The 209,019-nt window shown below is 63.4% G+C and carries 208 protein-coding genes and 1 riboswitch (1 of these 209 running past the window's edge); of the genes, 104 read left to right on the forward strand and 104 right to left on the reverse strand.

The genetic code is table 11. From position 1 onward, the window contains the following. The 7 genes from G3N59_RS10150 to G3N59_RS10180 form a co-directional block, all read right to left on the reverse strand. A protein-coding gene (locus G3N59_RS10150; protein WP_205982451.1) for an aldehyde dehydrogenase family protein crosses the window boundary here: on the reverse strand, positions 1-1,282 show its 5' portion. The gene continues 140 nt to the left of window position 1, outside the view; only the first 1,282 of its 1,422 coding nucleotides appear in the window; its start codon is at positions 1,280-1,282; the stop codon falls past the left edge of the window. A gap of 35 nt (positions 1,283-1,317) precedes the next feature. Continuing rightward, entirely contained in the window at positions 1,318-2,649 is a 1,332-nt protein-coding gene (locus G3N59_RS10155) for an MFS transporter (protein ID WP_205982452.1), read from the reverse strand. Positions 2,650-2,771: 122 nt separating this feature from the next. After that, entirely contained in the window at positions 2,772-3,596 is an 825-nt protein-coding gene (locus tag G3N59_RS10160; protein WP_205982453.1) for an SDR family NAD(P)-dependent oxidoreductase, read from the reverse strand. A 65-nt stretch (positions 3,597-3,661) separates the two neighbouring features. Continuing rightward, positions 3,662-4,069, reverse strand: coding sequence for a MaoC family dehydratase (locus G3N59_RS10165; RefSeq protein ID WP_205982454.1), 408 nt, complete (start codon positions 4,067-4,069; stop codon positions 3,662-3,664). Positions 4,070-4,090: 21 nt separating this feature from the next. Continuing rightward, the gene (locus G3N59_RS10170; protein WP_205982455.1) at positions 4,091-4,531 is read right to left on the reverse strand and encodes a MaoC family dehydratase N-terminal domain-containing protein; all 441 of its coding nucleotides are present in this window, start codon (positions 4,529-4,531) and stop codon (positions 4,091-4,093) included. A gap of 12 nt (positions 4,532-4,543) precedes the next feature. Next, positions 4,544-5,731, reverse strand: a complete 1,188-nt coding sequence (locus G3N59_RS10175) for a lipid-transfer protein (RefSeq protein WP_205982456.1) — start codon at positions 5,729-5,731, stop codon at positions 4,544-4,546. Between the two features lie 27 nt (positions 5,732-5,758). Then, a complete protein-coding gene (locus G3N59_RS10180; protein WP_205982457.1) occupies positions 5,759-6,898 on the reverse strand; it encodes an acyl-CoA dehydrogenase family protein in 1,140 nt (379 codons plus the stop codon). Between the two features lie 286 nt (positions 6,899-7,184). Here G3N59_RS10180 and G3N59_RS10185 point away from each other — a divergent pair, with 286 nt between their 5' ends. The 3 genes from G3N59_RS10185 to G3N59_RS10195 all read left to right on the forward strand — a co-directional run bounded on the left by G3N59_RS10185 (position 7,185) and on the right by G3N59_RS10195 (position 11,150). Continuing rightward, entirely contained in the window at positions 7,185-8,378 is a 1,194-nt protein-coding gene (locus G3N59_RS10185; RefSeq protein ID WP_205982664.1) for an acyl-CoA dehydrogenase family protein, read from the forward strand. A 16-nt stretch (positions 8,379-8,394) separates the two neighbouring features. After that, positions 8,395-9,516, forward strand: coding sequence for an acyl-CoA dehydrogenase family protein (locus G3N59_RS10190; protein ID WP_205982458.1), 1,122 nt, complete (start codon positions 8,395-8,397; stop codon positions 9,514-9,516). Between the two features lie 80 nt (positions 9,517-9,596). After that, positions 9,597-11,150 (forward strand): long-chain fatty acid--CoA ligase, encoded by a 1,554-nt coding sequence (locus G3N59_RS10195; protein ID WP_205982459.1) that lies wholly within the window; start codon positions 9,597-9,599, stop codon positions 11,148-11,150. A 27-nt stretch (positions 11,151-11,177) separates the two neighbouring features. Here G3N59_RS10195 and G3N59_RS10200 read toward each other — a convergent pair whose 3' ends face one another. Continuing rightward, positions 11,178-12,107 carry a LysR family transcriptional regulator gene (locus G3N59_RS10200; protein ID WP_205982460.1) on the reverse strand — a complete coding sequence of 310 codons (930 nt, stop codon included), beginning with the start codon at positions 12,105-12,107 and terminating at the stop codon, positions 11,178-11,180. Between the two features lie 178 nt (positions 12,108-12,285). Here G3N59_RS10200 and G3N59_RS10205 point away from each other — a divergent pair, with 178 nt between their 5' ends. Continuing rightward, positions 12,286-13,503, forward strand: a complete 1,218-nt coding sequence (locus G3N59_RS10205; RefSeq protein WP_205982461.1) for an FAD-dependent monooxygenase — start codon at positions 12,286-12,288, stop codon at positions 13,501-13,503. A 23-nt stretch (positions 13,504-13,526) separates the two neighbouring features. Here the strand turns inward: G3N59_RS10205 and G3N59_RS10210 are convergent, their stop codons facing one another. After that, entirely contained in the window at positions 13,527-14,204 is a 678-nt protein-coding gene (locus G3N59_RS10210; protein WP_205982462.1) for an HD domain-containing protein, read from the reverse strand. 174 nt (positions 14,205-14,378) lie between these two features. After that, a riboswitch (SAM-I-IV-variant riboswitch) is annotated at positions 14,379-14,482 on the forward strand. Positions 14,483-14,521: 39 nt separating this feature from the next. Between G3N59_RS10210 and G3N59_RS10215 the strand changes: the two genes are divergently transcribed. Continuing rightward, entirely contained in the window at positions 14,522-14,848 is a 327-nt protein-coding gene (locus tag G3N59_RS10215) for a hypothetical protein (protein WP_205982463.1), read from the forward strand. 6 nt (positions 14,849-14,854) lie between these two features. On the opposite strand, the gene G3N59_RS10220 is transcribed toward G3N59_RS10215, so the two are convergent. Further along, positions 14,855-15,466, reverse strand: coding sequence for a rhomboid family intramembrane serine protease (locus G3N59_RS10220; RefSeq protein ID WP_205982464.1), 612 nt, complete (start codon positions 15,464-15,466; stop codon positions 14,855-14,857). 186 nt (positions 15,467-15,652) lie between these two features. Here G3N59_RS10220 and G3N59_RS10225 point away from each other — a divergent pair, with 186 nt between their 5' ends. The 5 genes from G3N59_RS10225 (at position 15,653) to G3N59_RS10245 (ending at position 20,766) form a co-directional block, all read left to right on the forward strand. Further along, complete coding sequence (locus G3N59_RS10225) at positions 15,653-16,513, forward strand: MurR/RpiR family transcriptional regulator (RefSeq protein ID WP_205982665.1); 861 nt, start codon at positions 15,653-15,655, stop codon at positions 16,511-16,513. A gap of 172 nt (positions 16,514-16,685) precedes the next feature. Continuing rightward, positions 16,686-17,720, forward strand: coding sequence for a C45 family peptidase (locus tag G3N59_RS10230; protein ID WP_205982465.1), 1,035 nt, complete (start codon positions 16,686-16,688; stop codon positions 17,718-17,720). 112 nt (positions 17,721-17,832) lie between these two features. After that, entirely contained in the window at positions 17,833-19,182 is a 1,350-nt protein-coding gene (locus G3N59_RS10235; RefSeq protein WP_205982466.1) for an aspartate aminotransferase family protein, read from the forward strand. 48 nt (positions 19,183-19,230) lie between these two features. Then, positions 19,231-19,797 (forward strand): carboxymuconolactone decarboxylase family protein, encoded by a 567-nt coding sequence (locus tag G3N59_RS10240; protein ID WP_205982666.1) that lies wholly within the window; start codon positions 19,231-19,233, stop codon positions 19,795-19,797. A gap of 678 nt (positions 19,798-20,475) precedes the next feature. Further along, complete coding sequence (locus G3N59_RS10245) at positions 20,476-20,766, forward strand: YodC family protein (protein ID WP_205982467.1); 291 nt, start codon at positions 20,476-20,478, stop codon at positions 20,764-20,766. A 42-nt stretch (positions 20,767-20,808) separates the two neighbouring features. Here the strand turns inward: G3N59_RS10245 and G3N59_RS10250 are convergent, their stop codons facing one another. Further along, positions 20,809-21,441 (reverse strand): LysE family translocator, encoded by a 633-nt coding sequence (locus tag G3N59_RS10250; protein ID WP_205982468.1) that lies wholly within the window; start codon positions 21,439-21,441, stop codon positions 20,809-20,811. A gap of 155 nt (positions 21,442-21,596) precedes the next feature. After that, positions 21,597-21,923: a superinfection immunity protein gene (locus G3N59_RS10255; protein ID WP_205982469.1), complete on the reverse strand. Its 327-nt coding sequence runs from the start codon at positions 21,921-21,923 to the stop codon at positions 21,597-21,599. 222 nt (positions 21,924-22,145) lie between these two features. Here G3N59_RS10255 and G3N59_RS10260 point away from each other — a divergent pair, with 222 nt between their 5' ends. Continuing rightward, positions 22,146-23,606, forward strand: a complete 1,461-nt coding sequence (locus tag G3N59_RS10260) for a M20 family metallopeptidase (RefSeq protein ID WP_205982470.1) — start codon at positions 22,146-22,148, stop codon at positions 23,604-23,606. Positions 23,607-23,653: 47 nt separating this feature from the next. On the opposite strand, the gene cadR is transcribed toward G3N59_RS10260, so the two are convergent. After that, positions 23,654-24,151, reverse strand: coding sequence for a Cd(II)/Pb(II)-responsive transcriptional regulator (cadR, locus tag G3N59_RS10265; protein WP_205982471.1), 498 nt, complete (start codon positions 24,149-24,151; stop codon positions 23,654-23,656). Positions 24,152-24,189: 38 nt separating this feature from the next. After that, positions 24,190-24,537, reverse strand: coding sequence for a hypothetical protein (locus G3N59_RS37280; RefSeq protein WP_277397905.1), 348 nt, complete (start codon positions 24,535-24,537; stop codon positions 24,190-24,192). 84 nt (positions 24,538-24,621) lie between these two features. Here G3N59_RS37280 and G3N59_RS10270 point away from each other — a divergent pair, with 84 nt between their 5' ends. Further along, positions 24,622-26,757: a heavy metal translocating P-type ATPase gene (locus tag G3N59_RS10270; RefSeq protein WP_346777870.1), complete on the forward strand. Its 2,136-nt coding sequence runs from the start codon at positions 24,622-24,624 to the stop codon at positions 26,755-26,757. A 157-nt stretch (positions 26,758-26,914) separates the two neighbouring features. Here the strand turns inward: G3N59_RS10270 and G3N59_RS10275 are convergent, their stop codons facing one another. From G3N59_RS10275 to G3N59_RS10285, 3 genes are all read right to left on the reverse strand, one after another. Next, the gene (locus tag G3N59_RS10275; protein ID WP_205982472.1) at positions 26,915-31,375 is read right to left on the reverse strand and encodes a DEAD/DEAH box helicase; all 4,461 of its coding nucleotides are present in this window, start codon (positions 31,373-31,375) and stop codon (positions 26,915-26,917) included. 91 nt (positions 31,376-31,466) lie between these two features. Then, positions 31,467-31,862 (reverse strand): type II toxin-antitoxin system VapC family toxin, encoded by a 396-nt coding sequence (locus G3N59_RS10280; protein ID WP_205982473.1) that lies wholly within the window; start codon positions 31,860-31,862, stop codon positions 31,467-31,469. Then, positions 31,859-32,110, reverse strand: coding sequence for an AbrB/MazE/SpoVT family DNA-binding domain-containing protein (locus tag G3N59_RS10285; protein WP_205982474.1), 252 nt, complete (start codon positions 32,108-32,110; stop codon positions 31,859-31,861). Before G3N59_RS10285 ends, G3N59_RS10280 begins: the two co-directional genes overlap by 4 nt. 205 nt (positions 32,111-32,315) lie before the next feature. On the opposite strand from G3N59_RS10285, the gene G3N59_RS10290 reads away from it, so the two are divergent. Next, entirely contained in the window at positions 32,316-33,359 is a 1,044-nt protein-coding gene (locus tag G3N59_RS10290) for an aldo/keto reductase (RefSeq protein ID WP_205982475.1), read from the forward strand. A gap of 69 nt (positions 33,360-33,428) precedes the next feature. On the opposite strand, the gene G3N59_RS10295 is transcribed toward G3N59_RS10290, so the two are convergent. Beyond that, on the reverse strand, positions 33,429-33,773 hold the full coding sequence (locus G3N59_RS10295; protein WP_205982476.1) for a BON domain-containing protein: 345 nt from the start codon (positions 33,771-33,773) through the stop codon (positions 33,429-33,431). 352 nt (positions 33,774-34,125) lie between these two features. On the opposite strand from G3N59_RS10295, the gene G3N59_RS10300 reads away from it, so the two are divergent. Next, positions 34,126-35,670, forward strand: a complete 1,545-nt coding sequence (locus G3N59_RS10300; protein ID WP_205982477.1) for an RNA polymerase factor sigma-54 — start codon at positions 34,126-34,128, stop codon at positions 35,668-35,670. Between the two features lie 75 nt (positions 35,671-35,745). On the opposite strand, the gene G3N59_RS10305 is transcribed toward G3N59_RS10300, so the two are convergent. Beyond that, positions 35,746-36,075, reverse strand: coding sequence for a darcynin family protein (locus G3N59_RS10305; RefSeq protein ID WP_205982478.1), 330 nt, complete (start codon positions 36,073-36,075; stop codon positions 35,746-35,748). Positions 36,076-36,149: 74 nt separating this feature from the next. On the opposite strand from G3N59_RS10305, the gene G3N59_RS10310 reads away from it, so the two are divergent. Beyond that, the gene (locus G3N59_RS10310; RefSeq protein ID WP_205982479.1) at positions 36,150-36,785 is read left to right on the forward strand and encodes a TetR/AcrR family transcriptional regulator; all 636 of its coding nucleotides are present in this window, start codon (positions 36,150-36,152) and stop codon (positions 36,783-36,785) included. 28 nt (positions 36,786-36,813) lie between these two features. On the opposite strand, the gene G3N59_RS10315 is transcribed toward G3N59_RS10310, so the two are convergent. After that, a complete protein-coding gene (locus G3N59_RS10315; protein WP_205982480.1) occupies positions 36,814-37,662 on the reverse strand; it encodes a DUF72 domain-containing protein in 849 nt (282 codons plus the stop codon). Positions 37,663-37,886: 224 nt separating this feature from the next. Between G3N59_RS10315 and G3N59_RS10320 the strand changes: the two genes are divergently transcribed. From G3N59_RS10320 to G3N59_RS10330, 3 genes are all read left to right on the forward strand, one after another. Continuing rightward, the gene (locus G3N59_RS10320; RefSeq protein ID WP_205982481.1) at positions 37,887-38,282 is read left to right on the forward strand and encodes a transposase; all 396 of its coding nucleotides are present in this window, start codon (positions 37,887-37,889) and stop codon (positions 38,280-38,282) included. A 200-nt stretch (positions 38,283-38,482) separates the two neighbouring features. After that, positions 38,483-39,454: an acetyltransferase gene (locus tag G3N59_RS10325; protein WP_205982482.1), complete on the forward strand. Its 972-nt coding sequence runs from the start codon at positions 38,483-38,485 to the stop codon at positions 39,452-39,454. Between the two features lie 198 nt (positions 39,455-39,652). Beyond that, entirely contained in the window at positions 39,653-40,114 is a 462-nt protein-coding gene (locus G3N59_RS10330) for a universal stress protein (RefSeq protein WP_205982668.1), read from the forward strand. A 145-nt stretch (positions 40,115-40,259) separates the two neighbouring features. Here G3N59_RS10330 and G3N59_RS10335 read toward each other — a convergent pair whose 3' ends face one another. After that, positions 40,260-40,484 carry a hypothetical protein gene (locus tag G3N59_RS10335; RefSeq protein WP_205982483.1) on the reverse strand — a complete coding sequence of 75 codons (225 nt, stop codon included), beginning with the start codon at positions 40,482-40,484 and terminating at the stop codon, positions 40,260-40,262. Between G3N59_RS10335 and G3N59_RS10340 the strand changes: the two genes are divergently transcribed. From G3N59_RS10340 to G3N59_RS10350, 3 genes are all read left to right on the forward strand, one after another. Continuing rightward, a complete protein-coding gene (locus G3N59_RS10340; protein ID WP_205982484.1) occupies positions 40,483-40,986 on the forward strand; it encodes a hypothetical protein in 504 nt (167 codons plus the stop codon). The genes G3N59_RS10335 and G3N59_RS10340 overlap by 2 nt on opposite strands. Further along, on the forward strand, positions 40,976-41,722 hold the full coding sequence (gene phbB, locus G3N59_RS10345) for an acetoacetyl-CoA reductase (protein ID WP_205982485.1): 747 nt from the start codon (positions 40,976-40,978) through the stop codon (positions 41,720-41,722). The genes G3N59_RS10340 and phbB overlap by 11 nt, the downstream gene beginning before the upstream one ends. A gap of 199 nt (positions 41,723-41,921) precedes the next feature. Beyond that, positions 41,922-42,134 carry a hypothetical protein gene (locus tag G3N59_RS10350; RefSeq protein WP_205982486.1) on the forward strand — a complete coding sequence of 71 codons (213 nt, stop codon included), beginning with the start codon at positions 41,922-41,924 and terminating at the stop codon, positions 42,132-42,134. 7 nt (positions 42,135-42,141) lie between these two features. On the opposite strand, the gene G3N59_RS10355 is transcribed toward G3N59_RS10350, so the two are convergent. Then, the gene (locus tag G3N59_RS10355) at positions 42,142-42,585 is read right to left on the reverse strand and encodes a hypothetical protein (RefSeq protein WP_205982487.1); all 444 of its coding nucleotides are present in this window, start codon (positions 42,583-42,585) and stop codon (positions 42,142-42,144) included. A gap of 30 nt (positions 42,586-42,615) precedes the next feature. Further along, the gene (locus G3N59_RS10360) at positions 42,616-43,305 is read right to left on the reverse strand and encodes an SH3 domain-containing protein (RefSeq protein WP_205982488.1); all 690 of its coding nucleotides are present in this window, start codon (positions 43,303-43,305) and stop codon (positions 42,616-42,618) included. 320 nt (positions 43,306-43,625) lie between these two features. Here G3N59_RS10360 and G3N59_RS10365 point away from each other — a divergent pair, with 320 nt between their 5' ends. Next, positions 43,626-44,948 carry a TIGR00366 family protein gene (locus tag G3N59_RS10365; RefSeq protein ID WP_205982489.1) on the forward strand — a complete coding sequence of 441 codons (1,323 nt, stop codon included), beginning with the start codon at positions 43,626-43,628 and terminating at the stop codon, positions 44,946-44,948. A 27-nt stretch (positions 44,949-44,975) separates the two neighbouring features. On the opposite strand, the gene G3N59_RS10370 is transcribed toward G3N59_RS10365, so the two are convergent. After that, positions 44,976-45,365, reverse strand: a complete 390-nt coding sequence (locus G3N59_RS10370; RefSeq protein WP_205982490.1) for a DUF488 family protein — start codon at positions 45,363-45,365, stop codon at positions 44,976-44,978. A gap of 241 nt (positions 45,366-45,606) precedes the next feature. Between G3N59_RS10370 and G3N59_RS10375 the strand changes: the two genes are divergently transcribed. The 3 genes from G3N59_RS10375 to dld all read left to right on the forward strand — a co-directional run bounded on the left by G3N59_RS10375 (position 45,607) and on the right by dld (position 50,004). Continuing rightward, complete coding sequence (locus G3N59_RS10375; RefSeq protein ID WP_205982491.1) at positions 45,607-47,097, forward strand: GntP family permease; 1,491 nt, start codon at positions 45,607-45,609, stop codon at positions 47,095-47,097. Between the two features lie 132 nt (positions 47,098-47,229). Beyond that, positions 47,230-48,129 (forward strand): LysR family transcriptional regulator, encoded by a 900-nt coding sequence (locus G3N59_RS10380; protein ID WP_205982492.1) that lies wholly within the window; start codon positions 47,230-47,232, stop codon positions 48,127-48,129. A gap of 126 nt (positions 48,130-48,255) precedes the next feature. After that, positions 48,256-50,004 (forward strand): D-lactate dehydrogenase, encoded by a 1,749-nt coding sequence (dld, locus tag G3N59_RS10385; protein WP_205982493.1) that lies wholly within the window; start codon positions 48,256-48,258, stop codon positions 50,002-50,004. A gap of 66 nt (positions 50,005-50,070) precedes the next feature. Here dld and G3N59_RS10390 read toward each other — a convergent pair whose 3' ends face one another. The 5 genes from G3N59_RS10390 to G3N59_RS10410 form a co-directional block, all read right to left on the reverse strand. Further along, positions 50,071-50,832: a DUF4410 domain-containing protein gene (locus G3N59_RS10390; RefSeq protein WP_205982494.1), complete on the reverse strand. Its 762-nt coding sequence runs from the start codon at positions 50,830-50,832 to the stop codon at positions 50,071-50,073. Positions 50,833-51,010: 178 nt separating this feature from the next. Then, entirely contained in the window at positions 51,011-52,429 is a 1,419-nt protein-coding gene (locus G3N59_RS10395) for an ATP-binding protein (protein WP_205982495.1), read from the reverse strand. Next, the gene (locus G3N59_RS10400) at positions 52,429-53,142 is read right to left on the reverse strand and encodes a response regulator (RefSeq protein ID WP_205982496.1); all 714 of its coding nucleotides are present in this window, start codon (positions 53,140-53,142) and stop codon (positions 52,429-52,431) included. The genes G3N59_RS10395 and G3N59_RS10400 overlap by 1 nt, the downstream gene beginning before the upstream one ends. A gap of 89 nt (positions 53,143-53,231) precedes the next feature. Next, complete coding sequence (locus G3N59_RS10405; RefSeq protein ID WP_205982497.1) at positions 53,232-53,540, reverse strand: EF-hand domain-containing protein; 309 nt, start codon at positions 53,538-53,540, stop codon at positions 53,232-53,234. 75 nt (positions 53,541-53,615) lie between these two features. Beyond that, a complete protein-coding gene (locus tag G3N59_RS10410) occupies positions 53,616-54,611 on the reverse strand; it encodes a hypothetical protein (protein ID WP_205982498.1) in 996 nt (331 codons plus the stop codon). A gap of 352 nt (positions 54,612-54,963) precedes the next feature. On the opposite strand from G3N59_RS10410, the gene G3N59_RS10415 reads away from it, so the two are divergent. After that, positions 54,964-55,872, forward strand: coding sequence for a sterol desaturase family protein (locus G3N59_RS10415; protein ID WP_205982499.1), 909 nt, complete (start codon positions 54,964-54,966; stop codon positions 55,870-55,872). A gap of 148 nt (positions 55,873-56,020) precedes the next feature. Next, positions 56,021-56,731, forward strand: a complete 711-nt coding sequence (locus tag G3N59_RS10420) for an SDR family NAD(P)-dependent oxidoreductase (RefSeq protein WP_205982500.1) — start codon at positions 56,021-56,023, stop codon at positions 56,729-56,731. A 27-nt stretch (positions 56,732-56,758) separates the two neighbouring features. Here G3N59_RS10420 and G3N59_RS10425 read toward each other — a convergent pair whose 3' ends face one another. From G3N59_RS10425 to G3N59_RS10440, 4 genes are all read right to left on the reverse strand, one after another. Beyond that, the gene (locus G3N59_RS10425; RefSeq protein WP_241023330.1) at positions 56,759-57,085 is read right to left on the reverse strand and encodes a hypothetical protein; all 327 of its coding nucleotides are present in this window, start codon (positions 57,083-57,085) and stop codon (positions 56,759-56,761) included. Positions 57,086-57,193: 108 nt separating this feature from the next. After that, complete coding sequence (locus tag G3N59_RS10430) at positions 57,194-58,678, reverse strand: PepSY domain-containing protein (protein ID WP_205982502.1); 1,485 nt, start codon at positions 58,676-58,678, stop codon at positions 57,194-57,196. Between the two features lie 44 nt (positions 58,679-58,722). Continuing rightward, on the reverse strand, positions 58,723-61,092 hold the full coding sequence (locus tag G3N59_RS10435) for a TonB-dependent receptor (protein ID WP_205982503.1): 2,370 nt from the start codon (positions 61,090-61,092) through the stop codon (positions 58,723-58,725). Positions 61,093-61,335: 243 nt separating this feature from the next. Beyond that, complete coding sequence (locus G3N59_RS10440; protein WP_205982504.1) at positions 61,336-61,713, reverse strand: DUF2946 domain-containing protein; 378 nt, start codon at positions 61,711-61,713, stop codon at positions 61,336-61,338. Positions 61,714-61,948: 235 nt separating this feature from the next. Here G3N59_RS10440 and G3N59_RS10445 point away from each other — a divergent pair, with 235 nt between their 5' ends. Further along, positions 61,949-62,266 carry a hypothetical protein gene (locus G3N59_RS10445; protein WP_205982505.1) on the forward strand — a complete coding sequence of 106 codons (318 nt, stop codon included), beginning with the start codon at positions 61,949-61,951 and terminating at the stop codon, positions 62,264-62,266. Positions 62,267-62,271: 5 nt separating this feature from the next. On the opposite strand, the gene G3N59_RS10450 is transcribed toward G3N59_RS10445, so the two are convergent. From G3N59_RS10450 to G3N59_RS10525, 16 genes are all read right to left on the reverse strand, one after another. Beyond that, a complete protein-coding gene (locus G3N59_RS10450; protein ID WP_205982506.1) occupies positions 62,272-65,580 on the reverse strand; it encodes a hybrid sensor histidine kinase/response regulator in 3,309 nt (1,102 codons plus the stop codon). 149 nt (positions 65,581-65,729) lie between these two features. After that, positions 65,730-66,767 (reverse strand): site-specific integrase, encoded by a 1,038-nt coding sequence (locus G3N59_RS10455; RefSeq protein ID WP_205982507.1) that lies wholly within the window; start codon positions 66,765-66,767, stop codon positions 65,730-65,732. Positions 66,768-66,996: 229 nt separating this feature from the next. Beyond that, positions 66,997-67,353 (reverse strand): hypothetical protein, encoded by a 357-nt coding sequence (locus tag G3N59_RS10460; RefSeq protein WP_205982508.1) that lies wholly within the window; start codon positions 67,351-67,353, stop codon positions 66,997-66,999. Continuing rightward, positions 67,340-67,801 (reverse strand): hypothetical protein, encoded by a 462-nt coding sequence (locus G3N59_RS10465; RefSeq protein ID WP_205982509.1) that lies wholly within the window; start codon positions 67,799-67,801, stop codon positions 67,340-67,342. Before G3N59_RS10465 ends, G3N59_RS10460 begins: the two co-directional genes overlap by 14 nt. Next, positions 67,798-68,652: a Lar family restriction alleviation protein gene (locus G3N59_RS10470; RefSeq protein ID WP_205982510.1), complete on the reverse strand. Its 855-nt coding sequence runs from the start codon at positions 68,650-68,652 to the stop codon at positions 67,798-67,800. Before G3N59_RS10470 ends, G3N59_RS10465 begins: the two co-directional genes overlap by 4 nt. A gap of 28 nt (positions 68,653-68,680) precedes the next feature. Then, positions 68,681-68,959: a hypothetical protein gene (locus tag G3N59_RS10475; protein ID WP_205982511.1), complete on the reverse strand. Its 279-nt coding sequence runs from the start codon at positions 68,957-68,959 to the stop codon at positions 68,681-68,683. Positions 68,960-68,972: 13 nt separating this feature from the next. After that, positions 68,973-69,257 (reverse strand): hypothetical protein, encoded by a 285-nt coding sequence (locus G3N59_RS10480; RefSeq protein ID WP_241023331.1) that lies wholly within the window; start codon positions 69,255-69,257, stop codon positions 68,973-68,975. 35 nt (positions 69,258-69,292) lie between these two features. Beyond that, positions 69,293-69,742 carry a hypothetical protein gene (locus G3N59_RS10485; protein WP_205982512.1) on the reverse strand — a complete coding sequence of 150 codons (450 nt, stop codon included), beginning with the start codon at positions 69,740-69,742 and terminating at the stop codon, positions 69,293-69,295. Continuing rightward, positions 69,739-69,987, reverse strand: coding sequence for a hypothetical protein (locus G3N59_RS10490; protein ID WP_205982513.1), 249 nt, complete (start codon positions 69,985-69,987; stop codon positions 69,739-69,741). Before G3N59_RS10490 ends, G3N59_RS10485 begins: the two co-directional genes overlap by 4 nt. A gap of 104 nt (positions 69,988-70,091) precedes the next feature. Beyond that, a complete protein-coding gene (locus G3N59_RS10495; RefSeq protein ID WP_205982514.1) occupies positions 70,092-70,265 on the reverse strand; it encodes a hypothetical protein in 174 nt (57 codons plus the stop codon). Further along, complete coding sequence (locus tag G3N59_RS10500) at positions 70,262-70,543, reverse strand: hypothetical protein (RefSeq protein WP_205982515.1); 282 nt, start codon at positions 70,541-70,543, stop codon at positions 70,262-70,264. The genes G3N59_RS10495 and G3N59_RS10500 overlap by 4 nt, the downstream gene beginning before the upstream one ends. 38 nt (positions 70,544-70,581) lie before the next feature. Then, a complete protein-coding gene (locus G3N59_RS10505; protein WP_205982516.1) occupies positions 70,582-70,722 on the reverse strand; it encodes a hypothetical protein in 141 nt (46 codons plus the stop codon). 107 nt (positions 70,723-70,829) lie between these two features. Further along, on the reverse strand, positions 70,830-71,102 hold the full coding sequence (locus tag G3N59_RS10510; protein ID WP_205982517.1) for a hypothetical protein: 273 nt from the start codon (positions 71,100-71,102) through the stop codon (positions 70,830-70,832). A 127-nt stretch (positions 71,103-71,229) separates the two neighbouring features. Further along, positions 71,230-71,826, reverse strand: a complete 597-nt coding sequence (locus tag G3N59_RS10515; protein ID WP_205982518.1) for a hypothetical protein — start codon at positions 71,824-71,826, stop codon at positions 71,230-71,232. After that, positions 71,802-72,140, reverse strand: coding sequence for a hypothetical protein (locus G3N59_RS10520; protein WP_205982519.1), 339 nt, complete (start codon positions 72,138-72,140; stop codon positions 71,802-71,804). Before G3N59_RS10520 ends, G3N59_RS10515 begins: the two co-directional genes overlap by 25 nt. Positions 72,141-72,173: 33 nt before the next feature. After that, a complete protein-coding gene (locus G3N59_RS10525; protein ID WP_241023332.1) occupies positions 72,174-73,097 on the reverse strand; it encodes a S24 family peptidase in 924 nt (307 codons plus the stop codon). Positions 73,098-73,207: 110 nt separating this feature from the next. On the opposite strand from G3N59_RS10525, the gene G3N59_RS10530 reads away from it, so the two are divergent. From G3N59_RS10530 to G3N59_RS10720, 38 genes are all read left to right on the forward strand, one after another. Beyond that, on the forward strand, positions 73,208-73,426 hold the full coding sequence (locus tag G3N59_RS10530; RefSeq protein WP_205982520.1) for a helix-turn-helix transcriptional regulator: 219 nt from the start codon (positions 73,208-73,210) through the stop codon (positions 73,424-73,426). Between the two features lie 83 nt (positions 73,427-73,509). Then, a complete protein-coding gene (locus G3N59_RS10535) occupies positions 73,510-73,821 on the forward strand; it encodes a helix-turn-helix transcriptional regulator (RefSeq protein ID WP_205982521.1) in 312 nt (103 codons plus the stop codon). A 217-nt stretch (positions 73,822-74,038) separates the two neighbouring features. Further along, positions 74,039-74,182: a hypothetical protein gene (locus tag G3N59_RS10540; RefSeq protein ID WP_205982522.1), complete on the forward strand. Its 144-nt coding sequence runs from the start codon at positions 74,039-74,041 to the stop codon at positions 74,180-74,182. Between the two features lie 3 nt (positions 74,183-74,185). Further along, the gene (locus G3N59_RS10545) at positions 74,186-74,491 is read left to right on the forward strand and encodes a DUF4406 domain-containing protein (protein ID WP_205982523.1); all 306 of its coding nucleotides are present in this window, start codon (positions 74,186-74,188) and stop codon (positions 74,489-74,491) included. After that, on the forward strand, positions 74,491-75,561 hold the full coding sequence (locus G3N59_RS10550; RefSeq protein ID WP_241023364.1) for a helix-turn-helix domain-containing protein: 1,071 nt from the start codon (positions 74,491-74,493) through the stop codon (positions 75,559-75,561). The genes G3N59_RS10545 and G3N59_RS10550 overlap by 1 nt, the downstream gene beginning before the upstream one ends. A gap of 2 nt (positions 75,562-75,563) precedes the next feature. Further along, on the forward strand, positions 75,564-76,058 hold the full coding sequence (locus G3N59_RS10555; protein WP_205982525.1) for a hypothetical protein: 495 nt from the start codon (positions 75,564-75,566) through the stop codon (positions 76,056-76,058). Continuing rightward, positions 76,055-76,357, forward strand: a complete 303-nt coding sequence (locus G3N59_RS10560; protein ID WP_205982526.1) for a hypothetical protein — start codon at positions 76,055-76,057, stop codon at positions 76,355-76,357. Before G3N59_RS10555 ends, G3N59_RS10560 begins: the two co-directional genes overlap by 4 nt. Continuing rightward, a complete protein-coding gene (locus G3N59_RS10565) occupies positions 76,354-76,680 on the forward strand; it encodes a hypothetical protein (protein ID WP_205982527.1) in 327 nt (108 codons plus the stop codon). The genes G3N59_RS10560 and G3N59_RS10565 overlap by 4 nt, the downstream gene beginning before the upstream one ends. Before the next feature lie 37 nt (positions 76,681-76,717). Then, positions 76,718-77,296 (forward strand): terminase small subunit, encoded by a 579-nt coding sequence (locus G3N59_RS10570; protein WP_205982528.1) that lies wholly within the window; start codon positions 76,718-76,720, stop codon positions 77,294-77,296. Further along, positions 77,289-77,567, forward strand: coding sequence for a hypothetical protein (locus G3N59_RS10575; RefSeq protein ID WP_205982529.1), 279 nt, complete (start codon positions 77,289-77,291; stop codon positions 77,565-77,567). The genes G3N59_RS10570 and G3N59_RS10575 overlap by 8 nt, the downstream gene beginning before the upstream one ends. 16 nt (positions 77,568-77,583) lie before the next feature. Next, positions 77,584-78,033 carry a hypothetical protein gene (locus G3N59_RS10580; protein ID WP_205982530.1) on the forward strand — a complete coding sequence of 150 codons (450 nt, stop codon included), beginning with the start codon at positions 77,584-77,586 and terminating at the stop codon, positions 78,031-78,033. After that, positions 78,017-79,309, forward strand: a complete 1,293-nt coding sequence (locus G3N59_RS10585) for a PBSX family phage terminase large subunit (protein ID WP_241023333.1) — start codon at positions 78,017-78,019, stop codon at positions 79,307-79,309. Before G3N59_RS10580 ends, G3N59_RS10585 begins: the two co-directional genes overlap by 17 nt. Positions 79,310-79,326: 17 nt before the next feature. Then, positions 79,327-81,813 carry a plasmid partitioning protein ParF gene (locus tag G3N59_RS10590; protein ID WP_241023334.1) on the forward strand — a complete coding sequence of 829 codons (2,487 nt, stop codon included), beginning with the start codon at positions 79,327-79,329 and terminating at the stop codon, positions 81,811-81,813. A gap of 46 nt (positions 81,814-81,859) precedes the next feature. Next, entirely contained in the window at positions 81,860-82,855 is a 996-nt protein-coding gene (locus G3N59_RS10595; protein WP_205982531.1) for a response regulator receiver protein, read from the forward strand. Positions 82,856-82,888: 33 nt separating this feature from the next. Next, positions 82,889-83,845 (forward strand): DUF5309 family protein, encoded by a 957-nt coding sequence (locus G3N59_RS10600; RefSeq protein WP_205982532.1) that lies wholly within the window; start codon positions 82,889-82,891, stop codon positions 83,843-83,845. A 78-nt stretch (positions 83,846-83,923) separates the two neighbouring features. Continuing rightward, positions 83,924-84,451: a hypothetical protein gene (locus G3N59_RS10605; RefSeq protein ID WP_205982533.1), complete on the forward strand. Its 528-nt coding sequence runs from the start codon at positions 83,924-83,926 to the stop codon at positions 84,449-84,451. Between the two features lie 12 nt (positions 84,452-84,463). Then, the gene (locus G3N59_RS10610) at positions 84,464-84,754 is read left to right on the forward strand and encodes a hypothetical protein (RefSeq protein WP_205982534.1); all 291 of its coding nucleotides are present in this window, start codon (positions 84,464-84,466) and stop codon (positions 84,752-84,754) included. Positions 84,755-84,821: 67 nt separating this feature from the next. Then, positions 84,822-85,535 (forward strand): hypothetical protein, encoded by a 714-nt coding sequence (locus G3N59_RS10615; RefSeq protein WP_205982535.1) that lies wholly within the window; start codon positions 84,822-84,824, stop codon positions 85,533-85,535. Between the two features lie 104 nt (positions 85,536-85,639). Next, positions 85,640-86,218, forward strand: coding sequence for a hypothetical protein (locus G3N59_RS10620; RefSeq protein ID WP_205982536.1), 579 nt, complete (start codon positions 85,640-85,642; stop codon positions 86,216-86,218). Then, complete coding sequence (locus G3N59_RS36950; protein ID WP_241023335.1) at positions 86,218-88,143, forward strand: hypothetical protein; 1,926 nt, start codon at positions 86,218-86,220, stop codon at positions 88,141-88,143. The genes G3N59_RS10620 and G3N59_RS36950 overlap by 1 nt, the downstream gene beginning before the upstream one ends. A 1-nt stretch (position 88,144) precedes the next feature. Continuing rightward, a complete protein-coding gene (locus G3N59_RS10635; RefSeq protein WP_205982537.1) occupies positions 88,145-88,465 on the forward strand; it encodes a hypothetical protein in 321 nt (106 codons plus the stop codon). Beyond that, positions 88,441-88,869 carry a hypothetical protein gene (locus G3N59_RS10640; RefSeq protein WP_205982538.1) on the forward strand — a complete coding sequence of 143 codons (429 nt, stop codon included), beginning with the start codon at positions 88,441-88,443 and terminating at the stop codon, positions 88,867-88,869. The genes G3N59_RS10635 and G3N59_RS10640 overlap by 25 nt, the downstream gene beginning before the upstream one ends. Positions 88,870-88,921: 52 nt before the next feature. Further along, a complete protein-coding gene (locus G3N59_RS10645; protein WP_205982539.1) occupies positions 88,922-89,353 on the forward strand; it encodes a hypothetical protein in 432 nt (143 codons plus the stop codon). A 112-nt stretch (positions 89,354-89,465) separates the two neighbouring features. Then, complete coding sequence (locus tag G3N59_RS10650; protein WP_241023336.1) at positions 89,466-90,464, forward strand: hypothetical protein; 999 nt, start codon at positions 89,466-89,468, stop codon at positions 90,462-90,464. A 68-nt stretch (positions 90,465-90,532) separates the two neighbouring features. Then, positions 90,533-90,907 (forward strand): hypothetical protein, encoded by a 375-nt coding sequence (locus G3N59_RS10655; RefSeq protein ID WP_205982540.1) that lies wholly within the window; start codon positions 90,533-90,535, stop codon positions 90,905-90,907. Beyond that, positions 90,904-91,218, forward strand: coding sequence for a hypothetical protein (locus G3N59_RS10660; RefSeq protein WP_205982541.1), 315 nt, complete (start codon positions 90,904-90,906; stop codon positions 91,216-91,218). The genes G3N59_RS10655 and G3N59_RS10660 overlap by 4 nt, the downstream gene beginning before the upstream one ends. 7 nt (positions 91,219-91,225) lie before the next feature. Continuing rightward, positions 91,226-92,812: a hypothetical protein gene (locus tag G3N59_RS10665; RefSeq protein WP_205982542.1), complete on the forward strand. Its 1,587-nt coding sequence runs from the start codon at positions 91,226-91,228 to the stop codon at positions 92,810-92,812. Then, on the forward strand, positions 92,809-95,700 hold the full coding sequence (locus G3N59_RS10670; RefSeq protein WP_205982543.1) for a transglycosylase SLT domain-containing protein: 2,892 nt from the start codon (positions 92,809-92,811) through the stop codon (positions 95,698-95,700). The genes G3N59_RS10665 and G3N59_RS10670 overlap by 4 nt, the downstream gene beginning before the upstream one ends. Positions 95,701-95,726: 26 nt before the next feature. Then, complete coding sequence (locus G3N59_RS10675; protein WP_205982544.1) at positions 95,727-96,215, forward strand: hypothetical protein; 489 nt, start codon at positions 95,727-95,729, stop codon at positions 96,213-96,215. Beyond that, the gene (locus G3N59_RS10680) at positions 96,215-96,481 is read left to right on the forward strand and encodes a hypothetical protein (RefSeq protein ID WP_205982545.1); all 267 of its coding nucleotides are present in this window, start codon (positions 96,215-96,217) and stop codon (positions 96,479-96,481) included. The genes G3N59_RS10675 and G3N59_RS10680 overlap by 1 nt, the downstream gene beginning before the upstream one ends. Then, a complete protein-coding gene (locus G3N59_RS10685; protein WP_205982546.1) occupies positions 96,456-96,977 on the forward strand; it encodes a glycoside hydrolase family protein in 522 nt (173 codons plus the stop codon). The genes G3N59_RS10680 and G3N59_RS10685 overlap by 26 nt, the downstream gene beginning before the upstream one ends. Beyond that, positions 96,977-97,549 carry a lysis system i-spanin subunit Rz gene (locus tag G3N59_RS10690; protein ID WP_205982547.1) on the forward strand — a complete coding sequence of 191 codons (573 nt, stop codon included), beginning with the start codon at positions 96,977-96,979 and terminating at the stop codon, positions 97,547-97,549. Before G3N59_RS10685 ends, G3N59_RS10690 begins: the two co-directional genes overlap by 1 nt. Before the next feature lie 3 nt (positions 97,550-97,552). Continuing rightward, a complete protein-coding gene (locus tag G3N59_RS10695; protein ID WP_205982548.1) occupies positions 97,553-98,296 on the forward strand; it encodes a hypothetical protein in 744 nt (247 codons plus the stop codon). Next, entirely contained in the window at positions 98,296-98,637 is a 342-nt protein-coding gene (locus G3N59_RS10700; RefSeq protein ID WP_205982549.1) for a hypothetical protein, read from the forward strand. Before G3N59_RS10695 ends, G3N59_RS10700 begins: the two co-directional genes overlap by 1 nt. Position 98,638: 1 nt before the next feature. Beyond that, positions 98,639-98,950, forward strand: coding sequence for a hypothetical protein (locus G3N59_RS10705; protein ID WP_241023337.1), 312 nt, complete (start codon positions 98,639-98,641; stop codon positions 98,948-98,950). Positions 98,951-98,953: 3 nt separating this feature from the next. Next, on the forward strand, positions 98,954-100,369 hold the full coding sequence (locus G3N59_RS10710; RefSeq protein WP_205982550.1) for a hypothetical protein: 1,416 nt from the start codon (positions 98,954-98,956) through the stop codon (positions 100,367-100,369). A gap of 42 nt (positions 100,370-100,411) precedes the next feature. Next, positions 100,412-100,771, forward strand: coding sequence for a hypothetical protein (locus tag G3N59_RS10715; RefSeq protein WP_205982551.1), 360 nt, complete (start codon positions 100,412-100,414; stop codon positions 100,769-100,771). 95 nt (positions 100,772-100,866) lie between these two features. Next, positions 100,867-101,850, forward strand: a complete 984-nt coding sequence (locus tag G3N59_RS10720) for a methyltransferase domain-containing protein (protein ID WP_205982552.1) — start codon at positions 100,867-100,869, stop codon at positions 101,848-101,850. A gap of 100 nt (positions 101,851-101,950) precedes the next feature. Here G3N59_RS10720 and G3N59_RS10725 read toward each other — a convergent pair whose 3' ends face one another. Both G3N59_RS10725 and G3N59_RS10730 read right to left on the reverse strand, forming a co-directional pair. After that, positions 101,951-102,619: a response regulator transcription factor gene (locus G3N59_RS10725; protein ID WP_205982553.1), complete on the reverse strand. Its 669-nt coding sequence runs from the start codon at positions 102,617-102,619 to the stop codon at positions 101,951-101,953. A 158-nt stretch (positions 102,620-102,777) separates the two neighbouring features. Further along, on the reverse strand, positions 102,778-103,248 hold the full coding sequence (locus tag G3N59_RS10730; RefSeq protein WP_205982554.1) for a hypothetical protein: 471 nt from the start codon (positions 103,246-103,248) through the stop codon (positions 102,778-102,780). A gap of 403 nt (positions 103,249-103,651) precedes the next feature. Here G3N59_RS10730 and G3N59_RS10735 point away from each other — a divergent pair, with 403 nt between their 5' ends. Next, positions 103,652-104,242 (forward strand): YSC84-related protein, encoded by a 591-nt coding sequence (locus G3N59_RS10735; RefSeq protein ID WP_205982555.1) that lies wholly within the window; start codon positions 103,652-103,654, stop codon positions 104,240-104,242. Positions 104,243-104,318: 76 nt separating this feature from the next. Beyond that, positions 104,319-104,771, forward strand: a complete 453-nt coding sequence (locus G3N59_RS10740; RefSeq protein ID WP_205982556.1) for a thioesterase family protein — start codon at positions 104,319-104,321, stop codon at positions 104,769-104,771. Positions 104,772-104,798: 27 nt separating this feature from the next. On the opposite strand, the gene surE is transcribed toward G3N59_RS10740, so the two are convergent. Further along, positions 104,799-105,617, reverse strand: a complete 819-nt coding sequence (surE, locus tag G3N59_RS10745; protein WP_205982557.1) for a 5'/3'-nucleotidase SurE — start codon at positions 105,615-105,617, stop codon at positions 104,799-104,801. 197 nt (positions 105,618-105,814) lie between these two features. Between surE and ydiK the strand changes: the two genes are divergently transcribed. Both ydiK and G3N59_RS10755 read left to right on the forward strand, forming a co-directional pair. Beyond that, positions 105,815-106,888, forward strand: a complete 1,074-nt coding sequence (gene ydiK, locus G3N59_RS10750; protein WP_321813038.1) for an AI-2E family transporter YdiK — start codon at positions 105,815-105,817, stop codon at positions 106,886-106,888. 271 nt (positions 106,889-107,159) lie between these two features. Then, positions 107,160-109,829, forward strand: coding sequence for an ATP-dependent Clp protease ATP-binding subunit (locus G3N59_RS10755; RefSeq protein WP_241023338.1), 2,670 nt, complete (start codon positions 107,160-107,162; stop codon positions 109,827-109,829). Between the two features lie 252 nt (positions 109,830-110,081). Here G3N59_RS10755 and G3N59_RS10760 read toward each other — a convergent pair whose 3' ends face one another. From G3N59_RS10760 to G3N59_RS10790, 7 genes are all read right to left on the reverse strand, one after another. Next, positions 110,082-111,719 carry an AMP-binding protein gene (locus G3N59_RS10760; protein WP_205982559.1) on the reverse strand — a complete coding sequence of 546 codons (1,638 nt, stop codon included), beginning with the start codon at positions 111,717-111,719 and terminating at the stop codon, positions 110,082-110,084. Between the two features lie 90 nt (positions 111,720-111,809). Beyond that, on the reverse strand, positions 111,810-112,226 hold the full coding sequence (locus G3N59_RS10765) for a RidA family protein (RefSeq protein WP_205982560.1): 417 nt from the start codon (positions 112,224-112,226) through the stop codon (positions 111,810-111,812). Further along, positions 112,223-113,437 carry an acyl-CoA dehydrogenase family protein gene (locus G3N59_RS10770; RefSeq protein ID WP_205982561.1) on the reverse strand — a complete coding sequence of 405 codons (1,215 nt, stop codon included), beginning with the start codon at positions 113,435-113,437 and terminating at the stop codon, positions 112,223-112,225. The genes G3N59_RS10765 and G3N59_RS10770 overlap by 4 nt, the downstream gene beginning before the upstream one ends. 3 nt (positions 113,438-113,440) lie before the next feature. Continuing rightward, positions 113,441-114,298 (reverse strand): enoyl-CoA hydratase family protein, encoded by an 858-nt coding sequence (locus G3N59_RS10775; protein WP_205982562.1) that lies wholly within the window; start codon positions 114,296-114,298, stop codon positions 113,441-113,443. Between the two features lie 53 nt (positions 114,299-114,351). Further along, positions 114,352-114,903, reverse strand: coding sequence for a MarR family transcriptional regulator (locus G3N59_RS10780; protein ID WP_205982563.1), 552 nt, complete (start codon positions 114,901-114,903; stop codon positions 114,352-114,354). Next, a complete protein-coding gene (locus G3N59_RS10785; RefSeq protein ID WP_205982564.1) occupies positions 114,900-115,679 on the reverse strand; it encodes an SDR family NAD(P)-dependent oxidoreductase in 780 nt (259 codons plus the stop codon). The genes G3N59_RS10780 and G3N59_RS10785 overlap by 4 nt, the downstream gene beginning before the upstream one ends. 1 nt (position 115,680) lies before the next feature. After that, on the reverse strand, positions 115,681-118,041 hold the full coding sequence (locus G3N59_RS10790) for a bifunctional salicylyl-CoA 5-hydroxylase/oxidoreductase (RefSeq protein ID WP_205982565.1): 2,361 nt from the start codon (positions 118,039-118,041) through the stop codon (positions 115,681-115,683). A gap of 426 nt (positions 118,042-118,467) precedes the next feature. Between G3N59_RS10790 and opgC the strand changes: the two genes are divergently transcribed. Next, entirely contained in the window at positions 118,468-119,556 is a 1,089-nt protein-coding gene (gene opgC / locus G3N59_RS10795) for an OpgC domain-containing protein (RefSeq protein ID WP_205982566.1), read from the forward strand. Positions 119,557-119,704: 148 nt separating this feature from the next. On the opposite strand, the gene G3N59_RS10800 is transcribed toward opgC, so the two are convergent. Further along, a complete protein-coding gene (locus G3N59_RS10800) occupies positions 119,705-120,490 on the reverse strand; it encodes an SDR family oxidoreductase (RefSeq protein WP_205982567.1) in 786 nt (261 codons plus the stop codon). A 330-nt stretch (positions 120,491-120,820) separates the two neighbouring features. Between G3N59_RS10800 and G3N59_RS10805 the strand changes: the two genes are divergently transcribed. Further along, positions 120,821-121,819, forward strand: coding sequence for a ProQ/FINO family protein (locus G3N59_RS10805; RefSeq protein WP_205982569.1), 999 nt, complete (start codon positions 120,821-120,823; stop codon positions 121,817-121,819). A 116-nt stretch (positions 121,820-121,935) separates the two neighbouring features. Here the strand turns inward: G3N59_RS10805 and G3N59_RS10810 are convergent, their stop codons facing one another. The 3 genes from G3N59_RS10810 to G3N59_RS10820 form a co-directional block, all read right to left on the reverse strand. Further along, positions 121,936-122,661: a transglycosylase SLT domain-containing protein gene (locus G3N59_RS10810; protein ID WP_205982574.1), complete on the reverse strand. Its 726-nt coding sequence runs from the start codon at positions 122,659-122,661 to the stop codon at positions 121,936-121,938. Between the two features lie 132 nt (positions 122,662-122,793). Further along, complete coding sequence (locus G3N59_RS10815; protein WP_205982575.1) at positions 122,794-123,690, reverse strand: fructose bisphosphate aldolase; 897 nt, start codon at positions 123,688-123,690, stop codon at positions 122,794-122,796. Positions 123,691-123,854: 164 nt separating this feature from the next. Further along, a complete protein-coding gene (locus tag G3N59_RS10820; RefSeq protein ID WP_241023369.1) occupies positions 123,855-125,198 on the reverse strand; it encodes a PLP-dependent aminotransferase family protein in 1,344 nt (447 codons plus the stop codon). A gap of 236 nt (positions 125,199-125,434) precedes the next feature. On the opposite strand from G3N59_RS10820, the gene cyoA reads away from it, so the two are divergent. Genes cyoA through cyoD form a run of 4 tightly spaced genes read left to right on the forward strand, consistent with a single transcriptional unit; the run spans position 125,435 to position 129,437 of the window. Next, on the forward strand, positions 125,435-126,448 hold the full coding sequence (cyoA, locus tag G3N59_RS10825; protein ID WP_205982577.1) for a ubiquinol oxidase subunit II: 1,014 nt from the start codon (positions 125,435-125,437) through the stop codon (positions 126,446-126,448). An 8-nt stretch (positions 126,449-126,456) separates the two neighbouring features. Then, a complete protein-coding gene (gene cyoB, locus G3N59_RS10830) occupies positions 126,457-128,448 on the forward strand; it encodes a cytochrome o ubiquinol oxidase subunit I (protein WP_205982578.1) in 1,992 nt (663 codons plus the stop codon). Positions 128,449-128,451: 3 nt separating this feature from the next. Further along, on the forward strand, positions 128,452-129,054 hold the full coding sequence (cyoC, locus tag G3N59_RS10835) for a cytochrome o ubiquinol oxidase subunit III (protein ID WP_205982579.1): 603 nt from the start codon (positions 128,452-128,454) through the stop codon (positions 129,052-129,054). Next, on the forward strand, positions 129,051-129,437 hold the full coding sequence (cyoD, locus tag G3N59_RS10840; RefSeq protein WP_346777871.1) for a cytochrome o ubiquinol oxidase subunit IV: 387 nt from the start codon (positions 129,051-129,053) through the stop codon (positions 129,435-129,437). The genes cyoC and cyoD overlap by 4 nt, the downstream gene beginning before the upstream one ends. Positions 129,438-129,530: 93 nt before the next feature. On the opposite strand, the gene G3N59_RS10845 is transcribed toward cyoD, so the two are convergent. The 3 genes from G3N59_RS10845 to G3N59_RS10855 form a co-directional block, all read right to left on the reverse strand. After that, complete coding sequence (locus tag G3N59_RS10845) at positions 129,531-130,748, reverse strand: helix-turn-helix domain-containing protein (RefSeq protein WP_241023339.1); 1,218 nt, start codon at positions 130,746-130,748, stop codon at positions 129,531-129,533. Positions 130,749-130,968: 220 nt separating this feature from the next. Beyond that, entirely contained in the window at positions 130,969-132,111 is a 1,143-nt protein-coding gene (locus G3N59_RS10850) for an NAD(P)-dependent alcohol dehydrogenase (RefSeq protein ID WP_205982580.1), read from the reverse strand. A 14-nt stretch (positions 132,112-132,125) separates the two neighbouring features. Beyond that, the gene (locus G3N59_RS10855) at positions 132,126-133,598 is read right to left on the reverse strand and encodes a benzaldehyde dehydrogenase (RefSeq protein WP_205982581.1); all 1,473 of its coding nucleotides are present in this window, start codon (positions 133,596-133,598) and stop codon (positions 132,126-132,128) included. A gap of 282 nt (positions 133,599-133,880) precedes the next feature. Between G3N59_RS10855 and G3N59_RS10860 the strand changes: the two genes are divergently transcribed. Continuing rightward, on the forward strand, positions 133,881-134,069 hold the full coding sequence (locus G3N59_RS10860; RefSeq protein WP_167061375.1) for a CsbD family protein: 189 nt from the start codon (positions 133,881-133,883) through the stop codon (positions 134,067-134,069). A 106-nt stretch (positions 134,070-134,175) separates the two neighbouring features. Here the strand turns inward: G3N59_RS10860 and G3N59_RS10865 are convergent, their stop codons facing one another. From G3N59_RS10865 to G3N59_RS10895, 7 genes are all read right to left on the reverse strand, one after another. Then, a complete protein-coding gene (locus tag G3N59_RS10865) occupies positions 134,176-135,513 on the reverse strand; it encodes a type II toxin-antitoxin system HipA family toxin (protein WP_205982582.1) in 1,338 nt (445 codons plus the stop codon). Beyond that, positions 135,514-135,942 (reverse strand): helix-turn-helix transcriptional regulator, encoded by a 429-nt coding sequence (locus G3N59_RS10870; protein ID WP_205982583.1) that lies wholly within the window; start codon positions 135,940-135,942, stop codon positions 135,514-135,516. Positions 135,943-136,098: 156 nt separating this feature from the next. Further along, a complete protein-coding gene (locus G3N59_RS10875) occupies positions 136,099-137,037 on the reverse strand; it encodes a phosphatidate cytidylyltransferase (RefSeq protein WP_205982584.1) in 939 nt (312 codons plus the stop codon). Positions 137,038-137,039: 2 nt separating this feature from the next. Beyond that, entirely contained in the window at positions 137,040-137,657 is a 618-nt protein-coding gene (locus tag G3N59_RS10880) for a lysophospholipid acyltransferase family protein (protein WP_205982585.1), read from the reverse strand. After that, positions 137,650-138,288 carry a CDP-alcohol phosphatidyltransferase family protein gene (locus tag G3N59_RS10885; RefSeq protein WP_205982586.1) on the reverse strand — a complete coding sequence of 213 codons (639 nt, stop codon included), beginning with the start codon at positions 138,286-138,288 and terminating at the stop codon, positions 137,650-137,652. The genes G3N59_RS10880 and G3N59_RS10885 overlap by 8 nt, the downstream gene beginning before the upstream one ends. A gap of 390 nt (positions 138,289-138,678) precedes the next feature. Continuing rightward, positions 138,679-139,689: an IS110 family transposase gene (locus G3N59_RS10890; RefSeq protein ID WP_205982587.1), complete on the reverse strand. Its 1,011-nt coding sequence runs from the start codon at positions 139,687-139,689 to the stop codon at positions 138,679-138,681. Positions 139,690-139,981: 292 nt separating this feature from the next. Continuing rightward, entirely contained in the window at positions 139,982-140,911 is a 930-nt protein-coding gene (locus G3N59_RS10895; protein WP_205982588.1) for a hypothetical protein, read from the reverse strand. Positions 140,912-141,052: 141 nt separating this feature from the next. Between G3N59_RS10895 and G3N59_RS10900 the strand changes: the two genes are divergently transcribed. From G3N59_RS10900 to G3N59_RS10915, 4 genes are all read left to right on the forward strand, one after another. Further along, positions 141,053-141,910, forward strand: a complete 858-nt coding sequence (locus G3N59_RS10900; protein ID WP_205982589.1) for a M15 family metallopeptidase — start codon at positions 141,053-141,055, stop codon at positions 141,908-141,910. Between the two features lie 308 nt (positions 141,911-142,218). Further along, the gene (gene tssM, locus G3N59_RS10905; RefSeq protein WP_205982590.1) at positions 142,219-146,088 is read left to right on the forward strand and encodes a type VI secretion system membrane subunit TssM; all 3,870 of its coding nucleotides are present in this window, start codon (positions 142,219-142,221) and stop codon (positions 146,086-146,088) included. Next, on the forward strand, positions 146,085-147,095 hold the full coding sequence (gene tagF, locus G3N59_RS10910) for a type VI secretion system-associated protein TagF (RefSeq protein WP_205982591.1): 1,011 nt from the start codon (positions 146,085-146,087) through the stop codon (positions 147,093-147,095). The genes tssM and tagF overlap by 4 nt, the downstream gene beginning before the upstream one ends. After that, positions 147,079-148,038 carry an OmpA family protein gene (locus G3N59_RS10915; RefSeq protein ID WP_205982592.1) on the forward strand — a complete coding sequence of 320 codons (960 nt, stop codon included), beginning with the start codon at positions 147,079-147,081 and terminating at the stop codon, positions 148,036-148,038. The genes tagF and G3N59_RS10915 overlap by 17 nt, the downstream gene beginning before the upstream one ends. Before the next feature lie 62 nt (positions 148,039-148,100). Here the strand turns inward: G3N59_RS10915 and tssA are convergent, their stop codons facing one another. From tssA to G3N59_RS10960, 9 genes are all read right to left on the reverse strand, one after another. Then, a complete protein-coding gene (gene tssA, locus G3N59_RS10920; protein WP_205982593.1) occupies positions 148,101-149,231 on the reverse strand; it encodes a type VI secretion system protein TssA in 1,131 nt (376 codons plus the stop codon). Positions 149,232-149,233: 2 nt separating this feature from the next. After that, positions 149,234-151,900: a type VI secretion system ATPase TssH gene (tssH, locus tag G3N59_RS10925; RefSeq protein WP_205982594.1), complete on the reverse strand. Its 2,667-nt coding sequence runs from the start codon at positions 151,898-151,900 to the stop codon at positions 149,234-149,236. A gap of 37 nt (positions 151,901-151,937) precedes the next feature. After that, positions 151,938-153,023 (reverse strand): type VI secretion system baseplate subunit TssG, encoded by a 1,086-nt coding sequence (gene tssG / locus G3N59_RS10930; RefSeq protein ID WP_205982595.1) that lies wholly within the window; start codon positions 153,021-153,023, stop codon positions 151,938-151,940. Then, entirely contained in the window at positions 152,987-154,825 is a 1,839-nt protein-coding gene (gene tssF / locus G3N59_RS10935; RefSeq protein WP_205982596.1) for a type VI secretion system baseplate subunit TssF, read from the reverse strand. Before tssF ends, tssG begins: the two co-directional genes overlap by 37 nt. A gap of 94 nt (positions 154,826-154,919) precedes the next feature. Then, positions 154,920-155,399, reverse strand: a complete 480-nt coding sequence (tssE, locus tag G3N59_RS10940; protein WP_205982597.1) for a type VI secretion system baseplate subunit TssE — start codon at positions 155,397-155,399, stop codon at positions 154,920-154,922. Between the two features lie 96 nt (positions 155,400-155,495). After that, positions 155,496-155,999, reverse strand: a complete 504-nt coding sequence (locus G3N59_RS10945) for a type VI secretion system tube protein Hcp (protein WP_027815282.1) — start codon at positions 155,997-155,999, stop codon at positions 155,496-155,498. 228 nt (positions 156,000-156,227) lie between these two features. Continuing rightward, complete coding sequence (tssC, locus tag G3N59_RS10950; RefSeq protein WP_205982598.1) at positions 156,228-157,727, reverse strand: type VI secretion system contractile sheath large subunit; 1,500 nt, start codon at positions 157,725-157,727, stop codon at positions 156,228-156,230. A 13-nt stretch (positions 157,728-157,740) separates the two neighbouring features. Continuing rightward, positions 157,741-158,286: a type VI secretion system contractile sheath small subunit gene (gene tssB, locus G3N59_RS10955; RefSeq protein ID WP_205982599.1), complete on the reverse strand. Its 546-nt coding sequence runs from the start codon at positions 158,284-158,286 to the stop codon at positions 157,741-157,743. Positions 158,287-158,349: 63 nt separating this feature from the next. Continuing rightward, entirely contained in the window at positions 158,350-159,054 is a 705-nt protein-coding gene (locus tag G3N59_RS10960; protein ID WP_205982600.1) for a tetratricopeptide repeat protein, read from the reverse strand. Between the two features lie 370 nt (positions 159,055-159,424). Between G3N59_RS10960 and tssJ the strand changes: the two genes are divergently transcribed. The 3 genes from tssJ to icmH all read left to right on the forward strand — a co-directional run bounded on the left by tssJ (position 159,425) and on the right by icmH (position 162,369). Beyond that, positions 159,425-160,051, forward strand: coding sequence for a type VI secretion system lipoprotein TssJ (gene tssJ, locus G3N59_RS10965; protein WP_205982601.1), 627 nt, complete (start codon positions 159,425-159,427; stop codon positions 160,049-160,051). A 189-nt stretch (positions 160,052-160,240) separates the two neighbouring features. Then, positions 160,241-161,587 carry a type VI secretion system baseplate subunit TssK gene (gene tssK, locus G3N59_RS10970; RefSeq protein WP_205982602.1) on the forward strand — a complete coding sequence of 449 codons (1,347 nt, stop codon included), beginning with the start codon at positions 160,241-160,243 and terminating at the stop codon, positions 161,585-161,587. Continuing rightward, positions 161,584-162,369 (forward strand): type IVB secretion system protein IcmH/DotU, encoded by a 786-nt coding sequence (icmH, locus tag G3N59_RS10975; protein WP_205982603.1) that lies wholly within the window; start codon positions 161,584-161,586, stop codon positions 162,367-162,369. Before tssK ends, icmH begins: the two co-directional genes overlap by 4 nt. Positions 162,370-162,455: 86 nt before the next feature. Here the strand turns inward: icmH and G3N59_RS10980 are convergent, their stop codons facing one another. Then, positions 162,456-163,505 carry a diguanylate cyclase gene (locus G3N59_RS10980; RefSeq protein ID WP_241023340.1) on the reverse strand — a complete coding sequence of 350 codons (1,050 nt, stop codon included), beginning with the start codon at positions 163,503-163,505 and terminating at the stop codon, positions 162,456-162,458. A 401-nt stretch (positions 163,506-163,906) separates the two neighbouring features. On the opposite strand from G3N59_RS10980, the gene G3N59_RS10985 reads away from it, so the two are divergent. Next, positions 163,907-164,461, forward strand: coding sequence for a DUF4142 domain-containing protein (locus G3N59_RS10985; RefSeq protein WP_205982604.1), 555 nt, complete (start codon positions 163,907-163,909; stop codon positions 164,459-164,461). A gap of 92 nt (positions 164,462-164,553) precedes the next feature. On the opposite strand, the gene G3N59_RS10990 is transcribed toward G3N59_RS10985, so the two are convergent. Then, the gene (locus G3N59_RS10990; RefSeq protein ID WP_205982605.1) at positions 164,554-165,153 is read right to left on the reverse strand and encodes a TMEM175 family protein; all 600 of its coding nucleotides are present in this window, start codon (positions 165,151-165,153) and stop codon (positions 164,554-164,556) included. 112 nt (positions 165,154-165,265) lie between these two features. On the opposite strand from G3N59_RS10990, the gene G3N59_RS10995 reads away from it, so the two are divergent. Continuing rightward, the gene (locus tag G3N59_RS10995) at positions 165,266-165,964 is read left to right on the forward strand and encodes a cytochrome b/b6 domain-containing protein (protein ID WP_241023341.1); all 699 of its coding nucleotides are present in this window, start codon (positions 165,266-165,268) and stop codon (positions 165,962-165,964) included. Between the two features lie 26 nt (positions 165,965-165,990). On the opposite strand, the gene G3N59_RS11000 is transcribed toward G3N59_RS10995, so the two are convergent. Next, complete coding sequence (locus G3N59_RS11000; protein WP_241023342.1) at positions 165,991-167,085, reverse strand: hypothetical protein; 1,095 nt, start codon at positions 167,083-167,085, stop codon at positions 165,991-165,993. A gap of 147 nt (positions 167,086-167,232) precedes the next feature. Between G3N59_RS11000 and G3N59_RS11005 the strand changes: the two genes are divergently transcribed. Next, positions 167,233-167,496, forward strand: a complete 264-nt coding sequence (locus G3N59_RS11005) for an H-NS family nucleoid-associated regulatory protein (RefSeq protein WP_205982606.1) — start codon at positions 167,233-167,235, stop codon at positions 167,494-167,496. 126 nt (positions 167,497-167,622) lie between these two features. Here the strand turns inward: G3N59_RS11005 and kdgD are convergent, their stop codons facing one another. From kdgD to G3N59_RS11035, 6 genes are all read right to left on the reverse strand, one after another. Then, on the reverse strand, positions 167,623-168,540 hold the full coding sequence (gene kdgD, locus G3N59_RS11010; RefSeq protein ID WP_205982607.1) for a 5-dehydro-4-deoxyglucarate dehydratase: 918 nt from the start codon (positions 168,538-168,540) through the stop codon (positions 167,623-167,625). Between the two features lie 55 nt (positions 168,541-168,595). After that, entirely contained in the window at positions 168,596-169,945 is a 1,350-nt protein-coding gene (gene gudD / locus G3N59_RS11015) for a glucarate dehydratase (protein ID WP_205982608.1), read from the reverse strand. Between the two features lie 75 nt (positions 169,946-170,020). Further along, a complete protein-coding gene (locus G3N59_RS11020; RefSeq protein ID WP_205982609.1) occupies positions 170,021-171,097 on the reverse strand; it encodes a beta-propeller fold lactonase family protein in 1,077 nt (358 codons plus the stop codon). Between the two features lie 34 nt (positions 171,098-171,131). Beyond that, on the reverse strand, positions 171,132-172,472 hold the full coding sequence (locus tag G3N59_RS11025; protein ID WP_205982610.1) for an MFS transporter: 1,341 nt from the start codon (positions 172,470-172,472) through the stop codon (positions 171,132-171,134). 198 nt (positions 172,473-172,670) lie between these two features. Next, the gene (locus G3N59_RS11030) at positions 172,671-174,032 is read right to left on the reverse strand and encodes an MFS transporter (RefSeq protein WP_241023343.1); all 1,362 of its coding nucleotides are present in this window, start codon (positions 174,030-174,032) and stop codon (positions 172,671-172,673) included. 124 nt (positions 174,033-174,156) lie between these two features. Further along, positions 174,157-175,095 carry a 2-hydroxyacid dehydrogenase gene (locus tag G3N59_RS11035; RefSeq protein ID WP_205982611.1) on the reverse strand — a complete coding sequence of 313 codons (939 nt, stop codon included), beginning with the start codon at positions 175,093-175,095 and terminating at the stop codon, positions 174,157-174,159. A gap of 163 nt (positions 175,096-175,258) precedes the next feature. On the opposite strand from G3N59_RS11035, the gene G3N59_RS11040 reads away from it, so the two are divergent. Both G3N59_RS11040 and G3N59_RS11045 read left to right on the forward strand, forming a co-directional pair. Beyond that, a complete protein-coding gene (locus tag G3N59_RS11040) occupies positions 175,259-176,173 on the forward strand; it encodes a LysR family transcriptional regulator (RefSeq protein ID WP_205982612.1) in 915 nt (304 codons plus the stop codon). A gap of 161 nt (positions 176,174-176,334) precedes the next feature. Then, positions 176,335-177,918: an aldehyde dehydrogenase (NADP(+)) gene (locus G3N59_RS11045; RefSeq protein ID WP_205982613.1), complete on the forward strand. Its 1,584-nt coding sequence runs from the start codon at positions 176,335-176,337 to the stop codon at positions 177,916-177,918. 71 nt (positions 177,919-177,989) lie between these two features. On the opposite strand, the gene G3N59_RS11050 is transcribed toward G3N59_RS11045, so the two are convergent. After that, complete coding sequence (locus tag G3N59_RS11050) at positions 177,990-178,739, reverse strand: FadR/GntR family transcriptional regulator (RefSeq protein WP_205982614.1); 750 nt, start codon at positions 178,737-178,739, stop codon at positions 177,990-177,992. A 524-nt stretch (positions 178,740-179,263) separates the two neighbouring features. On the opposite strand from G3N59_RS11050, the gene G3N59_RS11055 reads away from it, so the two are divergent. The 8 genes from G3N59_RS11055 (at position 179,264) to G3N59_RS11090 (ending at position 185,504) form a co-directional block, all read left to right on the forward strand. Next, on the forward strand, positions 179,264-179,935 hold the full coding sequence (locus G3N59_RS11055) for a c-type cytochrome (protein ID WP_241023373.1): 672 nt from the start codon (positions 179,264-179,266) through the stop codon (positions 179,933-179,935). 163 nt (positions 179,936-180,098) lie between these two features. Next, the gene (locus G3N59_RS11060; protein WP_205982682.1) at positions 180,099-181,280 is read left to right on the forward strand and encodes a cytochrome c; all 1,182 of its coding nucleotides are present in this window, start codon (positions 180,099-180,101) and stop codon (positions 181,278-181,280) included. A gap of 22 nt (positions 181,281-181,302) precedes the next feature. Further along, positions 181,303-181,485 (forward strand): hypothetical protein, encoded by a 183-nt coding sequence (locus tag G3N59_RS11065; protein WP_199126471.1) that lies wholly within the window; start codon positions 181,303-181,305, stop codon positions 181,483-181,485. A 29-nt stretch (positions 181,486-181,514) separates the two neighbouring features. Next, on the forward strand, positions 181,515-182,093 hold the full coding sequence (locus G3N59_RS11070; protein WP_205982615.1) for a cytochrome C oxidase subunit II: 579 nt from the start codon (positions 181,515-181,517) through the stop codon (positions 182,091-182,093). After that, positions 182,083-183,708, forward strand: a complete 1,626-nt coding sequence (locus G3N59_RS11075) for a b(o/a)3-type cytochrome-c oxidase subunit 1 (protein WP_205982616.1) — start codon at positions 182,083-182,085, stop codon at positions 183,706-183,708. The genes G3N59_RS11070 and G3N59_RS11075 overlap by 11 nt, the downstream gene beginning before the upstream one ends. Then, a complete protein-coding gene (locus G3N59_RS11080; protein WP_205982617.1) occupies positions 183,705-184,493 on the forward strand; it encodes a c-type cytochrome in 789 nt (262 codons plus the stop codon). Before G3N59_RS11075 ends, G3N59_RS11080 begins: the two co-directional genes overlap by 4 nt. Before the next feature lie 132 nt (positions 184,494-184,625). Then, positions 184,626-185,057 carry an OsmC family protein gene (locus G3N59_RS11085; RefSeq protein WP_205982618.1) on the forward strand — a complete coding sequence of 144 codons (432 nt, stop codon included), beginning with the start codon at positions 184,626-184,628 and terminating at the stop codon, positions 185,055-185,057. 108 nt (positions 185,058-185,165) lie between these two features. Further along, entirely contained in the window at positions 185,166-185,504 is a 339-nt protein-coding gene (locus tag G3N59_RS11090; protein ID WP_205982619.1) for a cupin domain-containing protein, read from the forward strand. 13 nt (positions 185,505-185,517) lie between these two features. On the opposite strand, the gene G3N59_RS11095 is transcribed toward G3N59_RS11090, so the two are convergent. From G3N59_RS11095 to G3N59_RS11110, 4 genes are all read right to left on the reverse strand, one after another. Next, entirely contained in the window at positions 185,518-185,979 is a 462-nt protein-coding gene (locus G3N59_RS11095; protein WP_241023344.1) for a DUF805 domain-containing protein, read from the reverse strand. Between the two features lie 426 nt (positions 185,980-186,405). Continuing rightward, the gene (locus G3N59_RS11100) at positions 186,406-186,900 is read right to left on the reverse strand and encodes a lytic transglycosylase domain-containing protein (protein ID WP_205982620.1); all 495 of its coding nucleotides are present in this window, start codon (positions 186,898-186,900) and stop codon (positions 186,406-186,408) included. Between the two features lie 16 nt (positions 186,901-186,916). Continuing rightward, positions 186,917-187,255, reverse strand: coding sequence for a hypothetical protein (locus G3N59_RS11105; protein ID WP_346777872.1), 339 nt, complete (start codon positions 187,253-187,255; stop codon positions 186,917-186,919). A 10-nt stretch (positions 187,256-187,265) separates the two neighbouring features. Next, positions 187,266-187,643: a hypothetical protein gene (locus tag G3N59_RS11110; protein ID WP_205982622.1), complete on the reverse strand. Its 378-nt coding sequence runs from the start codon at positions 187,641-187,643 to the stop codon at positions 187,266-187,268. A 381-nt stretch (positions 187,644-188,024) separates the two neighbouring features. Between G3N59_RS11110 and G3N59_RS11115 the strand changes: the two genes are divergently transcribed. Beyond that, entirely contained in the window at positions 188,025-189,002 is a 978-nt protein-coding gene (locus G3N59_RS11115; protein WP_205982623.1) for an alpha/beta hydrolase, read from the forward strand. A 55-nt stretch (positions 189,003-189,057) separates the two neighbouring features. Here the strand turns inward: G3N59_RS11115 and G3N59_RS11120 are convergent, their stop codons facing one another. Next, positions 189,058-190,485 (reverse strand): cytochrome c peroxidase, encoded by a 1,428-nt coding sequence (locus G3N59_RS11120; protein ID WP_205982624.1) that lies wholly within the window; start codon positions 190,483-190,485, stop codon positions 189,058-189,060. 238 nt (positions 190,486-190,723) lie between these two features. Further along, positions 190,724-192,409, reverse strand: a complete 1,686-nt coding sequence (locus tag G3N59_RS11125; RefSeq protein ID WP_205982625.1) for an alkaline phosphatase family protein — start codon at positions 192,407-192,409, stop codon at positions 190,724-190,726. Positions 192,410-192,943: 534 nt separating this feature from the next. Between G3N59_RS11125 and G3N59_RS11130 the strand changes: the two genes are divergently transcribed. Next, entirely contained in the window at positions 192,944-193,201 is a 258-nt protein-coding gene (locus G3N59_RS11130; protein ID WP_205982626.1) for a hypothetical protein, read from the forward strand. 184 nt (positions 193,202-193,385) lie between these two features. On the opposite strand, the gene G3N59_RS11135 is transcribed toward G3N59_RS11130, so the two are convergent. From G3N59_RS11135 to gtdA, 5 genes are all read right to left on the reverse strand, one after another. Continuing rightward, the gene (locus tag G3N59_RS11135; protein WP_205982627.1) at positions 193,386-193,793 is read right to left on the reverse strand and encodes a DUF302 domain-containing protein; all 408 of its coding nucleotides are present in this window, start codon (positions 193,791-193,793) and stop codon (positions 193,386-193,388) included. Positions 193,794-193,933: 140 nt separating this feature from the next. Further along, the gene (locus G3N59_RS11140) at positions 193,934-195,142 is read right to left on the reverse strand and encodes a 3-hydroxybenzoate 6-monooxygenase (protein ID WP_205982628.1); all 1,209 of its coding nucleotides are present in this window, start codon (positions 195,140-195,142) and stop codon (positions 193,934-193,936) included. A 23-nt stretch (positions 195,143-195,165) separates the two neighbouring features. Continuing rightward, positions 195,166-195,819: a maleylacetoacetate isomerase gene (gene maiA / locus G3N59_RS11145; protein WP_205982629.1), complete on the reverse strand. Its 654-nt coding sequence runs from the start codon at positions 195,817-195,819 to the stop codon at positions 195,166-195,168. Positions 195,820-195,838: 19 nt separating this feature from the next. Then, a complete protein-coding gene (locus G3N59_RS11150; RefSeq protein WP_205982630.1) occupies positions 195,839-196,537 on the reverse strand; it encodes a fumarylacetoacetate hydrolase family protein in 699 nt (232 codons plus the stop codon). Between the two features lie 33 nt (positions 196,538-196,570). Next, positions 196,571-197,614 carry a gentisate 1,2-dioxygenase gene (gene gtdA, locus G3N59_RS11155; protein ID WP_205982631.1) on the reverse strand — a complete coding sequence of 348 codons (1,044 nt, stop codon included), beginning with the start codon at positions 197,612-197,614 and terminating at the stop codon, positions 196,571-196,573. Between the two features lie 161 nt (positions 197,615-197,775). Here gtdA and G3N59_RS11160 point away from each other — a divergent pair, with 161 nt between their 5' ends. Next, on the forward strand, positions 197,776-198,837 hold the full coding sequence (locus G3N59_RS11160) for a LysR substrate-binding domain-containing protein (protein ID WP_205982632.1): 1,062 nt from the start codon (positions 197,776-197,778) through the stop codon (positions 198,835-198,837). A gap of 19 nt (positions 198,838-198,856) precedes the next feature. On the opposite strand, the gene G3N59_RS11165 is transcribed toward G3N59_RS11160, so the two are convergent. Beyond that, positions 198,857-199,945, reverse strand: coding sequence for a peptidoglycan DD-metalloendopeptidase family protein (locus G3N59_RS11165; RefSeq protein ID WP_241023345.1), 1,089 nt, complete (start codon positions 199,943-199,945; stop codon positions 198,857-198,859). A 513-nt stretch (positions 199,946-200,458) separates the two neighbouring features. Between G3N59_RS11165 and G3N59_RS11170 the strand changes: the two genes are divergently transcribed. The 4 genes from G3N59_RS11170 to G3N59_RS11185 all read left to right on the forward strand — a co-directional run bounded on the left by G3N59_RS11170 (position 200,459) and on the right by G3N59_RS11185 (position 208,952). Next, on the forward strand, positions 200,459-200,689 hold the full coding sequence (locus G3N59_RS11170) for an MbtH family NRPS accessory protein (protein ID WP_205982633.1): 231 nt from the start codon (positions 200,459-200,461) through the stop codon (positions 200,687-200,689). Positions 200,690-200,699: 10 nt separating this feature from the next. Then, on the forward strand, positions 200,700-201,464 hold the full coding sequence (locus G3N59_RS11175) for an alpha/beta fold hydrolase (protein WP_205982635.1): 765 nt from the start codon (positions 200,700-200,702) through the stop codon (positions 201,462-201,464). Positions 201,465-201,531: 67 nt separating this feature from the next. Next, positions 201,532-202,977, forward strand: coding sequence for a peptide synthetase (locus tag G3N59_RS11180; RefSeq protein WP_205982636.1), 1,446 nt, complete (start codon positions 201,532-201,534; stop codon positions 202,975-202,977). 248 nt (positions 202,978-203,225) lie between these two features. Next, positions 203,226-208,952: a non-ribosomal peptide synthetase gene (locus tag G3N59_RS11185; protein ID WP_205982639.1), complete on the forward strand. Its 5,727-nt coding sequence runs from the start codon at positions 203,226-203,228 to the stop codon at positions 208,950-208,952. Positions 208,953-209,019 lie beyond the last annotated feature (67 nt).

Raw genomic sequence — 209,019 nt, forward strand, 5'->3', positions numbered from 1 at the left:
GCAGGCGATTGGCGACACGGCGCGCACGTTCGTCGTCGCTCGAATAAACATAGGCGGCAAGGCCATAAGGCGAGTCGTTGGCGATCTCGATGGCGTGCTCTTCCGAGTCATAGGCGATCAGCGCGAGCACCGGCCCGAAGATCTCTTCGCGCGCGATCTGCATGGTGTTATCGACATTGGCGAACACGGTGGGGCGTACGTAGAAACCGCTCGACGTATTGGTCGGCCGTTCCGGCCCGCCGGCGACGAGCGTGGCGCCTTCTTCCATGCCGATGCGGATCATCTGCCGCACCTTGTCGTGCTGCGCGCGATTGGCGAGCGGGCCGAGGCGCGTGGCCGGATCGGCAGGATCGCCGACGGCCAGTTGTTCGCATACCGCAGCGGCCACCGCGGCGGCTTCCTGCATCTGCGCGCGCGGCACCAGCACGCGCGTGGGCGCGACGCAGGTTTGCCCGGAGTTGGTCATGCATTGCACGACTGCGCTTTTGACGGCGCTGCGCAGATCGGCGTCGTCGAGCACGAGCAGCGCCGATTTGCCACCGAGTTCCTGCGTCACGCGCTTGACCGTGGGCGCGGCCGCGAGCGCGACTTCGACGCCCGCGCGCGTGGAGCCGGTGATCGACACCATGTCCACATCGCGATGCGCGCTCAACGCGGCGCCGACCACGCGGCCTTCGCCGAAGATCATGTTGAAGACGCCGGGCGGCGTGCCGGCTTCGGCCATGATGTCGGCGAAGATGACGGCGTCGAGCGCGGCGAATTCCGATGGCTTCAGCACCACCGTGCAACCGGCCGCGATAGCGGGCGCGACCTTCGCGCAGATCTGATTAAGCGGCCAGTTCCACGGCGCAATCAGCGCGGCCACGCCGATCGGTTCGCGCCGCACATAGTTGCGTCCGTGTTCGCGCTCGAAGCGGAAATCGCGCAGCGTCTTGATCGCGCCTTCGATCTGCATGAGTCCGGCGGGCACGTGCAGGCCTTTGCACAAGGAAGCCGGCGCGCCCATTTCGAGGCGCACGGCTTCGGCGAGATCGTCGGCGCGGGCGCGATAGCGCGCGAAAATGCGCTCCAGCAAGACGATGCGTTCTTCGCGCGAGGTCTGCGACCAGGCGGGAAAGGCGGCGCGCGCGGCGGCGACGGCGCGATCGGCGTCATCGGCGGTGCCCAGCGTGAGCGTGCCGATGGTGCTTTCATCGGCGGGATTGACGATCGGGTGCTGGGTGCTGCCAACGCCTGGTTTGACCCATTGGCCGTTGATATAGAAGCGGTTCAGCGTTTTCATTGTCGATTCCTGTGGGAAGGCGCGTCGGGCCGCGTTTACACAGCGGTCGATTGCTGCGATTGCTTCGATTGCGCGGAGGGTGCCGGCGTGGCGAGCACGCGCCGCGAGCGGTCGGGATGAAGCCAGCGCAGCGCGAGCAGGGCGGCGAGCACCACGAGGATCGAGCAGGTGGCGAAGCCCTGTTCGCAGGCGGCCGTGAGCGAGCCGCCGCGCTGCACGATCGCGCCCATCAAGGCGGGCGAAATCGCGCCGCCCAGGCTGCCCAGCGCCGTGTAGAACGCGAGCGCCGTGCCGCGCTGATAATCAGGCACGACTTCGGCGAGCAAGGCCGGGGCGATGGCGAAGCACACGGTCGGCAGGCCCGCGCCAACGGCCATCAGCAAGACCTTCTGCAGATTCGACAATTCGACGACCAGCGGCAGCGCGTAGATCACGCCGCTGAGCAGGAACGCGAGGCCAATGAGCCGCACCCGCGCGACACGCGAGGAAACGCCGCGTTCGAGCATGGTTTGCGAGAGCCACGAAATGCCCAGGTTGATCGGCGTCGCGGCGATGATGACGACCGCGAACCAGCGGCCCGCCTGCACGTTCGGATAGCCGAGGCCTTTCTCCAGGTAAGTGGGCAGCCACGTGAAAAGCTGGCTGAGCGACCAGTAGGCGGCGAAGCCGAGCAGAAACACGCAGAGCACGGACGGGTCCGTGAGCGTTTTGCGCAGCTTGCGGCGCGGCGCTTGCGTATCCTGAAGCGGGGCGGCGTTTGCGGTATCGGCGGGCTTTTTCAGATCGAGATTGCCTTCGCGGCCAAAGCACAGCCACAGCACGCTCCACACCGCGCCCACGGCGCCCAGCAGCAGAAAATTCATGCGCCAGCCATAGCGCGCGGTGACGAGCGGTATCAGCAAACCCGCCATCAGCAGACCCAGGCCCGCGCCCTGGCTGACGATCGACACGGGCAGATTGCGCTTGCGGTCCGGGAACCACTTGTAGAGCGCATGCACGGTGGTCGGCATGAACGGGCCTTCGGCCGCGCCCAGCAGCAGACGGCAGATCAGCAGTGCGAGCACGCTCGTGGCCATCGCCTGCGGCACCTGCAGCACGGCCCACGCCACGCCCATCGCCAGCAGTGTCCAGCGCGTGGGCACGCGATTCGAAATAAAGCCCACCAGAATGGTGGATACGGAAAACAGCCAGAAGAACGCGCCGGCGATCAGGCCGAATTGCGCGTGACTGAGGCCGAGGTCTTTTGTCATCGGCACGGCGACCACGCCGATCACCACCTTGTCGAGGAAGTTGATGAGCGCGAGTCCCGTGAGCAGGACGGTCATGGCCCATGCGGAGCGGGGCTTGAAATCGGACGAAGCGGTCATGGCTAGTCTCGGTCGGCGCACCTTTCGAAAAAGGGCGCGCACGGAGGATTCAGGCCGCCCGCCACGCACAGTCACAAGAGCCACGCGTGGCGGGCGATGCGTTCCATCGCAACGGTGCAGCGTTATTGCGGCGAACCCGATACCGCCACGATCTGCCCCGTGATGTAGTTCGACTCGGGCGAGCAGAACAGGTAGACCGCGCCCGCGGCTTCCTCGGGCGTGCCGCCACGGCCCAGCGGGCAGCGCTGCGCGTGCGTCTTGATCAGTTCGGGATTGATGCCCACGCGGATGTCGCGGCCTTCGATCTTCACGGTCGCGCCCGCCGATGCATCGGCGTCGGTCATGCGCGTGTGGATCAGCCCGAAGGCCACGGCGTTGACGTTGACCTTCATGCGCCCCCATTCGCGCGAGAGCGCGCGCGTCATGCCGATCACGCCCGCTTTCGCCGACGAATAATTCAGCTGCCCGGCATTGCCGTTGAGCGCCGACACCGACGAGATATTCACCACCTTGCGGAACACTTCGCGGCCTTCGGCGGCTTCGGCCTGATACTGCGCCTTGATGTGCGGATAAGCCGCGCGCAGGATGCGAAAGGGCGCGGTCAGATGACAGTCGAGAATCGCGTACCACTGTTCGTCGGTCATGCGCTGGACCACGTCGTCCCACGTATAGCCCGCGTTATTGACGATGATGTCGATGCCGCCAAACTCCTTGACCGCCGTGCCGACATAACGCTCGGCGAAATCCGGCGCGGTCACGCTGCCTACGCAGGCCACGGCTTGCGCGCCCGCCTTGCGCAAGGTTTCGACCGTCTCGTGGGCCGGCTCCGCATCCAGATCGTTGACGACGATGCGCGCGCCTTCGCTGGCGAGCTTCAATGCGATTGCCTGGCCGATGCCGCGTCCCGATCCGGTGACCAGCGCGACTTTACCGTCGAGTTTTGCCATGATGTGTTTCCTCCGTGTCTCTCTTTGTTCTGGCTTAAGGCGTTAGCGGATTGCGTCAGATCGCGTCAGATTGCGACGAGCGCATCGCCCGCGACTTTCACTTCGCCATATTGATTGGCGGTCTGGATTTCCAGTCGCAGCAATCGTTCGCCATCCTTTTCGAATTTCTCGACGACCTTGCCCGTGCAGGTGATTTCGTGGCCGAGGTGCGTGATGCCGGTAAAGCGCACGCCGAATTCGCGCAGCTTGCGCTGATCGACCCATTGCGTGAGCAGGCGGCCAAGCCAGGCCATCGAGAGCATGCCGTGCGCGAACACGTCGGGCATGCGCGCCTTGCGCGCGTAATCGATATCGATATGGATCGGGTTGTGATCGTTCGACGCGCCCGCGAACAGCGCAAGCGTGGTGCGGTTGACCGGCGCGAGCGTGAGCGGCGGCAGCGTATCGCCGACCTGAATCGTATTGAAGTCCATGATGTTTTCCTCGGGCGGGGTTCAGCCGTTGCGATGCACGAGCACGCTGCGCAGATCGGCGACATGTTCGCCTTTCGCGTTGCTCACGCGCGTTTCACGCACGACGAAGGAAAGCGCGCCGCCTTTCTTGTCGTAAATATCCGCGATACGGCTTTCGAACAGCAACTTCTCGCCCGCATGCGCGAGACGGTGATACGTGAACGATTGCTCGCCGTGCAGGATGCGCGAAGCCTCGATGCCGATCTCCTTGCGCCAGCCCGCCGAGGGATAGGTCAGTTCGAGCGAGAACAGGAACGTAGGCGGCAGCGGCAGGCTCGGGTGGCCTGCGTCGCGCGCGGCGGCTTCGTCGATATATTCGGGCCGCGTTTCGCCGGTTGCCTTGGCGAACAGCGCAAGCTGGCCGGCTTCGGCGGTGGCGTGAAAAGTTGGCAAGGCTTTGCCGATAAAGGTTTTGTCGAGCATGGCGTCAGTCCGTTACATAGCCTTCTTGTACGCCGTGACGACGCACGCGCCGCCCAGGCCGAGGTTGTGCTGCAGCGCCACTTTCGCGCCGGGCACCTGACGATCGCCCGCCGTGCCGCGCATCTGATGCACGAGTTCGAAGCACTGCGCGAGACCGGTCGCGCCCAGCGGATGGCCCTTCGAAAGCAGGCCGCCCGACGGATTCACGACCCAGCGCCCGCCATACGTGTTGTCGCCCGCTTCGACCAGCCGTTCGCCTTCGCCCTTGCCGCACAAGCCTAGGCCTTCGTAGGTAATCAGTTCGTTCTGCGCGAAACAGTCGTGCAGTTCGATCACGTCGATGTCCTCGGGACCGATGCCGGCCTGCTCGTACACCGAGCGCGACGCCGATTCCGTCATGCCCACGCCAACCAGATCGATCATGTCCGGGTTCTCGAACAGCGCCGGGCCGTCGGTGGTCAGCGCCTGGCCGGCGATCAGCACGTCGGTGCGCAGACCGTGGCGGCGCGCGAACGCTTCCGAGCAGACGATCGCCGCCGCCGCGCCGCACGTCGGCGGGCAGGCCATCAGGCGCGTGAGCACGCCATCCCACACCATCGGCGAGGCCAGTACTTCTTCGGGCGTCACCACCTTGCGGAAGATCGCCAGCGGATTGCGCGCGGCATGCTGGCTGGCCTTTGCACGCACCTTCGCGAAGGTCTCGAATTTCGTGCCGTACTTGTCCATATGCGTCTTGCCCGCGCCCGCGAACATGCGGATCGCGCCGGGTTGCGGCGAGTCGGGCAGCAGGCGGTCGGAGACTTCGATGAACTTCTGCATCGCGCGCGGGCGGTCGTCCCAATGGCTCTTGAGCGCGCCCGGCTGCATTTCCTCGAAGCCGAAGGCCAGCGCGCATTCCACCATGCCGCTCTTCACTGCCTGATGCGCGAGAAAGAGCGCCGACGAGCCGGTCGCGCAATTGTTGTTCACATTGACGACGGGAATCCCCGACATGCCCACGCGATAAAGCGCGGTCTGGCCACAGGTCGAATCGCCGTAGACATAACCTGCGTAGGCCTGCTGAATGAGTTCGAACGGAACGCGCGAATCGGCGAGTGCCTGGCTGATCGCCTGCGCGCCCATTTCGTCGTAATGGGCGCTCGCGCCCGGCTTGGCGAACGGAATCATGCCGACGCCAGCCACATAAACGTTGCGTTTCATGCCAAATCTCCTCCGGTGATGGATGTTTTAGAGCGCGCGCGAAATCAGCTCGCGCATGACTTCGCTGGTGCCGCCATAGATGCGATTGACGCGCGAATCGACAAAGGCGCGCGCAACCGGGTACTCGAGCATGTAGCCGTAGCCGCCGTGCAACTGCACCATTTCGTCGAGCGCCTTGCCCAGCGTTTCGGTGGCGAACAGCTTGGCCACCGCCGATTCTTCGAGCGTGAGACGGCGGCGCATGTGCTCCGCCAGGTAGTGATCGATCATCAGACGCACGGCCATCGCCTGAGTCTGGATATCGGCGAGCTTGAAGCGGGTGTTCTGGAAATCCCAGACCGTTTGCCCGAAAGCCTTGCGCTCTTTCACGTATTCGAGGGTTTGCGCGAGCGCCGTTTCCAGGCGCGCGGCGGCGGCCAGCGCAATCGAGAAGCGCTCCTGCGGCAGTTCGGCCATCAGATAGCGGAAGCCCTGGCCTTCTTCGCCGAGGCGATTGCTCACCGGCACGCGCACGTTGTCGAAGAACAGCTCGGCGGTGTCCTGCACGTGCAGGCCGACCTTGTCGAGCTTGCGCCCGCGCCGGAAACCTTCGCGATCCGCCTCCACGACGATCAGGCTGATGCCTTTCGCGCCCGCGGCCGGATCGGTCTTGCAGATCACCACGAACAGATCGCCGCAAATGCCGTTGCTGATAAAGGTCTTGCTGCCGTTGATGACGTATTCGTCGCCGTCGCGCACGGCGGTCGTGCGCACGGCTTTCAGGTCGCTGCCGCTGCCGGGCTCGGTCATGGCGATGCCCAGCACGATTTCTCCCGAGCAGGCGCCCGGCAGCCATTTCTGCTTCTGCGCCTCGTTGCCGATGCGGGCGATATACGGCGCGATGATGTCCGAGTGCATGTTGAAGGTGACGCCCGACAGCCCGCAGCGCGCGACTTCCTCGGCCATCACGGCGCTGTGGCCGTAGTCGCCGCCACCGCCGCCGTATTCCACCGGCAGCGTGACGCACAGCAGACCTTCGCGGCCGGCCTTGAGCCAGATATCGCGATCGACCATGCCGGCCTCGTTCCAGGCCGCCTGGCGCGGCAGGCATTCGCGTTCAAAAAAGCGGCGCACGGTGGTGCGGAACATCTCGTGGTCTTCGCGGTAGACCTGGCGTTGTATCTGCATGTCGGATTCCTTGTTCTGCGCTGCGGCGCCCCGTATGAGGCGCGCCGTCGGCTGGACCTCGTGTGATGACGATGGTCCGGCGCGGCGTGTGGATGAAGCCCACCGTCGATGGGGGGGAACGCTTTTGCCGTAAAAGGGGGCGCCCCCCCACTGGCGGTGGGCTTCGCCACCACGCGCACTTCTACGCTCGGTGTCCATGGCGTCCGCAGGCGTCGCGCGCAAGCTGCGCGGCGCCCGGATGGTGGAGATTCACGGCACGCGTGCCGGTCGTCAGAAGGAGACACCGATGGACCTGCGCTTTACCGCAGCAGAAGAGGCGTTCCGGCAGGAAGTCCGGGCGTTCATGCGCGAGAGCCTGCCGCGCGACATCCGCGCGAAGGTGGAAAACCAGCAGCGGCTGGGCAAGGACGATTTCGTGCGCTGGCACCGCATCCTCCACGCGCACGGTTGGGGCGCGCCGGCATGGCCGCAATCGTTCGGCGGCACGGGCTGGAATACGGTGCAGCGCGTCATTTTCGAGATCGAGACGATCGGCGCGGGCGCGCCCCGGCTGATTCCGTTCGGACTGTCGATGATCGCGCCCGTGCTGATGAAGTACGCAAGCCCGGCCATGCAGGCGCGCTTTCTGCCCCGCATTCCGACGATGGAGGACTTCTGGTGCCAGGGCTATTCCGAACCGGGCGCGGGTTCCGATCTGGCCTCGCTGAAGACGCGCGCGGTGCGCAAGGGCGAGCGCTATATCGTCAACGGGCAGAAAACCTGGACGTCCTACGCGCAATACGCCGACTGGATCTTCTGCCTCGTGCGCACCGATAACGAAGCGAAGCCACAGGACGGCATCTCGCTGTTGCTCATCGACATGAAAAGCCCGGGTGTGAGCGTGCGGCCGATTCGCACGCTGGACGGCGGCGTCGATGTCAACGAGACCTGGTTCGAAGATGTGGAAGTGCCGCTCGAGAATCTGGTCGGCGAGGAGAACCGCGGCTGGACTTACGCGAAGTATCTGCTCGGCCACGAGCGCACGGGGATCGCGGGCATCGGCCAGTGTTATCGCGAGATTGCGCGGCTCAAGCGGCTGGCGGCCGCGGCGCCCGACGGCAAAGGCGGGTCGATGCTCGACGATGTGCGCATGCGCGAGCGCATCGCGCGGGTGGAAATGGACCTGATGGCGCTCGAAATGCTGCTGCTGCGCGTGGCCACGCAGGCGGGCGGGCAACCGGGGCCGGAGGCGTCGGTGGTGAAGATTCGCGGCTCGGAAATCCAGCAGGACATTGCGATGCTGCAGATGGAAGTGGCCGGGCCGCATGCCTGGCCATTCGCGCCGGCATGGCTCGAAGCGGGCGTGACGCCCGAGACCGGCAGTCCGGCATGGGCGAGCGCCGCCACCGCGAGTTACTTCGATATGCGAAAGACCTCGATTTACGGCGGTACGAACGAAGTGCAGCGCGGCATCATCGCCCGCATGATTCTGAACACCTGAGCGCAGCGAGGCGAACATGGACTTCAACTACAGCGAAGAACAGCAGATGCTGGCCGACAGCCTGCGCCGCCTGATCGAAGCGGATTACGGTTTTGCGCGGCGGCGCACCATCATGCGCGCGGGTGCCAGCTTCGATCGCGGCATGTGGGCGACGCTCGCAGAAATGGGCGTGCTCGGGCTCACGATTCCGGCAGCGTTCGGCGGCTTCGAGGAAAGCGCGGCGACGCAACTCGTCGTGCAGCGCGAACTGGGGCGCGGCATCGTGCTGGAGCCGGTGATTCCGTGCGCGGTCATTGCCGCGGCGATCCTGACGCGCTACGGCAGCGGCGCGCACAAGGCGCACTGGCTGCCCGCCATCGCGACCGGTCAGCGCGTGCTGACGGCCGCGTGGCTCGAACCGGCCTCGCGTTATCGCGTTGATGCGGCGCAATGCACGGCCACGCGCGCGGGCGCGGGCTGGGAATTGAGCGGCGTAAAGTGTCTGGTCTGGCACGGCCATAGCGTCGATGCGTGGATCGTCAGCGCGCGGCTCGACGGCAAACTGGCGTTGTTTCTGGTGCCGCGCGACGCGGCGGGCGTGACGATCGCGCAGTACCCGGCGATCGACGGCCAGCACGGCGCGGATCTTCGCTTCGATTGCGTGCGGCTCGACGCCGATGCGCTGCTCGGCGGGCAGGATCAAGGTCTGGAAGCGCTCGAACACGGTCTCGATCACGGCATTGCGGCGCAATGTGCGGCGGCGGCGGGCGCGATGGAACGCCTGATCGACCTCACGCGCGATTATCTGCTCACGCGCCGCCAGTTCGGCCAGCCGCTCGCGGCGTTCCAGGCGCTGCAGCACCGTCTCGCCGATATGCTGGTGCAAAAGGAATGCGCGCTGTCGATGGCGTATGTGGCCGCCAAAGCGCTCGACGAGCCCGATCTTTCGGCGCGCCGTCGCATGGTGTCCGGGGCCAAGGTGATCGTGGCGCGCGCCGCGCGCTTCGTCGGCCAGCAGGCGGTGCAACTGCACGGCGGCATGGGCGTGACGGACGAACTCGAAGTGAGCGATTATTTCCGCTATCTGACCATGACGGACGTGCTGCTCGGCGATACCGACGCCCACATGGAGCGCTACTGCGCAGCCATGGCGGCCTGAACCCTGCCTGAATCCGATAGCCGCCCGCGCGCCGCTACGCGCATCGGCGAGTCTGAAAGACACATTATCAGGAGACGAAGTTGCATCTCACCAATAGCATCCATCGCTGCCTTCAGCAGACACCGGAGCGGATCGCCACGATCTTTCGCGGCCGCGTGCGCCATTACGGCGAATTCGCCGCGCGCGTCGCGCGGCTGGCGGGCGCGCTCAAGGCGTCCGGCATGGCCACCGACGACCGCGTCGGCGTGCTCGCGCTCAACTCGGACCGTTACCTCGAAACCTGCATGGCCGTCTGGTGGGGCGGCGGCGTGCTCAATCCGGTGAATATCCGCTGGAGCGTGCCGGAAGTCGTTTATTCGCTCGACGACTGCGATACCGGCATCCTCTTGATCGACGATCATTTTCTGCCGATGGCGGCGGGCATCGCGAAGACGGCGAAGCGTGCGCCGCGGTTCATCTACATGGGCGAGCGCGACGCGCCGGACGGCATGCAGTCCTACGAAGCGCTGATCGCGCAGACCGCGCCGGTCGAAGACGCGTGGCGCGGCTACGAGGATCTCGCCATCGTCATGTACACGGGCGGCACCACGGGCTTTCCGAAAGGCGTGATGCAGAGCCATCGCAATATCTGGAGCGGCTGCGTGCAGCGCGTGGCGGAAGCGCCGCCCATCCGGCATGGCCGCAGCCTGCACGCCGCGCCGCTGTTTCATATGGCAGCGCTGTCGCGGGCGATCAACCAGTTCATCGCGGGCGAAACGCACGTCGTCATTCCGGCGTTCAACGCGCTGGAAGTGCTGGAGACGATCGAGCGCGAACGCGTCACCGAAGTCGGCCTCGTGCCGACCATGATCCAGGCGCTGATCGACCATCCCGAATTCGGCAGGCGCGATTTGAGCAGCGTGAAGCGGCTTGTGTATGGCGCGTCGCCGATTGTCGCTTCGGTGCTGGAGCGCACCATGGCGCTGTTTCCGGGCGTGGAATTTTCGCAGTCGTACGGGCTGACCGAGGCGATGGTTGTCACGACGAATCCGCCCGAGAACCACGGCGAAGCGGGGCGGGCGAAGGGCTTGTCGCTATCGGTCGGACGCGCGGCGTGGGGCACCTCGGTCAGAATCGTCGACGAACTGGGCCAGGAGGTGCCGCGCGGCGTGGTGGGCGAGATCGTCATTCGCGGGCCGAGCGTCACGCGCGGCTACTGGAACAAGCCAGCCGAAACCGCCAGCGCGCTGCGCGACGGCTGGCTGCATACCGGCGACGGCGCGTATATGGATGACGCGGGCTACATTTTCATCGTCGATCGCATGAAGGACATGATCGTGAGCGGCGGCGAGAACGTCTATTCGGCGGAAGTGGAAAGCGCGATCGGCCGGCATCCGTCGGTGGCGATGTGCGCGGTGATCGGCATTCCGAGCGCGGCCTGGGGCGAAACCGTGCACGCGATCGTCGTGCTGCGGCCCGGCGAGGATCTGGCGGAAGAGCAGATTCGCGAGCATTGCCGCACGCTGATTGCGAACTACAAATGCCCGAAGAGCGTGGAGTTCCGCACGTCGATGCCTTTGTCGGGCGCGGGCAAGATTCTCAAACGCGATCTGCGCGCGCCGTTCTGGGAAGGGCAGGCGAAGAAGGTGAATTGAGGGGGACGCTGGCCGCTGCGCCAGCTTTTAACCACGGCGCGGCGCGCGCGCCGTGGTATCCGCAAACAGCTCGATCACCCGCTCGCGCAGCCAGCGATTGCCTTCGTCCTGCTGGACGCGCGAATGCCAGAGCAGATGGATTGGCGCCGAAGGCAGGTTGATCGGCAGCGCGCGCAGGCTCAGCGAGAACAGCGGCGCGAGTTGCTGGGCCAGCGTTTCCGGCACGGTCGCGATCAGATCGGTGCGTTGCAGGATGTAGCCCACGCTCATGAAGTGCGGCACGGTCAGCCGGACCTGCCGGCGCACGCCGCGCCGCTTCAGCCATTCATCCACCTGGCCGTGACCGGTGCCCGCCGACACCACGACCAGATGCTCGGCCTCGCGCCACGACGCCAGCGTCATGGGCGCCTCTTCGAGCGGATGCCCCTGGCGCATCAGACACACATAGCGCTGATCGAACAGGCGGCGCTGATAGAACCCACCCTTGAGTTGCGGCAGCAGGCCGACCGCCAGATCGACGCGGCCATCGGCCATTTCATCGGCGAGATTGACGCTGGTATTGCGCACGGTATTGAGCGCGACGCCCGGCGCTTCGCGCGACAGCCGCTCGACCAGCGCAGGCAGAAACACCACTTCGCCGATATCGGTCATGCCGATCGTGATGGTTCGCGACGCGCGCAGCGGATCGAAACCCGTCAGCGGATTGAGCGCCGCGTGCAAGGTCGCGAGCGCCTGCGACACCGGCTCGGAAAGACGCAGCGCATACGGTGTGGGCACCACACCGCCCGGCGCGCGCACGAACAGCGGATCGCCCAGCAGACGGCGCAGCTTGGCGAGCGCATTGCTGACGCCGGGCTGGCTCATGTTCATCTGCTCTGCGACCGTCGCCACGCGCCGCTCCTGCATGAGGCGCTGGAAAAGCAGCAGCAGATTGAGGTCGAGATCGGCCAGTTCCATGGTGTTCGTCTGATTGTTCGTCTGAGCGTCCGCCCGCGCGGGTCTCATTCATTTCAGTGATGAAGACGATTCATTGCATCTTATTGAGCAATGAAAGTCCAGTGCTGAAAATACCGACACGGTCCACGGAATCGACGTGCGGCCTGTACGTATAAATCGAGACACAGGAGACACATTCATGACGCGAATGAATCTGAAGATTGCGATCGTCGGTGCGGGCATCGGCGGGTTGACGCTGGCGCTCGCGCTGCGCGAGCACGGCATCGATGCGCAACTTTTCGAGCAGACCGATGAACTGCGCGAAGTCGGCGCGGCCGTCGCGCTCTCCGCCAACGCGACGCGCTTCTACGAACGCATGGGCCTGCGCGCGGCGTTCGAGCGCGTGTGCGCCGACGTGCCGGGCCTGATCTATCGCGATGGCCGCAGCGGCGAGGTGATCGGCCATCATCGCGGCTCGCCGGATTATCGCGAGCAGTTCGGCGGTGCTTACTGGGGCGTGCATCGCGCCGATTTGCAGGCGGTGCTGTCCACGGCGGTGGGGCTCGAGCACATCAAGCTCGGTCATCGGCTGACGGAACTGACGCAGCACGCCGATCGCGTGACGCTTGCGTTCGATAACGGCGAGCGTGTCGATGCCGATCTGGTGATTGGCGCGGACGGCGCGCGCTCGATCACGCGCCGCTGGATGCTGGGTTACGACGACGCGCTGTATTCCGGTTGCTCGGGCTTTCGCGGCGTCGTGCCGGCCGAACGCATGCCGCGCTTGCCGGACCCCGAGACGATCCAGTTCTGGGTCGGGCCCGGCGGCCACCTGCTGCACTATCCGATCGGCGATCGAGGCGACCAGAACTTTCTGCTGGTCGAGCGGCATCCTTCGCCGTGGCCGTCGCGCGACTGGGTGTTGCCTGCGACGGAGGGCGAGCAGCTACGCCTGTTCAAGGACTGGCATCCGGCGGTTGTCGAGATGATCACGGCGGTGCCGATCAGCCAGCGCTGGGGGCTTTTTCATCGGCCGCCGCTCGGGCGCTGGAGCAAGGGGCGCGTGACGCTGATCGGCGACGCGGCCCACGCGCTCGTGCCGCATCACGGTCAGGGCGCGAACCAGTCGATCGAGGATGCCGTGGTGCTGGCCGCGCAACTGGCGAAGGCGGGACCGGGCAACTGGCGCGAGGCGCAGGAAGCCTATGAACGTCTGCGGCGTGGCCGCACGCGCAAGGTGCAATACGCGTCGATCACGACAGCGGACGTGCTGCATCTGCCGGATGGTCCGGCGGCACAGGCGCGCAACGCGCGGCTCGGCGAGCGCGAGAGCCTGCTGCACCATCTCGACTGGATTCACGATTTCGACGCGCTGGCGGAAGAACCGGATGAGCGTCAGGGCGGCACCTGGCTTTGAGGTGCTGATTTCAGGCGCTCATTTCAGGCGGTGATTTCGTCCGCGAGGTCCTGAACGAACTGGCGCATGATGGCAAGACGCTTCTGCGCAATCCGTTGCGCGCCTTCGGTGCTCATGCCATCGGCCAGTTTCAGCAGCTTCACGTCGAAATGATCGAGCGCGAACGTTGTGTCGTCCGGCCTGCGTTCGCGCGCGAGTGGATCGTCGAAATCGTAGAGCCGCGAACCCATGCGCCCCGCCACATAGAACGTGCGCGCGATGCCGATTGCGCCGATGGCGTCGAGGCGGTCCGCATCGCGCAGAATGCGTGCTTCCAGCGAGCGCGGCGCGATATTCGCCGAAAAACTGTGCGCTTCGATCACGTGTGCCGTGGCCTCGATGCGCGCCGTGTCCCATCCGATCGCTTTCAGCACATCGCGCGCTTTGTCCGCGGATAGCTGCGAGGCCAGCGCGCGGCGCGGGTCCGACTTTTCGATCTGCACGCAATCGTGCAGCAGCGTGGCGATGGCCAGCATCTCCAGATCGACAGCCGTTTCATGCGCCGAGATTTGCTTCACGAGCTTCCACACGCGCACCAGATGTGACCAGTCGTGCGAGCCGTCACCGCTCGAATCGTCGATGCCTGTTTGCAGGAGGGCGGCGCGGATCGCGTCGCCATAGGGCGCGAAGGCATCGGCGATTCGGATCAATACGTTATTCATGGGTTTGCGTTCTTAATCGATAAACCGGTTACGCCCGGACAGCACCGCAAAAACCGTGACCAGCACGCTGGCCGCGACCAGGCCGATCGCGCGCGACGGTTTTTTGTCCTTGCCCTAATGGCGAAAATATTCGCTATAATAGATCGCATGTTCGGTATCTCGAACATGAAAAATCTGATGCATCTAGAGTCGGCTCAGCCGACGCCAACCTGCCCGCCCGGGCAAGGTGGAAGCCCTTGGGGCGATGCGGCCAATTCATGGCAACGAAACGGGAGCATAGCGGGCACCGGTTCGATAACCCATCATCCGGAGCAACTATGCGCAACGATCTCTCTTCCTTCTGTCCTGCAAGCGTCGAAAGCGGGCTGCAGCGGCTTCCTGGTCTCAAGCTCACGCATACGGTCCGGCTCGTGTCGAGCCTCAATCCCTCGGTGGTATCGACGGCTGCCGCCGCGCTCGAAACGCGCCGCGCGAACGTCGAGCAATGGGCCGTGACCCGTTGCGCGGGATTGCTCGAGCAGCGCATCGTCCTCGTCGATATGACGGAACGGCAGGCCATTGAGGTGCGCGAGCAGCTCGCGGCACTCGACGGCGTGGCGCGTGCGAGCGTCGAGCATCAGTTCGTTCGGGAAGCGGCGGCCTGAACGGTCTCAGGGCTGCAGCACCCGGCGCTGGCGGAACGCTTTCGCCGCCAGAATGCCGCCGATTGCGCCGCCCAGATGGCTTTGCCAGGACACGCCGGGCGTGATCGGCAGGACGCCGCTCAACATGCTCGCGCCGTAGCTGAACGCCACAAACAGCGCGACGAGCACCGGCACGGGCTTGCGGTTGTAAAAGCCATACGCCACCAGATAGCCCGCATAGCCGAACACGATCCCGCTCGCGCCGATATGGACCGAGTACGGCGCGCCGAGCAGCCACGCGCATAGCCCGGCGCCGAGCATCGCACCGATGTTCGCTTGCCAGAAATTGGCGATGCGCGGCCACATGCACAGCCAGCCGAGCGCCAACAGGCCCGGCGTATTCGCGGCGATGTGATAAAGGCCCGCGTGCAGCCACGGCGCAAACAGAATGCCCTGAAGGCCGCTGAACGTGCGTGGCACGACGCCGTGGCGAGTGAGTTGCAGAAACGGCAGCGCCGCCGAGACAAAAAACACCGCCCACATCGAGCCGACAAACAGCCCGAGCAGCACGACGCGCGCCTTGATCTGCTCGAAAAGGGAGGCGCGCGGGGCGCCGGAGGAAAGGTCGAGGGCGGACATACGTGGGATCGTTCTCTATGGGCGGCGTGGTTGGCATGCACTATAGACCGGCTGACGCGGCGCGCGCATTTTCCGGCGCGCGGGCTTGATCGCGGGGCAAAGCGGCACCCGCCCGTTTGCAACACCCCGCAACACCAGTGGTAACATTTGTTGTCGCCCACTGTCCGGCCTGATCCGCTCATCGATATGCCCGAAAGCTTCGACCAGCTTGCCGCGCTCATCCGCGCGCGCTTCTCCGAACTGAGCCCGCAATTCCAGACCGGTGCGGCCTTCCTGCTCGACCATCCCGACGAAGTCGCGGTGTCGTCGATGCGCAAGGTGGCCGAACGCGCCCAGGTGCAGCCCGCGTCGCTCGTGCGCTTGTCCCAGCAGCTTGGCTTTCCGGGCTGGAACGAATTGCGCGATCTGTTCGTCGCGCGGGTGCGCACGCGTCCCGAACCGCTGTCGAGCCGCGCCCGCTCGCTGGTCGCGGGCAGCGCGAAAGACGCGCTCGCGCGCGATCTGCTGGCCGCCCAGCAGCACAATCTCGACGCCAGTTCGGCGCACAACACCCGCGCCATGATCGAAGCCGCGCGCGTGCTCAAGAAGGCCAGACATGTGCACGTGGCGGGCTTCCGCTCGTGTTACGCGGTGGCGTTCGGGCTGGTCTACGGCTATCGGCTGTTCCGGCCGCAGGTCTCGCTGCTCGGCGGCGAGGCGGGCACGCTGGAGATGCAGTTGCTGGGCATCGAGCGCGACAGCGCAACGATCGTTGTCAGCTTCGCGCCGTACTCGGTCGAAGCGGTGCGCGTGGCCGAAGCGGCGCTCGAAAAGGGCAGCAAGCTGATTGCGATCACCGATAGCGCCGTCTCGCCCATCGCGCTCAACGCGGAAAAGGTGCTGATCTTCACGCACGAGAGCCCGTCGTTTTTCCCGTCGCTGGTGGCGGCGACGGCGCTGGCGGAGTCGCTGGTCGCGCATCTGCTGGCGCTCGAAGGCACGGGCGCGGTGGCGCATCTCGAAGAGGCCGAGCGCTCGCTCAATGCGCGCGGCGCCTATGTGCCTTGAAGCGTGCCCTGAATAACGCATTTCGCCGCTGAACGAGCCGCCTGCGAGGCGGCTTTTTTGCGCCTGTCCGTTATTCATTCGTTGCAAGTCGATATTCATTTGACAACATATGTTGCGAAGCGTATAAATCGCTCATCGACACCTTCGGACTGGCCAACCAGCGAGTCAAACGATGCAGGCACTCAAGACTTTCCAGATGGGCGGCACGCCCGCGCAGATCGGGCACCAGCTCGGCGAACTCGCGCTGCCGGTTTTCGGGCCCTATATGGCGCAGAGCAGCGCCTGGCAGGCCGTGAGCCGCTGGCGCGGCCACCCGTTCGTGGCGCAACTGCGCGCTGCGGCCGAACAGCATTTCCCGGCTTATGTGGCCGAACTCGACGCAATGGCGGCCGCGCTCGGCTGGCCCGCGCACGATCTGTTTCTCTGGAACTGCCGCGGCGAACTGATCCACAACGCGCCCGACGGCTGCACCACGCTCGCCGTGCGCGCCGATGCGGCTGGCGGGCTGATCGCCCATAACGAAGACGGCGACCCGTATCTGCGCGGCCGCTGCGCGGTGGTCGACGTCGCGCCGGCAGGCAAGCCGGGCTTCGTGAGCTTCTACTATCCGGGCTCGCTGCCGGGCCACACGTTCGCGGCTTCGCGCGCGGGTGTGGCGCAGGCGATCAACAACGTGCGTATCCGCGCACCGCGCGCCGGCGTGCCGCGCATGATTCTCGCGCGCGCCGTGCTCGACGCCGCCACGCTCGACGACGCGCTCGCGCTGCTGCGCGATACGCCGCGCGCGAGCGGCTTCCACCATACCGTCGGCGGCCTCGACGCAACTGGCGCAGTGCGCGTCTACAGCGTGGAAGCCACGGCGCAGCGCACCTCGGTGCTCGAAGTGAGCGCGCCTTCGGGCCACGCGAATCACCTGATCCACGCGGGTCACGCCAACGAGGCGCAGATCGTCACCGAATCCTCGCGCGACCGGCAGGCCCGTCTCGCCGATCTCGTGCCCGCACTCGGCGCGCAGCCCGACGGCGCGGCGTTCGTGCGCACGCTGCAGGATCGCGGCGGCGCCGGTCTGCCGATCTTCCGCGACGATCCGCACGATCCCGACGATGAAAACACGCTCGCCACCGCCTGCATGGAGATCGCGCCCGGCGGCGTGAACTTCGACGTCTGGCAGGACGGCGCGCGCACCTTGTCGATGACGATCCAATGACGATGGCGGGCGCGCTCCGAGCAGCGCGCCCGTCATTTCCGCAAGGTTCGACCGAATTTTTGACCGGATTCCCCAGATTTCCCGGATAGATCCGCTTACAGCGAGAAAACCCATGTCCAGCAAAGTGTTTCACCGGATGCCCCGCCAGACCCTGCCCGTTGCGGTCGCAGGCGAGGGCATCGAGATCATCGATTCCACCGGCAAGCGCTATATCGACGCGAGCGGCGGTGCGGCCGTCTCGTGCCTCGGCCACAGCAACCAGCGCGTGATCGACGCGATCAAGCGCCAGGCGCAGGCGCTGCCGTATGCGCACACGTCGTTTTTCACGACCGAAGCGTCCGAACAACTCGCCGATTACCTGATCGAGCACGCGCCCGCGGGCCTCGATCACGTCTATTTCGTCTCGGGCGGCTCCGAGGCGATCGAGGCTGCGCTCAAGCTCGCGCGCCAGTATTTCGTCGAGAAGGGCGAGCGCTCGCGCCGTCATTTCATCGCGCGCCGCCAGAGCTATCACGGCAATACGCTGGGCGCGCTGGCGATCGGCGGCAACGCGTGGCGCCGCGAGCCGTTCCTGCCGATCCTGATCGAATCGCATCACGTGAGCCCGTGTTACGCCTACCGCGAGCGGCTCGACGGCGAGAGCGACGAAGCCTACGCACAGCGTCTGGCCGACGAACTCGAGCAGAAAATCCTCGAACTGGGCGCGGAAAACGTCGCGGCCTTCGTCGCCGAAACCGTGGTGGGCGCGACGGCCGGCGCGGTGCCGCCGGTGCGCGAGTACTTCCGCAAGATCCGCGCGGTGTGCGACCGCTACGGCGTGCTGCTGATTCTCGACGAGATCATGTCGGGCATGGGCCGCACCGGCCATCTGTTCGCCTGCGACGAAGACAGTGTGGCGCCCGATCTGCTGACCATCGCCAAGGGGCTGGGCGCCGGTTATCAGCCGATCGGCGCGACGCTCGTGAGCCGGCGCATCTATGAAACCATCGTGGGCGGCAGCGGCTATTTCCAGCACGGCCACACGTATATCGGCCACGCGACGGCCTGCGCGGCGGCGCTCGAAGTGCAGCACGTGATCGCCGAAGACAAGCTGCTCGACAACGTGCTCGCGCGCGGCGAACAACTGCGCGCGCGGCTGCGCGAGCGTTACGCGGAGCATCCGTATATCGGCGACGTGCGCGGGCGCGGCCTGTTCGTGGGCGTGGAACTGGTCAAGGACCGCGCGACGAAGGCCAGCTTCGACCCGTCGCTCAAGCTGCACGCCGCGATCAAGCGCGAAGCGTTCGCGCGCGGCCTGATGGTCTATCCGATGGGCGGCACGGTGGACGGCCAGAACGGCGACCACATCCTGCTCGCGCCGCCGTTTATCTGCACGGCGCAGGATATCGATACGATCGAAGAGCGCCTTGCGGCGGCAGTGGGCGCGGCGCTGCAGGCGACGGGCGTGATGCAGACGGCCTGACGCGGGCGGCTTGCCAGAAACCTTATTCGGAGCAGATCAGTGACGCAGATGACGCAAACCCAGAACCCGCGCCTGCCGGCCTTCGAGGCCGCGAGCGCGACCCCCGAGCAGAAAGCGGTGCTCGACGAAATCCTCTCCGGCCCGCGCGGCAATCTGAACGGCCCGTTCCTCGGCTGGATCCATAGCCCGAAACTGGCGCAGAACGCCCAGCGTCTGGGCGCGTTCTGCCGCTACAGCACGGGGCTCTCGCTGCGCCTTTCGGAACTGGCGATCCTCGTGACGGCGTCGCGCTGGCAGGCGCAGGCCGAGTGGTACATCCACTATCCGATCGCGATCGGGGCGGGCGTGCCCGAAGCGCTGGCCGAGCAGATTCGCACCGGCGCCGAGCCAGTCTTCGACGAAGCCGACGACGCGCTGATCTACGCCTTCACGACCGAGCTTTACGACACGAAGCGCGTATCCGATGCCACCTACGCGCGAGCCGTAGAACGTTTCGGCCACGAGACGACGATCAATCTCGTTGGTCTGCTGGGCTACTACGCACTCGTGGCGATGACGCTCAATGTCTTCGGCATGCGCGCGGAAGGCCAGGCGACGTTGCCGTTCCCCGAGTAAGCCCGGCTTCGCGGCGGCTTCACAGCAACTTCCCGGCGACCTGCGCGCCGCGTTGCAGGACCAGCGCCCCATGCGGTTATCGCCGTATGGGGCGTTTTTTGTTTGCCTGACGTGACGGCCATATTTCGGTGGCGTGATTTACCAATCGGTCGGTTAATTACGCTGGGCGCATAAACTAAATATCTGATCGCTCGCCGGGTAAAAAATAAAACGTATGAACGTTTTTTGACGGGAAACGTTTCCATGCATATTCCTGCCTGATTTTCTGTCGATTTGGACTGTCCAGTTAATCCGTTGACTGAACGTTTTTCAGGTGTCTTCCCGTTGATGGTCTGAGTTGTTTATTTGCTAAATCGTTATCTGCAGCAATATGACGTCGATGCGGAAATAATAAGACTGTTTGTGCCGTGCGGCGCCCGTGGCTGCGTGCAGGGCGGTGGCCGTGCCGCGGATCGGCCGTTACGAGTACGACAATTAGCCGGATCGGCGGAGCACCTAAAATGCGGTTTTCCCGTAGGCGGGATAAAATCGCTTGCACGATTTATTCCGCATTGATAGCCTTGCCGGACTTTATTGAAAGCCGCCCAAAAACATTATCGAAAAGGGGCGGTAGAAGGCGGGTTTCAGACCCGCTTCGGGGACTATTCGAGGCACGAGCTTTTTACTCGGGGAATTCCAATGCTTGATACGACCGTTGAGGTCGCCGAAAGCCCGCATCACGCCGAAGCGGGTATTGGCGACGTGGTCACCCTCAAATCGGGTGGCCCGCGCATGACTGTGATGTACGCAGGACCGGTTGGCTTTGCCAGCGGCCATTGGCTGATCTGCCAGTGGTTCGACGAACAAGGCGAACTGCGCCAGGACATGTTCGCGCAGGACATGGTGAAAATGGAACCGCGCCTGATTTCGGCAGGCTCGGTGCGGATGCGCATGCCTGCCGCGCGCATCGGCGGACGCCAGGGCGCCTGAGCACTTCAGGCGCTGGCGCCCCGTTTCATCCGTTGCCCGCTTTTAGCGTTGCCCTTCAGCGGCAATGCGCACGGCGAGCCCGGCCAGTACCGTACCCATCAGATAGCGCTGGATCGCCAGCCACTTCGGACGCCCGGCGAGGAACGATGCGATCGTGCCTGCCGTGATCGCCGCTGCGGCGTTGATCGTAATCGACAGCAGGATCTGCACCGTGCCCAGTTCGATCGACTGCTTGAGCACGCTGCCCTGGCTCGGATCGATGAACTGTGGCAGCAGCGAAAGATAAAGAATCGCGACCTTCGGGTTCAGCAGGTTGGTGACGAAACCCATCAGGAACAGCTTGCCGGGCCGGTCGGGCGTGAGTTCGCGCACCTGAAACGGCGAGCGGCCGCCGGGCTTGAGCGTCTGCCACGCGAGCCAGGCCAGATAGAGCGCACCGCCGAGGCGCAACGCGTCGTAGGCAAACGGTACGGCCATCAGCAGCGCGGTAATGCCGAACGCGGCGCACAACATATAGAAGATAAAGCCCAGCGCGACGCCGCCTAGCGAAATCAAACCCGCCTTGCGCCCCTGGCAGATCGAGCGTGAGATCAAATAGATCATGTTGGGTCCGGGCGTGAGCGCCATGCCAAGAGCGACAGCGGCAAAAGCGAACAGCGGGGCGACATGAGGCATGGCGGGCTCCGTGATGATGCGGGTCAGACGGCTGGGGAGGCGGCACGCGCGATGGACGCAACGGGTGCAGCGGTGTTTTCGTTAATTATTTCACGCTAAAAACGTTCGTGCGTGGCCAGGACGTCTCGTTGGCCATCCGGCCAGGGGCAGCAAGCCTAGGAGCGCTTCGAAGACGCATCGCGCTCGGCGTTACGCGACTGGCGGGCCTGCGCGCGCGCGTCGAGGCGACGCGAAAACAGCTGCATGCCGATGATTTTCTTCTTTTCCTTGACGTTGTCGCCGATGTCTCTGGGCGGGTTTGGCTGCATCGACCAGAACAGCGCGAGAAACCAGCCGAGCACCGTCCAGCCCACCACCGCATTGAACAGGGCGATGATCAGCAGATCGTGCCGCTTGCGGCGGTCGGCGATCATTGCGGGCAGGAAATACACCATCACTGCGATCAGCAGGACCAGCATTTCGAAGATGGAATGGCTCGCCATGGTGAAACCTCCGCATCAGGGCGTTGCCCTCGAACATTCATTGTCGCGCGGATCGGGCCCGCGCGCCGACAATGACCTTTCGATCCCGGGGTATTGGTGCACGATGGCGCGCGCCGGCCGGGTCAGGCCCTGGCCGAACGGCCAATGTCGATGCCTGGGCCTTTGGGTGAACGGGCGTTCGGGTCTATGATCGGGGTTTTTCAGGCAAAGATCCCCCACACCATGAGCTCAGACACCACAGAGGTCACCCGTCAACTCGATCACGACGAACTGCGCACGTTCGTGGAGCGTAAATGGAACGACGAAATCGTTCCCGCGCTCACGGACTACATCGCGGTGCCCGCGAAGAGTCCCGCCTTCGACGCCGACTGGGCGAAGCACGGCTACCTGGAGCGCGTGGTGCTGGAAGCCGCAAAGTGGGCCGAGTCGCAGCCCGTGCGCGGCCTGAAGCTCGAAGTCGTGCGTTTGCCGGGCCGCACGCCGGTGATTTTCTTCGAAGCGCCGGCCACGCGCTCGGGCAGCAGCGAAACCGTGCTGTTATACGGTCACCTCGACAAACAACCGGAATTCGACGGCTGGCGCAACGACCTCGGGCCCTGGACGCCCAAGCTCGAAGACGGCCGCCTCTATGGACGTGGCGGTGCAGACGACGGTTACGCCATCTACGCGAGCGTCACGGCGCTGGCCGCACTGGACGCGCAGGGTGTCGAGCGTCCGCGCTGCGTGGGTCTGATCGAAACCTGCGAAGAGTCGGGCAGTTACGACCTGCTGCCTTATGTCGATGCGTTGCGCGACCGTCTGGGTAGCGTCGGCCTCGTCGTATGTCTGGATTCGGGCGCGGGCAACTACGATCAGCTTTGGCTGACCACTTCGCTGCGCGGCCTTGTGACCGGCGACCTGGAAGTCGAAGTGCTCGAAGAGGGCATTCACTCGGGTTCGTATGGCGGCATCGCGCCGTCGAGCTTCCGCGTGATGCGCCAGTTGTTCGAGCGTCTGGAGGATTCGCGCACCGGTACGCTGCTGCCGGAAGGCTTCCATATTCCGATTCCGTCCCAGCGCCTGGCCGAAGCGGAAGCCACGGCGAAGATCCTCGGCGAGAACGTCTGGAAGAGCATGCCGTGGGCGTGCGGTCTGGATGGGCGCCGCGTGCTGCCTACCACGACCGATCCGCAGCAGGCGCTGCTCGATTCCACGTGGCGGCCTTCGCTTTCCGTGACAGGTGCGGCCGGGTTGCCGGCGCTCGCCAATGCGGGCAATGTGCTGCGCCCGCGCACGGCGTTCAAGCTTTCGCTGCGCTTGCCGCCGCTGCTGGATGCAGGCAAGGCCGTGGCGGAACTCAAGTCGCTGCTGGAACTCGATCCGCCCTACAACGCGCGTGTGACGTTCAAGCCCGACATGGGCGCGGCGAACGGCTGGAGTGCACCGGATCTCGCACCGTGGCTTTCTCAGGCGCTGGATGCGGCCTCGCGCAATCACTTCGGTGCCGACTGTGCGTATCTCGGTCAGGGCGGCACGATCCCGCTGATGAACGTGCTGCAGGCCGGCTTCCCCAAGTCGCAGTTCATGGTGTGCGGTGTGCTTGGTCCGAAATCGAACGCTCACGGTCCGAACGAGTTCCTGCATGTGCCGTACGCGAAGAAACTCACGGCGACGGTCGCCGAAGTCATTTCTTCGGCACCTTGATCCCGGCATGACGCGATGCGGGCCGCGCGTGGCCCGCATCGGTGCTGCTAGTGCGGCGCGTGTTTTTTGGGCGCCTTTGCGGCGGTCGGCGCGTCGCTGCCGGCGTGCTCCGCATGCACTGCATCGGCGTGACAGGAGCAGTTTTCCTCGTCGATCGGCTGTTCCAGATTTTTCATGATGCCGCACTCGGCGCTGCTGTGACGCTCGTTGCAGCTATCGCGCAGCGTGCGCAGTTGTTGCTCCAGCACGCGCATGGTCTCGATCTGCTCGTGGATGCGGGCGATCTGGCAGTCGATCAGCGCATTCACCTCGTCGCAGGGCTGGGCCGGATCGGCCTGATAGCGCCGCAGCATGCGGATATCGGTCAGCCCAATGCCCAGCGAGCGGCAATGGCGGATGAAGTTCAACTGTGCGGCGTGTGCGGCCGTATAGCTGCGGTATCCGTTGGTTTCGCGCGCGGGCTCGTCCAGCAGGCCTTCGCGCTCGTAGAAGCGCACCGTTTCGACATCGCAATGCGCGTGGCGCGCCAGTTCTCCGATTCTCATCGTCGCGGTTCCCCAAAAATGGCTTGACCCTGTAGCGGCTACAGGCTGTTCAATGATTCTGTCATCTTTGGGAGAAATCGGCCATGGTCCAGGTTTTCATGTCGCGGGTTGCGCTGTCGCAGCGCTATCGGGCGCGTGCCGACGGGCGAGATACCGGCGCAGCGGGATCGGAGCTCGATGAAATTCACACGGGGCACGATCACGCTGGCTGTAGCGCCCAAGCGGGTCATCGCCACGACCATGCGCATGCAGACGACCATGATCACGATCACGGCGAACCTGGCCATGCATGCGGTCACGACAGCGCGCACGACCACAGCGGGCATGAACACGGTCATGGTCATGCGCACGATCACGCTGCACACGCCGGTGACTCGTGTTGCCACGGCGCGTCTCCACAAACCGTGCAGAGCCGCCCGGCAGCGCCCGCGCCGGAAGGCACGCAACGCGCGCGGTATCGGATCGACAACATGGATTGTCCGACCGAAGAGCGGCTGATCCGCAATCGGCTCGAACCGATGGCAGGCGTCGCGCGTCTCGACTTCGACCTGCTGGCGCGCGAGCTGACCGTCTATCACACGCTGGCGGACGCCCAGCCGCTCGAATCCGCGTTGCGCGCACTCGACATGGCGCCGCGCGCGCTCGCCGATGGCGACGACGCCAACGCAAGCGAAAGCGCCGTCAAGCCCGGCCTCGCGCTGCGCCAGAAGTTGCTGCTCGCAGCCAGCGGTATCGCCGCAGCCGGTGCGGAAATTCTCGCGTGGACCACGGGCCACGAAGCGGGCGCGCCCGTGTTGATCTGCGCGGCGATTTCGCTGCTGTGCGCGGGCCTGCCGACGCTCAAGAAAGGCTGGATCGCGCTCAGGAATTTCACGATCAACATCTATTTCCTGATGTCGCTGGCGGTGGCCGGCGCGATCGTGATCGGCAAGTGGCCGGAAGCGGCCATGGTCGTGTTCCTGTTTGCGCTGGCCGAGGAAATCGAGGCGCTGTCGCTGGAACGTGCGCGTCACGCGATCCGCTCGCTCACCGCGCTCGCGCCCGAAACGGCCGAAGTCTGGTTCGACGCTGCGGCGTCGCAAGGCGAATGGCGCTCGCTGGCGGTGGTCGAAGTCGCCGTCGGTGCGCGCATCCGCGTGCGTACGGGCGAGCGCGTGCCTGTCGATGCCCGCGTCGTGGCGGGCCGCGCGGCGCTCGATCAGGCGCCGATCACCGGCGAAAGCCTGCCCGTCGACAAGCTCGAAGGCGATGTGCTTTTCGCGGGCAGTATCGTCGTCGATGGCGTGGTGGAGGCGGCTGTCACGGCGACCGCGCGCGACAGCACGCTCGCCCGCATTGCCGCCGCCGTGCAGGACGCCCAGGCGCAGCGCGCCCCGACACAGCGTTTCGTCGATCAGTTCGCGCGCTACTACACGCCCGCCGTGGTCGCGTTCGCGGTGCTGATCGCGGTAGGCGGCCCGCTCGCGCTGGGTGGCGCGTGGAGCGCGTGGCTCTACAAGGCGCTCGTGCTGCTGGTGATCGCGTGCCCGTGCGCGCTGGTCGTGGCGACGCCGGTGACGGTCGTGAGCGGCCTCGCGGCGGCAGCGCGCAACGGCATTCTGGTGAAGGGCGGCGTGTGGCTCGAACGCGGCCGTCTGCTCAAGGCGGTGGCGCTCGACAAGACGGGCACGCTCACGCGCGGCGCGCCGCAACTCACCGACGTACTGGCGCTGACGGCCATGCCCGAGGCAGAAGCGCTGCGCCTCGCCGCCAGTCTCGACGATGCGAGCACGCACCCGGTTGCGCGCGCCGTCGTCGCGGGCTGGCGCGAGCGCGATGGGCAATCGGCGCTGGAAAACGTCACCGATTTCGCGGTGCTCAACGGTCTGGGCGTGACGGGGCTCATCGGCGGCGAGGCCTGGCATCTTGGCAACCATCGGCTCGTGGAGTCGCTTGGCCTTTGTTCGGACGCGCTCGAGGCGCAGCTTGCGCGGCTGGAAGGGGCGGGCAAGACGGCCATCGTGCTGTGCTCGTCGCGCGAGGCGGTGGCGATTTTTGCGGTCGCCGATGCGGTGCGGCCCGAGAGCGCGCCGGCCATCCGCGAACTCAAGCGGCTGGGCGTGACGCCGGTGATGCTGACCGGCGATAACCCGACCACGGCGCGTGCGATTGCGGGCCCGCTCGGAATCGACGATGCGCGCGGCAATCTCTTGCCGCAGGACAAGCAGGATGCGATTGCGCAACTTGCCACGCAGCGTGGCATGACGGCGATGGTCGGCGACGGCGTCAACGACGCGCCCGCGCTGGCTCGCGCCGACATCGGCTTCGCGATGGGCGCGGCGGGCACGGCGACGGCGCTGGAAACCGCCGACGTCGCGATCATGGACGACGATCCGCGCAAGATCGCGGCGTTTATCGGGCTCAGCCGCAAGGTTTCGGCGGTGCTGATGCAGAACATCGTGCTCGCGCTCGGCATCAAGGTGGTGTTCCTGGCGCTCGCGCTGGCGGGCGAGGCGACGCTCTGGATGGCCGTGTTCGCCGATGTGGGCGCGAGCCTGCTGGTTGTGGCCAATGGCCTGCGGGTGCGGCGGCATTTCGCGGATCGGCGGACGATGCTGGCGGACTGAAGCGTCGAAGCTTCAACGAAGAGGCGGGCCATGACGGCTCGCTTTTTTGACCTCTCTTATGCAACTAACAGCCAAGCGCGGCCTTTTCCAAGAAGTTCGAATTCCGTCGTACTGAATCCCTATCAGCGGACATCAATGCGAACTCGCGCGACGCACATCAGATAGAGCGCAGCAGGGCCGCACGTAACATCGCCTGGGTGGCCAGGTCGACATCGCCGCGAAATTCCACACGTCCGGCAATCAGCGTGGCGACGGGCAAGCCGTCGCGAAACGCGATGCGATTGCCCGCCACCGCGGGCACTTTATCGCCCGGCAGCAGCGTCCCGAGCAGATTGAGCGGATCGGAAGCGGCGATGCAAACCACGGCGGCTTCGTCGACGTGATCCGGTTGATCGGCGTTATCCGCCGCACCGCGCCGCCGCACCTCGCGCAGCAGCGGAATCGCTTCAGGCAGCGCAAACTGCTCGCCCGAGATTCCCGTCACGAAACGCCCGCCGCGCACATGGCCGCGCGCCTCCATGCGATGCAGCACGCGCAGCAGATCACGCCACGGCGGCAGCCAGGACGCCTCGCGCGCCAACAGTTGCCAGCAGATCACGCCATAGCGGCGCAGCAAAACGCTCGCGATGTGTTCGAGCAGGTCGCTGTCCATCGGCGCGCGGCGCGTCGGCGCAACCGCTTTCGGGACAGCGGCCTCGGCGGTGTCGATCGTCAGCGTCACGCGCCGCAAAACCGCCCAGCGCCCCGCATCGGCCATCGAACCCACGAGCGGCCCGAAGCCACGCGGCCTGCGCTTGCCGTGATACGCCGGGCGTTTCGCCGCTGGCCGCACCAAGGCGCGCAGGCCCGCGAAACTATCGGCGTTCACCAGACCGGCCGCGACCAGTTCGCCGAGCGCGCTCTCCAGTTCGACGCCAAGCAGATGCGCATCGGCGGCGAGTTCGTCGAAGAACATCGCGCCGTGATGCATCAGCGCGTCATAAACGCGTCGCGCGCGTGCCGCGATTTCTGCTTCGGGCGCGTCGAGCAAAGCGGTCCAGCGCGCCAGTTCCCGACGCGGCAGCAGCACGACCGGCGTGCTGCGCACGGTCGTCGACGCCGCGGTGCGCGCCGGCAGCCGCGCCCATGTGATGCGCCCGGAGCGGCACAGATCGTCGAGCAGCAGGGGCGTGTAATCGTCGATACGCGCGGGCAGGATTTCGTCCTCCCACGCCAGCGCCGACGCTTCCCAGCCTTCGAGCTGATCGAGCATCGCCACGAGCGCGTCGCGGCCCGAGCCGCGCGAGCCCGCCGCAATGTGCTGCCATTCGAACAGGAAGCGCATGAAATCGTGGCGTTCGACCGGCTCGATTTCGCGACGCAGCTTGCGCACGGTATAGCGATGAATGCGCGCGAGCAGATGCCGCTCGCACCATTCCTCGTCGCGCGTGCCGGGCGTAAAGCGCCCGCGCATGACCGAACCTTCGGCTTCGAGGCGCGTTAGCGCCAGCGCGGCCACGCTGGCTTCCAGCGCGAGCGGCCGCGCCACCTGCGCGACGGTGAGCGGTCCGAAACCCGAAAGCCGCGCGCGCACCAGTTCGACGAGCGCGGCGTCTTCGGTCCACGTTTCGGTCCACGTTTCGGCGCGCGCATCATCGAGCGGCGCGAGCGGCGGTTCGCACTGCGCGTGCGGATAGATCGCCAGCACGCAGGCAAGCCGCTCGATGCTCACCCACAGCGCTTCCCGATCGTCGATGGGCACGCGCGTCACGCGGCCGCCTTTGGCCAGTTCGTCGAGCCAGCCAGTCCAGTCCGATGACGGCGACGTTTGCACTTCGCTGTGCGCGAGCGCCCCGAGCGCGTTGAGCGCGTCGTGCATTTCATCGGCGTTGCGCACCTGCGGCCAGGCCTCTTCGCGCACGCTCGCAATGGCTTCGGCATCGAGCGCGCCCAGATCGTCGGCGGATTCCGGGTCGCTCCAGCGGCGCGAGAGCACCGCCTGGGTGCGGCGCTCTTCGAGCGGCGCATCGTCGAGAAACGCGTAGGGGCGCGCGGTGAGAATTTCAGCCGCAAGCGGCGAAGGCGCCGACAATTCGCGCGTCACCAGCCGCACCTCGCCGCGCTCCATGCGACGCAGCAGCGCGAGCCATGTTTCGGTATCCATCGCATCGTGCAGGCAATCGTCGAGCGTCTGATCGACCAGCGGATGCGGCGGAATCTCGCGCTCGCCCGCCAGATTTTCGACGCAGGCGACCTGATCGGGAAACACCGCGGCGAGCAGGTCTTCGCTGCGCATACGCTGGATCTGCGGCGGCGTTTTGCGCCCGCCGGTCTGACGCGGCAGCGCGAGCGCAGCCGTGGCGTTCCAGCGCCAGCGCACGCCGAACAGCGGCGCGTCGAGCAGCGCCTGCACCAGCAGATGTTCGGCCGTATTCGAGTGCAGATAGCGCCACACTTCGTCGAGCGCGAAACTGTGCGCGCCGGTCAGCGAGAGGATGATGGCGTCTTCGGTGGCGGCCGCCTGCAGTTCGAAATTGAACTGACGGCAAAAGCGCTTGCGCAGCGCGAGTCCCCACGCACGGTTCATGCGGCTGCCGAACGGCGAATGAATCACGAGTTGCGTGCCGCCCGATTCATCGAAAAAGCGCTCCATCACGAGCGTGTTTTGTGTCGGCAGGACCGTGAGCGCCTGACGCGCGCGGGCGAGGTATTCGACGATCTGGCGCGCGGGCGCATCGTCGAGGCCGAGCGTGTCGCAAAGCCATGCCGTGGTGTCCTCGATCGCGGCTTGACGATCGATCGACGATTCGTCATCCGAATGAATCGATAATTCGCTGAGTTTCGCGTCGATCTGCGCACGCAAACGCGAAATCGCGAACGACAACTCGTCGCTGCGGCCAGGCGCTTCGCCCAGCCAGAACGGAATATTGGGCGGCTGACCTTGCGCATCTTCCACACGCACGCGGCCCGCTTCGATGCGCAAGATCCGGTACGACGCATTGCCCAGCTGGAACACGTCGCCGGCCAGGCTTTCGACGGCGAAATCTTCGTTCACCGTGCCGATCTGCATGCTCTGCGGTTCGAGCAGCACGGCGTAATCGGCGTTATCGGGAATCGTGCCGCCGGACGTGAGCGCGGTCAGGCGTGCGCCGCGCCGCGCCCGCAGCGTCCGACTCACCACGTCGCGATGCAGATAGGCGGCGCGCGGTCCGTGGCGGCTCGTGAAACCATCGGCGAGCATGCGCAGCACCGCATCGAACGTCGCGCGTTCGAGTTGCGCATACGGCGCGCTGCGGCGCACGAGCGCAAAGAGCGCATCTTCGCGCCACGCCTCGCAGGCCACTTCGGCGACGATCTGCTGCGCCAGCACGTCGATCGGCGCATGCGGCAGCGTGATGCGATCGAGTTCGCCGCGCCGCACGCAATCGAGCAGGGCGGCGCATTCGATCAAATCGTCGCGCGAGGTGGCGAACAGACGGCCCTTCGGCGTGCCGCCCACCTGATGGCCGGAGCGCCCGACGCGCTGCAGGAAGGCCGCAATCGAGCGCGGCGAACCGATCTGCGCGACAAGATCCACATCGCCGATATCGATGCCGAGTTCCAGCGAGGCGGTCGCCACCAGCACGCGCAAATCGCCGCGCTTGAGGCGCTGTTCGGCATCGAAACGATGCTCGCGCGCGAGACTGCCGTGATGCGCGGCCACGGCCTCGCCGCCCAGACGGTCGGTCAGATGACGCGCGACGCGCTCGGCCATGCGCCGCGTGTTGACGAACACGAGCGTGGTGCGATGCATCGCCACCAGCTCGGCGATGCGGTCGTACACGCGCTCCCAGACATCGTTCGCCATGACCGCTTCGAGCGGCACGGGCGGGACTTCGAGCGCGAGATCGCGGGCGCGCACGTGGCCTGCATCGACGATCTCGCAGGCGGGCGGCGTGGCCGGATCGTCGCCCATGCCGACCAGAAAGCGCGCGACGGTTTTAATCGGCTTTTGGGTCGCGGAAAGCCCGATGCGCAGCGGCCGTTCGGCACAGAGCGCGTCGAGCCGTTCGAGGCTCAGCGCCAGATGCACGCCGCGTTTGTTGCCCGCCACCGCATGAATTTCGTCGACGATCACGGTGCGCGTGCTCGCCAGCATGCTGCGACCCGACGCGGAACCGAGCAGCACGTAGAGCGATTCGGGCGTGGTCACGAGAATATGCGGTGGGTGACGGCGCAGCGCGGCGCGTTCGGGCTGCGGCGTGTCGCCGGTGCGCACCGCCGCGCGAATCGCGACGCCCGGCAGGCCAAGCCGCGCGAGTTCTTCGCCGATACCTTCGAGCGGGCGTTCGAGATTCAGGCGGATGTCGTTGGACAGCGCCTTGAGCGGCGAAACGTAGACCACGAGCGTCGCGTCGGGCAGCGCGCCGTCGCTGGCGAGACCTTCGCGCACGAGCGCGTCGATGGCGGTGAGAAAGGCCGTGAGCGTTTTGCCCGAACCCGTCGGCGCGGCAACCAGGGTGGCGCGGCGGCTTTCGATCAGCGGCCAGGCGGCTCGTTGGGCGGGCGTTGGCGCGTCGAAGCTGCGCCGGAACCAGGCGGCCACGGCCGGATGGAAGAGATCGAGCGGGTCGTCGGGGGGCGTGGGGAGCGAGGCCATGGGCTGTGCTTTGCTCGGGTGGGTTCGTCCGCTGAGGTGTGGATTGGCCTGTCGTTGCGCAGAAATTTACCCGTCAGCGGCCCACGCGCACTCACAGCAGATGCGCGGACTGCTCCTGTCTGGTAAGCAAGGACACGGCCTTCTTGTCGAATGACACGAAAGTATCCGCGCCAAGCCAGGTGCCGTCGTAGGCGATTACTCCGTCAGCAAAATCGCCGCCTGCTTCGAGGATCGCGAGACCGGCTTCGGTTGCTGGACGATTCATGGCGACCTTTTCCGTGGCAATCAGCGCCCGGATGGCAGTGGCGATATCGCTTTTTTCGAAACCATAAACCCGGCGTAGAACCCAGACGAATTCGCAAAGGCAGGGTAGCGGGATGGCGATCAGCGAGGCGTCTTTTAGCGCTTTGTCCACGGCGCGCGCCTGCTTTTCGTCGTCACGCACGACGCCGCGAACCAGCACGTTTGTATCGACGGTGATTTTCATTCGTCCCCGGCCCAGCCCGATGCCGCGGCATCGTTGATTTCCTCGATACTCGCGACTTTGGTAGTCTTGCCCGCGAGCAGACCAAGGAAGCCGTCGATCGATCCCGTCGGCCGCGAAGCGCGTAATTCCGCCCGGCCGTCGGGCAACAGGTCCAGTTCAATTTTTTCGCCGGGTTGGATGCCCAGGTGCTGCAGCACTTCCTTCCGGAAAGTCACCTGTCCCCGCGAAGTTACAGTGAGTGTGCTCATGGCGCTTCTCCATTCATTCACGCAGTCTAGTGTAATGCATATTTGCATTACCAGATGGGCGCGATGCTGATCTAAATCAAGGCATGGATGCAAATTGCGCGTGAGCGCATCGAAACCCGTCTCAAGCAAGCCCCGCCCGAACGCAGTATCCTCGCCCCGCTGGATGTCTCTTCGATGTTCCCTCGGTTCACGACGGAGTTTCCCCATGCGATACAACACACTCGGCCGCACTGGCCTGTTAGTTTCCGAGCTTTGCCTCGGCACCATGACTTTCGGCGGCGGTTCGGGCATCTGGAACCAGATCGGCGATCTGCAACAGGCCGATGCCGAACGCCTCGTCGGCCGCGCGCTCGACGCGGGCATCAATTTCATCGATACGGCGGATATTTACTCACAAGGCGTCTCGGAGCAAATCACCGGCCAGGCGCTGAAAAACCTCAAGATCGCGCGCGATCAGGTCGTGGTCGCGACCAAGGTGCTCGGCGAAATGGGGCCGTCGCCGAACCAGCGCGGCGCGACGCGCTATCACATCATGGAAGGCGTGAAGGCCAGCCTCAAACGTCTGCAGCTCGACCATATCGACCTTTATCAGATTCACGGTTTCGATCCCGTCACGCCGATCGAGGAAACCGTGCGCGCCTTCGATACGCTCGTGCAGCACGGCCATGTGCGCTACGTGGGCGTGTCGAACTGGGCGGCGTGGCAGATCGTCAAGGCGCTGGGTATTGCGCATCATCACGGCCTCGCGCGTTTCGAGTCGCTGCAGGCGTATTACACGATCGCGGGCCGCGATCTGGAGCGCGAAATCGTGCCGATGCTGGCAAGCGAAGGCCTCGGGCTGATGGTGTGGAGTCCGCTCGCGGGCGGCCTGCTGAGCGGCAAATATGGGCGCGAGCAGCAGGGCGAGGCGGGCAGTCGCCGCACCACGTTCGATTTTCCGCCGGTCGAGCGCGAGCGCGCATGGGATTGCGTCGATGCAATGCGATCGATCGCGAACCAGAAGGGCGTCTCGGTCGCGCAGATCGCGCTGGCGTGGCTGCTGCATCAGCGCGCGGTGACGACGGTGATCGTGGGTGCCAAACGCGTCGATCAACTCGACGACAACGTCGCGGCCACCAAGGTCAAGCTCTCGACCGAAGAACTGGCGATCCTCGACGATGTGAGCCGTCTGCCCGCCGAATACCCGGGCTGGATGCTCGCGCGCCAGGGCGATGCGCGGCTCGAGCAGTTACGCCAAAGCGAGCGGTAATACACAAGCCGCACGCAAAAAAAAGCGGCGCCGTAAAAGGCGCCGCGTTCTCTCAGGCACACAGCCGCATTACTGCGCCGCCACTACCTTCAGGTGGTTCTTCACCGAATTCACACCCGACACGCCTTCCACCACTTGCTTGGCGTTGTCGCGGTCTTCGGCGGTCGGCACCGTGCCGGTCAGCGAGACCGTGCCCTTGCGCGTCTTCACGTGGATATGTTCCGACTTCACGTTCTTCGCGCCGAGCAGTTCGGCCTTCACCTTGGTGGTGATGGTTGCGTCGTCAACGTGTTGACCGACGCTTTCGGAACTGCCCGACGGCGCCGAAGCCGCCGTGGTCTGTGCGCCGGCCATCAGCGCGAAGGTCATGCAGGCCACGCCGGCAGCGGTCTTGAGCATCAGAGTGCGCTTCATAGGAATTCTCCTTGTGTGGGTTGATGATCGTGCACCAGTACCGCAAGGTGCGTGCCGCGCTGCGGCTCGCGGGTCGCAAACGCCTCGCAAACGCCATCGGCAAGGGGTTCGAGCACGCATTATCTGGGAAAGCAGGCGTGCAATCGCGTGATCCTGCAACGGCTCAATCGACGATCATCGGGCACGTAATTTTTCCGGGCGATTGTAAAAACGTCTGCAGAGTAGGTGGGCGCGCTGACGTGTTTCGGCCCTTAGCAAGCCCCGATCCCGTTATAAAACAAGCGTTTGTAAAAACTGGCATGGGTGTTGCGTATCAGGGCGCATTGACCTCAATCTCAAGAACGGGACTGCCATGCCTTCCATCGCGTTACAAGCCCGCCAGCATCTGGCGCTGACGCCGCGCCTGCAGCAGGCCGTGCGACTGCTGCAACTTTCGTCCCTCGAATTCCAGCAGGAACTGCGCGAAGCGCTCGACACCAATCCGTTCCTTGAATATGTGCCGCCGGCTTCCGAGACCGGTGAAGCCGCCGAGGCCGCCGAAGGCGCGGCCGGTATTGGCGCCGCAGCCAACGAAGCGCCCGCGGCGCTCGCCGATGTGCCTGGCGGCGGCATCGAAAGCGGCATGGACGGCGGCGTGGCCCAGGAGACGTCGAGCTACGGCGAGGAATCGTCGAACTACAGCGACGACGGCTCGGGCTATCAGGACGACGGCGGCGGCTACACGGCCGATCTGCCTTCGCCGGGCGCGCTGCGCTCGTCGAGCTATCGCGGTTCCGAAGACGGCGACTCCGAAGCGTCCGACTGGGTGCGCGTGCCGGTTTCGCTGCGCGACCAGTTGCACGAAGCGCTGCGCCTTTCGCCGCTCGCCGAACTCGATCGTGCGGCGGCGCAAATCATCATCGAAGCGCTCGACGACGACGGCTATCTGCGTCAGGAACTGGCCGATCTGGTCGAACTCGAAGGTGTCGCCAATATCCTCGACGAAGATCATCTGCGCGTGGCGCTGCGGGTGGTGCAGATGCTCGATCGTCCGGGCATCGGCGCGCGCTCGCTGTCCGAATGCCTCGCGCTGCAACTCGAAGCGATGCCGCACGACACGCCGCATCGCGAGCTTGCGCTCATGATCGTGACGCATCATCTGGAGCGTCTCGCACGCCGCGAGAACGGCGAACTGCAGCGTCAACTCGGATGCGATGCGGCGTCGCTGCAGGCCGCGACCGCGCTGGTGCGCCGCCTCGATCCGAAGCCCGGCAATCACTATGGCCGCGCCGATGGCGGCTACGTGATTCCCGATGTGATCGTGCGTCAGGTGCGCGGCAAGTGGGTGGTGAGCGTGAATCCGGCGATCGAGCCGCGCGCGCGCATCCACAAGCTGTACGCCGAAATGTTCGCGCGTTCCGATCAAACCAGCCGCTCGCCGCTCGCGCAGCAGTTGCAGGAAGCGCGCTGGCTGATCCGCAATGCGCACAAGCGCTGCGAAACCATTCTGCGTGTGGGCGAATGTATCGTCGCGCGTCAGAAGGCGTTTTTCCAGTACGGCGAAATCGCGCTGCGTCCGATGCTGCTGCGCGATGTCGCCGATGAACTCGGCCTGCATGAATCGACCGTGTCGCGCGCGACCGGCAACAAGTACATGGCCACGCCGCGCGGTATTTTCGAATTCAAGCGCTTCTTCCCGCGCGAACTCGAAACGCGCACGGGCGGCACGTGTTCGGCGGCGGCCGTGCGCGCGCTGATCAAGGAAATGATCGACGCCGAAAATCCGCGCGATCCGCTTTCGGACGTCGTGCTCACGCAGGAGCTGGAAAAGCAGGGCGTGCGCGTCGCGCGCCGCACCGTGACGAAGTATCGGCAGATGATGAAGCTGCCCGCGGCGGAAATGCGTCGGCAAATTTGAGGCGTTGACTATCCGCTGATATTTTTCGCAGGGCGATGAAGCGCATGGGGTTGAGCCCATGCGCTTTTTGCATTGTCAGGCCGGCACGCCTTCGCCTGTGTGATGGCTTTCCACGCCCGGCAGAATCTCGACGATTTCGAAATAGCGGTCCCAGAACGGCGTATCGCGCAAGGTCTCGACCAACTGTTCGTAGGCCTGATGACTTTCGGCGTCCCACATCCAGACATCGGTGACGCGTGTGGCGTAAAACTCCACGTCGTACAGACGCAGGCGCACCTGATCGCGATGGCGTTCCAGCAAAGGCATCACATGGTCGCGCAATGCACGCTGGCGTGCGTCCGGCGGCAGTTCGAGCCAGGCAGGCAAACTCTTGACGAGCATGAAGACGGTCAACACAGATTTCACGGCAATTTCCTGAACGGGAGTAGACGTGTCTAGAATACGAGCGTTTGCTCACATTCGATACTCGCATTCCGATCATGACGCCCACGCCTCGCGGCCGTCGCCGCCCAGCCCCGCTCGACGCGCGTAAGCAGCCGGTCCAGCGCCGCTCGACGGCCACGGTCGTCGCCATTCTCGAAGCCGCCGCTCGCATTCTGGAGCAGCGCGGCTTCAGCGGCTACACCACCAATGCCATCGCCGAGCGCGCCGGTGTGAGTGTCGGCTCGCTCTATCAATACTTTCCGAATCGCGATGCGCTCACCGCCGCGTTGATCGAGCGAGAAAGCGCGCCGTTGATGGCAGCGCTCGAAGAGGCGGGCGCGGCGTCGAGTTGCGAGGCGGCGTTGTGCGGTTTGATCCGCGCGTCGGTGGCGCATCAGATGCAGCGGCCCGTGCTGGCGCGTCTGCTCGATTTCGAAGAGGAACGTTTGCCGCTTGGCGAACGCGATGCGCGGATCGGCGACCGGATTCACGCGACGCTCGTGCGTGCGTTCGGGATGCCCGACGCGCCGCGTCTCGACGATCCATCGACGGCGGCTTACGACGTGTTCGCGATCGTGCGCGGCATGGTGGACGCCGCAGGCGCGCGCGGCGAAACGGACGCGCTCGCGCTGGAAGCACGCGCGACGCGCGCCGTGGTCGGCTATCTGTGGCGCAGCGAAACGCCGCGCTGAACCTTTCGCGTTGCTTCAGGGCCGTTGTTCAGGGCGCGCCGCGCTTGCGCAGGCGCTCGATCAGCGCCATCGCGGCGGCGGGATTGCGTTCCTTGTGGCCGCTGATCACGTAGAGATAGACGTCGCGGCCCGCTTTGGCCGCCAGCGGCTTGCCGAAGGTGTCGAGATCGTCCGGCGTGCCGCCTTGCGCCCAGGTGAGCGCGCGCTCGACCCAGCGGTCGAGATCGGCGGGCCCGTAACCCAGCTTGCGATTGGCGGCCGTGCCCATGATGCGCGCGTAGACGAAGGGCGCGGACGCATCCGCGATCTGCGGGTAATCGGAGTCGCCCGACACCACGACCGCCGCCTTGCGCTTGCGGGCGAGCGCGACGAATTCCGGCGCACAGAAACTCGCGTGGCGCACTTCCAGCGCGTGACGCAAAGGGTGACCGTCGACTTCGTCCGGTAGGAGATCGAGAAAACGCGCGTAGTCCTCGGGATCGAACTGTTTGCCCGGCATCAACTGCCAGTTGATCGGGCCGAGCTTGGCGCCCAGATTCAGCAAACCGCCCGTGAGAAAGCGCTCGATCGAAGCACCGGCTTCGGCAAGCACGCGGCGGTTCATCGCGAAGCGCGGGCCTTTGAGCGAAAACTGGAAGTCGTCGGGTGTTTCGTCGTGCCAGCGTTTGAAGCTGTCGGGCCGCTGCGCGCCGTAGTACGTGCTATTGATCTCGATCGAGCCAAGTTGACGGCTCGCATAATCGAGTTCGAGACGCTGCGCAAGACCTTCTGGGTAGAAGGTGCCGCGCCACGGCGCGAAAATCCAGCCGCCGATGCCGACGCGAATTCGGCCGGCTTTAACGGAAGTCGCAGCTTGAGCAGCAGAGGAGCGTGTCATCGAATAAGCGCCGTCGATTCAGGATGCGGCAGTTTAGCGCGGCTTGGGCGCCACGAAAATCGTCAAAAAACGTTACTGATGCGGGCTTTCGGGGGCAGGGTGCGGGAGCCCGGACTACCCGCCGGCAGGCGAAAATAGCGTTTTCAGCATAGTCCGATATTTTCCGAACAGGCGTGAGGCTAATTTAGTCGTTGTGTGTCAGACAACCTCACTTGGAATATCAGATGCAGTCTCGTCCTTCTCGCGAGCTGAACGATGCGCAGTGGCGCAGCGTCGAGCCGATTTTTAACGACAGCCGCTCCAACGGTCCGCGCCGCGGCCGTCCGGCGCATTGTCCCCGCGCCGTTTTCGAAGCGATTCTCTGGGTGCTCTCGACCGGTTCGGTCTGGGCCAAGCTGCCCGAGCGCTACCCCGACTTCCGCACCTGCCATCGCCGTTTCAAGGTGTGGTTCGATGCGGGCCTCGTGCAGCAAGCCATGGAACGCCTCTACGGCGACGAAGGCCTGGCAATGTGCGCGGCCATGAATGCGCGCATGCAGCCGTGGCGCGCGCCGGCCGGTCGCCGTGCGCCGCGTTTCCCGGTCGCTTTCTCGTTGCGCTGGCCGCTCGCGCGCACCTGAGCGCGGGCCGACTCGCGGAACTGTCTGACATCACAGGCGGGCAGCAGAAGAATTCTGCTGCCCGTTTCGCATTTCTACGCCGCGCACAGTGGATTTCGCGCTTCCAGTTGTCTGAAAACGCGTCGTTCTTATCCGGCCTTTGTGGGAATGGCCCCCTGTGCGCGATACTGTTGGGCTCAACGCAACGGAACCCAGAGGACATGGCGCATTTCGACGTATTCAATGGCGACGCGGACGGCATCTGCGCGCTCCACCAGCTTCGTCTCGCCCGGCCGCGCGAGGCCACGTTGATCACCGGCGCGAAACGTGACATCGCGCTCGTCAAGCGCGTGGAGGCCCAGCCGGGCGACTCGCTCACCGTGCTCGATATTTCCTTCGACACCAATCGTGCAGCGGTCTGCTCGCTGCTCGACAAGGGCATTCACGTTGAATATTTCGATCATCACCACGCCGGCGATCTGCCGATGAACGTCAACCTGATGGCGCACATCGACACCACGGCGCAGGTCTGCACCAGCGTGCTGGTCGATCGCCATCTGCGCGGCGAATATCGCCGCTGGGCGATTGCGGCGGCGTTCGGCGACAACCTGGCCGAGACCGCGCGCGGTCTGGCGCAGCAAGCCGGTTTGTCGGAAGCGCAGATCGAACAACTGCGCGAGCTGGGTGAATCGATCAACTACAACGCTTACGGCGATAGCGTCGAAGACCTGTTCATCGCCCCCACGGCGCTTTACGAGTCGCTCAAACCCTATGCTGACCCGTTCGAGTTCATCGCCAGCGAGCCGCTGCTCGAACGCCTTTCGTCGTGCCGTCACGACGATCTCGAGCGCGCCCAGGAAATCACGCCTTTGCTCACGCTGCAGTACGGCAGCGTCTGCGTGCTGCCCGACGAGCCGTGGGCGCGGCGCGTGCGCGGGGTGTTCGCCAACGCGCTGGCGATCGAGGAACCGGCATACGCGCACGCAGTTCTGAGCGTCAATCCCGACGGCAATTACGCCGTCAGCGTGCGCGCGCCGCTCGAACGCCCGCGCGGCGCCGACGAACTCTGCCGCGCCTTCCCCGGCGGCAATGGCCGGGTGAGCGCGGCGGGCATCGACTGCCTGGACTCGAAGCGTCTCGACCAGTTCTGCTCCGCGTTCGCGCGCGTCTTCGGCCGCGCGATGCCGCGCTAGATCTCCATCTGCAATCTCAATCGCCCACGCCCGGCTGCGGCGTGGGCGCACACACGCCTCGCAGCCGGCCTGCCGACCGCGTACCATGAAAAGAGCGCTAAAAAACGTGATCGATGCCCGATGGGCGACGACGTGCCGCAGTTCGACACACAGCACGACACACAGCGCGACAACATGGGCAATGCCCGGGAGGTGATCGTGTACAAGCAGATTCTGGTGGCAATCGACGGCAGCCGCAGCGGGCGCCGCGCACTCGACGAAGCCGTGAAGATCGCCACGGCCACCGGCGGCACCGTGCAGGCGCTCTGCGTGGTCCAGCATCCGGCGCGGCTGGTCGAGATCAGCACGGGCTTTGCGGAAGAGCAGACGCGTCAATCCGCCGAAGCCGATGTCGCGACCATGGCGCTCGAAGAAGCCAAAACGGTGTTCTCGCAGACCGGCATCCAGGGCACCATCCGCGCCGCCGATTCGAACGGCGAGGAAATCGCCGCGGTCATTCATCGCATCGCCGCGGAAGACGAAGTCGATCTCGTGGTGCTCGGCACGCGTGGCTTATCGGGCGTGAAGCGCTTGTTGATCGGCAGCGTGGCAGAGTCGTATTTGCGCATGGCCGACCGTCCGGTGATGCTGGTACGAGAAAACGCAGACAAGGCAGTCTGACCGGTTTATCGCCGCCGCATAATTAAATCGGAAAATAGGCGCATAAGCCGATTCATCAAGCATTGCGTGCTGATCAAATATCTTGAAATTAGATTTTGATCAAATAGATCGAGGGCATTATTCACGCACTGGTCGTGCATCGTGCCTATGATGTGGTTTTGTCGTCGCGGCGATAAATTGCACCGGAGTCCGAATTTTTGTGCGCGTTATTGCGATTTGCTGCACTGCAATTTTCGCACTGTGCCATCGTGTAACGCGCCTCGCTTCTGCGCTGCTCGCAACGCTCGTTGCCTCCAGCGCGCGCATGAAAATGCCTTGTTTTGCCGTCTCCCGCGCCTGCCCAAGCACTGTCGAAAGGAAAATCGATCATGCCCAATGCTTCTCATCCGTCGTTCAATGCGTATAAAAGCCGCACGTCCGCGGCGCTGCAATGGCTGGTTCAGCAGCAGCAATGGCGCGAGCAGGCGGCGAATCTGCTGCAACGCCGCATCGAACGCGACCGTGCCGCGCTCGAAGGTACGCTGGAATCGCTGCGCGGTGCGCAGGACTGGAGCGATTTCGGCGCGGCGACGCAGACGGTCTGGCGCGACTATCTGCTCGCGAGCGCCGCGCTCTGGCAGGAAAATGTCGCGGCCACGGTGCAGGGCACGGGAGTCTGGGCTAATGCCGTTCGCGACATGTCGCAGCAATGGCAGGACACGCTGGAAAAGCTGAAGCCAGGCGCTGTTGCCCAGCCTGGCCGGAGCGGCGCTGCACTGCCGATGCGCGAATGGATGGCCGCCTTCGAACGGGCGATGTCGGCCGCGGGCAGCGCGGGCACGGCGGTCTCTAAGGACGCAGCGCAAGCGCACGGAGGTCAGCATGGGCGCTGAACGCATTGCATTCGTCACGGGCGGCATGGGCGGGCTGGGCGCGGCGATCAGCCGGCGTCTGGCCGACGCGGGCATGACGGTCGTGCTGTCCTGCTCGAAAGGCAACGACCGCATGGCCACATGGCTGGAATCCGAACGTGCGGTGGGGCGGCATTTTCACGCGTATTCGCTCGATGTCGCCGATTTCGACGCCTGCCAGCAGACGGCGGCGCGCGTGCTGGCCGATCTCGGCCGTGTCGATGTGCTCGTGAATAACGCGGGCATCACTTGCGACCGCAGTTTCGCCAAAATGACCAAGGACGATTGGGACAGCGTGCTGCGTATCAATCTCGACGCGCTCTTCAATGTGACCAAGCCCTTCGTGCCCGGCATGATCGAGCGCGGGTTTGGACGCGTGGTGAACATCGGGTCGGTGAATGGTTCGCGCGGCGCTTACGGGCAGGCCAATTATTCGGCCGCGAAAGCCGGGCTGCACGGCTTCACAAAAGCGCTGGCGCTGGAAGTGGCGAAGAAGGGCGTGACGGTGAACACGGTTTCGCCGGGCTATCTGGCCACGCAGATGGTCGAAGCCGTGCCCGCCGATGTCATGCAGCAACGCATCCTGCCGCAGATTCCCGTGGGCCGGCTGGGCCAGCCCGACGAAGTGGCGGCGCTGGTCGCGTTCCTCTGTTCGGACGACGCCGGTTTTATCACGGGTGCCGATATCGCGATCAACGGCGGTATGCATATGCACTAATTCAAACGATGGCATGTCGCGAATACGCTGCGTGCCCTCAATCGATAATCAGGAATCCGATATTTGTCTTTGGGCGCAATACATTATTCCCGTCAGCGCAAAAAACGAGCGGTAACGCAGTGAAACACGACTGTAGCGAAACTGTACGTTTTGCCCGCTATGCTGATTGGCACGGTGAGTTTTTAACAGGAGAAATGCGATGCTCAGTCATCACGAACTGGCGGCACTGCTGCTGATTCGCGACGCTAACGCGCCGCTCCAGACACTCGATGCCGATTTCATGGCGCTTGCGCGCTACCAGCTCGTCGAAATGGACGAAGACGAAAGCGGCTACGCGCCTCGCCTGACAAGACGCGGTCAGGAATTACTGCAGCGGCTCACGCACGACGGGCCCGTTCAAGGCAGCGCGTAAGCTGATTTCAGCGAGGGCGCCTATACGGCCTTGTCAAGCGCATGACATCCAGCGCTACGCTCGTTACAAACCGGTAATAAATTGGTAACGAAAGCGCGCGCACTCTGCGATACAGTTCCGGCTCGCATTTCGATCCACCTTTGTATCGCTCGAGAATCTGTCCATGAAAGCTGTTGTCAAGCCGTTCGCCCGTCTGTCCGCCCTGATGCTTTGCGCCGCGCTGGCCGCACCGCTGGTTGCCGTTGCGGCACCGGGTCATCACGAAGTGTGTCACATCGAACACCACGGTCATCATGCTGTGCGTGTCTGCCATCGCGCGCACTGATCGATAAAAAGCCGCATTTCGATGCGGCTTTTTTGGCTCGAATTCGTTAGTCATGCAGATTAAGTCCGATGCGATAAAACGTATCGCTGCATCGAGATGATTTGCGCGCGTGACGTGGAACTCCATCGTCACGCGCGATAGCCAAGGTTTGACCGCTCAGTTTCCGGGGCGGCCGCCGCCTCCGCCGCCTGGAGGCCGATTTCCACCGCCGCCGCCACCACCACCGCCGGGAGGCCTGCCGCCGCCCTGACCCGGTGGCCGCGCGCCATTGTTGCCCGGCGGCCGGGCGCCGTTATTCGGCGGCCGATTGGCATTGCCGTTGCCATGCCCGTTCCCGTGGCCATTTCCATGCCCATTTCCCATTCCCGGCCGATTCCCATGGCCCGGCGGCCGTGCGCCATGTGAAGGCGGCCGCACGCCGGGCGGCGGTCCGGGGCGCGGTCCCGGATGACGATTCCAGCGCGCCTGATTGCCATACCACGGCCGATCGCGGTAATAACTGCCCCAGTACGCACCCAGCGAGAACGTGAGGATCGGCAGGCCGATGGTCGCGCCGTAATTCATCAGCGGTACGCGCGCACCCTGATACGGATACGAGAGATAGCCGCCATAAACCCAGCCACGCAGGCCGGGCAGGCTGACGTCGCACCAGCTATAGCCGGAGACGCAACCCATCACGGCAAGCGAGACGCCGCCCGGCACCTGCGCCACGACGGGATAGTCGCCGGCAGGCCCGGCGTAGAGATTGACGGTGGTACTGGTGAACGCCTGGCTTTGTGCGTGTGCCGGCGCCGCGACGACCGCGACCAGACCGGCAAGCACCGCACCCACGAGCTGTTTGCGCATCGCGGTTTCTCCGAGGTTGAACTGCCCGTTGAATTTTTATTGCGATATCAGCCAGTAAGGTAGCAGATATGGATTTTTCGCCGCGGCTGCGCATGTTACGGCGTATTTCGTCGCATTGCGGCAGGGCACGCAATATTTCGGGATCTGGAAGGAGTCGTGCGAATTGCTGCGTGTCACACGCAAAAAAACGCCTTGTGCAAGAATCGCGGCTCGGCCCATGCACGTTACATCGTGCGTGCGTCGCCGGAATCGAAGCAGAAAATCGAAGCAACAAAGCGAAACAGAATTATCAGAAAGTCAGAAAGACCAGGAGCAGACAAGTGATTCAACGCATTTCGGGATTTTTCACAGGCGTGGTGCACCGGTTTTTGCCGGACCCGCTCATTTTTGCCATTCTTCTCACCGTTGTGACCTTCGTGCTGGCGTTCGCCTTGACGCCGCAACCGCCCGAAGCGCTCATCATGATGTGGGGTTCGGGTTTCTGGAATCTGCTCGCGTTTGCGATGCAGATGGTGCTGATCCTCGTGACCGGCCACGCGCTGGCCAGCTCCGCGCCGGTCAAGCGGCTATTGGTTGCGCTCGCAAGCTGTGCGCGCACGCCCGGTCAGGGCGTGATGCTGGTGGCTTTCGTGGGCGCGGTGGCCTGTGCGATCAACTGGGGCTTTGGCCTCGTGCTCGGCGCGATGTTCTCGCGCGAAGTGGCGCGCCGCGTGCGCGGCACGGATTACCGGCTGCTGGTCGCGGCCGCATATATGGGCTTTCTGACGTGGCACGGCGGCTTGTCGGGTTCGGTGCCGCTGGTGGCGGCCACCAAGGGCAATCCGATGGAAAAGACCATCGGCCTGATTCCCGTCTCGCACACCATTTTCACGGGCTATAACGCCTTCATCACGATCGGCCTGATCGTGTTGTTGCCGATCCTCGTGCGCCTGATGATGCCCAAGCCCGAGGACGTCGTTTCGGTCGATCCCGCGCTGCTCGAAGATCCGCCCACGGTCGAGCGCCAGCTCGGCCCCGACGCCACGTTTGCCGAGCGCATCGAGGAAAGCCGCGCGCTGTCGCTGCTGGTGGCCGCGTTGTGCGTGGTGTTTCTCGGCGTGCGTTTTCACGAGAAGGGCTTCGCGCTCGATATCGACACCGTGAATCTGGTGTTCCTCGCCGCCGGCCTCGTGCTGCACAAGACGCCGATGGCCTATGCGCGCGCCGTCGCGGGTGCGGCCCGCGGCGCGTCGGGCATCATGATCCAGTTTCCGTTCTACGCCGGCATTCAGGCGCTGATGGACCACTCCGGCCTCGCGGGCGTCATCACGAAATGGTTCGTCGATATCGCCAACGTGCACACGTTTCCGCTGCTCGCGTTCCTGAGTTCGGCGCTGATCAACTTCGCGGTGCCTTCGGGCGGCGGCCACTGGGTCGTGCAGGGCCCGTTCGTGATGCCGGCGGCGCAGGCGCTGGGCGTCGACCTCGGCAAATCGGCGATGGCGATTGCTTACGGCGAGGCGTGGACCAATATGGCGCAGCCGTTCTGGGCGCTGCCCGCGCTGGCGATCGCGGGCCTGGGCGTGCGCGACATCATGGGGTATTGCGTGACTACGCTGCTGTTTTCGGGCGTGGTGTTCGTCGCCGGGATGTATCTGTTCTGACCGGCGCGTTTGCGTGACAAAGCGGCGCTATGCGTGGCGCCGCTTTTTCGGCAAGTGTTTCAGCAGGAAGTCGCGCAATACGATGGCGTGATTGTGTTCGGCGTCGTGCGAGCCGTAGAGCAGCACGATCGGGCCAGCGTGCGCGGCTTCGGCGAGCGGTGCCCACGCGTCGTGATTCGCTGCGAGCTCGGCCAGATAGCGCCGCTCGAATTCGTCCCAATGCGCCGGATCGTTCTGATTGGCGTGAAACCACTGGCGCAGCGCGGTGCTGGGCGCCGCTTCCTTCGCCCATGTCACGCCCGCAAGCCGCTCCTTGCTGATGCCGCGCGGCCACAGCCGATCCACCAGAAAGCGATGTTCTCTGCCTTCCGGCAGCGCTTCATAGACGCGCTGTAGCGCGATCTTCGCTGCGCTCATTTCGTCGATTCCCTTTGCTGAAAGTTGAAGCGAAAAATGCGCTTCCAGTCTAGCAGACGCCCGAATGACACTTGTGCGAGCCGTATCCGGGTTTTCCTGTAATCTCGCGGCTGGTTCTTGCTACGCGATTGTCACTCGACTGCCACGCCCGCACCGCCCACCACGGAGCCGCCATGCCCGCCGAACGCGACACGACGTCTTGCGCCATCCGCCTCGCATCGTTGCCGTACGGGGCCGATCGATGAGCGCAAGCGCACTGGCACTCGGTCTCACGGGCATGCTGGCGAGCCTCGCGCTGCTGATCTGGCTGGCGTACCGGGGCTGGAGCGTGCTGCTGCTCGCGCCGCTTTGCGCAATGCTGGCCGCTGCGATCTCCGGCCAGCCGGTGCTCGCGCACTGGACCCAGACCTTCATGCCCAGCACGGGCCGTTTTCTCGCGCAGTTCTTCCCGCTTTTTCTGCTTGGCTCGCTATTCGGCAAGCTGATGGAGGACAGCGGATCGGTGGATGCCGTCGCGCAGTTCATGATCGATCGCCTCGGCACGCGCCACGCGCTCGCCGCCGTGGTGCTGGGCGGCGCGCTCGTAACCTATGGCGGCGTGAGCCTGTTCGTGGCCTTTTTCGTCCTCGCGCCGATGGCGCAGGCGCTGTTCCGTTCCGCCGATATCCCGCGCCGCCTGATGCCCGCAACCATCATGCTCGGCACCGCTACTTTCACGATGTCCGCGCTGCCCGGCACGCCTGCGCTGCAAAACGCGATTCCGATGCCGTTCTTCGGCACCACACCGTTCGCCGCGCCGGGCCTGGGCATCGTCGCGACGATCGTGATGGCGGGCTTCGGCCTCTGGTGGCTCGGCCGCGCGGCCGCGGCGGCGCGACGCAACGGCGAAGGCTTCGTCGAACCCGCAGGCGGCGGCGCCGACGACGATACGCGCAGCAAATCCCCGCTCGTGCGCGAACGCGCGAGCGTCGCGCAGACCTTCGACCCCGCCGAAATCGACAGCGGCGCGCACGCCCGCGCCGATGCCGGGCCGCCGCCCGCGTGGGTCGCGCTCGCGCCGCTCGCGGTCGTGGTGGCGATGAACTTCGTGATGAACGTGGTGGTGTTCCCGCGCATCGACGCCTCGTATCTCGCCGAGCCGATCTGGGGCGCGACGACGCTGCATGCGGTGTCCGGCGTCTGGGGCGTTTCGGTGGCGCTGACGCTGGGCATCGTCGTGCTGATCGCGCTCAATCGGGCACGGCTGGGCGCGCTGCGCGAAAGCGTCGATGCGGGCGCGAACGCAGCGGTATTGCCGGTGCTCAGCGTCGGCAGTCTGGTGGGTTATGGCGCAGTGATCGCCGCGCTGCCGGCGTTCGAGGCGGTGCGCGACTGGGTGCTCGGCATCGGCGGCGGGCCGCTGGTTTCGCTTGCGGTGGCGACCAATCTGCTCGCGGGCCTCACGGGTTCGGCTTCGGGCGGTCTCACGATTGCGCTCGATGCGCTCGGCGGCACTTATATGCAACTGGCCGCGCAGCATCATATCGACCCGGCGCTGCTGCATCGCGTGGCCGTGATGTCGTCCGGCACGCTCGACAGCCTGCCGCACAACGGCGCGGTGGTGACGCTGCTGGCCGTGTGCGGATCGACCCATCGCGAGAGTTATCGCGACCTCGTGGTGGTGAGCATTCTGGGCGCGATACTCGCGCTCGCGGTGGTGATCGTGCTGGGTTCGGTGTTCGGCAGCTTCTGACGCGCCCGGGCGCAAGCCACTGCGCTTTTGCGTCTTGTAGAGCGGTATGTTCGCCATTCGGCCGATAGACGTGCGCGTCGATCCGGTCCACACTGCGCGCATCGATCACACGCGCATCAAGACGAAAAACATATGGAACTGCGCCAGCTACGCTATTTTCTCGCCGTTGCGGAGCATCTGCATTTCAGCGAGGCCGCGCGCGTGCTCGGCATTGCGCAACCGCCTTTGAGCCAGCAGATACTCAAGCTCGAAAAGGAGATCGGCACGCGGCTTTTCGTGCGTCATTCGCGGCATGTCGAGCTAACCGGCACCGGCAGACTCTTTCGCGAACGCGCGCTGCGCATCGTCGAAGACGCCGATCTCGCGCTGGCCGAAGCGCAAAATGCCGGGCGCGGAGAAACCGGCCGCCTGAATCTGGGTTTCGCGGGATCGACGGTGTTTCATCCGCTCGTGGCCACATTGCTTCAGCGCTTTCGCAGCGCGTATCCGGGCGTAGCAATCGGCTGCGAAGAGAGCAATAGCTCGGTGCTGCTCGAACGCGTGAGCGAAGCCCGCGTGGATGCCGCCTTCGTGCGCCTGCCGCTCGATTGCCGCGGCCTGGAAACGCAGCCGCTAGTCGAAGAAGACGTACTGGCCGTGCTGCCGCCGCGCCATCGGCTGGCGCGCCGGCGCAGTCTCGATCTCGCCGATCTCGCGGGCGATCCGCTGATTCTCTTTCCGCGCCCGATCGGCCCGGATCTTTACGATTCGATCATCAGTGCGTGCCGCACGTCGGGTTTCAATCCGGTCATCAGCATGGAGTCGCCGCAGATTTCGTCGACGGTCAATATGGCGGCCGCGGGCTTTGGCGTCACGCTGATTCCGTCTTCGATGCGGCAGATTCAGGCCAAGGGCGTTACCTATCACGCGCTCAAGGGCGGCTCGCTGCATACGACCATCGCGCTGGTGCACCGGCCACGCGAGCGCGCGCCTACCGTGCAGAACTTCGTGCGTATCCTGCGCGATACGGCTCGACACGCGCAGCGCGAGTGATCGGCGGGCCCGTGCCGATTGATATCTTTTTCGTCTTGATCGGCGCAAACACAGTATTGGACGGGCGTTGCTGCGACAAATTATCCTAGTTTGATTCGCATCCGCTTTCCATCTGGAGTCGTTCGCATGTCCACCATTCCTCAACGCCCCGTCTCGTCCAGCACGACGCCCGGTGTTGGGCGAGCGTCGCTCGTCGCCTCGCTGCAAGCTATCGTCGGTGATCGTTTCGTGCTGACCGGCGACGAAGCGACGCGCCGTTACCGCAAGGGCTTCCGGTTTGGCGAAGGCAAGGTGGCGGCAGTCGTGCGGCCCGGCTCGCTGGTCGAGCAATGGCAGGTCTTGCAGGCCTGCGTGACGGCGAACGCGGTTGTGATCTCGCAGGCCTCGAATACGGGCTTGACCGGCGGTTCCACGCCCGATGGTAACGATTACGACCGCGACGTGGTGATCGTCAGCATGACGCGCATGCGTACGGTCTATGTGATCGACGAAGGCAAACAGGTCGTGTGTCTGCCCGGTGCGACGCTCGATCAACTGGAGCAGACGCTCAAGCCGCTGGGCCGCGAGCCGCATTCGGTGATCGGTTCTTCGTGCATTGGCGCTTCGGTGGTGGGCGGCATCTGCAATAACTCGGGCGGCGCGCTGGTGCGGCGCGGGCCGGCTTATACGGAAATGACGATCTACGCGCAGGTCGATGCGCAAGGCATGCTCAGCCTCGTCAATCATTTGGGTATTGAACTCGGCGACACGCCCGAGCAGATTCTCGCGCGCCTCGATCGCGGCGACCTCCCTGAAGCCGATATCCGCCACGACGCGGGCGCGGCCTCGGACCGCCATTACGCCGAACACGTGCGCGACGTGGACGCCGCCACGCCCGCACGCTACAACGCCGATCCGCTGCGCTTGCACGAAGCGTCCGGCTCCGCGGGCAAAGTGATGGTATTCGCGGTGCGGCTCGATACGTTTCCGATCGAGCAAGGCGCGAAGGTGTTTTATATCGGCACGAATTCAACCGCCGAACTCACCGACGTGCGCCGCTATCTGCTAGGCGAACTGTCGAATCTGCCGATTGCGGGCGAATATCTGCATCGAGACGCTTTCGATATCGCCGAGCGTTACGGCAAGGATATGTTCCTGCTGATCCAGCACTTGGGCACCCAACGTCTGCCGGGGCTGTTTGCGCTGAAAAGCCGTTTCGATGCCTTTTTCGAGCGTTTTTCTTTCCTGCCCGCGCATCTGACCGACCGCGTGATGCAGGCCGTGAGCCAATTGTTTCCGGGCCATCTGCCCGCGCGACTCAAGGATTATCGGCAGCGCTACGAACATCATCTGATGCTGAAAGTTTCCGCCGATACGGTGGACGAAACGCGCGCATACCTCACGCGCTATTTCGGACAGGCGAGCGGCGCTTTCTTCGAATGCACGGCGCAAGAGGGCAGCAAGGCGTTTCTGCATCGCTTCGCGGCAGCGGGCGCGGCCGTGCGATATCGCGCCGTGCATGGCGATGAAGTCGAGGATATTGTCGCGCTCGATATTGCGCTGCGCCGCAACGACCGCGACTGGTTCGAAACGCTGCCCGATGCCGTCGAACGCCCGATCGCCATCAAGCTGTATTACGGGCACTTCCTCTGCCATGTGTTTCATCAGGACTATATCGTGCGCAAAGGCCACGATTGCCTCGCGCTGGAGCACGAGATGTGGAAGCTGCTGGACGCGCGTGGCGCCGAATATCCCGCCGAGCACAACGTCGGCCATCTTTATCACGCGAAGCCTGAATTGAAGTCGTTCTACGAAAAACTCGATCCGTGTAACTGCTTTAATCCGGGTATCGGACAGACTTCGAAGTTCGCGCATTACAAAGAGCGCGCGCAATAAAACGAAAAAGGCGGTGCATCCACAATGCACCGCCTTTTTGATTGATTCGCCAGCGTCCGGCTGGAATCAGCCGGCCTTGCTCACCGGCACCCAGCCGTTTTGCTGAGCCGCTTGCGCAAGCTGTCTGGCGATGGATCGGGCGAGCTTGCCGGCATCGGAGGAAATCGTGTCGTTCTTCGCTTCCGATGCGCCATGCACGCCCGCGCCTGCTGCCGCCGACATCGCCACATGGCCCGCTGCGGCACCCACGCCTGCCGTTTCGGCGACGCCGGGCATATGGCCGCTGTTTGCATCGGCTTCGAAGGTGACGAGCGTTTGCGGCGCGCCGTTGGCCGGCAGATACGACACGGCAATCGTCGCGCCCACTTCGCTCTTGCCCGCGCCCAGACCGATCAACATACGGCGGCGACGGCTGCCCGCATCGATCGTATCGATACGGCCTTCCACGACGATGGCGGCACGGCCTGCGGGAACCGGGCCGTCCACGCGCAGGGCGGGCAGACCCTGCTTCTGCAGCTGCGCGACGATGTCGTCGGCGAGCTTTTCGCGTGCGGCCAGCGCCGCTTGCTGCTGCTGTTGCGCCGACGATTCGCCGCTGGCCATCGCCTTGAGCTTTTGCGCCATGCCGCTATCGAGCTTGACCAGATCCGGCGAGATTTCGAACGCGGAAACATAGATGACATCGGCCTGAACCTGCGGCAGCGGGCCAGCGGCCTGCAAGGTGTTGGCCGCCGATGCGCAGCCCGAAGCAAACAGCGAACCTGCGAGCAGCGCTGCGCCTGCGAGTCGTTTGGTCTGGTTGATGAAAGCGGTGAAGATCGTGGACATGTCGAATCGCCTGAGGGGTCTTCGACACGAGCGCATCAATCAGGATGCCGAACTATCGAAGCGGGTTCATGAAAGCTGGCAGGTCGCTGCGCCTTTCGGCTGCGTGCGTCGCTCAGCACAGGCGCAAGTATGGGAGCAACTGCGCGCTTATGCCACGCAGCAATTATGTCGATCTATGTCACGTGCGCGGGGTCGCGCCGGGTAAGGCGGGCGGAAATGGGGGAGGGTTGAGCGCGAGCTTCACGCGGGCTTCCAGGCCGCCGCCATCGCGATCGAGGAAGGTTAGCGAACCTCCTTGCTGACGCGCGATTCGTTCGACGATTGCGAGCCCGAGTCCGGTGCCGCCCGAATGTCCGCGCGCGTTGCTGCCGCGGCTGAACGGCGATTTGAGGCGTTCGAGTTCGGCGGCGCGAATACCGTTGCCGCGATCGCACACGGCCACCCAGGCGAAGCCGTCTTCCTGCCACGTGCGAATGAGCAAACCCGCCTTTCCATAGACGACCGCGTTCTGCATCAGATTCATCAGCAGGCGCATGACGGCCACGGGCCGGAAAGCAAACATCGGCAATGGGCCTTCCTCGAAGTCGAACTCGTGTCCGAGCCCGGCAAAATCGGCAACGAGCTGGCCTGCAAGCGCGTTGAGATCGCCTTGTTGCGGCGCTTCGCGTTCGCCGCTGCCCGCGTAGTCCATAAACTGCTGAAGAATCGTGTCGATGGTATCCAGATAGCCTTCGGATGACGCCACCAGCGCGTCGTTGGTGCCGCGCGGCAGCGCCATTGCGATGGCAAGGCGCAGCTTGGTCAGCGGCGTGCGGATGTCGTGCGACACGCCCGCGAGCATCAGCGCGCGCGTGGCTTCGGCCTCGCGCAGCGCGGCGGTCATCTGGTTGAAGGCGCGGCTGACTTCGGCGATTTCGGTGGGGCCGTCGGTGGGCAGCGGCGCGGGCGTGTCGCCTGCACTCACGCCGCGCGCGGCATGCGCGAGATCGGCGAGCGGACGGTTCAGGTGCATCTGGATCAGCCAGCCCGTGAGCGCCGCGAGCAGCGCGAGGCCGATCGACAGCAAGATGGCCGTGGTGATGCCGCTGGCCTGGGCGTCGGCGGTCATCGGCAGGGCGATCCAGACCGGCGCGTCTGCGGTGTGCACGCGTATCCACAGACGCGCTTCGTCGTCGCGGTCGGAGTCGGCGATTTCCCAGCGCACCGGCATATCGGCAGGCAAATGGCGGCGCAGCGCGTCCAGGAAAACATCGCGCTGCCAGCTACGGAAGAAACGCAGCGGATTGATGGCGGGCGCGACCACGCTCGACGCGGGCGCCGCGTTTTGCGCATGCAGTCGCGCGGCGGCGGCGCGGCTTTCGGCGGGCGGCATCGCCACCAGCATGCCGTCGAGCACCTTCACGTAGTCGGAAAAAATGATCGACGCGCGGTCGATGCGCGGGCGCTGCACGAAATGCAGCAGCGCGCTGAGCGAACAGACCTGCGTGAGCGCGACGAGCGCCACCAGCAGCGCGATATTGCGCGAGAGCAGCGAGCGCGGCAGCCAGGAGCGCGGCGTGCCGGACGAGCTTCGCGCGGTCGACACAGGCGCGCCCATCAGGAATCGACGCCGGCCACCAGCATATAGCCGATGCCCCAGACGGTCTTGATGAAACGCGGCTTGGCCGGATCTTCCTCGACGATCTGGCGCAGCCGCAGAATCTGCACATCGACGCTGCGATCGAGCGCGTTGTGATCGCGTCCGCGTGCGCGCGCGAGCAGGTTTTCGCGGCTCACGGCGCGATTGGGCGATGAGCCGAGCGCGTGCAGCAGCAACATCTGCGCGGAATGCACGTCGATGGGCACGCCGTCGCGCATGAGCGTCTGCTGGCCGACATCGAAGACGAAATCGCCGAAACGCAGCCGCTGCGAGGTCACCGTCGGGTCGCCCGCGGCCATTTTCTGGCGGCGCAGCAAGGCTTTCACGCGCGCAACCAGTTCGTCGGGCAGAAAGGGTTTGGCGAGATAGTCGTCGGCGCCGGTTTCGAGGCCGATCACCTTGTCCGCCGCATCGCCTTTTGCGGTGAGCATGAGGATCGGCAAGGTGTGGCCTTCGGCGCGCAGGCGGCGGCACACGCTCAGGCCGTCCTCGGGCTCCATCATCAGATCGAGCACGAGCAGGTCGTAGGGCTCGCGCTGTAGCATGCGGTCGAGGCGCTTGCCGTCCGCGACGGCGCGCACCTCGAAGCCGTGGCCGCTCAGGAAGCGTTGCAGCATGTTGCGCAGCTCGGCTTCGTCGTCCAGCACGATGATGCGGTTTGCCTGCTCCATGGCCGCCTCCGGCGGTAGTCGATGCGGATGGTGCGAATGATGCGCCGTCAAAGGCGCGCCATCCGCACCAGGGTTTGCGCGTGCCGCGGTCATCGGCTCGCGGCGGCGCGTGCGCGCATGAAGTCTTCGATCTGCGCGAGCGTAACGAATCCAGCGTGCTGTGTGTCGATGGCGTCGAAATGCTGCGCCACCATCGGCATGCCCGCCTGCGCCTGTTCGCGCGTGAGCTTGCCGTCGTGCGTGGTGTTGGCCTGCGCAAAGCGGGTCTGCAACTGCGAGAGCGCGCGGGCCATGCGCTCGTTCGTGGCGGGCGCGGCAGCGGGCGCCGCCGGTAAGCCTTGCGCCGCAGCCGCTGCTGAAACGATACACAAAATCAGGGGGACGATCATCTTCTTCATGGTGTGCTCCGTAGGGTGGCCGACATAGCGTGCCGGCCGGTCAGGGGAAATCGGATAAAGGCATCGGCAAATACATCAGGCCCAGTGCGCGGGGACCCACACGGCGCCCGCCCAGTGGCCCGGCACCCAGATCGCGGCGCGCGGCGCGGCATACACGGGGCGCGGGGCGATATAGACGGCACGCGGCAGCGGACGGCCGACGTACACGACTTTAGGCGGCGGCGGGGCGACGTAGACAACCTTCGGTGCCGCTGCGACGTAGACCGTTTTCGGCGGGGGCGGCGGCACGTAGACGGCTTTCGGCGCGGGCGTGACATAGACCGCCGTGTTCGCGGGCGGCGGCGCAGGCGTGACGATCACGGGCGCCGGCACCGGAGCGGGAACAGGCGCGACGGCAACGGTAGCGCCGACTGCCACCGTGCTGCCGCCTGTCACGACCGTCGTACCGCCAGTAGTGCCGCCGGCCACGACCGTCGTGCCATGCACGACCGTGCTGCCGCCCGAAGTCGTCACCACGCCGGGTGCAACGCGGGTCGCGCTGCCCGAATGCGTGTACGTGCCGCCATCCGTCCCCGTAACCGTGCCGGCGCGCGAACAGGTCGAGCCTGCGCAGTTCGTCGAGGCGTTGTGGCTCACGCTGTTGCCGTTGGCCGCCGTGACCGTGCCCGTCGACGAATACTGGCCGGGCGCCGTGCGCGTCACGCTGCCCGAAGTCGAGGCGCTGCGGCCATCTTCGCCGGTCATCGTGCCGGTGTGCGAGCAGGTGCCGCCCGCGCAGCTCGTATCGCCCGCATGCTGGACCGAACGTCCGTTCGGGCCGACCGCCGTGCCGCTATTCGAGAACTGCCCCGGCGCGGTGCGGGTGACGTTGCCCGTGTTGGTGGCGACGCCGCCCCAAGGACCGACCACGCCGCCCGCATGCTGGCAACTTCCGCCGCTGCACGAACCCGCATGCGCAGCGTTATAGGTGCCGTGCGGCGTATAAGCGGTGCCGTGGCCAGACCAGCCTGCGAAAGCGGGGGCGCTGGCAAGCGCAATAAACGTGGCGGCGACGAGGGTGAGCGGTTTCATCAGAGATCCTTGCGATTGCAGCGGTGAGAGCGGGGCGGTTCGTTTCAGGACACGTTTCGGGCGTTCCGGCGTGTCAGCGGAACGAACTATAGGGCGGTGCCCGCCGCAAGTCGCGTGCAAAACCATGTCGCGGTGTTACATCTCGCCGCGGCTTTTGCCGGCATCGCCAACCCGCACGGGGCAAGGCGAAGCGGCCGCTTGCCGGGCCATTTCCCGCATGACACACGACGACATAATTCGCGCGTGGTGTTTCGCGCAGTGCGCCTCTACAGTGCGTTCATCCGACGCGACGACCACACACGATTCGAACCCGCGTCCTCTTTCACCCCGCGCTCATTCGCACATCGTCATCATGCTCACCACTGGAAAACTCGCGTATTACGTCACGCTGCTTATCGTTACCGCTTCGCTGATCGAAGCGGCCTGGCTCACCTTCCGCAAGCGCCGCGCAGGCGATGCCGCATTCGACTGGTCCGAAGTCTGGATTTCGCTCGCCGATCTCGCCGGACGAAAACTGTTCGCGCTCCTGCCCATTTCAATCGCCGCGCCGATCTTTCATTTCGCGTGGGAACATCGGCTTTTCATGCTCTCGATCGATAACTTCACGCTGGCGTTCTTTGTCTTTATCGGCCAGGAATTCTGCTATTACTGGTATCACCGCGCTTCGCACCGCATGCGCTTTTTCTGGGCCACGCATGCCGTTCATCATTCGCCGAATCAATTGACGCTTTCGTCGGCGTATCGGCTTGGCTGGACCGGCAAACTCACGGGCCCCGTGATGTTTTTCGCGCCGCTGGTGTGGCTGGGCGTGCGTCCCGAAGTCGTGCTCGCGATTCTCTCGTTCAATCTGCTTTATCAGTTCTGGCTGCATAACACGTGGATTCCCAGACTCGGCTGGCTGGAGTACGTGTTCAATACGCCTTCCGCGCATCGCGTGCATCATGCGTCGAATGTCGATTACCTCGATGCGAATTACGGCGGCGTACTGATCGTGTTCGATCGCCTGTTTGGCACCTATGTGGCCGAGCGCGCCGATGAGCCTTGCCGCTACGGCCTCGTTACGCCGACGCGTTCGCGCAATCCGCTAGTCGTCGAATTCGAGCATTGGGTGAGTCTCGTTCGCGATATCGCGGCGGCGCCCAATCTGTGGACCGCTGTGCGTCATGTGATCCTGCCGCCGGGCTGGAGCGCGGACGGCAAGGGCGAAACCACCGAGGAGCTGCGCAAACGCAGTCTCGCGACGGTGCGCACGGATGCTTGAATGACGTCGATGAAATGCGCGAGCACGGTTGCCGCAAACGGCCGGCTCGGTTAACGTGGCGGCCCGCAGCGGCTTTGGGCCGCTGCAACGTTTTCGAACCCGTCGTCCTTTATGCGGGCGACTTTTTCGCAGAAAGCAGGCAATCAGAATGGATAACTCAGTGAACGGCAAGACGGTGGCGATCACCGGCGGCTTCGGCAGCCTTGGACTGGCGACGGCGCAGTTTCTGGCGGCGCGCGGCGCACGCGTGGCGCTGATCGGCCGAGGCGCGGCGCCTGGCGCCAACGCGCTGCCGGCCGCACTCAAGGACGCCGTGTGCCTGGGCGGCGTCGATCTGGTGGACGCTCAGGCCGCCTCAGCGGCGCTGGCCAGAGCCGCTGAGGCGCTGGGCGGACTCGACGCGCTGGTCAATATCGCGGGCGCGTTCCGCTGGGAAACGATCGCCGATGGCGATGCAGGCACCTGGGATCTGATGTTCGATCTGAACGTGAAGACCGCGCTGAATGCGTCGAAGGCTGCGCTGCCGGCGTTGCTCGCGCGCGGCGCGGGCCGCATCGTCAATATCGGGGCGGGCGCGGGGCAGAAGGCGGGCATGGGGATGGGCGCGTATGCGGCGTCGAAGGCTGGCGTAGCGCGCCTGACCGAGGCGCTGGCCGAAGAACTCAAGGATAAGGGCGTGACGGTCAATGCGGTCCTGCCGAGTATTATCGACACGCCGCAAAATCGCGCCGATATGCCCGACGCCGATTTCACCCGCTGGGTTCAGTCCGATGAAATCGCCGCGGTGATTGCGTTTCTGATTTCGTCGGATGCGCGCGCGGTGACGGGCGCTGCGATTGCGGTGAACGGGCGCGTTTGATCGGAGTGTGATGGCGCTCGTGCGGGCCTAGTGTCCGTGCCCGCCGCTGCCATGGCCACCGCCGCTTTGCCAGGTGCCGCCGCCATGACCGCCTCCATGCCAGCCGCCGTGGCCGCCATGCCAGCCGCGTCCGCCGTAACAGCATCCGCCGCCCCACCAGGCCACGCCGAAACTCGGCCCGTAGTAATAATCGGGGTAATAGCCGTACCCATACGGATAACCGTAGGCGTACGGATACGAATAGCCATAGCCAGCGTCGTAATAGCCCGGGTAGCCTGGATAGGGCGCGACTGCACATCCTGCGAGTGCAGCGGCCGCGCCGATTGCTCCAATTACGCAGATGAAACGGTACACAGTGGTCTCCCCTCGATACTGCTTTGGCATCGCGGAGAGGGCACAGGTTCACGGGCAATTGTGTCCGCAGATTACTGGCACGCACGCCAGTAATCTGCGGATGATTCGTCAGGAAGACGAAAGATTGCGCGAGCGACCGAAAGCCAGCCAGTCGAGCAGCAGAACGGCCAGAATCGTTGCGCCCATTAGCGGGAAAATCACGGCCAGCAGGGCCAGGCCGATCTTCCATGCACGCATCGGCGGCGCAGCGCGTTCGCGCGACGGTGCGCCCACCGTGCGCGAAGGACGGCGCAGCCACCACATCACGAAACCCGTCACCGCAAGCGCGGCCAGGCCGAGTGAAATGACCGTGCAGACGATCTGGTTCGCAAGGCCAAAATAGCGGCCCATATGCAGCGATGTGCCGTACGAAATGACCTGCGAAACCGCGCCGTAATCGGCGTAATGGATATCCTTGAGCACCTTCCCGCTGTATTGATCGATATAGACGGTGCGCTCTTTCTGCGGGTCCGCGGGAAAATACGACACGGTGTAGACGGCCGAGGGCGTGGCGGGCAGCGCGACATCGTAGCCGCTGGCCACGCCGGAATCGCGCATGAGCGCGACGACCTGATCGAGCGTAAAACGCGTGTTCTCCTGCGCCGCTGTATCGGGCGATTGCGGCACCTTGACCGCGCCTACGGCCCACGGCACGTTAGGCAAGGGCAGATCGTCCATCACCATGCCGGGCATCGAGGACATATCGTGGCCCGCGTGTTCGGCGTGATCCGTCTGGGAAGACGCGCCAGGCAACGTGGATTTCAACGGCAAACCGCCGCCCCATGCGCCTCGCGGTGCGCCGACATTCACGCGTGTCGCCAGCGCCTTGAACTGTTTGCCCCACGATCCCGTCCACGGCAGACCGCTCACGACAAACGCCAGCGCGCCCACCGCGAGCCAGATGCCGATCACGCTATGCAGACTCTTCCACCACGGTCTGCCTTTCGTACTGAAACGCGGCCAAAGCGCACTGCGCAGCGAAGTCCGTTTACCGTCGGTCGCAACACGCGGCCACCAGAGCGCGATGCCCGTGCCGATCATCACCAGCGTCCAGCACGCGGCCAGTTCCATCAACAATTCGCCAGGTTTGCCGAGCAGCAACTTGCGATGCAGCATGCGATCCACCTGCATGAAGCGGCTATCGACATCGAGCGTGCCGAGCACGTCGCCGCTATACGGATTCACATAGACGCTTTCCTTGCGACCATTGGCAAGCGCAAAAACGAATTCCGCGCTGCGCGCAGGACTGGCTTCGATATGCGCGCGTATGGGTTTTGCCTCGGGCGGCAGCGCTGTGCGGGCTTTATCAAGCAGCGTATCGGCAGGCAGACGCGGAGAATCGGCCGGTGTCACCACCAGACGATGCGGATAAAGCAGCGGCTCGATTTGCGGCTGAAAGCAGTAGATCGTGCCGGTGATCGCCAGCACGATCAAAAACGGCATGACGAAAAGGCCGGCATAAAAATGCCAGCGCCATAGCGTGCGATAGCCAGGGTGAACGGCACCGGCAGCGCGCGCAGTGCGCGTGCCGGAAGCAGGCAGCGTAGCGGACATGATGGGTTCCTGTTGTGATCGATGTGGCGAATGCGAGCAATCGCTCATATGCCGATCTTCGCTTCGACATAGAAAGTGCGGCCCGGATAGGGGTGATAGACGAAGTAGCGCGCGTCGAAAATATTGTCGATGCCTACACCAATCTCACTCTTCTTCGTCGGCCGATACGTGTACTTCACATCGGCGACCGTGTAGCTGCTGGTGCCGCCGAAAACGTCCGGGTTGGTATCGGTATTCGTGAGCGTGTTGTATTGACGGCCCGAATAACGGGCGGCCAGCGTCAGCGCGCTATGGGCATCGAATCGATACGTCGCGACGGCATTTACGCGCCACAACGGAATGCGATAAAAGTATTTGCCGACGCTCGCCGGGTTCTGCGCGTTCTCGAGGATTTTCGACTGCGTGTACGCAACGCTGGCCGAAAAATCGAGCCCATGCAGTACCACGTCCTGGCCTTGATAGCTCGTTTCCACGCCGCGCGAACGCACCTTGCCGATGTTCTGGAAGTTGGTGACGTTCGGAATCACGGTGGTATCGGTCTGACTGAAGATGGTGTTCTTCACGTCGTCCTGAAACAGCGTGAAGCGGAACAGACCATTCCAGTGCGCCCATTCGGCAGTGAGTTCTTTCGACAGATCGTCTTCGGCTTTCAGATTGGGATTGTTATTGACGATCGACGATCCGTTGATTTGCCCCTGGAACAATTCGCCCACAGTCGGGAAACGATAGGCGCGCGCAATCGAGGCGCGCAGCGTGAGATCGTCGGTGACATCGAAAGAGAGCGAGGCTTTCGGCGAGAAGTGCTGATCGCTCACGCCCGCATACGGCACCGTCGAAGCGCCCAGCGACTGATAACCGTCATACGCGCGCCAGTCTTCGTAACGCACGCCATAGACCAGTTTCCAGCGCGGCAGAAAGCGCCACGCGTCCTGCGCGTAGACGGCCTGCGTTTGCGTTTTGCCGGCGAACGCGTTGGCGAAACTCCCCGCCGGACCGTCGCGCCATGCGAGCGTGTTGTAGGTACGGTTATCGACGAAGTAATTGTCGTAGTGATAGCCGAACGTCAGCCAATGCGCGCCCAGGCCCGCATCGGGTCGCGCGGGCGTCCACGTGGTCTTGAGGTCGAGCGTTTTCCAGCCGGTGCCGTCGCCGAGCGTCATCGTGCCCGCGCCGTTGCCGGTTCCGCCCGAACTGGCCGTACGCGCGACGCTGTTGCTTACGTCGTAGTACGAAGCAAGTGCCTCCGCGTTCCAGCCGGTCGCCTGGTGCGTGCGCAGATTCAGACCATACAGCCAGTTCTCGCTCTGACCGCGGCTGGGCGCCATCGCAGAAGCGGGAATCGTGTACTCGTACCCGCCGATATTGACCTTGCCGCTATAAACGGGATTGCCGTTATCGTCGTAGAGAAACGTCGACGTCTGGCTACTATAGGTCTGATGCCAGTAACCGAGCGTGAATCCGCCCTGCACGGTAGGCGTGAAATCGTATTGCGTGCGCAGCTTGAACTGGTCCTGTACCGTGTGCTCGATGCCTTCGCCGTTCACGCCTAGCACGACAGTCGGCGTATTGGTCTGGTTCTTGTAGAAGTACGCGCCGTGCACGGGCGTGTCGCTCGCCGTCGCTGGCGTGCTCGATTGCGCGAGCGTAGCGAACTGCAACGGCTGGCTCGTATTCTCCAGATGATTCACGCCCAGCAGCCAGGAGAACTTGCCGATGCGATCGCCAATCGACGCACTCATTTCGCTGCCGTTGAAATTCTGGTTCACGCCGTAAAGGCTGAAGTGCTGCGTGAACGCTTTCACATCGGCGTTGGCCTCGAATTTCGAGGGCATGCGCGTGGTAATCAATACCGTCGCGCCCAGCGAATTGCCCGGATAAAGCGCCGAATACGGTCCGTAAATGACATCGACCTGCTGGATCTGGTCGGGAAACACCATCGACCAGCGCGGCGGAAACGCATAGCTGTTACCGAGCAGATTGGACAGCAGCAAACCATCCGAATACACGAGGCCGCGCGCGCTTTGCGTATTGCTCGTGCCGCGCACGGCAATGATCGAATTCAGGTCGCCGACAAAGCGTTTGCGCACCGCCAGATTCGGCATGTACTTGAGCACGTCTTCGGTATTGACGACGTTCCAGTTGTTGAACTGCTCGGGCGTGACGGTTTCGACCGTGGCGGGCAGATTTGGATCGACAGCGGACGTGGCCGCGCCGCGCGAGGCCGTGCCTGAAGCGCTGATCGTGACCGTGGGCAGCGTGGTCGCGCTGGTGGTATCGGCGTCGGCGGCGTGGGCCGATGCGGTGGCGAAAGCAGCAGCGGCGGCAGCCGCGAAAGGTGCGAGCAGGCACAAGGGCGTGCGCAAGATACGGACGTGCGAAAGCAACCGCGCGCCGCGCGAGGCGGGCGTGAACATGTGAGGTTTCCCCAGAGCAATAGACGTGCGGCCGCGGATGGCGCTTCCAGGCGAGCCATTGCGTGTGTGCAGCGCGCGTCTTTATCTGCGTCGAGCCGATGCATGGCCGATGCCCGAGCGCGATCGCAAACGATCACAAACAATCGCAAACGATCAGCGATCGACGGACAAGCGACGATCAGGCAACGAACAACCGGTAATCAGGCAGAAAAAACGCGAACGTGCGGCCGATGACGACAGCAGTCAAGCGAATGCGCGGGAAACAGCGGGAGGGGCGCGTGGACGGCCCGAGGGAAAGGCCCCGAAGGGCGTATGACGCGTGGACAGCGTCGCTGCACGCTCGACATTGGCCACGAGCGCGCGTTGCGCTTCGGGCACCGCGATAGCGGGCATGGCGACGTGATGTTCAAGCAGATTGCAGTAACCGCAGGCGCCGAACGCATCGTCGTGCGAAAGATGCGGGGCCGAGGAAGCCGGCTGAAGCGCGGAGCAAAGCGTAGCGTCCAGCTCGTGCGCGTGATGCGCGGCAATCAACTGACTCGCGAGCGGAGCAAGCACGATGAGCCACATGGCGACGAGGCCAAGCCATGCGGTCAGCAAAATGTGCTTGCGTAGTTTCATATTGGAGTGAGCGATTGCGCGGCGCAGTCTACCACGCCAGGCGCGATTCACGCACGCGCGAAAGCAGGCTGAAAGTGGTCATAAGCAGTCCCGTATTTGGCTGCGCTCGCGGGAAAGTGTCCTGAAACAGGCGCTTTCGTACTTTTACGATAGGTCTCGATCGATGCGAATGTCACCATGATCGGCATGTTCAACTGAACAATATTGAGGGCCGCCTGCGTGGCGGCGCGCGATCATGTCCGTTTTTTCCCTACGCCCTTCGCCCAGCCTGCTCTGGATGGCCCGTACCGCCGAACCCGCTGATCAAAGGCTCGAACATCGCGCATGCGACAGCACGTCGCACGCGCCGCTCGCGCGCGGCAGCGGTATCGATTCGACGCGTTGCGGTCTGGAGTTGCCCGTCAAGTTCGCGCTGAAACTCGGCGCGCGCACGCATGCCACGCCGCGCAATCCGGTTAATTGCCCGCTTGCAGACAATGCGCTGCGTCAGTGGTGCGTGCGCCGGCAAAGCGGTCAATGCCCGGAAGAAAACGCTCGCCATCAAGGCCCCTGAAACCGCTACGCCGAATGCTGGCTCGCCGCCAGTTCACGCAGCGCTTCAAGTTCGGCGACGACTGCGCCCGAAAGCTCGCCGGCTTCGTCGTTCCATGCGCCAGCCTCGCGTAGTGTCGCGCGCAGTTCCTGGCACGCTTCATAAAGCATCGATGGGCCGAGCACCGCAAGACCGCCCGAAACACGATGCGCCCATTCGCGCAGTCGCTTGAAATCGCGTGCGGATGCGATCTCCGCGTAATCGGCGATATCGTGATCGGCCTGCTCGATAAAGAGCGGCGCAATTTCAGGCGATAGCGCAGGGAAGCGCGGCACGTCGGCATCGTCTTCCGCGGTGGACTCGACCGCAGCGTTCGCGTGTGCGCTCGCCACATCGGCCAGTACGCGCGCCAGTTCCGCGAGCGGCACGGGTTTGCTCAGATAGTCCGTAAAACCAGACTGGCGGCCTTGCGCGATCTGCTCGGGCAGGGCGTTGCCGCTCACCGCATAGATCGGCAATGTGCCATGTTTTGCGCGCGTGGCATGCAGCAATTCCAGGCCATTCATGCGCGGCATATTGAGGTCGGTGAGCACGACGTCGACGCGCGCATCGTCCAGACGTGCGAGCGCTTCTTCGCCATCCTTCGCTTCGATAACATTCGCGCCGAGCGTGCGTAACTGGTCGCGCAGCAGGCTGCGATTGAGCAGATTGTCTTCGGCGATCAGCACGTTCAGGCGCTGGAAGTCGCTGCCTTGCAAGGGTTCGCGCGACGCGGCAACCGCGCCTTCACGCTGCACTGGCCGCGCGCGCAGCATCTGCGTCGCGGTGCGAATGCCCGCGAGGCTATAGAGACTCACTTCCACGCTGCCGTCTGCGCGCGCGAGCGGCACGAGCGGTCCATCCTGGCGCAGCCACACCACGTTCGCCGTGCCGCCCCACACACGCAGCACATCGTCGACGCTGAATTCGCCTGTCACCAGCAGATAGTCGAGCGCACTCTCGCGCGATGAAACCGGCGCCGAAGCCAGATCCGCCGGCGTGCTGGTCTTCGTGTCGAACAGGTTCGTCAGCCATTCGTGATTTTCAGGCGCGCGGCACAGAATGGCCGGATTGGTTTCGGGCAGCGTCCATTCTTCACCGGCCGTCGCATCGGCATCCACACGCAGCGGCAAGGTGACGATCACGCGCGTGCCTACGCCCAGGGTGCTTTCCACTTCGCAGCGTCCTTTCATCAGCGTGGCAAGACGCCCGCAGATCGACAGGCCAAGCCCGGTGCCGCGCGCCTCGGTCAGACGATGGGCGTCGCCTTGCGTAAAAGGCTGGAAAAGACGGGCCTTGAGCGACTCCGGCATGCCCACACCCGAATCCGCCACGCTGATTTCAATCGCGTCGCCGTGCCAGTTCGCGCGCAGCACGATCTTGCCGGAGTGCGTGAACTTGAACGCATTGCTCAGCAGATTATTGATGATCTGCGCGAGCCGCACCGGGTCGAAATAAAGCCGTGCAGGAATGGCGCGGTCGATCACCAGATAGAAGGGCACCTGCTGTCGTGTCGCGAGCGGCGCATGCGCGAGAGCGATGCGCACCAGCAGCGCAGCAATCGATTCGGATTCCTCTGAAATCGTCATCGCGCCCACATCGATCTTCGAGAAGTCGAGCACGTCGCTCACGATCTGCAGCAATTCGGACGCGGAAATCTGCATCGCCTGCACGCGCGCTTCCTGCTCGGGCGCGAGCGGCCCGCGCGCCACCAGTTCGATATTGCCGGTGAGCGAAGCGAGCGGCGTGCGTATTTCATGGCTCATCGCCGCAAAGAAGCTGACCTTGCTGCGCGCGGCTTCGTCGCTGGTGCGCTTGGCTTCGCGCAGCAGGCGTTCGGCTTCGTAATGCTTCGACAGATCGGCGAATGCGCAGAACATCACGTTTTCGCGACGCATCGTGGCCGGTGCGTAGGTGATCTCCAGATGCACGCTTTCGCCGTCTTCGCGCGTGAGCGAAAAGGGCAGGTCGTAGATCGGCATTTCGCCGTCGCCGGGCGGCGGGTAAGGCATGCGCTTTTCGAATTCGACACATAATGCGCTCGGCAAACGCGTGGCCTGAGTGTCGAGGCCCAGCACATTGCGCACGATCTGATTGGCGATCACGATTTCGAAAGTGCTCTGGCGCACGATGCACAGACCAACCGGCGTGGCATGCACGAGCAGATGGTTGAGCAGTTCGCCTTCGAGCGCGCGCGACGCTTCCAGATAGGTGCGTTCGAGCACGTGACGGTTCCAGTAGCGCGACAGCGCCGCCAGCAGCGCGAGCAACGCCAGCGTCATCAGCCCGATAACGGCGAGCGGCACGCGGATCAGCGCGAATTCCGTGGTCCAGGAAATCGCCAGCGTGTAGTGGCCGAAGTCGTAGAGCGGCTGCTCGCGCATCACCCAACCGAAGCGCGGCAGCAGATGAAAGCGTTCGAGCGGCAGGTTGGCGATTTTACGATCGACGTATTGCGCGGCCACGGTGCTCAGCGGTCCGGCGAGCATGGCGCCATCGCGATCGAACAGGGTCGGCACCGCTTCGGGATGCGCGGGGTTCGGCACGCGCGGCAACTGATCGAGATCGATGGCAGTCAGCGCAATCGCATAAGGTTTGCCGTTCCTGCGCACGATGGAGCCGCCCAGCACCAGTTGCGGCGCGAAATTCAGCCGCGCAGGCGGACGAAACCACGTGACCTTGCGCCCAAAACCTTTACCCGATGGCGCGACACCGGGCGCATTCATGCGCAGCAGCACCTCGTCGACCAGCATGCGCGCATGTTCGGCGCCGCTGTGCAGCGAGGTATCGGCGGGATTGCGCGCACCGGGCGCGAGCTTGTAGCTCCAGGCCGCGCTGCCGTCGAGCAGCAGGAACAGCATCGGGGCATTCGCGCCGACGAATTCCGCGATCTGCACCGCGCGATCGCACGCTGCGTGCAGTTCGGGGCTGCCATCGAGACCGTCGAAGGCCGGCGTGCAGCGTTGTGACGTCACGGGCACGCCCGGCGCTTCAGGCAGGACCGCCGCGCTCGTCTCGTTCTCCTGCAAGGCCACCATCAGGCTCTGGCCCACGATCAGATTGAAGCGCCGCAGCAGCAGTTCGTTGGTCTGCGCCGTGACCGCGCGCATCTGCATGGCCTGGGTCGAGAGCGCCGCCGCGCCGATACTGAACACCGCCACCGCCGCCGCGCACAGGCCCGCGAACGCCAGTAGCGCGATTAGCATGCCGAACACGCGCCGCTCGCGTTTCAGATTCCGTTCCAGCGCCTTGAGCGCGCCGAGCGGCGAAGCGAGCGAGGCGATGCGCCGTTCCATTATGCGAACCCGTGTTCGCTCGCGTAGCGGATCAGATCTCCGTTACACTACGCCCATCCAGAATCGCCGGAAGCCTTACCCAGCATGGCTTTCGAGTAATTCATCCCAGTACACATGGGAAGGCTGTGTGACCAGAATGTGCCCAGCCATCAACTGACCACCGCGAGACGCGGCGGCTCATGCAACAGAACTGCCCCAGCGTGCTGCGCCAGGTGGTCGGGCGCGAGGTGGGCATACCGCAGCACCATCTCGAACGTCGCCCAGCCGCCCAGTTCCTTGAGCACCTGAAGCGGCGTGCCGCCCTGGACGTGCCAGCTTGCCCACGTGTGCCGCACGTCGTGGAACCGGAACTTCTTTATCCCGGCCCGGCGGCATGCCAACTTCCACGCATAGGCATCCCATCTGTCTAGCGGCTCGCCCGCGCTAACGAACACGAACTCATCGCTTTTGCCGATCTGCCTGCGCAGCACAGCGAGTGCTTCCTCGTTCAGTGGCACGCCAATCGGCTTACGCGCCTTGGCCTGATCGGGGTGAATCCACGCGCGTTTCGCAACCAGATCGACCTGCGACCACTCCAGCTTCAGGATGTTGCTCTGCCTCAGACCGGTCTGGAAGCCGAACGCCGTGCAGGCCTGCATGCACTCGTCGGTTAGCGCGCGCAACAGGCGCTTCGCCTCATCGCGCGTAATCCAGCGAATACGTCCGGTCGGCTCCTCCAACTCGGGCAGGTTGGGGGCCTTTTCGATCCATTCCCATTCCTTCGCCGCGTCGTAAAACATGGCACGGATCGTCGACAGATACCGGTTGCGCGTGCCCGCAGTCAGTGGCGCCTTTCGACCTACGCGCACCGCGTCCACAGGGATTGCCGCCATAATCTCAGAGCGCGTGATAGACGCCAGATCACGACCGCCGAAAATCCCGCAGAAGTACATCATGTGTGCGGTCATGCTCGTGATCGTTGTCTTTTCCATGCGCTCTCTGAGAAACCGCGCGGCGCCTTCTTCGAAGATATGACGCGGTTTCTCCCCCAATTTCGCTACACGCCAAGCCTCGTGCTTCAGCTTGTCGTGCAGCTCTTGCGCTTTCCTTTTGTCACTTGTTCCACTACTTTGGCGAACTCGGCCGCCGCCTGGCGCGCGGAAATCGATGTGCCAGATGTCGGAGCTTTTGCGTTTGCGGATTCCCATGTTGAACCTCTCTTGTCCGCTCGCGCCGGTCGATCGGTATTGTACGCGTCGCAGGATTGCCGCAATTTTTCAGGCCAGATACGCCACGCGCCCCCTACCTTGAAAAAACCAAGGCGGACGCGATTTGCATAAATGGTGGAATAAGAAACGCTGAGAAGCGCAGCCGCCTCTTTCAACGTGAGCGCTGGTTCGCGCAGCGGTGTGCTGGCGGTCGGTATGGCTACGATCGTCACGGTATGGCTCCCGCTTTTTCAGAGTTCCAATCGGCGCGCTGACCGCGCTCGATACGTAATAGAAGCGCCGCGCGCATCGCCTCGATGTTTTCGGCAGCGCGGTAACTGATTTCCTCGCTCGGTCGCTGAACGATCGCCGCAACTGCCGGCATCCACCGAATGTCTCGCACGCGCGTGGCAGTGCCGACGCGGCGCAGGCGGCCACCGTCTTCGAGCTGGCGGACCCGTGTGCATGCGAGTTCGAGTTCAATGCCAAGCTGCTCAGCGATAGCCGCAGTTGAGATTGGACGGATTGCGCGCGTCACACAATCGACGATGACGGAGCGCCGCTGGCGGGTACTAGCTTCCGGCATCGTCGTTAGCCTGTTGGTGCACGTCTATGGGTGCGCGGTTACCTTCACTTTCCTGACCGCTGCGCTCGATCTCAGCTTTGCGGGCGGCGTCGCCAAGCGTCGGCACAAGCTTGCCGCCGCAGTAGCAACACCAAGCGAAGTTGTTTTGCTTGGGACCGTCCGTCATGAAACAAAATGCTTCGCCACATTCCGTATCCCAGAATCCGCCTTCACCATCGAGGTCGTAGGTCCATTTGCATTCGCGATCTGCCTCGCTCATGCGCTCGGTGGGCGGTGGGGTGAGAGATACGCGGACGATCTCGCCGTAGGCGTTTGCATAGCCCTGCATCTGGTGCTCGGTGAAATACCCGCTTCCGTTTGCGTGCCGGATGGTAGGCGTCGGGAACCGTGGATGCGCGGGCCATTCGAACGTCGCGCGCTCGTCGGGCTGCTTGCTTTCGTTACTCATTGCGCATCTCCCTGGTTTGCTTGGCGTCGCTGGATGCTGTCGCGCATGCGCTGACGCTTCAAAGCGTTCTCGGCTTCGTATTTGTCACGTCCGAACAGCGCGTAAGGACCATCCTCCGTGTCGTAGATTTCGAGCAGGAGCCAGCCATCGCCCTCGGGTGCCGTCGGCGTCCATTCGGAGCAGTTGTCCACGTCTCCCTCGCACCAGCGCTCGTGCAGGTCTGGGAGGTCGTTCTCCATCGAACGAAAGCGCGGCTCGATGCCGAACGCCTCAAGAAACTTGTCGGCACGCGTGCCTTCGTCGCAAATCGGGAAGTTCGGGTGCGTCAGGAAGCCTTGATCGTCGCGCACGATTTCGCGCGGCGTCAGCAGCTTCTTGCGCAGGCCTTCGAGGTTGATAGGCGCTGCCGCATCTGCGGCGACGGTAGGCGTAGGGGCGGCTTTGAGCATCGCGCGCAACTCCGATGCGTGCGCGTGCTGGTCGCCCTTTTCGAGCGCTTCAGCGGCTACCCAGATCGAATCTCGCTGTGCGACCGTGAGCGGCGCTACCGCAGCAGGGGCGACGGTAGCGGCGATCCGGGCGTGGTCCTCATAGCGGACGTACAGACCGTTCGGGGCCGGATTGATCAGATTGCCGATGATGTTGAAGCGCATGATCGGCGCTGCGGCCGCATCGGCAGGGACGACGGCGCGGGCGTTCCATTGGTTTCCACAGGCGTCGCCCTCTTCGCCACTTTCGTTGCGCGTTCCGCAGGATGCGCATTCGACGATGCAGGACTGGCGCGCTGTACCGATGCGCTCGAAAAATGCTTTGCCGCCGCAGAACGGGCACGGCTTCAGTTGGTTGTCCATCGTTATCCTCGTGTCTCGTGTTAGGCGGTCAGATACCGACGAATTCAACGGCATGACCTTTAAGCAGGATGAAAGTGTCGACTTCGCCTTCGACCAATTCGGCAAGGCCGCGGGCTTCGAGCCATTCAAAAGCCTCTTGAATCGCCGGGTCGGAATCTTCGAGATCGCGCACTTCGCGTCCATCGGCATCGGATAGGCCAAACGTGGGCGCAAGCGCAGAACCTCTAACCGAATGGGAAGCGAGTAGCTCGACCATGCTTTCGTCAGCGATCTCGAATGCGCGCGCGGTGAGGTCTTGGGTGCTCATATCTCTATGCCGGTTACGGGTGGGGAGTCAGGTATTGCGCGTACTCGGGCCAGTACTTCTTGACGCTGCTGGCGTGTGCAGCGGGCGTGCTATCCCACTCGACTACTATGGCTGTGACGGTCGGCCAGTTGTCCGGGTCTTTGCCCTCAGCGATCGATGCTGCGCGCTGCTTCGCGAGATACGCACCCCAATGCGCATTGAATGCAGCAGCTACCTTGTCGGCTTCATCTTTCGAAGGGGCCGCGATCACGTCATCAGGGCCTTGGATATTCAGCATCCACAGTTTTTCGTCGCTCATGCTCGTCTCACTCAATCGGTTGGGGTTCAAGCTGCTTACTGGCCGCGCTCGGCGATGATTTCGCGCGCGGCTCGGAATATGTCGCTGGGGTAACGGAACCTGCGCAGCGCAGTCGGGCCGCTCTCGTCCCAGTCGGTGAAGTGATCCAAGACGATCCGCTCCAGCGATTCCCACGCGGTTTCTTCGTCCCACTCGGGCTCGTAGTAGCCGGACATTTCGCCGACAATTACCGTGCCCTTGAGCGGGCTGCTGGGCGGCGACATCACGACCCAGCGTTCACCGCGCCGCACCTTGAACTTGATGTCATGCCTCCACGGCTTGCCGCCGTGGCTCACGCTCGTGCGGTCCCAGTGCTTTCGCTCGATGCCAGCCTGCCCGGTGTGGCTACCGTCCCGCTCGGCACGGAATTGCTCTCGGCAGTCACCGAGCAGCGGCAACAGCGGCGCGGCACGCTTCGACAGTTTTTTCAGGATTCGCAGGTTCATGCCTCGGCATCCTTGGCCGACTTGCCGCAAAACGGGCAGAAGCTGGCGATTACCGGTATCGACTTGCCGCGCTTGAATCCGGCCGAGTTGGCCGTGACCTTGAATTCGGTCTTGTGGGCGACAGAGATGCCGACGCCGAACATGAAACCGACGGCTTGGCACTCGACGGCGGCCGGCGCGCCGAGCTCGGCCGAATACTTCTCAGCGAGCTTCTTTTCCAATTCGTTAATGCAGGTGCAGTTCATGGTCGTCTCACGTTTGTGGTTCAAGCTGCGTGCTGGCGGTAGGCGTGCATATTTATGCGTAAGACGCATAAACGCCGGTTATGCGTTTGGCGAATAAAAATTCGTTAGCGCGACGTGCAGTCGATGCGGACTTCGCCGCGCTCGCCTTCGGTCACATCAGCGATGTAGTGCTCGTCGTAGTTCGGCATTCCGCTGAGCGATTCGGAGTCTGTTGCGACAGAGACGACGTGGTGAGCGGGGAAGCGCTGCAGCTCAGTGATGAGTTCGGCGACAGTCATCTCACGACCTGGCTGCGAAGTGCATCAGCAACGGATTTGAGGCGCTCAACCGAAACACGTCCGAGCTTCGTGCAATCGACTGCTTTGTCGAGCGCAGATTTCCACTCGTGAACCGTCTGTACCCCCCCCATGCGCACATGCAAGGGAATCTGGCTTGCGAGTTCAGTAATGATTCCGCGCAACTCAGTCTTGGCGGCCTCGCGCTCTGCGTTGATCTCGTCTTTGCGCGCCTGCTTCTTCGCTGCGCGTTCTTCGTCGGTCATTTTTTGACGCGGCATGACATTCTCCAGTTAGCCATCCTTATGGATCAGATCGCTTAGTTCATGCTCCAGAAGCCACCGGCACGCGCGATTTCAGCGCCACCGACCTGCTGCAGCGTTGCGACAAGAAAAGCGAGAAGGGCGAGCACAACCGTGACGCGGCCCCAGAGCGCGATGAGGCTCAGAAGGTTTTTCATTTGGCGAGGCCGAATAGGAATTCGATGGGAGGGGCGATGCTGGCGGCCACGAGATAGAGCAGGCCGAGGACCGCGAACGGGGACCAGTCAGGCAGCTTGTGCATGGCTCAGTGACTCGCTGGTGCCGGGGCGCCGAACGAAAACTTCTTGTCCGGATCGATTCCGCGTCGCAGGAGCTCGCGCAGCATGTGCGTCGAGCCGTCGTTGAGTTCGGCCGTGATCAACTGCGCGTTGCGCTCGTTGAGGCCACGGCGTGCGATTTCGCGGATCGTATCGACGCAGGCATTGGCGCAAATGAACGAGACGAACAGCTCTTCGTCGGTGCAATCGGAGAAGGAGCGCCCGAAATCGCGCGGGTCGGTGAGGGTGAAGATTTCCACTGGGTTTCCTCGTCGCGTCACGGTGACGCGTTGAGGTAATTATACGAAAGCGTATTGTTTAGTCAATACGATTCCGTATAGATTCGCCCGAAAAAAATCCCGCCGAAGCGGGATTGTCTGCTGGAAGTTACTTCTGAGGAGACGCCGTCGACGGCGGCGGGGCGGGCGTGGGTGCGATGCCCGGCACCGCCGCTGGTTGAGGCTGCATCGGGACCACGTATTGAATGCTTGGCATTGCTGGCGCGGGCTGGCTGGCGCTTGACTTCAATCCCGTATAGATGGCAATGCCACCGGCGGCAACCGATACGACGACGGTGGCAAGCCATTTGTAGATGTCAGTGTGCGCTTTTTCGACATTTTGGCGAATGTCATTGATGTTGAACTTCGCGTTCAGTTCGCCGAGCGTAATGCGGATCTCCGACATGTCGTTTCTCATGCCGGTTACATCATTCCGAACGGTCGTGAAATCGTCCTCTAGACGCTTCACAGACTTTTCGAGGTTTTCGATCCTATCCATACCCCCATCATCTCCGCCGCCGCCGGCCGTGTCAAACCCCACACCTTTACCTTTCTGGATCTGGCGTGGTGATGTCGCTGCTTGCGCACTGGTGGTGACGCGACTCTTCGTCGCCATGGAATAGAGCGCAGCGGTGACCTCCTGCTGGGGGCCTTCTAATTCGGGAGCGATCGGTGCGCTCGTTACTTCTTGTTGTTCTCCGCCCATCGCTCGATCGTATAGTAGGAAAAGGGCTGAATCAATCCGCACGTATTGCACATGAGGTTGACGACGGGAAACGTATTCGGGTCAATCAAACTTTTCGGATAAATCGTCTTAGGCGTAATCCGCTTGGCGGAGTGGTAATAGACGAACGCAGTCGTGTCAGCTGGGGAGCCGATGACGGCCCATTTCCGCTCACCGCACGAGGGGCAGCTTCCTTTATGGACGGTATTGAAATACTCCGACAGCTGATCCTTCGTCAGCAATTTGGCGGTTTCTGGCTCCGGCGTTGGCGTGGCCGGGGTCTGCTCGTCTGCCATAAAATTCCCTGTGTAAAACGTTGGTCCAAATGCTCAGCCGAATAGCCACATCGACGGTTTCACGATCGCCGCGACGTAGTGCAACCGTTCGATCTGGTCGGAATTGATGGCGATCGGCGCGTGCGAGGTGTTCACAGACATCAGATGGGTACGGCCTTGGGCTGCGTAAAGGTAGATCTTTACCATTACACGGCCATCCTTGGCCTTTACCAGTACTTCGTCCCCGTGATCGACCTTGCGGTTCGGTTCGACGACGACGAATTCCCCATCCTTGATGCGCGGCGTCATTGAGTCGCCTTTACAGCGCACGCCGTAGGCGTCTTTGTCCTTGGACGGGAAATCCAGATAACCGTCCCCGTGGCCGACCGGATAATCCAGATCAGCCCAGTGTCCGTCGTCTCCCAATTGTGCTGTCCCCACTACTGGAATGCGTTTGCCGGGAGGGAGCGGTATCGGGTCGAACGAATCCTCGTGGTGGATGTTCGCCGATTTTCTTGCGCCCTTGCCCATCACCAGCCAAACAGCGCTGTAGCCGAATTTTTCCTGTATGTCTGCTGCATGCTCAAGTCGGATCGTCGCAACGGCGCCATCGAGCCATTCTCGAACGGTATCGGCCGGTACGTTTGCGGCGGAGGCGAGTTCCTCGACGCTGGCGCCCGTTTCGTTAAGCACAAGCGCTACGCGCCGTGCAACGTCAACGCCCGTTGCGGGTTTCGGGGCAAGTGCGCGCGCCGCTAGATCCGTGTATCGCAAGTCCTGCAGGGAGACGCCGAAAAAATCCGCGAGCGGGCGCACCGTGTCGTCGCGAGGCGTCAAGCTCTCACCGTTCAGGATGCGGAAGATCGTCGCCTGAGGCGGCTTATTTCCAACCCGTTCCGAGAGCGAATTTGGGTTCAACCCGCGTTTTTCCATCAAAAACTGCAGGTTTGAGACCAAAAAAATAGATGTTTTCGACATGCGCAGAAAATACGGAAATGCATAAGTCCGCGCAAGGACTTATACGATACCGTTTGACAGTAATACGAAAGCGTATAGAATGCGCTCCATAGGCAACTTGGAGCGCCCACATGAAAACCGCGAAGCAACTGATCGACGAGCTGACCTCCGCAGGCTTGAGCCAAGGGAAGGTTAGCGAAGCGACCGGTATCCCGCAGGCAACTATCAGCCGAATCCAGAACGGGAAGATCGCCGATACGAAGGCGTCGTACTGGAACCGTCTCAGCGCATTTCACGCGCAACACTTCGCTGCTCGTTCCAACTCGCTTACCCAGGCTGCCGCTGCGTAGCGCGTTGCGCTGCTCAATGTCGTCACTGTAATTACGCGGCCATTCAGCCGCATTCGAAGCTTTATGAACCGGGGTGAATACCAATGAACGCTGTTGAATTGCCGGTCTCAGGCCCGGCGAAAGTGAAGCCTGAATCGATACTGCGCGCCGCGCTGCGCGACGCGGAGAACCAGGCCGCTGTCGTCGATGCCACGGGCTGGGATTCGACGATGCTTTCCAAGGTGCTGAGCGGTAACGCCGGCATCACCATCGACAAGCTGAACGCGGTAATCGGCGCACTGGGCCTGACCATCACCAGCGTCGAATACATGGATTACCTCGCGCGCGGCAACGTCATCGGATCGAACTGTCACTGCGCCCGCATGAACATGGGCGAGTGCGGTCGCAGGAGCTGACCGTGGAACTTTTCTTCGATTTTTTCATGTTTGGAGTTATCGCATTCGCGTTTGGCGGCGCGTTCTGGTGGGTGCGGTCGTAAGAAAACCCGTATTGCACATGCGGTCGGCGCGCTATCGGATAGCTGCGCCGAGACCTCGGAGTGCTGGCGGCGGTGCAATGTGCTGAGCCGATGACAGGCCGGAAAGCTACGGCCAATTTTTTCGAGGATCGACGATGAATCAACCTCAACAGACCGACGTGGAGCGCATGCTGGCGGACCAGCCCGAGCCCGTTGCTTCTCCCGATGTCACGCCGCTGATCTGCCTGTCCTGCGGGGCCGTGAAAGTCCCGGGCGTCAGCCTTCCTTGCGGGCACTGATCCATGCGCATCTACATCGCCGGTCCCATGACCGGAATTCCCGAACTCAATTTCCCCCGTTTCCACGCCGAAGCGGCGCGCCTGCGCGGACTTGGTCACGACGTGATCAATCCAGCGGAAATCAACCCGGCTGCAGGCACGGAATGGGCCGCCGCGATGCGCGCGGACATCCGCGAACTGGTGACGTGCGAAGGCATCTGCCTGCTTCCGGGGTTTGAAGGCTCACGCGGCGCGCGCCTGGAGCGTCATATCGCGCTCGAACTCGGTCTGGAAATCATGTACGCACCGAGCGCCGAGGTTGCCGCGTGATGAAGCCATGGACATGGCGCCACGCCATTATCAAGTCGGGCCTGTCGCCGACAACGCGGCACGTCCTGTTGACGCTCTCGTGTCATTTGAATGACCTTGGTGAGGACTGCTTCCCGTCTACGGCCATGCTTGCCGAGGAAACAGGCCTTTCTGAGCGCTCAGTGTGCACGCATCTGACCACCGCCGCATCGCTTGGCTGGTTCGTCGTGCGTAAACACGGCTTCGCGAAGCAGCGCTGGGCGCGCCATGAGTATCTTCCGCGTATTCCAGAAGGGTTCGAAATTCGCGCCGAAAACGAAGGCACTGAAACAGGTTCAGTGCCTTCGAAAAGAGGGCGCGGAGCAAAGGCACTGAAAGACGTTCAGTGCCCTGTGGATAAGGGCACTGAAGCAGGTTCAGTACCTTCGGAAAAGGCACTGAACGTCGTGCAGGAAGGCACTGAACCTAGCGACGTAAAGGCACTGAACGAGGTTCAGTCTAATACTGCAGTTAACCCTACAAAGAAAAGCAGCAGCAACGCGAGCGCGGAAAACCCCGCTGCTGCTGCTGCTCAAAATTTAGGCAGCGAGGAAAACAGCAGCGACATCGCGGAACCTGACCGTGAGGCAGAACTGCTGAACGTGCTCGAGCAAGCTTTCGCCGTGGCCGTCGATCCCAAGGCTGACCGCGTGCTGGTGCTGACGTGGGTAGGCAAGGGCGTCACCGCTGAGCAGCTTCGCGAGGCGGTGCGCCGCGCCGCGAAGCGCCGCGAGCAAGCGTCTGACAATCGACCGGTCTACGCCGCGTTCCTCGATCGCTTCGTGACCGAGGTTCTCTCGGGCGCCGCGCGCGCCGATGAACCGGCGCCCAGTGTCGAGTGGTGGCTGAGCGATTCCGGCATCGGCGAGCAGGGCAAGCGTGTTCGCGTCGAGCGGCGCGCGAACGAATCGACGCCCGATTTTCTGGTTCGCGTGGCGAAAGCCTCCGGTCGTGGTCCCTGGATCGACTACGTGCTCATGCGTGAGCGCGGCGCGGCACGCTTTCCTGAAGTTGTCGATTTTCTCTCTGACGTGCTTCCCGCGGACTTCTGATCATGACTCCCGAATCGAATGCGCCTGTAAAGCGCCAGAAAAACACCTGGACAAATCACGAGGTGGCGATCGTCAGGAAGCACTATCCGACACTCAAACCTCTCGCTGAGATCGTCGCCTTGTTGCCGCGTCATACGCAGATTTCGATCGAAGAATATGCGCGCAAGATTCTGAAGCTTCGTCGGCCTCGCGCTGTTCGTCAGCAGCCCGCGTGGGACCGTATGCGTCGCCTGCTCGCCAAGCCGCGATCGCAGGCCGAGCTGGCCGATGCGTTAGGGTTTTCGAAGCCGCGCGCCTGCGAGCTTTTGCGACTCCACAGGGCCGATGTGCATATCGGCGGATGGCGCTGGCCTGATGGCCTCGGCAGCCCGACGCCGCTCTGGGTGTACGGCGGCGGGCCGGATATGCCTCGCCCGATGGGGCGACAGCGCGCACAACGGCAAAACGTGCGGCGTTCAAATCCCATCAGCGCGCTCGTCGCGATGGCGGTCGCATGAGTTCTCGTGCGAACAAGCGGGCCCGCGCTCATATGGGTCGCATCGCGAATATGGCGTGTATCTGCTGCACGCTTTTGGGCCGTGCGCAGGACTCACGCACCGAGGTTCACCACGCTCGCATCGCGCAGGGCGGTGCGCAGCGCGGTGGTGACTTCTGCACGATTCCTCTGTGCGCGGACGACTGCCATCGTGGTCGCAACGGTGTGCACGGTGACCGTCGCTATCTCGCAATTCTGAAAATGGACGAGCTCGACCTGCTGGACGCGACGCTTGAGCGCCTGTACGGAGATGTTCGATGACGCTTGTGCTTACCGTTGAAGTTCCCAGTCTTGCGCCGGCTGTGTATGGGCGATATCGAAACCGCATTGCCTATGTAGCTGCCGATGTCGAAATGAATTCGAGCGTGCGGGTTGTGCGTCGACTTGCGCGGCAAGACGGCACGCTTCGCGATGACGCCGTTGAGGTTGAGGTTTTTGTGCCAGAGGATCGTCGCAATGGTGTTGAGGCGCCACGCGCGGCATGGGTAACGCCGGAATATCTGCGGTGTCGCGCGATTGTGAGCAAGAACCGGAAATCTCTGCGTGAGTTTATTGAGTCTGGCGAGCGTGAGCGCGCCTTTTGACCGCGATACGGTCGATTTGCCTTGTGACGAGGAATGAATGAAACGTGAAAGCCGGCCGCCACTGTCCGAAAAGCACCAGCGATTTATTGGCGAATACCTGATCGACCTGAATGCAACGCAGGCCGCGATCCGCGCTGGCTATTCCGCTGCCACGGCCTATTCGCAGGGCCAGCGGCTGCTGAAGCATGTTGAAGTGGCGAAGGCGATCCGCTCGGAAAAGAAGGCGCGCGCCGATCGGATGCGCGTCACGCAGGACCGTGTGCTGCTGGAGGTAGCCCGCATTGCGTTCTTTGATCCGCGCAAGCTTTTTAACAGCGAAGGCGCCCCGATTCCGATTAACCAGCTTGACGATGACACTGCGGCCGCACTGGCCGGTGTGGAAGTGCTTGAAGAATATGAAGGCAGCGGCGAGGAACGGCGCTTTATCGGCTACACGAAAAAGTACAAGGTCGCCGACAAGAACACGGCTCTCACCAACGCCATGCGGCATCTGGGAATGCTGAAGGATTCACTTAATCTCAACTTGCCGCCGGGCGGCGCGCTTGTGCGCGTGGAATTCGTTGACCCGCCTGAAGGCGTGCCTGCGGCGAAACCGGAGGTGCAGACGGATGGATAAGGCAGCGCAGCGTGCGCAGTGGTTGCAGGAAGTCTCGGACGCTCAACGCATCGGTGAGCTTTTGCGGGATGAGGCGGTAAGGGGAGCTTTCGCGAAGCTCGAAGAGGAAACGATTCGCGAGTGGCGGGATAGTGAGGACTACCCCAAGTCAATACAATCGGATGCGTGGCACCGGCTTCGTGCGCTTGACGATCTGAAGCAGAAATTGCAGTCGATCGTGACGACCGGCGAAATCGCAGCGAAGAGTCTGGAGGATCTAAAACGTGGCTAAGAAAGTAGTTTCTGGAGTGAACGAATCGGGCGCTGCTGAGCAGGATCTGGGCACGGAAACATCGCCCGATCTGCTTGGACAGGTGCCCGATATGGATTCAGCGCAGGCAACGGGGGAAAGCCCATCGGGGGAGATCGCTTCGGCACCTGCGGAGGCCGCACTCAGCGATATTTCCGCTACGACTTCTGCCGCCGGTGTGGCTTTGGACGCGATTCTGGGCGCCGGTAAAGCGCCTGACACTCCTCTGGCCGCAGATGGCGACGATTACGCGCCGCCGTCGTGGGGCGAGTTTCGCACATTCGTGCTCAACAACGGCCATAAGTTTGTGCGCGCAAGCTATCCGAATCCGCCCACCGACTTGATCGAAACGATCTGGTGCGGCGTGCCGGTCGTTCACCACGAGATCGCTCGTGTGATGACGCCGAAGAGTGTGTGGCTGGAATATGGCGATGCCGAGTCGCGCTGAGCAGGCAATGCAAATGCCGCGCTGGTCGCGGGTGCTGACGGAGCGACAGTGGCGCTTCGTCAGTGTCCGCGGCGGTCGTGGCAGCGGTAAGACGGTGAATTTCGCACGCGCGATCTTGCTGCGCGCAGTGCAGGGCCCGCTGCGTGTGTTATGCACTCGCGAAGTGCAGGACTCGATCAAGGAATCGGTCTATGCCACGCTCGTGTCCGAAATGAAGAAGATGGGCCTCGAACCGTATTTCAAGGTTCTGGCTGACGAGATCCGGCCGCTTACGGGCGGCACGTTCATTTTCCGCGGCTTGAGCGACATGACGGCCGACAACGTCAAATCGCTCGCCGACATCGATATTGCGTGGATTGAAGAAGCGCAGACGATCACCGAGAAGAGTTTTCGCAAGCTGACGCCGTCGATTCGAGCGAAGGGATCGCAGATCTGGCTGAGCTGGAACCCTGAGCTGGAGTCGGATTTCATCTATCAGAAGATCGTCGTCGAGGGCTTGCCGAACTGCGCGAGCCTGTTCGTCAATTTCGACCAGAACCCGTGGTTCCCCGACGAGTTGCGCATCGAGGAACAGGACATGGCGGGTAAAGATCCCGACATGCATCGCCATGTGTGGCTCGGCATGCCATTGCCGGCCGTCGAGGGCGCGATTTACTTCCGCGAGATCTCGAAGATGGAGAGCGATGGGCGGATGCTGAATATGGTGATCAGCGACGAGCTGAACACGTACATCATCATGGACCTGGGCTTCAACGATCACACGTCATGCGGCGTTGTGCAGCAGGTCGCGGGCGAGTACCGCATCGTCGATTTCATCGAAAACCGGCAGCGGCCGCTGAGCTGGTTCAGCCAGCAATTTATCGATCGCGGTTATGAAGGCGCAATCCTGGTCATGCCTCACGACTCGGAGCACGAGACGCTTGCCGCCGACGGTATCTCGATGAAGGCCAAGATGGAAGCGCTTGGCTGGGAAGTCGAGGTTGCGGAAAACATGCCAGTCGAGCAGGGCATTCGACTGGTGCGCGACATTCTGCCGAAGACTTTTATCGACAAGACGCGATGCGGCCCGCGCGTGTACGAAGACGGCAGCAAGAGCGCTGGCCTGATCGAGCACATGAAGCGCTATCGCCGCACGAAGGCGGGCCACCCGATGCACGACGAACATTCGCACTCGAACGACATGGTGCGCTATATCGCGGTCCACGCGCCGCGTATGCACAACAACCGCTCGCAATGGGGCGGCGATCTGGAATTCAAACAACTGGTGACGGTGTAATGGAAAACGACCAACTCATGCAGGAACTGGCTCAATCGATGATGCCTGATACGTCGCCGGCCGCTACGCCGCAGCCCGGCGCGCCGGTCCAGATCGTCACTGAAGCGGGTGACGACAGCGATCCTGTCGAGATGCCCGACACCGAGATCTCCTCGATCCTCGAAAGTCATATCTCGCAATCGCAGAACTGGCTCGGGACCGGCATCGCCAAAGAGCAGGAAAAGGCGATGCAGTACTACCTCGGGCTACCAGAAGGCGATCTCGCGCCTCCGGATGTCGAGGGCCGTTCGAGCGTCGTCGACACGGTCGTAAGCGATCAGATCGAATGGCTGATGCCATCGCTGATGGAGATTTTCTTCGGATCGAGCCAGCCGGTTAAGTTTTGCCCGCGCAAGCCTGGCGACGAGCAGGGCGCCGAGCAGACGACGCACGTGTGCAACTACGTCGTGCGCGAGCAGAACCCCGGTTTTGAAGTGTTTCTCGACTGGTTCAAGACGGCGCTGCTTTCGAAAATCGGCGTGGCGAAGGCCTGGTGGGAACTCGAAACGACCGCACGCCGCGAAGTGTATTCGGCCATTACCGACGTTCAGCTCGCGATCGTGTCGAACGATCCTAGCGTATCGATCACGAAATGCACCAGCTACGTCGATCCGGCGGCAGAGCGCGCTGCGATGGATCAGTTCAACCAGCAGCAGGCCGCCGTGACGCAGTGGAACATAGCGCAGCAGCGAGCGCAGGCGATGGGGCAGCCGTGGCCACCGATGCAGCCGTCCGCGCCCGGCATTCCGCCTGCCGGTCCGAACGCTGGGCCGCCGAGCGCGCCGCCGCAACCGCGTCCGATGCAGCCGCCGCCGGCGCCTCAACCAATCGACCTTTCGAAGCTGCCGCAACTGCACGACGTCGTGCTCACGATTTCGCAGAAGGAGGGGCATGTTGCTATCGAAGCTCTGAATCCCGAAGATTTCCTTGTGGCGCAGACATCGCGCCGCATCGGTGACGGATTCTCGGCGCACCGCATGAAAATGTCGATGTCCGAGTTGCGCGCGAAGGGCTATAAAAACGTCGACGATCTCAGTTCTGATCCCGCTGCCGAGCAGGCGGAGCTTTCGGGTTTGGCGCAGGCGCGCCAGTCGCTTGAAGATCAGTTCGCGATGCTGACGGAAGATGATGGCAACGGCGACGAATCGCAGCGCAAGATCTGGGTCTTCGAATGCTATCTGCCGATCGACTGTGACGGCGACGGTATTTCTGAATGGCGCAAGATCACGAAGGCAGGTTCCGTAATCCTCGATAACGAAGTGGTCGACGGCCCTCCGTTTGCAGTGCTGTGCCCGATCCGCATTCCTGGCTTGTTGCATGGCCGCTCGATTGCCGATCTCGCCATGCCGATCCAGAAGCTCAAAACAGGCATTCTGCGCGGTTTGCAGGACAACATGAACCTGCAGATCAACGGCCGCGATTGGGTGATCGAAAAGGACGTGAATATGTCCGATTACCTGAATTCCGCGCCCGGGCGCCCGGTTCGCGTGAAAAATCAGAACGCGATCGGTCCGCTGCAAAAGGGGTTGGGCGACTCTGCCGGCGCGTTCAACCTCTTGCAATACGTCGACACCATGTCGCAGGAGCGCACTGGAGTGACGAAATACAGCCAGGGCCTCGATTCAGACACGCTGAACCATACGGCGACCGGCATCGAGAACATCACGCAGCGCGCCGATCTGCGCGTGAAGCTGATCGCGCGCACGTTCGCAGAAACTGGTGTGAAGGATCTGTTCCGGCTGATCCAGAAGCTGCTCGCGAATTACCAAGACAAGAACATGGTATTCCAGCTTAATGGGAACTGGGTAGACGTTGATCCGCGCGTATGGCGCAATCAATACGGTATGTCAGTAACGGTTGGCACAGGAACCGGCGACACTGGCAAGCGCGTTGCGCAGCTCACTAATCTGCTGGGTGTGCAGATGCAAGCCGCGCAGAATCCCGATCCGACGATCAAGAGCACCGTCACCGCGGGAAACATCTACAAGACGCAGACGGAACTCGTGCACGCGCTGCAACTCGGTGATCCGTCGCAGTTCTTTTCTCAGCCGCATGCGCCCGCGCCACAGCCTCCTGCTCCTGATCCCAGTCAAGCTATTGTCCAAGGCCAGATTGCGATCGAAACGACGAAAGCCAGGCTGCAGCAGGAAACGGACGCCGCAAAGCTTGCCCAGCAAGAGCGGTCCGATGTTCGCGATGCGCAGCTCAAGGCGTCTCTTGAGACGCAGCACGAGCAATTGCTCGATGCGCGAGAGCGCGACCAGGCCACGCAGAATCTGGCGTGGCAGCGTGAACAGTTTTACGCGAATCTCGCTGTCAATCGTGAAAAAGCAGCGTTTGCCGGAAAGGTCACTGACCCTGCCGTTGAGCGCTCGATGAATGATTCGATCCAGTCGGATATTCACTCGGAAGAGCAATCGGCTATTGATCGCGAATATCAGATCGCCCAGCAGTTGATGCGCTAATGGTGAAGGAATATTCTCCCTTGCAAATCGTGATTGGAGTTTGCCCGTGAAACTTTCGAAGCTGCTGATGCGCCTTTTGATGGCGTTTCCTTTTCATCACATCGTCGACGGCGAAGGCGGCGGCGGTGATGCGCGATCGGATCTCGAATCGTTGATCGTGGACCGCGACGGCGGCGAAGAAGAGGGCGGCAGCGATCCGGAAGGCGCAGCCGGTAGCGATCCGAACGAACTCAATCTCGACGATCCTTCGTTGGACGATAACGCCGAGGTAGTCAACGATCCCGACGGCACCGATCCGGTGTTCGAAATTCCGGTCGGCGATGGGAAGACGATCACGAAAACGCAATCGGAACTGATTGCAGAGGCATCGAAATATCACGGTGCCGAGAAGAAGTTTGCAGAAGCCGCGGCTATCCGCAAGGACGCCGAGGCGAAGCTACAGCAGGTTCCCGAACGGGAAAAGCAGTTGGGTGTGGTGCTTGAACACTACATCCGGGAGCACCAGGCTTTTCTGGCCTCGCAACAGCCAAACTGGGAAGCTCTCCTCGCCCAAGACCCGGCGCAGTATGTCCGGGTCCGGCATGAGTGGGAGCAACGCCAGCAGCAGATTGCGCAGGCTCAGCAGATCCAGGCGACTCTCAACAAGCGCAATGCAGACGCAGATGCGGCAAACCTCCACGGACGTCTCGAACAGGCGAAAGCCAAAATCATCGAGGCCATCCCTGAATGGACGGACCCGGCAAAGGCGACGGAAGGCGCTCAAGCGGTGGCTGCATACCTCGAATCTCAAGGGATTCCGAAGGAAATGCAGGCCCAGATGGACACGGCCGAGGTGTTCCTCATCGCTCGAAAGGCGATGATGTTCGATCAGGCTTTGGCCCGTCAAAAAGCGGCTCGTGAAGGCGTTAAGCAGCCTCCGCGAGTCGAGCGACCGGGATCGCGTCAACCCGCTCCGAATCGCAACCAATTGGCTCGCGCCAATGCGACGAAGACGTTTAACGCAGATCCCTCCGTGAAGAATCTGGCCGCGCTCCTCGAGTAAGGACGCAGGCCTCTTTGTCATAGGAGCGAGCAAATGCCCGCGAATACCGTCACGACCTACTCGACCGTAGGTAACCGCGAAGACCTTATCGACAAGGTCTTCATGATTTCGCCGTCCGATACGCCGTTCACGTCGGCGATCGACAAGGTGGACGCCGACGCCGTGCTGCACGAGTGGCAGACCGACGCGCTGCGCGCCCCGAACGGCTCGAATGCGGCTGTCGAAGGTGCGGATGCGTCCTATTCGGCACAGAACCCGACCGTGCGCATCGGCAATCGCTGCCAGATCGTGCAGGACACGTTCAGTGTTTCGGGCACGCAGGAAGCAGTGAAGAAGGCCGGCCCGAAGGAAATCGCCCGTCTGTCTGCAAAGAAGATGGTCGAGCTGAAGAAGGACATCGAAGCGGCGGCAATCACGAATGCCACGGCTGTTGTCGGCTCGGCAACCGTTGCGCGCACGATGCGCGGCCTGAAAGGTTGGATTGCGACCAACTTCTACGGCGGCACCGGTTCGGCTGCGCCGGTTCCGAGCACGAATACCGCGCCGGTAGCGGGCACCAATCGCGCATGGGCGGAAACGATCCTCAAGCAGATGCTGCTCGGTGCATACACGCAGGGCGGCAACGTCTCGCAGGTGCATATCCGCCCGGCAGACAAACAGGTGTCGTCGACCTTCCAGGGCAATGCAACCCGTCAGGTGGAAGTCACCGGTTCGGGCAAGCAAGCCGTGCTGAATACCGCCTACGCAGTTTACGCAGGCGACTTCGGGAACGTGTCGATGATCCCGAACCGCGTGATGTCGGGCATCGCGACGCCCGATAACGCCGCCTACGCGGTCGACACGGATCTGTGGGCTCTCGCAACGCTTCGCCCGTTCGACAAGGAAGAACTGGCCAAGACGGGCGACGCGCGCAATTTCCAGATCACCTGGGAAGGCACGCTCGAAGCTCGTAACGAAGCGAGCTCGGCACAGGGCCGCGACCTGTCGTAATACCCCGCGCCGCCGCCAATAAGTGGGCGGCGCTCACTTTTCTACTCGCTTGCGGGTAGTAGTCCTCAGGAAAATATCATGCGAATCAAGCTTCTCAGTCTGCTGATGGCCGCCGCGTTCCCGATGCGTATGGCCGATGACGCTCCGGCTGCTGCACCGGTTGACGAGGGAAACGCTGCTGGTGGTGTCTCATCGGTCGAACAGCCGACGGGCGAGACACCTGCGGCCGTTGTGCCGGACTTGAGCGCCGCAGGTGAGCCGGGAAACGATTCTGCGTCTGCACCCGCAGCCCCGGCGGATGCGTCGGTCGCTCCGATTGTTGGTGGCGAAGCTGACGCGCCCGAGGTCGCGCCTGAATCGGGGGAAGGCTCTGCATCGCCTGCGGCTGTCGAATCCGCAAGCGGCACCTTGTCGTCTGCTTCGAATGCATTGCCCGGCGACGTCATTCCGGCAGCCAATGCTTCCGGCGCGCTGGATGATGGAGATGCATCGGCGCCCGATCACAAGAGCATTCTCGAAACGCTTCTCGGCGATCTCGAAGGCATCGTGCACATGGCGAAGTCGGAGATCATCGCCGTGATCGATCGCGCCAAGGCGCTTCTGTAAGGGCTGCGCGGCATGTACTCGACGACCGAATTCATCTCGAACCCGGACAAGGAAGAAACGGTCGTCGTGCACACCGCGCGTTTCGACGGCCTGCTCGACCATAACGCCGAGCTGCGCGCCACGCAGCAGTTCGGCGATAAGGACATGCGCCATGTGGCGAATATCCCGGGCATCGTGATCGAGGACTACTGCATCCGCCGCGGCGTTTCGTGGCGCGAATTCTTTCAAGACCCGAAACACATCAAGGCGATCTGCAACGATCCAACCTTCGCGTACTTCCGTGTCGCACCTGGAAAGGTCTGACGCGGTTTTTTGCGATCAAGTCGACGCGTTGCCGCTTGATCGCTGAAGTCGATTGCATGAGGTAGCAATGGGAATTCTTGATGCACTTGCTGGGGGCGCAACGCGCGGCTACACAGCCGACGTTCTCGGCACACCTGTCGATCTGTCGGCAGATGCGATCAACGGGCTCACGTCGGCGTTGGGCCAGTTCACGCCGGTAGGCTTTCCGCAAATCACTGATCCCGTCGGTGGTTCTGCGTGGATTGCTCAGCGCATGCGTGATGCAGGGTTGCTTTCCGACCAGCCGGGCACCGCCGGCGACGCGCTGGGCGGCTTGATTCCGCTGCTGGCCGGCCCGGTGAAGCCCGGCGCGCTCGCTGATGCGCGCACGCTGCTCGAGGCGCTTCAGAGCGGCCAGCGCGCGAAGCCCATCGAACTTGGATCGTTGACTGCGGATCAGTTGCAGGCGATCAACGATGCGCGGGGTCGACTCGGGCAGCCGCAATTCACGTCGCCCGACGTGTTTTATAAAGGGACGCACCACTACAACAGCCGCGTCACTGATCAGGACCCGCCATACAGCATCGACGACATGCTCCAGCAGATCCAGAGCGGTCTGTCCGATCAATCGGTAGTGGTGAATGGCGGTCGCAGTCCGGTGTTGCAGAACCCGAATGCGCGGGTGAACGAAAGTGGGGTGCCAGTGAACGACGCGGCTGTGTTGAACAGCAGTCCGTCCGGAAAGCCCGAGCTTTTCTCGGTGATTCCCCGCGGTGACGGCCGCAAAAAGAAAGGGCCCTGACTGTGCCCGGGGATCGTCCAGATCTACCCGTTTCCGGGCGCTGGAGCCAGCTTTCGCCAGCCTCCGGGTGTCTACACAGTAGGGCCGAACTTGGAGTATAGCAAATGGCTCTTCAGTCGTTCACGGATTTGCAGGCTTCGATGGGTCGGTGGCTCAAGCGCCCCGACCTGCAGGCGCTCTTTCCCGACTTCATTACGCTTGCGGAGCAGAATTTCGACCGCAAGATCAAGACGCGCTCGCGCCGCGCGCGCTACTCGATCACGCCGACGACGAATCGCGTCGCACTGCCGAGCGATTGGGGGCGCGTCATTGCGGCGGATTTCAACTCGAAGCCGCTGGACTTCTTCCCGGCCTCGTCTGACCCGCGGATGATCACGTTCGGCTATCAGATCAAGGGTGATTCGCTCATCCTCACGGTTCCGCAGCTCGGCCAGCGTCTTGACCTGCACTATTACGTGCTGATCGAACCGCTATCGACGACCAACGCATCGAACTGGCTGCTTGAAGACGCGCCCGACATCTACCTCTGGGGCGCGCTGGCCGAGGCGGCTGATTACATCCGCGACGACGCAAACCAGCAGAAATGGCTCGCGCGACGCGACCAGGCAATCAGCGATTTCGTCGACGATGACGCCGAAGCCAAGACGCCGGAAGATCAGCCACTCAACATGCGGGCAACGTAATGCCATCGACGATCCCTTTCACTGGCTTCACGCCGAGTGTTGACCCCACCACGCCGGGCGCGGTGCTCGACTGCATGAACATGGTCCCGACGTTGCGCGGCATGAAGGCCGCGCCGACGCCGTCGCCGCTGGGTAATGCTCCTTTTCCCGATGCGGTGACTGGCGCGGCCACATGCGAACTGCTTTCGGGCAGCTATCGCACGATTGCGGGCACGGCGACGAAGCTTTTCGAGGTCGTCGGCCCTGAGCAAAACGACGTATCAGGTATGGCCTATTCAGGCGGCGCGAATCGCTGGCGCTTTTGCCAATTCGGCAACGCAACGATTGCGTCAAATGGCGCCGATCCGATTCAAGAATCGATTTCGAGTGGCGATTTCACGCCGATCGGCTCGGTTCAAAGCGTGGCAGTGACGGCTGCCGGGACGGGATATTTCACGGCGCCGGCGGTTGCATTCTCTGGAGGCGCCGGCAGCGGCGCGGCCGGTACCGCAACGCTGTCGGGCGGCGGCACAGTCGGATCGATCAGCATCACAGCCGGTGGCAGCGGGTACACGAGCGCGCCGACCGTCACCTTGACTGGCGGTGGCGGAACTGGGGCAACCGCGACTGCGACCATCAGCGGCGGCGCAGTGACGGGCGTGACGGTGACCAACGCAGGTAGCGGATACACGAGCGCTCCGACGGTGGCATTCACTGGTGGTGCTGGGACGGGCGCGGCGGCAACTGCAAAGGGCGGCGGCAACGTCGCATCGGTGTCTGTAACCGCGCCTGGCAATGGTTACACCGGTGCAGCGACCGTGACATTGAGCGGCGGCGGCGGTGCTGGGGCGACGGCTACCGCAACCATGAATCTCGCGCCGGCCGCGTCGATCGTCGAGACGACGCAAGGCTTCGTTTTTGCGTTCGATACGACCGATTCTTCGATGGGGCACCGCCCGAATGGCTGGTGGTGCAGCGCGATCTACAACCAGGAAGACTGGATCGCGAATATCGCGACGCAATGCGCCTACGGAGTCATTATCGACACGCCCGGGAAAATCACGGCGGGGCGCGCGCTCGGAACGAATATCGTCGTCTACAAGAAAGATTCGATGTTCTACGGGAATTATCAGGGCGGTTCAGTTATCTGGGGGTTCCAGCAGATCTCGCCGGTGGTGGGAACGCCTTGTCAGGAAGCGGTCGTTGCGATCGGCACCCGTCATGTTTTTCTCGGCAGCGACGCGCAGGTATATGACTATGACGGCTCGGCAGTTCAACCGATCGGCGACGAAGTAAAAGACTGGCTTTATGCGAACTGGTCGCAGATCTATCGCGATCGCATCGAGAGCTACCACGACAAGGAAAATTCCCTTGTTTATTGGTATTTCGTGTCGAGCAACGCGAGCACGCCAGCCCCGGATAAATGCCTCGTGCTCAACTATCGAACCGGCAAGTTTGGCCGGGCCGATGCTCAGGTGGAAGCCGCTGTCGTCTACATTTCTGGCCAGATCACATGGGATTCGGTGGGCTCTTTGCCGAACGTGACGACGTGGGACACGCTGCCGGCGGTGCCGTATAACAGTTCGTTCTGGAGTCAGGCGAGCGAGATCCCGGCGATTGTCGACACATCGCACACCATTCAGTCCCTGAGCGGTGTTTCGGAAAATAGCTCGCTCACGAGCGGCTGGTTTGGCGATGACAGCAACTACATGTTTGTGTCTGGCGTAGTTCCTCGCTTCGCTGCTGTACCGTCGACGTGCAAGGGCAGCGCGCAGTCACTTTCGCAACTGGGCGCCACACCATCCGCGCAGATCCTGGGCGACATGTACGACGGCGAGCTGCCGGCTGATTTCAGCGCACGGTACGCGCAGATCACGCTGAATTTCACGGGAAATCATGAGATTTTGGGCGCTGTGCCCAAGATCCAGAGCGCAGGGAGCATCTGACATGGCTCGTTTGTCACCGATCAATCTCGGTTCGCCCGGCACGATCAGCGCACTGGTCGCGGCGCTCAAGCGCGCGCTCGATCCCATCATCCTGCAACTCAACGACCTCGGAGACGGGAAAGCCGTAGCCGTTAGCAACGCGATGGCGGCGCCGCCGGCCTCGGGGTCGACGACGACGTATGCAGTCGGTGACGTGATCAAGAACAGCGTCCCCGCCGAACTCGGCGCCGTCGGCGCGAAATACATCATCACCGGCTGGATCTGCGTTGCGGCCGGAACGCCTGGAGTGTGGAAAGAATGTCGAGTACTGACCGGAAGCTGACCGCAATCCCGCCGGCCGATCTCGCGCGCGTATGGCCGACGATCCGCTCCGAAGTCGCGTCTGTCGAAGCGCCAGAAGGGCTCATTCCTGAAGATGTGTACGCGTCGTGCCGCGCTAACGAGGCGACACTATTCCTATTGCATGTGGCGGGCCAGCGCATCGGCTGGATGGTGCTTCGGATGATCGGGCGCGATCTGCATATCTGGCTGCTCTACGCGGAACCCGGCTTCGATCCGATGAGCATTTTTCGGGATGATCTAATGGCAGTCGCGCGCGGAGCGACGCCATATCCCGCGCTGAAACTCACGTTCGGATCGACACGGCGCGGCTGGGCGCGAGTGGCGCCGCAGCATGGCTTCAGGGTGCGCCACACCACATACGAATGCGACGTCGATTCCTTGTAACTGCGGACAATTGGGATATTATCCTGAGACTTTCAGAACTACGGGGATAGCCATGGCACGGCTATTTTTTGGTGCTCTATTGATGCTCATTGCATCAATTCCGCTTGCTCAAGAGATGCGGTCCGACTGTTCGTTCTACGATACCGGTGGGAACGAAATCGCGCCCGCGCGAATGACTGCTCAACAGCAAAGGCAGTCGCTTGCATGCTTCCGAGAGCGGGACACCGATCGTGAATTTAATGCACTTTCCAACACGAAATCGCAGTCTTCTTTAGAGGTGGCGAAGGTTCGGGAAGATCGTTCTGTTCCGCATAATATCGGGTATGCGCTCGGAGTATTGTTTGCTTTTGTCATGATTTTTATGGGTGCCCGCGCGATATTGAGGCTTTTCTCTTTGGCGATTCATCGGCAGTCTTCGAACGACGCAGACGAAAAGGATTTTCAGCGATATATGAGAATCCAAGGTGCCAAGCGGAAAAGGTAACTGCGATCATTGACATTCCTAAACTTGCCTATAGAATTCTAGCCAGCAAGTAGCCCATCCCCGGACGGCGCACCCTAACCAGGTGCGCCGTTTTTGTTTTTGGAGAGCAGGAATGTCGAGTGGCGGCAGCAGCGGCGGAAGCACCACGACAACGCAGGAATTGCCCTCGTGGGCGCAGCCGTATGCAGAGCAACTTCTGCAGCGCGGCGCGGATCTATCGAATCAGGCTGTTCCCACGTACACCGGCCAGACAGTCGCGGGCCTGAACGACACGCAGACGGGCGCAATCAGCGGTCTCACGAGTGCCGCAGGCTCGCAGGCATCGACCGCGAACACGGCTTCGAATCTCGCATCGTCGCTGGCGAATGGGTCGTACTACCAGACGTCGAATCCCTATACGGGCAATGTCACTGCGTCGACGGCTGCCGATTCCTATGCGGACCCGTCGAACAATGCGTATCTGGCTCAAACGGTGGCTGCGGCGAACAAGCAGATCACTGACGCCTATCAGACGGGCACCGGTGCGGACACGCTTTCGCAGTTCCGCAACTCGGGTGCGTTCGGCGGTAGCGCGCAACAACAGACGACGAGCCAGAACCAGACGAATCTTGCGAACACGCTCTCGAACAATACGGCAAGCATGTACAACTCGGCCTATAACACGGCCGCCAACGTCGCAACGCAAAACGCCGCGCAGCAGAACTCGGTGAACCTCGCGAATCAGTCTGTCGGCACGAGTGCGAATCAGGCTTCGAACGCGCAGAACAGCTCGAATTACTACAACTACCTCACCGCGCAGCAGAACGCGGTCAACGGTTCGACGGCTGCGAATACCGCTGCATCATCGCTCTACGGCAATCAGCTCACGGGTGGCACGACGGCACAAACGACGAGCCAGGACCAACTGAATGCCCTGTATCAGCAGTGGTACAACCAGGTCAATGCACCGTATTCGCAGCTCTCGACCCTGTCGAGTGCGTTGAGCGGCGCGCTTGGTAGTGGAGCGGGTACCAGCGTTCAAACGTCGAGCGGTGGCAGCAGCAATTCGCTGGCTACGCTGCTCGGTCTCGGTCAACTTGGCGTGGGCGCGTATAGCGCGATGAGTGCATGAGTTCATCCGGTACTGACACGAGCGCACTGTCGTCGCTCGGATCTTCTTTCTCGACCGGCGCCAGCGGCGTGGGTTCGAACGGCTATGGCTTCACGCTGCCGAGCGATTTTGGCAGCGGCACAAGCTCGTTCGCTGGCCTATCTGGCGTTCAGTCGGGCATGTCATTGCCGACAGAAAGCGCTGGCTCGAACAGCTTCGGGTTCAGCATGCCGAGTTCATCGACGAATCTGGCCGGCCTATCGAACAGTCTCGGCGCAGCGAGCAAAACGCTCTCTTCGCCAACGTCATCGACGCAGCGCGCCAGCGGCGCCAATGGTCGCATGGCATTGCAGGCGCAAAACTTCACTGCGCCAATCGGCGACATGCTCGCCACTGGCGGCTCAAGTGCGGGGAATTCGCTGATCGCGCTGCTCCAGAAATACGCTCCTGGAGGTGCGGCATGAGTGCAAGTCACAACGGGGCCGCTCAGCCCGGGCAAGTCAACAACGCATCGCTGCTCAATTCTGGCGCGGGCATGGGCGCAATGCTCGGTGGCGCGACCGGGCCCGCAGGCATGGCGGGGAACCTCGCTGGTGGCCTCGTGCAGGGCACCGTCGACCCCAACCACAGCGGCAACAGCGCAGGGAATATCGCCGGAGCGACGCTCAAGGGCGCGGGCACTGGTGCGGCCATCGGCTCAATTATCCCTGGGCTCGGCACGGCCGTCGGCGGCGTCGCGGGCGGTGTAATCGGCGCGCTGTCGACGCTTTTCTGAGGCACCTATGCCAAGTCTTCTCGATCTGATCGCGCAATACGGCAATTCGGCGAGCAACCCGTATGCGCAGCCGCCGCAACAAGCACCCGCGCCTGCTGCGCAGGCTTCTGCATCGCCTTCGTTGACGGTTCCGGTCAGCACGCTGATCGACCTGTTCGGCCGCTCGGCCAACAACCCCTATGCGATCGCCGCGCCGGCCGCTGCTGCGGGCGCTGCTTCGCAATCGACTGGTGCGCCGATGGGATTCGGCGGTGGCGGCGCGCTTCAAACTGGCACGCAACCGAGCGCGCCAGCTCCGACTGTTGCGCCAGCCGCCGCGGCGCCGCAGGCAAATGCGCCGCTTCAAATCGCTGCTGCTACTGGCGCGCCGGATGTGAATGTTGATGATCAAGGCAACGCATCGGACGCATGGCAGCCGTCGGCCACTCCGAGCGGCTTGATCGGCGCGCTGATGCCTGCCGCGCAGGATGCCTCGACGTCGCCGCAGAAGTCGAAGACGCTGCTGGAGGCGCTTGGCTCGACCATCTCGAGTGTTGGCGACAAGCTGACGAACCTCAACCCGAACGAAAGCCAGGCGCTGATCGCGTCGGGCCTGACGATGCTCGCGGGCAACGACGGCACGCGCAATCTGAGCCAGCTTGTCGGCCTCGGCGGCATTGCAGGGCTCAACAGCTACAACGCGAATCGCGAAATGCAGACGCAGACCTCGCTCGCACAACAGAAGCTGCTTCAGACGGCTCAACAGCAGCAGTTCGACAACGCGCTCGCCGCGCGCAAGCAACTGTGGGACGAAAACAAGCCGATCACAGTGGGGCAGGACCAATCGCTCTACGCGCGCGGTTCTGGCGGCTCTCTCACGCCGCTTGTTTCGGCGCAGCCCGGCGTCGTGCGCACCGTCGACGTCCAGGGGCAGGACGGCAGCACGTACACGGTCCAACTCGATCGAAATGGAGCGATGGTCGGGCAGCCGCTGCTGAAGTCGAATCCGAACGCTGGCCCGCTTGGCGATCAGCAGCAGAAAACCGTCAACGACGCGCAGACGAGCGCGGCAGCGGCGCGGCAGACGTACCAGAACACGGCCACGCTGGCGAACCAGCTCGCGAACGCTCCGGACTTTACGAGTGGTTTCGGCGCGTCTGTCAACGACACGATGAGCAAGTTGACCGGCAACAAGGACGCCGGCCAGCAGTTGCGTGGCCAACTCGCACAGTTCGCAAATTCCTCGATTCTGAGTGAATTGCCGCCGGGCTCCGCGTCTGACAAGGACATCCAGCTTGTGCGCAATGGCGTGCCGAGCGACACGGCGTCGAAGGACACGTGGCAGGCATACCTGTCGGCTGTCGGTCGCGTTCAGCAGGCCGCTGCACTGTTCCAGAACGCGAAATCGGACTACGTCACCGCGAACCGCGGCGACCTCGGGCCGCTCAAGCGCGACGCCACGGTGAACGGCCAGCAGTATCCGGCCGGTACGACGCTCGCGCAGGCGCTTAGCGGTCAGGCGCCGCAGCAACAGCAATCCGCGCAGCAGTCTGGCAGGGGAGCAATTCCATACAGCGCGATTGTCGCAGCAGCTCAGCGGCGAGGTTGGAAATGACGAGCGCGGAACTTGATGGCCTTTCCGACGCGCAACTTTCCGCGCTCTTGGCAGCCAATGCTCCGAGCGGGGCGCCCATTCCTCGGCCTCCATCTGCTGCCGGTGGCAATGCATCAGAAATCGCTGCAATTCGTCAGAACGAATCGAGCGGCGCATCGGACACGCAAGCAGGCATCGTCAATCCGGCCTCGGGCGCGCGCGGCAGCATGCAGATCACGCCGACCGGTGCTGGCAGCTCCAATCCGGGGTTCGGTGTCGTTCCGTCGAACGGCACCCCCCAGGATGACGCGCGCACGGGCCGCGATTACTACGCAGCAATGCGTCAGCGCTATGGTGCGTCGGATCTCGCTGCGATTGCCTACAACTGGGGTCCTGGTAACACCGATAAGTGGCTAGCTGACGGTGGCGACCTGTCGAAGCTCCCCGACGAGACGCTCAAGTACGTGCTGAACTTCAAGCAGCAACTCGGCGACACAGGGCAGCAGGGTACGGCGCAAGGTTCGCAAAGTGGTCCATATGTTCCAGGGGTTACCGACAACCAGATCCCATCCGCCACGTCTTCGTCTCAACCTGATACCAGCTTCCTTGCGAAGCTAGGTGCTGGTGCGAGCGAAGGTTTCGCAAATACGATCCTTGGCGCGCAAGCGCTTGTCGGTCGCGGGCTTGATTCCCTCGGCGCGTCTGATGCCGGTAATTTCTTGGTCAAGGATGCACAGGCGCGTTCTCGTGAGGCGTCGGAAACTGCCGCACAAACTGCTGGCGATAGCGGTTGGCGAACGGCTGGAAATATCGTCGGCGGTATCGCTCCAGCGTTTCTAGTTGGTCCTGAAGTACTTCCGCAAGTTGCTGCGGGAGGGCTTATGGGCGCAGGAAATGCAGCTCTCACAGATCAATCGATCTTCCCCGCGCTTGCGGCAGGCGGCGCACTTGGGGCTGCTGGCTATGGTGCCGGTAAGCTGATCGGAGCGGGAATCAGTGCAGCGCGCCCAATGGTTTCACGGGCCATAGATGCATGGCGCAACGGCGATGCCGCAGCGACTGGCCGAATTGCTTCGGCGCTTGGCGGCGATCTCGACAGCACGATCGCTTCGCTTAATGCGAATTCGAACGAAATCATCCCCGGCAGTCTGCCGACGGCTGCTGAAGCTGGCCAGAATACGCAGCTTGTGGGCCTGCAGCGCGCGCTCCAGAACACCGAGCAAGGTCAGATCGCATTCACGGACCGCCTGAACGCGAACAATGCCGCGCGCTGGCAGGCCGCAAATGCTGCGGTTGGCTCCGACCTGACAAATGAGGCTGATGCGTTCACGCAGGCCCAAGCGGGCCGTCTTGCCGCCGGTCAGTCGGAATTGCCGCCGCTCACGCAGGCTCAAGCCGACGTCATGCAGACGCCCGGCTATGCGCAGGCTATGCGCAACGCTCGCGCGCTCGCAGATAACCGCGGCAGCGCTGCATTCGACGACCAGCAAACGCCGCTGCTTCAGCAGTTGCGCCAAGGTATCGACGACATCGCGGGCACGCCTGAGACGATCGACGCGCTCAAGGCAGCGCGCGGGCAGACGGCGGACGATCTTTTCGGCTCTGCCGACATGTCGGTGCCGACAAGCTGGCCGGAGTACTCGGCGCTTGCCGAAAAGCCCGCGTTCCGGCAGGCGATGGCAACCGCACAGACCATGTCGGATAACCTCGGCGAAGGTCCGATCATCGCGAATGAGGCGGACGGTGCGGGCGAGTGGGTATCAGGCCGAGGGCTGCTGTACGCGAAGGGCGTGCTCGACGATCAAATCAACCGCCTGCTGCAGCAGGAGCAGAATGCGCAGGCTCGCCCGATCATCGCCGTCCGCAATCAGCTAGTCGGTCTGATGGACCGCGCGAGTCCGGATTATGCGCCGGCGCGCGCGCAATTTCAGGCCGACACGGTGCCGATCAATGCGCAGACGGCGCTGCAGGCGCGCCTCAACGGCACCGTCGATCCGCTCACTGGCGCTGTGAGCCCAAACAAGTTGCGGCAGACGATCAACAGCATCGCTGGTGAACAATTGAAGCCCGGCGCGCGCGCAGCGGACGCTGTGACGCCGCAGACGATCGAGCAGCTTCGTGCACTCGGGCAGCAGGCCCAAGCGACACCGTCGAATCTTGTCGGGCTTTCAGGCGAAGGTCAGGAATACATGCGGCAGGCGCTGCAGGATCGCGTGCGCGCGAGTGCCGACACCCTGGCTAAGCGGGAGGCCAATCAGGCGGCATCGAGCTACGACGCGTATCTATCGCAGAACTCACCGAGCTATGCCAACTATCTCCGGCAGGCGGCTACAACCGGTGCTGATATTCAGTCGCGCCAGCAGCTCGCAGCGGCCCTCGAAAAGCTCGGTATCGGCGCGCACAACACCGCGGGTGATCCGATTCTCACGCTGAACGGTGCAAAGAGCCTCATGCCGTCGAGCGCGCCGCTCACGGGCCCGGCTCGCTCGGCCGCAGTTGATCTGATCTCGGATCTCACGCGCGCATCCGCAGCAAACAACGCACTCGGCGCGGCCGGCAGTCAGACCTACGCGAACGCGCAACTCGGCGGCGGATTGCTGGGGCAGTTCATGCGCGGTGGCAGCCTGCCAACGGCCGGCGGCGTCGCTGGTGGCTTTAAGGGCGCGGCGATCGGCTATGCAGTCAAGAACGCGGTTGCGAAAGCAAATGCGCGCACGGAAAAGGCGGCGATTGACCTGCTGCTGAATCCGAAAAAGCTCGCGCGAGCGCTTGAGGACTTTAAGGACCAGCCTCAAGCAAAGCAGGTATTCGTCGACACGCTCAAGCAGAAAGCATCCGGCGCGGGCCGCGCTGGCGTGCGAGCGGTGCAGGCATATGAAGCTGCTCGAACACAGGGCCAGCAACGGTAACCGGGGATCACTGGATGGGTGAACAGATGGTAGTCACCGACTCGACGTTGGCGATGCTACTTGAGCGCGTGAATAACTCGCTCGATGGACAGCAGAAGATCGAGGGCAAGCTCGAATTGATGATGCAGATGCAGCTCACGCTGGCATCTCAACAAGAGCAGATCAAATCGCTCCAGGTAGGGCAACAGCGTCTTTTTGAGAAGTCTGACGACGCTGACGATCGTTTCGACAAGTTGCGCGAGGAGGACATTACGCCGTTGCGCGACGACATGATCGGCAACCGGCGCGCGATCCGTGTGCTCGGGATCGTCGGCTCTTTGATCTTCGCTGCATCCGGGACGCTCTATTCGCAATGGCGCCCCTGGCAGACTGATTTGCAGGCAGCAAAGCAGGCGCGCGACGACCAACTGGCGAAGTATTCGCAGGACGTCGGAAAGGAGCTCCAGTCGAACGATCGCCGACTTACCGTGCTTGAGTTTCGGGCAAACAACCTCGATCAGAAAGGGGCGAAGTGATGTCGATTCGACTTGTCGATGACTGGAAAAAAGTGTGGACCTATGGGTCTGCGCAACTCGCGCTGCTGGGCGCCGGTATTGCAGCGGCAAGCCCTGCGCTCGATGCCTGGAATGTCGTGCCTGACGTGGTGAAAAAAGCGCTTCCCGCGTCGATTTCTGCCGCGATGCCGCTCATCATCATATTCGGTGCGATTTTCGCTGTGCGGCACGTCACGACCGACTCTGCCACGGAGGCGAAGAGTGTCGACGCCAGCAAAGACCAGTAAGCCGCGCGGAAAGGCCGCGTTAATCGCCAGCGTCGGCGCGACGGCGGCAGCGTCGCTCATCGCATTGACCTCGAGCATGGAAGGCGTTCGACTCACGCCGTATGACGACCATTTGGCGGGGAATATCCAGACGGTCTGCTTCGGCGAGACGAACATCGAAATGCGCCGTTACACCATGCCTGAGTGCCAGGACATTCTGGGCGGCAGCCTTGCGGGCTATGCGAGCGAAGTGAAGTCGGTGACGCCTGGGTTCGACGCGCTCACTGATGGCCAGAAAGTGGCCGTCGTCGACCTCGCATACAACACGGGACTGCCGAACTATCGCGGATCGACGTTGCGGCGCATGTATTCAACGAAGCAATTCCCCGCGGCGTGCGATCAGTTTCTGCGCTGGCGCTTCGTGGGCGACCGGGATTGCGCTGTCGCTGCCAACGGCTGCGGCGGCATTTACAAACGGCGGCAGCTCGAGCGCGCCGCGTGCCTTGGAGAACACTGATGCTCGCATTTTTGAAACTGGCGTGGCCGTACATTCTCGCTGCTGTGATTGGTGGAGCGATAGGCTATGGCGTCGAGCATCTGTATCTCGGAACTGAACTGGCAAACGAACGCGCGGCGCGCGCGAGCGATAGCGAGCGGCACGCGAATGACCTGTCTTTGATCTCGAAGGCAGCACTCGACGCAGAGCAGCGTGCGATCGACACGCACACAGTTGCGGAAGGAAAGATCACGACGCTGGACCAGCAACTCACGCAAGAGAAGGAAGCACATGAAGCCGACAACGCGCGCAATCGCGCCGCTATTGCTGACGGTACTCGCCGCCTGCGCATCACAGTCTCAAACTTCCGTGCAGCCGGTAGCAACGAAGCCGATCGCGGCGCCGGCACCGGCAGCGTGGGCGATGGTGCCGGTGGCACAGCCGAGCTACCACGCCCGTTTGGACTCGCTCTTTTCGCCATCGCCGACGACGCCGACAACGACGCCCGCGCAAAAGCCGACTATCTCCAAGGATACGTCTGCGTCCTCCAGCGCCAAGGACTGATCCAGGGCACTTGCAACGCACCGGAGTAACGAATGCCAGTACCGACTTCATTCGACGATCTTTCCGCGACGGCGAGCTCGAATTCGCCGCAGGGAAGCGAACCCGTTGGCACGCAGGCCAATGAGTACATTCAGGCGGCGTTCGCGTTCATCAAGCAGTTGCACGACGGGTTTACACCGCTCGGCACGCTCACGGCGCCCACCGGCACACGGCTCGTGTTGCAGCAGCCCGCTGCTCCCGCAGGTTGGACGGTAGATGCGACATCTGCATTTACCGACGCAGCGATGCGCTTCAATCAGTCTGTTACAAGCGGCGGCACGAATGCGTTTTCAGCGATTAACAGCGGCACGGTGTCGTTCACGACCGGAGGCACCGCGCTCACGACCGCGCAAATGCCGGCCCACAACCACGGCGTAACTGACCCGGGGCACGCTCACGCGAACCAGATCAGCGATCCGGGGCACGCTCACGGGATTTCTGACCCCGGCCATGCCCATTCTGGGCCGCCTGGCGGAAATTTTTGGTCAACTGCTCCTGGCGGCTCATCGCTGACATTCAGTAGCGGCTCGACCACTATGTATCAGGCAGGCGGCACAGGCAGCAGCGGAACTGGTATCGGTATTCAAGGTGCTGTTACGAACATCTCCATGAACATTCTTAGCAATGCGACCGGAATTTCGACGCAGAACAACGGCAGCGGCCAGGCGCACACCCACGCATTCGCGCCCAACCTCAACATGAAGTACGCGGACTGCATTGTGGCGGTGAAATCGTGATGGGTAAGAGCAAGGGGCCGCTGTGCCCGCTCCTGAAAAAGGCGTGCATCGAGCAAGAGTGCGCGTTCTATGTGCACATCACCGGGCAGCATCCACAGAGCGGCGCGGCGATGGATCTATGGGACTGCGCCGTGAAATGGACGCCGGTGATGATGCTCGACGCGTCCAAAAACGTGCGCAACGTGCAGGCCTCCGTGGAGACCATGCGCAACGACGTCGTGCAGCGTCAGGAATCTCTCAACAGTGTTTTCCAGCTTGCCGCACAAGCGGCGAGCGCCACGCGGCTGGCTGGCGGTCGGAGCGCAGACTTTCAGCGGATCAGCGCGAACCCGGATGATTGACATGCTGACCTCGTACATCGGCGCTACGTTCCAGCTCATTGGCGGCCTGCAGAAGGACGGCGCGGAGGGTGATTTCACAGGCTATGCGCTCACCGCGAATCTCTATGACGGCACGGGCACGAATCTAATTTCGGCTCTCGTTGTGAACTGGCTCGACGTCACAAAGGGGCTGCTCACGCTGACGAGCCCAAGCGATACGTCGCAATGGCCGGCGTGCAAAGCGCGAATCGACTGCAAGCTTATCGCGCCCGCTGGCGAAATCATTCTCGGGCCGCCGGTCTATGTGCGCCTTGAACAGTCTCCGCTGAGCTAACACATGGAAATCTCACTCGTCCTTTCGAACGATAGCGGCTCTTTCCAGGCGCTCCTCGGGCAGTTTATCGAGACATCGGCGCTTCAAGTTGCTGCGGATGCCGCTGCGGCAGCAGCGTCAGCCAGCGATGCTGCCGCAAGCCAAACGGCGGCTGCAGGCGCAGCTATGGCTGCCGCTAATTTTGCGGACGGCGCGGCAGGGTCCGCGACGGCGGCAGCAGGCAGCGCGAGCGCAGCGTCGGCGAGTGCGGGCAGTGCATCTGGTTCTGCGACTACTGCGACGACGCAAGCGACGAACGCCGCGAATTCTGCGACCGCCTCTGCAAACAGCGCAACCGCAGCGGCCGGTAGCGCAACGGCGGCATCTGGCAGTGCAACGGCAGCCGCAACGAGCGCTTCCAACGCTGCGGCCACGCTGGCGAGTTCTTTGCTCAAAGCAAATAATCTGTCCGATGTGGCAAGCCAAAGCACCGCTCTCACCAATTTGCTCGGCGCATCGACCATCCCAATTGCGAATGGGGGGACTGGAGCGGCCACTCAAGCTGCTGCACTTAGCGCGATTCTTGGCACATCCTCAATACCCGTGGCTAACGGAGGAACCGGGGCGGCAACTGCCGTTGGAGCACGCGTCAATTTGGGGCTGGGGTCTGCGGCGACGCAAAACACCGGTACGAGCGGCGCGACGGTTCCGCTACTGAGCGCGGCGAATACATGGACGCTTGGACAAGCGTTCACCGTGCGGCCGACGTTCGCTGGCTATACCCCTTGGGACAGCGGCAACCTCGATCCGACGACGTTTCCGACGAAGGCGAACAATCTCAGCGATCTCGCCAGCACCGTGACGGCTCGCAAAAACATGGGCATGGCGCGGAAGCTCATCGGCACCTACAACGCCGCTACGGCCGTGACTTCGCTTGGCTCGGGCACATGCTTTAACGATACCGAGTGCAATGTCTTCGAGGTTGAGCTTGTCGGAGTCCAGATCAACCAGACGACCGCAGGGACCAACGCGACGGCGAACTTCTATCTGCAGACGTCGCGCGATGGAGGTACAACATGGGACTCGACCGCGACGGTCAACAACATCCAGGTCTACACCACGGTTGGCGCATCAGGTGTGACGGTCTCCACGGGAGCCTCCGAAGCCAACGTCCGTTGTTCTGCGATGGGGCGAAGCAACACCAACTATCAGCTTTGCGGTCGCTTCAAGTTCTATCAGATCAACGTCGCGACTCCGCTCCAGCATTTCGAGGCAGATGTTATGTGCACGTCACAGACGCTCGCGACGCAGTATGCGAAAAACAGCGGCAACCTCGCCGACGGCAATGTGAAAACTGGCATTCGCTTGTTTATGAACCCGCTCACGAATACGACCGGCTTCACCGGTGAAGTGCGCGTCTATGGCCTGCTGAAGGGCTGAAGCAGCGTATCGCCAAACCACGTGATCAATTTCGGAGCTGAGATGGCGACGTTTCCACAGAAAATCGACGGGCCCGGGGCAGTGACGCTCGATCCGAACTTTCTCAATGCCGGCGATCTGCTGCGTACAGGCCTCACCGGCCCCGTTACGGATTTGATGCCGGCCAGCACGGACTGCTGTGCGGCCATGATTGGTTACCCTGGCACGACGTTCAGCACGGTTTTCAACTACATCAACAATACGGACTATCCGCTCACGCTTGCAGCGTCTGACAGCGACATGACGATTGTGGGCTCGCCGACGATCGCCGCGCGCACGCTTCGAAAATTCAGTATCGCGAGCACCGACGGCAAAACGGTCGTTTGCACATCGATTTTCAGCCAGTCGGGGTTTGCGGACTGAGGCGTACCCATTCGGCATATTTTCCCGATTCACGTCCCGACGAACGCGCACTGAGCTAACATCAGACCTTTCCAAATCTTTCGGGTTGGATGGGGATGCGCAATATCAAAGGTTTGCTCAGCGGATTCGCGAATGCCACTAAGAAGGCGCCGATCCTTGGATCGGTCCAGTTTGCACTGTATGAGCAATATTGGAAGGTGCGCACAGAACGTGAGTGGCGCGCTCGATATGCTGCATCGCCTCTGGTATCGACCGGCTCGGACCATCCTGAACCGACATTGGCAGCGCTCACTTCGCAATTGTGCACGGCCTCACAATGCCGGGATGACATCTACACGGATTGGTGCCAACAGATGCGCTCGCCGGCGCGCCTTGCACGGAAGCAGTGGGAATTCGTTTTCACACTGGAGGCGTTGGAGCAGGCGGGCATGCTTCGACCTGGCATGCGTGGACTCGGGTTCGGTTGTGGCGGCGAACCGCTCTCAGCGGTAATGGCGCGCCGCGGCGCCGAGGTTCTGGCAACGGACCTCCCGACTGTCGAAGCGGCAGAAAAAGGCTGGGTGCAAAGTAACGAGCATGCGGCAAATCTTGACGCTTTGAACAGTTACGGCATTTGCCCGCCGATCGAGTTTGGCCAGCGTGTCGCGTTTGAATTCGCGAACATGAATGCTATTCCTGAGCGATTCTCTGGGCAGTTCGATTTCGTATGGTCATGCTGCGCGTTTGAGCATCTTGGATCGATTCGCCACGGACTCGACTTCGTCAAGAACGCGATGCGATGCCTCAAGCCCGGCGGCGTTGCAGTGCATACGACTGAATTCAATCTCTCGTCGAACGAGCAGACGCTTGAAGATCCTGGTTGCGTGATTTTTCGGCGACAGGACATCGAGCGGTTGCGCGACGAGCTCGCCGCTGATGGCCACAGCATGGCACCTCTGAACTTCAATGCAGGCCGAGTGCCTGTGGACCACCATATCGATGCGCCGCCATATTCGGCAACGCCGCATCTGAAAATTGAACTCGAAGGCTATGTGGCGACGTCGATCGGTCTGATCGTTAGGAATGGAGTCGAATCTTAACTGTGACCAAACTGTGCCCACAATCCATGACTACTGGCGAAAAAGCCGCGTAAAACTCGATAATCTCAACACTGACCGGCGCGAGATTAAGCGTTAAAAATCAATACGTTGCGCAATTCTCGGAGATTCTTGTGAATATCAGATCGGCATTGGAGTCGAGATGCAGCTTGCGCATGGCGGCGCGTTTTTGCGTGGCGACCGTCGTGATCGAACGATTCAGCCGCTTCGAAATATCCGTGACGCTCAGGCCCATCGCGAACAGGCGCACGACTTCGAGTTCGCGCGGCGAGAGCGGGTTGCTGCGGCGAAATTCGTCGGTGGTCGAGCCTTCCTTCGCCAGCCGTTCGGCAATGCGCGCCGACAGCGTCGTGCCCGGCTCGACCAGCGCGCGCTGGCAAACCTGGGCGAGCGTCGGAATCGGCTCGTCCTTGCCGACCAGGCCCGCCACGCCCAGCGCCGCGAGTTCATGCAGGATGCCGCCGTTGGTGAGCATCGTGAAAACCACGATGGGCAGATCGGGATACAGCCGGCGCACGCGGCCGATCAGGCGCAGGCCGTCTTCGTCTTCAAGCTCGCCCTGCATCGAAAAATCCGTCACCAGCAGGTCGCAGGGCGTCTTGCGCAATATATCGACGAGATCGGCACCCGAGTTAGCCGTGCCGACGACGCGGTGGCCCGGCAGTTTGTCGAGATAGTCGATGATGGCCGTGAGGACAACCGGGTGGTCGTCGGCCACTACGATCCGCAGGTCTTGCGTGGCATGGGTCATGGGCGTGAGCGTGTCGCCTGGCTATCGCAGTCTGAGGGGCGGCGCGGGGCGCCGTGCCATATTTCGTTCGGCATCCTCTGAAGGTTATCTCATTATATGACGTGGGTATGTGAGACTTGTCCGTCAGACGGGCAGGCCGGATGAGCAAGGGCGGCGCCTTAGTGGACGGTGTCGGTCCGGGACTGTCGCGCAGCATCGGCGCCGTGGCGGGCGACGCTGGGCACATCCGTGCAGCGCGCGTGAAAGCACGCCGCCGAAAAACGGCCGGTTTCGCCGCCGGACTGCGGGCAGGCGTGGCTGCAGGCATGGGCGGACACTTGAACGAAGCGCGGCGAAACAGGGTGTGCCGCAGGCGCTGCAGGCGCGACGGCTGGCGTCGCCGCGCGCCGCACGCTGGCCAGACAGAAAACCAGCGCCCAGGCCGCCATCGCCCAACCGAGCGCGCTGCCTGCCGCGATCAGCCAGAAGGTGGCCTGCGGTTCGCGCCACAACAGGAACAGCGTGGCGAAAAAGGCCACGTAATAAACCGGCAGCAGATAGACGCCGATGCGGCTCGCCCACGCGCAGGCGCGCTGCAGCCACGACATCAGGATGGCGGGAGTGGGACGGAAAGACGCGGCGGCGGTCATGGCGGAAGCTCGATCGGTTGAAAAGAGGCGTGGCACGCAGGGTCTTGCAAGCCACAGATCGACTTTAGCGATGAGCGCTGTCAGGGAAAATCGGATGATTCTGAGAAATTGCAGAGAAGCAATGTAGGGATTAGCGAAGACAAAACGACGCCAACAGAGCGGGTTTCCCCTAAAGGGCGCGAACTCCCTGCGTTGCGCGCGGTCCTAACCGGCCAGGGAAGCGAGCGTGGCCGCCGTTGCCGCCCAGCCGCCATCGCTATGAGCCGCCATGTTCCGCCGGTGCGGCCGGCGACCACACGCGCTACCCTGTTGCGCCCCGCGCCCGTGGTCCGCAGCGGTATTGCGCTGTGCGGCCCGAACTGCGCGGGGATCATCGAAGCCTCGCTTTTACAGGAAACTTTTCATGCGCCGACGTCAATTTCTTCTTAGCTCCAGCGCCGCCGTGGCCGCGAGCGGTCTTGCTCTCGCCGGCTGCACGACGACCCCGCTGGGCTCGGGCAACAGCGCCGCGCAGAACGCGGCCAAACGCAATTCGATCGACGCCAGCGTGGACGCCACGCTCACGCGCCTCTTCAACACCGTGACCGGCTCGCAGGAGCTGATCTCCAAGGCCAGCGGCGTGCTGGTGTTCCCGAACGTGATCTCGGCGGGCTTCTGGATCGGCGGCCAGTACGGCACCGGCGCGCTGCGCGTGGGCGGCCGCACCGATGGTTACTACAGCACGGTCGCGGGCTCGTTCGGCCTGCAGATCGGCGCGCAGTCCAAGGCGATCATCTTCGCGTTCATGAACCAGGGCGCGCTGGAAGACTTCCTGAAGAGCCAGGGCTGGGCGGCGGGCGCCGATGCCACCGTCGCGGTCGTGACGGTGGGCGCGAACGGCAACGTCGATACCGCTACGGCAACCAGCCCGGTCGAGGCTTTCGTGCTGACCAATGCCGGCCTGATGGCGGGCGTCTCGCTCGAAGGCGTCAAGGTCTCGCGTCTGGTGATCTGAGCGGGCGCATCCGCCTGGCAAGGTGCGCGCTGGCATAATCGCCGCGCGTACCACGAAGGACGGAGGAGTCAGCAAGATGCAGAAATCGGGCGGATCGGGCGAGACCGGCGCACCCACATTCAGCCGCCGGCACAAGATTCATTTTTCGGAATGCGACCCGGCCGGGATCGTGTTCTATCCGCAGTATTTCGTGCTGTTCAACGATCTGATCGAAGCATGGATCGACGAACTGATGCCCGAGGGCTACCACGGGATTCTCGGCGGGCGGCGCGTAGGCATGCCCACGGTTCATCTCGACGTGGATTTCACCGCAGTGAGCAAGATGGGCGACGAAGTCACGCTGTCGCTCGACGTGCGACGCGTCGGGCAGGCGTCGCTCACGCTCGCGTGGGCCTGTACGGGCGCCGATGGCGTGCTGCGCATGCGGGCGACGCAGACCATCGTCACCACGTCGCTCGACACGCACAAGGCCATCGCCATTCCCGACGATCTGCGCGATGCGATCGTGGCGGCGTCGGCGCGGGGCTGAATCCGCGCCGCACAGCGTCCTGGCGTCTTAGCCGTGCACACCCAGCGCCTGTTCCAGCGTGGCGAAAGTGCGTTCGTCGGTACGGTCGAATTGCAGCGGCGTTACCGCAATGCCGCCCGCATGGACCACGGCCGTTTCCGTGTCCGGCCCGTTGTCGCGCGGGCCGCGATGAAAGCGCAGCCAGTGATAGTCGATGCCGCGCGGATCGATCTGCGGCACGACATCGATACCTTGCACGAGCCCCACGCCCTGACGCGTGACGGTGAGCGGCCCGGCGGCGCTGGCGTCGACATCGGGAAAATTCACGTTCAGACAGACCGGCGCCTCGTGCGAAATCGCCGCGAGACGGCGGATCACGTCGGGCGCGAGCGCGCGCGCCGTGTCCCAGCGCACGTGGTCGCGATCGCGAAAGGCCTGGCTCAGCGCAATCGACGGCAGGCCGAGCAGCAAGCCCGTCATGGCCGCGCCCACCGTGCCCGAGAACATGGTTTCCACGCCCAGATTGGCGCCGCGATTGATGCCGGAGAGCACCAGCGACGGCGTGACATCGCCCATCAGGTGGCGCACGGCCATCACCACGCAGTCGCCGGGCGTCCCCAGCACGCCGAAGCGGCGTTCGCCGCGCCGGCTCACGCGCAGCGGCGAATGCAGGCTGATCGAATGCGAGGTGCCGCTTTGATCGTGTTCCGGCGCGACGACCCACACTTCATGCGCGAGTTCGGCGGCGACGGCTTCGAGCACGGCGAGGCCGGGCGCGTCGATGCCGTCGTCGTTGGTGAGGAGCACGCAGGGGAGTTTGCTGGCAGAAACTGAAGCTGAAACAGAAGCGGATGCAGATGCGGACATGGCAAGTCTCTTTCAGGGGTTGAAGGCAGACGGATGCGACAGCAGCGGCCATTATGAGAGAGGCCGCGCTATTTCGCGACGGATCAGCACCTATTGGAGATAGACTAGCGCGCAGCGGTTGCCGCCGGATGAAGGCGGCGCCGCAGCCTGTTACACGTATCCATACGTCGATGCGGCGCCTGCCGCGAGGAGACTCCGTGAAGCCGCAAGAACTGCCAGATATCGCTCGCGCGCTGTTCGTCATCGCGATCCTCTGCGCACTGACGGTCGGTTCCCTCTACGTCATGCGTCCGTTCATTCCGGGGCTGATCTGGGCGACCATGATCGTCGTCGCGACCTGGCCCGCCATGCTCGCCATCGAGCGGCGCTGCGGCAAGCGGCGCGGCATCGCCACGCTGATCATGCTGCTGATCCTGCTGGTCGTGATCGTCCTGCCGCTCTATTCGGCGATCTCCACGCTCGCCGAGCACGGCAGCGAAATCATGGGCCTGATCCGCAGCCTGCCCAGTTACGAATTGCCGCCGCCACCGCAGTGGATTCACGATATTCCGATGATCGGCGCGCGTATCGCCAACGAATGGCAATCGCTTTCCGATGCCGGTCCCGGCGGCCTGCTCGCGCGTCTCGAACCTTATGTGTCGATCGCGGCGCACTGGTTGATCGGCCATGCGGCTTCGGTGGGCGTGTTCGTGATCCACATGGTCATTACCGTGATCATCACGGGCATTCTCTATATGCAGGGCGAGAGCGCCGCCGCCTTCGTGCTGCGCTTCGCGGAACGCGTCGGTCCGCGTTACGGCGCGGAAGCCGTGCGTCTCGCGGGTGCCGCCATTCGCGCGGTGGCGCTGGGCATCGTCGTGACGGCGGTGCTGCAATCGGCGCTGGGCGGTATCGGCCTCGCGGTAGCGGGCGTGCCGGGCGCGGGCGTGCTCACGGCGTTGATGCTGATGCTGTGTCTCGCACAGATCGGCCCTGGCCTGCCGCTGTTCGGCGGCGCGATCTGGCTGTTCATGCACGACTCGCACGTGGCGGCGATCCTGCTTGCCGTGTGGTCCGTGATGGTCGTCATGCTCGACAATTTTGTGCGGCCGGTGCTGATCCGGCGCGGCGTCAATCTGTCGATGCTGCTGATTCTCTCGGGCGTGCTGGGCGGCATGTTCGCGTTCGGCATCGTCGGGTTGTTTATCGGCCCGGTGATTCTCGCGGTATCGTCCACGCTGCTGACGGCGTGGATCAAGACGGCGCCGTCCACCACCGCAGAAAACGCCTGACGTCTCGTTCATCGGCCCATCCAGACGAAAAACGTCTCGATGGGCCGATTCGTCAGACCGTTCCTTTCCCCGCCCCCCAAACCGCAAGACAGCTTGCCGACGCGCCCGCCGGATCGACGTTACGATGACGGCTGGACTTCGCTTGGCCTTTGCGTTCTTCGCGTCTTCGCGTTCACTTGCGCGCCTTCGCGCCTGACTCGCTGCACACGTCGTCCCGCTTCCTCGGAGCGCTTGCGTGGGCATGCGCGGCGCCGCGCTACCAGGAGGGGAAATGGCTCAGTTCAACTGCGACATTTGCGGCGTGCGTCCCGCGACCGTGCGGGTAGCCGTGTTGCAGGACGGCAGGCGGCGCTTTCTCGACGTCTGCGACTATCACTACGCCCAGCTCACGCGCCATCAGCGCACACTCAGCCCGCTCGAATCGCTGTTTCGCGCCGCGCAGCAGGAGGCGGCGGCCGCGCCCGGGCAGCATCCCACCCACACGATGGAAGCCGGCGACGGCGCGATCGTCGAGCGTCATTTCAGCGATGTCGCGCGCGAATTGCTCCAGCGCGCCGCCGAGCGCGCCTTGCAGTTCGGCCGCCGCGAAGTGGACACCGAACATCTGCTCTACGAACTCGCCGGCAACGAAGCGGGCGCGGCGATCCTCGCGCGCCTGGGCATCGAGCCCGCCGACGTGCGCGCGTTTATCGACGCCAATGCGCAAAAGCGCGAACCCATCGCCGCCGGCGACGAAGGCCGCGTGGCCGTTTCGCCGCGGCTCAAAGGCGCGCTCGACCGCGCCTATCTGATCTCGCGCGAACTCGGCCATAGCTACGTCGCGCCCGAACATCTGCTGCTGGGCCTCGCGCAGGTGCCGGACAGTTTCGCGGGACATCTGCTGGCGCGCTACGGCGTCACGCCGCAAAAAGTGCTGCAGCGACTCGTGGAAGCGCAAGGCGATTCGCGCGAATTGCCCGCCGCCAAAGCGCCCAGCCCCACGCCGCAACTCGATCAATACAGCCGCGATCTGACCGCTCTGGCGAGCGAAGGCAAACTCGATCCCGTGATCGGGCGTTCGAGCGAAATCGAAACCGTCGTGGAAGTGCTCGCGCGCCGCCGCAAGAATAATCCGGTGCTGATCGGCGAGCCTGGCGTGGGCAAAACCGCGATCGCCGAAGGCCTCGCGCAGCGCATGCTCAACGGCGATGTGCCCGAATCGCTGCGCGGGCGCCGGCTGGTCGAACTCAACGTCAACGGCCTGATTGCTGGCGCGAAGTATCGCGGCGAATTCGAGGAGCGCGTGAAGGGCGTGATGGAGGAAATCTCGCAGCAGCGCGATAACCTCGTGCTCTTTATCGACGAAGTGCACATGATCGTGGGCGCGGGTCAGGGCGGCAACGAAGGCGGCCTCGATATCGCCAACGTCTTCAAACCGGCGATGGCGCGTGGCGAACTGAACCTGATCGGCGCAACCACGCTTTCCGAATACCAGAAGTACATCGAAAAGGACGCGGCGCTCGAACGCCGTTTTCAGCCCGTGTTCGTAGCCGAGCCAAGCGTCGATCAGACCATCAACATTCTGCGCGGTCTGCGCGACAAGCTCGAAGTGCACCACCACGTAACGATACGCGACGATGCGCTGGTGTCCGCGGCCGAATTGTCCGATCGCTACATCACCGGCCGCTTCCTGCCGGACAAGGCCATCGACCTGATCGATCAGGCCGCCGCACGCGTGCATCTCTCCGCCACCTCGCGGCCCGCCGCCATTCTCGAACTCGAAGCCGAACTCGCGCAGCTCAAGCGCGAGCAGGACTACGCGGCCACACGCAAAAACTTCGAACGCGCACATGCGCTCGATGAACCGATCGCCGATAAGGAAAAATCGCTCGTCGATGCCACCGGCGAATGGCGCAGCCGTCTGGGCTCGGTCACGTCCGACGTGACGACGGAGCAGGTCGCGGAGATCGTTTCGAAGCTCACCGGCGTGCCCGTCACGCAGCTGACCGCCGAAGAACGCACCCGTCTGCTCGAAATGGAAAAGCGCCTGCACGAGCGCGTGATTGGCCAGGAGCAGGCGATCGTCGCGGTCAGCGATGCGGTGCGCCGTTCGCGCGCGGGCCTGCGGCGCGGCAGGCGGCCCACGGCGGTGTTCCTGTTCCTCGGGCCGACGGGCGTGGGTAAGACCGAACTGGCGAAGGCGCTGGCCGAAGTCGTGTTCGGCGACGAGGACGCCATCGTGCGCATCGACATGAGCGAGTACATGGAGCGCCATGCGGTGTCGCGCCTGATCGGCTCGCCGCCGGGCTATGTCGGTCATGACGAAGGCGGGCAGTTGACCGAGCGCGTGCGCCGCCGGCCGTACTGCGTGATCCTGCTCGACGAGATCGAAAAGGCCCATTCCGATGTCTATAACGTGCTGCTGCAGGTCTTCGACGATGGCCGCCTCACCGACGGCAAAGGCCGCGTGGTCGATTTCAGCAACACGGTGGTGATCGCCACGAGCAATCTGGGCTCGGAGTCGATTTCGGGGCAAAAGCGTTCGGGGCCGGGCTTTCTGGCGAGCGCCGATGCGTCGATGCAAAGCGCCGTGCTCGGCGAATTGCGCCAGCATTTCCGACCGGAATTTCTCAACCGTATCGACGACATCATCGTCTTCAAGCCGCTCACCGACGACGAATTGCGGGCGATCGTGCGTCTCCAGCTAGAGCAGGTGCAGCGCATGGCGCGCAGCCAGGATATCGATCTCAGCTTCGACGACAGCGTGGTGAATTTCCTCGCTGCCGATGGTTATCGGCCGGAATACGGTGCGCGCGAGTTGAAGCGGCAGATCCAGCAGAGTGTGGAGAACGAACTGGCGAAGGAGATGCTCAAGGGCGCGGTGAAGGAGGGCGCTAAGGTCGTGTGCCGATACGACGCCGCGCAGAAGCAGATGGCGTTCGTGACGCAGGGTGGAGGCTGAAGCGCTGCGGCGGTTCGTTTCGTTTGCGCGACGAAAGTTTTCTTTTTATCGGATTGGAAACTGGGAACGCGGCGGCAAGCGTAGAAGCTGGCCGCCGCGTTCTTTTTTGTGCTCGCTTTCCTGGAATAAAAAACATTATATGAATAATGTCTAAATATACATCCTAGATGGTTAGATATAGAACGGTTTACGTTGTATTACCTACGATTTTCCGTAGTTTCGTATCGGATTTCAAGAAAACTTCCCCACAACTCACATGGCTCTCAAAACCGAACGCTTGAGCTTGCCTGTCTCCGTGCGAGGCAGGGCGTCGATAAACGTCACCAGCCGCGGATACTTGTACGCCGCCACGGCGCTTTTCACGAACGCCTGCAATTGCGCCACCATCGCCGCGTTGCCTTTGAATCCGGGGCGCAGCACCACAAACGCTTTCACCACCTGACCGCGCACATCGTCGGGCGCACCGATCACGCCACACTCGGCGACAGCGGGGTGCTGCATCAGCACTGTCTCGACCTCCGGCCCGGCGATGTTGTAGCCGGACGAAACGATCATGTCGTCCGCGCGTGCCTGGTAGAACACGTAGCCGTCCGCGTCGATCGAAACCGCGTCGCCGGGCAGATTCCAGCCATCGCGCACGAACTTCTTCTGACGATCGTCGGCCAGGTAGCGGCAGCCGGTCGGGCCGCGCACCGCCAGGTTGCCGGTTACGCCAGGCGGCACGGGCTGCATCGCGTCGTCGAGCGCCTGAACGATGTAGCCCGGCACCGCGCGGCCAATCGAACCGGGCCGCACATCGTCGCCCGCGGACGACACGAAAATATGGATCATCTCCGTGCCGCCGATACCGTCGATCATCTCGATGCCGGTCGCCGCGCGCCACAGATCGCGCGTGCCTTGCGGCAGCGCCTCGCCGGCCGACACCGTCTTGCGCAGACTGCCGATATCCGAATCCTTTACGAGCGGCGCCATTTGCCGGTAGAACGTGGGCGCCGTGAACACGACGCTCGCCCGAAATCGCTCGATGGTTTGCAACAGCAGCGCAGGCGTGAGCTTCTCGATCAGCACGGTCGAAGCGCCCACGCGTAGCGGAAAGCAGAGCAGGCCGCCCAACCCGAACGTAAACGCGAGCGGCGGCGTACCGCAGAACACATCGTCGGCGGAGGGTTTGAGCACGTGGCGTGGGAACAGATCGCACATCGCGAGCACGTCGCGATGGAAATGCATACAGCCCTTGGGCATGCCCGTCGTGCCGCTCGTGAAGGCGATCAGGCAGACGTCGTCGCTGGCCGTATCGCAGGCGGTGAAGGTGGCGGGTTTCGCCGTTGCGAGGCTTTCCAGACTCTCCGGCGCATCGTCGTGGAAATAAAGGACCTGCTTCAGGTCTGCGCAGAAGAACTCATCCTGAGGGTTTGTACAGCGCGCGAGTTCGTCGGCGAGACGCACATCGCAAAGCGCCGCGCTAACCTGCGCCTTATCGATGATCTGCTTGAGTTCCTTTGCACGCAGCAGCGGCATGGTGGGCACGGCTACGAGGCCGGCCTTCAACGCGGCCAGCAGCGCCACCGCCATCTGCAGCGTATTCGGGCCACGCAACAGCACGCGATTGCCGGGCTCCAGGCCCATGTTGTCGATCAACACATGCGCGCTACGATCGACCATCTCGCGCAATTGCGCATAGGTTGTCGCTTCAGGCCGGTCATCGACTTCGGACCAGATGGCGGGGCGATCGCCATATCCGGCGGCGATGGCGCCGTCCAGCAATTCGGCCGCGCAATTCAGCCGTTCTGGGTAGTCAACATCGGGATTGTCCAGCAGCAGCACGGGCCATTGCGATTCGGGCGGCAGATGATCTCGTGCGAATGTATCCCCATGAGCGGTCGGTTGCATGGTATCTCCGGCTGGCTGGTCGAACAGTTCTTTTGTGTAGTACTGCTGCGCGTTTTTCACGATGACACGCGCCCTGACGCGCATTCAGCCCTATGAATCAGAGCGACGCGCATCGTCGGGAATCACAGCGGTGGCTTCAATTTCCACCTTCGCTTCGTCCTCCACCAGCGCGACCACCTGAACCGCACTCATGGCAATATCATAGTCACCAATCAACTCGCGAAACGCCGAGCCAATTTCCTTTAGTGATGCCAGGTATTCTTTTTTGTCGATGACATACCAGGTCAGGCGCACGAGATGCTCGGGCTTGCCGCCTGCTGCTTCGAGCACGGCGACGATATTGCGCAGCGCCTGCACCGCCTGGGCGCCGAATTCACGGCTCGTAAAACGCGCACTCTCGTCCCAGCCAATCTGGCCAGCGATAAAAACCTGGGTGCCGCGCGCGGCCACGCCGTTGGCATAACCGCGCGGCTTGACCCAGCCAGCGGGAAGTAGGGCTTGTTTCATGAGGTTTTCGCCTTGTTCGATGACTGCGCCGCGTGATATTCCTTCAACAGATCCCGGCCGACAATCAATTGCTGCACTTCGGTCGCGCCTTCGTAAATGCGCAGCGCGCGAATCTCGCGATAAAGCGATTCGACCATCGTGCCGCTCTGCACGCCCATGCCGCCCCAAAGCTGCACGGCCGCGTCGATCACCTGTTGCGCGCCTTCGCTGGCGTGCCATTTCGCCATCGCCGCTTCGCGCGTCACGCTTTCGCCCTGGTCGCGCAGCCACGCGGCGCGATAGACGAGCAGGGCGCTGCTGTCGATGGTGAGCGCCATCTGCGCGAGCTTTGCCTGCGTCAACTGGAAGTCGCCTAGCGTCTGGTTGAACATCTTGCGCGAGGCAGCGCGGGCGAGACCTTCGGCCATTGCCCGGCGCGCAAATCCCAACGATGCCGCCGCCACCGACGTGCGGAAAATATCGAGCGTACGCATGGCGATCTTGAAGCCTTCGCCCGGCGTGCCCAGCAATTGCTGCTTGCTCACGCGCGCATTTGTGAAGCGCAGACGCGCGAGCGGATGCGGCGCAATCACGTCGATTCGCTCGGCAATTTCGAGGCCTGATGTATCCGCATCCACAATGATTGCGCTGATGCCGCGCGCGCCAGGGGCCTCGCCCGTACGTGCGAACACCACATAAAAATCCGCAATGCCGCCGTTCGAGATCCACGTCTTTTCGCCGTCGAGCACGTAATGATCGCCTTCGTCGCGCGCGGCCAGCGCCATGGCGGCCACGTCCGAACCGGCATCCGGCTCGGACAGCGCGAAGGCGGCAATCGCTTCGCCCTGTGCAACGCGCGGCAAATAGCGCGCTTTCTGCGCTTCGGTGCCCGCGAGCGAGATCGCACCCGAACCCAGGCCTTGCATCGCCAGTGCGAAATCGGCGAGACCCGAATGTTTCGCCAGCGTTTCACGCAGCAGACAAACGGCACGCGTATCGATGGTGTCGCCATGCCCGCCGTAAGCCGTGCCGCCCACGCCGTAGCGCAGCCATCCCGCCGCGCCCAGCTTGCGCACCAGCGCGCGACAGGTGTTATCGACATCGTCGTGCGGCACATGGGCGAGATGGTCGCGCGCCCACGCTTCCACTTCGATGGCAAGCGTGCGGTGGCGGTCTTCGAAAAACGGCCACGCCAGCGCGCCGTGCAGTTGCTGTTCAGCCGATGCGCTCACCGATCAGTCTCCCTTGAAAACCGGCCGCGATTTCGCTGCGAAAGCGTCATACGCGCGGCCAAAATCACGCGTCGCCATGCAGATGGCTTGCGCTTGCGCCTCGGATTCGATCGCTTCGTCGATGCTCATGGTCCATTCCTGATGCAGCATCTTCTTGGTGATGCCATGCGCGAACGTTGGCCCGCTGGCCAGATCGGCGGCGAGTTTTTGGGCTTCGGCCAGCAAGGCATCGGGTTCGCACAGCCGGTTGTAGAAACCCCATGCGTGGCCTTCCTCGCCGCTCGCGGAACGGCCGGTGTAGAGCAATTCGGCAGCACGTCCCTGGCCGATAATGCGCGGCAAGATTGCGCACGCACCCATATCGCAACCGGCCAGCCCCACGCGCGTAAAAAGGAACGCGAGTTTGCTGCGCGCCGTCGCGTAGCGCATATCGGAGGCCATGGCGAGAATCGCACCTGCACCGGCGCAAACGCCGTCTACCGCCGCAATAATCGGCTGCGGGCAATGGCGCATCGCTTTCACAAGGTCGCCGGTCATGCGCGTAAACATCAGCAATTCCGGCATCGGCAGATCGACAAGCGGGCCGATGATGTCGTGCACGTCGCCGCCCGAGCAGAAGTTTTCGCCCGCACCATGCAGCACGACCGCTTTCACATCGGTTGCGTAAGCAAGCTGGCGAAACAGGTCGCGCAACGCCGCATAGGATTCGAACGTCAGCGGATTCTTGCGCTCGGGACGGTTGAGCGTGATCGTTGCCACGTTCGCGTCCACCGACCAGCCGAAGTGCGTCGCTTCATAGCCCGCAAGCGTCGTGCGGTTGCCTGCAAAAAGCGCCTGGGCAGCGGAGCGTTCTGTCGTCAAGATGTGTCTCCTTCCTGATCTCTGTAATGGCTCGGGGTTTGCAGGCTACGGGCTTAGCCTTCGATACCTTTGCGCAAATGCTGTTTGAGCTTGCCGAGCCGGTCGTGCATTTTCGATTTTTCATCGAGCGACAAACCGCCGAACATCTCCACGACCCATTGCTCGTGCGCCGCCGCCATGCGATCAAATGCAGCACGACCCTCGGACGTCAGCCGCACGGCAATCGAGCGGCGGTCTTCGGGATCCGCATCGCGCGTCACGAGGCCTTCTTTTTCAAGCTGATCGGTAATGCCGGTGACGTTGCCGCCCGTCACCATCAGGCGGCGAGAAAGTTCAGTCATACGGAGTCCTTCAGGATGCCGCTCCAGTTGCGCCATCAGATCGAAACGCGGCAACGTGGTGTCGAATTCCGCGCGCAAACGGCGCCGCAATTCGGCTTGCACCAGATTCGTCGTGGTCAGCAGTCGTAGCCAAAGCCGCAATCCCATATGGCTATCGGCGCCCGTACTCATTTCCATATCGACGACATTGTCCGCCGGCTTTTCGACACCCTTGCGCGTGGATCTGGCGGCAGCGTTTTTGCGGGCGGGCAGGGGCGAGGTCATGTGATTTCTCCACCGGAAACAGATATCGATTGCCCGGTAATCGCAGACGATCCGGGCGCACACAGCCACAACACGGCATGGGCGACTTCGTCGGGCTGGACGAAGCGCTGCTGCGGGTTGTGGCGCACCAGGATGCTACGCGCCTCGGCTTCGCTGCGCGAGGTCTTGCGCGTGATCTGATCGAGCGAAGCCTGCAAAAGCTCCGTTTCCGTGTAGCCCGGGCAAACGGCATTGACGGTCACGCCTTGCGTCGCCACTTCCAGCGCAAGTGCGCGCGTCATGCCGATTACCCCATGTTTCGAGGCGCAATATGCGGCCACATAGGGATAACCGACCTGGCCCGCCGTGCTCGCCACGTTCACAATCCGGCCGCTCTTTTTTGCAAGCATCGCGGGCAGCGCCGCGCGCGTGCAGAGAAACGCACCTGTGAGATTGACGTCGAGCATGCGTTTCCAGAGCGCGAGATCGGTTTGCATGAATGGCGCGGCGCTCGCCTGGCCCGCGTTATTGACGAGGATATCGACTTCGCCGAGACCTTCGGTTGCATGCATGAAAGCGGCGTTGACCGCAGCTTCATCGGCGACATCGACGCTCACGCAGGCAATGCCTTCACCACCGCCCAACGCGCTACGCTGCGCGTCCAGTCGGGCGGCATCGCGTCCCATCAGCGTGACGCGTGCGCCCGCGCGCAACAGCATGGCCGCCGTCGCCGCGCCGATACCGCTGCCGCCTCCCGTCACGACAGCATGGCGTCCGCTCAGGATCGACTCGTTCATCTCAGACCGTCCCTTCGGCGCGTTGCGCGCGTTCGAGCGGCGAGAGACCCGCGGCCGCCGCTGCGGCGGCGCGCTCGCGCTCGATATTGCGTTCGAGTTGCGTTTTCGCCGCCCTATACTGAGGCGGCCACATCACGTCGAAATAGCCTATTTTTGCGGCCTCGTTGAGTGTCCACGCCGGATTGGCCAGATGCGGACGCGCCACCGCGCAAAGGTCGGCACGACCTGCGGCGATGATGCCGTTGACGTGATCGGCCTCGGAAATCGCGCCCACGGCAATCGTGGCGATACCGGCTTCATTGCGAATGCGGTCCGCAAACGGCGTCTGAAACATCCGGCCAAATACAGGCTTTTCTTCCTTGCTGACCTGACCGGACGATACGTCGATCATGTCCGCGCCCGCAGCCTTGAAGGCGCGCGCGATTTCGACGGCATCGTCGGGCGTGATCCCGCCTTCCACCCAATCGTGCGCGGAAATACGCACGGAAATCGGCTTGTCCTGCGGCCATGCTTGACGAACCGCCTTGAAAACCTGCAGCGGATAGCGCAGCCGATTTTCCAGCGAGCCGCCATATTCGTCGCCACGTTGATTCGTGAGCGGCGAAAGAAAACTCGATAGCAAATAACCGTGCGCGCAGTGCAATTCGAGCCAATCAAAACCGGCAACGGCCGCCATTTCCGTCGAGCGCACGAATTGCGCTTCGATTTCGCGCAGCTCTTCCACACTCGCTGCGTGCGACCACTGGCTCACACCACGCAGATACTGTTGCGGCGATGCGGACACAAGTGGCCAGTTGCCATCGTCGAGCGGCTGGTCGATGCCTTCCCACGCCACGCGCGTCGAGCCCTTCGCGCCCGAATGCCCCAACTGCATGCCGATCTTCGCATCCGACTGCGCATGCACGAAATCGACAATGCGCTTCCACGCGCTCAAATGCGCGGGTGTGTACATGCCGGGGCAAGCGGGCGTAATGCGCGCTTCAGGCGACACGCAGGTCATTTCCGTCATGACGAGACCCGCGCCGCCCATCGCTCGCGCGCCCAGATGCATCAGGTGATAATCGCCCGCCACGCCGTCGCGCGCGGAATATTGCGCCATCGGCGAAACCACGACGCGGTTCTTGAGCGTGACGCCACGCAGCGTAAACGGCGTGAACATCGGCGGCACGGCGCGCGCGCCGGCACCGGCGCGTTGCGCGAGCCACGATTCGAAACCGCCCAGATACTGCGCGTCGCGTGCACGCAGATTCTCGTGCGAAATGCGTTGCGAGCGCGTGAGCAGCGAATACGCAAACTGCTCGGGCTCGAACTTCGCATATCGATCGACGTGCTCGAACCATTCGGTGGAATTGCGCGCGGCGTTCTGAATACGCAGCACATCGACGCTACGCACGTTCGTGTAATGCTGGAGCGCAGCGCGCAAATCTTGCGGATGCGTGTCCATGCTATTGGCCAGTTCGATTGCATCTTCGAGCGCGAGCTTGGTGCCCGAGCCAATCGAAAAATGCGCGGTATGCGCTGCATCGCCCATCAATACGATGGGAATCTGCTCGCCATCCGCACGGGTTTTCCAGTGCACCCATTCGCGATTGACCACGCGCGGAAAGCGAATCCATTGCGACGATCCGCGCAGATGCCCGGCATTCGAGCGCAGTGCATGACCGTCCAGATAACGCGCGAATAGCTTTTCGCAAAACGCGATGCTGTCTTCCTTGCTCATCGATTCAAGGCCCGCCGCGCGCCAGACAGGCTCCGGCGCTTCGACGATAAACGTTGACGTGTTGTCGTCGAAACGATAGGCATGCGCCTGAAACCAGCCGAATTCGGTTTCTTCGAATGCAAACGTAAAGGCGTCGAATAGCTTCGAGGTCCCGAGCCAGACAAAGCGGCAATCGCGCAGATCGATATCGGGTTGATAGGTCGCCGCGTATTTCTGGCGCGTGGCGCTATTCAGGCCGTCGCTGGCGATGATGAGATCGGCGTTCTGGATATCGTCGTCGCTGATCTGCGATTCGAACACGAGCTTCACACCAAGCTGTTCGCAACGCGCCTGCAGGATATTCAGCAGGCGCTTACGCCCGATGCCGCAAAAGCCGTGGCCCGACGATCGCACCGCGCGGCCACGAAAATGGATCTCGATGTCGTCCCAATGATTGAACGCGTCGAGGATTTCAGCGGCGCTTTCAGGGTCGGCGGCGCGCAGATTGCCCAGCGTCTGATCCGAAAACACCACGCCCCAGCCGAACGTATCGTAGGGGCGGTTCCGCTCGATCACGCTGATGTCGTAATGCGGATGACGCCGCTTCATCAACAGGCCGAAGTACAGGCCGGCCGGGCCGCCACCGATGCAAACAATGCGCATGCTCGTTACCTCGCTCGATCCGTAAGGGCAGAGTAGGCGTCGATACTTTAGGTGTCAAGTAATTAGCCGGGAGCGCGGGTAAGTCCTGGCGCACGCCGAAACTTACGGCCATCTTTCGGATTGAGGCTCAACGTTGTCGAAACTGCAGTCGATCCGCCGACTATGCGATCCTGCCAATCGGCAGGCGTAAGCCGTGAATCAAAGCTGGCATTGAATTCGCATACGAAATCGCGCCGCGTCGCGTTCAGTCGAATTACGCAGCGGCTTTCAAATGTATTCCGGCGTTATTCCGTTTTTTGTTTTTAGATCAGCAATCCTTACGAATCGCTTCGCGTGTGCGGGACGCGCGAAGCGTTCGAGTCATCGCTATCCGGTCATTTTTCGTCTCTCCACCGTACGAACCGAACCGAGCGGGAGCCTTCATTGATGAGCCACACAGCGCAGCGATCGACCGCAATCGACTTCTTTCGCGGCTTCGCCCTGATCGCCATTGCACTCGACCATATTCCTTCCAGCGTGCTTTCGCACGGCATGCTGCACACTTTCGCGTATTGCGATTCGGCGGAAGTTTTCGTGTTCGTGAGCGGTTATGTGTCGGCGGCGAGCTGGCTTGCGATTGCTGCACGCAAGGGCATCGATGCTGCAAACTGGCGCTTTTTTCGCCGCAGCCGCGAAATCTACGCTGCCTATCTGTGCGCGGCGGTATTGATGCTGCTTTCTGGTGCGGCGGCTGTGGCCTTGCATGTGGATTCGCCGTTGATCGGCGAAACGGGGCTCGCGCGCTTCATGGCGCATCCGCTTGCGATGCTCGGCAATATCGCCGCCTTTCGCGATCAGCCCTATCTGGCCGGTGTCTTGCCGCTCTATGTGCTGCTCGTGCTCGCGCTGCCCTGGGTGATGCCGCTCGCGCGGCGCGCGCCTGAAATCGCCTTGTCCGGCAGCTTCGCGCTCTGGTTCGCGAGTAGCTGGCTTGGCGGCTATCTGCCTACCGTGCCCGGTTCGATCTGGCCGTTCAATCCGTTCGCGTGGCAGGCGATGTTCATGCTCGGCCTGCTGTGCCGCCTTTATCCGCTGTCGAATGCATTCCATACTTCGCGTTCCGGACGCGCGCTGACGGTGCTTGCCTGCGTGCTGGTCGGCACCTTTGCGTTCGTGCGTCTTTTCATCGAAATCGATCCGCAGCCAGGATATATGAAACAGAATCTCGCGAGCCTGCGCATCGTCAGTTTTGCTGCAGTGGCGTGGCTTGCGGCGCAGGCGACGCGGCTGGGCTGGATAAGCGCGCTCGCACGGCGTTTGCCGGGCGTCGTCACGGTGGGGCAGCAGGGGCTGGTGTGTTTCGTGGGCGGCGCGCTGGCATCGAATGTGATCGATACGCTATTGCGCGCGACGCATGTGAATACGTTTCTGCCCGCGCGTCTCGCAGGCGATGCGTTGGCGATCGCAGCGTTACTGATGCTCGCCGGCGGCGCGCGCAAATGGAAAGCCGTGCGGCTTCCGGTTGCGGCGACGTGAAACGATGCGATGCGAAGGTGAGTGTTTGCGGGATCGATGTAGCGTTTCATCGCCGCTTGTTAGCGCAAGAGCGGGCATAGATTTCCCACGCCAAAACAAAGCTCCCATACTCAAGGTGAGATTTTGCGGGAGCTTTGTTGAGCGACGATTACGCCAACTCGCGCACATCTGCAGTCGGCGACGTGCCGAATGCGTCGCTCAATGCATAGTCGATCAACTGGCGCGCGCAATCTTCGGGCGAGGTCAATTTGCCCGTTTGCTTGAGTTCTTCGAAACGGCCGCGCAGCGGGAAATGATCGACGCTGGTCGCGCGGATCGTCGCCTGCATGCCGGTGTCCACCACGCCCGGCGCCACACTGCCGATGCGCACACCGTCCGGTGCATCGAGCGCGACCGCGCGCGCGTGGTGATCGAGCGCCGCCTTGGTGGCGCAGTAGACGCTCCAGCCCGAATACGCGTTGCGCGCCGCGCCGCTCGACAGATGGACGATGCGGCGCTCGCCGGCCTGCACGGTGGCGAGCGCATTGGCGAGCATCAGCGGAGCCGCGACATTGAGCGTGACGGCTCGGGCGATGGCGCTCGCGTCCTGGGCGCCCAGCGGCGCGATCGGATCGACGGTCCCGGCGTTGTTGAACAGCAGCACGCACTGCGCGCCTTGCGCGAAATCCTGCAGCGCACCGCTGGCCAGCCATTTTTCGACGGCGGCGGGATCGGCGAGGTCGAGGGATGCTTCTACAAATTTCGCTGTTGTTGCAGCGTTCGCGGAGTTTGCAGGGTGCTCGCGCTGCGCGAGCGTCGGATGCGCGCTGCGGCCCACGCCCAGCACATCGATCTGGCGCTCGAGCAGCAATTCGGCCAGCGCGGCGCCCAGTCCGCGCGAATGACCAGTCACGATGGCGCGCACCGGCGCAGGGGAAATAACGGTTTGAGTCATGATTTACTGGGAGAAATCGAAAAAATCGTGGGCGAGAACGCGGCGTTGACGCGACACATGCGCCGATGATCCGGGCATGAACGCCGAAATAAAATCGTGGAATCGTAGGGCCAAATCGGGCCGATCACGATGCGAAAGGGCCGGCTTTTTGCAACGCACGCGCTTTAAATCGGCGTAATCCGGCCTTTTGAGGTGTATCAAAATTCACGTAATTCGCGCCGGTACGGGCCTCAAAAGCAGCGCCAAATCTGGCGCATCGCGCGACGAGACAGAAATGCGGCTCGCGATTCTGTATCATAGCGTCCGATCCAATAAGGAAGAGAGCTGGACGTGAAAGCCGCATCGCAACAACGCCGACCCCTGAGCCTCAAAGATGGGCTGCTCGAACTCAAGAAGAGCATGGGGCTGGGCACGGGTCAGCCGCCCGAAGAACAGGCGCAGTCGCCGCAAGGCAAGCATGCGCCCAAGGGCGCACCGAAAGGCGCACAGGGCCAGCGTCGCGCGCAAGGCGCGCCCGGCCACAAGGGCCCGAAAGGTCCTCGTCCGGCAGGCGCCGACGAGGCGCGCGGCCGCGGCCGTCCGCAGCAGGCCAAGGGTCAGGGACAAGGCAAGCCGGCCGCTGAAGGCGGCAAGCCGCAGGAAGCCCGTGGCCCGCGTCCGTCGCGCGGCCCGCGTGACGGCGAGCGCAACAATGGTGGCAATGGTGGCAATGGTGGCAATGGTGGCAATCACCGCCAGCGTCAGCCGCGCCCGCAACCGCAACTGGCCAATCTGAGCGAAGCGGAAAAGGCGCGCATCGAGCGCAACCGCCAGCTCAACACGGTCTGGAACGTTTTTGCGAAGCTGTATCCGGCGTTCCGCGATCGTCTGCCGCTGAAGATCGGCGTGGCAGAAGATCTGGTCACGCGTCACCCGGACTACGAGCGCACGCTGATCGTCGCCGTGCTCAAGCGTCACGTGAATCATCCGCGCTATCACGAGCGTGTTGCCGCAGGCGGCGCGCGTTACGAGCTGGATGGCACCGCGTCGGAAGGCCCGGGCATCGATCCGTCGCACGTCGGCCGTGCCAATGCCGCGCTCGCGCGCCAGAAGGCCAAGGCCGAAGCGCAAGCCAAGGCGCAGGAAGCCGCAAAGCCGGGTCAACCGGCTGCCGCCGCTCCGGCTGAGGCCGCAGCACCCGCGCAAGCGCAAGCGGAAGCCGCCGCCGAGGCAATCGAAGCCGCAGCACCGGCTCCGGCCGAGCCTGCCGCACCGGCTGCCGAGACCGGCAATGCCGCCGAAGCAGAAGCCAAGGGCAGCGAAGACGCTGCGCCCGCAGCCGACGCCTAAGCGCTCGAGGCGCCCCAGGCGCCTTGCATCGCACGACAAAACACGCCCAGCGAGTTCAACTCGCCGGGCTGTTTGCGTTTTACGTCCGGTTTAAAAGTGTGAGCGGCGAGCGATGTTCAACGCTCGCGCGAGCGCGAATAGCTGCGTTTGCCGGAAGCGTCGGCGCCAGAGGCTTCCGCTGCGGGCTGCGCGACGGCAGCGCCCGAAGCCGCCTGCGCCGCCGAAGTGGCGGGCACGCCACTAGCCGCATTGCCAACCGCATTGCCAGCCGCGATATCGGCCGAAAATGCGCCGTTGAAATTTGTCGCGGCGCCATCCTCTGCTGCACCGTCGGCGGGCGCGCCGCTCGCGCTATCCAGCACATGGCTGAATTCCGCGGCGCGCATGCGGATCTTTTCCGCATATGCCTTCGAGCCGCCGTAGTTCTTCATCGCCGCATCGAGATCGCCGCCGGCCGCGCGCTTGTAGCCGTAGAGAATCGATGAGCCCACATCGATATTGACGTCGGGGTCGGTGAGATCTTTCACATTGCGCAGCAGATTGCGGTGCGCCGACGGCACGACCTGCATCAGCCCGGTGGCGTTATTGCCGCCATGCGCCTTCTCGTGAAAACGCGATTCCACCGAGATAATCGCGAGCAGCACAGCCGGCGGCAGCGAATATTTCGCCGCAGCCGTGGTGACCGCCTGCGAAATCTGCACGGCTTTTTCCTTCGCCAGACCGAATTTCTGGGACAGATAGGTGGGGAGCTTTTTGTCGTCCCCTTGCGTGGGAGCCTGCTGCGCTGCTGCGTGTTGCACGAGGCCGGGCAGCAAAACCAGCAGGCAAAGTAGGCGCCTCATGGGCAGTGCGCGTGGTGAGCTATGGATGGCGCACAGTATAACCGGCCATGCAAAAGGACAGCCGGGATTCGACCCCAGCTATCCTTGCCTCGTCTTCTGGGCGCACGACGGCCTGATCGCGCGCAAAACCGCTCAGCTTTTCTGGACCGATGCGCGGTAGATTTCGTCGATGCTCGCCGCCAGCGTGGCGTCGAAATCGGCGTCGCTCATCTGCTTCGTGAGGTCGTTGATCAGCGCGCGCGAGAAGCTCGCGATCATGCCGTGGTTGTGCGCGAGGCGCGCGCACGCATCGGTACGCGAATAGCCGCCCGACAGCGCGACGACGCGCACGACGCGCGGGTGATCGATCAGCGGCTTGTAGAAGTCGGGCGTGTCGGGAATCGTCAGCTTGATCATGACGTTGCGCGAAGCGGGCAGGGCGTCGAGTCCCTTGAGCAGGGCGTCGCGCAGCAGCGCTTCGGCTTCGGCCTTGTCGGGGGCCTTGATCGACACTTCGGGTTCGAGGATCGGCACGAGGCCTTTGGCGCTGATCTGCTCGCCCACTTCGAATTGCTGTTGCGCGATCGCGGCGATGCCCGATGCCGATGCACGCTCGACCACCGAACGCATCTTGGTGCCGAAGATCCCGGCCTTTTGCGCACGATCGAGCAGCGCGTCCAGCCCCGGATTCGGCTTCATGAGACGCACGCCGTCGGCTTCGCTTTCCAGGCCTTTGTCGACCTTGAGGAACGGCACCACGCCGCGGTCTTCCCAGAGAAACGCGGGCACCGGCTTGCCGTGCGCCTGGCCGTCCATGGTCTGCTCGAACAGGATCGCGCCGATTACCTTTTCGCCCGTGAAAGCCGGCGCGCTGATGATGCGCACGCGCATTTCGTGCATCAGGCGGAACATATCGGCGTCGCCGCTATAGTCGCTTTCCGGGATACCGTACTGGCGCAGCGCGCCTGGCGTGGAGCCGCCGCTCTGGTCGAGCGCGGCGATGAAACCGGGCTTCTCGCGCATCTGCTGCAGCATCTTGTCGTTGGCCATCTTCCATCCTCCCGAAAAATACGCGCCGGTGGCGCAATGCAGAAAATCGATTCGACGAGTGTACCGGCGCTGCGTGACAGCGTCTGCGCCAATGTGTCGGCCACGCGCGCGGCAGGTCAGAGGGGAAACGGAAGCAAGCGCGATGCCAGGGTAGCGTGCACGCCTTAGACGATCACCTGCGCGTGGGCGCTGCGGTCGCTCGCCAGCAATGTCGATAGTCGACGTAAAGCGGCCTGAAGTCGCGCACGCTCTGCCGTCGCGCCCAGCGAGATGCGGATGGCATTGGCGCCGCCATGGCCGCATTCGAAAGCCGTCGAGGGTGCCACAGCCAGGCCTTCGGTGCTGGCCGCCGCCGCCAGTTCGCGCGCCTGCCAGTAAGCCGGCAAGGTGTACCAGAGGTGAATCCCGGCGTTCGCGCCCGCTGCCGTCCCCAGCAGCTGCGCCGCCATGCGCTGGCGCTCCTGCGCTTCCGCGCGCACGCCCTGGAAAATATCGTCGGCGACGCCGTCTTCGATCCACTGCATCGCCAGCGCGTTGGTCAGCGGCGCGGCCATCAGCGAAAACGAGCGCAGCGCGGCCAGCACGCGCATGCGCGTATCGGCGTCGGGCAGCGTCAGGAAGGCCGTGCGCAAACCGGGCGAGAGCGTCTTCGACAGCGTCGAGACATAGCAGACCTGCGCGGGCGCGAGGCGCGCGAGCGGCGGCGGGGCATCAGGCGCGAAACGCCAGTACGGATCGTCTTCGACGATACGCACGCCATGGCGCTGCGCCACGCGCAGCAAATCGCGGCGGCGCGCTTCGGAAAGCGTGGTGGCGGTGGGATTCTGCAGCGTCGGGTTCAGGTAGAGCATGCGCGCGCCGTGCAGGCGGCAGGCGGCGTCGAGCGCATCGGGCAGCATGCCTTCGGCGTCCGTCGCCACGGTTTCGAGGCGGCGGCCCAGTTGCGCGACGGCGTGCGGCAGACCCGGATAGACCAGCGGCTCGCTCAGCACCACATCGGCGGGCGCGGTGAAGGCGAGGATCAGCGCGGCCAGCGCCGCCTGGGCGCCCGGACAGACCACGATACGCGCCGGATCGAGCGTGCCCAGCACCGGCTCGAGCCACTTCGCGCCCGCCGCGCAATCGGCCGCCGCACCGCCGCCGATGTGGTACGTCATCAACAGATCGGCGTCGCTGCGCAGCAAAAGGCGCGAGAGCCCTTCGCGCAGCAGCGCGTCGGCGTCCAGACCTTGCGGCGGCGGCGGAATGTTCATGCTCAGATCGACACGCTGCGCCAGTTCCGCGCGCGGCGCGGCAATGAAGGTGCCGAGCGGCCCGCGCGCCTCGATCAGCCCGCGCCGCCGCGCTTCGTTGAAGCCGCGCGTGATGGTGGTCAGATCCACGTCGAGCAGATCGGCCAGCGTGCGTTGCGCCGGGGCGCGCTCGCCGGGCGAGAGCGTGCCGTCGGCCACGGCGCGCTCGATAAAGTCGACCAGACGCAGATAGCGCGGCCCGTCGCCGTCCTGCATTGCCGTGGCCCACGCCGAGGCTGCGCCTTTCTTGTCCGGATCGATGCGGTCTTTTCGCGTCATTCTGTCGCAGATGTATGTGTCATGTCTTACTCTAGCATGCGGACACGAAGCGCGTAAATCCATACATATAGGCTATGTAGGGTTCTTTGCCCGGCGTCCTGACGGCGCTGTCTGCGAAGTCGATGTGGGCACGTATGGATGGGTTTGCGCGATCGTCAACCATGGAACCCGACATGCGCACCCACTCCATCCGAAGAGGACCGGCCGTCGAAGCCGGCCCGCCGCTTTCCCAACCACCACGCTCATCCCGACTTTCCGCCTTGCGCGGCGCCGCCAGCATCGCATCGGCCGGCGCACTCGCGCTGCTCGGCGGTTGCAGTTCCGTGTTGATGGACCCGAAAGGCGACATCGGCATGCAGGAAAAAAACCTCATCCTCATCGCGCTCGGGCTGATGCTGCTCGTGGTGATTCCGGTGATCGCGCTCACGCTCTGGTTCGCGTGGCGCTATCGCGCGTCCAATACGGGCGCCACCTACGCGCCGAAGTGGTCGCACTCGACCGCGATCGAAATCGTCGTCTGGACGATTCCCTGCATCATCGTCATCACGCTCGGCGCGCTGATCTGGCGCACGACGCACTCGCTCGATCCGTACAAGCCGATCGAATCGCAGGTCAAGCCGATCCGCGTCGATGTCGTGGCGCTCAACTGGAAGTGGCTGTTCATCTATCCCGATTACGGCGTCGCCTCGGTGAACCAGCTGGCGATTCCCGTCGATACGCCGGTGTCGTTCCGCCTGACCGCCGAATCGCTGATGAACTCGTTCTTCATCCCGCAACTGGGCAGCCAGGTCTACGCGATGTCGGGCATGGAAACGAAGCTGCATCTGATCGCGAACCAGCCCGGCACGTACGCGGGCCGCTCGGCGGCGTTCAGCGGCCCGGGTTTCTCGGACATGCACTTCGACACGCTCGCCACCAGCCGCGCCGATTTCGACGCCTGGATCGCGCGCGCCAAGGCCTCGCCCGCGATGCTCAGCCGCGGCGCGTACGAGCAGCTCGCGGTGCCGGGAGAAAAAGCGCCGGTCGCGTTGTACTCGAACGTCGCGCCGGGCCTTTTCGAAGGCGTCGTCGACAAATACATGCGCGACGTGCACGGCAACCCGATCTGCGGCACCGGTACGAACGTTCCGGCGCTCACATTCGATAGCAGCGTGGCGCATGCGCCCGCCGTTCTGGCAGCGGAGTAAATCACATCATGTTCGGAAAACTCACGCTCGATGCCGTTCCCTGGCACGAGCCCATCATCATGGGCACCGGCGCCGTCGTGGCGCTCGGCGGCCTGGCGCTGCTCGTGGCGATCACGCTTGCGGGCAAGTGGGGCTATCTGTGGCGCGAATGGCTGACCTCGGTCGATCACAAGCGCATTGGCGTCATGTACATCATTCTCGCGATCGTGATGCTGCTGCGCGGTTTCGCCGATGCGATCATGATGCGTGCGCAACAGGCCATCGCCTATAACGACGCGGCCGGCTATCTGCCGCCGCATCACTACGACCAGATCTTCACGGCGCACGGCGTCATCATGATCTTTTTCGTGGCCACGCCGCTCATCCTCGGCTTGATGAACGTGGTGGTGCCGCTGCAGATCGGCGCGCGCGACGTCGCCTATCCGTTCGTCAATTCGCTGTCGTACTGGCTTTCGGTGGTGGGCGCGATTCTGGTGATGGTGTCGATGTTCGTCGGCGACTTCGCGGCGACGGGCTGGGTGGCGTATCCGCCGCTTTCGGAACTGGGCTACAGCCCGACCGTTGGTATGGATTACTACATATGGTCGCTCCAGATATCGGGGCTTGGCACGACGCTTTCGGGCATCAACTTCATCGTGACGATCCTGCGCATGCGTGCGCCGGGCATGAAACTGATGATGATGCCGGTGTTCGTGTGGACGGCGCTGATCACCAACATCCTGATCGTCGCGGTGTTCCCGGTGCTGACCGGCACGCTCGCGCTGCTCACGATGGACCGCTATCTCGACATGCATTTCTTCACGAACGAGCTAGGCGGCAACGCGATGATGTACATCAACCTGATCTGGGTCTGGGGCCACCCCGAGGTGTACATCCTGATCCTGCCGGCGTTCGGCGCGTTCTCGGAAATCATCGCCACGTTTTCGGGCAAGCCGCTGTTCGGCTACAAGTCGATGGTGTACGCGACGTCCTCGATCGGCATTCTGTCGTTCTTCGTCTGGCTGCATCACTTCTTCACGATGGGCTCGGGCGCGAACGTCAACGCCTTCTTCGGCATCATGACGACGATCATCTCGATCCCGACCGGCGTGAAGCTGTTCAACTGGCTGTTCACGATGTATCGCGGCCGCATCCGCTATCACAGCGCGACGCTGTGGACCATCGGCTTCATGGTGACGTTCGCCGTGGGCGGGATGACCGGCGTGCTGCTGGCCGTACCGGGCGCCGATTTCGTGCTGCATAACTCGCTGTTCCTCGTGGCGCACTTTCATAACGTGATCATCGGCGGCGTGGTGTTCGGCTGTCTTGCGGGCGTGAGTTTCTGGTTCCCGAAGGTGTTTGGTTTCACGCTCAACGAGTTCTGGGGCAAGGTGTCGTTCTGGTGCTGGCTGATCGGTTACTGGCTTGCGTTCACGCCGCTCTATATCCTGGGCTTCGAAGGCATGACGCGCCGTATGAACCACTATTCGGAGCCGGGCTGGCATATGTGGCTGGTGGTGGCGCTGGTGGGCGCGGTGTTCGTCGGCCTCGGCATTCTGGCGCTGATCGTGCAGCTCTACGTGAGCGTGCGCGACCGCGATCTGAACCGCGATATCACCGGCGATCCGTGGGACGGCCGCAGCCTCGAATGGTCGACGGCTTCGCCCGCGCCGTTCTACAACTTCGCCGTGCTGCCGAAGATCACCTCAATGGAACAGCACTGGGACAACAAGGAAGCGGGCAGCGCCTATGTGCAGGCTCAGCACTATGAGGACATCCATATGCCGCGCAACACGGGCGCGGGTTTCATCATCGCAATGTTTAGCTTCGTGTTCGGCTTCGCGGCGGTGTGGCATATGTGGCCGTTCGCGGCGCTGGGTCTGATCGGCATGATCGGCACGTTTATCGCGCGCAGCTACAACCAGGATGTCGATTACTGGGTTCCGGCGGCGGAAGTCGAGCGTATCGAAAACGCGCGCTTCCAGCAGCTTGGCGAACTGGAATTCAAGGAGGTCGCGTAAGTCATGGCTCACGCTGCAACGACACATCACGGCCATGACCATGGCCACGACGACAGCACCAAAACCACGCTGGGGTTCTGGATCTACCTGATGAGCGACTGCCTCATCTTCGCGACGCTCTTCGCCACCTTCGGCGTGCTCGCGAACGCGACGGCAGGCGGTCCCGGTGCGAAGCAACTATTCGAGCTTTCATACGTGCTCGGCGAAACGCTGCTGCTGCTCGCCAGCAGCGTCACCTTCGGCATGGCGATGCTGAGCCTGCACGCGCAGCGCCGCGCGCAGGTGATTGGCTGGCTTGCGGTGACGTTCGCGTTTGGCGCGGGCTTCGTCGGCATGGAAATCAACGAGTTCGCCAAACTCATTGCCGATGGCGCGGGCCCGCATACGAGCGCGTATCTCTCGGCGTATTTCACGCTGGTCGGCACGCACGGTCTGCACGTGAGCGCGGGTCTGCTGTGGATCGCGATCATGATGCATCAGACCTGGAAGTTCGGCCTCACAGGCACGGTGCGCCGGCGCCTCGCGTGCCTGAGCCTCTTCTGGCACTTTCTGGATCTCGTGTGGATCTGCGTTTTCACCTTTGTTTATCTGCGAGGCATGCTGTGAGTCATTCCCACGTCTCTCATTCTGCCGGTCACGATGACCAGCACGGCGGGTCGCATGGCAACCTCAAGGGTTACATGATCGGCACGGTGCTTTCGCTCGTGCTGACGCTCGCTTCGTTCGGCGTGGTCATGTTTCATGTGATTCCGCCCGCGCAGGGGCTCACGGCGATCGTCGTGCTGTGCGTGGCGCAACTGGTTGTGCAGCTGGTGTATTTCCTGCATATCGGCGCGGCGCGCAGTCAGCGTGCGAATACCGGCATCTTCATTTGCACGGCGTTTCTGATTGCGGTGATCGTCGGCTTGTCGCTGTGGGTCATGCATAACGCGAACGTCAATATGATGCCGTCGCAGATCAGCGTCGAGCGCGCCATGGCGCACGATTAATCGTTGTTGTGGTGATGCTGTGCGAACCCCGCGTGGGTCTGGTTCTTTGGGACTGGGCTGCGCGGGGTTTTCCTGTTTATGTGCGCGGCGCCTTCACTCCGCCTCACCCAACATCCCCGTTTCGCGCAGCTGCTTCAGACGCGCATAAACCGTCGTGCGCGACACGCGCAGTTGCCGCGCGACCGCCGCCACGTTGCCGCCGTGCTCGTGCATGGCGTTCTGCACGGCGATCAAGGTCTGTTCTTCCAGCGTCGAGCCGTTCTGTGCCGCACTCACCGGCGCGACCGGCGCCAGATCGCCGTCCGTCGCGAGCGGCATTGCCATCCGCCGCGCCGTGCTGCGATTGAGCGGCGCACGCGCGTATTGCACCCACACACGGCTGCCATCGGCGCGAGCGAAACGCAGCGGGTTGCGCTGCGGCCGCAGCACGCGGCTCAATTGCGCGGCGGGCGTATCGGCGAACAGATCGCGCAACGCGAGCGCAGGCAAGGGCGCGCCGTGCTCCAGCGCGAACATGCGCCGCGCCATGCGGCTCGCGGCGCGCAGCGTGCCGTCTTCTTCCACGGCCAGCACGCCCGCGAGCGGCGTGGCGAGCCAGCGAGGATCGTGCTGCACGCGCAGCAGATGGCATCCGCGCAAGGTCGCGAAGAGGCGCTGCTCGGCGGCCAGCGCCGCCAGCCGGAATTGCTCCTTGACCTGCGAAAGATCGCGCTGTCCCGTGCCGGTCAGATCGAGCGCGCCGATCACTTCGCCATGCAGCCCGAAAAGCGGCACTGCGAGACACGACACGCGCTCGAATTCGTCGAGATAATGCTGGCCGTTTCCGATCGTCACTTCGACGCCTTCGTGCAGCACACAGCTAGGCGCGGTGGTGCCGATGTGCGATTCGAGAATGCGGCGCCCGGCGATGATCGGCAGGATCAGGTCGTCGTCGCAGGCGGGGCTGTGGCGCGCGTGGATCACCGTGCCTTGCGGATTCACGCAGAAGATGGTCCAGTCGTCGCCGCCGAAAGCGTCCCAAAGCTGCTCGATTTCATCGACGACACAGCTGTAAAGCCGCCGGTCTTCGTGCGATTCGCGCGCGCTGCGGGTGCTTTTGAGCAGTTCGTATTCGGGTGCCTGCCAGGGACGCACGCCCGCATCGCGCGAGCGCGCCCACGAACGCGCGACCGGATCGGGCAGCAGGCCCGGCATGAGTGCGGCCGGCAGTTGTTCGCCGCCGCCGAAGCGCTCGCGCACCGCATGCAGTTGCGCAAGGGCGCTGTCCGCCGCGCGATCCGAGGTGAACCGGGATGCGGATTTGCTCTTCATGCAGGCTCCCGATCAGGCGATCTCATGCGATGGGTAAAGGGCGAGGGGCTTCACAGCGGTTCGCGACGGTGGCAAAAGGCCAGACAAGGACGGGCGGCAGGGCGCCTTTGAAAGGGCACCGTGCCGCCCGTGCGGGGCGATGGCGAAGCGCCGCGTCGGCTAGAGCGAGGATACCGCAGCCGGCGCGCACCCTGCAGCGCGCCGGGTCGCCACTCGTGCCTCAGGCGTGCGCGAAGCGCAGGATCGGCTTGAGGGTGACGCCGCGCGTGCTGTCCTCGGCGGCTTCGTTGATTTTCTCGAGCGGATAGAACTTCACCAGCTTGTCGAACGGAAAACGCCCTTGCTGATATAGCTCGACCAGTTGCGGAATAAAGCGCTGCGGCACGCTATCGCCTTCGACGATGCCGCGAATCGTGCGCCCGTTCAGCAGCAGGCTGTTGATGTCGAACTCGCCCTTGGTGCCCAGCGGCGGCGCGCCCACCACGCCGATTGCGCCCAGCGTGCCGAGCGCTTCGATCGCCCCGGCCAGCACCTGCGGATGCCCGGTCGACTCCAGCGCGAAATCCACGCCGCCGCCGGTGATCTCGCGGATCGTCTCGACCATATCGACTTCGCAGCTGTTGACCATGTGGGTCGCGCCCAGTTCCTTCGCCAGTTCGAGCCGCGACGGCACGATATCGACGGCAATGATCGTCGATGCCCCCGCCACGCGCGCCGCCATCACGGCGGACAACCCCACCGCGCCCGCGCCGAAGCTCGCAAAGCGGCTGCCCGGCGTGACCTTGAGCGAGTTGATGACCGCGCCCGCGCCGGTCTGGATGCCGCAGCCGAGCGGCCCGAGCAGTTCGAGCGGCGCGTCGTGCGGCACCTTGATCGCATTGTTTTCGCGGGCCAGCGCGTGGCTCGCAAACGACGACTGCGCAAAAAAGTGATCGTGCAGCGGACGGCCTTCTTCATCCTCGATGGCGGTACGGCCTTCGAGATCGCCGCCGCCGAAATTCAAACCAAAGAAGTGGCTGCAATACGCGCCGTGGCCGCCCACGCAGGGCTGGCAATGTCCGCACGCGCCGTAGGTCAGTACCACGTGATCGCCGGGCTTGAGGTTCTTCACGTTCGGGCCGACTTCCTCGACCACGCCCGCGCCCTCGTGGCCCAGCACGGCCGGCAGCGGCACCGGATAGAACTGGTCGCGCACGATCAGGTCGGTGTGGCACAGGCCAGTGGCGACCACGCGCACCAGTACTTCGTCATCCTGCGGGCCGCGCAGGCGCGCCTTCTGGATCGTGAACGGCTCGCCCTTGGCGCGCGCGACGGCGGCGGTGACCGTGCGGCCCGTCGCCTGAGTTTGCGTTGTCGTGCTCATGTGTGTCTGTCTCCTCAGATCGGGTAGAGCGGTGCTTCGCCCTTGACGGTCAGCCATTGCCACTGGGTAAATTCTTCCCAGTTGGCCGGGCCGCCGATGCTCGTGCCGTTACCCGACGCGCCCACGCCGCCGAACGGGTTGATGACTTCGTCGTTCACGGTCTGATCGTTGATGTGCAGCAAGCCCGTGCGCAGACGCTCGCCCATGCGCAGCGCGCGGCCCACGTCGGCGGTGACGACGGCCATCGACAATCCGTACTCCGTATCATTGGCGAGCGCGATGGCTTCTTCGTCGGTGTCGAAAGGCACGACCACGGCCACCGGCCCGAAGATTTCCTCGTTGAACGCCGGGTTGCTCTGCGTGACGCCGCTCAGCACAGTCGGCTCGAAAAAGAGGTCGCGATAGCCGCCGCCGGTTTCCACGCGCGCGCCGGCCTGCTGCGCATCGGCGAGCACGCGGGCGATATGGTCGCGCTGCGACGCGTTGATGATCGGCCCGAGCGCGACATCGCCGGTCGCCGGATTGCCGACCGTGAGGCTCGATGCCTTCGCCACCAGTTTTTGCACGAATTGATCGTAAATTTTGCGCTGCACGAGCACGCGGCCGGTCGCCATGCAAATCTGGCCCTGATGCAGATACGCGCCCCAGGCCGTATTGGCGACGGCGAGTTCGAGATCGGCATCGTCGAGCACGATCAGCGAATTCTTGCCGCCCAGTTCCAGCGAAACCTTCTTGAGATGACGACCCGCCGCTTCGCCCACCTTGCGGCCCGCGCCCGTCGAGCCCGTGAACTGGATCATGGCGATATGCGGGTCGCTCGTGAGCGCCGCGCCCGCCGCGCCGTCGCCGGGCAGCACATGCAGCACGCCCGCTGGCAGACCGGCGAGTTCGAATAGACGCGCGATGCTGAAACCGCCGCAGATCGAGGTGCGCGGGTCCGGTTTGAGCACCACGGCGTTGCCGAGCGCGAGCGCCGGCGCCACGGCGCGAATCGCCAGATAGAGCGGAAAGTTGAACGGCGAAATCACGCCGACCACGCCCAGCGGGCGGCGGCGCGCCAGCGACAGGCGGCCGGGCACCGAAGGCAGCACTTCGCCCGCCGAACGCGACGGCAGCGCGCTGGCTTCGTGCAGCGCCTTGATGGCGGCGTGCGTTTCGAAGCCGGCCTTGCCGCGCGTGGAGCCGCTTTCGCGCACGATCCAGCCGGCGATTTCGTCGGCGGCATCTTCGGCGAGGCGCGCGGCACGGCGCAGCACGGCGGCGCGCGCGTCGTAGGGCAGCGCGGCCCAAGCCTGCTGCGCCTCGAAAGCCGCCTTCGACGATGCCGCGATCAAGGCCGCGTCGGCCATGCCGATGCGCGCGAGGCGCTCGCCCGTGGCCGGTTCGAGCACATCGGCCGCCGATGTGCCTTCGCGCCATTCGCCCGTGAAGAGACGGCCTTGCCAGACGTCGTTGTCGAGAAGGCGGGTGGAAGTGGTAACGCTCATGCTGACTCCTGTTGATCGCGTGCGAAAGCCGGTAAATAGGCCCAGTGGGCGGTCGCCGGTAGCGGGAATATCGCCGGAACACGCCAGGACGCCACGATAAGGAATGGGGGCCAGCGTCACAATCGGGAATTGTTCCCGGGCCGCAATAGCCCGTGGGCGCGTGGCAGGGCGCGCAAAGGCGTTCAGTTACTGGACACTCGACTTTGCTGTCCAGTCGCGGGCACAGCGCGTGCGCTATGTCGATCGTCGCGACACACCGTCGCTTTTACGTGGAGACGTACCATGAACAAGGACCAGGTGAAGGGCACGGCAGAAAAGATCAAGGGCAAGGTCAACGAAGCGGTAGGCCGCGCCACTGACAACCCGCAACGTGAGCTCAAGGGCGACGTGCAGCAGGCCGCGGGTGAAGCACGCAAGAACTATGGCGATATGAAGGAGGCCGCCAAGGATATGACCAAGCGTCATCACTAAGGTGATCGCCCAGTGAGACGAAAGTCTCGGCAGTGCGCGGGGCGTCGTTTGCGCGGCGCCCCGCGCGTTTTTGTGCGTTTTTGCCCGAACGACCCTGGCGCTGGCTTCAGGCCGGACCCGCCAGAATCCTCGCCTGACTGCGCATGCCGGCAAAGATCGCATCGGCGATATCGAGCGGAAAGTCTTCCGGAAGCTGCGCTGCGGCTTCGTCGATGACGCGCCCGGTTTGCTGCGCAACCGTGGCCATCATCTCCTCGATCTGCTCGACCGAAAATCCCACGCGCTGACCCTGCGCGATCCAGTGACGCGGAAAAATCTGCCCGATGCGGTAATGCGCATTGCGCCCGCGCACCGCCATCGCGAGACTCGCGCGCTGCGCCGCGACCTGATTGCGCCCGCGTCCGATGATCGGATGCGCGGACAGCACGTCATAGAGCGGCGTGGCCGCAAAACGGCTGCCGGGAAGGTGCGCGATGCTGTAATTCTTGGCGTGGCCGTCGGTGGCCGCGAGCAGCCAGAAAATGATCTGCGCGAGAAAAAAGTGCCGCCGGTCTTGCGCCGAGCGCGACGATCCGCCCAGCACGGCCATCACCGCGTCGATGCCGGGACCGCCATCGGCTTCGTATTTGTAGAGGCCGGGCGTGCCCGTGGCCTGGCAAAGATCCTCTTGCGGCAGACGCACGATCCAGCGTTTGTCGCGCGCGAGGCGCCGGTCGAAACGCTCGACCACCAGCGCCTTCATATCCTCGAAATGGGCGATTTCACAGGGCGCGATCGGCAGCCCGAAGGCGGCGACGATGGTTGCGCAAAGCCATTCGTTTTCCACCGAGGTACGCATATCGGCGCGCATATTGCCGACCAGTCCGAGCGGCAACTTGAGAATGTGCGTGGTGGGCGTGCTGCCCGCAGGCAGCAGCCAGCGGCCGTTACGGCGCAACAGTGCCGTTTTTTCCTGTGCACCGGCAATCGACAGACGCAGATCGTCCACCGGTTCGCCGTGCTCGCCGAACTGCGGCGTGGAAGTGGTCTCGCGTAACAGCCGGGCGATGGCGGCTTCGTTCAGCGGCTTGCCTTCGATCGATTCGAGCCCGACCGGCGTTTCGCCCGCCGGCAGCAATTGCAATGCGCCGACGCAATCGCGCCCGAGCACGGCCAGCAGTTCGAACGGCGAAATGCCCGCCGTGCGGTAACGGGCCGCGATGCGGCGGCGGATGCGTTCGCTATCGGGCAGCAGGTTGTCGAAATAATCGGTGACGATGCGCCCGCGCAAGGGCTGGTTGCCCGGCGTAAACGGCAGCGAAAGCGAGAGCGGCCGGCCCTGTTCGTCGTCGAGCCAACTGGGCAGATAGACGAGCCGTTCGACCCCGCGCACGATTTCCCAGTAGCCGACGGGCAGGCCGTTCATCCACAGGTCGAGGCGGTTCGTCTGGCGGGTGCGCGCCATTTACCAGTCCTCGCGCTTTGATGGCCTCGCGGCAGCGAGCTTGCGGGACGTTGTCTTTCCGGGCGAGCTTTTACGGGCAACGGTCTTTTTGACGGCGGTTTTTTTGACGGCGGTTTTTTTCGCTGCGGTTTTCAGCGCCGTTTTTCTCGCAACAGGCTTTTTGACTGCGGCCATTTTCACCGCAACCTTGCGTTGAGCCGGTTCGGCTTCCGCAGCGCCAGCGGCCAACCGCATATCGACGGCCAGCAGCCGCAGTACGCGAAAAAGCCGCTCGACGCTTGCGGTGGCGGGGTTGGCTTCGAAGGCCGCGTAGCTCTGCTGGGAAATGCCGAGCCGCTGCGCGACCCGTTGCTGGGTCAGGCCGGCTTTCTTGCGAAAGCCCAGCAGCAAGGGGCGTAACTGGCTGACGGTCTTGAGCGGGTAGTCCACGCGAAGCTCCGGCAGTGGGGACAGGGCAGGCAACGCTTACAGTCTATAGACTGTAAATGCAAAATACAACCTTAAAGCTGTAAATGCAAAATACAGGCTATAGCCTGTAAGCGTGCTTCGCGTGGAACGGCGCGGCGCGAACGCCGGCCACGCTCGTCAGGTTGGCGTCGCGAAGAAATAGCGCGTGAGGTGAAAGAAAATCGGCGCGGCGAAGCAGATGGAATCGATGCGATCGAGCATGCCGCCATGACCGGCGATCATCACGCCCCAGTCCTTGGCGCCCATCGAGCGCTTGACGGCCGACAGCACGAGCCCGCCGATAAAGCCGCCAATCACCGTGACCGCCGACATCAACGCGGCCTGCCAGATATTGAACGGCGTAAGACCGTGCAGCAGGGTGCCCAGACCGATTGCGAGTGCGCCACCGCCAATCAGGCCTTCCCAGGTTTTTGAAGGACTGACGAGCGGCGAAAGCTTGCGCTTGCCCCAGAGCTTGCCGCAAACATACTGGAACACGTCGCTCGATTGCACGACCAGCAGGAAGAACAGCAGCAGCGGCCCGTTATTGTCGAAGTAATGCGGCAGCGGCAACAGGAGCAGGGCGGGCGCGTAACTGAACGAATACACGCACACCATCAAGGCCCATTGAATCTTGGCGTTACGTTCGAGAAATTCAGCCGTGTCCTGCGAAAAAGCCTCCGACGCGGACAGCACGAAGAACATATACACCGGCATAAAGATCGCAAACAGCCCGTACCAGTGCAGCGCCACCAGCAGAAACTGGCCGGGCAGCGCAACGTAATAGGCCAGCACGAGCGACCAGTAATCGGCGGGCTTGGTCGGTGTGAGCGTAATGAATTCGCGCAGTGCGAAAAACGAGCAGATAAAAAACAGGAACAGCGTGGCATACGGCCCAAGCCAGAGCGCCGCCGTGACCACGGCAATCATGACCCACCACGCAGCAATGCGCTGGTTCATATTGGTGACGGTCGTATTGGCCGTGCCGAATTTCATGCGCAGCACGGCGCCCACCACGGTAAAGAAGCAGAGCAGGGCGACCACGCCCACGATCGTGATCCAGAAAACGTGCGGCATCCTTAACCCCGTACCGAATTTTGAAGTTTGATCACGGCGTCGCGCGCCGTGGTAAGGAAGGTTTCCTTGTCGAGTTCGGCGGCGCCCGGCACGGCATCGCCAAACGAGACGCTGCAGTTGATCGGCACCGGCAACAGCTTGCCCTTGGGCATCGCGCGCATCAGATCGGACAGATGCACGGGAACGAGCTGCACTTCGGGAAACTCACGCGAAAGCCAGTAAAGCCCGCTTTTGAACGGACCGATTTCGCCGTTCTGACTGCGCGTGCCTTCGGGAAAAATAATGATCGACCAGCCCGACGCCAACGCATCGCGCACGAGTTGCAGCGGGTCTTCGCCTTCGGCGCTTTTGCGCGTCACATACACCACGCCCAACACACGATTCGCGATAAAGCGGCGCATGGGCGAAGCGTCCCAGTAATCGCGCGCTGCGGCAGGGCGCACGCTCGCGCGCAGATCGGGCGGCAACGCCGCCAGAATGGCAAGCGTATCCACGTGACTCGAATGATTGGCGAAATAGATCGTCTGCTGGGCCGTTGGCGGCGTGCTCGCGTAGCGCCCGCGTGCGCCCACCACGAGACGCACGACGCCCAGCAACCAGCGCTGCATGACGTTACGCATGAGTCTTTTCCTCCGTGATCCGGTGAAGATCCTGAACGAGCGCACGCGTACGCGTCACGCACGTGAGCGCGCTGCCCGCCGCGATAATGAACAGCGCCGCAATCAAACAAACAGGATGCCGATGCAGCGTGATTTCGATGATCGTCGCGACGCAGGCGAGCGTGAGCAAGGCCATGCGATGTTGCTTGGCCATCGGCCCGATGAAACGCTGCGGCACGCCCACCGAACCGCCGAACACGCGCACATAGGCGGTCAGCGCCGCAAAGAGCGCAGCGGCCCAGCCAAGCGACGGCAGGCCCACGCCATAGCCGGCCGCGACCAGCAACACGCTGTCCGCGACGCGGTCCGGGAATTCGTTATAGATCGCCCCGACGATCGATTTTTTTCCGCCTTCGACGGCGACCAGTCCGTCGATGACATTGCACAGCAGCCGCAACTGGATGCAGACAATCGCCACGATCATGCCGATGACGCTGTCGATTCTCAGCAGCGCGATTGCGCCGATCGCTGCGAACACGGCGCTCGCGACGGAAATCTGGTTGGGCGTCACGCTCGTGCCGGCCAGGAATTTCGCCAGCGCGACAATGGCCGTGTTGGAGCGCGATTTGATTGGGCGTCGGTTTTCGTCCATAAGGCGTGATGGAGTCGATGATGTCGATGGGATGCGATCAGCGTCGATCGGTCGAAAGCTGGGCGCGTTATACAGGGCTGCGCAAAACTATGGCGTTTTACGTGGCGACTCATTGAGCATCGTCGCCAAATACGACATTTCTTATATGGTCGCCTCCCATTTGCAAGGCAATTGTTCGTGGCGAGAAGGGTGGTTGCGGACTTATATCCGGACTCGATCGCGAGATGTACCCGCCGGCCCCGATGGATTTCGCCGCAAAGGTCCTAATCTATTTAGCGGACTCAAGGTCCGAGAGATGTCTCAGGCTTGCCTTTGCGCGGTCCAACCTGTCTTGCCATCGTTCAATATACCTGTGCAACCGTGAATGGAGGTAGAGACATTCAAGCGTGGTTACTGCACGTGTGCTGCCTCATACGTTCGGTCATACGCCAGGAGCGCCCAGATTGTGCGTGCCATCTTGTTCGCGAGCGCAACAGCCACGACATTCGTTGGACGTCGGGACAGCATCATGCGCAAACGCTCCGGCAGATGTCTGGAACTTGAGATAACCGAGCGGGCGCCATGAATCAGCAGCGTTCGCAGATATACATCACCGCGTTTGCTAATACCTCCCAGTTTCGCCTTACCGCCAGAACTGTTCTGTCGTGGCACGAGACCCAGATAGGCGGCAAATTCCCGTCCAGAACGAAACGTCTGAGCCTGTCCGATGACCGAGACCGCAGCGGTCGCCGTGAGCACGCCGACGCCGGGAATCTCTGAGATACGTCTGCATGCGTCGTCGTTGCGGCGCCACTCGAGAATGCGCTGTTCGATGCGCGCAATCTCTTCATCGAGCGCCCGCAATCGTAAGATCTGATCCAACAGGCTGTCTACTAGCATGGCCGGCAGCTCGTCGGCCAGTGACGCCAGTGCACCTTTGGCAGCGTCAATCGACGCACGACGGCCTTGAGGCAGCGCAATGCCAAACTCATAAAGCAATCCGCGAAGCTGGTTGACCTGCATCACGCGAACCCGGACCAGTTGCTGGCGCATGCGATGCAATGCGAGCATGGCTTGCTGGTCTTTAGTCTTGACCGCCACGAACCGCATGCCGGGACGCTGGGCGGCTTCCCAGATCGCCGCGGCGTCGGCCGCGTCGTTCTTGTTCGACTTCACGAACGGCCGCACGAACTGGGCTGCGATGAGCCGGACGTCGTGGCCAAGCCGCGCCATGACCCGGGCCCAGTGATGAGCGCTGCCACAGGCCTCCATGACGACACGGCTCGCAGGCCGGTTGGCGAAGAACGGCACGAGCTGGGCGCGTTTGAGAACCTTGCTATGAATCGCGCCGGTCTGAGGTTCGACATAGTGAATCTGGAAAACGCGCTTGGCCAGGTCGATGGCAATGATCGTGGGTTCCACATGCTTCTCCTTGGGCGGCGGGACTGCCGAACCAGCAATGTCGCATGTTCTGGACGCGACACTGCGGTGCTGGGCGGCCCGGTAAGGCGGGAGGCGACCATTCCATCTATTTAGCCACAGCTTTACGAAATTGCGATAATTTGCATTATGTCAAATTACATAGAACGTTCGGAAAACCCTGCCGGTCCTGATTTGACTGCTGTGCATCGCGCCCGCGAATTTACCTGGCATGCCGAATAATCTGTCGATTCTTCGGCAATCGTCATGACGGCACATCCGTACCGTCACGGCTTCAATGCTCGTTGCTGGCTTTCGCAGCCTGCGGGCAAGCCGGATCTTTGCCCCAGTGACCGTCGCAAACACGCCAGCGGCAAAGCTGATCCTCGAAGAAACCGCGCTCGCTGCAAGCCTTGACCTGCTGCGCCAGCGACGCGTTAGCCTCACTGCTTTTCGCCGAACTCTTCGATGCATGCGAACCGGTCTTCGCATCCGTCGGCTTGGAGCGCGCGAACAGCACGGCCAGCAGATCCGCATCGGAATCGTCTTTTTTACCGTTGGCGTGCGCCTTCTTCGACTGGGCGAGCGCCGTCTTGCTATCGGCCTTGCTGTCGTTCTTATGCGCGTTGGCCGTTTGATGCTTGGTATCGGCGCTATCGTGTTGATGCTTTGCGGCGTTTTTTTCCGGCGCGGCCTGCGCTGTTTGCGCAACCGGCGCGGCGGGTGCAGCGGGCGCGGTCGCGCCGCTGGCCGAGCCATCTGCGAGCACGCGCGCGAGGCGTTCGTTCTCGCCTCCTGCAGATGCCGAGTCGTCGTCGGCGACGATGGTGGCCGCGTGCGAAGCCGATGCCTCCTCGGGCGCATTTTTCTGTGCGCTCGCAACGACTGCATGCGACGCGGGCGTAGCCGACGCTGCAGCCACGGCAACCGCGCTGGCCGCCGTCGATGCCGCGTTCGACGTACTCGACGGCGTGCGCGACATCCAGTGCCATGCACCGAATGCGCCCGCACCGATTACGAGCAGCGCCACAAGGCCGGCCGCTTTCGAGGAACGCTGCGGCGTCTTGCCCGCAGGCACGGGCTGCGGCACCACGCGCCCTTCGAGGTTAGCGAGAATGCGTGAGCCAGCGGGCGTGCCGCTGGCAGGTGCGCCGGCCGGCCTGGCGGGTGTTTCTGCCAGCAGGCTGGGTGGAGCTTTGGGTCGGGAATTGTCCGGCACACTCATTACTTTAGAGTCTCATTCGGATCGTGCACATTGAATCGGGCCTGTTTCGCCGTAATAATACGTGTCGGCCCGAGTTCGGGCAGGCCTGATTCTAAAATCAAGCATTACAAAAAACAATTGCCTCAGTTCACGGGGTCGCTTTTGGTTGCCATTGCACTCGTAGTCTATTTCGCCATTACCGTACCGATAGCCGCAATTCTGCTGTTACCGGGCGTTCGAGCGTCCTTTTTCGATGCTTTATTCAACCTGCATAATGTGATCACGCGGCGTATTTCCGCGAGTTCTGCACATGCGCGCAAGCATATTTCTAAATCGGCAAAATATTCCCAATCGACAATGGTCGATATGCAAAATTTGCTGATTAAGCGGCGCTTGCTGATTTTGTCGACGACAGGTATTCTTGCGACGCCTCCGCTGATTGCTATTGCGCTTCGCGGTCGCCAGTTATTCCAATACGATGACACGGCTCGTGTGCCCGATGAAAAAATCGCGGCACTGCTCAATGGCGAGCAGCTGGTTCCGCCGCCGCCTTTGCCGCCTGAAGTGTTCGCCACGCGTGAGGTTGAACAGATTCGTCCGGCACTGGTGGATGCGAGTCGCGACTGGAATCTGCTCGATGCGGATTTCCGTACGCGTTTGCTGCTCGTTTATAAAATCATGCACGAGCAATACGGTTACGACATGGCTTTGCTTGAAGGTTATCGCAGCCCCGATCGGCAGGACCGGCTGGCAAGAATGGGGGGCAGCGTGACTAATGCCGCGGCGTTTCAGAGCTATCACCAATACGGACTCGCAGCGGATAACGCATTCCTGCGTGACGGCAAGCTCGTCATTTCAGAAAAAGATCCGTGGGCCATGCGCGGCTATCAGTTATATGGACAGGTTGCCGAACAGGTTGGCCTCACATGGGGCGGACGCTGGAAAATGATGGACCTCGGGCACGTCGAATATCACAAGCCCGGTTTCGTGCTGGGACGCAGGCCGGCAGATGCAAAATGACATGCGCAATGACACGTGCATGTCACCGGCAGCAGATAAGCACGCATGCGTATATGCAGATTGGGCCGAAGCAAAACGCAATGCGAACAATAAAGAGGATGGATATGGGGCGTTCTTTCAATACCTTGAGCGACATGCCGCGCAAGCCGCGCAATTCCTTTCCTGATCTCTCACAGTTTTCACATCGTTCGCCGATCCTGTCCTGTACATGATCGGCTGCACGCGCGCGCCCTGCCCGTTGCGCGTCTCGCCACCGTCACGCATGAATCACCAGAACAGCACTCAAAGCATCAGGATCTGACCGGCATATGCAACGCTTTCTCAACGTGTTGACTCACAAGCGCACGCTTTCCATCATCGGCATCATTGCGCTGGCAGCCGTGATCTATATTGCAGCCGACACGCTGCAGATCGGGCTCGTCTGGGTCGCGGCCGTGCTCGGCGTGCTGTTCGCGCTCTGGCTGATTGTGTGGATCGTGCGCCGCATTCGCGTGCGCCGCGCCAATCGCAAGCTCGGCGACATGCTCGAACAGCAGGCCCAGGTCGAAACGCCGGCCGCCGTCGCCGCGCGCGGCACGCAGGCCGAACTCGACGCGCTGCGCACGCGCCTGACCGACGCGGTCAAGACCATCAAGAGCTCGAAGATCGGCCAGCTTTCCGGCGGCTCCGCGCTTTACGAATTGCCGTGGTACATCGTGATCGGCAATCCGGCGGCAGGCAAAAGCAGCGCGGTCATCAATTCCGGCCTGCAATTCCCGTTCGCCGATAAAAAAGACGCCATCGTGCATGGCATCGGCGGTACGCGTAACTGCGACTGGTTCTTCACGACCGAAGGCATTCTGCTCGATACCGCAGGCCGCTATTCGGTTCACGAAGAAGACCGTGGCGAATGGCTCGGCTTTCTGGGCCTGCTCAAGCGCTTCCGTCCCAAGGCGCCGATCAACGGCATCATCGTCACGGCGAGCATTGCGGAACTCACTGGCAATCGCCCGGAATTCGCCATCGATCTGGCGAAGAACCTGCGCCAGCGCGTGCAGGAACTCACGGAAAAACTCGAAGTCTTCGCGCCCGTCTATGTGATGTTCACGAAGGTGGACCTGATCACGGGCTTTACCGAATTCTTTAGCGCGAACGATCGCCACGAATACGATCGCGTCTGGGGCGCCACCCTGCCCTACGAGCCCGATGAAAAGCGCGACGTGGTCGCGCAGTTCGACGAACGCTTCGAAGAACTCTATGACGGCCTGAAGGAAATCAGCATTGCGCAGATGTCGATCAGCCGCGGCAATGCGCTCACGCCGGGCCAGTTGAGCTTCCCGCTCGAATTCTCGACGATCAAGCCCGCCTTGCGCGCGTTCCTCGCCACGCTGTTCGAGAACAACCCATTCCAGTACAAGCCGATTTTCCGCGGCTTCTATTTCACGAGCGCGCTGCAGGAAGGCGAAACCAATAGCGCCGCCGCGCAGCGCATCGCCAACCGTTTCGCCTTGTCGGCCGATGGCATTCCCAAGGCGCAAGCGGCCTTCTCGAAGAACGGTTTCTTCCTGAAAGACCTGTTTTCCAAGGTGATTTTCGCGGACAAGCAGACCGTGCGCCAGTTCGCGAGCCCGGCAAAAACGCGTCTGCGTTACGCCACGTTCTTTGGCGTGGTGGCGGCGCTCGCGCTCGCGCTGGGCGGCTGGACGTGGTCGGCGGTCAATAACCAGCAACTGGTGGCGAACGTGCAGGCCGATCTCGACAACGTCGAGAAGCTGCAACAGAACCGCAACGACCTGCAGTCGCGTCTGCAGGCAATGGACATTCTGGAAGACCGCATCGACCAGCTCGAACAGTTCCGTCGCGACAAGCCGCTCGCGGTGTCGCTGGGCCTGTATCAGGGCGATCGCATCGAACAGCATCTGCTCGAAGAGTATTACAACGGCGTGCGCCAGATCATGCTCACGCCGGTCTCGCAGAATCTCGCTTCCTTCCTCAAGGATGTCGATGCCCACCCGGACCAGCTCGCGCCGATGACGCACGCGCCCGACTCCGGCGCCGTGCCGGTTTCCGCGCACGCAGCGATGGCGAACACGAGCCAGGGCGGCCTCTACAGCGACGCCTCGCCCTCGAGCGTGGAAGACGCGTACAACGCGCTCAAAACTTACCTGATGCTTTCGGATAAGCGTCACGTCGAAACCGCTCACCTCACCGACCAGATCGCCCGCTTCTGGCGCGGCTGGCTCGAACAGAATCGCGGCAACATGCCTCGCGACGAGATGATCCGCAGCGCCGAGCGCATGATCACGTTCTATCTCGCGCGCGTGAACGACGACGACTGGCCGATGGTCGACGCGAATCTCTCGCTGATCGACCAGACGCGCGAAAACCTGCGTCATGTGGTGCGCGGCATGCCGGCACGCCAGCGCGTGTATGAAGAGATCAAGGCGCGCGCCTCCACGCGTTTCGCGCCGATGACCGTCGCGCGCATCGTCGGTGACAGCAATACGGCGCTGGTCGCGGGCAGCTACGCGATTCCCGGCACCTTCACGCGCGAAGCGTGGTTCCAGTACGTGCAGCCCGCGATCCGCGATGCGGCCACCAAGGAGCTGCAGGCCAAGGACTGGGTGCTCAACACCTCGGCGTCCGACGACCTCACACTCGAAGGCAGCCCGGAGCAGATCCAGAAAACCCTCGTGGGCATGTACAAGGCCGAATACGCGCAGCACTGGCAGAAGTTCATGCAGGGCATCGCCGTGCAGGACTTCGGTAGCTTCGGTCAGGCCGTGGATGCGATGAACCGCCTGGGCGACCCGCAGGATTCGCCGATCCGCAAGATCCTCGAAACCGCGTATGACCAGACGTCGTGGGATAACCCGTCGCTCGTCAACACCACCATCAAGCAGGCGCAAAGCGGCATCAAGGGCTGGTTCAAGAACCTGTTCTCGCGCGCGACCAGCGGCACGGTGGAAGCGAATATCGACATCAACGGCAATCCGGTCGAAATCCCGATGGGTCCGATCGGCCAGGCGTTCGCGGGTCTCGGCCGTATCGTCGTCACGCACGACAATGGCTCGATGCTCAAGGGCTATATGGACTCGCTGTCGAAGGTGCGCACGCGCTTCAACACGATCAAGAACCAGGGCGATCCGGGACCGGGCGCGCGTCAGCTGATGCAGCAGACGCTCGACGGCAACGGCTCGGAACTGTCCGATTCCCTGAAGTTCGTCGACGAGCAGATGCTCACGGGTCTCACCGACGATCAGCGCAAGGCGCTGCGTCCCCTGCTCGTGCGTCCGCTGATGCAGGCTTACGCCGTGGTCATTCAACCGGCCAGCGTCGAAGTGAACAAGGTGTGGAACGCGCAGGTGTATCAGCCGTTCCAGGCGTCGCTCGCCAACAAGTATCCGTTCGCGGGTACGGCGAAGGTCGAAGCCGGTTCGAGCGAAATCGGCCAGATGTTCGGCCCGGATGGCGCGATCTCGAAGTTCGTCAGCACTACGCTCGGGCCGCTCGCCGTGCGTCGCGGCGACACGCTGACCGCACGCACGTGGGGCGATATGGGTCTGGCGCTCACGCCGGATTTCACCGGCGGCTTCGCGCGCTGGGTCGCACCGCTGGGCGGTGGCGCAGCAGGCGCAAACGGTGGTGCGAGCGAACCGCAGACCGTGTTCCAGATCCTGCCGCAGCCTTCGACCGGCACGACCGAGTACACGATTGCGATCGACGGCCAGCAACTGCGTTATCGCAACACGCCGCCGCAGTGGACCAACTTCGTGTGGCCGAACCCGAACGGCTCGCCTGGCGCGACGCTGTCGGCGACCACCTTCGACGGCCGCACGATCCAGCTCGTCAACGAGCCGGGCCGCTACGGTCTGGAGAAGCTGATCAATTCGGCGCAACGTAGCCGCCGCCCGGACGGCACCTTCGACCTCACCTGGACGCAAGGCAGCGTGACGGTGTCGCTGAGCATGCGCATCATCAGCACCTCGCAGCCCACGGCTTCGAGCGGCGATGCGCCGCAACAGCAAGGTCTGAAGGGCGTGCAACTGCCGTCGTCGATTGCGAACGTCGGCGCGGCGGGCGGCGCGCAGAACGCACAGAATCCGCAAGGCGCCAGCGCGGCCGCTGGCCCGCAGGCCGCAATGGGCGCACCGGCGACCGTTGCTGGCACAACCAACTCGCAGGGAGTCGCGCAATGACGCAGACCGTTCAGGCGCAGATCGCCTATTTCGGCAAAATTCCCTCGCGCGGCGATTTCGTCAAAAGCGCGAACAATCCGCAGTTGTTGCAGACGCTGGACAACTGGATCGCCGAAGCCATGAACATGCTGACCGACGATCCGCGCTGGAAGATCGTCTACGAGGAAGCGCAGCCGATGCACTTCGCGTTTCTCGGTTCGCATAGCCGCCTCGCGATCGCGGGCCATATGGTCGCGAGCCACGACCAGTCGTCGCGGCGCTTTCCGTTCCTCGCCGCCACGGCGCTCGAAGTCGAGCAGCCGCTGGCGTTTCTCGCGCGCAGCCCGCTGGCGTTCGCGCGTTTGTGGTCGCGGGTGGCCTCGCAGATGCAGCCGCTGCTAGGCCCGAGCGAGCCTTCGGGCGCGCTGCAGGCGCTGGGCGAAACGCACGTGCCGGTCGATGTGGGCGGCACGGGCAATCCGCACGACGGCACCTTCGCGGATTTCATCGAACACCAGACGCTCTCCGGCCTCGAACAGATGCTGCTGGGCAGCGGCCATCCCGTGCGCCTCAAAGGCGCGATGCTCGCGCTCGGTTCGCTGCTGCGTCCGGTGATGCAAAGCGGCGCCGCGCATCTCGAACGCGGCCTCACGCTGCCGCTGCCGACCGACCCGTTCTATCGCAGCCTCGTCGGCGCGTTCTGGCTCGAACTGATCGCGCCGTTCGTCTCGAAGGCCGATTTCGAACTGGCCATTTTCCTTGGCACCATCGCGCAGCGCGAACGGCTCATCATCGGCTTCAACGGCGCGTCCGCGAAGACCCTGCATAGCGTGGTCGATCCGCAAACCTATTCAGCTCATAACATCGACATCGACGATCCCGAGTGGATCGACGATCATGCACAAAGCGACCATGGCATCAGCAAACTCGTCAGCTACCTCGATCAACCGCAACTCTCGCTGCGCGTCGCCATCGACACGTTCCGCGAAGCGTTCATCGGAGAGCCGGTCAATGGCCGACGTGGTTAAACGCAGCGGCCTGGCCGCGGCGGTGGCGCTGAGCCTGGGCGCGCTGGCCTCGTTTGCAACAAATGCATCGGCCGACGATGCCAGCCCCGCGCGCGTCACGCCCATCGTGACGAACGGCGCGACGGTGAGCGGCACGATTCCCGCCGCTTCGGGCCCGGCCAATGTCGCCGCTACGTCGACGCCGTCGGTCGCTTCCGCTGCGGCGCCGCGCAGCACCGTCACGTCGACGCCCGCGCCGGTCGATGCCACGCCCGGCCAGGTCGTGGCCGGCGGCAAGGTGCCTGACGAAGCCACCCACGCCGCCGTGCTGCAACGCCTGCGCGATACCTATGGCGCGGGCAATGTGGTCGATCAGATCGAAGTGGGCGACGTGGCGACGCCGCCGAACTGGTCGTCGAATGTGCAGAAGCTGCTGGGCGCGCAGCTCAAGCAGATCCACAAAGGACAACTGAAGATCGACGGCACGCAGATCGACGTGCGCGGCGAAGTAGGCAATGAAGCGCAGCGTCAGCAGATCGCCAGCGATATGGCGAACGCGCTCAATCCCACCTACACGATTCGCAACGGCCTGCGCGTGAGCGCTTCGGAACAGGGTCTGCTCGACCAGACGCTCGCGAACCGCACGATCGAATTCGAAACGGGCAGCGCCACGCTCGCGCCGGAAGGTCGCGCGATCCTCGACCAGATGGCGGCCGTGCTCGCGAAGATGAATACGCGCACCGTGGAAATCATCGGCCACACCGACAACTCGGGTAACCGCACCTCGAACATCGCGCTGAGCCAGGCGCGCGCCGATGCGGTGAAGGGGTATCTCGTCGCCAAGGGGATTTCGCCGCAGCAACTGACGACCAACGGCGTGGGCCCGGATCAACCGGTGGCGTCGAACGACACCACGGACGGACGCGCACGCAATCGCCGTATCGAATTCCGCGCGGGTCTCTAAGCAAGCGCAGCATGAAAAAAGCCCTGCAAATGCAGGGCTTTTTTATCGCCTCGAACTTCAGCTTAGTTTTCCGGTTTCACACCCAGCATCTCGCGGATATGCGAGAGCGTGCCGTCGTCCTTCACCACCGTGGCGAGCCATTCGTGCAGCGGCATGCCAGCCCACTCCGCGGCCTTATCGGCGAGATAAGCCACGGGGCTATGCGGTTCGGTCGCGCGGAAGTAATCCGCCACGGCACGCAGTTGCGCTACCGCGTCTGCGCGGCTCTGGATGCCGCCATGCGCGCGGCTGGGAACGCGGGTTTGAGTCTGCACATAGTCCTCGTGAGGCAATGGCGTCTTGAAGCTCGGCTCGGAACGCCCTGACGTATTCGACGCATCGCTCTGCCCGTCTTCCGTTTGCTGCGCGTTGTCCTGCTTCGCGCGCGCGTCCGGGTCGACACCCACGTCGCGCGCGAAGCGCTCCAGAAGCCGATAAACCGTGTCGAAAGCCTCGCGCGTCTGACGAAAGCTCGGCGCGGAATCGCCGGCCTTCTGCTCCAGCGCCTGATCGAGCGCGGCCAGCGCGGCCTCGAACGTCTTGAACTGCGCCAGCAGCGCCTCGTAGAACGCCGGTGACGTTGCGCGCCGCGACGCATCGATCTGTTCGACCGAAGGCTTGCCGCGCGCGATATCGTGAGCGTTGTCGGGATCGCGCTTCACCGCTTGCGCTACGTGCTGCGCCACGTCCCAGTCGAGCGTGCTGAACGCGATACCCGACTGCGTGAGCGGCACGGCGCGCAGCAACTCGGCCGAACGACCCGCGAGCCACGCCACATTGCCCAGACGCGATTCGACATCATCACCTTCGGGCTGCGGATGCACCTGCTCCCAGAAGCGCTCGACCAGTCCGGTCAGCACGGCATAGCCTTGCGTCAGGCCCGGCACGCCTTCCTGGATCGCCAGCGCTTCGGTCAGCCACACGGCCACGCGCAGATCTTTGGTCTGCGTGGCGAGCAGCGCCGAACAACGCTCGGCGACAAACGGCCAGTCGGCTTCCTTGATTTCCGTGACCCATTCGCCCTGATCGAGCGAGGGATCGTCGAAGCGGCGCGCGTAGGCGATCGCATCGAAATCGGCGGAAAACAGCAGGTCCTCGCCGCACGGCGAGCTTTCGTTGATAGGCGCCAGCAGCGCGGTGTAATCAGTCGACATGGTCATTCCACGGTGTATTCGAACTCACCGGACTCGTTCGCGCGCACATTCACGCTTTGCAGCGCCGTGCCTTCCGCGATGCGTTCGAGTACCTGTTGCGCGAGTTCGGGCAGCAGCGTGCCGTTCAGAATGTGATCGACGTTGCGCGCGCCCGAATCCACTTCGGTGCAGCGGGCCAGCACGGCGTCCACGAGCGATTCGTCCCACTCGAAAGTCGCGCCATGATTGGCCTCGATGCGCCGGCGAATGCGTTCGAGCTTGAGTTCGATGATCTCGGCAAGCACATCGTCCGAGATCGGGTAATACGGCACGACCTTCATGCGCCCGAGAAACGCGGGCTTGAAGGTCTTGTACAGTTGCGGACGCAACAATTCGGCGAGCGCGTCGGCGTCCGGCAGTTCTTCGGCCGGTTTGTTCAGACAGGCCTGCATCACGGCCTGCGAACCCACGTTCGAAGTCAGGATGATCAACGTATTGCGGAAGTCGATCGGACGGCCTTCGGCATCGTCCATCGTGCCCTTGTCGAAGATCTGGAAGAACATTTCCAGCACGTCGGGGTGCGCCTTTTCGACTTCATCGAGCAGCACGACCGAATACGGATTGCGGCGCACGGCCTCGGTTAGCACGCCGCCTTCGCCATAACCCACATAACCCGGCGGCGAGCCCTTGAGACCGGACACGCTATGCGCTTCCTGGTACTCGCTCATATTGATGGTGACGAGCTTGCGTTCGCCGCCATAGAGAATATCGGCGAGCGCCAGCGCGGTTTCGGTTTTGCCGACACCCGACGGTCCCACGAACATAAACACACCGCGCGGCTTGTTCGGATCTTCGAGGCTCGCGTTGGCCGTGCGCACACGCTGCGCGATCGCATCGAGCGCATGGTCCTGACCGATCACGCGCTCGCCAAGCAGCGGGCTCAGATTGAGCACCGTCTTGATCTCGTCTTTGACCATGCGGCCGAGCGGAATGCCGGTCCACGACGCCACCACTTCGGCCACCACATGCGCGTCCACCTGCAACGGCACCATCGGGCCATCGCCTTGCAATGCGTGCAGTTGCGCGACCAGCGCAGGCAGCGCTTCGCGCGCGGCGTCAGCGTCGCGAGCGAGATCGGCCGATGCCCCCTCTTCGCGCGCCGCGTCGATACGTTCGCGCAGCGCCGCGATCTGCGTCACCAGTTCGCGCTCCTGCGCGTAACGGGCTTCGTCTTCGGCCACTTCCGCGGCGGCCTGCGCACGCTCTTCGCGCAGTTGCGCGAGGCGTTCGTCGTGCGCCGTACCGTTGGCGGCTTCGCGTTCGAGCGAAGCGATTTCGGCATCGACGCGTTCGATATAGCGCTTGCCGTCGTCGATCGCGCCCGGCGTCGAACTATGTGCGAGCGCAACCTTCGCGCAAGCCGTATCGAGCACGCTCACGGCCTTGTCCGGCAACTGGCGCGCGCTGATATAGCGATGCGAAAGACGCACCGCCTCGGTAATCGCTTCGTCGAGAATGCGCACGTTGAAGTGACGCTCCATCAACGCGGTCATGCCGCGCAGCATGGCAGCCGCGAGCGTTTCGCCCGGCTCCTCGATCTTCACCACCTGGAAACGCCGCGCCAGCGCCGCGTCTTTCTCGAAGTACTTTTTGTACTCGCTCCACGTGGTAGCCGCGATCGTGCGCAACTCGCCGCGCGCGAGCGCCGGCTTGAGCAGATTGGCCGCATCGTTCTGCCCGGCCTGACCGCCCGCGCCGATGATCGTATGCGCTTCGTCGATAAACAGAATGATGGGCTGCGGACTCTTCTTGACTTCGTCGATCACGCTTTTCAGGCGGTTTTCGAACTCGCCCTTCACGCTTGCACCAGCCTGCAGCAGCCCCATATCGAGCACACGCAGCGCCACGTTGCGCAGCGGTTCGGGCACGTCGCCCTCGGCGATACGCAGCGCGAGCCCTTCCACCACGGCCGTTTTGCCCACGCCCGGCTCGCCCGTGAGAATGGGATTGTTCTGGCGGCGACGCATCAGAATGTCGATGGCCTGGCGAATTTCGCCTTCACGGCCGATGACCGGGTCCACCTTGCCTTCGCGCGCGCGTTGCGTGAGATCGGTCGTATAGGTGTCGAGCGCGGGCGTTTTCGACGGGCCCGCAGCGGTTTGCGTTTGCGCCTGCGATTCCTGAGCCGCGCCCTGTTCCGCTTCGCGCGGCACCGCTTCCACCGAACCTTCGGTCAATTCATCGAAACGATGCTTGAGTTCGGACACCGCGACTTCGGCCAGACGCGGCGACATACGCTGCGCAAACTGCGCAAGATCGGGCGCGCTCAGCAGCGCGAGCAGCAGATGCCCCGAACGGATGCGGCCAATCTGCGTATCGAGCGATGCAATCAACCAGGCCTGCTCGAACAGCGCAATCAGATGCGGCGAGAACACCGGCGTGCGCGTATTGCCGGTCTTGAGGTTCTGCAATTCGCGTTCGAGATCGGCGCGCACTGCATGCGCATCGATACGCGAGGCGCGCAGCGCGCACACCAGATCGCTGGCCGGTTCTTCGATCAGCGCGAGAAACAGATGTTCGAGATCGACTTCGTAATGCCCGCGCGACAGGCACGAGCTGGCCGCCCGTTCGGCCGCGAGGCGGCAGGTCGTGTTGAGCTTGGTGATCAGGGTCTTGAGAGGCGTGCTCATGTCGTGATGGCGTTCCGGGCGAAGTTCGGTTCAGTCGTCAATGGGTGACATGCAATTCGTAGTGCGCGTCGGCGCGATCGCTTTCGGCGGCATGGGTGCAGAGGAAGGCGTCCCAGCCCAGGCGCGAACCGCCGCCCAGCTGGCTAGGCCCGACTTCCGTGCGGCGCAGCACGAGGCGCACTTCGTATTCGAGCGTCAAGCGGCCCAGCAGCGTGAGCATGCGTTCGAGCGCGACCGCGCGCTCGCCGCCGGGTAAAAATGCTTCGTAGTCCTGTTTCGATAGCGGACCGATTACGAGTCGCGCACGCATATCGCGCTGCCAGACCCGCTGCCCCGCGAGCGCCGTCGCGCCCAGCGCGACATTGCGCTGCCCGAGCATCGAAAGCTGGTCGGGCGGCACGTCATACCATTTGCCGATGAACTGCTCGATACGCACCGGCACGTTGAAATACTCGGACAGCGTGTTCTGCAGATAAGCCGCGGAAACCGGTCGATGGCGCGCGGCCACGGCGTGGCCCGCAATCGCTTCGTCGAACAGACCGCCCGCGCCGCCATGCAGACCATCGCGCGATTCGTCGTTGGCGACGCCCGCAAGCGCGAGCAACAAGGGCAAATAGCGCTCGTCGCGATCGAGTTCGTAATGAAACGGCAGGCGGTACTTCTTCCACGCGTTATAGAACAGCGCGGTCGCGCGATTCGAAAACACGTCGAAGAATTCGCGCGCGGCGCGATCGCGTTTCAACTGCTCGCGCGCGATCAACTGCTCCGTATAGTGCAGCGGCAGCGCGCCCTGCCCGCCGAGCAAACCAAAAAACGCCGGCGTGATCTCCACCTGGGCGAGCCGCCCTTCGTCGATGGCGGCATCGCGCTTGCTTTTTTCGGCGAGCGGCGCGCCGGCTTCGTCGTAAGACCTGGCCTGTTCGATTTCGCTCGGCGGAAAGCCCAGCGACAAGGTATTGCGAAATGACACGCGCTGCGCGAGCACGTCGCGCTGACGGTCCTCGGTCTTATCGACGAACCAGCGTTCGAGCAGGCGCACCGCCTGGAAAAACTCGAAGCGGTGCGGCTCGTCGAGCAGACGCTCGATTACACCAGGATCGATTCGCCGCTGCGGGGCTTGCATCGCAGGATCTCCTCGCCGGTGAGTTCGGACATCACCACCAGTTGAACAAAGCTGTTGATATGGACGTAAAGACCGAAGAACACATCGAGCACGCGCACGAAGGTGCCGAGGCTCGTGCCCACGAAATGGTCTTCGTCGACGGTCACGCGAATCTCCACGCCGCGCACGAAGGTGGCGAACGGCTTGCCGGGCAGCCATTGCACAGCCGAGCGCTGCTCCACGTTGACGATGCCGTCGATATGCCGCGACGACACGGCCGAGCGGCGCATATCGTAGAGCGCGAGCATTTCCTTGAGCGTGCCCGCGCCGCCGCCCGTGAGCGAAACGTGGCTCAGCGACAGATGCGAAATCAGACGCCAGTGCGAAGCCTGGCGGCGCTCGAAACGTACTGAAGGCGTCGGGCGCGCGAGCAGCGAAATCTGGTTGGTGAGCGAACCGCCCTCCAGAAACAGATCGCCGCCCTCCAGACCCACAGCGAGGCCGGCCGGAAGATCGCGATTCGTGCAGGAGAGTTCGAGGCTGAGCGTATCGGTTTGCTCGGAGGCCGGATCGAAGTCGATATCGACGATCGAAATTTCCGTTTCGTAGCCCGGACTCTTTTGCGCGACCCATTCGTCGCGGCGCGCAAACCAGTAATGCCCCGCGCGCGCGGCTTCGCCGTGGCGCAGCGAATAGAAAGGCCGGAATTCCACCACCGATTCTTCATTCGCGCGCTGCTGCACCAGATGCACGGAATCGATCGAATAGACTTCGTAGGCAAATGCGCGGCGCGCCTCGGCAATCACCGGATACGCAACCGACTGATGATTGAGACGAATAGGCTCGCCGTGCTGCTTGAAAAGATTCACCACCGGCGTACAGAAAAGTCGCAGATGATGCGCTGCCAGCGTATCGAGCAGACGCGCCTCGTGCGAATCGCCGCGCACTTCTTTCAGCACGATATGCAGCGTGAGACGATGGCAACGCCCCGTTGCCGCGCTCATCGCCTTCAGATCGAAATCGACGAAATCGAATTTGGCGGGAAACGCGAAATATTCGGTTAGCAGGCGATAAGCGGGATGCGATTTCGCAGGGAAATCGATCAGCGCTTCGTCTTCGCCAAAACCGGCCTGGGCGAACGGCAATTCGCGCAGCGCCGTCCAGCGGCCATTGCGTTCCGGTTCGACCCACGCGCCAATTGCATTGACGAAAAGACAATCGCCAAGCGCCGCGATAAACGATTGCTCGCCACTCAGATAAGCGCGCAATTGCGGCACCTTGAGCGCGGCAATATCGAGTTGCGGCGAAGTCGATTCGAAAGTGATCGAAATCACGCCCGTGGCATCGCCGGGCAGCACGATCGAACTGGGCGCCATCGCCACCGGCATATAGCGCGCTTCGGCAATGCGAATGGGCGCGAGCGTGACGTCGTAGGCGGTGCGAAAACGGCATTGCACGCCACGCAGCGGACGCGACTTCAATTCCGTGCCGCGCGCGATCAACGCAGGCGCAGTGAGATGATTGAACGCCGCCGCGCTGCCAAGCTGCGCCACCGAACAGGAAGGAAACGGCCGCAGATAATGCGGATAGAGAACTTCGAGCAGCGCCTCGGTGAATTCGGGGTAATCGTCGTCGAGCCGCTTGTTGATGCGCGCGCCTAGCAGCGCGAACGACTCGATCATGCGCTCGACGTGCGGATCTTCGCATTGCTCGCCCGACATCGCGAGCCGGGCCGCGATCTTCGGATAGCGCTCGGCGAATTCGCGCGAATAGCGTCGCAGGAACGACAATTCGCGCTCGTAATACGGCAACAACTCTTCCATCGCGATTCCCCGCCCCCCAGAAACTGCCTTCTGCCGCGCCTCGACGAAAACGCTTCGCAGCCGCGTCGTCACGCGGCGCCATGCGCGGCCTTGCTTATGTCTTCGCGCGTGCGCGCGTGACCGAATACTGCAGCGTCGACGGCTGCAGCAATGCGTCGAAGTTTACCGGCTCTTCGGCCGGATGGACCACCAATAAAGCCTGAATAGCGAAATTCAATACGCTGGTCGAGCGCGAATTCAATTCGAGCGATACATTGACCCGCTGCAGACGCGGCTCGTGCCGCTCGATCGCCTGCTGGATCGACTTGCAGATAAACGCGCGATCGTAATGACTCGCGAGACTCAGCCCCGCGAAATCGCTCAACCCATAGGTGAGCAGCGATTTGCGGCACTCCGGCAATTGCGCGAGCGTCTCTTCCGAAAACGCAATGCGCGTATTCAAAATCGACTCCAGGTCGCGCGCAACCGTCGCTTTCAGTTCTTCCATCGACAATTGCCGCATCGCGGCGGGTGCCGGCGAGTGCGGTTCGTCGTCGAACAACTTGTCGAAAAAACTAGGCTCGAATCGCTTCATCGAACAATCTGGCGACGCCACATGGCGTCAATCTGTGCAAAAGCCCAAACGCTGCGCGCGGGTTGATGCGCGCGCAACGTTCAGGCAATGACGACCTTAGACCGCGTAGGTCTTGTCGTTCTTCGTCAGGCTCCATGCACCCTGAGCGTTACCGCCCTGGTTGCCGCCGATCTTCTGCTGCGTGTACTTCCACTGCACGGCAGCGTACTTGAGCGAGAACTCTTCGCTCGGCAGACCTTCGCCCACCACGGACGGCGTGATGCTCGAAATGATCACGTACTTGAGCTTGACCTCGAGATACTTGATGCGATTGCCTTCACCGTCCGAACGCATGAAGTCGATGGTGACTTCGTCGAACGTCGTACCGCCCGAAGCGTGCTGATACAGCAGCGGGCTGACCACGTCGATGTCCTTGGTGAAACGCATATCGGCGTGCTCGCAACGCTCGGACGTGTGACCGCCGGCCGTCGAAGCCGTTGCCGAACGCGGCTGGAGAATCGAGTGATTCCACGAATCGATTTCGATCCAGTTTGCGTGGTCCTTGTCCTGCGACTCGCCCTTGATCGCAGGATTGCCGAATTTTAGGTAGATGTCCTTCATAACGTATCGCTCCCCATAAAGGTGGTGTGTACGGCGGTGACAGGCGCGATGACTGCCCGCCCGATGGACCGCAACTCAAGCACAAAGCCCGAATACCGTCGGAGCCTGCGCCGGATGCGTCAGGCGGCGCGAGTCACGACGGTTGACTCACGCGGCCTGCTGTGCAGCTTCAAGACGTCGCGCACCCCAAAATTGCGCACGCTACGCCTCGCTGCAACGATGATTGTTTTACGAATTGGCCGGCTTCGGCAGATCCGCCACGAGACGCAGCGAGATCGACAGTTCGTCGAGCTGGAAGTGCGGACGCAGGAATGCAACCGAACGGTACGCGCCCGGACGGCCCGGAATTTCCGCAACCTGGATCGACGCTTCGCGCAGCGGGAACTGTGCCTTCTGTTCCTGCGTGGCGTTGTCGTCGAGCAGCACGTACTGCGAAATCCAGCGGTTCAGGAACACTTCGACGTTCTGCGCCGATGCAAAACTGCCGATCTTGTCGCGCATCATCGCCTTCAGGTAATGCGCCACGCGCGAAACCGAGAAGATGTACTGCAGCTGCGCGGAAAGCACGGCGTTCGCATTGGCGCTATCGGTGCTGTACTTTTTGGCCTTTTGCACCGATTGCGCTGCGAAGAACGCGGCGTAATCCGAGTTCTTGCAATGCACGAGCGGAATGAAACCGAGGTCGCTCAGTTCCTTTTCGCGGCGATCGGTAATGGCGATTTCGGTCGGGCACTTGAGCGCGATTTCGCCGTCGTCGGTCTTGAAGGTGTGGGTCGGCAGATCTTCCACCAGACCGCCGCCTTCCACGCCGCGAATCGCCGCGCACCAGCCGAAGTCGTCGAATGCCGCCGTGAGACGCGCCGCGAAAGCCCAGGCCGCATTGCACCAGAGGTACTTGCTGTGATCCGTGCCGTCGACGTCTTCGACGAAATTAAAGCTTTCCGCCGTTGCGCCATCCTTCGGATTGAACGGCAGACGGCCGAGAACGCGCGGCAGCGTGAGACCGACATAGCGCGAGTCTTCCGAGTCGCGGAACGACTTCCACTTCGCGTATTCGACCGTATCGAACACCTTGCCCAGATCGCGCGGCTTGCCCAGATCGGCGAACGATTCGAGGCCCATCAGTTCAGGCGCCGCCGACGTAATGAACGGCGCGTGCGCGGCCGCGGCGACATGCGACATCTGCTCGATGAAGTACATGTCTTCGGGCTGGCGCGTGAGTTCGTAATCGCCGATCAGCGTGCCGAACGGCGCGCCGCCGAAGGTGCCGAACTCTTCTTCATAGACCTTCTTGAAGAGCGCGCTCTGATCGAATTCGACGGCGTTCTTGAAGTCGCGCACGATGTCGCGCTTCGGGGCGTGCAGCGCCTTGATCTTGATGGTCTGACCGGTATTGCTTTCCTTGCACAGGTAATCGAGCCCGCGCCACGTGGCTTCGAGGCGCTGGAATTCCGGTGCGTGCATCACGGCGCTCAATTGCGCCGAGATCAGGCGATCGAGCTCGGCCACGCGCGCGTCGATCGTTGCGGAAAGATTGTTCGAGACGACCACGGTGCCGTCGAGCACCTGATGCACGAGTTCGCCGATCAGATCCTTGGCGCGCGCGTGCTCCGAATCGGACTTCGCGACCTTGCTCTTTTCGACGATATCGTCGAGCAGCGAGGTCGCAGCGTCCGCTTGCGTGTCGTCGAATGCCGCGCCTTGCGCGGCCGCAGTTTGCTGGTTCATGTCGTGCTCCGCCTCAATCGCCCTTGGACTCATCGTCAGCCGGATGCTCCGGCGACGATTCCGTGCGCGTGCCGCCGGCAAGCGCCTGCAAGTGCTGCGTGTTCGAGAGCACTTCGCTCAGCAGGTCTTCGAGCTTGTCGTTGCCGGCGAGCTTGTTGCGCAGGTCGGCGAGCTTCGAGCGCGCTTCCAGCAGACGGCGCAGCGGCTCGACCTGAGCGACCACTTCGTCCGGGCTGAAATCGGCCAGCGACGTGAAGCGCAGATCGACGGCGAACTTGCCGCCTTCCGGGCTCAGGCGGTTTTCCACCTGAAACGCGGCGCGCGGCTCGATGCCTTTCATGACGTCGTCGAAGTTGTCGCGATCGATATTGACGAACTTGCGGTCGCGCAGCTTGGGCTGCTCGATTTCCGATTGACCGGCCAGGTCGCCCATGACCCCGACGACGAACGGCAGTTCTTTCACTTCGATCGCATCGCCGCGCTCGACCTCGTAGGTCAATTGCACGCGCGGCGGCCGCACTTTCTGCAAGCGCTTCTGGATGCTTTCTTTCTTGGCCATCGTCGGCTCCCTGCTTTTTGTTATCGACTGGTGCTACGTAGCGGTGTGGTCCGGCGCGGCCGCTTAACGCAGCGCGCTGAACGGGTCCGCTGCGCTGCCTGCTGCCTTGCCGGCTGCCGCGCCCGCGGCGGACGTTGCCGCATTCGTCGCTGCATTCGTGGCCGCATTCGTTGCGGCGCTGGTGGCTGCAGACGTCGCGGCGCCCGGCGCCGGATCTGCCGCTTCCTGAACCTTCGGCGCAGACTTCGTCACGTGCCTCACATAGCGCGGCTTCTTCGCCTTCGCCTTCGGCTCGGGCGGGAACAGCGAATCTTCGCCGAGCGTGTCGCGCAACTGCTTCGCGAGCGCCTGGGCGTCCGACTTCGCATCGCCTTGCAGCGAAGCGTCCTGACGCAGTTCGCCGAGCGATTCCGTCGCTACGCGCAGACCGGCGACCGCGAGCACGCTCTTGGCGCTGCGATCGGTCTGGTCGCGCTGCAGCGCTTCCTGCGCCGCCACGATGGCCTGACCATAGTGCTGCTGCTGGAACTGGATCTGCGCGATGCGCGACCACGGTTCTTCGCGCGTCGGATCGGCGGCTGCGAGTTTCTGATAGGCCTGGATAGCCTGGTCCTGGTTACCTGCCTTCGATTGGGCGTCCGCGTCGGCGAGCGCCTTATTGAAGGCTTCGGGCGAGGAGGAAAGCGTGTTTGCCGGAGTGGTACAACCTGCCATAACGCCGCAAGCGATCACTGCCCCCGTGAGCATCGAAAAGACCCGCTTTTTCATCGTTCTTTCACCGCCGTTTGATTTTTAATTCAAGGAGAGAAGCCAGAGTTTTACTTATCCCCCAGCGCGCGGGTATAGTACAGGCCAATTTTCTATAATTCAACTGGCTTTGAAAAGGTAAAGAAAGAAAAAAGGTGGCTGTGTGGAAGCCTTGATGTGCTTGACGATGCATTGAGAAGCACGAACACCGGTAAAAAGGAAAGTATTTCCGAGCCACCAGATTGGACTCGCTTTGAGGCAAGCAATCTTTTCCGAATTTTATTAAAAACGATCATCACGGGGATAATGTTCTTCCAATGCGCTTTGCATTACTCGTGACCCTGCGTATTTAACGAAGCTGGAGAGTTCGGGCTTGAGGCCCGCGATAAAAATGACTGCGCGCATTATTCAAATTGCATCGACCACCGCCATGATCTGCACCGCTGCCACTTTGCTTGGCGGATGTGCAGCGGCAGTGCCCGCAATCGGCAGCGCGGCATCCGCGGCCCTGCAAATCGTGGGTATCGGCAAGCCCGACGTACCGGACGCACAGAAACCGCCTCGCGATCTGGGCGTCACGCTTTACGCGGCGCGTAATCTCAATGCTGCCACCGATAACAAGCCGCTCGCACTAGTGGTACGCCTCTATTCGCTCAAGGACCCCACTTCGTTCGAGCAGGCGCCGTTCGATACTTTTACCGATCCGGCGAAAGAAAAAAGCACCTTGGGCGCCGATTTGCTGAGCGTGCGCGAAATCACGCTGATCCCTGGCCAACGCTATAACGCAACTGAAAAAGTCTCGCGCGAAGCACAGGCTTTCGGTATCGTCGCGCTGTTTAGAGACCCGGCAATGCAACGCTGGAAATTCGCTTTCGATCCTGCGAAATCGGAGAAATCCGGCATAATGGTTGGACTGCACAACTGCGCGATGACGGTGACGAGCGGTACGGTAATTCCGGCCGATGCCGCCCAATCCTCGCAACCGCTGAATCTGCTTTCATCGGTAACTTGTGGATGAATCGGCGGGCCGCAATCGAATTATGCAAATTTAAGCGGGCCAGAAGAATCGCAATGCCGCTGCAATAGATGCACAGTAATTGAAGCAAAAAGTGAAGCAGAATCGGCAGCAAAACCGGACCTCTTCAACCAACAATCCAGTCCGCCGGCAGGCATGGCGAGACAAGATCGACGCATAAGCTGAATCATCATGAGCTATTCCTCGAAAGTGCTTTGGGGGGAAGGCCTGTTTCTCAGGCCTCAGCACTTCCAGCGGCAGGACGCCTATCACGAAGCCCGGCTCTTCGAATCGATCCAGGCGATCCAGCCATACAACTGGGGCGTGCGCTCGATCCGCATCGATCACGACTCGCTCGGCAGCAATATCCTGCGCCTGAGTGAGTTGTCGCTGGTGTTTCCCGACGGCACGCTCTACTCCGCGCCGCAGGCCGACGACCTGCCGCCGCCGGTCGCACTCGACGCGCTGCCCGAAGGCATCAACGAATTCACGTTTTATCTCGCGCTGCATCAGGTGCGCGAAAACGGCTCGAATTACACGGGCGACCGTAACGAAGGCTTTATCGCGCGCTATGTGAGCGAACAGGCCAGTGTGGCCGATCACTACACGGACGCCACGCAAGCCGACATCACGTTCCTCAAGAACAATGTGAAGCTCGTCGCGCACACCGAGCCGCGCGATCAACTGCTTTCGGTGCCGGTCGTGCGCGTGCGGCGCACGGCGTCGTCGGGTTTCGAAGCCGATGAATCGTTCGTGCCGCCGAGCCTCGCGATCGAAGCGTCGCCGCTATTGCATCAGCGTTTGCGCCGCCTGATCGACGCCTTGCAGGCCAAGGTCAATGCGCTCTACGGTTTCCATCGCGAGCCGACCAAGAACATCATTGAATTCCGCTCGGGCGATATCGCTTCGTTCTGGCTGCTGCATACGGCCAGCGGCGCATTCGCGACGCTCGCGCATCTCTATCAGCATTCGGCGCTGCATCCCGAACGTCTGTATCAGGAACTGCTGCGTCTCGCGGGCCAGTTGCTGACGTTCTCGAAGAATCACACGCTGGCCGATCTGCCCGCTTATCGTCACGACGATCCGGGCCCGGGCTTCGCGCGACTCGATGCAATTCTGCGCGACCTGCTGGAAACGGTGATCTCCACGCAGTACTTTTCGATTGCGCTGGAAGAAGTGCGGGCGTCGTTCCATATCGGCCGTCTCGACTCCGGCAAGATCGACGACAAGACCACCTTCTATCTGGCCGTTTCCGCCGATATGCAGGCCGTCGATCTGGTCGATGCCGTGCCCGCGCGTTTCAAGGTGGGCGCGCCCGACGACGTGGACAAGCTCGTGCTCTCGGCCATGCCGGGCGTGCGCCTCGTCTACACGCCGCAAGTGCCGCCGGCGATTCCCGTGCGGCCCGGCGCGTGCTATTTCGCGCTGGAATCGCGCAGCGCGCTGTATGAACGCATGATTCAGGCGCAGTCGGCCATGGTGTACACGCCTTCGGGCATCAACGATCTCAAACTCGAACTGATTGCGGTGACGTCATGAGCAACGCGCCCTCCCTTTTCGGCGACGCCCCGCCGCCCACCCTCGCGCCGCAGATGCCGGCGAGCGATCCCGCCTATCAGGTGCGCTCGCTGCTCGATCTGCTGTACGACGGCTTCTTCATGCTGTTCCTGCTGAAGAACGGCCGCGAGCCTGGCGATGCGGCGGAATTCACTTCGCGTGTGCAGCAGTTTCTCGGCGATTTCGAACGCGGCGCGAAGAAACTGAATGTGTCGGCCGAAGACGTCTATGCCGCGAAGTTCGCGTTCTGCGCCGCCATCGACGAATCGGTGCTGTGTTCGCAGTTCAAGATCCGCTCGGACTGGGAGCGCCGGCCGCTGCAACTCGCGCTGTTCGGCGAGCAACTGGCGGGCGAAAAGTTCTTCCAGTATCTGGAGGAATGCCGTGCGCGCGGTCCCGCGCGTCTGCAGTCACTCGAAGTCTTTCATATGTGCCTGCTACTGGGCTTCCAGGGCAAGTACATGCTCGAAGGCCCGGAAAAGCTCGCGTATCTCACGGCACGCGTGGGTGACGAAATCGCGCATATCAAGGGCAAACGTGCGCCGTTCGCACCGCACTGGCCGCTGCCCGATCAGGTCGCGCACCGTTTGAAGCGCGAAGTGCCGCTCTGGACGATAGGCGCCGTGTTCGCGCTGGTTGGCATTCTCGCGTGGACGGGACTCAATACCTGGCTGCGCGACAGCACGCTACGCACGCTCGCGCCGTATACGAATATCGTCAAGCTCGGGCCGCAATCGGCCAATCTCACGATTTCGCTGCCTTGAATCTGTTTGCGTGAATTCCGCAGATAGTTCGGAAAGCTAATCGATACAACCAACGCGCTTTCGGGCGCGTTTGTCTTTTCTAGCGCTCACGCAGCCGTCACTACCCGATCGCGGCCCGTCATCTTCGCGCGATAAAGGCTGGCATCGGCCTGCTTGAGCCACGCGGCGTGATCCATCATCGACTCGTCGCATTGCGCGACGCCCACGCTCACCGTGCACGGGCATTGCCCGCCCTCTTCCTTGTTCTTTTCCCGCACGGCGGCCACGAAACGCTCGGCCACCGACCGCGCCTCGGCGAGCGTCGCGCCGGGCAGCACGACGCCGAACTCCTCGCCGCCATAGCGCCCGATGCTGTCGCTCACGCGAAAATGATCGCGCAGCAAACCCGCAAACGCGCACAGCACGGCGTCGCCGGCCTGGTGACCGCGCGTATCGTTGACGTGCTTGAAGTGATCGAGATCGACGAGCATCAATGACGACGCATAACGCGTCGCGCGGCAACGCTCGAATTCATCGGCGAGCAGGTTTTCCCAGTGACGGCGATTGAGCAGGCCGGTGAGGCCGTCGGTGCGGCTGAGGCCTTCAAGAATGCGCGTCTGTTCCGCGAGCTTGCGGGAAATGCGATAGGTGCTCCAGCCCAGCGCAATCGGATAGACGATCAAGAACGGCAGACACGCGACGATGGTGGGCATGCGCGTAACGGGCTCGAACACGAAACCGAGCACCAGCCAGCCGCCAAGCAGCCCGACCAGATGCGCGAGCACGCCGCGCAGAAATAACGTGAGGCCGCCCGCCGCGATGTTGTCCATGCTGAGCATCACGAGGAGCAGCACGCTCGGCAGCAGATTGAAGCGCATCGCGACCACCCACAGACCGCCCAGCGCCGAATCGATCATCAGATTAAAGCGCTCGCCGCGATACGGCACGACACAGGCATGCGCGGCCCGGCGCGCGACGTGCGGCCAGATGAAACCGTGAAAAACCAGCAGCGACCACAGCACCGCGCCGCGCCCCTGCTGCGCGAACACCGCCGCCACGCAGAAGAAGCCGAGCGCGAGGCCCACCATACGCAGGCGCCAGGTGCGCTCGACGAAACGCCTGCCCTTGCCGGCCATGGGATGCTTGCTCGGTTTCATGCTCGAATCGAATCCTGACCTGTTGTTGTGCTGCTTTTTAGTCCTGCGTCCTGTCTCGCTACCCGGCCCCGCTAACGCGCGCGCAACCCCGCGCGCGCACCGGAATGCGGCCATTGTGCCATTGCATGCGCCATGCGTAACGGGCTTTTGAGGCGCTTTTCGATGCATGCGCGCGGCCGATGTGACAGCGCGATGAAAGTGGCAATCAAACGGCCGACCCACGGCCCCAACCTTCCGCTTCTTACCAACCGTTACAGAAGCGACGCGATCGTTGCACCTGTACGCGCTCTGCCTTCCTAGAATTCTTCAGACCGTTGCGCGGCCAACCCGCCGAACGGTCGTACAGCCAAACCGGCAAGACATACCCATCGCGTGGAACATCACGCAGACAAGGAGTTCGTATGATTCGCCTCTCGCTTGCTTCTCTCGCCAGTGCTTCCGCAGTCGGCCTTCTCGCGCTCTCCATGAGCGCCCACGCGCAGACCGCGGCGCCCGCAACGACCGCCGCCGCACCGGAACTGCACGCCGCCGACAAAAGCTTTATCGCCGATGGCACGCAAACGGTCGCCACCCAGCGCGACGCCGCGCGTATCGCCGATTCGCGCTCGACCGACCGCGAAGTGAAGGCCTTCGCGGAACAGCTCGTCGCCGATTATTCGAAGCTTTCGGATTCGATGCGCGCCGCCAGCCCGCGCGGCGTCGACGTGCCGCGTAACGATCCCGACACCGCCGTGATCGACGGCATCAAGAACCTGCGCGGCGCCGATTTCGACAAGGCGTATATCGAACAGGTGGCGCTGGGCGGCCAGCAGAAGACGCTTTCGGCCTTCCAGGCGGAGATCGCCTCGGGCCGCGATGCGGGCCTCAAAAAGGCCGCCAGCGAAGGACTGCCCGTGATCCAGGCCGATATCGCCAAGGCGAAGGAACTGGCTCAACGCAAGCATCTGGCGGGCTGAACGCCGCCGTGGCGGCACGCCTGAGCGCGTGCCGGTCAATCTAAAGGGCGCGGCGCCCGCACGGCCCGCGCCCTTCGCATCTGAAACGTCGACTACTCTTCGCTATGTTCGCTTGCCGCCGTCACGAGCCGCTCCATGCGGCGGTCCGGCACGAGCCACAGCAGCGCCACGGCCACGAAGAACAGCGCGCCGATATGCGGCCAGTCCAGCGCCGCCAGCACGATCCCCAGCAGATAACCCGCCACCGACGCCTTGCCCTTGAAGTCGCGTCCGAGTGCGCGCGCGAGCGGGCTTTGCATGCCGTGATAATGAACCAGCGTCGCCTGCAGCACGACGTACGCGATCGCACAGAGCAGCAGGTTGAAGCCGTACAGCATGGTAGGCCAGCGCGCGAAATGGTTTTCGCCCATCCAGCCGGTCGTAAACGGCAGCAGCGAAAGCCAGAACAGCAGATGCAGGTTCGCCCACAGCACCGAGCCGTTCACGCTGCGCGCGGCGTGCATCATGTGATGGTGGTTGTTCCAGTAAATGCCCACATAGAGAAAGCTGAGCACATAGCTCAGGTAAGTCGGCCAGAGCGGTGCGAGCGCTCCGATATCGTCGCCGTGCGGCACCTTGAGTTCCAGCACCATGATGGTGATGATGATGGCGAGCACGCCATCGCTGAATGCTTCGAGTCGGTTTTTATTCATCGGCTTCGCCAGGCACGGGACAGAAATTGCAGGACAAGAAAGGTAGCCGAAAGTATGGCCGAAAGCGCGCGCCGATGCCACGTAGCGCCGGCACACACCTGAGAGGAACGCCATGGCGATGGATTCAGGCGAACGAAGCGAGACCGCTCAATCGGTAGACTGGCGACGCGTGCGGGTCTGGGATCTGCCCACGCGGCTGTTTCACTGGCTCACGGTCGGACTGGTGGCGCTCGCGTGGCTATCGCAGCGTATGAACTGGATGCAGCTGCACGTGCGCGCGGGCGAAACGCTGCTCGCGCTGGTCCTGTTCCGTCTGATGTGGGGCTGTTGCGGCAGCGAAACCGCGCGCTTTACCCGCTTTCTGGCAACGCCCGCAGCGGCGTGGCGCCATCTGCGTCAACTCGGGCGCCGCGAGCCCGATGTGCAGGTGGGACACAACGCGGCCGGCGGCTGGATGGTGATGTTGCTGCTCGCGCTGCTGTTCGCGGAGACGCTCAGCGGCCTCTACGTCAACAACGATATCGCCGATGAAGGCCCGCTTTCGGAGATCGTGCCGGCGGCGATCGCCAATATGATTTCGGCTATTCACGCGTATGGCTGGGACGTGCTGGCCGCGGCCGTCGTGCTGCACGTTTGCGCAATCGGCCTGTATGCGCTGCTGAAAGGGCACAACCTCGTCGGGCCGATGGTGACGGGTATCAAGCCGCTGCCCGTCACGTCACGCGCGCCACGGCGCACCTCGCTGTGGCTCGCGGTGTTGCTGATGGGATTTGCCGCGCTGGTGACGGCGTTATTGGCGTTTTATCTCTAGGCACACGCCAAACTGCACAGCGGCGCTCACCCCGCCGGCACCGTCAGGATCGGCGCCTTCTGGTCCTGATTCGCCTGGGCCAGCGCGATCAGATTCTGCAGCACCGTCAGCGCGTATTTCGAATCGAAATCGTCGTTGTCGATCCAGTAAGTCGCGCCGTGATAGTCGATGGTGGCATACGCGCCGGCCGGCGCGCGCTCGCCCACATGCACCACGATGGTCGGCCGGGTTTCGCCGCCGATCAGATGCACCGTCGGCATGGTCGCGCCGCGCGAGACATCGCTCTCGGGCACCGAAATCTGCGCGCCCAGATTGCTCAAGATCCCCATCACCGAGCGCGTCACCATATTGATCGTGTGACCGTTGCCGCCCAACGCAGGCGCATTCACCACCTGATACTCGCGCACGACCGGCGACAGATGCAGCAGCTTGCGCACCTCGGCGAGATCGGCGGCCGATTCGGGCGGCGCACCGTCGGCGCCCAGACTCATCGTCACGTGCGCCTGGTGATCGTGCTCGTCCTGCTTGTAGCTGATGGTCAACTGGCCCGCCAGTTGCAGCCGCCGCAGCGCGCGCAGCAGTTCGAAGAAGCCGGGATTGCCGTCGCTGCTCGGTCCGCCCAGCGGCGCGGCATTCTGCAATCCGCCGATCGACTGCACCGACAGCCGCAGCAACAGGTCGATGGGCACGCCGCTATCGGCGAGCGGCAGCACCAGTTCGGTCGGCAAGGGGCGGATATAACCGGTTGCGAGCGCGTCGCCCGTGGTCGGCACGAAGGTGAAGGTCGGGTGATTCGAGTACGTCGCGCCCACGCTCGCCTGGCCGTAGCTCGTGCCCGCGTTGCGCGAACCGCCTTCGGCGAGCGCGCCGGCGTTGGCTTCGAAGGTGTACGACGCGATGATCTGGCTGACCGCCACGAACGACGGCGAATCGCCATAACGCAGCCCGACGATGGTCGCCAGCATCTCGCGTTTCTTGGCGTCGCCGAGCGCGCGTTCGTAATCGACCTGATCGGTGCGCAACATATGCGGACCGAACCAGGCGCAACCGGACATCATCAGGACAGGACAAAAGGCAGCAGCGATCAGACGCCGCCGGGACAGCAGGCGAAATGAAATCATGGAAGGTATCGAGGGAAAGTGCGCACAGCCGTCCTGGGTAGCAAGCTCTATGCCCCGCCGTGCCTGCATCGCCATGCGCGCAAGGACAGCGCCCGGCGCATGGCGTAAAATCGGCGCTCCCCTTCACTCGACCGATAGAACGCGCAGATGGCTACCTACCTCGAATTGCTCGCCGAAAAACGCGCCCTCGACGCGCGCATCGAAGCGGCGCGTGCCGAGGCGGCTCAAGAGGCGCTTGTGTCCGCCCGCGCCGCCATCGCCGAATTCGGCTTTACGCCGGACGATCTGTTCGGCAAGCCGCGCGCGCCCAAGGCCACGCGCAAGCGCAAGGCCGCGCCGGGCGCCGCTGCGCCGGGCGCCGCCGCGCAGGCCAGTAACGGCAAAGGTAATTTCGACCTGTTCGGCGAATAAGCCCAAGCCGCGAGATTCAACGCGAGATTCAACAACACGTTGTCAATACAACAGGCCCGCGAGCCGTCAAAGCTCGCGGGCCTGTTGTTTTCAGACGCTTTCAGGCGGGTTGAGAACCGCCCAGCCTTACTGCGCGCCCAGCTTCTTGATCAGCGCGTCGAGCTGCGCGAGTTCTTCCTCGTTCAGATCGGTCAGCGGCGCACGCACCGGGCCTGCGTCGTGGCCCACCAGCTTCGCGCCGGCCTTGACGATGCTCACGGCATAACCGGCGCGGCGGTTGCGGATCGCCAGATACGGCAGGAAGAATTCGTCGATCAGCTTGCCGACCGTTGCGTGGTCGTCGGCCGCAATCGCGCGGTAGAACTCCATCGCCGTCTTCGGAATGAAGTTGAATACCGCCGACGAGTACACCGGCACGCCCAGCGCCTTGTAGGCGGCGGCATAGACTTCCGCCGTCGGCAGGCCGCCGAGGTACGAGAAGCGATCGCCCAGACGGCGGCGGATCGTCACCATCGACTCGATCTCACCCACGCCGTCCTTGAAGCCGATCAGGTTCGGGCAACGGTCGGCGAGTTGCTCGAGCATGTCGGCGTTGAGCTTCGAATTGGCGCGGTTATAAATGATCACGCCCATCTTCGGCACGGCCTTGCAGACCTCTTCCGCGTGCTTCGCAATGCCTTCCTGCGAGGCTTCCGTGAGGTAATGCGGCATCAGCAGAATGCCCTGCGCGCCGTTGCGTTCCGCTTCCTGTGCGTACTCGATGGCCACGCGCGTCGCGCCGCCCGCGCCCGCGAGAATCGGCACCTTGCCCTTGCAGGTTTCCGTCGCGGTCTTGATGACCTGCGAGTACTCGCTTTTCGTCAGCGAGAAGAACTCGCCTGTGCCGCCCGCCGCGAACAGCGCGCTCGCGCCGTACGGCGCCAGCCATTCGAGGCGCTCGGCGTAGGTATCGGCGCGGAAGTTGCCCTGTGCGTCGAAGTCGGTGACGGGAAACGAAAGCAGGCCTTCGGAAACGATTTGCTTGAGTTCTTGCGGAGTGGTCATGGTGGCGATCCTTTCAATCTGTCGATGAGTCTGTGAATGTGTTCAGTCGCAACGCTCAGCGCACGAGGCACGGGCGCTTGTTGTCGAATTTCCAGTCGGGAATCAGGTACTGCATGGCGACGGCGTCGTCGCGCGCGCCCAGGCCGTGCTGCTGGTAAAGCGCATGCGCTTTTTCCAGTTCGTCGAGATCGATCTCGATCCCCAGACCCGGCTTCTGCGGCACCTGCACCTTGCCGCCGACGATCTGCAGCGGATCGCGCGTGAGGCGCTGGCCGTCCTGCCAGATCCAGTGCGTGTCGATCGCGGTGATCTTGCCGGGCGCGGCGGCGGCCACGTGGGTGAACATCGCCAGCGAAATATCGAAGTGATTGTTCGAGTGCGAGCCCCACGTGAGGCCCCAGTCGTTACACATCTGCGCCACGCGCACCGAACCCTGCATGGTCCAGAAGTGCGGGTCCGCCAGCGGAATATCGACCGATTGCAACTGGATCGCGTGACCCATCTGGCGCCAGTCGGTGGCGATCATGTTGGTGGCCGTGGGCAGGCCGGTGGCGCGGCGGAATTCGGCCATCACTTCGCGGCCCGAATAGCCGTTTTCCGCGCCGCACGGATCTTCCGCGTAGGCCAGCACATCGTGCTTGTCGCGGCACAGACGGATCGCTTCGGCCAGCGACCACGCGCCGTTCGGGTCCAGCGTCACGCGCGCTTCCGGGAAGCGTTCGGCCAGCGCCGTGGCCGCTTCCATTTCCGCGTCGCCCGACAGCACGCCGCCCTTGAGCTTGAAATCGTTGAAGCCGTAACGCGCCTTCGCGGCTTCGGCCAGACGCACCACGGCTTCGGGCGTCATCGCCACTTCCGTGCGCACGCGCTCCCAGTCGTCGCGGCCATCGGCGCCGCTGGCGTACTCCAGATCCGTCTTGTTGCGATCGCCGATAAAGAACAGGTAACCCAGCATTTCCACTTCGCTGCGCTGCTGGCCTTCGCCGAGCAGTGCCGCCACCGGCACGCCCAGATGCTGGCCGAGCAGATCGAGCAGCGCCGCTTCGAGCGCGGTGACCGCGTGAATCGTCGTGCGCAGATCGAAGGTCTGCAGGCCGCGGCCGCCCGAATCGCGGTCCGCGAACTGCTTGCGCACCGTGTTGAGCACGGCCTGGAGATTGCCGATCGACTGGCCGACCACGAACGCGCGTGCATCGTCGAGCGTCTTGCGGATCGCCTCGCCGCCCGGCACTTCGCCGATGCCCGTGTTGCCCGCGCTGTCGCGCAGCAGCACGACGTTGCGCGTGAAGAACGGGCCATGCGCGCCGGAGAGGTTCATCAGCATGCTGTCGCGGCCCGCGACGGGCACGACGCGCAGTTCGGTCACGACGGGCGTCGCGTTCGAAGAGACGTTTTGTGTGGTCATGAAAGCGTTACCTGTCAAAAATCGGCGCCTGTATGGAGCGGCGCCAGTCGATTAATCAAATCGGTTCAAGCGAGGTCAAGCCGGTGCGGCGACGATCTCCACCCAGTTCGCGCCGTGTCCGCCTGCGCAGCGCGCGGCGAGCGTGAGCGTGCCGCTTTGCGCATCGACGCGATACAGCGAGACGTGCGGCGACTTTTCTCCGCAGGCCACCGCAAAGCGGCCCGACGGATCGAGGCGAAAACCGCGCGGCTGGGTTTCCGTATCGACACAACCCGCATAGTCCAGCGCGCCATCCGGCTGCACGGCGTACGTCAGCAGACGGCTGGTGGTGCGCTCGGACGCATAGACGAAGCGGCCATCGGGCGCAACGTGGATATCGGCGGCCCAGACCAGCTTCGCGAGGTCGGCGGGATCGGGCTGCACCGGGTCCGAAGAACCGGGCCGCGCGAAGCCGTCGTTCAGGTGCGCAAGGTCGGGCGCGCGCGGCGAAACATGGCTGGCCGCGAGTTCGCCCGTCTGCGCATCGCGCTTGAAGGCGGCCACGGTCGCGCGGAATTCGCTGAGCACGTAGAGCGTGTTTTCATCGGGCGACAGACGCAGATGGCGCGGACCGAAACCCTGGCCGAGATCCACCACGCCGATCTCGCGCAAACGCCCTTCGTCTTCCAGCGCGAAGCCGAACACGCGATTGCTGCCGAGCGACGTGGCGTAAGCAAAACGGCCATCGCCGGACACAATGACAGCGTGCGCGTTCTGGATACCTTCGACGGTCTGCAGCGGCGCGCCCAGGCCGTTATCGATGTCCTGCGTGCGATACAGACACACGCGATGCTCGCCATACGAAGCGCCCAGCAAAAAGCGGCCCAGCGGATCGGCGCCCAGATACGCGAAGCTCGAATCGAGCGGCGCGCGGCCCAGCGTTTTCAGGTTGCCGGTCTGCGCGTCGATCTCGTAGCGATACAGATGCAGATCGCTGCCGCGCGTGACGGCGTAGAGATGGCGTTGGTCCGGCGCGAGCGCCATCGGCATGACGGTCGGCGCGATGCTGGTGCGGGCGTGCGGCGTGAGCGTGCCGGCGTTGGCATCCAGATGCAGCACGTCGATCTCGCCGTCATTGGCGTTCGAAACGTAGACAAAGTAGCGGTCTTGCATGAGCGATTCCCTCAGTGGTCGTGGGCGAAAGGCATTAGTGTGCGCCACGATGGAGGGAATCCGCTTCGTCGCTGAACGCGCGCCGCGACGGTTTGCTGCGTGCAAGGAACGCGGCGGCGGCCGCAATCAGCGACGTGACGCCCAGACCGTAAAGACCGCCCGCGATCGAGCCGGTGTGCTGCTGAAGGTAACCAAAGGTGGCCGGCGCGAAGAAGCCGCCCAGATTGCCGAGCGAGTTGATCAGCGCGATCACGGCAGCCGCCACGCGGGCATCGAGATAACCTTGCGGCAGCGGCCAGAACAGCGAAGACGCCGCCTTGAAACCAATCGCCGAAAAACAGATCGCGACGAACGAGAACACCGGATTCGCGGAAGTCGAGGCAAACAGCCCGCACGCCGCAATCACGAGCGCCAGCGCCAGCCAGCCCTGCTGGAAGCGAAAGCGGGCCGACAGCAGCGCGAAGCAGTACATCGCGACGATGGCGATCATCCACGGAATCGCGTTGTAGAGACCGACCTGGAAATCCGAGAGGCCGCCCATCTTGCGGATGATGGTGGGCAGCCAGAACGTGGCCGCGTAGATCGTCAGCTGGATCGCGAAATAGAGGAAGCAGAACAGCACGATCTGCGGATCGCGCAGCAAACGCGTGACCGGCACGCGTGCGCCGCCGGTGGCCGCTTCACGTTCGGCCTGCTCGCGCGCCATGTAGTTTTCGAGCGCGCCTTGCTCTTCGCGGCTGAGCCAGTGCGCGTCGCTGATACGCGACTTCAGCACCAGCCAGCTTGCCGCACACAGCGCGATGGAAAACGCGCCTTCGATCAGGAACATCCACTGCCAGCCCGCAAGACCCAGACCGCGAACCGACAGCAGCGCGCCCGTCACCGGCCCGGACAGCACCGAAGCAAACGCGGAGCCAGCCAGAAAGATCGCCACGGCCTTGCCGCGTTCCTTCTGCGGCAGCCACTGCGCGAAGTAAAACACCACGCCCGGAAAGAAACCCGCTTCGGCGATCCCGAGCAGAAAGCGCAGCACGTAGAACGAGGTATCCGTGCGCACGAACGCCATGCACGCCGCCACCACGCCCCACGTCGCCATGATGCGGGTGAGCCAGGCGCGCGCGCCGAACTTCTGCATCAGCATGTTCGACGGCACTTCGAACAGCGCATAGCCGATGAAGAACAGCCCGCTGCCCAGCCCATAAGCCGCCGCCGACAGACCCAGATCGGTTTCCATATGCGCGCTGGCGAAACCGACGTTCACACGGTCGATGTAATTCGCGATGAACATGATCAGGAACAGCGGCAGGACGTGCCGCTTGACCTTGGCGCTGGCTGAATCCAGCAGCGAGTCGTAGCGGGTAGTGGAAGCGGACATCGGGGTTGTCTCCTGTCGGTGTCGTGCACCGTGGTACGTTGTCTGATGACATCATAGCCAAGTCATCGGACAACTCCAACATGAGGTTTACCCTCGAATCGGCCATAAATCAGCGGCGACAAGGGTTTCAGGCTGATGATCGCGTGATCTTTGTCGCTGCACGATCCAATATAAGACATCGTACAACATAAGCGCTTTTCAAGCCGATGGCAGCTCGATCCGCCGGAAACGGCCTGCCAGCAGGCCATACGCGAGCATCGCCACCACGCCGTGCGCCCCGACGAACCAGAGCGCCCGGTCGAACGACCCTGTGGTCGCCACCACGAAGCCAATCACGATGGGCGTAACGATCCCCGCCACGTTGCCGATGCCGTTGAACACCCCGCCGCTCAGGCCGGTCATTTCGCGCGGCGCGACGTCGGCGAGCACGGCCCAGCCGATCGCCCCCAGTCCCTTGCCGAAGAACGCCAGCGAAACCAGCACGACGACGGCCGTATCGGTCGTGGCGAACGGCGCGCCGATCAGCGCCGTGGCCAGCACCATGCCGATCATGAACGGCGTCTTGCGCGCCGCCGACATCGGCACACCGCGCCGTATCAGCCAGTCCGACAGCGCGCCGCCCAGCACGCCGCCCGAAAACCCGCAGATGGCCGGCAGCGCCGCAACCAGGCCCACCGTCATGATGTTCATGCCACGCTCTTTCACCAGATAGATCGGGAACCACGTGATGAAAAAGTACGTGAGCGCCGTGATGCAGTACTGGCCGATATAGAGCGCCCACAGCATGCGGCTCTTGAACAGCACGGCAATCTCACGCCGCGTAAAGCGGCGGCGCGCATGGCCGCGCCCGCCGAGATGGCTGTCGAGATGGACAAGCGCGCCACGTTCGGCGATGTAATCGAGTTCGGCGCGACTCATGCGCGGATGATCGGCGGGCTCGCGCATCGTCGCGAACCAGATGCACGCCGCCACGATACCCAGCGCGCCCATGAAGAAAAACACCTGATGCCAGCCGAACCGATGCGTGAGCCAGGCCATCAGCGGCGTGAAGATCACCACGGCGAGATATTGCGCGGAATTGAACAGCGCGCTGGCGGTGCCGCGCTCGGCGGTCGGGAACCAGGCGGCGACAACACGCGCGTTGCCGGGAAAGGCCGGCGACTCCACCAGCCCCAGCATGAAACGCATGACGAAGAGCGCCGTGGTGGCCGCCGCCACCGAACCGAACACCGACACCGCGCCCTGCGCCATCGTGAAGCACGACCACAGCACGATACTCGCGCCATAGACGCGCCGGGCGCCGAAGCGGTCCAGCAGCCAGCCGCCGGGAATCTGGCCGATCGCATAAGCCCAGCCGAACGCGGAAAACACCACGCCGAGCGCGGCGGGCGTGAGCCCCAGATCGCGGGCGACGAAGGTGCCGGCAATCGAGAGCGTCGCGCGATCCGCGTAATTGAGGACCGTGATGCAGAAAATCAGACCGAGGATGGCATAACGGAAATGGCCAATGCGGGCCTGCTGCGCCGCTGGCTTCGCAGCGGTCATATCGAAGGCTTTCATGTGTCTCCTCCCTGTCTCGGGATGATTTTTTGTGGCGCGCGTGTCTACTGCCGCTGTGGCCACCTGAAGCGCCGCGCGCGCCGTTGCATCGCGCGCCGCAGCGCCAATCGTTGCGCGCGCAAGCTCACGTCACGCTGGTTTCGGGGCGCTGCCCCGCAAAACTCGCCGCGAGGCTATCCAGCACGATCTTCCCCATGGCCTCGCGCGTCTGCACCGTGGCGCTCGCACGATGCGGCTGCAGCACGACGTTAGGCAGCGCGAGCAGTTCGGCGGGCACCCTCGGTTCGTCGACGAAAACATCGAGACCCGCGCCCGCGATGCGCTGCTCCACCAGCGCGCGCACCAGATCGGCTTCGTTGACGAGCTTGCCGCGCGCCACGTTGACGAGCCAGCCGTCGCGACCCAGCGCGTCGAGAATGCGCGCATCGACGATACCCTCCGCATCGTCGGCGGATGCGGCCAGCACCAGCGCGTCGCTTTCGCTTGCGAGCGCATGCAGGTCGCTCACGTAGCGATACGGCACATCGCTCATGGCCCGCAGATCGGTGTAGGCAATCGCGCAATTGAACGCGGCGGCGCGCGTGGCAATCGCACGGCCCACGCGACCCAGCCCGACGATGCCCAGCTTCATGTCGCTGAACTTGCGCGCCAGCGGCAGCGGCGCTTTCGCGAGCCACTGGCCGTCGCGCACGTAGCGGTCGCCCACGCACAGGCCGCGGCAGACCGCCAGCAGCAGACCGATGGCGAGATCGGCGACATCGTCGGTGAGCACGCCCGGCGTCGTCGACACATGAATGCCGCGCTCGCGGGCGTAGGCCAGATCGACCGCGTCGGTGCCAATGCCGCTGATCGCGACGATGCGCAGCTTCGGCAACTGCTCCATCGTCGCGTTGCTAATACCCGAGGCGCCGCCCGTCACCACACCGTCGATGCGCGCGCCGATCTCGCGCAGCCAGCCTTGCGCGTCGGCGTGCTCGTAGAGGCGGTGCACCGTGTAACGGGCGCGCAGCGCCTCGTCGAGCGCGGCAATCACGGGATTGATGAGAAGGACTTCGAAGGACATGCGCGGGTTTCCTCGTGGCGATCGTGCTGCGTGATTCGGGGTGATGGCGAGGCGGCGCGCCGTGGCGGCGGACCGCGTCGTGGGGTGAAATCGCAATCGAGTATAGGCAGGCGATCGATCGAGGTCTAAGCTATATTCAGCATCGATCGATACACAAATTGAAATGAACGTCGACCTCAATCATCTGCGCTGTTTCGTGGCCGTCGCCGAGGAATTGCACTTCGGGCGCGCCGCCGCGCGCCTGTTCATGACGCAGCCGCCGCTCAGCCGGCAGATCCATCTGCTCGAAGAAGCGCTGGGGCTCGTGTTGTTCGAGCGCAATAGCCGCAGCGTGAAATTGACCGAGGCGGGCCGCGTCTATTACGACGACGCGCTGCGCATCCTGCGACTGGCGGATCAGGCCGCCGATTCGGCGCGGCGTGTGGCGCGCGGCGACGCGGGCCAGGTGACGGTTGGCTTCACCGCGGTCTCGGGTTATCAGATGGTGCCCGCGCTGCTGTCGGCGGCCAGCGAGGCGCTGCCCGGCATCACCGTGGTGCTGCGCGAAATGGTGTCGCTCGCGCAGACGCGCGCGCTGGAAACCCGTGCGATCGACCTCGGCATCATGCGCGCCCAGTTCGCCAGTCCCGGCATCGCCTGCCGGCTGCTGCGGCGCGAACCGCTGATGGCCGCCATTCCCGCCACGCACCGGCTGGCGAAGCGCCGCACGATTGCCGCACGCGATCTGGAGGACGAAGCCTTCGTCATGTACTCGCGCGACGGCGGCAAATACTTTCATGACCGCATCGCCGGGCTGTTCAACGCGGCGGGCGTGCGCGTGCGCCACGTGCAGTTCATCGACCAGACGCATAGCATCGTCGCGCTGGTGCGCGCGAGACTGGGCGTGGCGATCGTGCCCGCCTCCGCGCAGGAACTGGGTTTTCGCGATGTCCAGTTCCACCCGCTCTGGACCGCGGACGCCCACGCCGACCTCGATCTGGCCTGGAGCGAAGAGCAGAACACGCCCGCCGTCGAACGCTTCCGGGATTTCGCGCTCGACTATTTTTCGCAGCATGCGAAAACCCGCCACAGCGCCTAGTTGTACGATGTCACACGAAATTTTTCGATGTGATTTGTGACATTTTTCCGACAAAACCCCCGTTTACTTTGAGATATCCCCCCTGATCCGCAAAGGTTGTTTCCCGCACGGCTTATGTTGTACGATGACATAACTCATCGCTTTGCCAACCAGGAGACACCATGCAGATCACCGGCGACATGCTTATCGGAGGCCGCGCCGTGCGCGGCTCGGACCAGCCGCTACTGGCCTTCAATCCCGCCACCGGCGAAGACATTCCCGCGCCGGCGTTCGGCAGCGGCACGGCCGCCGACGTCAAGCGCGCCTGCGAACTGGCCGGCGCCGCGTTCGACACCTACCGCAATCTGCCGCTCGCCACGCGCGCGGCCTTTCTCGAACGCATCGCCGACGGCATCGCCGCGCTCGGCGACACGCTGACCGAACGCGCCCACGCCGAAAGCGGTTTGCCGAAGGCCCGTCTCGAAGGCGAGCGCGGCCGCACCGTGGGCCAGTTGCGCCTGTTCGCGCAGGAAGTGCGTCAGGGCGTGTGGCTTGGCGCGACGCTCGATTCCGCCCTGCCCGAGCGCAAGCCGCTGCCGCGCGCCGATCTGCGTCTGCAGAAAATTGCCGTCGGCCCGGTGGCGGTGTTCGGCGCGAGCAACTTCCCGCTGGCGTTTTCGGTCGCGGGCGGCGATACGGCTGCGGCGCTCGCAGCCGGTTGCCCGGTCGTCGTGAAGGCGCATGGCGCGCATCTGGGAACGTCGGAGATGGTCGGCCGCGTGATCCAGCAGGCCGTCAAGGACATGGGCTTGCCCGAAGGCGTGTTCTCGCTGATCGTCGGCGCGGGCCGCACGGTGGGCGAGGCACTGGTCGCGCATCCGGCCATCAAGGCGGTGGGCTTCACCGGTTCGCGCGCGGGCGGCACGGCGCTGATGCGCATCGCCGCGCAGCGCTCGGAGCCGATTCCCGTCTACGCGGAAATGAGCAGCATCAACCCGGTGTTCCTGCTGCCGCAGGCGCTGGCCGCGCGCGGTGCGTCGATCGCACAGGGTTTCGTCGATTCGCTGGTGCTGGGCGCCGGTCAGTTCTGCACGAATCCGGGTCTGGCGATTGCCGTGGAAAGCCCGGCGCTTGCGCAGTTTGTCGATGCCGCCTCGGCGGCGCTGGCCGGCAAGCCTGCACAGACCATGCTGACGGCCGGCATCCACACGGCGTATGAGCAAGGCGCGCAACGCCTGTCGCAGACGCCTGGCGTCAACGCACTCGCGCAAGGTCAGCCGGAAAGCGGCCCGAACCAGGCCTGCGCCGCCCTCTTCGTCACCGACGCCCAGACCTTCCTCGCGCAGCCAGCGCTGGAGGACGAAGTGTTCGGCCCGGCCTCGACGCTGGTGCGCTGCAAGGACGAAGCCGAACTGCTGGCGGTTGCGGAACACTTCGCGGGCCAGTTGACCGCCACGCTCCAGATGGACGCCGACGACCTGCCCGCCGCTAGACGCCTCCTGCCGATTCTCGAACGCAAGGCTGGCCGCCTGCTGGTCAACGGCTTCCCGACCGGCGTGGAAGTCTCGCACGCGATGGTGCACGGCGGCCCGTTCCCGGCGACGTCCGATAGCCGCGCGACGTCGGTGGGCACGAACGCGATCGACCGCTTCCTGCGTCCGGTCTGCTATCAGGATTTCCCGGCAGGCCTGCTGCCCGAAGCGCTGGCGGATGGCAACCCGCTGGAACTGTGGCGCCGCAAGGATGGCGACATCGTGCGCGGCTGAACGAGCGCGTGAATGAAAAACGGCGGCCAGATCGATCTGGCCGCCGTTTTTTTATGCCGGGTTGCTGCGCTTCAGGCGGTTTCGCCCGCCGCTGCCGCCGCGCGACGCAGCCGTTCGCGGCTGCTCGACAGGTGCATGCGCATGGCCGCGCGCGCGCCTTCGGGATCATGGCGCGCGATCGCTTCGAAAATACTTTCGTGCTCGCGATTCACCAGCTCGGCATAGGCTTTGGGATCGCTGTGCGCGATACCCGCCGAATCGATGCGATGACGCGGAATCAGCGCCGCGCCCATCTGCGTGAGGATATCGACGAAATAACGGTTGCCGGTGGCGCGCGCCACGGAAACGTGAAACTGCAGATCCGCGCCGGGGCTGTCGCCGCCCGCGCGCGTGGCCGCCGAAATCGCATCGAGCGCCGTGCGGATAGCCGCGAGATCGCGCTCGCTTGCGCGCTGGGCGGCGAGGCCCGCGCATTCGGTTTCGAGGCTGATGCGCAATTCCAGCACGGACAGCAGATCGTTCAGCGTGCTTGCGGGCACGACGTCGAGATCGAGCGGCTCGCGGCGCGGCTCCAGCACGAAGCTGCCGATGCCATGACGCGTCTCGATCACGGACATCGCCTGCAGACGGGAAATGGCTTCGCGCACCACGGTGCGGCTCACGCCGAGCAGCGTCATGAGACTGCTTTCGGTCGGCAGCTTGTCGCCGGGTTTGAGTGCGCGCGAGGCAATCTGCTCGTTGACGTAGGTGACCACGTGTTCGGCGAGATTGCGATTGCGGGGCGGACGGTTGAGTGTGGGCGCGGCGAGCAGATCGGCCATCGTCCCCTCCTTGGTGTTCGGATTTCGCACCATTATACGTCGTCGGACAACTGTGCGAGCGAGGCGCGGGCGCTTTTATCCCTGCGAACAGGCTATCGGGACACGCTCTCGCCCAGGACATCGGACAACCTGCTCACGCGCCGGCATGCCTTCGCGCCATATTTTCCCGATCGCCCAAAATTAATATGGATTCCATAACAAACGATACCGGTCATCTCTTGCGAAAATTCGTCGCCGTGTTAGCAAACCTGCTATTTCAAGGGATAAACGTAAAGAAACCGTGCTACGGCAGGTGTACACATTGCTCTCGACAGCCGGGTTTTTTGTCCATAATCTCTCGCAAAGGATGCACACCGGCCTGACATACCCCAGTCACCGGAAAGCGCCTCAACTGATACCGGATCGCATCGCGTTTGTGCTGTCGCTTGTGTTGACCAGCACCCCCACAATTCGCAACGAGGGAATCATTGAGCCATCGCATCGTCCGCGTTGTTAGCGCGTTTGCTGCGGCCCTGGTCGGCGCGCTGACGCTCTCGCTGCCCGGCGCACGGCTGCACGCCGCGCCGCCCGCCGAACGCGCACCCGACACCCTGCAGGCGCGCGTGATGGGCTGCGCCGCGTGCCACGGCGCGCATGGCGAAGGCACCGACAACGACTACTTCCCGCGCCTTGCGGGCAAGCCCGAGGGCTATCTCTACAACCAGTTGATCGCGTTTCGCGACGGCGGCCGCAGCTATCCGCCGATGAACTATCTGCTGGCCTATCTGCCCGACGCCTACCTCAAGCAGATCGCCGCCTTCTTCGCCCAGCAGCATCCGCCCTATCCGGCGCCCGCCACGCCCCGGGTCGATGCCGCCATGCTGGCGCTGGGCAAATCGCTCGTGACCAACGGCGCGCCCGAGCGCAAGGTGCCCGCCTGCGCGGCCTGCCACGGCGCCTCGCTCACGGGCATGCAGCCCGCGATTCCGGGCTTGCTGGGCCTGCACGCGGATTACATCAGCGCGCAGCTGGGCGCGTTCCGCTACGGCACGCGCCGCGCCGCCAGCCCGGACTGCATGCACGACATCGCCTCGCATCTGGCCGAGCGCGACATCACGGCGATTGCCGCCTGGCTGGCCGCCCAGCCCGCCCCGGCCGATCCGATGCCAGCCGCGCCCGCGCCGCTGCCGCTCGCGTGCGGCAGCGTCCCCCACTAGCCGAGGCCTCGACGTGCGCAGACTTCGATCCCTCATCGCCGTGACTGGCTGGCTCCTTGCAGCGCTGACGCTCAACGCGCTCGCGCAAAGCGCAGCGCCGACTGCCAACGCCGCAGACGCCGCGAGCGCAGCGGCAGCAGCGGCCACCGCCAACGCCAAACCCATGGCCGCCAACGCCGTGCAGATCGCGCGCGGCGAATACCTCGCGCGCGCAGGCGACTGCATTGCCTGCCACACCGTGCCGTCGCAACAGATGTTCGGCGGCGGGCGGCCGATGGAAACGCCGTTCGGCACGCTTTACACGCCGAATATCTCCTCCGATAAAACCTATGGCATTGGCGCGTGGAGCGCCGACGAGTTCTATCGCATGCTGCACGAAGGCAAATCGCGCGACGGCACGCTGCTTTATCCGGCGATGCCCTTCGCCTCCTACACCAGAGTGACGCGCGCCGACTCCGACTCGATCTACGCCTATCTGATGTCCACGCAAGCCGTGCATCAGCCCAATCGCGCCCACACGCTGCGATTTCCGTATAACCAGCGGTCGCTATTGCTTGGCTGGCGCGCGCTGTTCTTTCGTGCGGGCGAATTCAAGCCCGATCCGAAACAGTCGGTCGAATGGAATCGCGGCGCGTATCTGGTGCAGGGACTCGGCCATTGCACGATGTGCCATACGGAAATCAATGCATTGGGCGGCAATTCCGCCTCGAAGGAATTTCAGGGTGGTTTGATTCCGCTGCAGAACTGGTATGCGCCATCGCTTACGTCCAACAAGGAAGCGGGGCTCGGCGACTGGAGCATCGACGATATCGTCGATCTGCTGCACGCCGGTGTGTCCAATCGCGGCGCCGTCTATGGGCCAATGGCGGAAGTCGTCTACGACAGCTTCCAGTACCTCACCGAAGACGACGTGCGCGCCGTAGCCGTCTATCTGAAGTCGCTGCCTGGCCATTCGAACGAAGTCGATCAATCGCCCAGGAGCCAGGTCGTCACGGAAGAATCGAATCGTCTCGCGCCACTCGGGCAGAAGATTTACGAGGCGCAATGCGCCGTGTGTCACGCCACGCAGGGGCAAGGAAAACTGCCACATTTCCCGCCGCTCGCGAACAATCAGTCGATCCAGATGAATTCGGCGGTGAACCCTATTCGCATGGTCCTCAATGGCGGCTACGCGCCGGGCACCATAAAGAATCCGATGCCCTATGGCATGCCGCCTTTCGCGCAGTCGCTTTCTGATGAAGAAGTGGCCGCAGTGGTGACCTATATCCGCACGGCGTGGGGAAATCACGGCGCGCCGGTATCGGTGAAAGAAGTCAACGCACTACGCTCCGCGCCGCTTTTCTAGCAACGTTTATCACGAGGCCGCGATGATCGAAACACCCGTTCCCGAGCAGCCAGGCGAGCGAGCGCAGCACGAACAGGTCGACGAGATCGTTCGCCAGGGGCCGGGCGGCGCGCTGGCGCTGGCCAGCATCGCCACGGCGATCGTGGCGGCAATCTGGTTCGCCTTCTACTTTCTGGTGTTCCTGCCTCGCGGCGTGATCCAGTGAAACACTCCTGACCTGCGCGAACCGCTCCCATGTCCACGCATCCAACCGATCCCCATGCCAGCGCCGAAGTCGCCGCACGCGTGGAGCGCCGCTGGGCCATGTTCATGGTCGCGCTCGCTCTCGTGCTGGTGGCGATGGTGGTTTTCACCGGTCTGCACTGGGCCATGATGCCGCCTTCGCGCGTCGAAACCATCAATCCGGAAACGCTGCACGTATCCGGCGAGTTCATCGAAACCAATCTGGGCAGCGCACTCGAACCCAATGGCTCCGTGACGGTGCGCGTGCTGGCGCAGCAGTATTCGTTCACGCCGCAATGCATCGTCGTGCCGGCGGGCGTGCCGATCACCTTTCGCGCCACCAGCGCCGACGTCGTGCACGGTTTTCTCGTCACCGACACCAACCTCAATTCGATGGTCGAACCGGGCTACGTCTCCACTTTCCGCACGACCTTTGCCCAACCCGGCGATCACCTGATGCCCTGCCACGAATATTGCGGCACCGGTCATCAAGGCATGTGGGCCCACGTAAAAGTAGTCGATCGCGACGCCTTCATGCAGATGGCCGCGCTGCCGGAGAATCATTCGGGGAGACTGAGCTGTGTTAAATAACAAGCGCCTCGTGCTCGCCCATTTCTGGCTCGGGTTCGTGCTGTTCGGCGTGGCGCTATTGCTGGGCGCCTGGCAGATGCTCGTACGCAGCCCGCTCCACCCGTGGCTTAAGGACCCCGAAATATATTATCGATCCGTGACGGAACACGGCACGGTGATGGGCTATGCGTTCCCCACGCTGATCGCCATGGGTTTTGGATACGCAGTGAGCGAGCTTGCGCTCAAGCGCCCGCTCGTAGGGGTGCGCTTCGCGTGGCTTGGCTTCATTCTGCTCACGCTCGGTGCGGTGACGGCTTCGGTGCCGGTTGCGCTCGGCCGTGCATCGGTGCTCTACACCTTCTATCCGCCGATGATCGGCAATGTGTTCTATTACATCGGCGTGGTGCTGGTGGTGGTCGGCTCGTGGATCTGGGTTGCGCTGATGAGCGTGAATCTCGCGGCGTGGAAGCGCGAGAATCGCGGCAAACCCGTGCCGCTGGCGATGTTCGCAACCACGGCAGGCGCGTATCTGTGGGGCTGGACCGCCGTGGGCGCGGCGATCGAGGTGCTGTTCCAGATCCTGCCCGTCGCGCTGGGCTGGCGCCACACCATCGATGCCGGCCTCGCCCGCGTGTTCTTCTCCTGGACCTTGCATGCCATCGTCTACTTCTGGCTGATGCCCGCCTATATCGCCTATTACACGATCATTCCGCGTGCAATTGGCGGGCGCCTTTATAGCGATTCAATGGCGCGCATCTCATTCATTTTATTTCTGGTCGTGGCGATGCCCATCGGCCTGCATCACCTTTTTACCGATCCGCAAGTGGGCGCGGGCTTCAAGTTCCTGCAATCGGTCTTTACCGCGCTGGTGGCCGTGCCCACGCTGCTCACGGTATTCACGATCTGCGCTTCGGTTGAAATTGCGGGACGGCTGCGCGGCGGCAAAGGCGTATTCGGCTGGATCGCAAAGCTGCCCTGGCATAACCCGCAAATGCTCGCACTCGCATTTTCCTTTGTGATGCTGGGATTCGGCGGCGCGGGCGGCCTCATCAATATGAGCTACCAGCTCGATCAGCCGATCCACAACACGCAATGGGTCACGGGGCATTTCCACCTGATTTACGGCGGCGCAATCGTCATCATGTATTTCGCCATTGCCTACGATCTATGGCCGCAACTCACCGGGCGCACGCTCGCCAACTGGCGCCTGATGCGCTGGCAATTGTGGCTGTGGTTTATCGGCATGATCGTGACGACGTTTCCCTGGCATCTGGTCGGCCTGCTCGGCATGCCGCGCCGCATGGCCTATTTCGATTACAGCGATCCCGCGCTGGCGGCGCAGGCAAGTCTCGTGACGATATCGGCGATTGGCGGATTGATTCTCGTGATTTCAGCCGTGTTGTTTTTTGTGGTGCTGCTGCAAGGCCATCGCAGCGCCACGCAGCCCGCCGAGGAATACCGCTTTAGCGCGCCGGTGCACGAATCGCCGAGACTGCCGGTGGCGCTCAACAGCTTCGCGCTGTGGATCGTGCTGATGGTCGCGCTGACGATCGCCAATTACGGCTACCCGATCGCGCAACTGCTCGCGACGCCGAACACCGCCGTGCCCGCCATTCCGATCGGAGCGCCGCGATGAACGACGAACGCCTGTTCTCGTTACGCAATGTCTGGTTTCGCGCGAGCGTTGGCGCGACCATTCTGGTGCTCGTCGTATCCGCGCTGATCGGCTTTGTCTGGCTGCCGTCCGCGCAAAGCGACCCGCAATTTCAGGGGCTCTGGAACGCGATCTGCAGCGCGGCGGGCGTGCCGCGTCAGTGGGGTCAGGCAAGCGCCACCGTCACGCCCGGCTACAAGGTCAGCACGGTCGAACTCGCGCCGCACATGCTCGACGACGCCAGTTCGCTATCGATCGGACGTGGCGCCACCCTCTCGCTGCGTTGCACCATGTGCCACGGTCCGCGCGGCATGAGCGAAGCAAATTCGCCGAATCTCGCCGGCCAATACGCGAGCGTGGTCTACAAGGAATTGCTCGACTTCCAGAGCGGCGCGCGCCAGAGCGCCGTGATGTCGCCGATGGCGCAGAATCTGTCCGATCAGGACATGCGCGATCTGGCCGCGTATTACGCCTCGCTCGCCCCCGTTGCGCGCCTGAGTGGCGATATGCCCGCGATCGTCGCGCACGGCGCGCCGATGCGCAACATTCCCGCTTGCGCGGCCTGCCACGGCGGTATCGACAGCAAGGTGGGCAGCCCGTGGCTCGACGGCCTGCCAGCCGCTTACACGAAGGCGCAGCTCACGGCATTCGCAAACGGCACGCGCCACAACGATATTTCCGAACAGATGCGCAACATCGCGCGCAATATGACGCCCGAGGAAATCGACACGGCCGCCGCGTGGTATGCGGGCAGCGCGAATCCTTGACCCGAGCTTGACCCGGGCGCGATGCGTGACGCGTGACGCGACGCCGTAACGAATGCGCCGCGGCACGCCGCTTGCGCGCCTGCTCGATCCCCGCTGTAAGCTCTTCGACCACTTCCCTCACGGAGAAACATCATGCAAAAGACGGCAAGCGCCAAATGGCATGGCGGCATCAAGGACGGCCAGGGCACGATTTCGACCCAGACCGGCGTGCTGCGCGACGCGCCCTATGGCTTCGCCTCGCGTTTCGAAGGCGGTCCCGGCACCAATCCCGAAGAGTTGATCGGCGCCGCGCATGCAGGCTGTTTCACCATGGCGTTCTCGCTTTTCCTGACCGAAGCGGGCTTCAAGGCCGACAACATCGAGACGAAATCGACGGTCACGCTGGAGAAAGTCGGCGAAGGCTTTTCGATCACGGCCTGCCAGCTCGACATGACCGCGACGATTCCCGGTATCGATCAGGCGACGTTTGAAAAACTCGCGACGGGCGCGAAAGAAAACTGCCCAGTGTCAAAGCTGTTCGCAAACAACGCGAAGATCACCTTGAACGCGAAGCTGGCGGGTTAAGCGCTATTCAGCGACGTACTTCAGCAACATGCGGCGGCCCGGCCACGCCGATTCACGCCGGGTCCGCTGCCGTGGTGGAATTTGCTGGACTTTGATGGAGAAACCGTCATGGCCATTCCCCATGCCGCGCCCGGCGAGCTCTTCGACGTCCGTCCGCTTGGCGCCGCGCTCAAGAACGCGAACACGATCACCCTGATTCGTGCGGCGCAACTGGAAGTCATCCGCATGGTGCTGCCCGCGGGCAAACGCGTGCCGGAGCATCGCGCCCCCGGTGAAATCACCGTGCTATGCGTCGAAGGCGTGATCCGCTTTGCCATCAACGGCGAACCCCGCACCCTGCACGCCGGTGACATGCTGCTGCTGAACAAGGGCGAGGCGCACGCGCTGGAAGCACTCGACGACGCCTCGATCATCGTGACGATTCATCTCGCACACGACACGCATTGAGTGCGCCGGAAACTCAGACCGACTTGGGATCGTCGCCGTATTTATTGGGCCCCGAATCGCCATCCTGCGCCCAGAAAATCAGGTTCACGATAGGCAGCAGATACCACCAGCCGCTGCGGCCCGTGTCGTGCAGACGACGCACGCCGACGGCAACGGTGGGCAGAAATACGGCGAGGTTGTAAAGGCTGTTCAAGGCGCTCTCGACATTCAGCATCCAGCCGATGATCAATAAGCCAATTGAAATCAGCGTGCTGAACAGCGTGAAATACCAGAACTCTTTGCGGCGCGCGCGACCGCTAAACGTGACGTATTTTTTGAGCGGCCCGATATACCAGTTCTGCGGCGCTTCTTCTCCCGTCCCAACGCTCGCAGCGGCCAGCGCGACCGTGCCCTGCTGGATTGCCCCGCAACCCGGACACGTCTGGGCCGTCTTGTGAAGCTGCTTGCCGCAGCCGTAGCAGAACATCATATCCATCGATTCGCTCCTTTATTCACTGTCGTTATTTGTGCGGATTGAATACGCCGATGCGAAGACAACTTCGGACATTATTATGCGAACAACATGACACCGAATACGCACCCCGCGCACCCCGTCTAACGGATTATCGACATCTTCATATGAAAAATTGAAGAATTTTTAGAATCAAACCTTTCTATTATTCATAGCGGATCGATTCGCCGATATTTAAATCGCGCGTAATGATGCCTCAAATAGTCGATTTTCCATAATCGATTCAATTCGCATGCATTCAATGCTTGCGGCATATCAATTCGAATAGGGAATAAAGGGAACCGCAGACTGAAACTGGTTGCACGCGCAACCTTGACGATCGCAGTGCGAGGCGCAAGGGAAAGGCCTCAAAAAACAGTGACGAGGCGCCATCGCCCCGTCACCGCTCATTCAACGCGTGGGCTGCAATTGGCCCCAGCTCACCAGAATGGCCTGAATGCTGCGCGCGTAGGCATCGCGCTCGCCCGGCGATTCCGAGTGATACGCGCCAATCGCACGCCACGTGTTGCCGTATCGCACCATCTTTTGCTTGAGCAACCACGCGGCCACAAAGATATTCACGCACGGGTCCGTGAGCGCGCGATGCGGAATGCCCTGGCGCGCCAGTTCGGAAAAGTGAATCGAATTGATCTGCGCCTGGCCAACGTCGATCGAACCGTTGGTATTGTGATTCACGGCCGAGGCATCGCCTTTCGATTCGCGCCACGCCACGGCGCGCAGCACGAGCGGATTCACGCCTTGATAGGCGCCGGCTTTTTCGAAGCAGTCGTTATCGGTCGTCGAAGCTTGCGCGGCGGGCGTACCCAATGCCGCGGCCGCACAGGCCAGCACACCGAAAACGCCGAGGCGCGTGCGGCGTAGCGCACGCAATAGATTGACAGACATCCCCGTGATCTCCTGATTAGCGCGCCAATGCAACATCGAGTTGATGCTCGATGTCCTTCAGATAGGTGCGCGAAGAATCGGACACCACGAGCCGCGCCGTCGGCCCAACCGGGCGGACATCATGCTGGCGCTGCTTCTTTTTGCGTGACGACGTGCGTGGCGCAGGCAGATCGTCGTCGTCGCTGCTGGCTGCGGGCGGCAGCATCGCGAGCGTGGGCAGCGGCGGATACACCTTGTCGCTGGAAGGCGAAGCGGAAAATCCCGCCGACGCCTGCAGGCTCGCGCCCGAAGCATCCGGCTGGCCCGCCCAGGCGGCGGTGGACAGCAGCATCGCGCCGAGCGCGAAAGCAATCATGCGCATCTCGTCAGCCTCCCGATTGCAGCGGCTCGATCGACACGCTGTACGTCTGGTTCGCGCCGGCCGTGAGGTTTTCGAGCACCGGCTTGTTGGTCTGGTGCACCGGCACGCCGCGCCAGATCGCCTCGTTGATGTATCGCAGATCCTGACCGAGCGCGGTCACGCGAATCAAGGTCGGGCGCTTTTGCGCAGCGGCCAGCGCGCCCGCCTTGGCGAGCACGGCGCTCAGTTGCGGATCGCGTGCGCCGAGCGCATCGGCGGGAATATCGAAGCGCAGGATCGCGCCCGACAAGGCCGGCTTGCCAGCCTGCGCCGAATCGACCGGATGCAATTGCGCGCAGCCTGTCACGGCAAGTACGGCGAGTAAGAAGACAACGCGCTTCACGTCCCAATCTCCAGAGTTACAGGTCTACATGCGCGTTTTCGGCTTTTTTTACGTGGACTTGATAGTCGGGCGGCAAACGTTTGCCAAAAAGGGAAAACTCGCTCGCGATGTGCGGCCTGGGGGAACATTGCTGCCAGAGGGATCGCAGTCTGTGTAGAGAATTGCTTCGTCAATCGGCGAACCATGACATTTGCTTACTCGTCATATGCCCATTTTCGGGGCATTCGTCTAACGAAATGGGCGGGCAGCAGTCATTTTCACCTGTTCGATTTCTTCGAACATCTTCGTCGTTCCGCTCGTACGGCAACGGGCGTGATGCGGTCCATCATCGGTTCCAACGTGTCGAACATTCATTCGGCCACTTCTCGAGGAACCGCTCACATGAAGCTCTCAACCACACTCAAGCGCGCCGCGGCCGCGCTCGCCAGCGCCGCCGCACTCGTCGCAACGGCCCACGCTGCGGCGCCCGCTATCTCCGCGCACGATATCGAAGCGAATGGCCTGCGCCTGCACTATCTCCAGGCCGGTGCCGGGTCTGACGCTGGATCCAGCTCCGCAGATGGCAACGACGCCACGCCCGTCGTGCTCCTGCACGGCTACACGGAAACCAGCCATATGTGGCGCCCGCTGATGACGCGCCTCGCCGCCAACGGCCCGGTGATCGCGCCCGACCTGCCCGGCGCGGGCGATTCGGGCATCCCCGCGAACGGTTACGACAAGAAGGCGCTCGCGCAGGACATTCACGCCATGGTCCATGCGCTCGGCTATCGCAAGGTGAAGATCGTCGGTCACGATATCGGCCTGATGGTGGCCTATGCTTATGCCGCGCAATATCCCGACGAAGTGCAAAGCATCGTGCTGATGGATGCATTCCTGCCCGGCGTCGGCGACTGGCAAAAGGTTTTCCTGCTGCGCGACAAATGGCATTTCAACTTTTATGGCGCCACGCCGCTTGCGCTCGTGCAAGGCCGCGAACGCGTCTACTTCGAGCACTTCTGGAATGACTTCGCCGCCAACGGCAATCATTCGTTATCCGAAGCAGATCGCCGATATTATTCCGCCGCGTATGCGCGTCCCGGCCGCATGCAAGCCGGTTTCGAGTATTTCCACGCATTCGGACAAGACGCCGACGATTTCGCCGCCTTCGCGCAAAAACCCTTGACGATGCCGATGCTCGTGGTCGCGGGAGAAAAAGCCTCCGGCACTTTCCTGATCGATCAAGCCAGGCAGGTCGATACCCACGTGGAAGGCGTCATCGTGCCGGGTTCGGGACACTGGCTGATGGAAGAAGCGCCCGAGCCGACCATGGCCGCCATCGAACGCTTCATTGAAACACCGCAACCGCTCGCCGCGAAGTAATTGCGTGCGCAACGTCCCGCATCGCGATCGATGCGGGACGTTGCATCAAACCCACTCAGTTCGCCGCAACCGGATCGTCGTTCAGCGTCTTGAGGAAGGCCTCGATATCGCGAATCTCATCGGCGGTCATTGCCGGTTTTTCGCCGAACTTGCGATCGAACGGCGCATCGGTCACATCGACATTCTTCTGGAATTGCGCCGGAATATCGTCGTATTTGTCGATCTTGCCGTTGGCGCCATGCGGATAGAACTTGCCCGGATCGGTATTGCGCTCGTTATAGAACGCCATCACCTGATCGAGGTTGTGATAAATGCCGTTGTGGAAAAACACCGACCGCGTGCTGGTATTACGCAGCGTGGGCGTGAGGAACATGCCGCAATATTGCGTCTGGTCCTTGAAGTCGGAGCGGAACGGGCCGCACACGCCCAGATCGAAGAATTTCGCATCCTGATTCTGCGCGAGCTTGCGATTGCGCGGCACGCCCAGCGCCTCGTACTGGTAGTCGGTGAACATCGGCGGCAGACCGTCTTTGGCGGGCTTCGACAAATGGCAGCCCGCGCAATTGGCCTTGTCAGGATCGTTGAACAGACGCAGGCCATGCAGTTCGGCCTGGCTCAGATGCGCACGGCCTTCGAGCCAGCGGTCGTACTTGCTGTTATACGGATGGAACGACTGATCCTCCACCTGATAGCGCGAGATCGCAAACATCGCTTCGGCAACGGCCAGGCGGTGATCGTCGAACACCCGCGCGCCGAACAACGCATTGAATTCCTTCGCGTACGGCGTGTTCTTGAGCTTTTCGGCAACCGTGTCGATGCTCGTATTCGCCATTTCGACCGGGTTCATCAGCGGGCCGTAGGCCTGCTGCTGAAGCGTGTCGGCGCGGCCGTCCCAGAACAGACCGCCCTGCGGCACCATTTCCACCGAGGTCGATGCGCCGCCCGCGGTCTTCTGCGACTTGACCACATTGGCAGCCGCCGTGGCCTGCTGCGCGACGGTGGGCGCGTCGTCGTTTTCGCCGGCATCGGGGCCGATGCTGAAATTCGGCTGGCGATACAGATACATCAGCGAAGGCGGCGGACGATAGCCCTGCTGCGTCATCGCGAGGCCGCCCTTTTGCACGTCGAGGCTATTGGGCGGGCCATAAGCGTGGTCGGGGCTATGACACGACGCGCACGACTGCTGGCCCGAAGCCGACAGCGACGGATCGAAAAAGAGCTTTTTGCCGAGCTGCGCCATCGCCGAAAGCGGCGCGACGGGCGGCCGCTGCAGCACGACCGGATGCGGATTCGCGCCGGTCAGGTTCTCGACGATATCGCCCACCTGCTCGGGCACGTTGGCGGGAAACGCCACGGCATAGGCACAAAAACCCAGCGCGGCAATCGCCACGGCGGCAGCGGCGCGCAGCACGAGGCGCGCGGGCCTGGCCGGCGCACGCGGCGTGGGAGAGGACGGAGTGGGCGATGCGGAAAGCTCGGACATGAAGCGTTCTTCCTGGCGGGACAAAAATGCCGAAAGCCGTGGGCGCCCGGCGGTTGACCGGTGGCGCTCGACACGGCGTCGGGCTCTACCTGCGCCGGTTCGGTTTATCTGAACCGGGCTGAAAAAACGGCGAAAACCCGGCGCGAGGTCCGGGTTTGCCCACCCATCGGATCAACCAGAATCAGTCCAATTCAGGCCGATCGATGCGTGCGCAACCCGATCTCGCGCCGGGCAGCGATCACATCGCCGGTGCGGAGCTCAGTTGCGTGCCGAGCGTGGTGTCGAGGTACAGCGGCGTCGTGTTGGCCGTGCCCGTCAGGTTCAGCATGCCGCGCAGATCGCCGGCTGCCGCATCGAACGAACCGCCACCCAGACGCGCGCTGCCGAGCCAGTTGTCTTCGATGAAGCGCACGACCGAAGCCTGATCGATGAACGTATGGTCGACGTAGTTGGCCTTCGCATACGGCGAGATCACGAGGAACGGAATACGCGTGCCCGGACCGCAGCGGCCGTTGACCGGCGCGCCCGCCACACCCGTCGGCTGCGTGCCCGTACCGCACACGGAGCTGCCGTTGAGCTGATCGGCTGCGGCCATCGACGAATGCACCGGCGCCATGTACTGGTGGTCGTACCAGCCGTCCGAATCGTCATAGGTCACGACGACGAGCGTGTTCTTCCAGTCCGGCTGCTGCATCAGGAAGTTCACGACCTTCGTGACGAAAGCCTGTTCGTCGAGCGGGTCCGAGTAGCCAGCGTGCGCGTCCTGTGCAGCCGGAGCCTTCAGGAAGTTCACCGACGGATAGTTGCCGGCCTTCACAGCGGCAAAGAAGTCATCCGTGTCGTACTGGTGGTTGGCCGGCTCGGCCGTCTTGCCGTCCGATTCGAGGCTCGAACCGATCGCGGCCGTCGAGCTCGGACGCGTGTGCAGCGGGTTCGACGTCGACTTGAAGTACTGGAACCAGTTGTGGTGCGGGATGTAGTCGTTCGTTGCAGCGTTCACGGCCGTCGCGATCGTGCTGCGCTTGCAGCCCGTCGTGCCGTTCGAGTTCACGGTCTGCAGGTTGAAGCCGCCCATGAAGCCGCCCCAGCTGACCTTCTGCGCATTCAGCAGGTCGCCGATATTGAGCGCGTTGATCATGCCCGAATCGGTCGTGCTCGAACACGTGTCGTAGCCCGGATCGACGTCGTTGATCATCGTGAGGCCGCCCGCGCCGTCAGCGATGTAGTACGACGAGGTCGTCGCCGTGGCCGGCTGCTTCGACGTGTTCACGAGTTCGAGGCCGTTGGTCTGGCCCGACACCACTTCGAGTGCGCCCGGCGTCGACGGACCGTACGTCGTGGTCCATGCGTTGTCGCTCATCGCGTACTTCTGCGCGTAGTTCCACAGGGCCGTGACGGTGTTGCCGTCGTAGTAGCCCATCACCTGGCCTTTCGTGCCGAAGGCGTCCGCGCCGCCGCTCGTGCCGTTACCCGTGTACTTCGGGAACAGGTCGAGCGCGCCGTTGTCGCCGGCTTGCTGCTCGGCCGTGTAGGCGTGGTTCTGGTCGGCCGTGGCGGCCTGCGAACGGTCCAGACGGAAGGGGTTGGCGGCGCCCGTGCCGTTAGCCGTGTTGGTGAAGTTCGGGTTCGAGGTGAGCAGCGAACCGGACAGACCGTTCACGCTCGGCGTGCCCGTAGCGGCCGAGAAAGCCGGCTCGCCCGTGGGGTTCGTCGAGCTCGGATAGGTCGCGAAGTAGTGGTCGAACGAGACGTTCTCGCCATAGATCACCACGAGATGCTTGATCGGCGTGGCGGTCGTAAGAGCGTCTTGCGCGGACACCGCCGCGGTCGCCGACGATCCATTGTTCGAGTTGCTGCTTCCGCACGCGAACAGTGCGGCGGCCAGACCGGCGCACGGTAGGGCGAGTAATGCTCGGCGATACATGTTGTTGGGCTCCATCGATTCTTCGAGTTGGTTTTAGAGTCCTGCGGGCGCGTCAAAAAGACGTGTGGGCCTGCCTTTCGTATTTCAGCGCCTTCCAGGTACTTACACAGGTAATGCGCCAGACATCAGGGCGTGCGAATTACAACACCGGAACATGACTACACGGCGACCGTTCGATTTCTTTAAGCTTTCGCTACATTTCAATCTGGAAAGGATTGCGGGCAAATCGCAACATTTGGGAAGGCGCGGTTTTGCACATGCAAGGGGCGCGATCTATAACTGAAGCAGCAGCGTGGACGTTCTCTGCGCGCCCGCTTTTGTCCCTCTTCTTGCGCCGCGCCACGCTGCGCCGCCTCCCGATCCGGCGGAGGCGCGTCCACTGTGGAAGCATCAGCTAACACGTTCGGCAGCCTGGCGCCCATGCGCCGGCATTCCGGCCTTCCTCTCGAGTGCGCACGGCACGGCAGTGTGTGCCGTGCGCGCGCGCCGGGGCGTCGCGTGTTGCGGCCCCGGCGTTCAAGAAGGAGTGTGGAAATGAAGATCCGATTGGCGTTTATCGCCGCCATCGTGACGGTGGCGGCCGCGACGGCGCCTGGCACGGCGCAGTCGCAAAGCGAGCCCATTTCGCAGGAACGCGCGCATCAGACGATGACCAACGATGCGAATGCGAGCGCCCAGGCGAACACCGATATGTCGTACGGCGGCATGCCCGATACGCGGAGCGCGACGGGGTCGCGCCGCAGCAAGGCGTGCTGGCCTCGTTCGGACTGCGATATATATTTCGGGCAGTGATCGATCAGGCACGAAGGCACGCCGAACAACTCGCGCGTGCCGTTGACGCCTGAGCGATGGCGCGATGCAGAACCTTGCAACGCGCTTTCTGACGCTTGACTCAAGGCAAGCGCGGGCTTAACACGTGCGTGTCAAAGCCTTAAACGCGTAGCGAAATGAAAGGCGGCAGCTTTATTGCACGGCCTCACTGCACGGCGGTCTGCAACAATCCCACCACGCGTTGCAGCGGCACGAGCAGATCGGGCGCGATGGCGTAGAGCGGGCCGAGCGTCTGCGAAACGTCGCGATAGTCCATATGCGCGTGGCCCGCGTCGTCTTCCCAGACCACGAGGCGCAGCGGCAACTCCAGCGCCGCGTGCGGATTGGCCGCCATGACCGGCGTGCCCGCCTTGGGATTGCCGAACAGGATCAGCCGCGTGCGGCGTAAATCGAGGCCGGCGAGCGCGGCGGCCTCGCGCTGGTCCACGTCTGCGAACACGACGGCGCCTGCGCCCTCCAGGGCGGTCTTGATGTGGGCGATCGTCGTGTCGAAGTCGTGGGCGCTCTTGAGCGTCACGACGGATGAGGGGTGTTGCCCGTGCCCGGTCGTCATGGCTGGTGCTCCTTGGTGGACGCACGCGCGTGCGTGTACGAATTCGCACTGTAGTCGATAAAGACGACAGCCTGAAGGCGAATCCATCTCACGACGCTTGGGCGCGCCTGAAACCGCCAGAGCACGAAGCCACTACTCCCTTAAATGGCACCCTGCAGGCAGGTCTTTTCGCTCCAGCCATAGAGCCACTGCACCGCGTCGTAGAACTGCTCCTGGGTTCGTCCGACCCACAACGAGTTGCGCACGAGCCGCTCGACGCCCTTCGCGTGATAGATGCGGCCCATTTCGCGCGCCGAATACAGCACGCGCGCAGCGCGCGGAATGCGGGCCTTCTCGTAGATCGCGAACGTCTTTTCGAAGTCGCCGTTTGCCGCCTCGTAAGCCGCGCCCAGCGCGACCGCGTCCTCGAGCGCCTGGCAGGCACCCTGGGCGATATATTGCGTCATCGGATGCGCGGCGTCGCCGAGCAGCGTGGCGCGGCCGAAGCTCCAGCGCTCGACCGGATCACGGTCGGCGGTTGCCCAGCGCCGCCACGAAGTCGGACGATCGAGCATCTGGCGCGGCTTCGCATGCACGCCTTCGAAATACGACAGCACTTCTTCCTTGCTGCCGTCGTGCACGCCCCACACTTCCTGCTCGCGGCTATGGAAGGTGACGACGAGGTTGTACTGACGCCCGCCGCGCAGCGGATAGTGCACCAGATGGCAATGCGGACCGGCCCACACTACCGGAGCGTTGATGCGCAGATCCTCGGGCATATTGTCCGTTTCCACCACGGCGCGATAGACCACGTGGCCCGTCACGCGCGCATCGTCGCCGATCAGCTTCGCGCGGATCGCCGATTTCACGCCATCGCAGCCAATCACGGCATCGGCGCGATAACGCTCGCCGTGCTGGTCGGTCAGCGTCACGCCGCTTTCGTCCTGTTCCAGCGTCTGCACCTGCGTGCTGGTGCGGAACTGGATCAGCGGATTGCCCTGCACCGCTTCGAGAATCGACAAATGGATATCCGCGCGATGAATCACCGCATACGGATTGCCGAATCGCTCGCGAAAGCGCTCGCCGGTTTCCACACGCGCGACTTCGCTCGCATCGGTGGCGTCCATCAGATTGAGCCAGTCGGTGTAGACCGCGCGCGTGCGCGCCGCTTCGCCCGCACCCAGTGCATCGAGCGCATGGAAGGCGTTAGGCCCGAGCTGAATGCCCGCGCCAATCTCGCCGATCTTCTCGGCCTGTTCCAGCAGCAACACCCGCACGTTGCGGCGAGCCAGCGCAAGCGCCGCTGCCAGTCCGCCAATGCCGCCGCCAACCACGATCACGCGCGGTCCGGTTTGATTCGTTGTACTCATGGTAAATGTCTCCTCTGACCGGATCACGCAATATAGTCGGGTTGCCGTTGCGGCTGCGCCTGCATAAAGGCCGCATGCGTCTGCGCATGCTCATACACCGCCATCGCACGCGGATACGCCGCGAGATCGCAGCCGAACCGCAAGGCGTTGCCGATCTGCGGAATCAGGCAGCAATCGGCCAGTGTCGGCTGCGCGCCGAAGCACCACGGGCCTTCGCTGCGCGCACGCACGAGCAGACGCTCGACGCCCGCCATGCCCTCCGCGATCCAGTGGCGATACCACGCATCCTTTTGCTCAGCCGTAACTTTCAGCACATCCTGCAGATAACGCAGCACACGCAGATTGTTGACCGGGTGAATATCGCAGGCGATCAGATCGGCGAATTCGAGCACGCGTGCGCGTTGTTGCGCGTCGGCGGGAATCAGACGGGGCTCGGGATGCTGCGCGTCGAGCCAGTCGATCATTGCCAGCGACTGCCCGAGCGGGCCGCCTTCGAGCGCCGCATCGGCCAGCGCCGGCACGGCCGCCGAGGCATTCACTTCGTTCACGTACTGCGACTCGCGATGCGCGAGCGTACGGATATTCACCGGCAGCGTGGCGTAGTCGAGGCCCTTGAGCGCGAGCGCAATGCGCACGCGCCAGGACGTCGAGCTATTGAAAAAACTGTAAAGCTCCACGATCGACACTCCCGCTGCTTCAGACCACGCGCACGCTGAGTTCGCCCAGACGCTCGACGCCCACCTTCATCGTCTCGCCGGCCTTCACCGGGCCCACGCCTTCGGGCGTACCCGTGAAAATCACATCGCCCGGTTCGAGGCGGAAGAACTTCGACAGATACGCCACCGTTTCCGCCACCGACCAGATCAGATGCGACACATCGCTTTTCTGTTTCGTTGCGCCATCGACGCTCAGCCAGAGACCGGCTTGCTCGAAGTGACCGGTTTCGCTCGCGCGATGGATCGGACCCATCGGCGCGGAGCGGTCGAAGGCCTTGCCGATTTCCCACGGACGGCCCATCTCGCGCATTTTCATCTGCAAATCGCGGCGCGTCATATCGAGGCCGACTGCATAACCCCACACATAATCGAGCGCGTCGTCGACCTCGATATCCGCACCGCTCTTGCCGATCACGGCCACGAGTTCGGCTTCGTAGTGATAGTTCGTGGTCTGCGCCGGATACGCGATGTCGAGCGTTTCGTCATAGGCCACCGGCACGATCGAATCGCCCGGCTTGCAGAAGAAGAACGGCGGTTCGCGGTCGGGATCGAAGCCCATTTCGCGCGCATGTGCGGCGTAATTGCGGCCCACGCAATAAACGCGGCGCACGGCAAATTGATCATTCGAACCGGCGACGGGAACGGCAACAGGTGCCTCGGGAGTAAAGACGAATGCCATGATTCTCTGGATGCTCTCTGAAAAGGAATGGGATCAGCTACGCGCTTCGCGCAGCAGATTCAATGCGGCCATCACGGGACGGTCCGAATAGCTGAACAGCACGCTGTCGGCATCGGCGTCGAGTCGGACCGGCGCCCACGACGGCGCGACGAAAACATCGTGCGGCGCGAATTCGAATGCCTTGTCGCCGATATGCGCGGTGCCCTGCCCTTCGACCACGCAACAGACGGTGGCGTCGGTGCTGCGGTAAGTGCGGCCGCGAAAACCCTGCGGCAGAAACTGCATGAAGGTGGCGATGGTGGGCATCGGCCAGCCGCCGGTGGCCGGGTTCACGTAGCGCAGCTTCACGCCGTCCCATTCGTCGAGATCGCCGTGACGATACAGCGTGTCCAGCGCCTCGCGGCTGCGTTCATACGGATAACTAAAGATTGGCGAAGTCGGGTCACTTACCTTATGACGCACCGGCAGCATATTGCTGCCGTAACGCGCGAAGCTGTCGCCTTCGGGGCGCGTGACCGGCTGGGTGTCTTCGGGGAAATTCTCGGCGAAACTCGCGTCGAGATGCGCAACCAGCGGAATATCCAGACCGTCGAGCCAGATCACCGGCTCGCCGCCATCGTCGAGCGACGGATTGCCGTGGTCGTGCCACGTCCACGAAGGCGTGATGATGAAATCGCCCGGATGCATGGTGGTGCGCTCGCCGTTCACAGCCGTCCACGCGCCCTTGCCTTCGACGATAAAGCGCAGCGCCGACTGCGTATGCCGATGACTCGGAGCGATTTCGCCGGGCAGGATCAGTTGCAGGCCCGCGTAGAGATTCGGCGTCACGGCCGATTTGCCGGGCAGGCCCGGATTCTCCATCACCAGCACGCGGCGCACGGCTTCGGCCGCGCTGATCACGGAACCGGCCTGCATCACCAGTTCGCGGATCTGCGCGTATCGCCAGTGAGCGGGCTGCGCCTTGGGATGCGGCGACGCCGAAACGAGCGTGTGCAGCGACTCCCACAGCGGCGAGAGTTGCTGGCGAGCGATGCGCTCGTAGTAGGCGGCGCGGGATTCGTTTTGAACCGTCGACATCGGTGTCTCCTTTTTTTGGCGGCGCGCGGCGCGCTTGTGAGTGCTGCGCGCGGCCGGATTCGATCTGCAACGAGTGAATTTATAGGCCTGCGAGGCATACCCTGTAAAATGACAAATTCATCTCATCCATATAGTTCTTGATATACCTTGGAGCGCGCGTCATGACGGACTGGACTCATCGGCTGCGGTTACGGCATCTGGAATTGCTGCTCAAAGTCGGCGAAACCGGCAATCTGAGCCAGTCGGCGGCGGCACTCAACACCACGCAGCCGGCGCTGTCGAAATGGCTCAAGGAACTGGAGGAAGACATCGGCCTGCCGCTGTTCGAGCGGCACGCGCGCGGGCTGCGGCCCACGTCCTATGGCGAGGCGTTGATCGCGCACGCGCGCCGGATCGCCGGGCATCTGGATAGCGCGCGCGACGACCTGGCCGCGCAGCGCGACGGCGGCAGCGGGCTGGTGGCGATCGGTACATCGGGGGTGTCGGCGGCGGATACCGTGCCGATGGCGGTCGCGCGACTCGTGAAAGACCTGCCGCGCGCGCAGGTGCGCCTTGTCGAAAGCACCATGAATCTGATGATGCCGCAGCTCATGCGCGGCGAACTCGACATCGTGGTCGGGCGCACCTCCAGCGAGGCCATCGATCCGCTGCTGCAGGGCGAAGTGCTGTACCGCGAGCGCATCAACTTCGTTTGCGGGCTGGAGCATCCGCTCGCCGCGCGCGAGTCGATCGACTGGGACGATGCGTTTGCGTATCCGTGGATCATCTGGCCCGAGGGCACGCCGGTGCGCAAGGCGCTGGAAACGGCGCTCGCGGCGGCCGGGCGCGGCCTGCCGCGACATTGCGTGGAATCGAATTCGTCGATCCTCAACGTCACGCTGCTCAATCAGACGGCGCTACTGGGCGTGGCGTCGCATCGCGCGGCCATGCGTTTTGCGCGGCTCAACGCGCTGCATGTCCTGCCGATGCGGCTGACGGGTTTTGGATCGGTGTCGATGTACTGGCGCGCGGACAGCGCGAACCGCGTGGCCGTGGCGCTTGCGCTGACGCATTTGCGTGCGTGCGCACGCATCGGCGTGGAAGGCGAGGAGGAGTGGAACGAGGAGGAAGACGAAGACCGGCTCGCAGCGGCGGCGCATGCAAGGAAAGCACCGCGCAAAGCGGCGAGCAAGGCAGCAGCAAACAACCGCACCAACAAACGGGCAAGCGCATCAAGTCGATGACGCGCTCGCCCGGAAGCGCTTAAAGCATCGGCGTGAGTTTCTGGACCTGCTGCGCGAAATGTTCCTTGTCGGCGCCGTCGAGCGCGGTACGCACGGGCAGATCGACCGTCAGCGGGTCTTGCGGCACGTTATCCACGTGCACTTCGTAATGCAGATGCGGCCCGGTCGCCCAGCCGGTCTTGCCGACATAGCCGATCACCTGGCCCTGCTTCACCTGCGCGCCCGCACGCAGCGACTTCGCGAAACGCGAAAGATGCGCGAAAGTCGTCGAGTACTCGCCGAAGTTCTTGATCTTGATGACGCGGCCATAGCCCAGTTCCCAGCCCGCGAACGTCACCGTGCCTTGCGCCGTGGCGTGGATCGGCGTGCCGATGGGCGCCGCGAGATCGACGCCTTCGTGCGCCGCCCAGCGGTGCGTGACCGGATCCAGGCGCTCCGGCGAAAATTCCGACGAAACGCGCGTGAAGTTCACGGGATAACGCAGGAAGGTCGGCGCGGCCGGGCGGCCGTCGGCGCGATAGTAGAACGCCTTGCCGTCCAGATTGCGGTAGAGGAACAGGTCGTGCGATTCCTTGCCCGTGGAGATGCGCATGGCGACGGGCGTGGCGTCGGCGTTCGCTGCGCTGCCAGTCGTTGCATCCGCAACCGTCGCGGCCGACGCCGAAGACGCCGCAGCAGCCGAAGCCGCCACCTGAGTCGTGCCGTTGCGGAACACGAAGCGCACTTCGCTGCCCGGACGCAGATCGTGACGGAAGTCGATCCGCCCTTCCAGCGCGTGCGCGAGCTTCGCGGTGATCGCGGCGTTGATGCCCATCTGATCGGCGGCTTCGGAGAAGCTGTGCTTGACCTGCACGGTTTCGACCCGGTACGCGGGCACGGCGGGTTGCACGACGGGAGCCGGCGCGGGAGTGGGAAGCTGAGCGACTGCGGGCACTGAGGCGCGGCGGGCGGCTTGCTCGGGCATGTCGTCGGATGCATGCAGCGAAACATCGTCGCCTGGCTTTGGCAACTGGTGCGAAAGCCATGCTGTGCAGACCGTGCTGAGAGCGGCCACGATGAACGCCTTGCCCGCGACTCCCGAAGATGTCGTCGATACGAGCTTGGGCATCTACTGGGTACGGATTACTGGCAGAAAACCGCGCGATGCGCCGTTTTCGGGGAGACATCGACGCCGTTGCAGCGACGATGAACGAAGGCACCGAGACTAACGGACGATTCTTAAGCGAAACTTAAAAAACTGTCAAAAGCGTTGAATCCCTGTTTTTAACGGATCGATCGCGGCAATTTACAGAGGAATCGTGAATTTTGCTGCAACCCCTTCGATCTTCGCTATGCCAGCGGCATCGCAAGCGGGTCCGCCCTTCGGTCGAACGCCTCCGAACACCCGCCACGCCACATTTTTAAATAAGAATGATTCTCATTTCTTGACGGACGTAATGGGGCGCAATATTATTCTGACCATTCCAAAGACGTCGCCATTTGACGTCTACCTGGCGCCTAACGTCGTCATTGTCAGCTATTCGTAATGTTCGCGGATCGAGCGCCGAAGCCATGCTGCCTTCCCCACGGATCGCAGCCGCAGGCTCACCCTCGATAAGCACTGCTATGGAGATTCAAGAAAATGAGTTGGGGCGACGAAAGCACAGTTTATGACGTAGTCATCAACGGCGAAGAGCAGTACTCGATCTGGCCGACCTACAAGGCCATGCCGGCCGGCTGGCGCGCCACCGGCAAGCAGGGCAGCAAGGCCGATTGCCTCGCGCACATCGACGAAGTCTGGGTCGACATGCGCCCGCTTTCGCTGCGTCAGGCGATGGACGAAGCCGATCAAGCCGCCACCGCCGCGCGCTGACGAGCCACGCATGCAACCCATTCGACTGTTCTGTCTGCCCTATGCGGGCGGCGCGGCGCATATCTATCGCGACTGGCCGCGCGACGTGCCGGCATGGCTCACGGTTACGCCGCTCCATCTGCCGGGGCGCGGCCTGCGCCTGCGCGATCCGCTCGAACCGCGCTGGGATCGTTTGATCGACGATCTGGCTGGCAGCATCGTCGCTTCGCTGGGTCACGCTTCAGACAGCCCTTTCGCGCTGTATGGCCATAGCCTGGGCGGCCTGATCGCGTTCGAACTCGCTCATGCACTGCGCGAGCGCATCGGCCGCGAACCGGTATGGCTCGGCATTGGCGGCTGTCCCGCGCCGGCTTTTCAGACAGTCGAAAACGCATGGCTCACCTGCCCCGAGCAGACCGTGATCGCCGAACTCGAACGCTTCGGCCAGACCTCGCCGGAGTTGCTGGCCAATCGCGAGTTCGTCGAGATGATCCTGCCGGTGGTACGCAACGATTTTCATCTGTACGGCACCTGGCGCGCCCGGCCGCGCGCGCCGCTTGCCGGAGCGCTGCATGTATTCGGCGGCCGCACCGATCCGGCGACGCAAGATCTCGCGTCGCTCGACGGCTGGCGTAGCGAAACGTTTGGCGCCTTCGAGCGCAGTCTGTTCGACGGCGGTCATTTCTTTATCGACGCCCAGCGTCGCGCGCTGCTCGACACCATCACCAGTTCGCTCAACCTGATCGGTTTGCTCAGGTCGCGGCGGGACCGGATCGAGCAGCCCTTCCCGGCTTGAACTGACGGACCGGCGGCGCATCGCGGACAGCGACGCCGGCCTCTCTCATTCATAGGATTCCTCTCCAATGAACACCAGCGCCTTTCCTCCCCTGTTCGATTTTTCCGCGCAATTGCCGGAGCGTGACAGTTTCATGCAACTGCTGCGCGAATTCGCCGCCACCGACGCGTTTCGCAGCGCGACCGTGGACGAACTCGTGCTCGACGGCGACTTCTTCCGCCGTCCGCTGCGCCCCGAGGATTTCAGCTTCCTCCAGTACCGCAAGCCCGTGCGCGCCGATAACGTGAGCCGCCTGCCGTCGCTCGCGACCAACCGCACGCTGCTGACCATCAACGAACTCGACATCGCCCGCGCGCCCGGCGCCGACGCCACCGCGCAACGCCACTGGCAGGCGTTCTACTCGGCCAAACCGCGCCTGCTGGGCGCGCAGATGGTGCCGTATCTGGAAGCCTACGCGTTCGACTATCTCGGCAACGAAGCCCAGCCCGGCGAAGATGCGCAAACGATTGGCGCCCGCCTGCGCGCCGTGATCGACGACGAAATGGCGGCCTGGTCGAATCATTTCGACATGCTGATGAAACGCGACTTCCTCGAAAACGGTCTGCGTTTCATCATGATCCAGCGCTGGGCGACGCTCACCACGCGCCGCACCGCGCTCGAACGCGCGCGCGCCTCGCAGTATTTCGACTGGCTCGAACCGACCGCGCAGCCCAGCCTCGCCAGCAAGCTCCCGGACGACACCACCTTCGCCCGCATCGCCCGCATGTGCGGCGTGACCGCGCCCACGCATTCGTACTGGCAGTTCTATCTGCCGACCACGCTGCAGCGCTGCAACCTGCTCTACGCGCTCGGCTCGCGCCCGGACCGCGCGTTCGCGCTCGCCGGCGCGGCCTTCGTGGCCGAAGCCGAACATCTCGCCTTTGGCGCCGCGCTGCTGCGGGCCTGCGCGCATATCGCGCCGGACGCCGCCGCCCAGACGGACTTCGACGCGCTGAGCACGCAGTTGCAGCGCCGCTTCGCCCAGGCCATCGACACGCTGGTCGAACATCACGGCGCGGCGGCGCTGCATACGTTCGCGCAAGGCGTGGCCGGTGCGCAACTGCTGGGCGCGCGCGCTCGCTGGGACCTGGGCGAACAGCTCAGCTGGCTCTCGCAGATCGACACGTATATGAATTACGCGCGCCAGATTCACGACCGCATCGAGCGCGACTTCCCGGATATCGATCGCGATACCTTCGTCGAGCCGCAGGAAATGTGCTCGACCACGCACGTGCATAACGAGCATCGTCTGGTCGTGATCGAAAGCGGCGACATGATCTTCTGGGGCAACCTCGGCATGCAGTTGAAGATGCATCCGGGCGATATGGTGCTGATCCCCGACGGCCGCCTGCACGGCTCGACCGTCGTATCGGATTCGTGCACCTACCACCAGCCGATCATTCCCAACGAGTGGATCGCCGACCTCAAGCCCGTGCCGCAACGCGCGCGCGAAGCCGTGGCCACGCCGGGCTGAGCGCCAGCGCCCGCGCCACTGACCGGGACAACGGCGCGTCCGGCATCCGCCGCATTCGCGATACAAGCGGCGCAAGCAGCACAAGCAACACAAGCAGCACACAGCACAAACCGCGCCCTCGAAGCAGCCTGCCTCGAGGAGCGCGCCTCCGAGGCTCAGTCATAGAGCCGCATTCCTCCGACCAGACACCTGCCCGGCGCGCCCGACGCGCGCCGGCTTCGCACACGCTCGCCTATTTGGAGTCATCCATGCAGCTACCCATGGACACGGCCAGTACCACGGTCCAGGACGAAACGATCAATCCCGGCGATTGGCGCTCGCGCATCATTCTCGGCCGCCAGGTGGGCGAGCAGGCGTTCGACCGCCCGCTGCCCGCGTGGCTGGAAACCTCGTACGAACGCCTGCGCGCCGACGTGATGGACCCCGGCTATCCGTGCTTCTTCGGCACCCAGGCCGAGAAGCGCGGCGAAATGTTCTATTCGTGGATCGACGGCAAGGACATCTCGACGCTGCCGCAGACGATGGCGATGTTCGCCGAACTCGCGAACCTGCCGCAGTACGAGAAGAACAACATCGCGATCTTCTTCGAACCCGATGTCGAGCCGCTGTCGCACGCGGCCTATCACGACGCCTTCTGGCAGACGCTGCAATACCTGCACGATCACGATCCCGATCCCGCCGTCGGCCAGCAGGTCGACCCGTCGGACCCGGACTGGGAGTTCTCGTTCGCGGGGCTGCAGACCTTCGTGGTGTGCGCGTGCCCGTCATTCGGCGCGCGTCACAGCCGCAACCTCGGGCCCGGCATGGTGCTGCTGTTCCAGCCGCGCGCCGTGTTCGTCGACAAGGTCACGAACCGCGCGATCAGCACGCAGGCGCGCTCGGAAGTGCGCCGCCGTCTGAACATCTGGGACGAAGTGCCGCCGCACGCCGATCTGGGCTATTACGGCGACACCGAAAATCGCGAGTGGAAACAATACTTCCTGCCCGACGACGAAACGCCGAACTTCGGCGCCTGCCCGTTCCTGCGCCGCAATCCGGGCCTGCAACAGGCGCTGGCCGCGCAATCGCACGAACCGGCCGCTGCATCTTACGACGCACCTGAGGACGCACCTGAGGACGCACCGGCGGCCACGCTGCTCGACGCCATCGCCACCCATCTTGCGCGCCAGCCCGAGCAGATCGCCATCCGCTTTCTCGCCGATGGCGAACACGACGAGCGCACGCTGACCTGGCGCGAACTCGACCATCGCGCCCGCACGCTCGCAGCCGCGCTGCGCGAACGCGTGGGCAGCGGCGAGCGCGCGCTGCTGATGCTGCCGTCCGGGCTCGATTACGCGACCTCGTTCCTCGCCTGCCTGCACGCGAACGTGATCGCCGTGCCGGTTTATCCGCCCGACGCCACCCAGGCGCAATCGTTCGAGCGCCTGCTGGCGATTCTCGGCGATGCGGGCCCTGCGCTGCTGCTGACCGACCGCGCGCATGCCGCGGCCGTGCAGGCCTTCGCCGCAGCACGATCGACCGAAGCGACCGACGCAACCGATTCGACCGACGAAGACAGCGGCACCGCGCCCGAAACGCTGATCGTGGACGACCCCGCGCTGGTGCGCGCCGTCACGCCGCTCGAAGCGCGCGCTGTCGATCCCGCGTCGATCGCGTTCCTGCAGTACACGTCCGGCTCGACCAGCACGCCCAAAGGCGTCATGGTCACGCACGCGAATCTGGTCGCGAACGAGCGCGCGATTGCGCAATCGATGGCCTTCACGCCCGCCGACACGATGGTGAGCTGGCTGCCGCTCTTTCACGACATGGGCCTGATCGGCGGCCTGCTCGCGCCGCTCTACGTGGGCTTTCCGCTCGTGCTGATGACGCCGCAGCACTTCCTCGAAGCGCCCGCGCGCTGGCTCAAGGCCGTCGCCGCCTGGCGCGGCACCGTGAGCGGCGGCCCGAACTTCGCGTTCCAGTTGTGCGCCGACCGCGTGCGCGACGCGCAACTCGACGGCCTTTCGCTCGATAGCTGGCGCGTCGCGTTCTGCGGCGCGGAGCCGATCCGCGCGCAAACGCTCGAATCCTTCGCCGATCGCTTCGCCGCCCACGGCTTCGGCGCGAATGCGCTGTATCCGTGCTACGGCCTCGCGGAAGCCACGCTGCTCGTGAGCGGATCGACGCCGGGCGCGGGCATGGGCGTGCGTCACGTCGACGCCGAGGCGCTGGCGCAAGGCCGCCTCGAAGCCGCGGCGGAAGAAGAAGGTCTCGCGCTCGTCAGTTGCGGACGCGTCGCGCAGGCGCATCGCGTGCGGATCGTCGATACGCGCACGCAAGCCACGCTCGACGAGGGCGAAATCGGCGAAATCTGGGTGCAGGGCCCGAGCATTGCCGCGGGCTACTGGAACAACCCGCAGGCCAGCGCCGAAACCTTCTGGCAAGAGCAGGAAAATGTCTCTGGGCACGCGCCGCGCTGGCTGCGCACCGGCGACCTCGGCTGCATGAGCGAGGGCGAACTGTACGTCACGGGCCGCGTGAAAGACCTCATCATCGTGCGCGGCCAGAATCACTATCCTCAGGATATCGAAGCAACTATCGCTGCTCGCGTGGCGCGCGCCCGTAAGGGTCGCGTGAGCGCGTTCTCGGTCGAGATCGATGGCGTGGAAGGCATCGGCGTCGCGGCGGAAGTCTCGCGCGCCGTCGCCAAAACCGATCCCGCCGAACTGTTCGCCGAGATCAACGCGGCGGTTGCGCAGGCGCATGGCGAGCCGGTCAGCGTGATCGCCCTGCTCGCGCCCGGCGACCTGCCGCGCACGTCGAGCGGCAAGCTGCGCCGCAGCGCCTGCGCCAGCGCGTGGCGCGACGGCAGCCTGCCCACGGTGGCCGTTTATCGCCGCGAACACGACGCGCTCTCGCTTGCGCGGGCGCCGTATCGCGCGCCGTCGGGCGAACGGCAAACGCGTATCGCCGAAGCGTGGCAGGACGTGTTCGCGATCACGCCCATCGGCGCCGATGACGACTTCTTCGCACTCGGCGGCGACTCGCTCAAGGCCGCGCGTCTGGCGGCGCGCCTGAGCGCGGCGTGCGGCGTGGCGCTGCCGGTGCGCGCGCTGTTCACGGCGCGCACGGTGGCCGCGCAGGCAGCGTGGATCGAAGCCGCGCTCGCGCAGCCGTCGAGCGAAGCACGCATCGCCGAAGCCGCCATCGACATCGTTGCGGATGCAACCATGCCGATGCCGCTCTCGCCCGCTCAGGAAGGCCTCTACTTCGAGTGGAAGCTCGCGCCGCAGAGCAGCGCGTATCACGTCAGCGGCGCGCTGCGCGTGCGCGGCCCGCTCGACGCCGCGCGCCTGCGCGACGCGCTGTTGCAAGTCTGCGCGCATCACGACGCGCTGCACATGCGCTTCACGGAACACAACGGCATCGCGGCCCAACAGCGCGAGGACGCCCCGCGCGTGCGCTGGCAGGCGCTCGATTTGAGCACGCGCGACGCGGCCAGCCGCGAAACCCATCTGCAGGACACGTTGATCGTTGACGCGCTCGCGCCCTTCGACCTGCATCGCGACGCCCTGCTGCGCGCCACGCTCGTGCGTCTGGACGCCGAATCGCACGTGCTGCAGTTCACGTTGCATCACATCGTCGCGGATGCGTGGTCGCTCGGCCTGCTCACGCAGGCGCTGTTCGCGGCCTACGACGGCCGCATGCCGCCCCGCGCCGATGCGGCAGCGGACAACTATCTCGCCAGCCTCCAGCGCACGCGGGGCGCAACGGGAGAAACGCAAACGCAACTCGACTGGTGGCGCAGCGCGCTCGACGGCGATTACGCGCCCGCGCTCCTGCCCGAAGGCCGCCGCGAAACCCTCGCCGCTACGCCATCCCGCGTACAGGCCGGCGCGCGTATCGAACGCCATCTGCCGAGCGCGCGGGTCGATCGGGCCGAACGCCGCGCGCGCGCCCACGGCGTCACGCTGCCGATGCTGCTGCTCGCGAGTTTTGCCGCGCTGCTGCACCGCTACGGCGGCCAGAACGCCCAGAGCGATCTGCGCATCGGCGTGCCGCTGAACGTGCGCCGCGAAGACGAACAACACACCTTCGGGTATTTCATCAACACGGTCGCGGTGCGTCTGGGCGTGAGCGGCGCGCAGCGCTTCGACGCGCTGCTGCACGCCACCCGCGACGCACTGCTCGACGCCCAGGCGCATCAGGACGTGCCGTTCCATCGCGTGGTGGCCGCGCTCAAGGCGCGTGCCGGCAACGCACGCGCCAATCCGTTCGATGTCGTGTTCAATTTCGATCAGGTCGACTGGCAACAGTCGCTGCACGCCGACACGCTGCAACTCGACCGCTTCGATCCCGGCCCGCAGGCCACGCCCTTCGATCTCGCGCTGAACGTGTCGCGCGAGGCGCGCGGCCTGCGGTTCGCGTTCGAATACCCTGCCGATCTGTTCGAGAGCGCCACCATCGACGCTTTCGCCGATGCCTTGCTGACGCTCGTGGACCAGGCCGCGAACAGCGACGTGCGCGAAGTGCGTGACTTCCTGCTGGAATCGCCGAAGGCCTCAACGCAAACGGCAACGCAAACCCCGACACAAACCGCCGCCATCGAACCCGCCGTACCCGCCGCGCTCGTGGCCGTGGCGCGCACGGCCACGGCGCATCCCGACCGCGTGGCGCTCGAATGCGAAGACGCGCGCCTGACTTACGGCGAGCTCGACCACTGGTCCGACCTGATTGCGCAACAACTGCGCGCGGCCGGCGCCACCATCGATACGAATATCGGCCTGTGCGTGCAGCGCACGCCCGGCATGATCGCCGCGCTGCTCGGCATCTGGAAAGCGGGCGCGGCCTTTGTGCCGCTCGACCCCGCCTATCCGGCAGCGCGCCTGCAACACATGCTCGACGACGCCCGCGTGCGCGTGGTCGCCAGCGACGCCGCGAGCCTCGCGCAACTGGACCCGCTGTTCGCGCACGTGCGCACGCTCGACATCGGCGCGAGCGAACAGACGGCCCGCGAGCTGGCGCATACGCACGCCGCGCCGCGCGCTTTCGCGGTTCCGCATCCCGGCCAACTGGCCTACACGATCTACACGTCCGGCTCGACGGGCACGCCCAAGGGCGTCGCCGTCAGCCATCGCGCGCTGGCGCTGCACCTCGCGGGCTTTATCGCGACCTACCACATCGGCGCCGACGATTGCCAGCTGCAAAGCTCGACGATCAACTTCGACGTCGCGCTGCACGAACTGCTGCCCGCGCTCATGCAGGGCGGGCGCGTCGTCATGCGCGGCAGCGCGGCGTGGGATCTCGACACGCTCACGCGCCGCCTAGTCGAGCGCGGCGTGACCTTCGCGCGCCTGCCCACCGCGTACTGGCAGCAATGGCTGCAATCGCCGCCCGCGCGCGAATCGCTGCGCGCGCTGCGCCAACTGACCGTGGGCGGCGAGGCGCTGCCCGGCGACGCGCTCGCGCGCTGGCAGAGCGGCCCGCTGCGCGGCATTCGCGTCGATAACCTCTATGGCCCGACCGAAACCACGGTGGCCTGCCTGCATCGTGCGACCGATGCCTACGACGCCAGCCAGCCGATCGTGCAGATCGGCAAGCCGTTCCCGGCGCGCAGCGCGTGGGTCGCCGACGCGGATGGCAACGCCGTGCCGGTGGGCGCGGTGGGCGAACTGTGTATCGGCGGCGAAACGCTGGCGCGCGGCTACGCGGGGCGGCCCGCCCTCACCGCCGAGCGCTTCGTGCCCGACCCGCACGGCAGTCCAGGCGCGCGCTGCTATCGCAGCGGCGATCTCTGCCGCCGTCGAGCCGACGGCGGTTTTGACTTTTTGGGCCGCATCGACCGGCAGATCAAACTGCGCGGTTTCCGCATCGAACCGGGCGAGATCGAAGCCGCGCTGCGCCAGTGCGAAGGCGTCGGCGAAGCGGCCGTCGAAGCGCGGTCTGAAGGCGGGCAACCGCCACAACCGCAGGCTGGCGTTACTCCGGCGGCCTGACTGGATCGAAAGCATGACTGACGTAACTGCCAACCCCGCAGCGACCCCCGCAGTGAATCCTGCCGCC

Source organism: Paraburkholderia sp. Ac-20340, from assembly GCF_017104965.1.
GTDB lineage: Bacteria > Pseudomonadota > Gammaproteobacteria > Burkholderiales > Burkholderiaceae > Paraburkholderia.

Coding starts and splice junctions, on each gene's coding strand:
- G3N59_RS10155 (WP_205982452.1), bottom strand. CDS start 2,649: ATGACCGCTTCGTCCGATTTCAAGCCCCGCTCCGCATGGGCCATGACC.
- G3N59_RS10160 (WP_205982453.1), bottom strand. CDS start 3,596: ATGGCAAAACTCGACGGTAAAGTCGCGCTGGTCACCGGATCGGGACGC.
- G3N59_RS10165 (WP_205982454.1), bottom strand. CDS start 4,069: ATGGACTTCAATACGATTCAGGTCGGCGATACGCTGCCGCCGCTCACG.
- G3N59_RS10170 (WP_205982455.1), bottom strand. CDS start 4,531: ATGCTCGACAAAACCTTTATCGGCAAAGCCTTGCCAACTTTTCACGCC.
- G3N59_RS10175 (WP_205982456.1), bottom strand. CDS start 5,731: ATGAAACGCAACGTTTATGTGGCTGGCGTCGGCATGATTCCGTTCGCC.
- G3N59_RS10180 (WP_205982457.1), bottom strand. CDS start 6,898: ATGCAGATACAACGCCAGGTCTACCGCGAAGACCACGAGATGTTCCGC.
- G3N59_RS10185 (WP_205982664.1), top strand. CDS start 7,185: ATGGACCTGCGCTTTACCGCAGCAGAAGAGGCGTTCCGGCAGGAAGTC.
- G3N59_RS10190 (WP_205982458.1), top strand. CDS start 8,395: ATGGACTTCAACTACAGCGAAGAACAGCAGATGCTGGCCGACAGCCTG.
- G3N59_RS10200 (WP_205982460.1), bottom strand. CDS start 12,107: ATGGAACTGGCCGATCTCGACCTCAATCTGCTGCTGCTTTTCCAGCGC.
- G3N59_RS10205 (WP_205982461.1), top strand. CDS start 12,286: ATGACGCGAATGAATCTGAAGATTGCGATCGTCGGTGCGGGCATCGGC.
- G3N59_RS10210 (WP_205982462.1), bottom strand. CDS start 14,204: ATGAATAACGTATTGATCCGAATCGCCGATGCCTTCGCGCCCTATGGC.
- G3N59_RS10215 (WP_205982463.1), top strand. CDS start 14,522: ATGCGCAACGATCTCTCTTCCTTCTGTCCTGCAAGCGTCGAAAGCGGG.
- G3N59_RS10220 (WP_205982464.1), bottom strand. CDS start 15,466: ATGTCCGCCCTCGACCTTTCCTCCGGCGCCCCGCGCGCCTCCCTTTTC.
- G3N59_RS10225 (WP_205982665.1), top strand. CDS start 15,653: ATGCCCGAAAGCTTCGACCAGCTTGCCGCGCTCATCCGCGCGCGCTTC.
- G3N59_RS10230 (WP_205982465.1), top strand. CDS start 16,686: ATGCAGGCACTCAAGACTTTCCAGATGGGCGGCACGCCCGCGCAGATC.
- G3N59_RS10235 (WP_205982466.1), top strand. CDS start 17,833: ATGTCCAGCAAAGTGTTTCACCGGATGCCCCGCCAGACCCTGCCCGTT.
- G3N59_RS10240 (WP_205982666.1), top strand. CDS start 19,231: ATGACGCAAACCCAGAACCCGCGCCTGCCGGCCTTCGAGGCCGCGAGC.
- G3N59_RS10245 (WP_205982467.1), top strand. CDS start 20,476: ATGCTTGATACGACCGTTGAGGTCGCCGAAAGCCCGCATCACGCCGAA.
- G3N59_RS10250 (WP_205982468.1), bottom strand. CDS start 21,441: ATGCCTCATGTCGCCCCGCTGTTCGCTTTTGCCGCTGTCGCTCTTGGC.
- G3N59_RS10255 (WP_205982469.1), bottom strand. CDS start 21,923: ATGGCGAGCCATTCCATCTTCGAAATGCTGGTCCTGCTGATCGCAGTG.
- G3N59_RS10260 (WP_205982470.1), top strand. CDS start 22,146: ATGAGCTCAGACACCACAGAGGTCACCCGTCAACTCGATCACGACGAA.
- cadR (WP_205982471.1), bottom strand. CDS start 24,151: ATGAGAATCGGAGAACTGGCGCGCCACGCGCATTGCGATGTCGAAACG.
- G3N59_RS10270 (WP_346777870.1), top strand. CDS start 24,622: ATGGATTGTCCGACCGAAGAGCGGCTGATCCGCAATCGGCTCGAACCG.
- G3N59_RS10275 (WP_205982472.1), bottom strand. CDS start 31,375: ATGGCCTCGCTCCCCACGCCCCCCGACGACCCGCTCGATCTCTTCCAT.
- G3N59_RS10280 (WP_205982473.1), bottom strand. CDS start 31,862: ATGAAAATCACCGTCGATACAAACGTGCTGGTTCGCGGCGTCGTGCGT.
- G3N59_RS10285 (WP_205982474.1), bottom strand. CDS start 32,110: ATGAGCACACTCACTGTAACTTCGCGGGGACAGGTGACTTTCCGGAAG.
- G3N59_RS10290 (WP_205982475.1), top strand. CDS start 32,316: ATGCGATACAACACACTCGGCCGCACTGGCCTGTTAGTTTCCGAGCTT.
- G3N59_RS10295 (WP_205982476.1), bottom strand. CDS start 33,773: ATGAAGCGCACTCTGATGCTCAAGACCGCTGCCGGCGTGGCCTGCATG.
- G3N59_RS10300 (WP_205982477.1), top strand. CDS start 34,126: ATGCCTTCCATCGCGTTACAAGCCCGCCAGCATCTGGCGCTGACGCCG.
- G3N59_RS10310 (WP_205982479.1), top strand. CDS start 36,150: ATGACGCCCACGCCTCGCGGCCGTCGCCGCCCAGCCCCGCTCGACGCG.
- G3N59_RS10315 (WP_205982480.1), bottom strand. CDS start 37,662: ATGACACGCTCCTCTGCTGCTCAAGCTGCGACTTCCGTTAAAGCCGGC.
- G3N59_RS10320 (WP_205982481.1), top strand. CDS start 37,887: ATGCAGTCTCGTCCTTCTCGCGAGCTGAACGATGCGCAGTGGCGCAGC.
- G3N59_RS10325 (WP_205982482.1), top strand. CDS start 38,483: ATGGCGCATTTCGACGTATTCAATGGCGACGCGGACGGCATCTGCGCG.
- G3N59_RS10340 (WP_205982484.1), top strand. CDS start 40,483: ATGCCCAATGCTTCTCATCCGTCGTTCAATGCGTATAAAAGCCGCACG.
- G3N59_RS10335 (WP_205982483.1), bottom strand. CDS start 40,484: ATGATCGATTTTCCTTTCGACAGTGCTTGGGCAGGCGCGGGAGACGGC.
- phbB (WP_205982485.1), top strand. CDS start 40,976: ATGGGCGCTGAACGCATTGCATTCGTCACGGGCGGCATGGGCGGGCTG.
- G3N59_RS10350 (WP_205982486.1), top strand. CDS start 41,922: ATGCTCAGTCATCACGAACTGGCGGCACTGCTGCTGATTCGCGACGCT.
- G3N59_RS10355 (WP_205982487.1), bottom strand. CDS start 42,585: ATGGAGTTCCACGTCACGCGCGCAAATCATCTCGATGCAGCGATACGT.
- G3N59_RS10360 (WP_205982488.1), bottom strand. CDS start 43,305: ATGCGCAAACAGCTCGTGGGTGCGGTGCTTGCCGGTCTGGTCGCGGTC.
- G3N59_RS10370 (WP_205982490.1), bottom strand. CDS start 45,365: ATGAGCGCAGCGAAGATCGCGCTACAGCGCGTCTATGAAGCGCTGCCG.
- G3N59_RS10375 (WP_205982491.1), top strand. CDS start 45,607: ATGAGCGCAAGCGCACTGGCACTCGGTCTCACGGGCATGCTGGCGAGC.
- G3N59_RS10380 (WP_205982492.1), top strand. CDS start 47,230: ATGGAACTGCGCCAGCTACGCTATTTTCTCGCCGTTGCGGAGCATCTG.
- dld (WP_205982493.1), top strand. CDS start 48,256: ATGTCCACCATTCCTCAACGCCCCGTCTCGTCCAGCACGACGCCCGGT.
- G3N59_RS10390 (WP_205982494.1), bottom strand. CDS start 50,832: ATGTCCACGATCTTCACCGCTTTCATCAACCAGACCAAACGACTCGCA.
- G3N59_RS10395 (WP_205982495.1), bottom strand. CDS start 52,429: ATGGGCGCGCCTGTGTCGACCGCGCGAAGCTCGTCCGGCACGCCGCGC.
- G3N59_RS10400 (WP_205982496.1), bottom strand. CDS start 53,142: ATGGAGCAGGCAAACCGCATCATCGTGCTGGACGACGAAGCCGAGCTG.
- G3N59_RS10405 (WP_205982497.1), bottom strand. CDS start 53,540: ATGAAGAAGATGATCGTCCCCCTGATTTTGTGTATCGTTTCAGCAGCG.
- G3N59_RS10410 (WP_205982498.1), bottom strand. CDS start 54,611: ATGAAACCGCTCACCCTCGTCGCCGCCACGTTTATTGCGCTTGCCAGC.
- G3N59_RS10415 (WP_205982499.1), top strand. CDS start 54,964: ATGCTCACCACTGGAAAACTCGCGTATTACGTCACGCTGCTTATCGTT.
- G3N59_RS10420 (WP_205982500.1), top strand. CDS start 56,021: ATGGATAACTCAGTGAACGGCAAGACGGTGGCGATCACCGGCGGCTTC.
- G3N59_RS10430 (WP_205982502.1), bottom strand. CDS start 58,678: ATGTCCGCTACGCTGCCTGCTTCCGGCACGCGCACTGCGCGCGCTGCC.
- G3N59_RS10435 (WP_205982503.1), bottom strand. CDS start 61,092: ATGTTCACGCCCGCCTCGCGCGGCGCGCGGTTGCTTTCGCACGTCCGT.
- G3N59_RS10440 (WP_205982504.1), bottom strand. CDS start 61,713: ATGAAACTACGCAAGCACATTTTGCTGACCGCATGGCTTGGCCTCGTC.
- G3N59_RS10445 (WP_205982505.1), top strand. CDS start 61,949: ATGTCCGTTTTTTCCCTACGCCCTTCGCCCAGCCTGCTCTGGATGGCC.
- G3N59_RS10450 (WP_205982506.1), bottom strand. CDS start 65,580: ATGGAACGGCGCATCGCCTCGCTCGCTTCGCCGCTCGGCGCGCTCAAG.
- G3N59_RS10455 (WP_205982507.1), bottom strand. CDS start 66,767: ATGGGAATCCGCAAACGCAAAAGCTCCGACATCTGGCACATCGATTTC.
- G3N59_RS10460 (WP_205982508.1), bottom strand. CDS start 67,353: ATGCCGGAAGCTAGTACCCGCCAGCGGCGCTCCGTCATCGTCGATTGT.
- G3N59_RS10465 (WP_205982509.1), bottom strand. CDS start 67,801: ATGAGTAACGAAAGCAAGCAGCCCGACGAGCGCGCGACGTTCGAATGG.
- G3N59_RS10470 (WP_205982510.1), bottom strand. CDS start 68,652: ATGGACAACCAACTGAAGCCGTGCCCGTTCTGCGGCGGCAAAGCATTT.
- G3N59_RS10475 (WP_205982511.1), bottom strand. CDS start 68,959: ATGAGCACCCAAGACCTCACCGCGCGCGCATTCGAGATCGCTGACGAA.
- G3N59_RS10480 (WP_241023331.1), bottom strand. CDS start 69,257: ATGAGCGACGAAAAACTGTGGATGCTGAATATCCAAGGCCCTGATGAC.
- G3N59_RS10485 (WP_205982512.1), bottom strand. CDS start 69,742: ATGAACCTGCGAATCCTGAAAAAACTGTCGAAGCGTGCCGCGCCGCTG.
- G3N59_RS10490 (WP_205982513.1), bottom strand. CDS start 69,987: ATGAACTGCACCTGCATTAACGAATTGGAAAAGAAGCTCGCTGAGAAG.
- G3N59_RS10495 (WP_205982514.1), bottom strand. CDS start 70,265: ATGACTGTCGCCGAACTCATCACTGAGCTGCAGCGCTTCCCCGCTCAC.
- G3N59_RS10500 (WP_205982515.1), bottom strand. CDS start 70,543: ATGCCGCGTCAAAAAATGACCGACGAAGAACGCGCAGCGAAGAAGCAG.
- G3N59_RS10505 (WP_205982516.1), bottom strand. CDS start 70,722: ATGAAAAACCTTCTGAGCCTCATCGCGCTCTGGGGCCGCGTCACGGTT.
- G3N59_RS10515 (WP_205982518.1), bottom strand. CDS start 71,826: ATGGGCGGAGAACAACAAGAAGTAACGAGCGCACCGATCGCTCCCGAA.
- G3N59_RS10520 (WP_205982519.1), bottom strand. CDS start 72,140: ATGGCAGACGAGCAGACCCCGGCCACGCCAACGCCGGAGCCAGAAACC.
- G3N59_RS10525 (WP_241023332.1), bottom strand. CDS start 73,097: ATGTCGAAAACATCTATTTTTTTGGTCTCAAACCTGCAGTTTTTGATG.
- G3N59_RS10530 (WP_205982520.1), top strand. CDS start 73,208: ATGAAAACCGCGAAGCAACTGATCGACGAGCTGACCTCCGCAGGCTTG.
- G3N59_RS10535 (WP_205982521.1), top strand. CDS start 73,510: ATGAACGCTGTTGAATTGCCGGTCTCAGGCCCGGCGAAAGTGAAGCCT.
- G3N59_RS10540 (WP_205982522.1), top strand. CDS start 74,039: ATGAATCAACCTCAACAGACCGACGTGGAGCGCATGCTGGCGGACCAG.
- G3N59_RS10545 (WP_205982523.1), top strand. CDS start 74,186: ATGCGCATCTACATCGCCGGTCCCATGACCGGAATTCCCGAACTCAAT.
- G3N59_RS10550 (WP_241023364.1), top strand. CDS start 74,491: ATGAAGCCATGGACATGGCGCCACGCCATTATCAAGTCGGGCCTGTCG.
- G3N59_RS10555 (WP_205982525.1), top strand. CDS start 75,564: ATGACTCCCGAATCGAATGCGCCTGTAAAGCGCCAGAAAAACACCTGG.
- G3N59_RS10560 (WP_205982526.1), top strand. CDS start 76,055: ATGAGTTCTCGTGCGAACAAGCGGGCCCGCGCTCATATGGGTCGCATC.
- G3N59_RS10565 (WP_205982527.1), top strand. CDS start 76,354: ATGACGCTTGTGCTTACCGTTGAAGTTCCCAGTCTTGCGCCGGCTGTG.
- G3N59_RS10570 (WP_205982528.1), top strand. CDS start 76,718: ATGAAACGTGAAAGCCGGCCGCCACTGTCCGAAAAGCACCAGCGATTT.
- G3N59_RS10575 (WP_205982529.1), top strand. CDS start 77,289: ATGGATAAGGCAGCGCAGCGTGCGCAGTGGTTGCAGGAAGTCTCGGAC.
- G3N59_RS10585 (WP_241023333.1), top strand. CDS start 78,017: ATGCCGAGTCGCGCTGAGCAGGCAATGCAAATGCCGCGCTGGTCGCGG.
- G3N59_RS10590 (WP_241023334.1), top strand. CDS start 79,327: ATGCAGGAACTGGCTCAATCGATGATGCCTGATACGTCGCCGGCCGCT.
- G3N59_RS10600 (WP_205982532.1), top strand. CDS start 82,889: ATGCCCGCGAATACCGTCACGACCTACTCGACCGTAGGTAACCGCGAA.
- G3N59_RS10605 (WP_205982533.1), top strand. CDS start 83,924: ATGCGAATCAAGCTTCTCAGTCTGCTGATGGCCGCCGCGTTCCCGATG.
- G3N59_RS10610 (WP_205982534.1), top strand. CDS start 84,464: ATGTACTCGACGACCGAATTCATCTCGAACCCGGACAAGGAAGAAACG.
- G3N59_RS10615 (WP_205982535.1), top strand. CDS start 84,822: ATGGGAATTCTTGATGCACTTGCTGGGGGCGCAACGCGCGGCTACACA.
- G3N59_RS10620 (WP_205982536.1), top strand. CDS start 85,640: ATGGCTCTTCAGTCGTTCACGGATTTGCAGGCTTCGATGGGTCGGTGG.
- G3N59_RS36950 (WP_241023335.1), top strand. CDS start 86,218: ATGCCATCGACGATCCCTTTCACTGGCTTCACGCCGAGTGTTGACCCC.
- G3N59_RS10635 (WP_205982537.1), top strand. CDS start 88,145: ATGGCTCGTTTGTCACCGATCAATCTCGGTTCGCCCGGCACGATCAGC.
- G3N59_RS10640 (WP_205982538.1), top strand. CDS start 88,441: ATGTCGAGTACTGACCGGAAGCTGACCGCAATCCCGCCGGCCGATCTC.
- G3N59_RS10645 (WP_205982539.1), top strand. CDS start 88,922: ATGGCACGGCTATTTTTTGGTGCTCTATTGATGCTCATTGCATCAATT.
- G3N59_RS10650 (WP_241023336.1), top strand. CDS start 89,466: ATGTCGAGTGGCGGCAGCAGCGGCGGAAGCACCACGACAACGCAGGAA.
- G3N59_RS10660 (WP_205982541.1), top strand. CDS start 90,904: ATGAGTGCAAGTCACAACGGGGCCGCTCAGCCCGGGCAAGTCAACAAC.
- G3N59_RS10665 (WP_205982542.1), top strand. CDS start 91,226: ATGCCAAGTCTTCTCGATCTGATCGCGCAATACGGCAATTCGGCGAGC.
- G3N59_RS10670 (WP_205982543.1), top strand. CDS start 92,809: ATGACGAGCGCGGAACTTGATGGCCTTTCCGACGCGCAACTTTCCGCG.
- G3N59_RS10675 (WP_205982544.1), top strand. CDS start 95,727: ATGGTAGTCACCGACTCGACGTTGGCGATGCTACTTGAGCGCGTGAAT.
- G3N59_RS10680 (WP_205982545.1), top strand. CDS start 96,215: ATGTCGATTCGACTTGTCGATGACTGGAAAAAAGTGTGGACCTATGGG.
- G3N59_RS10690 (WP_205982547.1), top strand. CDS start 96,977: ATGCTCGCATTTTTGAAACTGGCGTGGCCGTACATTCTCGCTGCTGTG.
- G3N59_RS10695 (WP_205982548.1), top strand. CDS start 97,553: ATGCCAGTACCGACTTCATTCGACGATCTTTCCGCGACGGCGAGCTCG.
- G3N59_RS10700 (WP_205982549.1), top strand. CDS start 98,296: ATGGGTAAGAGCAAGGGGCCGCTGTGCCCGCTCCTGAAAAAGGCGTGC.
- G3N59_RS10705 (WP_241023337.1), top strand. CDS start 98,639: ATGCTGACCTCGTACATCGGCGCTACGTTCCAGCTCATTGGCGGCCTG.
- G3N59_RS10710 (WP_205982550.1), top strand. CDS start 98,954: ATGGAAATCTCACTCGTCCTTTCGAACGATAGCGGCTCTTTCCAGGCG.
- G3N59_RS10715 (WP_205982551.1), top strand. CDS start 100,412: ATGGCGACGTTTCCACAGAAAATCGACGGGCCCGGGGCAGTGACGCTC.
- G3N59_RS10720 (WP_205982552.1), top strand. CDS start 100,867: ATGCGCAATATCAAAGGTTTGCTCAGCGGATTCGCGAATGCCACTAAG.
- G3N59_RS10725 (WP_205982553.1), bottom strand. CDS start 102,619: ATGACCCATGCCACGCAAGACCTGCGGATCGTAGTGGCCGACGACCAC.
- G3N59_RS10730 (WP_205982554.1), bottom strand. CDS start 103,248: ATGACCGCCGCCGCGTCTTTCCGTCCCACTCCCGCCATCCTGATGTCG.
- G3N59_RS10735 (WP_205982555.1), top strand. CDS start 103,652: ATGCGCCGACGTCAATTTCTTCTTAGCTCCAGCGCCGCCGTGGCCGCG.
- G3N59_RS10740 (WP_205982556.1), top strand. CDS start 104,319: ATGCAGAAATCGGGCGGATCGGGCGAGACCGGCGCACCCACATTCAGC.
- surE (WP_205982557.1), bottom strand. CDS start 105,617: ATGTCCGCATCTGCATCCGCTTCTGTTTCAGCTTCAGTTTCTGCCAGC.
- G3N59_RS10755 (WP_241023338.1), top strand. CDS start 107,160: ATGGCTCAGTTCAACTGCGACATTTGCGGCGTGCGTCCCGCGACCGTG.
- G3N59_RS10760 (WP_205982559.1), bottom strand. CDS start 111,719: ATGCAACCGACCGCTCATGGGGATACATTCGCACGAGATCATCTGCCG.
- G3N59_RS10765 (WP_205982560.1), bottom strand. CDS start 112,226: ATGAAACAAGCCCTACTTCCCGCTGGCTGGGTCAAGCCGCGCGGTTAT.
- G3N59_RS10780 (WP_205982563.1), bottom strand. CDS start 114,903: ATGACCTCGCCCCTGCCCGCCCGCAAAAACGCTGCCGCCAGATCCACG.
- G3N59_RS10785 (WP_205982564.1), bottom strand. CDS start 115,679: ATGAACGAGTCGATCCTGAGCGGACGCCATGCTGTCGTGACGGGAGGC.
- G3N59_RS10790 (WP_205982565.1), bottom strand. CDS start 118,041: ATGCGCATTGTTTGCATCGGTGGCGGCCCGGCCGGCCTGTACTTCGGC.
- opgC (WP_205982566.1), top strand. CDS start 118,468: ATGAGCCACACAGCGCAGCGATCGACCGCAATCGACTTCTTTCGCGGC.
- G3N59_RS10800 (WP_205982567.1), bottom strand. CDS start 120,490: ATGACTCAAACCGTTATTTCCCCTGCGCCGGTGCGCGCCATCGTGACT.
- G3N59_RS10810 (WP_205982574.1), bottom strand. CDS start 122,661: ATGAGGCGCCTACTTTGCCTGCTGGTTTTGCTGCCCGGCCTCGTGCAA.
- G3N59_RS10815 (WP_205982575.1), bottom strand. CDS start 123,690: ATGGCCAACGACAAGATGCTGCAGCAGATGCGCGAGAAGCCCGGTTTC.
- G3N59_RS10820 (WP_241023369.1), bottom strand. CDS start 125,198: ATGCAGGACGGCGACGGGCCGCGCTATCTGCGTCTGGTCGACTTTATC.
- cyoA (WP_205982577.1), top strand. CDS start 125,435: ATGCGCACCCACTCCATCCGAAGAGGACCGGCCGTCGAAGCCGGCCCG.
- cyoB (WP_205982578.1), top strand. CDS start 126,457: ATGTTCGGAAAACTCACGCTCGATGCCGTTCCCTGGCACGAGCCCATC.
- cyoC (WP_205982579.1), top strand. CDS start 128,452: ATGGCTCACGCTGCAACGACACATCACGGCCATGACCATGGCCACGAC.
- G3N59_RS10845 (WP_241023339.1), bottom strand. CDS start 130,748: ATGAAGAGCAAATCCGCATCCCGGTTCACCTCGGATCGCGCGGCGGAC.
- G3N59_RS10850 (WP_205982580.1), bottom strand. CDS start 132,111: ATGAGCACGACAACGCAAACTCAGGCGACGGGCCGCACGGTCACCGCC.
- G3N59_RS10855 (WP_205982581.1), bottom strand. CDS start 133,598: ATGAGCGTTACCACTTCCACCCGCCTTCTCGACAACGACGTCTGGCAA.
- G3N59_RS10860 (WP_167061375.1), top strand. CDS start 133,881: ATGAACAAGGACCAGGTGAAGGGCACGGCAGAAAAGATCAAGGGCAAG.
- G3N59_RS10865 (WP_205982582.1), bottom strand. CDS start 135,513: ATGGCGCGCACCCGCCAGACGAACCGCCTCGACCTGTGGATGAACGGC.
- G3N59_RS10875 (WP_205982584.1), bottom strand. CDS start 137,037: ATGCCGCACGTTTTCTGGATCACGATCGTGGGCGTGGTCGCCCTGCTC.
- G3N59_RS10880 (WP_205982585.1), bottom strand. CDS start 137,657: ATGCGTAACGTCATGCAGCGCTGGTTGCTGGGCGTCGTGCGTCTCGTG.
- G3N59_RS10885 (WP_205982586.1), bottom strand. CDS start 138,288: ATGGACGAAAACCGACGCCCAATCAAATCGCGCTCCAACACGGCCATT.
- G3N59_RS10895 (WP_205982588.1), bottom strand. CDS start 140,911: ATGAGTGTGCCGGACAATTCCCGACCCAAAGCTCCACCCAGCCTGCTG.
- tssM (WP_205982590.1), top strand. CDS start 142,219: ATGCAACGCTTTCTCAACGTGTTGACTCACAAGCGCACGCTTTCCATC.
- tagF (WP_205982591.1), top strand. CDS start 146,085: ATGACGCAGACCGTTCAGGCGCAGATCGCCTATTTCGGCAAAATTCCC.
- G3N59_RS10915 (WP_205982592.1), top strand. CDS start 147,079: ATGGCCGACGTGGTTAAACGCAGCGGCCTGGCCGCGGCGGTGGCGCTG.
- tssA (WP_205982593.1), bottom strand. CDS start 149,231: ATGTCGACTGATTACACCGCGCTGCTGGCGCCTATCAACGAAAGCTCG.
- tssH (WP_205982594.1), bottom strand. CDS start 151,900: ATGAGCACGCCTCTCAAGACCCTGATCACCAAGCTCAACACGACCTGC.
- tssG (WP_205982595.1), bottom strand. CDS start 153,023: ATGCAAGCCCCGCAGCGGCGAATCGATCCTGGTGTAATCGAGCGTCTG.
- tssF (WP_205982596.1), bottom strand. CDS start 154,825: ATGGAAGAGTTGTTGCCGTATTACGAGCGCGAATTGTCGTTCCTGCGA.
- tssE (WP_205982597.1), bottom strand. CDS start 155,399: ATGAAGCGATTCGAGCCTAGTTTTTTCGACAAGTTGTTCGACGACGAA.
- G3N59_RS10945 (WP_027815282.1), bottom strand. CDS start 155,999: ATGAAGGACATCTACCTAAAATTCGGCAATCCTGCGATCAAGGGCGAG.
- tssC (WP_205982598.1), bottom strand. CDS start 157,727: ATGAACCAGCAAACTGCGGCCGCGCAAGGCGCGGCATTCGACGACACG.
- tssB (WP_205982599.1), bottom strand. CDS start 158,286: ATGGCCAAGAAAGAAAGCATCCAGAAGCGCTTGCAGAAAGTGCGGCCG.
- G3N59_RS10960 (WP_205982600.1), bottom strand. CDS start 159,054: ATGAAAAAGCGGGTCTTTTCGATGCTCACGGGGGCAGTGATCGCTTGC.
- tssJ (WP_205982601.1), top strand. CDS start 159,425: ATGACTGCGCGCATTATTCAAATTGCATCGACCACCGCCATGATCTGC.
- tssK (WP_205982602.1), top strand. CDS start 160,241: ATGAGCTATTCCTCGAAAGTGCTTTGGGGGGAAGGCCTGTTTCTCAGG.
- icmH (WP_205982603.1), top strand. CDS start 161,584: ATGAGCAACGCGCCCTCCCTTTTCGGCGACGCCCCGCCGCCCACCCTC.
- G3N59_RS10980 (WP_241023340.1), bottom strand. CDS start 163,505: ATGAAACCGAGCAAGCATCCCATGGCCGGCAAGGGCAGGCGTTTCGTC.
- G3N59_RS10985 (WP_205982604.1), top strand. CDS start 163,907: ATGATTCGCCTCTCGCTTGCTTCTCTCGCCAGTGCTTCCGCAGTCGGC.
- G3N59_RS10990 (WP_205982605.1), bottom strand. CDS start 165,153: ATGAATAAAAACCGACTCGAAGCATTCAGCGATGGCGTGCTCGCCATC.
- G3N59_RS10995 (WP_241023341.1), top strand. CDS start 165,266: ATGGCGATGGATTCAGGCGAACGAAGCGAGACCGCTCAATCGGTAGAC.
- G3N59_RS11000 (WP_241023342.1), bottom strand. CDS start 167,085: ATGATTTCATTTCGCCTGCTGTCCCGGCGGCGTCTGATCGCTGCTGCC.
- G3N59_RS11005 (WP_205982606.1), top strand. CDS start 167,233: ATGGCTACCTACCTCGAATTGCTCGCCGAAAAACGCGCCCTCGACGCG.
- kdgD (WP_205982607.1), bottom strand. CDS start 168,540: ATGACCACTCCGCAAGAACTCAAGCAAATCGTTTCCGAAGGCCTGCTT.
- gudD (WP_205982608.1), bottom strand. CDS start 169,945: ATGACCACACAAAACGTCTCTTCGAACGCGACGCCCGTCGTGACCGAA.
- G3N59_RS11020 (WP_205982609.1), bottom strand. CDS start 171,097: ATGCAAGACCGCTACTTTGTCTACGTTTCGAACGCCAATGACGGCGAG.
- G3N59_RS11025 (WP_205982610.1), bottom strand. CDS start 172,472: ATGTCCGCTTCCACTACCCGCTACGACTCGCTGCTGGATTCAGCCAGC.
- G3N59_RS11030 (WP_241023343.1), bottom strand. CDS start 174,032: ATGAAAGCCTTCGATATGACCGCTGCGAAGCCAGCGGCGCAGCAGGCC.
- G3N59_RS11035 (WP_205982611.1), bottom strand. CDS start 175,095: ATGTCCTTCGAAGTCCTTCTCATCAATCCCGTGATTGCCGCGCTCGAC.
- G3N59_RS11040 (WP_205982612.1), top strand. CDS start 175,259: ATGAACGTCGACCTCAATCATCTGCGCTGTTTCGTGGCCGTCGCCGAG.
- G3N59_RS11045 (WP_205982613.1), top strand. CDS start 176,335: ATGCAGATCACCGGCGACATGCTTATCGGAGGCCGCGCCGTGCGCGGC.
- G3N59_RS11050 (WP_205982614.1), bottom strand. CDS start 178,739: ATGGCCGATCTGCTCGCCGCGCCCACACTCAACCGTCCGCCCCGCAAT.
- G3N59_RS11060 (WP_205982682.1), top strand. CDS start 180,099: ATGGCCGCCAACGCCGTGCAGATCGCGCGCGGCGAATACCTCGCGCGC.
- G3N59_RS11065 (WP_199126471.1), top strand. CDS start 181,303: ATGATCGAAACACCCGTTCCCGAGCAGCCAGGCGAGCGAGCGCAGCAC.
- G3N59_RS11070 (WP_205982615.1), top strand. CDS start 181,515: ATGTCCACGCATCCAACCGATCCCCATGCCAGCGCCGAAGTCGCCGCA.
- G3N59_RS11080 (WP_205982617.1), top strand. CDS start 183,705: ATGAACGACGAACGCCTGTTCTCGTTACGCAATGTCTGGTTTCGCGCG.
- G3N59_RS11085 (WP_205982618.1), top strand. CDS start 184,626: ATGCAAAAGACGGCAAGCGCCAAATGGCATGGCGGCATCAAGGACGGC.
- G3N59_RS11090 (WP_205982619.1), top strand. CDS start 185,166: ATGGCCATTCCCCATGCCGCGCCCGGCGAGCTCTTCGACGTCCGTCCG.
- G3N59_RS11095 (WP_241023344.1), bottom strand. CDS start 185,979: ATGGATATGATGTTCTGCTACGGCTGCGGCAAGCAGCTTCACAAGACG.
- G3N59_RS11100 (WP_205982620.1), bottom strand. CDS start 186,900: ATGTCTGTCAATCTATTGCGTGCGCTACGCCGCACGCGCCTCGGCGTT.
- G3N59_RS11105 (WP_346777872.1), bottom strand. CDS start 187,255: ATGATTGCTTTCGCGCTCGGCGCGATGCTGCTGTCCACCGCCGCCTGG.
- G3N59_RS11115 (WP_205982623.1), top strand. CDS start 188,025: ATGAAGCTCTCAACCACACTCAAGCGCGCCGCGGCCGCGCTCGCCAGC.
- G3N59_RS11120 (WP_205982624.1), bottom strand. CDS start 190,485: ATGTCCGAGCTTTCCGCATCGCCCACTCCGTCCTCTCCCACGCCGCGT.
- G3N59_RS11125 (WP_205982625.1), bottom strand. CDS start 192,409: ATGTATCGCCGAGCATTACTCGCCCTACCGTGCGCCGGTCTGGCCGCC.
- G3N59_RS11130 (WP_205982626.1), top strand. CDS start 192,944: ATGAAGATCCGATTGGCGTTTATCGCCGCCATCGTGACGGTGGCGGCC.
- G3N59_RS11135 (WP_205982627.1), bottom strand. CDS start 193,793: ATGACGACCGGGCACGGGCAACACCCCTCATCCGTCGTGACGCTCAAG.
- G3N59_RS11140 (WP_205982628.1), bottom strand. CDS start 195,142: ATGAGTACAACGAATCAAACCGGACCGCGCGTGATCGTGGTTGGCGGC.
- G3N59_RS11150 (WP_205982630.1), bottom strand. CDS start 196,537: ATGGCATTCGTCTTTACTCCCGAGGCACCTGTTGCCGTTCCCGTCGCC.
- gtdA (WP_205982631.1), bottom strand. CDS start 197,614: ATGTCGACGGTTCAAAACGAATCCCGCGCCGCCTACTACGAGCGCATC.
- G3N59_RS11160 (WP_205982632.1), top strand. CDS start 197,776: ATGACGGACTGGACTCATCGGCTGCGGTTACGGCATCTGGAATTGCTG.
- G3N59_RS11165 (WP_241023345.1), bottom strand. CDS start 199,945: ATGCCCAAGCTCGTATCGACGACATCTTCGGGAGTCGCGGGCAAGGCG.
- G3N59_RS11170 (WP_205982633.1), top strand. CDS start 200,459: ATGAGTTGGGGCGACGAAAGCACAGTTTATGACGTAGTCATCAACGGC.
- G3N59_RS11175 (WP_205982635.1), top strand. CDS start 200,700: ATGCAACCCATTCGACTGTTCTGTCTGCCCTATGCGGGCGGCGCGGCG.
- G3N59_RS11180 (WP_205982636.1), top strand. CDS start 201,532: ATGAACACCAGCGCCTTTCCTCCCCTGTTCGATTTTTCCGCGCAATTG.
- G3N59_RS11185 (WP_205982639.1), top strand. CDS start 203,226: ATGCAGCTACCCATGGACACGGCCAGTACCACGGTCCAGGACGAAACG.